This is a genomic window from Rhizobium sp. 62_C5_N11_2 (assembly GCF_051811185.1).
Taxonomy (GTDB): domain Bacteria; phylum Pseudomonadota; class Alphaproteobacteria; order Rhizobiales; family Rhizobiaceae; genus Rhizobium; species Rhizobium leguminosarum.
Window position 1 is genome coordinate 109991 of the sequence record NZ_JBPWPW010000001.1, and the last position, 223945, is coordinate 333935.

At 60.7% G+C, this 223945-nt stretch carries 218 protein-coding genes, 4 tRNA genes, 3 pseudogenes and 1 riboswitch (2 of these 226 cut by a window edge); of the genes and pseudogenes, 110 read left to right on the forward strand and 115 right to left on the reverse strand.

All coding sequences use genetic code 11. The annotated features are described in order from the left end of the window. Nucleotides 1–223, reverse strand: the start of a protein-coding gene (locus AB8B31_RS00590; protein WP_065275870.1) for a TetR/AcrR family transcriptional regulator. The gene continues 461 nt to the left of window position 1, outside the view; only the first 223 of its 684 coding nucleotides appear in the window; its start codon is at nucleotides 221–223; its stop codon lies off the left edge, out of view. 81 nt (nucleotides 224–304) lie between these two features. On the opposite strand from AB8B31_RS00590, the gene AB8B31_RS00595 reads away from it, so the two are divergent. Further along, entirely contained in the window at nucleotides 305–1045 is a 741-nt protein-coding gene (locus tag AB8B31_RS00595; RefSeq protein WP_047617156.1) for an SDR family NAD(P)-dependent oxidoreductase, read from the forward strand. 74 nt (nucleotides 1046–1119) lie between these two features. Here AB8B31_RS00595 and AB8B31_RS00600 read toward each other — a convergent pair whose 3' ends face one another. The 7 genes from AB8B31_RS00600 to AB8B31_RS00630 all read right to left on the reverse strand — a co-directional run bounded on the left by AB8B31_RS00600 (nucleotide 1120) and on the right by AB8B31_RS00630 (nucleotide 7164). Next, entirely contained in the window at nucleotides 1120–1500 is a 381-nt protein-coding gene (locus AB8B31_RS00600) for a TfoX/Sxy family protein (RefSeq protein WP_065275869.1), read from the reverse strand. Then, nucleotides 1493–1855: a nuclear transport factor 2 family protein gene (locus tag AB8B31_RS00605; RefSeq protein WP_065275868.1), complete on the reverse strand. Its 363-nt coding sequence runs from the start codon at nucleotides 1853–1855 to the stop codon at nucleotides 1493–1495. The genes AB8B31_RS00600 and AB8B31_RS00605 overlap by 8 nt, the downstream gene beginning before the upstream one ends. Further along, nucleotides 1852–2433: a TetR/AcrR family transcriptional regulator gene (locus AB8B31_RS00610; protein WP_065275867.1), complete on the reverse strand. Its 582-nt coding sequence runs from the start codon at nucleotides 2431–2433 to the stop codon at nucleotides 1852–1854. The genes AB8B31_RS00605 and AB8B31_RS00610 overlap by 4 nt, the downstream gene beginning before the upstream one ends. A gap of 242 nt (nucleotides 2434–2675) precedes the next feature. After that, a complete protein-coding gene (locus AB8B31_RS00615; protein ID WP_065275866.1) occupies nucleotides 2676–4223 on the reverse strand; it encodes a putative bifunctional diguanylate cyclase/phosphodiesterase in 1548 nt (515 codons plus the stop codon). A gap of 338 nt (nucleotides 4224–4561) precedes the next feature. After that, nucleotides 4562–5236 carry a hypothetical protein gene (locus AB8B31_RS00620; protein WP_065275865.1) on the reverse strand — a complete coding sequence of 225 codons (675 nt, stop codon included), beginning with the start codon at nucleotides 5234–5236 and terminating at the stop codon, nucleotides 4562–4564. 220 nt (nucleotides 5237–5456) lie between these two features. Next, complete coding sequence (locus AB8B31_RS00625; RefSeq protein WP_018485575.1) at nucleotides 5457–5933, reverse strand: RbsD/FucU family protein; 477 nt, start codon at nucleotides 5931–5933, stop codon at nucleotides 5457–5459. Continuing rightward, complete coding sequence (locus tag AB8B31_RS00630; protein ID WP_018447702.1) at nucleotides 5917–7164, reverse strand: ROK family transcriptional regulator; 1248 nt, start codon at nucleotides 7162–7164, stop codon at nucleotides 5917–5919. The genes AB8B31_RS00625 and AB8B31_RS00630 overlap by 17 nt, the downstream gene beginning before the upstream one ends. A 227-nt stretch (nucleotides 7165–7391) precedes the next feature. On the opposite strand from AB8B31_RS00630, the gene AB8B31_RS00635 reads away from it, so the two are divergent. From AB8B31_RS00635 to AB8B31_RS00670, 8 genes and pseudogenes are all read left to right on the forward strand, one after another. Continuing rightward, complete coding sequence (locus AB8B31_RS00635) at nucleotides 7392–8411, forward strand: sugar ABC transporter substrate-binding protein (RefSeq protein ID WP_003556143.1); 1020 nt, start codon at nucleotides 7392–7394, stop codon at nucleotides 8409–8411. A 155-nt stretch (nucleotides 8412–8566) separates the two neighbouring features. Then, on the forward strand, nucleotides 8567–9631 hold the full coding sequence (locus AB8B31_RS00640; RefSeq protein ID WP_065275864.1) for an ABC transporter permease: 1065 nt from the start codon (nucleotides 8567–8569) through the stop codon (nucleotides 9629–9631). A gap of 2 nt (nucleotides 9632–9633) precedes the next feature. Next, a complete protein-coding gene (locus tag AB8B31_RS00645; protein WP_018244589.1) occupies nucleotides 9634–10416 on the forward strand; it encodes an ATP-binding cassette domain-containing protein in 783 nt (260 codons plus the stop codon). Continuing rightward, a complete protein-coding gene (locus AB8B31_RS00650) occupies nucleotides 10413–11045 on the forward strand; it encodes a nucleoside triphosphate hydrolase (RefSeq protein ID WP_018447701.1) in 633 nt (210 codons plus the stop codon). The genes AB8B31_RS00645 and AB8B31_RS00650 overlap by 4 nt, the downstream gene beginning before the upstream one ends. Before the next feature lie 112 nt (nucleotides 11046–11157). Then, entirely contained in the window at nucleotides 11158–12204 is a 1047-nt protein-coding gene (pyrC, locus tag AB8B31_RS00655; protein WP_115157054.1) for a dihydroorotase, read from the forward strand. A 177-nt stretch (nucleotides 12205–12381) separates the two neighbouring features. Further along, nucleotides 12382–13560 carry a GGDEF domain-containing protein gene (locus AB8B31_RS00660; protein ID WP_065275862.1) on the forward strand — a complete coding sequence of 393 codons (1179 nt, stop codon included), beginning with the start codon at nucleotides 12382–12384 and terminating at the stop codon, nucleotides 13558–13560. Between the two features lie 202 nt (nucleotides 13561–13762). Continuing rightward, on the forward strand, nucleotides 13763–14299 hold the full coding sequence (locus AB8B31_RS00665; RefSeq protein WP_065275861.1) for a glyoxalase superfamily protein: 537 nt from the start codon (nucleotides 13763–13765) through the stop codon (nucleotides 14297–14299). 28 nt (nucleotides 14300–14327) lie between these two features. Beyond that, a pseudogene (locus tag AB8B31_RS00670) lies at nucleotides 14328–14516 on the forward strand (diguanylate cyclase domain-containing protein); the annotation flags it as partial. A 7-nt stretch (nucleotides 14517–14523) separates the two neighbouring features. On the opposite strand, the gene AB8B31_RS00675 reads toward AB8B31_RS00670, so the two are convergent. The 3 genes from AB8B31_RS00675 to AB8B31_RS00685 all read right to left on the reverse strand — a co-directional run bounded on the left by AB8B31_RS00675 (nucleotide 14524) and on the right by AB8B31_RS00685 (nucleotide 17130). Next, a complete protein-coding gene (locus AB8B31_RS00675) occupies nucleotides 14524–15084 on the reverse strand; it encodes a hypothetical protein (protein WP_065275860.1) in 561 nt (186 codons plus the stop codon). 736 nt (nucleotides 15085–15820) lie between these two features. Beyond that, nucleotides 15821–16318: an anthrone oxygenase family protein gene (locus AB8B31_RS00680; protein ID WP_197730415.1), complete on the reverse strand. Its 498-nt coding sequence runs from the start codon at nucleotides 16316–16318 to the stop codon at nucleotides 15821–15823. Next, nucleotides 16306–17130, reverse strand: coding sequence for an NmrA family NAD(P)-binding protein (locus AB8B31_RS00685; RefSeq protein ID WP_065275859.1), 825 nt, complete (start codon nucleotides 17128–17130; stop codon nucleotides 16306–16308). Before AB8B31_RS00685 ends, AB8B31_RS00680 begins: the two co-directional genes overlap by 13 nt. Nucleotides 17131–17231: 101 nt before the next feature. Between AB8B31_RS00685 and AB8B31_RS00690 the strand changes: the two genes are divergently transcribed. From AB8B31_RS00690 to AB8B31_RS00700, 3 genes are all read left to right on the forward strand, one after another. Beyond that, a complete protein-coding gene (locus AB8B31_RS00690) occupies nucleotides 17232–17888 on the forward strand; it encodes a TetR/AcrR family transcriptional regulator (protein WP_065275858.1) in 657 nt (218 codons plus the stop codon). A 72-nt stretch (nucleotides 17889–17960) separates the two neighbouring features. Next, the gene (locus AB8B31_RS00695; RefSeq protein WP_028731601.1) at nucleotides 17961–18650 is read left to right on the forward strand and encodes an orotate phosphoribosyltransferase; all 690 of its coding nucleotides are present in this window, start codon (nucleotides 17961–17963) and stop codon (nucleotides 18648–18650) included. A gap of 62 nt (nucleotides 18651–18712) precedes the next feature. Continuing rightward, nucleotides 18713–19639 carry a carbohydrate kinase family protein gene (locus tag AB8B31_RS00700; RefSeq protein ID WP_065275856.1) on the forward strand — a complete coding sequence of 309 codons (927 nt, stop codon included), beginning with the start codon at nucleotides 18713–18715 and terminating at the stop codon, nucleotides 19637–19639. Nucleotides 19640–19753: 114 nt separating this feature from the next. On the opposite strand, the gene AB8B31_RS00705 is transcribed toward AB8B31_RS00700, so the two are convergent. Further along, entirely contained in the window at nucleotides 19754–20119 is a 366-nt protein-coding gene (locus tag AB8B31_RS00705) for a metalloregulator ArsR/SmtB family transcription factor (protein WP_027681917.1), read from the reverse strand. Nucleotides 20120–20287: 168 nt separating this feature from the next. Here AB8B31_RS00705 and AB8B31_RS00710 point away from each other — a divergent pair, with 168 nt between their 5' ends. Next, nucleotides 20288–21247, forward strand: a complete 960-nt coding sequence (locus AB8B31_RS00710) for an acyl-CoA desaturase (protein WP_065275855.1) — start codon at nucleotides 20288–20290, stop codon at nucleotides 21245–21247. 161 nt (nucleotides 21248–21408) lie between these two features. Here the strand turns inward: AB8B31_RS00710 and pgi are convergent, their stop codons facing one another. Continuing rightward, entirely contained in the window at nucleotides 21409–23034 is a 1626-nt protein-coding gene (gene pgi / locus AB8B31_RS00715) for a glucose-6-phosphate isomerase (RefSeq protein ID WP_047617131.1), read from the reverse strand. Between the two features lie 185 nt (nucleotides 23035–23219). Further along, nucleotides 23220–24920, reverse strand: a complete 1701-nt coding sequence (locus AB8B31_RS00720; protein ID WP_065275854.1) for a long-chain fatty acid--CoA ligase — start codon at nucleotides 24918–24920, stop codon at nucleotides 23220–23222. Nucleotides 24921–25167: 247 nt separating this feature from the next. Here AB8B31_RS00720 and AB8B31_RS00725 point away from each other — a divergent pair, with 247 nt between their 5' ends. Next, a complete protein-coding gene (locus AB8B31_RS00725) occupies nucleotides 25168–25560 on the forward strand; it encodes a PRC-barrel domain-containing protein (protein WP_018244602.1) in 393 nt (130 codons plus the stop codon). Nucleotides 25561–25609: 49 nt separating this feature from the next. Here AB8B31_RS00725 and AB8B31_RS00730 read toward each other — a convergent pair whose 3' ends face one another. From AB8B31_RS00730 to AB8B31_RS00760, 7 genes are all read right to left on the reverse strand, one after another. After that, nucleotides 25610–28063: a glycoside hydrolase family 2 protein gene (locus AB8B31_RS00730; protein ID WP_065275852.1), complete on the reverse strand. Its 2454-nt coding sequence runs from the start codon at nucleotides 28061–28063 to the stop codon at nucleotides 25610–25612. Nucleotides 28064–28151: 88 nt separating this feature from the next. Next, a complete protein-coding gene (locus AB8B31_RS00735; RefSeq protein WP_018447687.1) occupies nucleotides 28152–28547 on the reverse strand; it encodes a VOC family protein in 396 nt (131 codons plus the stop codon). Nucleotides 28548–28693: 146 nt separating this feature from the next. Continuing rightward, complete coding sequence (locus tag AB8B31_RS00740) at nucleotides 28694–29443, reverse strand: ABC transporter permease (protein WP_018447686.1); 750 nt, start codon at nucleotides 29441–29443, stop codon at nucleotides 28694–28696. Continuing rightward, the gene (locus AB8B31_RS00745; RefSeq protein ID WP_065275851.1) at nucleotides 29440–30384 is read right to left on the reverse strand and encodes an ABC transporter ATP-binding protein; all 945 of its coding nucleotides are present in this window, start codon (nucleotides 30382–30384) and stop codon (nucleotides 29440–29442) included. The genes AB8B31_RS00740 and AB8B31_RS00745 overlap by 4 nt, the downstream gene beginning before the upstream one ends. Then, entirely contained in the window at nucleotides 30381–31547 is a 1167-nt protein-coding gene (locus tag AB8B31_RS00750; RefSeq protein WP_018447685.1) for an ABC transporter permease, read from the reverse strand. Before AB8B31_RS00750 ends, AB8B31_RS00745 begins: the two co-directional genes overlap by 4 nt. 83 nt (nucleotides 31548–31630) lie before the next feature. Beyond that, nucleotides 31631–32539, reverse strand: a complete 909-nt coding sequence (osmF, locus tag AB8B31_RS00755) for a glycine betaine ABC transporter substrate-binding protein OsmF (RefSeq protein ID WP_003545119.1) — start codon at nucleotides 32537–32539, stop codon at nucleotides 31631–31633. Beyond that, a complete protein-coding gene (locus tag AB8B31_RS00760; protein WP_131702165.1) occupies nucleotides 32533–32910 on the reverse strand; it encodes a hypothetical protein in 378 nt (125 codons plus the stop codon). The genes osmF and AB8B31_RS00760 overlap by 7 nt, the downstream gene beginning before the upstream one ends. A 49-nt stretch (nucleotides 32911–32959) precedes the next feature. Between AB8B31_RS00760 and AB8B31_RS00765 the strand changes: the two genes are divergently transcribed. Together AB8B31_RS00765 and AB8B31_RS00770 are read left to right on the forward strand one after the other, a co-directional pair. Further along, nucleotides 32960–34207 carry a LysR family transcriptional regulator gene (locus AB8B31_RS00765; RefSeq protein ID WP_065275850.1) on the forward strand — a complete coding sequence of 416 codons (1248 nt, stop codon included), beginning with the start codon at nucleotides 32960–32962 and terminating at the stop codon, nucleotides 34205–34207. Beyond that, complete coding sequence (locus AB8B31_RS00770) at nucleotides 34204–34938, forward strand: copper homeostasis protein CutC (RefSeq protein ID WP_065275849.1); 735 nt, start codon at nucleotides 34204–34206, stop codon at nucleotides 34936–34938. The genes AB8B31_RS00765 and AB8B31_RS00770 overlap by 4 nt, the downstream gene beginning before the upstream one ends. A gap of 229 nt (nucleotides 34939–35167) precedes the next feature. Here AB8B31_RS00770 and AB8B31_RS00775 read toward each other — a convergent pair whose 3' ends face one another. The 8 genes from AB8B31_RS00775 to AB8B31_RS00810 form a co-directional block, all read right to left on the reverse strand. Further along, nucleotides 35168–35545 carry a hypothetical protein gene (locus AB8B31_RS00775; protein ID WP_065275848.1) on the reverse strand — a complete coding sequence of 126 codons (378 nt, stop codon included), beginning with the start codon at nucleotides 35543–35545 and terminating at the stop codon, nucleotides 35168–35170. A gap of 267 nt (nucleotides 35546–35812) precedes the next feature. After that, the gene (locus AB8B31_RS00780) at nucleotides 35813–36832 is read right to left on the reverse strand and encodes a zinc-binding alcohol dehydrogenase family protein (protein WP_113542685.1); all 1020 of its coding nucleotides are present in this window, start codon (nucleotides 36830–36832) and stop codon (nucleotides 35813–35815) included. A 63-nt stretch (nucleotides 36833–36895) separates the two neighbouring features. Next, nucleotides 36896–37870 carry an ABC transporter permease gene (locus tag AB8B31_RS00785; protein ID WP_018244613.1) on the reverse strand — a complete coding sequence of 325 codons (975 nt, stop codon included), beginning with the start codon at nucleotides 37868–37870 and terminating at the stop codon, nucleotides 36896–36898. A gap of 27 nt (nucleotides 37871–37897) precedes the next feature. Beyond that, nucleotides 37898–39451 carry a sugar ABC transporter ATP-binding protein gene (locus AB8B31_RS00790; RefSeq protein ID WP_018244614.1) on the reverse strand — a complete coding sequence of 518 codons (1554 nt, stop codon included), beginning with the start codon at nucleotides 39449–39451 and terminating at the stop codon, nucleotides 37898–37900. A gap of 107 nt (nucleotides 39452–39558) precedes the next feature. Then, complete coding sequence (locus AB8B31_RS00795; protein ID WP_065275846.1) at nucleotides 39559–40548, reverse strand: ABC transporter substrate-binding protein; 990 nt, start codon at nucleotides 40546–40548, stop codon at nucleotides 39559–39561. Between the two features lie 208 nt (nucleotides 40549–40756). Then, nucleotides 40757–41203: an RbsD/FucU family protein gene (locus AB8B31_RS00800; RefSeq protein WP_018244616.1), complete on the reverse strand. Its 447-nt coding sequence runs from the start codon at nucleotides 41201–41203 to the stop codon at nucleotides 40757–40759. Between the two features lie 9 nt (nucleotides 41204–41212). Further along, complete coding sequence (locus AB8B31_RS00805; protein ID WP_065275884.1) at nucleotides 41213–42232, reverse strand: aldo/keto reductase; 1020 nt, start codon at nucleotides 42230–42232, stop codon at nucleotides 41213–41215. Nucleotides 42233–42379: 147 nt separating this feature from the next. Beyond that, on the reverse strand, nucleotides 42380–43882 hold the full coding sequence (locus AB8B31_RS00810) for a UxaA family hydrolase (protein WP_018447674.1): 1503 nt from the start codon (nucleotides 43880–43882) through the stop codon (nucleotides 42380–42382). A gap of 227 nt (nucleotides 43883–44109) precedes the next feature. On the opposite strand from AB8B31_RS00810, the gene AB8B31_RS00815 reads away from it, so the two are divergent. The 3 genes from AB8B31_RS00815 to AB8B31_RS00825 all read left to right on the forward strand — a co-directional run bounded on the left by AB8B31_RS00815 (nucleotide 44110) and on the right by AB8B31_RS00825 (nucleotide 48479). Continuing rightward, nucleotides 44110–45009 carry a GntR family transcriptional regulator gene (locus AB8B31_RS00815; protein ID WP_047617108.1) on the forward strand — a complete coding sequence of 300 codons (900 nt, stop codon included), beginning with the start codon at nucleotides 44110–44112 and terminating at the stop codon, nucleotides 45007–45009. A 229-nt stretch (nucleotides 45010–45238) separates the two neighbouring features. After that, nucleotides 45239–46363: an MFS transporter gene (locus tag AB8B31_RS00820; RefSeq protein WP_065275843.1), complete on the forward strand. Its 1125-nt coding sequence runs from the start codon at nucleotides 45239–45241 to the stop codon at nucleotides 46361–46363. A 118-nt stretch (nucleotides 46364–46481) separates the two neighbouring features. Next, a complete protein-coding gene (locus tag AB8B31_RS00825) occupies nucleotides 46482–48479 on the forward strand; it encodes an ABC transporter ATP-binding protein/permease (protein WP_065275842.1) in 1998 nt (665 codons plus the stop codon). 26 nt (nucleotides 48480–48505) lie between these two features. Here the strand turns inward: AB8B31_RS00825 and AB8B31_RS00830 are convergent, their stop codons facing one another. Further along, nucleotides 48506–48964 carry a MarR family winged helix-turn-helix transcriptional regulator gene (locus AB8B31_RS00830; protein WP_065275841.1) on the reverse strand — a complete coding sequence of 153 codons (459 nt, stop codon included), beginning with the start codon at nucleotides 48962–48964 and terminating at the stop codon, nucleotides 48506–48508. 126 nt (nucleotides 48965–49090) lie between these two features. On the opposite strand from AB8B31_RS00830, the gene AB8B31_RS00835 reads away from it, so the two are divergent. Next, nucleotides 49091–49468: a nuclear transport factor 2 family protein gene (locus AB8B31_RS00835; protein WP_113542684.1), complete on the forward strand. Its 378-nt coding sequence runs from the start codon at nucleotides 49091–49093 to the stop codon at nucleotides 49466–49468. Nucleotides 49469–49609: 141 nt separating this feature from the next. Here AB8B31_RS00835 and AB8B31_RS00840 read toward each other — a convergent pair whose 3' ends face one another. Further along, nucleotides 49610–49861 carry a hypothetical protein gene (locus tag AB8B31_RS00840; protein WP_018244624.1) on the reverse strand — a complete coding sequence of 84 codons (252 nt, stop codon included), beginning with the start codon at nucleotides 49859–49861 and terminating at the stop codon, nucleotides 49610–49612. A 277-nt stretch (nucleotides 49862–50138) separates the two neighbouring features. Here AB8B31_RS00840 and AB8B31_RS00845 point away from each other — a divergent pair, with 277 nt between their 5' ends. Continuing rightward, nucleotides 50139–50984 (forward strand): class I SAM-dependent methyltransferase, encoded by an 846-nt coding sequence (locus tag AB8B31_RS00845; protein ID WP_065275838.1) that lies wholly within the window; start codon nucleotides 50139–50141, stop codon nucleotides 50982–50984. Between the two features lie 98 nt (nucleotides 50985–51082). On the opposite strand, the gene AB8B31_RS00850 is transcribed toward AB8B31_RS00845, so the two are convergent. From AB8B31_RS00850 to ccoN, 13 genes and pseudogenes are all read right to left on the reverse strand, one after another. Then, nucleotides 51083–51658 (reverse strand): AAA family ATPase, encoded by a 576-nt coding sequence (locus tag AB8B31_RS00850; protein ID WP_065275837.1) that lies wholly within the window; start codon nucleotides 51656–51658, stop codon nucleotides 51083–51085. Nucleotides 51659–51721: 63 nt separating this feature from the next. Beyond that, on the reverse strand, nucleotides 51722–52162 hold the full coding sequence (locus AB8B31_RS00855) for a hypothetical protein (protein WP_028731581.1): 441 nt from the start codon (nucleotides 52160–52162) through the stop codon (nucleotides 51722–51724). Between the two features lie 40 nt (nucleotides 52163–52202). After that, the gene (locus AB8B31_RS00860) at nucleotides 52203–53693 is read right to left on the reverse strand and encodes an MFS transporter (protein WP_439007339.1); all 1491 of its coding nucleotides are present in this window, start codon (nucleotides 53691–53693) and stop codon (nucleotides 52203–52205) included. A 258-nt stretch (nucleotides 53694–53951) separates the two neighbouring features. Next, nucleotides 53952–54304: pseudogene (locus AB8B31_RS00865) on the reverse strand (hypothetical protein). A gap of 21 nt (nucleotides 54305–54325) precedes the next feature. Further along, entirely contained in the window at nucleotides 54326–54637 is a 312-nt protein-coding gene (locus tag AB8B31_RS00870) for a hypothetical protein (protein ID WP_065275835.1), read from the reverse strand. 34 nt (nucleotides 54638–54671) lie between these two features. After that, the gene (gene ccoS / locus AB8B31_RS00875; RefSeq protein ID WP_018447663.1) at nucleotides 54672–54830 is read right to left on the reverse strand and encodes a cbb3-type cytochrome oxidase assembly protein CcoS; all 159 of its coding nucleotides are present in this window, start codon (nucleotides 54828–54830) and stop codon (nucleotides 54672–54674) included. Beyond that, a complete protein-coding gene (locus tag AB8B31_RS00880; RefSeq protein WP_065275834.1) occupies nucleotides 54831–57098 on the reverse strand; it encodes a heavy metal translocating P-type ATPase in 2268 nt (755 codons plus the stop codon). Between the two features lie 13 nt (nucleotides 57099–57111). Then, the gene (locus AB8B31_RS00885) at nucleotides 57112–57936 is read right to left on the reverse strand and encodes a DUF2189 domain-containing protein (RefSeq protein ID WP_050565082.1); all 825 of its coding nucleotides are present in this window, start codon (nucleotides 57934–57936) and stop codon (nucleotides 57112–57114) included. Next, nucleotides 57937–58131: a hypothetical protein gene (locus tag AB8B31_RS00890; protein ID WP_028731576.1), complete on the reverse strand. Its 195-nt coding sequence runs from the start codon at nucleotides 58129–58131 to the stop codon at nucleotides 57937–57939. After that, the gene (gene ccoP, locus AB8B31_RS00895; RefSeq protein ID WP_018244635.1) at nucleotides 58128–59006 is read right to left on the reverse strand and encodes a cytochrome-c oxidase, cbb3-type subunit III; all 879 of its coding nucleotides are present in this window, start codon (nucleotides 59004–59006) and stop codon (nucleotides 58128–58130) included. Before ccoP ends, AB8B31_RS00890 begins: the two co-directional genes overlap by 4 nt. Continuing rightward, on the reverse strand, nucleotides 58997–59167 hold the full coding sequence (locus tag AB8B31_RS00900) for a CcoQ/FixQ family Cbb3-type cytochrome c oxidase assembly chaperone (protein ID WP_003546168.1): 171 nt from the start codon (nucleotides 59165–59167) through the stop codon (nucleotides 58997–58999). Before AB8B31_RS00900 ends, ccoP begins: the two co-directional genes overlap by 10 nt. 18 nt (nucleotides 59168–59185) lie before the next feature. Then, a complete protein-coding gene (gene ccoO, locus AB8B31_RS00905) occupies nucleotides 59186–59938 on the reverse strand; it encodes a cytochrome-c oxidase, cbb3-type subunit II (protein WP_065275832.1) in 753 nt (250 codons plus the stop codon). Between the two features lie 3 nt (nucleotides 59939–59941). Continuing rightward, complete coding sequence (gene ccoN / locus AB8B31_RS00910; protein ID WP_113542683.1) at nucleotides 59942–61585, reverse strand: cytochrome-c oxidase, cbb3-type subunit I; 1644 nt, start codon at nucleotides 61583–61585, stop codon at nucleotides 59942–59944. Between the two features lie 334 nt (nucleotides 61586–61919). On the opposite strand from ccoN, the gene AB8B31_RS00915 reads away from it, so the two are divergent. Beyond that, complete coding sequence (locus AB8B31_RS00915) at nucleotides 61920–62252, forward strand: hypothetical protein (RefSeq protein ID WP_130768798.1); 333 nt, start codon at nucleotides 61920–61922, stop codon at nucleotides 62250–62252. 56 nt (nucleotides 62253–62308) lie between these two features. Here AB8B31_RS00915 and AB8B31_RS00920 read toward each other — a convergent pair whose 3' ends face one another. From AB8B31_RS00920 to AB8B31_RS00930, 3 genes are all read right to left on the reverse strand, one after another. After that, nucleotides 62309–63007, reverse strand: a complete 699-nt coding sequence (locus tag AB8B31_RS00920) for a hypothetical protein (protein WP_065275830.1) — start codon at nucleotides 63005–63007, stop codon at nucleotides 62309–62311. A gap of 222 nt (nucleotides 63008–63229) precedes the next feature. Next, nucleotides 63230–63305: transfer RNA gene (locus AB8B31_RS00925), tRNA-Thr, on the reverse strand. Between the two features lie 110 nt (nucleotides 63306–63415). Beyond that, nucleotides 63416–64375, reverse strand: coding sequence for an NAD(P)H-dependent flavin oxidoreductase (locus AB8B31_RS00930; protein WP_065275829.1), 960 nt, complete (start codon nucleotides 64373–64375; stop codon nucleotides 63416–63418). 288 nt (nucleotides 64376–64663) lie between these two features. On the opposite strand from AB8B31_RS00930, the gene AB8B31_RS00935 reads away from it, so the two are divergent. Next, a complete protein-coding gene (locus AB8B31_RS00935) occupies nucleotides 64664–65851 on the forward strand; it encodes a regulator (protein WP_065275828.1) in 1188 nt (395 codons plus the stop codon). A 111-nt stretch (nucleotides 65852–65962) separates the two neighbouring features. On the opposite strand, the gene ppk2 is transcribed toward AB8B31_RS00935, so the two are convergent. Beyond that, nucleotides 65963–66844 carry a polyphosphate kinase 2 gene (gene ppk2, locus AB8B31_RS00940; RefSeq protein WP_065275883.1) on the reverse strand — a complete coding sequence of 294 codons (882 nt, stop codon included), beginning with the start codon at nucleotides 66842–66844 and terminating at the stop codon, nucleotides 65963–65965. Nucleotides 66845–67086: 242 nt separating this feature from the next. Between ppk2 and phoR the strand changes: the two genes are divergently transcribed. The 8 genes from phoR (at nucleotide 67087) to phoB (ending at nucleotide 75719) form a co-directional block, all read left to right on the forward strand. Then, entirely contained in the window at nucleotides 67087–68310 is a 1224-nt protein-coding gene (phoR, locus tag AB8B31_RS00945; RefSeq protein WP_065275827.1) for a phosphate regulon sensor histidine kinase PhoR, read from the forward strand. Between the two features lie 73 nt (nucleotides 68311–68383). After that, entirely contained in the window at nucleotides 68384–68785 is a 402-nt protein-coding gene (locus tag AB8B31_RS00950) for an endonuclease domain-containing protein (RefSeq protein WP_047617090.1), read from the forward strand. A gap of 508 nt (nucleotides 68786–69293) precedes the next feature. Beyond that, a complete protein-coding gene (locus AB8B31_RS00955; protein ID WP_065275826.1) occupies nucleotides 69294–70328 on the forward strand; it encodes a substrate-binding domain-containing protein in 1035 nt (344 codons plus the stop codon). A gap of 171 nt (nucleotides 70329–70499) precedes the next feature. Further along, nucleotides 70500–71981, forward strand: coding sequence for a phosphate ABC transporter permease subunit PstC (gene pstC / locus AB8B31_RS00960; RefSeq protein WP_026230872.1), 1482 nt, complete (start codon nucleotides 70500–70502; stop codon nucleotides 71979–71981). Then, nucleotides 71978–73300 carry a phosphate ABC transporter permease PstA gene (gene pstA, locus AB8B31_RS00965; protein WP_065275825.1) on the forward strand — a complete coding sequence of 441 codons (1323 nt, stop codon included), beginning with the start codon at nucleotides 71978–71980 and terminating at the stop codon, nucleotides 73298–73300. Before pstC ends, pstA begins: the two co-directional genes overlap by 4 nt. A 15-nt stretch (nucleotides 73301–73315) precedes the next feature. Further along, entirely contained in the window at nucleotides 73316–74131 is an 816-nt protein-coding gene (gene pstB / locus AB8B31_RS00970; protein WP_003556197.1) for a phosphate ABC transporter ATP-binding protein PstB, read from the forward strand. A 44-nt stretch (nucleotides 74132–74175) separates the two neighbouring features. Continuing rightward, nucleotides 74176–74889 (forward strand): phosphate signaling complex protein PhoU, encoded by a 714-nt coding sequence (gene phoU, locus AB8B31_RS00975; RefSeq protein WP_018244645.1) that lies wholly within the window; start codon nucleotides 74176–74178, stop codon nucleotides 74887–74889. A gap of 146 nt (nucleotides 74890–75035) precedes the next feature. Beyond that, the gene (gene phoB / locus AB8B31_RS00980) at nucleotides 75036–75719 is read left to right on the forward strand and encodes a phosphate regulon transcriptional regulator PhoB (protein WP_003545181.1); all 684 of its coding nucleotides are present in this window, start codon (nucleotides 75036–75038) and stop codon (nucleotides 75717–75719) included. Nucleotides 75720–75983: 264 nt separating this feature from the next. Here phoB and AB8B31_RS00985 read toward each other — a convergent pair whose 3' ends face one another. Continuing rightward, nucleotides 75984–76517, reverse strand: coding sequence for a GcrA family cell cycle regulator (locus AB8B31_RS00985; protein WP_065275823.1), 534 nt, complete (start codon nucleotides 76515–76517; stop codon nucleotides 75984–75986). Nucleotides 76518–76936: 419 nt separating this feature from the next. Here AB8B31_RS00985 and AB8B31_RS00990 point away from each other — a divergent pair, with 419 nt between their 5' ends. The 3 genes from AB8B31_RS00990 (at nucleotide 76937) to AB8B31_RS01000 (ending at nucleotide 80174) form a co-directional block, all read left to right on the forward strand. After that, on the forward strand, nucleotides 76937–78136 hold the full coding sequence (locus AB8B31_RS00990; protein WP_047617086.1) for an aspartate aminotransferase family protein: 1200 nt from the start codon (nucleotides 76937–76939) through the stop codon (nucleotides 78134–78136). A 42-nt stretch (nucleotides 78137–78178) separates the two neighbouring features. Further along, on the forward strand, nucleotides 78179–79093 hold the full coding sequence (gene argF / locus AB8B31_RS00995; protein WP_018244648.1) for an ornithine carbamoyltransferase: 915 nt from the start codon (nucleotides 78179–78181) through the stop codon (nucleotides 79091–79093). An 88-nt stretch (nucleotides 79094–79181) separates the two neighbouring features. Next, nucleotides 79182–80174 carry an Hsp33 family molecular chaperone gene (locus AB8B31_RS01000; protein ID WP_018244649.1) on the forward strand — a complete coding sequence of 331 codons (993 nt, stop codon included), beginning with the start codon at nucleotides 79182–79184 and terminating at the stop codon, nucleotides 80172–80174. A 28-nt stretch (nucleotides 80175–80202) separates the two neighbouring features. On the opposite strand, the gene apaG is transcribed toward AB8B31_RS01000, so the two are convergent. Together apaG and AB8B31_RS01010 are read right to left on the reverse strand one after the other, a co-directional pair. Then, nucleotides 80203–80595: a Co2+/Mg2+ efflux protein ApaG gene (gene apaG / locus AB8B31_RS01005; RefSeq protein ID WP_003556205.1), complete on the reverse strand. Its 393-nt coding sequence runs from the start codon at nucleotides 80593–80595 to the stop codon at nucleotides 80203–80205. 242 nt (nucleotides 80596–80837) lie between these two features. Then, nucleotides 80838–82022, reverse strand: coding sequence for an O-succinylhomoserine sulfhydrylase (locus tag AB8B31_RS01010; RefSeq protein ID WP_018244651.1), 1185 nt, complete (start codon nucleotides 82020–82022; stop codon nucleotides 80838–80840). 42 nt (nucleotides 82023–82064) lie between these two features. After that, nucleotides 82065–82143, reverse strand: a riboswitch (SAM riboswitch). Between the two features lie 73 nt (nucleotides 82144–82216). Here AB8B31_RS01010 and AB8B31_RS01015 point away from each other — a divergent pair. Beyond that, nucleotides 82217–83311: a 2'-deoxycytidine 5'-triphosphate deaminase gene (locus AB8B31_RS01015; protein ID WP_065275820.1), complete on the forward strand. Its 1095-nt coding sequence runs from the start codon at nucleotides 82217–82219 to the stop codon at nucleotides 83309–83311. A 59-nt stretch (nucleotides 83312–83370) separates the two neighbouring features. Further along, nucleotides 83371–83444: transfer RNA gene (locus AB8B31_RS01020), tRNA-Gly, on the forward strand. 26 nt (nucleotides 83445–83470) lie between these two features. On the opposite strand, the gene AB8B31_RS01025 is transcribed toward AB8B31_RS01020, so the two are convergent. Beyond that, the gene (locus tag AB8B31_RS01025) at nucleotides 83471–83749 is read right to left on the reverse strand and encodes a hypothetical protein (protein WP_028731565.1); all 279 of its coding nucleotides are present in this window, start codon (nucleotides 83747–83749) and stop codon (nucleotides 83471–83473) included. A 417-nt stretch (nucleotides 83750–84166) separates the two neighbouring features. Here AB8B31_RS01025 and AB8B31_RS01030 point away from each other — a divergent pair, with 417 nt between their 5' ends. Next, nucleotides 84167–84547 (forward strand): VOC family protein, encoded by a 381-nt coding sequence (locus tag AB8B31_RS01030; protein WP_047617079.1) that lies wholly within the window; start codon nucleotides 84167–84169, stop codon nucleotides 84545–84547. A gap of 57 nt (nucleotides 84548–84604) precedes the next feature. On the opposite strand, the gene AB8B31_RS01035 is transcribed toward AB8B31_RS01030, so the two are convergent. Further along, entirely contained in the window at nucleotides 84605–86608 is a 2004-nt protein-coding gene (locus AB8B31_RS01035) for a methyl-accepting chemotaxis protein (RefSeq protein WP_065275819.1), read from the reverse strand. Nucleotides 86609–87038: 430 nt separating this feature from the next. On the opposite strand from AB8B31_RS01035, the gene AB8B31_RS01040 reads away from it, so the two are divergent. Next, nucleotides 87039–87914 (forward strand): transporter substrate-binding domain-containing protein, encoded by an 876-nt coding sequence (locus tag AB8B31_RS01040; RefSeq protein ID WP_065275818.1) that lies wholly within the window; start codon nucleotides 87039–87041, stop codon nucleotides 87912–87914. A gap of 33 nt (nucleotides 87915–87947) precedes the next feature. Here the strand turns inward: AB8B31_RS01040 and AB8B31_RS01045 are convergent, their stop codons facing one another. The 5 genes from AB8B31_RS01045 to AB8B31_RS01065 form a co-directional block, all read right to left on the reverse strand. Beyond that, nucleotides 87948–88361, reverse strand: coding sequence for a tellurite resistance TerB family protein (locus AB8B31_RS01045; protein WP_018072434.1), 414 nt, complete (start codon nucleotides 88359–88361; stop codon nucleotides 87948–87950). Between the two features lie 102 nt (nucleotides 88362–88463). Further along, a complete protein-coding gene (locus AB8B31_RS01050; protein WP_065275817.1) occupies nucleotides 88464–89174 on the reverse strand; it encodes a thermonuclease family protein in 711 nt (236 codons plus the stop codon). A gap of 11 nt (nucleotides 89175–89185) precedes the next feature. After that, nucleotides 89186–89848, reverse strand: a complete 663-nt coding sequence (locus AB8B31_RS01055; RefSeq protein WP_018244658.1) for a S24 family peptidase — start codon at nucleotides 89846–89848, stop codon at nucleotides 89186–89188. Between the two features lie 116 nt (nucleotides 89849–89964). After that, nucleotides 89965–90612 carry a response regulator gene (locus tag AB8B31_RS01060; protein ID WP_003545225.1) on the reverse strand — a complete coding sequence of 216 codons (648 nt, stop codon included), beginning with the start codon at nucleotides 90610–90612 and terminating at the stop codon, nucleotides 89965–89967. Nucleotides 90613–90703: 91 nt separating this feature from the next. Further along, nucleotides 90704–91102, reverse strand: coding sequence for a hypothetical protein (locus tag AB8B31_RS01065; protein ID WP_047617687.1), 399 nt, complete (start codon nucleotides 91100–91102; stop codon nucleotides 90704–90706). Nucleotides 91103–91220: 118 nt separating this feature from the next. Here AB8B31_RS01065 and AB8B31_RS01070 point away from each other — a divergent pair, with 118 nt between their 5' ends. Together AB8B31_RS01070 and AB8B31_RS01075 are read left to right on the forward strand one after the other, a co-directional pair. Next, nucleotides 91221–91574, forward strand: a complete 354-nt coding sequence (locus tag AB8B31_RS01070) for a DUF952 domain-containing protein (RefSeq protein ID WP_047617685.1) — start codon at nucleotides 91221–91223, stop codon at nucleotides 91572–91574. Beyond that, nucleotides 91571–92659, forward strand: coding sequence for a quinone-dependent dihydroorotate dehydrogenase (locus tag AB8B31_RS01075; protein ID WP_065275816.1), 1089 nt, complete (start codon nucleotides 91571–91573; stop codon nucleotides 92657–92659). The genes AB8B31_RS01070 and AB8B31_RS01075 overlap by 4 nt, the downstream gene beginning before the upstream one ends. Here AB8B31_RS01075 and AB8B31_RS01080 read toward each other — a convergent pair. From AB8B31_RS01080 to AB8B31_RS01090, 3 genes are all read right to left on the reverse strand, one after another. Continuing rightward, complete coding sequence (locus AB8B31_RS01080) at nucleotides 92635–93981, reverse strand: MATE family efflux transporter (protein WP_028731557.1); 1347 nt, start codon at nucleotides 93979–93981, stop codon at nucleotides 92635–92637. The two genes, AB8B31_RS01075 and AB8B31_RS01080, sit on opposite strands and share 25 nt — an antisense overlap. Before the next feature lie 83 nt (nucleotides 93982–94064). After that, entirely contained in the window at nucleotides 94065–94562 is a 498-nt protein-coding gene (locus AB8B31_RS01085; RefSeq protein WP_018244663.1) for a CAP domain-containing protein, read from the reverse strand. A 1-nt stretch (nucleotide 94563) separates the two neighbouring features. Continuing rightward, nucleotides 94564–94830: a DUF6460 domain-containing protein gene (locus AB8B31_RS01090; RefSeq protein ID WP_028731556.1), complete on the reverse strand. Its 267-nt coding sequence runs from the start codon at nucleotides 94828–94830 to the stop codon at nucleotides 94564–94566. 144 nt (nucleotides 94831–94974) lie between these two features. Here AB8B31_RS01090 and AB8B31_RS01095 point away from each other — a divergent pair, with 144 nt between their 5' ends. Together AB8B31_RS01095 and AB8B31_RS01100 are read left to right on the forward strand one after the other, a co-directional pair. After that, nucleotides 94975–95907, forward strand: coding sequence for a class I SAM-dependent DNA methyltransferase (locus tag AB8B31_RS01095; protein WP_028731555.1), 933 nt, complete (start codon nucleotides 94975–94977; stop codon nucleotides 95905–95907). 212 nt (nucleotides 95908–96119) lie between these two features. After that, nucleotides 96120–96755, forward strand: coding sequence for a YitT family protein (locus AB8B31_RS01100; RefSeq protein WP_020493417.1), 636 nt, complete (start codon nucleotides 96120–96122; stop codon nucleotides 96753–96755). A gap of 388 nt (nucleotides 96756–97143) precedes the next feature. On the opposite strand, the gene AB8B31_RS01105 is transcribed toward AB8B31_RS01100, so the two are convergent. Beyond that, entirely contained in the window at nucleotides 97144–97605 is a 462-nt protein-coding gene (locus tag AB8B31_RS01105) for a carboxymuconolactone decarboxylase family protein (RefSeq protein ID WP_028731553.1), read from the reverse strand. Nucleotides 97606–97629: 24 nt separating this feature from the next. Next, the gene (locus AB8B31_RS01110; RefSeq protein ID WP_018244670.1) at nucleotides 97630–98130 is read right to left on the reverse strand and encodes an RrF2 family transcriptional regulator; all 501 of its coding nucleotides are present in this window, start codon (nucleotides 98128–98130) and stop codon (nucleotides 97630–97632) included. Nucleotides 98131–98263: 133 nt separating this feature from the next. On the opposite strand from AB8B31_RS01110, the gene AB8B31_RS01115 reads away from it, so the two are divergent. The 3 genes from AB8B31_RS01115 to pdeM all read left to right on the forward strand — a co-directional run bounded on the left by AB8B31_RS01115 (nucleotide 98264) and on the right by pdeM (nucleotide 102356). Further along, nucleotides 98264–98896 carry a YitT family protein gene (locus tag AB8B31_RS01115; RefSeq protein ID WP_028731552.1) on the forward strand — a complete coding sequence of 211 codons (633 nt, stop codon included), beginning with the start codon at nucleotides 98264–98266 and terminating at the stop codon, nucleotides 98894–98896. A 152-nt stretch (nucleotides 98897–99048) separates the two neighbouring features. Further along, on the forward strand, nucleotides 99049–101559 hold the full coding sequence (locus AB8B31_RS01120; RefSeq protein WP_028731551.1) for a ligase-associated DNA damage response DEXH box helicase: 2511 nt from the start codon (nucleotides 99049–99051) through the stop codon (nucleotides 101557–101559). A gap of 71 nt (nucleotides 101560–101630) precedes the next feature. Continuing rightward, nucleotides 101631–102356 carry a ligase-associated DNA damage response endonuclease PdeM gene (gene pdeM, locus AB8B31_RS01125; protein WP_032998281.1) on the forward strand — a complete coding sequence of 242 codons (726 nt, stop codon included), beginning with the start codon at nucleotides 101631–101633 and terminating at the stop codon, nucleotides 102354–102356. A gap of 51 nt (nucleotides 102357–102407) precedes the next feature. Here the strand turns inward: pdeM and AB8B31_RS01130 are convergent, their stop codons facing one another. From AB8B31_RS01130 to AB8B31_RS01165, 8 genes and pseudogenes are all read right to left on the reverse strand, one after another. Then, a complete protein-coding gene (locus AB8B31_RS01130) occupies nucleotides 102408–102989 on the reverse strand; it encodes a transglycosylase SLT domain-containing protein (protein ID WP_018447621.1) in 582 nt (193 codons plus the stop codon). A gap of 150 nt (nucleotides 102990–103139) precedes the next feature. Beyond that, nucleotides 103140–103697 carry a dihydrofolate reductase family protein gene (locus tag AB8B31_RS01135; protein WP_028731549.1) on the reverse strand — a complete coding sequence of 186 codons (558 nt, stop codon included), beginning with the start codon at nucleotides 103695–103697 and terminating at the stop codon, nucleotides 103140–103142. Nucleotides 103698–103923: 226 nt separating this feature from the next. Then, complete coding sequence (locus AB8B31_RS01140; RefSeq protein ID WP_028731548.1) at nucleotides 103924–104724, reverse strand: TIGR02186 family protein; 801 nt, start codon at nucleotides 104722–104724, stop codon at nucleotides 103924–103926. After that, nucleotides 104724–105647, reverse strand: a complete 924-nt coding sequence (locus AB8B31_RS01145) for a sulfite exporter TauE/SafE family protein (RefSeq protein WP_017966911.1) — start codon at nucleotides 105645–105647, stop codon at nucleotides 104724–104726. Before AB8B31_RS01145 ends, AB8B31_RS01140 begins: the two co-directional genes overlap by 1 nt. Nucleotides 105648–106013: 366 nt before the next feature. After that, nucleotides 106014–109793 (reverse strand): peptidoglycan-binding protein, encoded by a 3780-nt coding sequence (locus AB8B31_RS01150; RefSeq protein WP_028731547.1) that lies wholly within the window; start codon nucleotides 109791–109793, stop codon nucleotides 106014–106016. Nucleotides 109794–110123: 330 nt separating this feature from the next. Then, nucleotides 110124–110489, reverse strand: a pseudogene (locus AB8B31_RS01155) (VOC family protein). 86 nt (nucleotides 110490–110575) lie between these two features. After that, nucleotides 110576–111277 carry an SDR family NAD(P)-dependent oxidoreductase gene (locus tag AB8B31_RS01160; protein WP_028731545.1) on the reverse strand — a complete coding sequence of 234 codons (702 nt, stop codon included), beginning with the start codon at nucleotides 111275–111277 and terminating at the stop codon, nucleotides 110576–110578. Between the two features lie 73 nt (nucleotides 111278–111350). Then, entirely contained in the window at nucleotides 111351–112040 is a 690-nt protein-coding gene (locus AB8B31_RS01165) for a DNA-3-methyladenine glycosylase I (protein WP_028731544.1), read from the reverse strand. Nucleotides 112041–112296: 256 nt separating this feature from the next. Between AB8B31_RS01165 and AB8B31_RS01170 the strand changes: the two genes are divergently transcribed. From AB8B31_RS01170 to AB8B31_RS01195, 6 genes are all read left to right on the forward strand, one after another. Continuing rightward, nucleotides 112297–114093, forward strand: a complete 1797-nt coding sequence (locus AB8B31_RS01170) for an acyl-CoA dehydrogenase C-terminal domain-containing protein (protein ID WP_131702167.1) — start codon at nucleotides 112297–112299, stop codon at nucleotides 114091–114093. A gap of 139 nt (nucleotides 114094–114232) precedes the next feature. Then, entirely contained in the window at nucleotides 114233–115441 is a 1209-nt protein-coding gene (locus AB8B31_RS01175; RefSeq protein ID WP_018447614.1) for an acetyl-CoA C-acetyltransferase, read from the forward strand. Nucleotides 115442–115443: 2 nt separating this feature from the next. Next, a complete protein-coding gene (locus AB8B31_RS01180; protein WP_028731542.1) occupies nucleotides 115444–115827 on the forward strand; it encodes a cupin domain-containing protein in 384 nt (127 codons plus the stop codon). A 16-nt stretch (nucleotides 115828–115843) separates the two neighbouring features. Continuing rightward, nucleotides 115844–118057 carry a 3-hydroxyacyl-CoA dehydrogenase NAD-binding domain-containing protein gene (locus AB8B31_RS01185; protein WP_439007340.1) on the forward strand — a complete coding sequence of 738 codons (2214 nt, stop codon included), beginning with the start codon at nucleotides 115844–115846 and terminating at the stop codon, nucleotides 118055–118057. 119 nt (nucleotides 118058–118176) lie between these two features. Beyond that, nucleotides 118177–118740 (forward strand): YdeI/OmpD-associated family protein, encoded by a 564-nt coding sequence (locus AB8B31_RS01190; protein ID WP_028731540.1) that lies wholly within the window; start codon nucleotides 118177–118179, stop codon nucleotides 118738–118740. A gap of 280 nt (nucleotides 118741–119020) precedes the next feature. Beyond that, a complete protein-coding gene (locus AB8B31_RS01195; RefSeq protein WP_003545273.1) occupies nucleotides 119021–119230 on the forward strand; it encodes a cold-shock protein in 210 nt (69 codons plus the stop codon). Between the two features lie 166 nt (nucleotides 119231–119396). On the opposite strand, the gene AB8B31_RS01200 is transcribed toward AB8B31_RS01195, so the two are convergent. After that, complete coding sequence (locus AB8B31_RS01200; protein ID WP_028731539.1) at nucleotides 119397–119897, reverse strand: MarR family winged helix-turn-helix transcriptional regulator; 501 nt, start codon at nucleotides 119895–119897, stop codon at nucleotides 119397–119399. 58 nt (nucleotides 119898–119955) lie between these two features. Between AB8B31_RS01200 and AB8B31_RS01205 the strand changes: the two genes are divergently transcribed. Both AB8B31_RS01205 and AB8B31_RS01210 read left to right on the forward strand, forming a co-directional pair. Then, on the forward strand, nucleotides 119956–120360 hold the full coding sequence (locus tag AB8B31_RS01205; RefSeq protein ID WP_028731538.1) for a GFA family protein: 405 nt from the start codon (nucleotides 119956–119958) through the stop codon (nucleotides 120358–120360). A gap of 118 nt (nucleotides 120361–120478) precedes the next feature. Beyond that, entirely contained in the window at nucleotides 120479–120922 is a 444-nt protein-coding gene (locus tag AB8B31_RS01210; RefSeq protein ID WP_028731537.1) for a YybH family protein, read from the forward strand. A gap of 9 nt (nucleotides 120923–120931) precedes the next feature. On the opposite strand, the gene AB8B31_RS01215 is transcribed toward AB8B31_RS01210, so the two are convergent. After that, nucleotides 120932–122134 carry an MFS transporter gene (locus AB8B31_RS01215; protein WP_028731536.1) on the reverse strand — a complete coding sequence of 401 codons (1203 nt, stop codon included), beginning with the start codon at nucleotides 122132–122134 and terminating at the stop codon, nucleotides 120932–120934. 137 nt (nucleotides 122135–122271) lie between these two features. On the opposite strand from AB8B31_RS01215, the gene AB8B31_RS01220 reads away from it, so the two are divergent. Then, nucleotides 122272–122829: a TetR/AcrR family transcriptional regulator gene (locus tag AB8B31_RS01220; protein WP_130813281.1), complete on the forward strand. Its 558-nt coding sequence runs from the start codon at nucleotides 122272–122274 to the stop codon at nucleotides 122827–122829. A 9-nt stretch (nucleotides 122830–122838) separates the two neighbouring features. Here AB8B31_RS01220 and AB8B31_RS01225 read toward each other — a convergent pair whose 3' ends face one another. Then, a complete protein-coding gene (locus AB8B31_RS01225; RefSeq protein ID WP_131702169.1) occupies nucleotides 122839–126363 on the reverse strand; it encodes a hybrid sensor histidine kinase/response regulator in 3525 nt (1174 codons plus the stop codon). Nucleotides 126364–126569: 206 nt separating this feature from the next. Here AB8B31_RS01225 and mscL point away from each other — a divergent pair, with 206 nt between their 5' ends. From mscL to AB8B31_RS01250, 5 genes are all read left to right on the forward strand, one after another. Further along, nucleotides 126570–127007 carry a large conductance mechanosensitive channel protein MscL gene (gene mscL, locus AB8B31_RS01230; RefSeq protein ID WP_012755977.1) on the forward strand — a complete coding sequence of 146 codons (438 nt, stop codon included), beginning with the start codon at nucleotides 126570–126572 and terminating at the stop codon, nucleotides 127005–127007. A 122-nt stretch (nucleotides 127008–127129) separates the two neighbouring features. Further along, on the forward strand, nucleotides 127130–128296 hold the full coding sequence (locus tag AB8B31_RS01235) for a pyridoxal phosphate-dependent aminotransferase (RefSeq protein ID WP_028731533.1): 1167 nt from the start codon (nucleotides 127130–127132) through the stop codon (nucleotides 128294–128296). A gap of 221 nt (nucleotides 128297–128517) precedes the next feature. Further along, nucleotides 128518–129552 carry a UDP-glucose 4-epimerase GalE gene (gene galE / locus AB8B31_RS01240; protein WP_028731532.1) on the forward strand — a complete coding sequence of 345 codons (1035 nt, stop codon included), beginning with the start codon at nucleotides 128518–128520 and terminating at the stop codon, nucleotides 129550–129552. 108 nt (nucleotides 129553–129660) lie between these two features. Beyond that, entirely contained in the window at nucleotides 129661–131622 is a 1962-nt protein-coding gene (locus tag AB8B31_RS01245; RefSeq protein ID WP_115157052.1) for a putative bifunctional diguanylate cyclase/phosphodiesterase, read from the forward strand. Between the two features lie 81 nt (nucleotides 131623–131703). After that, a complete protein-coding gene (locus tag AB8B31_RS01250; protein ID WP_028731531.1) occupies nucleotides 131704–132756 on the forward strand; it encodes an enoyl-CoA hydratase/isomerase family protein in 1053 nt (350 codons plus the stop codon). An 11-nt stretch (nucleotides 132757–132767) separates the two neighbouring features. Here the strand turns inward: AB8B31_RS01250 and AB8B31_RS01255 are convergent, their stop codons facing one another. Both AB8B31_RS01255 and AB8B31_RS01260 read right to left on the reverse strand, forming a co-directional pair. Beyond that, nucleotides 132768–134828: an ATP-dependent helicase gene (locus AB8B31_RS01255; protein WP_028731530.1), complete on the reverse strand. Its 2061-nt coding sequence runs from the start codon at nucleotides 134826–134828 to the stop codon at nucleotides 132768–132770. Nucleotides 134829–134935: 107 nt separating this feature from the next. Continuing rightward, a complete protein-coding gene (locus tag AB8B31_RS01260) occupies nucleotides 134936–135202 on the reverse strand; it encodes a membrane protein (RefSeq protein ID WP_028731529.1) in 267 nt (88 codons plus the stop codon). Nucleotides 135203–135381: 179 nt separating this feature from the next. Between AB8B31_RS01260 and AB8B31_RS01265 the strand changes: the two genes are divergently transcribed. Continuing rightward, the gene (locus tag AB8B31_RS01265; protein ID WP_028731528.1) at nucleotides 135382–135642 is read left to right on the forward strand and encodes a BON domain-containing protein; all 261 of its coding nucleotides are present in this window, start codon (nucleotides 135382–135384) and stop codon (nucleotides 135640–135642) included. A 116-nt stretch (nucleotides 135643–135758) separates the two neighbouring features. After that, entirely contained in the window at nucleotides 135759–136019 is a 261-nt protein-coding gene (locus tag AB8B31_RS01270) for a hypothetical protein (RefSeq protein WP_018244701.1), read from the forward strand. A 291-nt stretch (nucleotides 136020–136310) separates the two neighbouring features. Here the strand turns inward: AB8B31_RS01270 and AB8B31_RS01275 are convergent, their stop codons facing one another. Beyond that, entirely contained in the window at nucleotides 136311–136553 is a 243-nt protein-coding gene (locus AB8B31_RS01275; protein WP_018244702.1) for a DUF982 domain-containing protein, read from the reverse strand. A gap of 257 nt (nucleotides 136554–136810) precedes the next feature. After that, nucleotides 136811–136885, reverse strand: a tRNA-Thr gene (locus AB8B31_RS01280). Nucleotides 136886–137037: 152 nt separating this feature from the next. Here AB8B31_RS01280 and AB8B31_RS01285 point away from each other — a divergent pair. From AB8B31_RS01285 to AB8B31_RS01330, 10 genes are all read left to right on the forward strand, one after another. Further along, nucleotides 137038–137232, forward strand: a complete 195-nt coding sequence (locus AB8B31_RS01285; RefSeq protein ID WP_028731527.1) for a hypothetical protein — start codon at nucleotides 137038–137040, stop codon at nucleotides 137230–137232. Nucleotides 137233–137339: 107 nt separating this feature from the next. Further along, on the forward strand, nucleotides 137340–138632 hold the full coding sequence (murA, locus tag AB8B31_RS01290) for a UDP-N-acetylglucosamine 1-carboxyvinyltransferase (protein ID WP_028731526.1): 1293 nt from the start codon (nucleotides 137340–137342) through the stop codon (nucleotides 138630–138632). Between the two features lie 157 nt (nucleotides 138633–138789). Next, nucleotides 138790–139221, forward strand: coding sequence for a DUF2948 family protein (locus AB8B31_RS01295; RefSeq protein WP_018447596.1), 432 nt, complete (start codon nucleotides 138790–138792; stop codon nucleotides 139219–139221). Between the two features lie 56 nt (nucleotides 139222–139277). Further along, the gene (gene hisD, locus AB8B31_RS01300) at nucleotides 139278–140576 is read left to right on the forward strand and encodes a histidinol dehydrogenase (protein ID WP_028731525.1); all 1299 of its coding nucleotides are present in this window, start codon (nucleotides 139278–139280) and stop codon (nucleotides 140574–140576) included. 6 nt (nucleotides 140577–140582) lie between these two features. Then, entirely contained in the window at nucleotides 140583–141056 is a 474-nt protein-coding gene (locus AB8B31_RS01305) for a UPF0262 family protein (protein ID WP_018244707.1), read from the forward strand. Then, nucleotides 141053–141538 (forward strand): low molecular weight phosphatase family protein, encoded by a 486-nt coding sequence (locus AB8B31_RS01310; RefSeq protein ID WP_439007341.1) that lies wholly within the window; start codon nucleotides 141053–141055, stop codon nucleotides 141536–141538. The genes AB8B31_RS01305 and AB8B31_RS01310 overlap by 4 nt, the downstream gene beginning before the upstream one ends. Before the next feature lie 123 nt (nucleotides 141539–141661). After that, nucleotides 141662–141880 carry a translation initiation factor IF-1 gene (gene infA / locus AB8B31_RS01315; protein WP_003545338.1) on the forward strand — a complete coding sequence of 73 codons (219 nt, stop codon included), beginning with the start codon at nucleotides 141662–141664 and terminating at the stop codon, nucleotides 141878–141880. 57 nt (nucleotides 141881–141937) lie between these two features. Next, nucleotides 141938–142558, forward strand: coding sequence for a Maf-like protein (locus AB8B31_RS01320; protein ID WP_012755992.1), 621 nt, complete (start codon nucleotides 141938–141940; stop codon nucleotides 142556–142558). Nucleotides 142559–142689: 131 nt separating this feature from the next. Continuing rightward, nucleotides 142690–142902, forward strand: a complete 213-nt coding sequence (gene yacG, locus AB8B31_RS01325) for a DNA gyrase inhibitor YacG (RefSeq protein ID WP_018244709.1) — start codon at nucleotides 142690–142692, stop codon at nucleotides 142900–142902. 282 nt (nucleotides 142903–143184) lie between these two features. Continuing rightward, nucleotides 143185–143260: transfer RNA gene (locus tag AB8B31_RS01330), tRNA-Phe, on the forward strand. 991 nt (nucleotides 143261–144251) lie between these two features. On the opposite strand, the gene AB8B31_RS01335 is transcribed toward AB8B31_RS01330, so the two are convergent. From AB8B31_RS01335 to AB8B31_RS01350, 4 genes are all read right to left on the reverse strand, one after another. Next, nucleotides 144252–144530 (reverse strand): IS3 family transposase, encoded by a 279-nt coding sequence (locus tag AB8B31_RS01335; RefSeq protein WP_018244711.1) that lies wholly within the window; start codon nucleotides 144528–144530, stop codon nucleotides 144252–144254. A gap of 7 nt (nucleotides 144531–144537) precedes the next feature. Further along, complete coding sequence (locus AB8B31_RS01340) at nucleotides 144538–145962, reverse strand: HlyD family type I secretion periplasmic adaptor subunit (protein WP_018447593.1); 1425 nt, start codon at nucleotides 145960–145962, stop codon at nucleotides 144538–144540. A gap of 14 nt (nucleotides 145963–145976) precedes the next feature. Further along, nucleotides 145977–147692 carry a type I secretion system permease/ATPase gene (locus AB8B31_RS01345; RefSeq protein WP_028731523.1) on the reverse strand — a complete coding sequence of 572 codons (1716 nt, stop codon included), beginning with the start codon at nucleotides 147690–147692 and terminating at the stop codon, nucleotides 145977–145979. Nucleotides 147693–147795: 103 nt separating this feature from the next. After that, entirely contained in the window at nucleotides 147796–148371 is a 576-nt protein-coding gene (locus AB8B31_RS01350; protein WP_018244714.1) for a hypothetical protein, read from the reverse strand. A gap of 602 nt (nucleotides 148372–148973) precedes the next feature. Here AB8B31_RS01350 and AB8B31_RS01355 point away from each other — a divergent pair. From AB8B31_RS01355 to AB8B31_RS01370, 4 genes are all read left to right on the forward strand, one after another. Further along, nucleotides 148974–150062 (forward strand): hypothetical protein, encoded by a 1089-nt coding sequence (locus tag AB8B31_RS01355; protein ID WP_028731522.1) that lies wholly within the window; start codon nucleotides 148974–148976, stop codon nucleotides 150060–150062. Between the two features lie 716 nt (nucleotides 150063–150778). Then, a complete protein-coding gene (locus AB8B31_RS01360) occupies nucleotides 150779–151543 on the forward strand; it encodes a LuxR family transcriptional regulator (RefSeq protein WP_018244716.1) in 765 nt (254 codons plus the stop codon). Nucleotides 151544–151971: 428 nt separating this feature from the next. Continuing rightward, the gene (locus AB8B31_RS01365; RefSeq protein WP_026230862.1) at nucleotides 151972–152745 is read left to right on the forward strand and encodes a fumarylacetoacetate hydrolase family protein; all 774 of its coding nucleotides are present in this window, start codon (nucleotides 151972–151974) and stop codon (nucleotides 152743–152745) included. 174 nt (nucleotides 152746–152919) lie between these two features. Further along, a complete protein-coding gene (locus AB8B31_RS01370) occupies nucleotides 152920–153453 on the forward strand; it encodes a carboxymuconolactone decarboxylase family protein (protein WP_018244718.1) in 534 nt (177 codons plus the stop codon). A 206-nt stretch (nucleotides 153454–153659) separates the two neighbouring features. On the opposite strand, the gene AB8B31_RS01375 is transcribed toward AB8B31_RS01370, so the two are convergent. Next, a complete protein-coding gene (locus tag AB8B31_RS01375) occupies nucleotides 153660–154661 on the reverse strand; it encodes a LacI family DNA-binding transcriptional regulator (protein WP_018244719.1) in 1002 nt (333 codons plus the stop codon). A 373-nt stretch (nucleotides 154662–155034) separates the two neighbouring features. Here AB8B31_RS01375 and AB8B31_RS01380 point away from each other — a divergent pair, with 373 nt between their 5' ends. From AB8B31_RS01380 to AB8B31_RS01420, 9 genes are all read left to right on the forward strand, one after another. Beyond that, on the forward strand, nucleotides 155035–155886 hold the full coding sequence (locus AB8B31_RS01380; protein ID WP_018244721.1) for a branched-chain amino acid ABC transporter permease: 852 nt from the start codon (nucleotides 155035–155037) through the stop codon (nucleotides 155884–155886). Between the two features lie 2 nt (nucleotides 155887–155888). Next, the gene (locus tag AB8B31_RS01385) at nucleotides 155889–157631 is read left to right on the forward strand and encodes a branched-chain amino acid ABC transporter ATP-binding protein/permease (protein WP_028731520.1); all 1743 of its coding nucleotides are present in this window, start codon (nucleotides 155889–155891) and stop codon (nucleotides 157629–157631) included. Next, nucleotides 157621–158328, forward strand: coding sequence for an ABC transporter ATP-binding protein (locus tag AB8B31_RS01390; protein ID WP_018244723.1), 708 nt, complete (start codon nucleotides 157621–157623; stop codon nucleotides 158326–158328). The genes AB8B31_RS01385 and AB8B31_RS01390 overlap by 11 nt, the downstream gene beginning before the upstream one ends. 139 nt (nucleotides 158329–158467) lie before the next feature. Continuing rightward, nucleotides 158468–158911, forward strand: a complete 444-nt coding sequence (locus AB8B31_RS01395; RefSeq protein WP_018244724.1) for a cupin domain-containing protein — start codon at nucleotides 158468–158470, stop codon at nucleotides 158909–158911. Nucleotides 158912–158956: 45 nt separating this feature from the next. Continuing rightward, nucleotides 158957–160273, forward strand: coding sequence for a phosphopyruvate hydratase (gene eno, locus AB8B31_RS01400; RefSeq protein WP_026188619.1), 1317 nt, complete (start codon nucleotides 158957–158959; stop codon nucleotides 160271–160273). 98 nt (nucleotides 160274–160371) lie between these two features. Continuing rightward, entirely contained in the window at nucleotides 160372–161373 is a 1002-nt protein-coding gene (locus AB8B31_RS01405) for a VOC family protein (protein WP_065275882.1), read from the forward strand. A gap of 134 nt (nucleotides 161374–161507) precedes the next feature. Next, entirely contained in the window at nucleotides 161508–162647 is a 1140-nt protein-coding gene (locus AB8B31_RS01410; protein ID WP_439007342.1) for an amino acid ABC transporter substrate-binding protein, read from the forward strand. 109 nt (nucleotides 162648–162756) lie between these two features. Continuing rightward, nucleotides 162757–163875, forward strand: coding sequence for an alcohol dehydrogenase catalytic domain-containing protein (locus tag AB8B31_RS01415; protein ID WP_176707425.1), 1119 nt, complete (start codon nucleotides 162757–162759; stop codon nucleotides 163873–163875). A 53-nt stretch (nucleotides 163876–163928) separates the two neighbouring features. Beyond that, complete coding sequence (locus AB8B31_RS01420) at nucleotides 163929–164480, forward strand: NADPH-dependent FMN reductase (RefSeq protein WP_018447581.1); 552 nt, start codon at nucleotides 163929–163931, stop codon at nucleotides 164478–164480. A 333-nt stretch (nucleotides 164481–164813) separates the two neighbouring features. On the opposite strand, the gene AB8B31_RS01425 is transcribed toward AB8B31_RS01420, so the two are convergent. From AB8B31_RS01425 to AB8B31_RS01440, 4 genes are all read right to left on the reverse strand, one after another. Next, entirely contained in the window at nucleotides 164814–165794 is a 981-nt protein-coding gene (locus AB8B31_RS01425) for a phosphotransferase family protein (protein WP_197730416.1), read from the reverse strand. Nucleotides 165795–165830: 36 nt separating this feature from the next. Continuing rightward, nucleotides 165831–166793 (reverse strand): C-terminal binding protein, encoded by a 963-nt coding sequence (locus tag AB8B31_RS01430; protein WP_065275799.1) that lies wholly within the window; start codon nucleotides 166791–166793, stop codon nucleotides 165831–165833. 89 nt (nucleotides 166794–166882) lie between these two features. Beyond that, nucleotides 166883–169639, reverse strand: a complete 2757-nt coding sequence (gene ppc / locus AB8B31_RS01435; RefSeq protein WP_115157051.1) for a phosphoenolpyruvate carboxylase — start codon at nucleotides 169637–169639, stop codon at nucleotides 166883–166885. Nucleotides 169640–169833: 194 nt separating this feature from the next. Next, on the reverse strand, nucleotides 169834–170748 hold the full coding sequence (locus tag AB8B31_RS01440) for a LysR family transcriptional regulator (RefSeq protein WP_065275797.1): 915 nt from the start codon (nucleotides 170746–170748) through the stop codon (nucleotides 169834–169836). A gap of 117 nt (nucleotides 170749–170865) precedes the next feature. Here AB8B31_RS01440 and AB8B31_RS01445 point away from each other — a divergent pair, with 117 nt between their 5' ends. The 5 genes from AB8B31_RS01445 (at nucleotide 170866) to AB8B31_RS01465 (ending at nucleotide 176318) form a co-directional block, all read left to right on the forward strand. Beyond that, on the forward strand, nucleotides 170866–172041 hold the full coding sequence (locus AB8B31_RS01445; RefSeq protein WP_131702170.1) for an acyl-CoA dehydrogenase: 1176 nt from the start codon (nucleotides 170866–170868) through the stop codon (nucleotides 172039–172041). A 61-nt stretch (nucleotides 172042–172102) separates the two neighbouring features. Next, nucleotides 172103–172990 carry a 3-hydroxybutyryl-CoA dehydrogenase gene (locus AB8B31_RS01450; RefSeq protein WP_028731517.1) on the forward strand — a complete coding sequence of 296 codons (888 nt, stop codon included), beginning with the start codon at nucleotides 172103–172105 and terminating at the stop codon, nucleotides 172988–172990. Nucleotides 172991–173032: 42 nt separating this feature from the next. Further along, entirely contained in the window at nucleotides 173033–174697 is a 1665-nt protein-coding gene (locus AB8B31_RS01455) for an electron transfer flavoprotein-ubiquinone oxidoreductase (RefSeq protein WP_130768804.1), read from the forward strand. A gap of 43 nt (nucleotides 174698–174740) precedes the next feature. Beyond that, nucleotides 174741–175886, forward strand: coding sequence for a CaiB/BaiF CoA transferase family protein (locus AB8B31_RS01460; RefSeq protein WP_018447081.1), 1146 nt, complete (start codon nucleotides 174741–174743; stop codon nucleotides 175884–175886). A gap of 180 nt (nucleotides 175887–176066) precedes the next feature. Further along, a complete protein-coding gene (locus tag AB8B31_RS01465) occupies nucleotides 176067–176318 on the forward strand; it encodes a hypothetical protein (protein ID WP_018447080.1) in 252 nt (83 codons plus the stop codon). 9 nt (nucleotides 176319–176327) lie between these two features. On the opposite strand, the gene AB8B31_RS01470 is transcribed toward AB8B31_RS01465, so the two are convergent. The 6 genes from AB8B31_RS01470 to AB8B31_RS01495 form a co-directional block, all read right to left on the reverse strand. Then, on the reverse strand, nucleotides 176328–177053 hold the full coding sequence (locus tag AB8B31_RS01470) for an SDR family oxidoreductase (RefSeq protein WP_018447079.1): 726 nt from the start codon (nucleotides 177051–177053) through the stop codon (nucleotides 176328–176330). Nucleotides 177054–177064: 11 nt separating this feature from the next. Continuing rightward, nucleotides 177065–178126 (reverse strand): ABC transporter ATP-binding protein, encoded by a 1062-nt coding sequence (locus tag AB8B31_RS01475; protein ID WP_018244740.1) that lies wholly within the window; start codon nucleotides 178124–178126, stop codon nucleotides 177065–177067. Nucleotides 178127–178181: 55 nt separating this feature from the next. After that, entirely contained in the window at nucleotides 178182–178388 is a 207-nt protein-coding gene (locus AB8B31_RS01480) for a DUF2160 family membrane protein (protein ID WP_018447078.1), read from the reverse strand. Nucleotides 178389–178392: 4 nt separating this feature from the next. After that, nucleotides 178393–179229: a carbohydrate ABC transporter permease gene (locus tag AB8B31_RS01485; protein WP_018447077.1), complete on the reverse strand. Its 837-nt coding sequence runs from the start codon at nucleotides 179227–179229 to the stop codon at nucleotides 178393–178395. A gap of 4 nt (nucleotides 179230–179233) precedes the next feature. Continuing rightward, the gene (locus tag AB8B31_RS01490; protein ID WP_017966968.1) at nucleotides 179234–180109 is read right to left on the reverse strand and encodes a carbohydrate ABC transporter permease; all 876 of its coding nucleotides are present in this window, start codon (nucleotides 180107–180109) and stop codon (nucleotides 179234–179236) included. 96 nt (nucleotides 180110–180205) lie between these two features. Then, nucleotides 180206–181639, reverse strand: a complete 1434-nt coding sequence (locus AB8B31_RS01495; RefSeq protein ID WP_032998758.1) for an extracellular solute-binding protein — start codon at nucleotides 181637–181639, stop codon at nucleotides 180206–180208. Nucleotides 181640–181936: 297 nt separating this feature from the next. On the opposite strand from AB8B31_RS01495, the gene AB8B31_RS01500 reads away from it, so the two are divergent. From AB8B31_RS01500 to AB8B31_RS01525, 6 genes are all read left to right on the forward strand, one after another. Then, nucleotides 181937–182821, forward strand: a complete 885-nt coding sequence (locus tag AB8B31_RS01500; protein WP_131703072.1) for a sugar phosphate isomerase/epimerase family protein — start codon at nucleotides 181937–181939, stop codon at nucleotides 182819–182821. A 62-nt stretch (nucleotides 182822–182883) separates the two neighbouring features. Continuing rightward, the gene (locus AB8B31_RS01505) at nucleotides 182884–184098 is read left to right on the forward strand and encodes an ROK family transcriptional regulator (RefSeq protein WP_018244745.1); all 1215 of its coding nucleotides are present in this window, start codon (nucleotides 182884–182886) and stop codon (nucleotides 184096–184098) included. Between the two features lie 30 nt (nucleotides 184099–184128). Next, nucleotides 184129–185106, forward strand: a complete 978-nt coding sequence (locus AB8B31_RS01510) for a tagatose kinase (protein WP_028734763.1) — start codon at nucleotides 184129–184131, stop codon at nucleotides 185104–185106. Continuing rightward, nucleotides 185106–186383, forward strand: coding sequence for a D-tagatose-bisphosphate aldolase, class II, non-catalytic subunit (locus tag AB8B31_RS01515; protein ID WP_028734762.1), 1278 nt, complete (start codon nucleotides 185106–185108; stop codon nucleotides 186381–186383). Before AB8B31_RS01510 ends, AB8B31_RS01515 begins: the two co-directional genes overlap by 1 nt. 29 nt (nucleotides 186384–186412) lie before the next feature. Continuing rightward, the gene (locus AB8B31_RS01520) at nucleotides 186413–187138 is read left to right on the forward strand and encodes an SDR family oxidoreductase (RefSeq protein ID WP_028734761.1); all 726 of its coding nucleotides are present in this window, start codon (nucleotides 186413–186415) and stop codon (nucleotides 187136–187138) included. An 11-nt stretch (nucleotides 187139–187149) separates the two neighbouring features. Next, the gene (locus AB8B31_RS01525) at nucleotides 187150–187923 is read left to right on the forward strand and encodes an SDR family NAD(P)-dependent oxidoreductase (RefSeq protein WP_028734760.1); all 774 of its coding nucleotides are present in this window, start codon (nucleotides 187150–187152) and stop codon (nucleotides 187921–187923) included. 122 nt (nucleotides 187924–188045) lie between these two features. On the opposite strand, the gene AB8B31_RS01530 is transcribed toward AB8B31_RS01525, so the two are convergent. The 6 genes from AB8B31_RS01530 to AB8B31_RS01555 all read right to left on the reverse strand — a co-directional run bounded on the left by AB8B31_RS01530 (nucleotide 188046) and on the right by AB8B31_RS01555 (nucleotide 193936). Further along, nucleotides 188046–188981 carry an AraC family transcriptional regulator gene (locus AB8B31_RS01530; RefSeq protein WP_028734759.1) on the reverse strand — a complete coding sequence of 312 codons (936 nt, stop codon included), beginning with the start codon at nucleotides 188979–188981 and terminating at the stop codon, nucleotides 188046–188048. Between the two features lie 43 nt (nucleotides 188982–189024). Continuing rightward, nucleotides 189025–189798, reverse strand: coding sequence for an L-iditol 2-dehydrogenase (locus tag AB8B31_RS01535; RefSeq protein WP_028734758.1), 774 nt, complete (start codon nucleotides 189796–189798; stop codon nucleotides 189025–189027). After that, nucleotides 189798–190796, reverse strand: coding sequence for an ABC transporter ATP-binding protein (locus AB8B31_RS01540; RefSeq protein ID WP_028734757.1), 999 nt, complete (start codon nucleotides 190794–190796; stop codon nucleotides 189798–189800). The genes AB8B31_RS01535 and AB8B31_RS01540 overlap by 1 nt, the downstream gene beginning before the upstream one ends. Nucleotides 190797–190814: 18 nt before the next feature. After that, nucleotides 190815–191645, reverse strand: a complete 831-nt coding sequence (locus tag AB8B31_RS01545) for a carbohydrate ABC transporter permease (protein ID WP_018072683.1) — start codon at nucleotides 191643–191645, stop codon at nucleotides 190815–190817. 1 nt (nucleotide 191646) lies between these two features. After that, complete coding sequence (locus AB8B31_RS01550) at nucleotides 191647–192519, reverse strand: carbohydrate ABC transporter permease (protein ID WP_018243661.1); 873 nt, start codon at nucleotides 192517–192519, stop codon at nucleotides 191647–191649. Between the two features lie 103 nt (nucleotides 192520–192622). Next, complete coding sequence (locus AB8B31_RS01555) at nucleotides 192623–193936, reverse strand: ABC transporter substrate-binding protein (protein ID WP_115157049.1); 1314 nt, start codon at nucleotides 193934–193936, stop codon at nucleotides 192623–192625. Between the two features lie 344 nt (nucleotides 193937–194280). Between AB8B31_RS01555 and AB8B31_RS01560 the strand changes: the two genes are divergently transcribed. From AB8B31_RS01560 to AB8B31_RS01585, 6 genes are all read left to right on the forward strand, one after another. Further along, nucleotides 194281–195105 carry a class I fructose-bisphosphate aldolase gene (locus AB8B31_RS01560; protein ID WP_028734069.1) on the forward strand — a complete coding sequence of 275 codons (825 nt, stop codon included), beginning with the start codon at nucleotides 194281–194283 and terminating at the stop codon, nucleotides 195103–195105. Nucleotides 195106–195128: 23 nt separating this feature from the next. Then, nucleotides 195129–196283, forward strand: a complete 1155-nt coding sequence (locus AB8B31_RS01565; protein ID WP_028734068.1) for a Gfo/Idh/MocA family protein — start codon at nucleotides 195129–195131, stop codon at nucleotides 196281–196283. Next, nucleotides 196283–196954 (forward strand): D-lyxose/D-mannose family sugar isomerase, encoded by a 672-nt coding sequence (locus AB8B31_RS01570; protein ID WP_028734067.1) that lies wholly within the window; start codon nucleotides 196283–196285, stop codon nucleotides 196952–196954. The genes AB8B31_RS01565 and AB8B31_RS01570 overlap by 1 nt, the downstream gene beginning before the upstream one ends. Beyond that, on the forward strand, nucleotides 196954–198012 hold the full coding sequence (locus AB8B31_RS01575) for a carbohydrate kinase family protein (protein WP_028734066.1): 1059 nt from the start codon (nucleotides 196954–196956) through the stop codon (nucleotides 198010–198012). The genes AB8B31_RS01570 and AB8B31_RS01575 overlap by 1 nt, the downstream gene beginning before the upstream one ends. Nucleotides 198013–198148: 136 nt before the next feature. Next, nucleotides 198149–198937 (forward strand): L-iditol 2-dehydrogenase, encoded by a 789-nt coding sequence (locus AB8B31_RS01580; RefSeq protein ID WP_131703071.1) that lies wholly within the window; start codon nucleotides 198149–198151, stop codon nucleotides 198935–198937. Between the two features lie 88 nt (nucleotides 198938–199025). Beyond that, nucleotides 199026–200036: a zinc-dependent alcohol dehydrogenase family protein gene (locus AB8B31_RS01585; protein ID WP_130728858.1), complete on the forward strand. Its 1011-nt coding sequence runs from the start codon at nucleotides 199026–199028 to the stop codon at nucleotides 200034–200036. Nucleotides 200037–200069: 33 nt separating this feature from the next. On the opposite strand, the gene AB8B31_RS01590 is transcribed toward AB8B31_RS01585, so the two are convergent. Beyond that, complete coding sequence (locus tag AB8B31_RS01590; RefSeq protein WP_028734063.1) at nucleotides 200070–201086, reverse strand: LacI family DNA-binding transcriptional regulator; 1017 nt, start codon at nucleotides 201084–201086, stop codon at nucleotides 200070–200072. A 316-nt stretch (nucleotides 201087–201402) separates the two neighbouring features. Here AB8B31_RS01590 and AB8B31_RS01595 point away from each other — a divergent pair, with 316 nt between their 5' ends. The 4 genes from AB8B31_RS01595 (at nucleotide 201403) to AB8B31_RS01610 (ending at nucleotide 205190) form a co-directional block, all read left to right on the forward strand. Next, nucleotides 201403–202821 (forward strand): rhamnulokinase, encoded by a 1419-nt coding sequence (locus AB8B31_RS01595; protein WP_130759241.1) that lies wholly within the window; start codon nucleotides 201403–201405, stop codon nucleotides 202819–202821. A 20-nt stretch (nucleotides 202822–202841) separates the two neighbouring features. Continuing rightward, on the forward strand, nucleotides 202842–203597 hold the full coding sequence (locus tag AB8B31_RS01600) for a DeoR/GlpR family DNA-binding transcription regulator (protein ID WP_130759242.1): 756 nt from the start codon (nucleotides 202842–202844) through the stop codon (nucleotides 203595–203597). A gap of 90 nt (nucleotides 203598–203687) precedes the next feature. After that, a complete protein-coding gene (locus AB8B31_RS01605; RefSeq protein WP_130759243.1) occupies nucleotides 203688–204389 on the forward strand; it encodes a class II aldolase/adducin family protein in 702 nt (233 codons plus the stop codon). 27 nt (nucleotides 204390–204416) lie between these two features. After that, the gene (locus tag AB8B31_RS01610; protein ID WP_130759244.1) at nucleotides 204417–205190 is read left to right on the forward strand and encodes an SDR family NAD(P)-dependent oxidoreductase; all 774 of its coding nucleotides are present in this window, start codon (nucleotides 204417–204419) and stop codon (nucleotides 205188–205190) included. A 162-nt stretch (nucleotides 205191–205352) separates the two neighbouring features. Here the strand turns inward: AB8B31_RS01610 and AB8B31_RS01615 are convergent, their stop codons facing one another. The 9 genes from AB8B31_RS01615 to AB8B31_RS01655 form a co-directional block, all read right to left on the reverse strand. Next, nucleotides 205353–206213: a Pnap_2097 family protein gene (locus AB8B31_RS01615; RefSeq protein ID WP_130759245.1), complete on the reverse strand. Its 861-nt coding sequence runs from the start codon at nucleotides 206211–206213 to the stop codon at nucleotides 205353–205355. Between the two features lie 2 nt (nucleotides 206214–206215). Next, complete coding sequence (locus AB8B31_RS01620) at nucleotides 206216–207490, reverse strand: MSMEG_0569 family flavin-dependent oxidoreductase (protein WP_130759246.1); 1275 nt, start codon at nucleotides 207488–207490, stop codon at nucleotides 206216–206218. Nucleotides 207491–207501: 11 nt separating this feature from the next. Continuing rightward, on the reverse strand, nucleotides 207502–207789 hold the full coding sequence (locus tag AB8B31_RS01625) for an MSMEG_0570 family nitrogen starvation response protein (protein ID WP_018445851.1): 288 nt from the start codon (nucleotides 207787–207789) through the stop codon (nucleotides 207502–207504). Then, entirely contained in the window at nucleotides 207782–208951 is a 1170-nt protein-coding gene (locus AB8B31_RS01630; protein ID WP_130759247.1) for an MSMEG_0565 family glycosyltransferase, read from the reverse strand. Before AB8B31_RS01630 ends, AB8B31_RS01625 begins: the two co-directional genes overlap by 8 nt. Further along, entirely contained in the window at nucleotides 208948–209922 is a 975-nt protein-coding gene (locus AB8B31_RS01635) for a sll0787 family AIR synthase-like protein (RefSeq protein ID WP_130759248.1), read from the reverse strand. Before AB8B31_RS01635 ends, AB8B31_RS01630 begins: the two co-directional genes overlap by 4 nt. Nucleotides 209923–209924: 2 nt before the next feature. Then, a complete protein-coding gene (locus tag AB8B31_RS01640; protein ID WP_130759249.1) occupies nucleotides 209925–210467 on the reverse strand; it encodes an MSMEG_0567/Sll0786 family nitrogen starvation N-acetyltransferase in 543 nt (180 codons plus the stop codon). Further along, nucleotides 210464–211582: an MSMEG_0568 family radical SAM protein gene (locus AB8B31_RS01645; protein WP_130759250.1), complete on the reverse strand. Its 1119-nt coding sequence runs from the start codon at nucleotides 211580–211582 to the stop codon at nucleotides 210464–210466. The genes AB8B31_RS01640 and AB8B31_RS01645 overlap by 4 nt, the downstream gene beginning before the upstream one ends. After that, entirely contained in the window at nucleotides 211509–212555 is a 1047-nt protein-coding gene (locus AB8B31_RS01650; RefSeq protein ID WP_130759251.1) for a Nit6803 family nitrilase, read from the reverse strand. The genes AB8B31_RS01645 and AB8B31_RS01650 overlap by 74 nt, the downstream gene beginning before the upstream one ends. Before the next feature lie 75 nt (nucleotides 212556–212630). Further along, the gene (locus AB8B31_RS01655) at nucleotides 212631–213113 is read right to left on the reverse strand and encodes an MSMEG_0572/Sll0783 family nitrogen starvation response protein (RefSeq protein ID WP_018244765.1); all 483 of its coding nucleotides are present in this window, start codon (nucleotides 213111–213113) and stop codon (nucleotides 212631–212633) included. A 550-nt stretch (nucleotides 213114–213663) separates the two neighbouring features. On the opposite strand from AB8B31_RS01655, the gene AB8B31_RS01660 reads away from it, so the two are divergent. After that, nucleotides 213664–214359, forward strand: coding sequence for an alpha/beta hydrolase (locus tag AB8B31_RS01660; RefSeq protein WP_130759252.1), 696 nt, complete (start codon nucleotides 213664–213666; stop codon nucleotides 214357–214359). Between the two features lie 162 nt (nucleotides 214360–214521). Here AB8B31_RS01660 and AB8B31_RS01665 read toward each other — a convergent pair whose 3' ends face one another. Next, a complete protein-coding gene (locus tag AB8B31_RS01665) occupies nucleotides 214522–216363 on the reverse strand; it encodes an acyltransferase family protein (protein WP_130759253.1) in 1842 nt (613 codons plus the stop codon). A 594-nt stretch (nucleotides 216364–216957) separates the two neighbouring features. Between AB8B31_RS01665 and AB8B31_RS01670 the strand changes: the two genes are divergently transcribed. Next, the gene (locus tag AB8B31_RS01670) at nucleotides 216958–218103 is read left to right on the forward strand and encodes a right-handed parallel beta-helix repeat-containing protein (RefSeq protein ID WP_130728870.1); all 1146 of its coding nucleotides are present in this window, start codon (nucleotides 216958–216960) and stop codon (nucleotides 218101–218103) included. A gap of 45 nt (nucleotides 218104–218148) precedes the next feature. Here AB8B31_RS01670 and AB8B31_RS01675 read toward each other — a convergent pair whose 3' ends face one another. Beyond that, complete coding sequence (locus tag AB8B31_RS01675) at nucleotides 218149–219483, reverse strand: O-antigen ligase family protein (protein WP_130759254.1); 1335 nt, start codon at nucleotides 219481–219483, stop codon at nucleotides 218149–218151. 394 nt (nucleotides 219484–219877) lie between these two features. Then, nucleotides 219878–220024, reverse strand: coding sequence for a hypothetical protein (locus tag AB8B31_RS01680; RefSeq protein ID WP_155295872.1), 147 nt, complete (start codon nucleotides 220022–220024; stop codon nucleotides 219878–219880). A gap of 30 nt (nucleotides 220025–220054) precedes the next feature. On the opposite strand from AB8B31_RS01680, the gene AB8B31_RS01685 reads away from it, so the two are divergent. Then, nucleotides 220055–220861: a non-homologous end joining protein Ku gene (locus AB8B31_RS01685; protein ID WP_130715618.1), complete on the forward strand. Its 807-nt coding sequence runs from the start codon at nucleotides 220055–220057 to the stop codon at nucleotides 220859–220861. A 176-nt stretch (nucleotides 220862–221037) separates the two neighbouring features. On the opposite strand, the gene AB8B31_RS01690 is transcribed toward AB8B31_RS01685, so the two are convergent. From AB8B31_RS01690 to AB8B31_RS01700, 3 genes are read right to left on the reverse strand one after another with little or no spacing between them, the layout of a single operon-like run. After that, complete coding sequence (locus AB8B31_RS01690; protein ID WP_130759255.1) at nucleotides 221038–221892, reverse strand: non-homologous end joining protein Ku; 855 nt, start codon at nucleotides 221890–221892, stop codon at nucleotides 221038–221040. Nucleotides 221893–221910: 18 nt separating this feature from the next. Beyond that, nucleotides 221911–222144, reverse strand: a complete 234-nt coding sequence (locus AB8B31_RS01695; protein ID WP_018244775.1) for a DUF2188 domain-containing protein — start codon at nucleotides 222142–222144, stop codon at nucleotides 221911–221913. A 46-nt stretch (nucleotides 222145–222190) separates the two neighbouring features. Further along, nucleotides 222191–222451, reverse strand: coding sequence for a hypothetical protein (locus AB8B31_RS01700; protein WP_018244776.1), 261 nt, complete (start codon nucleotides 222449–222451; stop codon nucleotides 222191–222193). 144 nt (nucleotides 222452–222595) lie between these two features. Between AB8B31_RS01700 and AB8B31_RS01705 the strand changes: the two genes are divergently transcribed. Then, complete coding sequence (locus tag AB8B31_RS01705; RefSeq protein ID WP_018244777.1) at nucleotides 222596–223024, forward strand: OsmC family protein; 429 nt, start codon at nucleotides 222596–222598, stop codon at nucleotides 223022–223024. Between the two features lie 54 nt (nucleotides 223025–223078). Continuing rightward, nucleotides 223079–223945, forward strand: partial view of an FAD/NAD(P)-binding protein gene (locus tag AB8B31_RS01710; RefSeq protein ID WP_197728757.1) — the 5' portion only. It continues 618 nt past the right edge of the window; 867 of the gene's 1485 nt are visible here — the first part of the coding sequence; its start codon is at nucleotides 223079–223081; its stop codon lies off the right edge, out of view.

Consider the following 223945-nt stretch of genomic DNA (forward strand, 5'->3'; position numbering starts at 1 on the left):
CCTCGGCATAGAGCGCCTCCTTCGAGCCGAATGCCGCGTAAAGACTCGGCGATCCGATCCCCATCGCCTCGGTGAGGTCGGCGATCGAGGTCGCCTCGAAGCCCTTGATCCAGAACAGGCGGGTTGCCCGCGCCAAGGCTGTTTCCCGATCGAACGCCCGCGGCCGCCCGCGACTGCGGGCAGGGGTTTTATCGACTTCCGAGATCTCATCCGATTTTTGCATCGATCATTATATAAACCCATTGACACCCCATCGCAACGTGCCTAGCTATTTATATGTCGATCACTACAGAAAGAGAAGATCATGACAGAACTGGCTGGAAAGCGTGCCCTGGTAACAGGCGGCTCGCGTGGCATCGGTGCCGCCATCGCATTGGCGCTTGCCGACAAAGGCGCTGATGTCGCCATCACTTATGAGCGTTCGGCCGATCGCGCCGCCGAAATCGTCCGGGCGATCGAGCGCAAGGGCCGCAAAGCGCTTGCCATCCAGGCCGACAGCGCCGATCCGGCAGCCGTGAAGCGCTCGGTCGAGGAGGCGGCCCAGGCACTTGGCGGTCTCGATATTCTCGTCAACAATGCCGCAATCGCGCTTTACGGTGCGATCGCCGACGTCAGCGTCGAGCAGATCGATGCGCTGCTGGACGTCAATGTGCGGTCGCCCTTGCTCGCTTCGCAGGCCGCGATTCCCTATCTGCAGGCGGGAGGCCGCGTCATCACGATCGGCTCAGTCGGCGCCGAACGCATCGTCGGTGACACCGGTACGGTCTATTTCATGACAAAATCCGCGCTCCACTCGTTTACCCGCGGCCTCGCGCGGGAACTCGGATCTCGCGATATCACCGTAAACCTCGTCCAGCCGGGTTCGACCGACACCGATATGAATCCCGCCGACGGCGACTTCGCCGACTTCCAGCGTGCCCTCATCCCACTTGGCCGTTATGGCGAGCCGGAAGATGTGGCGGCCGCTGTGGCTTTCCTCGCAAGCCCTGCTGCAAGGCACATCACCGGAACCATTCTCACAGTGGATGGCGGCCTGAACACCTGAATCGGAGGTGTGGCTTCCGGCCCTGAAAAGACAGGCGGACCGACAGATGTCGGCCCTTCTTTCTCACTTATGCGCTAGCCGGACGGGGTGACGGCCAGGATCGTGTCGGAGAGCCTGTGGCCGGGCGTGGGGGTCGCGTGCAATGCGCGCTCCGCGTAGCTGTGCAGCAGCGCAGGGTCGTCGATCACATGTGCCGGGACGGCGTAGTAGCGGCGAACCGTCACCTCCCTCCCGGCAGCGCGGTAGCTGAACGGTTCGGAGCCATCTGCCTCGAACTCCACGCGCATCGCTTCGTCGACGCGGAGATACAGCGTGCCCTTCATGACGAACCCGAACTGCGCGCCGTTTCGGACCAGGGCGGATCCGCCGAAGAAGCGCCTGATATCGATGCAGCCGGCTGGGGCGATCTGGCTGGCAAAGTCGAGCGCCAGCCCGCGTGTCGCCTCGCTAGTCATGGTGCTGCTCCGCCAGAAGATCGAAGAAGCCGGTGATCGCGCCGAACCGGCCATCGGAAATCACCCCGAAACTCGTGCCGGTCTGCAAGACCCTCTCGTCTTCGTGGCGCAGTGCCCAGCGCGCCAGAGAACGGTCATTATGGTGGAGAACGCTCAATATCTTGAACCGGCCTCCCGGCATGCTCTCCTTGAAGCCGGCCATATAAGCCGAGAGACCGGCGCGCCCCGCGATCGCTCCATTCGGGTCGCAATAGGTCACCTCGTCAGCGAGGCAAGCCAGCATTTCCGGCTCGCGAGCGTCAGCGTTCAGCGACCAGATGGCTGCATATCGATTCCACAGGGCCTCAGGTGTCATGACATCGTCTCCAGTTGATTGAATTCATCTTCTATCGCCTGCCGCAGGCCGGCCTTGTCATCGCCGCCGCGAATGAGCACGAGAAGGCCCTGATAGAAGGCCAGAAGGCGGGTGGCTGTCCTGTTCGCCTTGGCTCCGTCACCGTCTCGAACGATGGTCGGCACTTCGGTCAGCCTCGAGCGGAATGTGGTACGAAGGAGGCCGAGCGCCGCTTCGACACGGGGATGCGGATTGACGCCGCCGCCGAATTCCACCGCCATATTGGTGATCAGGCAGCCAAGGGAGCCATCGTCGGGCTCATGCAGGAGCGTGAGGAACAATTCGCGCAACCCTTGAAGCCCGCTTCCTGGCGGCGCAAACCGCTCGATGCGTCCCTCCAGCACCGTTCGGTGGTAATGTTCGAACGCTGCGTCGAAGAGGCCGGCCTTGTCGCCGAAGGCGTGATAGATGCTTCCACCCTTGAGCCCCGTCGCCTCCTCGAGGTCTCGGATTGATGCAGCTTGATAGCCCTGCTTGCGAAAGATGTGCATCGCCCCCGTCAGCACCGCCTGCTCATCGAATTCCCGCGTTCGGCCCATTGTCGCTCCGATTCTTTATCAATTGTTCTAGAATGACTGATAAAGAATCCAAACGCAACTGCCTCAGTGACTTTCGGCGAAATTCTCGCGGGCCGACCTAGGTCATCCCAAGCGCGTGGGTATCCATCGCTTAAGGTTTAGGATGATGTTTCGGTGGAATGGCCGGTCGGCCAGGTGGACGGCGCTTGTTCGACGACAGACTCCAGCATCTCCAGGCTGAACCCGACATACCGCGGCCCCCATCAACCGCGCTGCAAAACTCTGGCGCTGACCTGGCCTGTGGCAAGATTCTCGGCCGGCGCTGGCCTGCCAAGCAGATACCCTTGGCCGATGTCGCAACCCAGGTCCTGAAGCCGCTGAAGCTGGCTCTCCTCTTCGATACCCTCGGCCGTTATCGTCACGCCAAGTCCCACACCGAGAGCGATGATCGCCTTGATGACCTTGTCTTGCTTGTCATTGGTCTCGAATGAAGAGACGAAACTCCTGTCTATCTTGATCTTGTCGAACCGGTAGTTGGATAGTTGTGAGAGGCTGGAATATCCTGTTCCAAAGTCGTCGAGAGCAATCCTGACCCCCGCATTCACCAGATCGTCGAGGACGATTCGTGCGGTGACTGCGTCCTGGATGATGGCGCTCTCCGTCACCTCCAGCTCGACCCTGTGCGCGGGCAGACCGACATCGCCCAATATCTTGAGAATTCGCAGGCCCAGCAGTCGGTCGCTCAGTTGGATCGGAGACAGGTTGAATGACAGGACGAGCTCATTTGGCCAGGAAAGCGCATCGGTGCAGGCGTGGCGAAGCAGTTGGTCTGTCAATTCGACGATCAGACCGGCTTCCTCTGCCACAGGAATGAATTCGTTCGGTGGGATGAATTCGCCGGAGGCCGTCTTCCAGCGCGCCAGCGCCTCGAAGCCGATAATCCTATTCGTCTTCAGGTCTACGAGAGGTTGATAGTAGGGAACGATCTCAGCCTTCTTGATGGCTGCTCTCAGATCCGCTTCCACTCGAATCCGTTTCGCCAACTCGTCCTGCATCGAAGCCACGAAGGGCTTCACCAGATTGCGCCCCTGCTTTTTCGCCACATACATCGCACAGTCGGAATGTCGAATGACTTGACTGAGGTCATCGCCGTTCTCCGGAAAAAGCGCGAAGCCGACACTGGCGCCGAGGTCGACGGCGACACCATTGAATGTGAACGGCTTGCCGATCACGGTCACTATGCGGTTCCCCAACGCGACAAGATCGGGATTTCCAGTGTGCCGCGCCAGAACAACGAACTCGTCTCCGCCAAGGCGGAAAACGTGCTCGCGGGGAAAGAGGGAAGAGAGCCGCTGGGCAACAGTCTTCAGCACCGCATCCCCGTGATCGTGCCCGAGGAGATCATTGATCTTCTTGAAGCCGTCGAGATCGATGCTGAACACGGCGTAGGTTTCTTGTGCCCTTTGATCGGTCATCGCCTGTGCGCATACGGAATCCAGAAACCTGCGGTTAGGCAGTTCGGTCAGCGTGTCGTGACAGGCGATCCAGTCAACGTTCTTTTCGGCCTGCAGCCTGCGATTGACCTCCCTCGAAAGATCCCGGATCCTCAGCGCGGAATAAATCAGCCCGAGAAACCCGGAGATATTGAGGGCGAGGAGCGCGTGGTCCAGCGGATAGTCATGATGCTTTTCGATGAATCCATCCAGCCCTTCATGCCATTGGAAGAGCCAAGACAGGCAGAAGAGAAGCAGGAAGATCGCGAGCCAGGCAACGATCTCCATCTGCGGTCTGGTTGGTTGGATGCGAGGCATATGAACAGGCTCCTGTTGTGTGAAGAGCCGTCATGGCCAGTTTGCTACGCTCGTATCAGCGAATGCCGACGACGGATGGCGCAACTTCACGGCATCGGCGATCCTACGCCGTGATCGAAGACCGCCTCAATTCATTCGGGCGGAATTAAGAGGGCCGGTATCGCAATGGCTGATGAAGCCGCGCAGCACCGACAAATCCCAAAGATCGTGCGCTTGGTAGGTTAATGGTGGGTTGCCTTTACGAAGGCACGGGAGTTTCGCTGCGCACAATGGATATCTTTGCCGTAAATCGGATGAGGATTCGGTTCCTGTCCATCGGTCGCGCATCCCGGAGCCGATCAACCTGCCAGCATCGTATCCGCCAGGCTGTAGCAGTGGCTCGCCTGATAGGCGTTCCGGCCCCGGTTCATGTGCGTCACATTGAAAGTCCGAATGGCGCGCAAGATGCGGCGCTCCGCGAGGAATTTGCGGATCGAGGCCGAGCCCCGCACATTGATGCCGAAAATGTCCTCGCCGCGCGGAAAAAAGTAACCGACGTCTTCGGGCGTCGTGACGCAGTGCTCGAGAAAAGCCTCGTCCACGTCGCCCTGCGCGGGTGAATGGTCGGTGGTGAAATGCGAAAGATGCACCAGGAATCGTGCACGCAGCCCTTCGCCGTCGGCGTAGAGCGTGAAAAGCTCCATCCAGCTCGCATTAACGCGGACGAGCGGCTTGTCGGAAGTCGAGGGCAGACAGGAAACTGACCAGTAGTGACGCTCGGTCTTGCGCGGGATGGGGATGCAGGTCTGCCCGTATACCCCGAGAATTTCCAGAACGTCTTGCGCCTGCGGGCGACGAAGCAGCTTCTGGAACCGCGCGACGTACTTGAACCGCTGTTCCAGGGACTCCAGACGCTCTTCGGCGTCGATCAAGTCCGCCTCGCCTTCTATCCAATCCCGCTGCTGCTCAGGATCCAGAAACTTGCGCAGGCCGGTGGTGCTGCGACGAGGGGTCGTGCTTATGTCAGGTGCCATGCGAGATCCGTCTTCTCATCGCTTCACCGGCCTGATCCCGCGACGTCGACTCTTGGTGGTGAGGCGCCGTTCGCAGCCGAGCGGTTTGCCGGCGCGGTGGACCAACGCACCGGCCGCACAATAACATCCATCGAACGAATGGCGAAGACTGCCCTTCAGCCGGCCCGAAAGCCAAAGCCTGCCAACGACCAAACCGCTGCGCACTTTTGCCGGAATTGTTCTAGTAAACGAACGGATCGACCCCGGCCGCCGCATGGGTGCCCGGCTCTTTCGGATAGATCACGCCCTTGCGCAGGATGATGTTGGCATAGAGCCTGGGCTCGCCGGTCTGGATCACCGCATGGGCGGTCTTCACCCGGCCGTAGAAATCCTGGCCAATCAGCGGCACCACCTGCCGATGCGGCTCGTGGCGGGCGCAGCAGTCGATCATCTCCTCATGCACGGGATCGAGCTTGTCGCGCTCGGCCTTGACGGTCGAGCGGAAGATCGCCTCCGCCACGAAATCGTCGATCGGCAGCACGCTGAGCACGGCATTGAGGACCGGGATGAGGTGGTGGCCGTCGAGCCGGATCAGCCGGCGGGCATGTTCGACGCCCGGATAATTGCCGTCGACGATGGCGATCTCGTCGCCGTGGCCCATGGCGCGAAGCGTAAAAAGCAGCTCCGGGCTCAACAGCGGATCAAGTCCTTTCAGCATGGTCTACCTCCTTGAAGAGTACGTTCTGGTCGGTGAGGTAACGCGCGAATATCGGCAGGCTGGCGCCGCCGATGGCGCGCGCCTGGGCGCCGACCGCGCCCTCGATGATTTCGGGCATGACGACGCCCTGCAGGTCGAGCTTGGCAGCTTCGTCGATCGTGGCCTGCACCACGCGGCTGCGCACCCAATCGGGAAAGCCGCCGTCGATGACAGCCGCGCTGAAATCGACGATCGAGGCCGCTGCAACGATCGCCTGCGCCAGCGCCTTGGCGCTATCCTGGATCCAGGCTTCCATCGGTTCGCCGAAATCCACCCAGCCGTCGGCCGAATACCACAGCGGCTCGGGATCGATGCCCCGCTCGCGCAGCATGTTTTCGAGCACGAAAATCGAGGCGATTTCAAGTAGCTGCATCGTCTCGCCGTTCTTGCCGCGCACAGGCAGCGGCCCGATCGCGCCTGCCGTGCCGGTGCGGCCGGAAAAGATCGCCGAATTCAGGACGATGCCGCCGCCGATGAAGGAGCCGATGAAGAAATAGACGAAATCCGGATAGGACGGTCCGACGCCGAAGACGAGTTCGGCGCCGCAGGCGCTGGTCGCATCGTTCTGCATGAAGACCGGATGGGAGACGCGCGCGGCGATGTCGGCCTGCAGGTCGACGTCGCGCCAGACCTCCATGGCGCCCGGCGGCGCACCCACCTCTTCGGCCCAGTTCCAGAGCTCGAAGGGGGCGGCGATGCCGAGGCCGGCGATGCGGCCGCGCTGCTTGTCGTCGAGCCGGTCTTCCAGCTCCCGGATGCCTGAGGTGACGAAGGCGAGGATTTCATCCGGCAGCGGATAGGCATAGGTCCGGTGCAGCTGCATGCGGATGCGGCCGACGAAATCCATCAACACCAGATCGGCGCTGCGCCGGCCCATCTTCAAACCGAAGGAATAGACGGCATCGGGATTGATATGCATCGGGATCGACGGCTGGCCGACACGGCCGCGCACCGGTTCCCCGCGCGACAGCAGCCCTTCCTTCTCCAGCACCCGCATGATGACGGAGACGGTCTGCGCCGACAGCCCGCTGCGGCGCGCGATATCGGCCTTCGACAGCGCGCCGTAGAGACGCACCAGCGACAGCACGAGCCGTTCGTTATAGGCTCGCACCCTGACCTGGTTCGCACCTCCGGCCGGATTCAGAATTGGTGGCGGGACCGGTGTGTGTTCCGGTCCTTCCAAGGACGACATGGCCGCTCCTCCCGATTGTTGGCCTATGCCCTAATTCGATTGAGCATGCCACATCGAATTAATAATTCAATTGGATTTATTTATTGACAAGCCGATTTCTTTTCGCTCTTAATTGCCGTCGTCAAGGGCACGGGACCGCTGGGAGGCATTAGCGATCCACGGCGAAGTGCTATATCTTAAATTCCGGCCCCGCAGGGGCGGCGCCGGCAAACTCTGGGAGGAGTTCCATGAAGAAATCTGTTCTCGCTTTCGGCGCGCTCGCGCTTGGTGTCACCTTTTCCGCTCCTGTCATGGCGGCTGATGTTGCTGCCTGCCTCATCACCAAGACCGACACCAACCCCTTCTTCGTCAAGATGAAGGAAGGTGCGACCGCCAAGGCCAAGGAACTCGGCGTCTCGCTGAAGTCCTATGCCGGCAAGGTCGACGGTGACAGCGAAAGCCAGGTGGCCGCGATCGAAAGCTGCATTGCCGACGGCGCAAAGGGCATCCTGATTGCTGCTTCCGACACCAAGGGCATCGTGTCTTCGGTCAAGAAGGCCCGTGATGCCGGCCTGCTGGTCATCGCTCTCGACACACCGCTCGAGCCGGCCGATGCCGCCGACGCCACCTTCGCCACCGACAACCTGCTCGCCGGCAAGCTGATCGGCCAGTGGGCCAAGGAAACGATGGGCGACAAGGCCAAGGATGCCAAGGTCGGCTTCCTCGACCTGACCCCGTCGCAGCCGACGGTCGACGTTCTGCGCGACCAGGGCTTCATGATGGGCTTCGGCATCGATCCGAAGGATCCGAACAAGATCGGCGACGAGGACGATGCTCGTATCGTCGGTCATGACGTGACCAACGGCAATGAAGAAGGCGGCCGCAAGGCCATGGAAAACCTTCTGCAGAAGGATCCGAGCATCAACGTCATCCACACGATCAATGAGCCGGCCGCTGTCGGCGCCTATCAGGCGCTGAAGGCCGTCGGCATGGAAAAGAACGTGCTGATCGTCTCGGTCGACGGCGGTTGCCCGGGCGTGAAGTCGGTCAAGGAAGGCGTCATCGGCGCCACCTCGCAGCAATATCCGCTGATGATGGCAGCCCTTGGCGTCGAAGCGATCAAGAAGTTCGCCGACAGCGGTGAAAAGCCGAAGCCGACCGAAGGCAAGTCCTTCTACGACACCGGCGTCTCGCTCGTCACCGACAAGCCGGTCTCCGGCGTCAAGTCGATCGACACCAAGGAAGGCACGGACAAGTGCTGGGGCTGAGCCCCGATTGCTGAAAGCAGAGCGGCCGGGGCTTGATCCCCGGCCGTTTTCGACGGACGATGTGCCGTCGCCTCACGAACCGGCTAATCAAAGACCGGATGGATATCGGTGACGGCCCCCGCGCGAGTTCGGCGCGCGGATGCGGAGGAGGAACCATGACCGGAACACAGGAATTCGAACGTGTCCTCGACGGCAGCGACAAGAGCGTTGCCTCCTTCGAGCACGAGAAAGTCTCGCTGATCAAGCGCGCGCAGCATTTTCTGCACTCGACGCCGGCCGCCGTGCCGCTGATCGTGCTGGTGCTGGCAATCATCATCTTCGGGATCACCATCGGCGGACGGTTCTTCTCGTCCTATACGCTGACGCTGATCCTGCAGCAGATCGCCATCGTCGGTATTCTCGGCGCCGCCCAGACGCTGGTCATCCTGACCGCCGGCATCGATCTTTCGATCGGCGTCATCATGGTGATCTCGGCGGTCATCATGGGCAATGTCGCGATCACCTACGGCATACCGACGCCGATCGCGGTCGCAGCCGGCATGCTTGTCGGCGGCCTTTGCGGATTGCTGAACGGCTTCCTCGTCGCCTACATGAAACTGCCGCCCTTCATCGTCACGCTCGGCACCTGGAATATCGTCATGGCGACGAATTTCATCTATTCCGCCAATGAGACGATCCGCGATACCGACGTCGACGAAAAGGCGCCGCTGCTGCATCTTTTCGCCGTGAGCTTCAAGCTCGGCAGCGCCGTGCTCACCCTCGGCGTCATCGCCATGGTGCTGCTCGTCTTGGTGCTCTGGTATGTCCTCAATCACACCGCCTGGGGCCGGCATGTCTATGCCGTCGGCGACGATCCGGAGGCAGCCAAGCTCTCGGGCATTCAGACCAAGAAGGTGCTGCTGACCGTTTATGCCATATCAGGCGTCATTGCCGGCTTGGCCGCCTGGGTCTCGATCGGACGCAACGGCTCGATCTCTCCGTCTTCGGCCGTCACCGATTTTAACCTCCAAGCGATCACCGCGACTGTGATCGGCGGCATCTCGCTGTTCGGCGGCCGCGGCTCCATTCTCGGCACGCTCTTCGGTGCCATGATCGTCGGCGTCGTCTCTATGGGCCTCAACATGCTCGGCGCCGACCCGCAATGGAAAGTCCTTTTGACAGGCGTGCTGATCATCGCCGCCGTCGCCATCGATCAGTGGATCAGAAAGGTTTCGGTGTAATCATGGCTCGCGAACCCCTTCTCACCGCCCGCGGTCTCGTCAAGCGTTATGGCCGCGTGACCGCGCTCGACAATGCCGATTTCGACCTCTATCCGGGTGAAATTCTCGCCGTCATCGGCGATAACGGCGCCGGCAAGTCCTCGCTGATTAAGGCGATATCGGGAGCTGTCACCCCGGACGAGGGGGTGATTACCCTCGAAGGCCGACAGGTGCAGTTCCGCTCGCCGATGGAAGCGCGCGAGGCCGGCATCGAGACCGTCTATCAGAATCTCGCTTTGTCGCCGGCGCTTTCGATCGCCGACAACATGTTCCTCGGCCGCGAGATCCGCAAACCGGGCGTGCTCGGCTCCATGTTCCGCATGCTCGACCGGCCGGCCATGGAAAAGCTGGCGCGCAACAAGCTGTCCGAACTCGGCCTGATGACCATCCAGAACATCAACCAGGCGGTGGAAACGCTCTCCGGCGGTCAGCGCCAGGGTGTCGCGGTTGCCCGCGCCGCCGCCTTCGGCTCGAAGGTCATCATCATGGACGAACCGACGGCAGCCCTTGGCGTCAAGGAAAGCCGCCGCGTGCTGGAACTGATCCTCGATGTCAGGGCCCGCGGCCTGCCGATCGTGCTGATCTCCCACAACATGCCGCATGTCTTCGAAGTGGCCGACCGGATCCATATCCACCGTCTCGGCCGGCGGCTGACGGTGATCGATCCGAAGGAATACACCATGTCCGACGCCGTCGCCTTCATGACCGGCGCCAAGGCGGTGCCGACGGAGCCCGTCGCGGCATGACGGCACGCATCGACGAAATCGCCGGCGCAGTTCTTGACCGCGCCGGCCATTCCAAACGTTTCCTGGTCGCCATCGCCGGACCGCCGGGTGCCGGCAAATCCACCATGGCCGACAATCTGGCGGAAGCGTTGAAAGCCAGGGGCGAAAGTGCCGAAGTCCTGCCGATGGATGGCTTCCACATGGACAACGCCATCCTGATCGAACGCGGCCTGCTGGCGCGCAAGGGGATCCCCGAGACCTTCGATGTCCGCGGTTTCCTCGATATCATCCGCGCCGTCAGGCTGGCCGATCAGGAGGTTCTGGTGCCGGTCTTCGACCGCTCGCGTGAACTCGCCATTGCCTCGGCCCGCCCTGTTTCCCCCGATCACCGTTTCATCATCGTCGAGGGCAATTATCTGCTGTTTTCGCTGGGCAAATGGGCCGAACTCGAAGGTGTCTTCGACTTTTCGATCATGCTGGCGCCGCCGATCGAGGTGCTCGAGGAGAGGCTGTGGGCGCGCTGGCGCGGTTATAAGCTCACCGAAGAGGCCGCCAGCGCCAAGGTCTACGGCAATGACCTGCCGAACGGCCGGCTGATCCTCGAAAACCGCCGCCCGGCCGATGTGACGCTGGAGATCGCGCTGGCGTGATGCCGCGCGACATTCACGAAAAAAAGAGCTAAAGCGCGTCGCATGATTCAATTTCAATGCGACGCGCTTTAGTGTTATCGAGGCCGCAGACGCATCGCTTCGGAGGCCTGCCATGCAATCGATCACCATTCGCCGTCCTGATGACTGGCACCTGCATCTGCGCGATGGCGCCATGCTGGAGGGCGTGATCGCCGATACGAGCCGCACCTTCGCCCGCGCCATCATCATGCCCAATCTCGTGCCGCCCGTCGTCACCACCACCGACGCCAAGGCCTATCGCGAGCGTATCCTCGAGGCCTTGCCGGACGGCCATCGCTTCCAGCCGCTGATGACGCTTTATCTCACCGAACATACCAGCCCCGATGACGTGGAGGAGGGGAAGAACAGCGGTCTCATCACCGCCGTGAAGCTTTATCCCGCCGGCGCCACGACCAATTCGCATGGCGGCGTGCGCGACATGGAAAAGGCGATGCCGGTGCTGGAGCGCATGGCAAAGATCGGCCTGCCGCTCTGCGTCCATGGCGAGGTGACGACGCCTGATGTCGATATTTTCGATCGCGAGGCCGTCTTCATCGACACCGTGCTTGATCCGCTGCGGCAGCGCCTGCCGGAGCTGAAGGTGACGATGGAGCATGTGACGACATCAGATGGCGTCGACTACATCAAGGCGGCCAAGGGCAATCTCGCCGGCTCGATCACCACCCACCATCTGATCATCAACCGCAACGCCATCCTCGTCGGCGGCATCCGCCCGCATTATTACTGCCTGCCGGTCGCCAAGCGCGAAAACCACCGGCTGGCTCTGCGTGCGGCCGCCGTCAGCGGTGACGCCCGCTTCTTCCTCGGCACGGATTCCGCCCCGCATGTCGATCCGCTGAAGGAATGCGCCTGCGGCTGCGCCGGCATCTATACCTCGGTCAATACGATGAGCTGCCTCGCCCATGTCTTCGAACAGGAGGGCGCCCTGGAGCGGCTCGAAGCCTTCGTGTCGCTGAACGGGCCGGCCTGGTACGGGCTCCAGCCGAACGAGGAGCGCATCACCCTGTCAAGGCAGGCCGAGCCGGTCGTCTTTCCCGCGAGGATTGAAACCGGCGCCGGTCCGGTGACGGTGTTCGATCCGATGTTTCCCCTGCATTGGCAGGTGGTGCAGCAGGCGTAAGCTTTCAGAATTCAATTTTAAATAGAATATTCATCTTAAACTTCGGTGCGACGTTAAACGCGTAACATTTGCATTGTGCAGTGCATCATTTGTTAACGGATGCATAAGACATTCCTCGTCGCGGAGCCCATAAGCTGCCAACATCTGGCGCGGCAACAGCTGCGGAGACTGAAAAGCATGACGCTTGACTATAACTCTCTCTTGCTGGCGCTTGGCGTCTCCGCGGCATGCCTTGCCGTCACGCTGATGGGCAGTTGGATTGTCCGCCGGGCGGAAACGGTGCTGCTCACCGCCACCATCGGCCTGGTCCTCGTCGTCAGCGGCATTTTCGTCTACAGCGCCTACGTCAATAGTCCGGAGACATGGCTGGGCGTTGCCAATTTCGTGCTGTTTCATGCCGGCTTTGCCACCATATGGGGGGCAGGCAGACAGTTCCTCACCGGCCGCCTGTCTATCCCGGCCATCGCGATCCGCGCGCTTGCCGCGATGGTCTTTTCCATCGTGCCGATGCTATCAGGGTATGACGGCCTGGCCTTCATCGCCGACAATCTCGCTATCGCCCTTTTGCTCTTTGCCACCGCCCGGCAATATTGGCTCGCTCGTGCCGAAGCACCCGCGCCGCTCCTCGGCATTACCGCGCTCTATACGCTGACGGCGATCTCCTTCGTTCTCTGCGCCGCCGTGCTGATCTCCGACGGCAAGCTGGTGCTCGGCAGGGCCCCCAGCAACTGGGCGGAAGATCTCAGCCTCGCTGTCTGCATTGCCGGCATGACCGGGATCGGCGCGCTGTCGTTGGCGCTGCATCAATGGCGGCTCGCTGCCCGCCACCGTCTCGATGCGATCACCGATCCGCTGACCGGCCTGCTCAACCGCCGCGCCCTGTTCGACGAGTACGGCACGCGCCCGATGGGCACGACCACCGCCGTCATCGTCTTCGACATCGACCATTTCAAATCCGTCAACGACCGCTTCGGCCATGCTGCCGGCGATCGCGTGCTCAAGGTCTTCGCCGGCGAACTCGCGGCCAGCTGCCGCACCGGCGACACCGCCGCCCGGCTCGGCGGCGAGGAATTTGCGCTGGTGCTGAAGGAGATCATGCCCGGCCGGGCGGAACTGACGGCCGAGCGCATCCGCCGGGCTTTCGAGGCGCGCGAGATCCATATCGATGACGAAGTGCTGACATGCACGGTCAGCGTCGGCGTCGCGCCCGGCCGCTCGAAGCCGCAGGATTTCGACGCCATGCTGAGCGCCGCCGACAAGGCGCTCTACGTCGCCAAGCGCGCCGGCCGCAACCGGGTCGAACTTGCCGGCCATCTGCAGGCCGTTCCCGTCGAGGCAGCGCGCACCGCGTCTTGATCGCCGATCGATCCTCTCATACTATCGCCTTCGGCCGGATGCGGCCAGCCGCCCCGCGACGCTCGAGTTTGACGCTCTGGCGTTATGGTGAATGCATCCAGACAACATCCTTCACATCCTTGCCGTTTGGCGATCGATGGCGAACGGGTCAGCAGACGCGGGCACTGATCTTCCTGTTTGCCGTCAACGGAAGGATGACTTCATGCGCGATTTTCGCGATGCCAAGCTCATGGCAAAAACATTGCGGCAGGCCCTCGCCGACCGCGACATTTCGCTCACCCACAGCGAAACGCTCGAAATCGTTGCCCGGCAGTTCGGGCTCGATCAATGGAATATTCTCTCGGCCAAGATAGAGGAGGCGGGCGCCTCCCGCTCGGTCATCGGCATCGAGCCGCCAATGCCGATCTTCCGCATCTTCTCGGTCGAAAAAGCCATGGAATTCTATTGCGGCTTCCTGGGCTTCCGTCTCGATTGGGAGCACCGTTTCGGCGAAAATTTTCCGCTCTATTGCCAGGTTTCGCGTGACGGCATGGCGCTGCACCTGAGCGAACATTCCGGCGACGCCAGCCCCGGCGCCAAGGCCTTCGTCCGCGTCGCCAATGTCCGGGCCTATCACGCCGAACTCTCAGGCAAGGACTACCGCTACATGAAGCCCGGTATCGAGCAAGAGCCGTGGGGGCTGGAGATGACCGTCATCGACCCCTTCAGCAACCGCATCGTCTTCTGCGAGCAGACGTAGTCGTCAGCGCAGCTTGGCTTTAGGTGACAAATCGGTCAACGACCGCTATGGCCGGCCGCCGGCGACCGCGTGCTTCAGGTCTTCGCCGATGAACTGACGGCCCGGCGATACCGCGGCCCGGCTCGGCGGCGAAGAGTTTGCGCTGGTGCTGACGGAGATCATGCCCCGCCGGGCCGAGCTCGCCGCCGAGCTCATCCGGAAAGCCTTCGAGGCGCGGCGCTTCTTCAATCTACCCGGCGCAGACTTTCCACAAAGACACCCCGACTGGTGCCTCGGCCCGAAACGGCGATCCGCTGTCCCGGTCCAAGTTCTCGCCTGATGTTCTCAGGGACACGGCAAATTTCGTCGAATAGCATCGGAACCCCTTCGACCTGAACCGGTGACCGGCATTTTTTGCTACCCCATTCATGCGCGTCGACGACGGTGAAAGAAAGCTCCACCCGATGGCCAGCGATAAAGGCGAATAGCATCGGCACTGCGATGATGACGAGATGCTTTCCGAAGAAATAACCAGCGATCGGAGCGATTATCAGGCCGAAACCTTTCCTCACGCCGACGATCTCGCGACTGCTCTTCAAAATGAGCCAAAACGACAATGCCGCCGAGACCACGCTGACAGCGAGAGTAGGAAGGGCCGCCTTGGAGATCCACTCGTTTGACGGCAGAAAATTACAGCCGGGTATCTGGGCGAAAATGGCAAGTACACCCGGCAAAAGCAACATGGTCAGAAGAATCCCGCCCGGTTTACCGAGCGGCCATTTGACACTCTCTTCCTTCCACCCCATGGACAACGCACCGCTCTTTACATCGCAACCTGTCAATCACTCTGTGACACATTTCGGCTGGCGGCTTCAAGGGGGCACGATCAGGGCAGCAGAAACGATTTTGGCTGCGTCTAAGAGGTCGCGGAACCCCTTTATACACCAACGACAAACTCCAAGGATGGCGCTCCCTTGGATGTCGGCGCTTGCATCTCCGTCCTTGGAATCTACAGTCACACCATCGACGTTGTTTCAATGGAAATGACTCCTGGTCGGCAGGGTGGGAACCAGATGAAATGTGTTTCGGTCCTGATTTTAGCGCTTCTGTCGATTTTTTTCGGATGGTTATTTTATGAAAGGTACTGGAGGTTCCGAGATTGCATATCGCAGGCCCTGTCCAGTTGCCTCACTCCCGACGGTGACAATCTAACGCAAGGCGGCTCTCTGTGGGCTGGTTTGGCAGGGCTGTTCTTGTTGGTCGCTGTGATCTCAGCCCGGCGCGATTTCCGAAGCCGGGATGCTGGCAAATAGCTGGGTAGGCTGCTCCTCCGCTCGCGGATGAAGGCAAACCGGAGCCGGAAGCAAAGCCGCGGCACTCTCCAGCGTTCCTCATCGTGAGGCGCGTAGCCCGCAGGGCGAAGCCTCGAAGGACACGCTGCAACGCTGCTTCTTGCATGCATCTGATGTCAGCGCACCCACCTCGTCCTTCGAGGCTCCTGGGACCTCAGGATGAGGCTCTCTTGAAGGCCCCGCTCGCTTCTCAGACGATCATCAGCGCCCGCACGAAGGCGACCGATGCGAGCAGCGAGGCGATGGTCCGCACATGGTTCCACCACGTCCAGTCCCTGACATAGCTAGTCCAAAGCTGAACCGCTTCCGGCCCGTTGCCGCCGACCTTCGCCAGCGCATCGTTCATCGGCACGTTGAAGACGATGGTCGAGACGAAAGAGGCAAAGACATAGAGGGCTGCTCCGGCCAGCATCAGAAAAGATGCCCCGCCGCGCCAGTCGATCAGGGCGAGCACGGCGATGACGAGGCAGAGGATCGCCGTCGGCACGAAGAGGCCCATGAAGGGCGAGCGGACGATCGTCACGTTGATCGAGTTCATCGCCGCGATGCCTTGCTCTGCCGGAATCCGCGAGAAGGCGGTCATGATGAAGGTCGAGAAGGCGAAGAAGATGCCGGCGACGAGGCCGCTGCCGATCGCCGCGGCGCCGAGGGAGAGGATGAGAATAATCTGCATGGTCAGGCGCTCCATATTCCGGTTGCCGCGGTCCGGCGGACATATTCGCTGAAATCGGTGGCGGGGCGGCCAAGAATTTCGGCGACACCGCCCATCACATTGGAGTTGCGCCCATCGAGCACCTGGCCGAAGAGCTCCTCCAGAAGATCGATCAGGCCCGGCGGCAGGCCGGCCGCCGCAAGCCCGCCGGTGAAATCCGCCATCGATACCTGCTGATATTCGATCGGCCGCCCAGTGGCTGCGGCGATTTCGCCGACCGCCTGCCGGAAGGTCAGCGCCCGAGGGCCGGTCAACTCGTAGGTCTTGTTGCGGTGGCGCGGGTCGGTCAAGACGGCGACGGCGGCATCGGCGATGTCGTCGGCATCGATGAAGGGCTCACCGATCTCGCCCGCCGGCAATTGCAGCCGGCCGCCAATGATCTGGTCGACAAAGGCGCCCTCGCTGAAGTTCTGGCAGAACCAGGAGGCGCGCAGGATGGTGGTATCGATGCCGGAAGCGGTCAGCGCCGCTTCGCTGCGCTGCGCGCTCTCTTCGCCGCGGCCGGAGAGCAGCACGATATGCTCAAGGCCGCATTCCACGGCGACCTTGGCGAGCGATTTGATCGCCTCTGCCGCCCAGGCGACGGCAAGGTCCGGCTGGAAGGCGACATAGGCGCTCGATGCGCCCTCAAGTGCGCCGCGCCAGGTCGACCTATCCTCCCAGTCGAAGGGACGGGCGCTGGAGCGCGATGCCGCGCGAACGGCCAGGCCGCGCGCTTCCAGACGCCTGATGATGCGGCCGCCGGTCTTTCCCGATCCACCGACGAGGACGATTTCGGAAGTCTGCATGTCAAAACTCCTTCCAAATGTTGCAAACAAGAGAAACTCTCTCATTTGCAAAATGAGATAATCTCTCTTATTTTGTTTGTCAACGTGGAAAAGGAGAGATCATGTCGGAACAGCCGGTCGCAACGCGCAGGCGCCAGCAGGAGTCTACCGGCCAGCCGCGCCGCATCCCCAGCCAGCAGCGCGGCCGCGAGCGCTTCGAAAAGATCCTCGCGGTTGCCTCGCAGCTGATCGAAAGCCACGGCAGCGATGGCTTGAAGATGAGCGAGATCGTCGAAAAGGCCGGTCTTTCCTTCGGCGCCCTCTACCAATATTTCCCCGACAAGACCTCGATCATCCGCACATTGGCCGAGCGCTTCAACGAGCAGGGCAGGCGGTGCGTCGAAGAGGAACTGGCGAAGGTGACCGACGCTGCAGCCCTGCAGCGCGCGCTCGCCAATATCGCTGATGAATATTATGCCTTCTTCCGCCGTGAGCCCGTCATGCGCGACATCTGGCATGCGACCCATACCGACAAGCTGCTGCAGCAGGTCGATGCCGAGGACATGGAATTTCATGCCCAGGCATTTCTCGCCGTGCTGATCCGTCTATGGCCGGATCGCGACCGCAAGGAGCTGTTGGCGATCGCCCGGCTGACGATGCAGCTGCTTGCCGCCGGCGTACGTTATGCCGTTTCGCTGGATGCGGAGGAGGGCGCTCAGGCGATTGCCCTGTTCAAGAAGATGCAGATCGCCGATCTCGGCCGTCTGCTGCTATCATGAGCGCGCCTTTCGTCTGGAAACGTCGGGCTCTTGCTGCTATTCCCGCAAGGATCCAAGCCGAAGGAGAGCCGCATGATCCAGACCACATTTCCCGACCGCGCCGTGATGGCCGAATTGTTGGCCAAGATGCTCTGGGAGATCAAGGCGGTGCATTTCAATGCCGCGCAGCCCTATAAACTCTCCTCCGGCATGGCGAGCCCGGTCTATATCGATTGCCGCAAGCTGCTCTCCTTTCCGCGCATCCGCTCGACGGTGATGGATTTCGCCGCCAGCACCCTGCTGCGCGATGCCGGTTTCGAGCAGTTCGATTGCATCGCCGGCGGCGAGACCGCCGGCATCCCCTTCGCCGCCCTGCTGGCAGATCGTCTCGGCCTGCCGATGATCTATGTCCGCAAGCAGCCGAAGGGCCATGGCCGCAATGCCCAGATCGAAGGCAACATGCCGGAAGGCTCGCGCGTGCTCGTCATCGAAGACCTGACGACAGCAGGCGGCAGCATGTTCAAATTCATCGATGCGGTCCGTGCCGCCGGCGGCGTCGTCGATCATGGCATCGCGCTGTTCTTCTACGGCATCTTCGGTGAACAGCGCTTTGCCGACGGCAAGGTCAGGCTGCATCACATCGCCACCTGGCGGAATGTTCTGGCCGTCGCCAAGGAGCAGAAGCTCTTCGACGACAAGACACTGTCGGAAGTCGAGGCCTTCCTCGATGCGCCGCTGGCCTGGTCGGGAAGGAATGGTGGGGTTAGTGAGCTTTCGCTCTAGCCAGTTGACAAAAGCTCGCTTAATCGGTTGATGAACGTATAAATGCTGTTGGGAGGAATACGATGATTTTGTGCTGCGGCGAAGCCTTGATCGACATGCTGCCGAGGGACACCACGCTCGGTGAAAAGGGCTTTGCGCCCTATGCCGGCGGCGCCATCTTCAACACCGCAATCGCGCTCGGCCGCCTCGGCATCCCCACGGCCTTCTTCACCGGTATCGCCGATGACATGATGGGCGAAATCCTGCTGGAGACGCTGAAGGCGAGCAATGTCGATTACAGCCCGTGCGCCATTACGCCGCGTCCCTCGACCATCGCCTTCGTCAAGCTGGTCAACGGCCAGGCGACCTATGCCTTCTACGACGAGGGCACGGCCGGCCGGATGATCACCACGGCCGACCTGCCGGATCTCGGCGACGATTGCGAAGCCTTACATTTCGGCGCGATCAGCCTGATCCCCAGCCCCTGCGGCGAAACCTATGAAGCCCTGCTCGACCGCGAAGCTGCAAGCCGCGTCATCTCGCTCGACCCGAATATCCGTCCCGGTTTCATCAAGGACAAGCCGTCGCATATGGCCCGCATCAAGCGCATGGCCGGCAAGTCCGACATCGTCAAATTCTCCGACGAGGACCTCGAATGGTTCGGCCTGCAGGGAGACCATGATGCGCTCGCCGCCCACTGGCTGAACCACGGCGCCAAACTCGTCGTCATCACCAAGGGCGCAGAAGGCGCCTCCGGTTATACCAAGGAGCGCAAGGTGACGGTGCCGAGCGAACGGGTCACAGTCGTCGACACGGTCGGCGCCGGCGATACCTTCGATGCCGGCATCCTGGCGTCGCTGAAGATGGATAATCTGCTGACCAAACAGCAGGTCGCTTCGCTGGATGAGCAGGCGCTGCGCAACGCCCTGACCCTCGGCGCCAAAGCCGCCGCCGTCACCGTCTCCCGCGCCGGCGCCAACCCGCCCTGGGCACGTGAGATTGGGCTTTAAGGCTTAAGCCGCAACCTCTCGATTCCCTCTTCTCCCCAACGGGGAGAAGGGATATGCCGCATCGTCTTGACACCATGTTTCTCGCACCACGCCAGGACAGGATCTGCCCCATGCTCAAGGCAATTCTTTCGTACGCGCGCGCGCCTTGCTTTCCTTCTTGATCGGCCGACCGACCGGGCAGACCTCCTGCACGAAGCCGTTGAGCGTATTGACGAGATTGTTCTCGATCAGGGAGTAGTGGACGAACTGGCCCTGTTTCTCTCGTCTGATCAGCCCCGCAGCTTCGAGGATAGAAAGATGCTGCGAAACGGCTGGCTTGGACATGCTGAAGCGGTCAGCGATCTCGCCAGCGGTCAGGCCCGACGCTGAGAGATAGGCGAGGATCTTCCGGCGTGGCGCACTGGACAGCGCGTGGAATACCCGCTGGGCGGCGCTGACGGAGCTGCCTTCTACAGCGTCATCGAAAGTCTCTTCGTCCAAGTCCGGTCTCCGTGCCTGCGGCATCATCGCATCGATGCGTTAATCAATTAAGCAATTAATGTATTGCTTAATTGATTCCATTCGTGCAAAGTAATTAAGTAATTGCTTAATTAATGAATTGATGGGCGATGTTCAAGTGGAAATGCGCCCGATGGGAGGGAGTTTGCCATGAGCAGTATTTCCACTGGACGCATGATCGATAACGGGAGCGATCCGGTGAAGGGCAGAGTGGTCTGGATGCCCGCAAAGTCGATCTGGATCACCGCCATGACCTTGGTTGCCATCGTGGGTGGGACACTGACCTTAACCTGGAGCGCCTTTGCCGTCTTTATCCTCCTGACCGCCATCACGATCTGCCTTGGTCATTCGGTCGGCATGCACCGGCTGTTGATCCACCGCTCATTCAGCACCCATATCTGGATCGAGCACGTTCTCGTCTATCTCGGTACGCTGGTCGGCATGGCCGGCCCCTTCGGCATGATCTACGCGCACGACATTCGCGACTGGGCGCAACGTCAGCGAGACTGCCATGACCTCTATGCCCATCGGCGGCCTTTCTTCATCGATGCCTTCTGGCAGATGCATTGCATCGTGGCGCTGGATCATCCGCCACGTTTCGCCCTCGAGGAGCGCGAGCGGCGCGACCGCTTCTATCGCTTTCTGGAGGCGACATGGATGGCGCAGCAGATCCCCTTGGGACTCGTGCTCTTTGCGCTCGGCGGGCTGCCGTGGGTGGTCTGGGGTATTGCCGTGCGGATATCGGTGTCGCTGACCGGACACTGGCTGGTCGGCCATTTCGCGCATCGAGACGGCCATCAGGGCTGGAGCGTCGATGATGTCGCGGTGCAGGGCTATAACCTGCCGCGTTTCGGGCTGGTGACCTTTGGCGAGAGCTTCCACGGCAACTATCACGCTTTCCCGGAATCGGCGCGGCTCGGCATCGAGCCGGGGCAACTGGATCTCGGTTGGTATTTCATCCGGCTGCTGGCAAGGCTCGGCCTGGCTTCGGCAATCAAGCTCCCGCACATGGTCGTGCCAAGGCGAGGGTTGAGGCGCGTCGACGCATCTGAAAGTGCTGGTGACTGTGCCGATCCGCCCTGGGCACGCGAGATCGGTCTTTACGACTAAGCCAGCATCCGCCCCTCATCCGGCTGCCGCCACCTTCAGCCCGTAAACGGGGCGAAGGGACAATGCCGCGACCTCTCCGTTCCTCGCCAGCGTCTCGCGGGACACGTCCCCTCTCCCCGCGTGCGGGGAGAGGGTTAGGGTGAGGGGCAAATCTTGAACGGTTACTTCGCAAGCTTCGCCAGCGCCGCAACTAGGCCCTGCGTCGACGAGTCATGCGATGCCGCACTTTCCTTGCCTTCGACGACCGGCAGCAGGCCCGTCGCCAGTTCCTTGCCGAGCTCGACGCCCCACTGGTCGAAGGAGTTGATGCGGAAGAGCACGCCTTCGACGAAGACGCGATGTTCATAGAGCGCGATCAGGCGGCCGAGCGCGTAAGGCGTCAGCTTGTCGTAGACGAAGGTGATCGACGGCCGGTTGCCGGTGAAGACGCGGTGCGGCGCGATGAAATCGGCCTTTTTGTCGTCCATGCCCTTGTCGGTCAGCTGCTTCTTGGCTTCTTCGAAAGTGCGTCCCTTCATCAGCGCTTCCGACTGGGCGAGAACGTTCGAGATCAGCAGCTGGTGCTGGTGGCGCAGCTCCGGCTCGAAGGCGTTGGCGGCGATCATGAATTCGGCCGGGATGATGCTCGTGCCCTGATGGATGAGCTGATAGAAGGCGTGCTGGCCGTTGGTGCCGGGCTCGCCCCAGACGACCGGGCCGGAATTGCCCTCGACCGGCGTGCCGTCGATAGTGACGCCCTTGCCGTTCGATTCCATGTCGAGCTGCTGCAGATAGGCCGGGAAGCGCGACAGGCGCTGGTCGTAGGGCAGGATGGCGCGGGTGGGGTAGCCCAGCACATTGCGATGGTAGAAGCCGATCAGGCCGAGCAGCATCGGCAGGTTTTCGGTAATCGGCGCCTTACGGAAATGATTGTCGACGGCATGGGCGCCGTCGAGGAACTTGCCGAAATTCTCCGGCCCGACAGCGATCATCAGCGGCAGGCCGATCGCCGACCAGATCGAGTAACGGCCGCCGACCCAGTCCCAGAAGCCGAAGACGCGGGCGCTGTCGATGCCGAAGGCGGCGACCTTGTCGAGCGCTGTCGAGACGGCAGCGAAGTGGTGCTGCACGGCGGCTTCGCCGAGCGCCTTGGCGATGAAATTGCGCGCCGTCTGCGCATTGGTCATCGTCTCGACGGTGGTGAAGGTCTTCGAGGCGACGATGAACAGCGTCGTTTCCGGCTGCACCAGCTTCAGGATGTCGGCGATATGGGCGCCGTCGATATTGGAGACGAAATGCGCGCGCGGACCGTCATGGAAGGGGGCAAGCGCCAGCGTCGCCATGACAGGGCCGAGATCCGAGCCGCCGATGCCGATATTGACGACATCGGTGATCGCCTTGCCGGTGGCGCCCTTCAGCGTGCCGGAGCGGACGTCGTCGGCAAACTTGCCCATGGCGGCAAGCACCGCATTGACGTCGGGCATGACGTCCTTGCCGTCGACCAAAACCGGTGTGTTGGAGCGGTTGCGCAGCGCGGTGTGCAGAACGGCGCGGTCCTCGGTGAAATTGATCGCCTTGCCGGAGAACATTTCCTCACGCTTCTTCTCGACGCCGCCGTCTTCGGCGAGCTTCACCAAGAGCTTGAGGATGTCGTCATTCACCGCCGTCTTGGAAAAATCCATCAACAGGTCGTCAAGCGAGACGGAAAAGCGCGAAAAGCGCTGCGAATCGGCGGCGAAGGCGGCACGGATATCGGTCGCCTTGGTGGCATCAGCGGTGCTTTTCAGCTGTTCGACGATGGCGTTCATGGGAGGCTCCTTTGGAGGCGGAAAGGTTGCGGAAACTATTCGCTTTATCACTCGCAAATCAAGTTCAGCCACCTGCCGAAATGGAAAAAAGCCACCCGCGGCAGGCGGATGGCTTTAATTTCATTACAGCGCCGCGCGTCCGAAAGACGCGCAAAGGACGCTGTAACACTTTTAATTCGTCAAATTCAGCCGCGCAGGTCCTTGCGCAGGATCTTACCAACAGGCGACTTCGGCAGCTCGGTGCGGAACTCGATGAAGCGCGGCCGCTTGTAGTTGGTGAGGTTGGCGATGCAGTGGGCTTTGACCTCCGCTTCCGTCAGGTTCGGATCCTTCCTGACCACGAAGAGTTTTACCGCCTCGCCCGAATGTCCGTCCGGCACGCCAATGGCTGCGGCCTCGAGGATGCCGGCATGCATGGCGGCGACTTCCTCGATCTCGTTGGGATAGACGTTGAAGCCGGAGACGAGGATCATGTCCTTCTTGCGGTCGACGATCTTGGTATAGCCGCGGTCGTCCATGAAGCCCATGTCGCCCGAGCGGAAGTAGCCGTCATCGGTCATCACCCGCGCCGTTTCCTCAGGCTTCTGCCAGTAGCCGGCCATCACCTGCGGTCCGCGAATGCAGATCTCGCCGACGTCGCCGAGCGGCAGCGAATTGCCCGCCTCGTCGCGGATGTCGAGGTCGGTGGAGGGAAGCGGCAGGCCGATCGTGCCGGTGAACTCAGCCGAATCGAAGCGGTTGGCGGTGGCAACGGGCGATGTCTCGGAAAGGCCGTAGCCCTCTGTGACTGCCGTGCCTGTCATCTTCAGCCAGCGGTCGGCGACCGGGCGCTGCACAGCCATGCCGCCGCCGAGCGACATGATCAGCGAGGAGAAGTCGAGCTTGGCGAAATCGGCATTGTTCATCAGCGCATTGAACAGCGTGTTGAGGCCGGGGAAGATATGGACCTTCGACTTTTCGAATTCCTTGACGAGACCGGGAATGTCGCGCGGATTGGCGATCAGGATATTGTGGGCGCCGAGCGACATGCCCATCAGCGAATTCACCGTCAGCGCGAAGATGTGGTAGAGCGGCAGGGCGCAGAGGAAATTCAGCACCTCCGGCTCTTTCTTGCGCTCGAAGGCGGATCGAAGCCAGAGCGACAGCTGCACCTTGTTGGCGAGCAGGTTCTGATGCGTCAGCACCGCGCCCTTGGCAACGCCCGTCGTGCCGCCGGTATATTGCAGGAAGGCGATGTCGCTGCCTGTCAGCGTGACCGGCTGGAGCTTTTTTCCCGCACCTTCGCGGAGCACCTGGCCGAAGCTCTTGTGCTGAGGGATCGACCAGGAGGGAACGAGCTTCTTGACTTTGCGCACGACGAAATTGACGATCAGCCCCTTCGGCCCGAGCATTTCCCCGAGCGAGGTGACGACGACATGGCGAAGGTCGGTCTTGTTGAGAACCTGCTCCACCGTGCGGGCGAAATTCTCCAGCACGAAGATCGCTTTGGCGCCGGAATCCTTCAACTGGTGTTCGAGTTCGCGCGGCGTATAGAGCGGGTTGACGTTCACGACGACGAGGCCGGCGCGCAGGATGGCATAGGTGGCGATCGGGTTCTGCAGCACGTTCGGCATCATCACGGCGACGCGGTCGCCCTTCTGAAGGCCGGTGCTCTGCAGCCAGGCGGCGACCTTGCGCGTCTGGCTCTCCAGTTCGCGGTAGCGCATCTCCTTGCCCATGCTGGAAAAGGCGGTCCGGTCGGCGTAACGGGCGCAGGATTTTTCCAGCAGTTCGGCAAGCGAGGCATATTCCAGCGGCGGAATCTCTGCCGGAACAATATCGGGATAGGCGGCAAGCCAGGGCTTGTCCGGCCTGGCGCCGTTTGGATGGACGGAAATGCTGTTCATCTGTCTCTCTCCCCTGCGGCCGCCGCGCCGACATCATTCGGCAGATAACCGGAAAGATCCTCCATCTTCCAGTCCGGCAGCTTATGCGATTGCCTGAATGGTTCAAGCCGAATGAAGCTATACTAACCTTGACGTAAACGTCAACATTCGGCCCGCGCACGATCATGGAAAGGATGGGGAACTTTGAGTCCGCCATGACGTTGATCTTGCATACTCACCATGAGGAAACACCAAAAGGAGGTGCACAATGTTGAACCAGGATACTGACGCCACCCGCCGTGACCCGAATGTCAAGGTCACGCACTCGCTGATCGCCAGCGACCGCGTCGAAGGCACCCGTGTCTATGGGCCTGATGGCAGGCATATCGGCTCGATCGAACGGCTGATCATCGGAAAGCTCGACGGCCGTGTCGCCTATGCCGTGCTGAGCTTCGGCGGCTTCCTGGGCATCGGTCACGACCATTATCCGCTTCCCTGGGAAAAGCTGAACTACGACACCCAGCTGGATGGCTATCGCATCGACCTGACCAAGGAGCAGATCGAAGGCGCCCCAAGCTATTCGGACGATGACGATACCTGGTACAACGACAATGGCCGCCGGGTCTATGATTACTACGGCGTGCCGCCTTACTGGATGTAACGTCGTCCGATAGGCCGAGCTGGAAGGGCCCCGCGGATGCGGGGCCTTTTTAGTGTTTGGCGACGAGATCGTTGGCCGATCGCAGCACGGTGCCGATGGTAATGTCATCGGCCCTGATCGTCTTTGCCGTCTTAACCGCAAAGACATGGCTCTCGCCCGGCAGCAGCGTCACCAGCATCGAATCGACAACGGCATCCGGATGCAGTCGATCCGCCATCAGGCAGAGATCCTTGAGGAAGTTTTGCGCCGTCACCTTGACCTCATACCCACCGTCGATCCCGACGACATCGACCGTCAGCTGCGGTGCCGGCAAGGCAAGCTCGATATCCTCGACGAAATAATGTAAGGCGCGCCGGTCGAGCATCTGCACGACGATGAGCTCGTTCTTCGGTAAGCCGGGGGTGACGATATCCTCGGGCAGCGGAAATTCCTTTGCCTCGAAACGATCGCAGAGCAGGCGCCAGAATTCGAATTCGGCCAGCACGGTGCCGTCGAGCGTCACGCGTTTGCCGCTGATCTTCGCCCGCCAGAACAGCGTCCGTTCATTGACGGCCACCGCCGCAAGTCCGCCGTCGCGCGGCTGGATCGTCAGCAGGCGCGGATCATAGGCTGCCTTCAGCGCATACCAGAGCGGCTTGCGGCGTCCGGCCGAATCGAGCGCGGCCCATGAGGTCACCGGCCAGCAATCGTTGAACTGCCAGACCACCGCACCCTTGCAGATATTCCGATGCGAGCGCATGTGTTCGACGCCGAAGCGGATGGCGCGCGCCTGGTTGAGCTGGGTGGCGAAGTGCCAGTCATCCATTGTCCGCGGCTCCGGCAAATGGCTGGACAGGCCGCGGATTAGCTTGTCATTGCCTTGTGTGGCCTTCTGATGGTGGAAGACGCCGTTCGATTGCGGCGTCAGCGGGGCGTCGTGCACGCTTTCTTCGATCGTTGCCCAGGCCGGCGGCGCTTGCCAGCCGAATTCGGAGCAGAAGCGCGGGATATAGTTGCGGTAGACCTCGTAGCCGACATCGTTCCACACGTCCCAGATATGTTTGCAGCCATGGCCGTCGGCATTGGGTTCGATCTCCATCGAGCCGGAATAGGGACTGCCGGGATAATAGGGCCGGTCCGGATCGAGTTCGACGCAGAGTTTCGGCAGCAGGTCGAGATAATAACCGAGGCCCCAGCTTTCGCCCGCCTTGATGATCGGCCGCCAGCCCCATTCGTCGAAGCCCCAGATGTTCTCGTTATTGCCGTTCCAGAGGACCAGCGAGGCATGCGGCATCAGCCGCACGACATTGTCACGCACCTCCGCCTCGACCTCGCTTCTGAGCGGCTCCTCCTCCGGATAGGCGGCGCAGGCAAAGAGGAAATCCTGCCAGACCAGCATGCCGGCGCGGTCGCAGGCCTCATAGAATTCGTCGACCTCGAAAATGCCGCCGCCCCAGACGCGCAGCATGTGGATATTGGCGGCCTTTGCCTCCTCGATCCGCGCGGCATAACGCTCAGCCGTCACCCGCGGGGGAAAACAATCGTCCGGAATCCAGTTCGCCCCGCAGATGAAAAGCGGTACGTCGTTGATGACGAAGGTGAAGGCCGAGCCATGGTCGTCGGCCGAGGTGTCGAGTCGCAGTGAGCGGAATCCGAGTTCGCGCTCGTGAGCGTCGAGCAGATCGTCGCTCCCATCGCCGATCAGCCGGAGAGTCAGGGGATAAAGCGGCTGCGCGCCGAGATGGTGCGGCCACCAGAGCTGCGGCGAGGGGAGGGTAAGCTCGAAGGCGCTCTCGTCTTCGTCGGCGGCGATCGCCAGCGTCTTGGTCACGCCGCCGATTTCGGCGATGAGCCTCAACGGCGTCGTGCCGCCTTGCCGCGCCAGCCTGGCATGCACCTTCACCAGCCCGTCACCGCCTGCAAGTGTTGCCGACACCCGTGTTTCGGCAAGCCGCGCCCGGTCCCAGCTTTCCAGCCGGACGGGCTTCCAGACGCCCGCCGTCACCAGCGTCGGCCCCCAGTCCCAGCCGAAATTGCAGGCCATCTTGCGCATTAGATTGCCCGGTCCCGGATAGTTGTTGGGACGGTAGCCGTAATGCTTTTCCATCTCCGCACCATAGGCGTAAGCCGAACGGAAGGTGACGGTGAGTTCGTTCTGGCCAGCCTTCAGCAACTGGGAAACATCGAAACGATAGGTGCGGTGCATGTTGAAGGTGCGGCCGATCTCTTCGCCGTTGAGGGATATCACCGCGATCGTATCGAGCCCGTCGAAGACGAGCTCCTGCACCCTACCATCGTCAGGCATCGCCTCGAACGTGCAGCGATAGGTCCAGTCGGTCTTGCCGATCCAGTCACTGCTGATCTCGTTGACGTCGATATAGGGATCGGGGATCAGCCGGTTGGCGATCAGGTCGAGATGCACGCAGCCCGGCACCGTTGCGGGGATTGCGGCGGGCAGGCCGGATCTTCCTGTATCGTTACAGGAGAGCGTCCAGCCGGAATTGAGCTCGGTCTTCTCGATCATGGGCGGGCTCCTAGGTCATGCCGCTCGAAGCTGTGGGATTATCGGGAGATTGGAACAGTGCGGCCGCAATCCGGCTCGCCACGATGCGTCAGAGAAACCGGCCGTGGCGCTGCAGCACCTCGATCTTGTAGCCATCGGGATCGCTGATGAAGAAGAACAGGCCGAAGAGCTTGCCGTCGCGGTTGAGCTCCACCAGTTCACCCGGATTGAGCCCGAGCTTCGACAGCCGCTCCCGCTCGACCGCCACCTCCTCGACCGAGACGGCGAGATGGCCATAGGCATTGCCGAGGTCATAGGGCGCAGTCCGGCCCTTGTTGACGGTCAGTTCCAGCTCGAAGCCGGTCTCGGCATTGCTCAGATAGATCAGCGTGAAGGTTTCGAAATCGACGCGGTCGGCGACCGAAAGGCCGAAGGCCCTCTCGTAGAATTCGACGGAGCGCGCCTCATCGAGAACGCGGATCATGGAGTGGATCATCTTCGCCAATTCTGCCTCCCATTGCACTACAGCGCCGCGCGTCTTTTTAGACGCGCAAAGGACGCTGTAGCACTTTGAATTGCTGCATAATTCCTTAAATCGGAATCGATTTAAGGAATTATGCAGTAGTCACGGCAGTCTTGGTACTCGTCCTCCTACGCCGCGCGCAAGCCGATTCTTCGCGTGATCGCCGCTTCGACGAGGCCCATGGCGTCATAGATCAGCACCGCCATCAGGCCGACGATCAGGCCGCCCTGCAGGATGAAGGCGGTATTGTCGGAAATCAACCCGGCGATGATGACCTCGCCGAGGCCCTTTGCCGCAACCGTCGAGCCGATCGTCGCCGTGCCGATATTGATCACGGTCGCCACCTTCAGCCCTTCGAGGATCAGCGGCAGGGCAAGCGGCAGCTCGACCCGCAGCAGCCGCTGCGTGCCGTTCATGCCCATGCCGTCGGCGGCATCGAGAACCTGCGGCGAAACCTGCTTCAAGCCGGCGACGGTGTTTTCGAAGATCGGCAGCAGGCCGTAGAGAAAGAGCGCAATCAGCGTCGGCATGGCGCCGAAACCGGTGGCGGGAACGGCGAGCGCCAGCACCGCGACCGGCGGAAAGGTCTGCCCGGCATTGGCGATGGCGCGCGACAGCGGCAGGAAGTCAGCCCCGCTTTCCCGCGTCACGAAGATGCCGCCGACAACGGCAAGCACGGCGCTGCAGACAATCGAGCCGATCACCAGCTGCAGATGCCCGGCGGCCAGCGAGGCAAGGCTGTTCTGCGTATAGACGGCAGGCGCATTGTTGCTGGTCAGCGGCACCAGCAGGAAGGAAAGCCACTCCGTCCTGAACAGCAGGATGAGCAGCAAAGCCAGCGCCGCCAGGCGGAAGAGATTGGCGACGACGAGCTTCATGCCTTGCGGCCCAGTTCGAGAAGCCGCGTCATCGAGATCGAGCCAACCGGGGCCTTTTCGCCGTCCTGCACGGCCGCCTCGTCGACCCCCTGCCAGATCATTTCGGCCAGCGCATCACGCAGGCTGAGCGACTGCGGCAGGGCGTAGGCGAGGCCATTCTTGGCCGGCTCCATGCTCTCCTTCAGCGGCAGCAGCGACATCAGCTTCAAGGCCCGGTCGGACGTGCCGGTCAATTGCTGGACGAAGGGATCGGCGGGTTCGGTGAGGATCTTTTCCGGCGTCGAGCATTGCAGCAATCTGCCCTGGCTCATCACCGCGATCTGATTGCCGAGATGGAAGGCCTCGTCCATGTCGTGGGTGACGAGAATAACCGTCGTGCCGAACTGTTTCTGGATCGCCAGCAGGTCGTCCTGCGCCTTGCCGCGGATGACGGGATCGAGCGCACCGAAGGGTTCGTCCATCAACAGCAGCTCCGGCTCGGCTGCCAGCGCCCGGGCCACACCGACGCGCTGCTGCTGGCCGCCGGAGAGCTGGTGCGGATATTTGTCGGCAAAGGTTGCCGGATCGAGGTTGAAAAGCCCGAGCAGTTCTTCGACGCGTTTGGCGATGCGGGCGGAATCCCAATCGAGAAGCTGCGGCACGGTGGCGATATTCTGCGCCACCGTCCGGTGCGGAAACAGGCCGTGTCCCTGGATGGCATAGCCGATCTTGCGGCGAAGCTCCGTCACTGGAACGTCCATGACATTCTGTCCGCCGACTGATATTTCGCCTTCGGTGATCGGCACCAGTCGGTTGATCATCCGCATCAGCGTCGATTTACCCGAGCCCGACGTGCCGACGATGACGGTGATCTCACCCTTCTCGACGCTCATCGAGACGTTGTCGACGACGGTGGCCGTGCCGTAGCGCTTGGTGACGTTCCTGATCTCGATCATGGTCATGCGGCGGATCCCCGGATGCTGTCGATGACCGCATCGAGGATGACGGCCGATGAGAAGGCGAAGAAGACGGTCGGCACGGCGCCGAGCAGGACGAGATCCATGGCCGTCTGGCCGAGCCCCTGGAAGATGAAGATGCCGAAGCCGCCGCCGCCGATCAGCGCCGCGATCGTCACCATGCCGATCGCCTGCACCAGCACGATGCGGATGCCGGTGAGGATGACGGGAAAGGCGAGCGGCATGTCGATGCCGGTCAGAATCTGCAAGCGCGTCAGCCCCATGCCGGCCGCAGCATCGCGCACCGAGGGGTCGACGCCCTGAAGGCCGACGACGGTGTTGGCGACGATCGGCAGCAGCGAATAGAGCACCAGCGCAATCAAGGCAGGCGCCGTGCCGATGCCGCGGATGCCGATCGCGGCGGCGAGCGGCACATGGGTGGCGAGGTAGCCGAGCGGCAGCATCAATAGGCCGAAGAGTGCCAGGCTCGGGATCGTCTGGATGAGGCTCAGCCCCTGCAGCACGATGGCCCGCAGCTTCGGCACCCAGAAGCACAGGATGCCGAGCGGCAGGCCGAGAACAATGGCTATGGCAAGCGAGCCGAACGCCAGCAGCAGATGCGAGATCGCTTCGGTCTCGAATTGCGGGGCCCGCGTCGAGAATTCCTTCATGATCGAAAGGCTGTCGAGCAGGCCGGAGGAGAGCGAGATGAAGAGCAGCGCCGTATAGGCTGCAAGGGCTGCGACCCGCATCCATGGCGCCAGCCGGATTTTGACAAGCGCATCGGATATGACGAGCCCGATCACCGCAAACAGCGCCCAGAAGCCGCCGCCGGGCGTCATGCGCGCTACCGTGCTGCCGGGGGGCGTTGCCGCCGTCGAGACGAGGCCGATCGCAACGATCAGCGCCGCAAGGCAGAGTGTGGCGATGACAAGCCGCGCGATCGCATTGGTGAGGAACAGCGTGGCGAAGGCGGTGAGAAGTAGAAGCACGGTCAGGATGACGACGGAAGGCTGGGGAAGAAGCTGCATCAGCAGCATCGGCTTGCCGGCGGCGATGCGGTTCGCCTTCACGTAGATGAAGGGCATCAGTGCAGTCGCCGCGATGCCGCCTGCCACCAGAACCACGCCGAGCCGGTCCAGCTTGCGGACCGCTAAGGTTTCTTCCATCAAATCAACCCTGTCTGGCCAACATCAGCCCAACCCTATCAGCAAAGGGGGCTCCGCCCGCGATCGGGCGGAGCGAGCGATGACTACTTCAGGAAGCCTTTTTCCTTGAGATAGGCTTCGGCGACGGATTTTGCCGGCTCGCCGTCGACCTGGATCTTGGCGTTGAGCTTGCGCAACTCGTCGGCGGTCAGGCTCTTGAAGATCGGCGAGAGCACTTCCTCGATCTTCGGATTGGCCTTCAACACCTCTTCGCGGATGATCGGCGTCGGGGCATAGACCTGCTGCACGTTCTTGTCGTCTTCGAGAACGGTGAGTTCAGCCGCTTCAATGGCGCCGTCGGTGCCGTAGACCATGGCGGTGTTGACGCCGTTCGTCTGGTCAGCGGCCGCCTTGATCGTTGCCGCCGTGTCGCCGCCGGAAAGAACGACCATCTGGTCGGGCTTCAGCTGGAAACCGTAGGTCGTCTGGAAGGCGGGGAGCGCGCCGGCCGAATTGACGAATTCGGCGGAGGCGGCAAGCTTGGCGGCACCGCCGCCGGCAACCCACTTGCCGAAGTCTGTGAGGCTCTTCAGCTTGTTCGGACCGGCGACATCGCTGCGCACGGCGAGCGCCCAGGTGTTGTTGGCGGGCGACGGCGTCAGCCAGACGATCTTGTTGGCGTCGTAATCGAGCTTCTTCGCCAGCTCATAACCCTGGTCGATGTTCTTCCAGGCAGCGTCATCGGCCTTGTTGAAGAAGAAGCCGGCATTGCCGGTATATTCGGGATAGATGTCGATTTCGCCGGCGGTGATCGCCTTGCGCACGACGGGTGTTGCGCCAAGCGCGATGCGGTCCTGCGTCTTGATGCCGTTTGCTTCGAGAGCGAGCGCAATGACGTTGCCGAGCAGCGTGCCTTCGGTGTCGATCTTCGACGAAACGACGACGTCGGCGGCATGGGCCGCACCCACCGCGAAGGCGGAGAGTGAGACGGCAAGTGCGAGTTTCTTCAGCATGGAAAGTCCCCTTTTTCAAAACCATTGAATGTGGCGCAAGCCTCGGGCGGGAGGCCTGCGCATAGGAAATCCGCCGGCGAAGGCGACCAAGCCGCCATCATGCCGGAATTGCGTGCGTCATGGAAATAGCGTTCATGCCCGAAAAATCGATGCAAGCCCACTCCAGTATTTGCGGTCGCGGCACGATTATGGCGGCGAATGCACCTCCGCGCGCGGAAACGCATTCCCTTTTCCAAGGCCGGCGCGATTTGTTTTTGTTCCCTTGCGTGTTTCCACGATATTCCCCGGCTCTTTCGCGGTTTCCCGCCGCCCGGTTTTTTATGACGGCAACGATAGCCCGCCCGCCTGGAGGCAGGGATATCTTTTTTCATGAACACATCATATCGTCCGGTTTTTCCAGCGCTTTCCGGAGGTGGCCGTTTGCATCTTGGTGCCCTGTTCATCGCAAGCCATGTTCTGACCTCCGGTTCGGTGCGCGAGACCGCGCGGCGCTTCCAGCTGTCGCCCTCCACCGTCTCGACGGCAATCCATAATCTCGAGACCGAACTGGCGATGAAGCTGACGGAACGCGCTTCCGGCGAGCTCGCGACGCTGATTGCGAGCGGCAGGGTGCTGGAAAGCCTGGAGCCGATCACGGCTGCGATCGCTGAACTCGGCCAATGGGCCGGTCACGACGGCGCCGCCGCCGGGATCGACGAGGCCTGGGCATCCCGCATTCCCGTCAAGATCGTCACGATGGAACGCTTTCTCGAAGTTGCCGACCAGGGCAGCATCAACCGGGCCGCCCGCCGCCTTCGCCTCGGTCAGCCGCAGCTTTCGCTTCAGCTTGCCAATCTTGAGAAATTTTTAGGCCATCGCCTGTTCGAGCGGCAGGCGCAGGGCTCGGTGCTGACAGAAGAGGGCAGGCGCGCCTACCAGATCTTCATGGCGATCAGCCAGGCATGGAACGATCTCAAATCGTCGGCCGACGAGCGTTATCGGCGCACCGCCCGGTCGCTGCGCATCGGCTCGATCATCCCGACCGGCTCGGAAAGCTGGGTGGCGCGCTGCCTGGGCACGCTGGTTTCGGAATGGAATGCACGCCGCAACAACAATGCGATCTCGCTGGTCTCGATGACCGCCGACGATCTGCGCGAGGCGCTGAAGAGCGGTCGCATCGATGTCGCGATCCTGGATTCGGTCTTCGGGCTGGAGAACTTCCGCCATCGCGAATTGCTGCAGACCGACATGGTGGTGATCGCGCCACCGGATAGCACCGAGACCAGCGTCGCCGATCTCGTCGCCGGCCACCCGATCTGCATGCCGAGCCCGCGCACCGGCCTCGGTCATGCGGCCATGGCCTTCAGCTACGAGCGCGCGCCCAACTGGCGCCTGCGCGGCCAGGATATCACCGCGGCGGATTCGCTGCCGGTCATCGTCGACCTCGTCGCCAATCACGGTTACGTCTCTTTCCTCGGCCGCGTCAGCGCCATGCCGATCGCCTACAAGGTGCGCATCGTCGATCTCGACGAGCATCTGCCGATGTCCTATCACGTTGCCTTCAATCATCGAAAAGCCGCCGCCGATGCCTGCACAGTCATCATCGAGGTGGCGGCGAGAATTACATCGGAATCCGTGGCGCGCACCAAAAGGCCGGCGGACGCCGGAGCCAGGGAGACTGCAACGTGACAATCTTGCTCGAAGTGTGCGTGGACAGCGCCGAAGGCCTTGCCGCCGCGATCGAAGGCGGCGCTGGCCGCATCGAGCTCTGCGCGGCGCTGGAGCTCGGCGGCCTGACGCCGCTGCCGAGCCTGATGCGGATCGCCGCTCGGGCTTCCATTCCGGTCTACGCGATGATTCGCCCTCATGCCGGGCCTTTCATCTTCGACGGGGCAGACGAGGAAGCGATGATGATCGATATCGATGCCGTGCGCGCCGCTGGCCTTGCCGGTGTCGTCATCGGCGCCAACCGGCCGGATGGTACGCTCGACATGCCGTTGATCCATCGTTTGAAGGCGCATGCGGCCGGCCTCGGCTCGACGCTGCATCGCGCTTTCGATCTGGTGCCGGATGCCGATGAGGCGCTGGAGCAGGCGGTCGAGCTCGGCTGCGAACGCATCCTGACCTCCGGCTGCGCCCTGAAGGCGGCCGACGGCCTCGACACGCTGAAGCGCATTTCGGCAAAGGCGGCCGGCCGGATCGCGATCATGCCCGGCAGCGGCATCCGCCCGGCAAATGTCGGCGAGATCCTGCAGGCGACCGGCGCCCGCGAGGTCCACGGTTCCTGCAGTTCGCCGGTCGAAAGCGCCGATCCACGCGCGGTCGCCTTCGGCTTCGAGGCGAAAAGCACGAACAAGACCGATGTCGCTATTGTCAGGCAGATGCGCAGGGCGATTGAGGCGGTGGGTCCGAATTTGTAGCCCGCGCCAAAGCGACGGCTATCGGGTCACCTCGACCCAGGAGATCGCCGAGACCAGCCCCTCATCCGGCTGGCGCCACCTTCTCCCCGCCTGCGGGGAGAAGGGACATGCCGCGGACCTCTCCGTCCCCCACTACATCTCGCAGGGCACGTCCCCTCTCCCCGTCAGAACGGGGAGAGGGTTAGGGTGAGGGGCAGCCATCGGCGTGAGGGACAGCAAAGACGGCTCATCACTCGCGATCATGGACTACGCCCATGATCTCACCTCTACGGGAGACGCTCACGAGGAGATCGTCCCCGTCTCGCCATGCTCTGATCAGATATCGTTCACCCACGTCCCTCACATCTCTGACGCGATAACCACGCCGCTCGAGGAGGCGAACCGCATCGTCTGGCCCGAAATTGTCCCGACCCGGGCGCCATCCGCTTCGCTGGTCGTGGTGGCGATTCCATCGCTGCAGAAAATCCGTTTCCGTCTGGTTGTCGTCAGGATCAGCATAGAATTCCGATCCCTGGCCTTCCTGGATGACCACCTGCGCACGGGCAGGCACCACAAGCGGCATTGTCAGCGCAATAGCCATTGCCAAGGAAGCAATTCGCATTTTCATCGCCCGACCCTTTCCATCACTCAATTGATGAACATCTGCCGAGTATCCGGCGGGCCTCACTTATGGACACTTCCGTTTTCTTCTGTGTGCTTTTTGATTGAGAAATGTTGCGCGAAATCGCGGGCGCCGGTCTGAGTCGGAACCGCGTTGTTTCCGGGCGCATCCATCAGAACGTCTTGTGGAAAGACCAAGGGCCAACGGCTCCCGGCGGGATTTGCCGGAAGCGTTCAAGACGATCGCTATGCGACTTCGTACCTTGGGATTGCCCTAGGCACCGATGCGGATCACCGCCTTGATCAGCCCATTCTTCTCATGCGCCCATCGCGCGAGATCGCGCGGCGCATCGGCAAGCGTCGTGCGGTGGGTGATGAGTTTGTCCACCGGCACCAGCCCTTTGGCGATGGAATCCGCCACATGCTCGAAATCGACGCGGGTGGCGTTGCGGCTGCCGATCACCATCATCTCGCGCTTGTGGAATTCGGGGTCAGAGAAGCGGATATCGTCCTTGACGACGCTGACCAGCACCAGCGCGCCGCCATGGGCGACGAAGGAGAAGGCCTTCTCCATCGAAGGGCCGTACCCCGTCGCGTCGAAGACCACGTCGAAACCGTCTCCGTTGGTCTTTTCCCGTACGGCCTCCGCTGTCGCCTCGTTGGCAACGATGCCGGAGGTGAAGCCGAAGCGCTCGGCTGCCATCTGCAGCCGCTCGGTGCTGGTATCGAGCAGCGTCACCTCATGGCCTGCGATGCGCGAGAAGATCGCCGCTCCGAGGCCGATCGGCCCGGCGCCGATGACGAGCGCCCGCGCTCCGGCACCGGTCATCGAACGGCGCACCGCATGCGCGCCGATCGCCAGAAACTCGGTCGTCGCCGCCGCCTCGAGGCTTACACCTTTGGCGGCATAGAGGTTCTCGGCGGGAACCGAAATCTCCTCGCAGAAGGCGCCATCGGTATGGACACCGAGCACCTTGATATTGGTGCAGCAATTCGGCTTGCCCTGACGGCAGGCGATACATTGCCCGCAGGAGAGATAGGGATTGACGATGACGGGCGTGCCGACGGCGATAGTGACGCCGTCGCCCGCTTCCAGTACCGTCGCCGAGATCTCGTGCCCCATTACCCGGGGATATTCGAGGAAGGGATGTTTGCCCTCGAAGATGTGGTAATCGGTGCCGCAGATGCCGACATGGCTGACGGCAAGCCGCACCCAGCCGGCGGCGGGAGCCGCTGGCGAAGGGCGCTCGACGATATCGAGCACGCCGGGCTCCCGGCAAAGAACTGCTTTCATGACGGGTCTCGCATTCCTGAAATGGAAGAAGCCGGCTTGTTCAGGCCGGCTGTCTCTTGTCGCTCAATTGCTCTTGCGGCGGCGCAGCTGGTCGAAGAACACGATCACGATGATCAAGAGACCGGTGATGATACGCTGCCAGAAGGAGTTGACGTTCAGAAGGTTCGCGCCGTTGTTGATGGTGGCGAGAATGAAGGCGCCGATCAGCGGGCCGTGCACAGAGCCGACCGCGCCGAAAAGGCTGGTGCCGCCGATAACGGAGGAGGCGATCGCCTGCAGTTCCCAGCCGTCGGCCTGTGTCGCATTGCCGATCGCGATGCGCGAGGCCAGCAGCACGCCGACGAAGGCGGCGAAGGAGGCCGAGAGAATATAGGCAAGGTAGATCATGCCCTTGACGTTGACGCCGGAAAGGCGCGCCGCCTCGGCATTCGAACCGACCGCGAAGAGATAGCGGCCCCAGCGGCTCAGATGCAGGAAGATGAAGGAGGGGACCGCCACCAGGATGACCATCCAGAACAGGCTCGGAATACTGAGCAGATCGGCGCGGGCGAAATTGCTGAAGCCCTCATTGGTGATGTTGATCGTCGAACCGTTGGTGATCAGCAGGCCGATGCCGCGCAGCGATGTCAGGGTTGCCAGCGTGATGATGAACGGCGGCAGGCCCATATGCACGATGCCGAAGCCATGGAAGGCGCCGATCGCCACACCCATGAGCAGCGTCAGCGCGATCGCACCCCATACCGGTACGCCCGCCTGCAGCAGCCAGGCGATGATCACGGTGCAGAAGCCGACAATGGCGCCGACCGAAAGGTCGATGCCGGCGGTGATGATGACGAAGGTTTGGCCGAGTGCGAGGATCGCCGTCATCGCGCCCTGACGCAGCAGGTTCGAGATGTTGAGCGGCGTCCAGAAGCTCGGGGTGACAACGGCGAGCACGATCCAGAGGAAGATCAGCAGGCCGATCAGCGTCAGGCCGAACAGGATGTTCATTTTCCGGCGCGGCGGCGGTGCGACGATTTCTGTGGGGGTGGCAGTCATGAATTTTCTCCCTCTTATTCTTTTGGCTCAGACGCCGATCGCTTCGCTGAGCACTTGTTCATGCGTCGCCGCGTGGAAATCATGGCTCGCGACGATTTTGCCGGCGCGGAAGACGTGCAGCCGGTCGGCCAGTTCGTAGACCTCGGGCAGGTAGGAGGAGATCAGGATGATGCCCGCGCCGTCCTTCAGAAGCTTGGCGAACAGCCGGTAGATTTCCGCCTTGGTACCGACGTCGACGCCGACGGTCGGCTCGTCAAAGATGAAGAGCCGGGCGCCGTGGCTCAGCCACTTGCCGATGACGATCTTCTGCTGGTTGCCGCCCGACATGCTGGAGGCCGGAACGCGCCGGCTCGGCGTCTTGATGCTGAGATCGCGGATCTGCTTGTCGGCATTGGCCGATTCGCGTGCGTGATTGATGACAGGACCGTGGCTGAGGCGCCCGAACACCGGCAGGTTGATGTTGAGGCCGATCGGCAGGTTGAGGCAAAGCCCCTGGTCGCGCCGGCTTTCGGGCGCGAGCGCAATGCCGAGTTCCATGGCGGTGCGTTCGTTGCGGATATCGACACGTTTGCCCCTCCAGTGGATTTCGCCGGCGCTGATCGGCTGGCGTCCGTAGAGGCCGAGCGCGAATTCGCTGCGGCCGGCGCCGATCAGCCCGTAGAGGCCGACGATCTGTCCTGCCTTGACGCTGAGCGACACGTCTTCGAAGCCCGGGCCGGAGAGGCCCTTGACCTCGACGATCGTCTCGCCGATCGCAATCTCTTCCTTGTGGTAGATCTGCTCGATCGAGCGGTTGATCATCAAAGCGATCAGTTCGGCATCGTTGGTCTCGCCGATCAGCCGCGTGCCGACATGCGTGCCGTCGCGCAGCACCGAGACACGGTCGGCCAGCTCGAACACTTCCTCCATACGGTGGCTGATATAGACGATCGTGACGCCTTCGCCCTGCAGGCGGCGGATCAGCTTGAAGAGCTGCGCCGATTCCTGGCGCGTCAGATAGGCCGTGGGTTCGTCGAAGATCAGGAACTGCGTGCCGCGCATCGCCGCGCGCGCCGTCGCCACCAGCTGCTGCTGGCCGATCGTCAGCGAGCTCAACAGCGCACCGGCCGGCAGGCCGAAGCCGAGATCGTCAAGCACGGCCTGCGCCATCTTCTCCATCTGCTTCTTGCGCATCAGGCCGTAGCGGTTGACCTCGTCGCCGAGGAAAAGATTGGCGGCAACCGTCAGGTGCCGGCAGAGCACGACTTCCTGGTGGACGGCGTTGATGCCGCGGGCGATCGCCTCGTTCGGCGTCGACAGCCCCACCGGCTGGCCGCACCACAGCACTTCGCCCGCCGTGCGGGTAATGACGCCGGTCAGCAATTTGATAAGGGTGGATTTGCCGGCGCCGTTTTCCCCGACGATGGCGTGGATTTCACCGGCAAGGAAGGTCAGCGTCGCTGGCTTCAGCGCCTGCACATGACCATAATTCTTCTGCAGGCCCTTGAGTTCGAGGATAGGCGATCCGGCGGGAATTCGATTGGCTTCTTTCAGCGTCGCGCTGTCATCATGGCGATGACTGACCTCTTCCAGTCCGATCATGGACCTCTCCTCCTTGTGTCGCCTCTGCTCTCCATCCCGCACAAAACATACCACGGATGGAAAAGGCCGCGCCGGTTTTTGAAGCCGGCGCGGCCTGTCTGTTTTTGTTACTTGATCTTCGGGTTCAGTAGCGCGTCGATCTTCGGATCGGCCATGTTCGCCTTGGTGACGAGATTGGCACCGGTATCGACATTTTCCGGAACCTTCTCGCCCTTGGAGACGGCAAGCGCGGTCTTCACGCCGTCATAGCCCATGCGATAGGGGTCCTGAACGACGAGGCCGGCGATCGCGCCATCCTTGAGGAAGCCCACCGTCTTGTCGTCGCTGTCGAAGCCGATGACCTTAATCTTGTCGCCGAGCTTGTTTTCGGCGATCGCCTGGCCGACGCCCTGCGCCAGGATGAGGTTCGAGGCGAAGACGCCGACGAGTTTCGGGTTGGCCGTGATCAGGTCAGTCATCATGTTGAGGCCGGTCGTCGCCTGGCCGTCGCCATACTTGTCGGCGATGACCTTCAGGCCGGGATGCTTGGTCTTGATCTGATCCAGGAAGCCTTCGCGGCGCTGCTCCAGCGAGCCGACGCCGGGAAGATTGGTGAGGATGACGATATCGCCTTCTTCCTTGCCGGTCATCTCCTTGATAGCGGCGGCCAGACCGTCAGCGGCGATGCGGCCGCCCTGAACGTTGTCGGTCGTCAGGAACGACTTGAACGCCTTGGAGTCGGCGCCTGAGTCGATGCCGATGATCGGAACCGACTTGGCGGCTTCATCGATCGGCTTGCCGAGCGCCTTGAATTCGGTCGGCGAAATGACGACGGCGGCCGGCTTGCCGGCAACGGCGTTCTCCAGAATGCTGATCTGGCCGTTGACGTCGGATTCGGCCTGTGCGCCGAGTTCCGGCACGTTGACGCCGAGATCCTTGCCGGCCTTGCGGGCGCCGGCCAGAACGATCTGCCAGTAGAAGGACGTCGTGTCCTTGACGATGATCGGGATCGTCACGTCGGCGGCAAACGACGTTGCCGGCATCGCCGTGGCGATGACTGCGGCACCTGCAAGCGCGGTAAAGGCGCGGCGGGACAGAACGGATTTCACGATACTCATAAGGGTTCTCCTCTCAGGGTGCGTTCTCCTCCAAATAAATCGGCCGCTGAACGCAGGCGGACGATTTTTATCGATAAAAAACATTTGCCGGGTGAAGCTAGCCGAGGCGCAATCAAATTGCAAGAGCGCCAAACCGGCTTTTTTTCTTTGGCAAACTCCCGCCAAGCAACTGATTTTATTCCAATACCACGATACCCTAAAATAGGGATCAGGCCATGTCGACCTCATCAGGATGGACTACGCCTTTTTTCAAAATCAGGTTGCCGTACAGCCGGAATTCCGTCGTCGCGACGATGTAGGTGGCCTTGCGAGCCATCGCGTAGAAAGCAAAACGCTCTACCGGCACGATGCGGAAATCGCCGGCGTGCTTGGAAACGATCTGCTGGAATTCGGTGCAGACCTCCGGCATCGCATCGGGATCGCCGACCACCTCCATCCGCCACGCCGCTTCCGGCACGAACGTGTCGAGCGGCATATGCGTCAGGATGGCCTCGGCCATCGCAGTGGCGCTGACGCCGTCGGCGCGGATGACCGGCGGACCCATCGAGCCCGAGGGAAAATTGGCGTCTGATATGACGATGTCGTCGCCATGCCCCATGGTCTTCAGCGCATGAAGCAGGTCGGGTCCAAGCAGCGGATGAATACCCTTGAGCATAGTCTCTCCTCAGACTCGGACGGCTTCGGCGCCGAGCGGCGGCGCGACCAGCGTATAGGGTTCGAATTCGGCATAGATCTCGTCGGCAAGCCGCGGCTCGACGATCTCCATATTGCGCGTCAGGCTGGACGGCTTGGCCGTGCCGATCAGCACCGAGGCGACGATCGCCTCGCGTAGCGGAAACTGCAGGGCGGGCGCTGCCAGCGGCACGCCGTGGTTTTTGGCGATCGCTTCCATGGCGCCGACCTTGGCAAGCACATCGTCATCAGCCGGCATATAGTCGAAATGCGAACCCGGCACCGGGCCGGTGGCGAGGATGCCGGAGTTGAATACGCCGCCGACGACGAGCGACGTGCCCTTCTGCCGGCAGAGCGGCAGCAGTTCGGCGACGGCCGAGCGGTCGAGCAGCGTGTAGCGGCCGGCAAGCAGGATGCAGTCGAGATCGGAATGGCGCATGACGTCGAGGCAGACAGGCACCTCGTTGACGCCGAGGCCGAAGGCGGAGATCGCGCCGGACGACTTGAGTTCCTCCAGCGCCTTCACGCCGGAATCAAGAAACTGCTTCTGGTGGACCGCGTTTTTCGCCGCGCCATGTGTGTAGACGCCGAGATCGTGCACGTAGAGAATATCGATGCGGTTGAGGCCGAGACGCGCATAGCTGAACTCGACCGAGCGCATGATGCCGTCATAGGAATAATCGTAATCGGCGTCGAAGGAGAGCGGGTCGACATAGCTATAATCAGGCACGGTGCCGGTCGGCACCGGCCGAAGCAGCCGGCCGACCTTGGTGGAAAGCACGTAACTGCCATCCGGCTGGTCGCGCAGGAAATCACCGACCCGCCGCTCGGCAAGGCCGAGCCCATACCAGGGCGCCACGTCGAAATAGCGGATGCCGCTGTCCCAGGCCGCCTGCAGCGTGTCGATCGCCTGCTCGCGCGGGCAGGCGCGGTAGAGACCGCCGAGAGCGGCGGCACCGAAACTGATTTCGGTCACCTCCAGCTTGGTCTTGCCGATCCGTCTCGTCTTCATCATGCCTCCTCGCGAAGAACTTGAGCTTGGTCTATGGAGCAATCCCAGGAAAAGTGTGAAGCGGTTTTCCGTCCGGGATTGCGTACTTCAAATCAATCCCAGGAAAAGTGTGAAGCGGTTTTCCCAGGGATTGCGTCAAAGCAAAGATTAGAGCGTCGCACCCAGATGCCAGGGCACGAATTCATTGTCGCCGTAGCCGAAGAGCTCGCTCTTGGTCTTCTTGCCTGATGCCGTATCGACGATCAGGTCGAAGATCTCGCGGCCCTTGCCGCTGATCGTCGCATCGCCGGTGGCGATCGTGCCGCAATCGATGTCCATGTCCTCTTCCATCGAGGCATAGAGCGCCGAATTGCTGGAAAGCTTCAGCGACGGCGCCGGCCGGCAACCGAAGCAGCTGCCGCGGCCTGTCGTAAAGGCGATCATGTTTGCCCCACCGGCCACCTGGCCGGTCGCCGAGACCGGGTCGTAGCCGGGCGTGTCCATGAAGACGAGGCCGGGGGCCGTGACCCGCTCGGCATAACCATAGACCGCCGTCAGCGGCGAACGCCCGCCCTTGGCGACCGCGCCGAGCGATTTTTCAAGAATGGTCGTCAGCCCGCCGCGCTTGTTGCCGGGCGACGGATTGTTGTCGAGCGAGGCGCCGTGCAGCGCGACGTAATCTTCCCACCAGGCGATCTTGTCGTCGAGCTTCTTTGCCACCTCGTCGCTGACGGCTCGGCTGCGCAAAAGGTGCTCCGCACCGTAGATTTCCGAAGTCTCCGACAGGATCGCCGTGCCGCCGGCGGCCGCCAGCAGGTCGGCTGCGACACCGAGCGCCGGATTGGCGGTGATGCCGGAAAAGCCGTCCGAGCCGCCGCATTGCAGGCCGATGATGATCTCACCGATCGACATCGGCACGCGCTTTTCCTTGCCGACATCGGCAGCGATCTCGCGCAGCATGCCCATGGCGCGCTCGACTGCGCGGCGCGAACCGCCGGCATCCTGGATGTTGAAATGCCGCTTCGAGGCGCCGGCGCCGCTCTGGCCGTACAGCGTCAGCTGGTTGACCTCGCAGCCGAGGCCGATCATCAGCACGCCGCCGAAATTCACATGTCTGGTGTAGCCGGCGAGCGTCCTATGCAGCACGTTCATGCCGTCGCCGGTCGAGCTCATGCCGCAGCCCTGGTCGTGGACGATCGGCACGAAACCGTCGATGCCCTCGTAATGCGGCAGGATCGTCCGGTTCGCCTCGTCGGCGATCGCCCGGCAGACCGTGGTGGAACAGTTCACGCTGGCGATGATGCCGATATAGTTGCGCGTCGCCGCCCGCCCGTCGGCGCGGCGATAGCCCATGAAGGTGCGCGCCTTGTCATCGGTGGTCGCCGTTTCCGGCGCCGAATTGGCGGTCGCCGCCAGCCGGTCGTTTTCGAAATGCAGGTTGTGGCTGTGCACATGGTCGCCGGCCTTGACCTCGGCCGTCGTGCGGCCGATCGCCTGTCCGTATTTGACCACGGGTGATCCGAGCGGAATATCCGCAATCGCCACCTTGTGGCCGGGGTCGATCTTCTCACGGGTCTGAATGCCGGCAACTGTCGAACCCGGCGCAATTGCCGCCGTTGCGACCGCGACATTGTCGCCGGCCGAAAGGATGATCCAAGGCAGTTTGTCCAAGTCTCTATCTCCCTGGGAAAGGCTCGCTACATCGGCGAAAGCGCATTGATTTTGTTTTTTATCTACAATAAACATTTTCAAGTCAACGGGAATATTGATCCTGTGGACGAGGGAGGCAATGAGCCGCAGGCGACCGGAATTAAGCTAAAGGTCGTTTGAACAAGCCCCGGTCCGCTCCGTCCTGCTTTGAAGCGGGCGACGGTCACGAGGGCGGAAAGCGGGGTCTGGTGGCAAGGCAGAATACGGTCTTCAAGGAAGCGTACAACAGGTATGCCGCAGCCCTGCGTACGGATACGGCGCTGCCCTCGGAACCGGAGATCGCCGCCCAGCTCGGCGTCAGCCGTTCGACGGCGCGCGCCATCCTGACGCGGCTGAGCGAAGAAGGCATCATCCGCTGGAACAAACGCCAGAAGATCGTGCTGCGCCAACCCACAGACCGTGACCTCTTTCCCTCCGAAGAAACCGATTCCCTGCACGATATTATCGAGCGCAGCTTCATGCAGCGCATCCTTGCCGATGATGCAGCACCCGGCATGCAGATCAACGAATTGGAGCTTGCCCGCGAGATCGGCACCGGCACGACCAGCGTACGCGAATTCCTGATCCGTTTCTCCCGCTTCGGCCTCATCGAGAAACGCCCGAACAGCCACTGGACGCTCAAAGGGTTCACCCGCGAATTCGCGCTTGAGCTTGCCGATGTGCGCGAGATGTTCGAGCTGCATTCCGCCGCCGAATTCGGCCGGCTTTCCAGGGATAATCAGAGCTGGGCCGATCTTGCCGCCATCCGCGAGGAACATCACGCCATGCTTGCTGACATCAACCAGCGCTTCAAGGATTTCTCCGTCCTCGACGAGCGCTTCCATTTGCTGATCCACCGCGCCTCGAAGAACCGCTTCATCGCCGATTTCTACGACGCGATCGCCATCGTCTTCCACTATCACTACCAGTGGAACAAGACCGCCGCCCGCCAGCGCAACGAGCGCGCCATCCACGAACATCTGGATTATATCGCAGCCCTCGAATCCCGCGACCAGGCGGCAATCGAAACTGCCTGCCGCGCGCATCTGCACTCCGCCCGCCAGACCCTCCTGCAATCCCTGCCGCAGATCGCCACCGAATCCGCTTGAGGTGGCGGGGGCAACGCCAGGAAAGCGTTGTCTTACGGAGCGGATGCCAGCCCTGGCACGTTTCGGCGCGACGGGGACATTTATAAATCCGTCACGATATGTCGGCAAAACTTCTGGGCTGGTCCGGATGCCGCGTCAAAGCTATTGAAATAACCTCCTCGATGCGCATGGTCGACGCATCCACCGTTTGCGATGCGCGATGATCATGAATGGAGAGCAAGTTTCACCGATGGAAAACACCTCTGCGCCCTCCAGCAACATCGAATGGACGCTGGCTGATTTCCTGAGCACCTATCGCTATTGGGCTCTGTTTTTTTCCTCGCTTCTTTTGGCAATCGGCGGACAAGGTTTCAGCACGGTCCTTCCCTTGATCTCGCAAATGACGGGCAGCAGCGCTCAGATGATCGGGATCTTCTACTTCGGCTCCACTCTTGGCTGGGTTGCCGGCGCCTTCCTGGCGTTTATCGTCGCGAGCCGCCATGGCCGGTCGGCTTTGATTTCGCCCATTCTCGTCTGTGCCATTGTCGCCATCAGTTTTCTGCCGGCGCCTGCATTGTGGGGATCGCCGGCGTTTCTGTTTCTGTTTGGTGTGGTGTTCGGCACGGTTCGGGCCGTTTTCCCTCTCGCGATTGCGATATTCCTGGTGGGCGGGCGACCGGGCAAAATCGACTTCGGCTGCGCCCTCACTCTCTTGTCGACGACGATCCTGATCTCAGCCTTTGCTCCGATCGGCGCGTCGTGGTTATACGGCCTCGATCTAGGCGCCGTGCCTGTCGTTTCGGCTTTCCTGGCCTGCCTGCTTCTTGCTGTCATATTGCTGGTGCCGGCCGGAAACCTGGCCTTCGATGAAGCTCCGCGTCCGCGACACAAGCCGCTTGCGCCGCGCCGGCGATCCCCTCTCCTGATCGCTGTCATCCTGTTCACGCCGCCGATCCTGATTGTTCTGATGGCGTTCGGCGTCCATCTGTTTCAAGCGAATGATGCCGACGTCACCTCTTCCCCCGTCACGCTGCTTTTAGCACTTCTGGTCTTCGGCATTGCTGTGGCCGCCTTTACCTATCTGGCCTATTGGGTTTATCGCATCCATGGGGAACTGGCGGGCGCCGCACGGTCGCAGCGCCTGCTGACGCCGCTTGCCGGCATGCTGATCGCCATCCTCGTGCCGCTCGGATTGCCGGTTCTTGTCATGACCCTTGGTGATCTCCTCAATGATCGCGCACGCGACAGAGGCCATGGAAGTTTGATTTCGATTGCCTGGCTCGGGATCTGGAGCTTCATCTTGCCGCCGGTCGCGATCGGAATGATCCAGAACGCGGCAAACGAAAGCTATGGCATGGGCTCAGACGCGGCGTAATAGCGACAGCACGGTCGCGGTCTTCCGGTGATTGCCTGATTTTCTCGACAAGCCCTCTGATGCGATGTTCGCCACCGGCATCATGAAACATTTCGATGTGTAAGCCGTTATCGCGCTTATGGCCGACGCTAAACTCAAACCGAAATCGGTCGACGGCACCGAACCGCACGGTGCCGGGAACTCGCCCCAGGAGACGGCATCGACTGTCGAGGTCATGCCGCCGCCAGATGCCATCGAACCCGATCCGGAGCTGACGCCTGAAGAGGCCGAGCAGGCGCGCAAGCGGTATTTGCTGAAGCGTTTCTGGATCAGCGCGCGCCGCTACTGGGGTCGTGGCGGTGATAAGCTCGCCTGGCCGTGCACCATCGGGTTATTGACCCTGATCGGCATGAATGTCGGCTTCCAGTACGGAATCAATCTCTGGAACCGCGCGATTTTTGACGCCCTGGAGCAACATAATGCCCGCACCGTGTATTTCCTGAGCGTCGTATTCCTGCCACTGGCGCTCGGAACTGCAGCCCTTGTCACCACACAAGTCGCCCTTCGCATGATGATCCAGCGCCGCTGGCGATCCTGGCTGACGACCGCAGTCATCGCGCGCTGGCTCGCAAGCGGTCGTTACTATCAGTTGAACCTCATCGGCGGCGACCACAAGAACCCCGAAGCGCGCATCGCGGAGGATTTACGGATTGCCACCGAAGCGCCTGTCGATTTCATCTCTGGCGTCATTGCCGCCTTTCTGTCGGCCTCGACCTTCATCCTGGTGCTCTGGACGATTGGCGGGGCTCTGACTCTGACGATCGCCGGTTGGACCGTCACCATTCCCGGCTTTCTCGTCGTCACTGCGGTCCTCTACGCCGCGATCACCTCCAGTTCGATGACGGTCATCGGCCGCCATTTCGTCCGCGTCTCCGAGGCGAAAAACCAAGCGGAAGCCGAATTTCGCTACACGCTGACGCATGTGCGGGAAAACGGCGAGAGCATCGCCTTGCTCGGCGGCGAGGAGGAGGAGCGGAACGACCTCGGCAAGACCTTTGCCAACGTGCTCAGGCAATGGGCGCTCCTTGCACGCCAGCACATGCGCACAGCCCTTGTGTCGCAGGGGTCGAGCCTGTTTGCGCCGGTCGTCCCGGTTCTGCTGTGCGCTCCAAAATTTCTCGAAGGCAGCATGACGCTTGGGCAGGTCATGCAGGCTGCCTCTGCCTTCGCCATCGTTCAGAGCGCGTTCGGATGGCTGGTCGACAACTATCCCCGTCTCGCAGATTGGAACGCCTGTGCCCGGCGTATCGCTTCGCTGATGATGTCGCTCGACGGGCTCGAGCGCGCCGAACAGAGCAACGCGCTCGGACGCATCAAGCGGGGTGAAACGGAAGGCGATGCGATGCTCAGCCTGAACGATCTCTCCGTGTCGCTTGACGATGGCACCGCGGTGGTCAAGGAAACCCAGGTCGTGATCGAACCAGGCGAGCGGGTGCTCGTCGCCGGCGAATCCGGTTCGGGCAAGAGCACGCTGGTGCGCGCCATCGCAGGTCTTTGGCCGTGGGGTGAGGGCAGCGTCAATTTCCACGCCGACAGACGATTGTTCATGCTGCCGCAACGGCCCTATATCCCGTCCGGGACGCTTCGCCGTGCCGTCGCCTATCCCGGTGCCGCCGATAGCTGGACGCCGGATGAGATCAAGGCGGCGCTCGACAAGGTGGGGCTCGATTATCTGAACGACAAGATCGAGGAAGACGCGCCCTGGGACCAGACATTGTCCGGCGGTGAAAAGCAGCGGCTCGCTTTTGCGCGTCTGCTGCTCCACCATCCCGATATCATCGTACTGGATGAAGCAACCTCAGCACTCGATGAGAAGAGCCAGGATAAGATGATGCAAATGGTGATCGATGAATTGCCTGAAGTCACTATCGTCAGCGTCGCGCATCGGGCTGAGCTCGAAGCCTTCCATAGCCGCAAGATCACGCTGGAGCGGCGCGAGGGCGGCGCAAAACTTGTCAGCGATATCGATCTTGTCCCACGCAAGAGAAAACGGAACTTGCTGTCACGCGTTTTGAAGAACCCCTCCCTGCCGAAAAACAGCACGACCTCGAATAAAGACAGCGCAGTCCCAGAATAGAAATTGTCCGTTTGGCCATAGAACCATCAATCGCCTGACGAAGCCTCTGCGTTCGCAATCTGATCCAGATTTTCGATCAGCCGCTTGAGCAGATCGACCAGTTGTCCCGCTTCCGCACCCGTGAACCCGGTCAATGCCTCACGATTCCCTTGGAATAGGGTCGTAATTGCCTCCGGCATGCGTTCCTGTGCGGTTCTTGTCAGCACGATGCGGCTGCTGCGACCATCAGCCGGGTCGCGTGTCCGCTCAATCAAGCCATCCCTCTCCATGCGTGCGAGCATTTGCGCCATCGGCGGTTGCTCGACCCTGGCAAAGCGGGCGAGGTCGCGCTGTGTGCTTGCCTTGCCATTTTGCAGCGCGACGAGGACAGGCAACTGGCCGACACCGAAGCCGAGCGGTTTAAGCCGTGACTCGCTGAGGCGGGCAAACCCCCGCGCCGCAAGACTGATGAGATGGCCAGGCGTAGAAAGCACGTCTTCATTCATTCGCTCACCTCTTGCCTGCGCTTGATCGCGAGATATATATGTACGTATGTATCGTGGCGCGCGGCAGGAGGCAATGCCGTTTCGATGCCGCCCAGCGAAAGTTTCAATCTCCACTGAGGAAACGAAATGTCCGACAATGACATCGAAATGATCAAGCGCATCTATGCCAGCTTCAACGCCAGAGACATCGACGCTGTCCTTGCCATCCTTTCCGATGATGTCGCCTGGGCCAATGGCATGGACGGCGGCCACATCTATGGTCGTGACGCTGTGCGCGACTATTGGAGACGTCAGTGGGCTATGATCAGTCCACACGTCGAGCCGGTCGCATTTGAGGAAACGCAAGATGGCGCCGTCGCTGTCGAGGTGATCCAGTCGGTCTTTGACCTCGATGGCCGGCCGCTGGCTGGGCAGGCCCATGGCCTGAAGGACAAGACGGTGACGCATATTTTCCGCGTGGAAGGCGATAAGATCGTTCGCTTCGATATCCAGGATGCCCTGTAAGCCCAGCATGCTCTGTAAGCTGGTACTCCCTATGCGGGGGGATGACCGCTCCTGTTGCGAAGCGCCATTGTCAGACCCGCCTTTCGCCCGTCGGGCCGCTTGGCTTGTGCGTTCAGTTAGCGCTTAGCCGGCGGTATCGGTTCAGAGCCTGCGAGCTTCCAGACGCCGCTTGTCGCGCTCGACATAGTCGGAGCCCAGCTCTGTCAGACGAAATTGCCGTTTCTGGAATTCCCCGCGGATCAAGATGAAACCTTGCTCTTCGGCTTCGCTCAATGTCTTCAGGCTGGTGCCTTTAGGGGGAGACTGCCAAGCCATGCCATCGGCGCTGTGCAGTAAGACCATGATCTTTATAATTTTGTTTCTCCATGGCTGATGCATGCAGCCGGGCTGCATCGCATCAGCAATCCGCTGGTTCCGTATTCTTGATTTGGCACCATCCAGGATAAGCCCATTGATTTAAAAGGATTATTTTTGGCTAGTCCGGAGTTTCGCAAAAGCTATTGTATAAAAGCTCCAATAGTCTTGGTCAATTCAATCACTCCGTCCCAACGGGTTTGGTCGCGCCTGGCGATTGGCCCGATGGCGCTTATTTCCATTGAATCCCGACATCAGCGGCGCATAGTGCCGACGTTCCCGGCTTTGCCGGTTGAACGGATGGGGGAGCCGGTGCATGTCAGCAAATCTCGACGATATCCGTAACCAGCAACGTGAGACGTGGGACAAATTTTCCGCCGGCTGGAAGAAATGGGACAGCTTGGTTCTCGGTTGGCTCGCCCCGTTTGGCGACGCCATGCTTCGGCGCGCCAATCTCTCCAACGGCTTGAGCGTGCTTGACATAGCCGCCGGCACTGGCGAACCCGGCCTGACGGCGGCGGCGGCAATCCCCGACGGTCAGGTTGTCGTCACCGATCTCTCGGAAAATATGCTGACTGCTGCCGCCGAAAATGCGGCCAGACGTGGCCTCAAAAACTTCGAAACTCGCCTATGCGATGCGGGAGCGTTGCCTTTTGCCGATGCCAGTTTCGACGCCGTCCTATGCCGGTTCGGGTTTATGTTCTTCCCGGATATCGCTGCCGCCGCCAGGGAGATGGCGCGCGTCGCAAAGCCCGGGGCGCGGGTCTGTGCCGCAGTCTGGAGCGCGCCTGCCAAAAATCCATGGGCGACCACGATCATGGGCACGATCGCCCGCCACGTGGACATGCCCCCGCCGCCACCCGGTTCTCCGGGCCTGTTCCGCTGCGCGGGGGAAGGCATGATGGTCGAGACCTTCAGAGAGGCGGGCCTTCTCGACATCGCCGTGGAAGAAGTGTCGGCGATGATGGTGCACGATGCCCCGGCGAGCTACTGGGACTTCATGACCGAGATCGCCGCGCCTGTTGTCGCCGGACTATCCAGGGCCGACGCGGCAACACGGGAGAAGATCCGTCGCGAGGTCCTGGAGCTCGCGCTACAATCCGTCAGCGACGGCAAGGTTCACCTTCTCTCAACAGCAACTGTGATCACAGGCACGCGATAGCCTCAAAATCTCGTCGACAACGACGGCGAGCGGGAGCGTGGCGTCGATGACGACACCACACTTCGGAATATCCTCTTTCGTTGCATGCAATCGCACAATCAGCTCCCGTTCGGCAGGCAGGTCACAACATGATCCCGTATTGCCGCAGCACTTTCCAAAGGCGACGTGAACGTCACATCTAGGGTCAGCGCGTGCTGGTGCGGGATATCAAGAACCACGGCCTGTTGGCTTCGGTTTCTTGAAGTCTCGACGTCGGTCGTTTTCAAATAGTCGCGCCGTGCGGGGGACGAAACGCGACGCGCCAATTCTTCTTCGGCACAAAGCAATCTCACCGGAACGAAGACGGCGGCGCGCTGTCTGGCGGCGTCAACGAACTGTTGGTACGTCCGCGTGCTCCGCTCATCGCCTTCGACACCGGCATGGGTGAAGATGAAATTCGCCGACGGGCCGCTATAGGTGGCGATTGCATCCAGGACGGCCTGCCGGACCCTGCCGGTGTACTCCCAGACACCCTTAGGCAACGAAGCGGTCGGATCCTCGTCGAGGAGACGCAAGATCGGGTTGTTGAACCAGTGATTATCAATGATCTTTGCTGATAGAAGCGAGCCGAGTTCTTTGGCGATTGTCAGCTTCCCGACGCCCGGAAACCCCAAGAGCAAAACGAAAACACCCATCGTCCGACAACTCTCCCAATACAATCCACCGGCAACAACGCAGTGCAGAACATTGTCTGGAATCTACCAGAATTTCCACCATGGACGCTTTGGATCGGGAGGCATCGAAGGCTCGGGCGCGAGTATGGCTTTCATCACGATCATCTCGCCATCATGGTCATAATATTCTCCCTCTTCCCCCTGGACTTTGGCTTCGAGAGATTGGGCGATAAGCCACATTTTCCGACGGATTTCTTGATCAGGATTTTTGACAACGATGTTGTCTCCGCTCCACCAAAGCCATGCGGCGTTTTCTCGATTTTCGCCGCGGGAGTATCCTTTCCACACGCATATGCCCGCCTGTTCCACCCGTAAAACACCCCCGTCGGCGGCGGGAGTTTCGGCAAAACCGTCATGCTGAATTTCGGGATCACTGGCAACGTACTCGAGCCATTCGTCGAGAGCGATCGATGGAGAGGCATCGAACCAATTTGCCTTACGGGTAATGTGAAGATCGTAACCCATCAGAGCCTATTACCTAAGTCGCGCCGAACGGCTGAGCCGCCTAATGCGAAGCCGCCTCGCTTGCGACGGCCGGCCCCTCACGCTTCTGACCACGCCCTACCGGGATCAGCCAGGTGGTGAAGAAGGTCAGCACCGCGACGACGACCACGCCCCAGAAGCTCCAGTGCAACGCCGCATTGAAGACGCCGCGGATTGCCGGATCGGCGGCGAGCGTCGAGAGCCCGGTCGGCTGGTTCAGCGCCTCATGCAGCCCGGCCGCCGCTTCGCCGCTCGCATAGTGGTTGATACCGGCATTGAGGATGGCGCCGAGCACGGTGGCGCCGAGCGTATTGCCGAGGCTGCGGGCAAAGATGATCGAGGCGGTGGCGCTGCCGCGCATCGACCATTCGACGCTGTCCTGCACCAGCACGATGCTGGTGAGGCTGATGAGACCCATGCCGAAGCCCATGAAGAAGGAGCCGGCGCCGGCAACGACCGGCGAACTGTCAGGGGTCAGGAACAACAGGAAACAGGCGCCGAAGGGAAACATCAGGCTGCCGACGCGCAGCGTGCGGCGGATGCCGAAGGCCTTGTAGAAGCGGCTGGAGAGCATCACCGCCAAAGGCCAGCCGACGACGAGCATAGTGAGCGTGAAGCCGGCAACAACAGGCGAACGGCCGAGAACGCCCTGCACATAGATCGGCAGGATTGTCGAAAGCCCGATCAGCGCCATGCCGGCAAGCAGCGTCGCCGCATTGCTGGTTGCGATCAGCCTTCGGCTCCAGAGCGGAATCGAAATGATCGGCTCCGGCGCCCGCTTCTCCTGGGCGAGGAAGAGGATGCCCGCGACCACGAAGACGGCAAAAAGCGAAAGCAGGATCCAGGCGCTGGCATCGGTTTCCGTCAACATGACGAGCAGTGCCACGATCGAGATCGAAAACAGCACCGAGCCGAGGTAATCAATCTTTGCCTGCTTGGGCGCCACGTCCTCCTTCAGGAAGATCATGAAGGCGATGATCGAGATGACGCCGATCGGCAGGTTGATCCAGAAGATCCAGGCCCAGGAAATGTTGTCGACGATGATGCCGCCGGCAAGCGGCCCGACAACGGCCGAGGTCGCCCAGACGGTCGCCATCGCGCCCTGCACGCGGCCGCGTTCCTCGAGCTTGAAGAGATCACCGATAACAGTCATCGTCACCGGCTGGATGGCGCCGGCACCCAGCCCCTGCAGAAGCCGGAACAGCACCAGCGACATCATCGACCAGGCAAGCCCGCAGAGCAAAGAGCCGACGAGGAAGATCAGGATGCCGCCGATCAGCACCGGCTTGCGCCCAAAGATGTCGGAAAGCTTGCCGTAGATAACAGTGGTCGTCGACTGCGCCAGCAGGAAGGCCGAAAACACCCAGCTGTAATAGGAAAAGCCGCCGAGCTGCCCGACGATGCGCGGCATCGCGGTCGCCACGATCGTCGCCTCGATCGCCACCATGAAGGTCGCGAGCATGATGGTGGCGACGATAAGCACGCGGTTCGAGCGTTGCGCTGCATTCGACATGACGATCCTCTTCGGGTGCTCCGCAGATGCCGGAAATATCGGCAGGCTGGCTTTGGTGTGGGGCGATGCGCCGCTTGCGGAGTGATACCGCTCTTTTACGTCCTCAAGCCCGGCCGGTAAAGCAGGCCGCGCCCGGTTTCTCATGATGGCATTTGTTTTCGCGTCACGTGAGGGAAGGTGGGTCGAAAACGAAGGCCCGGCGCCATTCCGCCCGGGCCTTCGTTCTATCAGGAGGGAAGGCGAACAATCGCCTCACCCCTATTGTGGGCATACCTGACTGAGCGAGCCGCTGTCCGCGCTTCCCCCGGTGCAACCCGGCGTCTGCTGCAGGTTGGGATTGACGCCGCCGGGGTGATGGTGCTGCGGCCGCTGTTGAGATCGACGCCGCCATTGACGGTCGTGCTGCCGGTGGTGCCGGGATCGGTTCCGACAGAACCGGTTCCCGCCGAGCCTGTGCCGACAGACCCGGTGCCCGCTGCACCGCCGCCGACAGACCCGGTGCCCGCTGCACCGCCGCCGACAGACCCAGCGCCCGAACTCTCCGGCCCGCCAATGATCGGCGCCACCGAAAGCCGCCCATTGGCATCCGCGCCCCCGGCCGTCTGCGCCAGCGCCGGGCCGGCCTGGCCTCTTCAGCCCTGACGATCACTGCGGACGGGTACCATTATTCCCCTGGTTACCGCGAAAATCGCTCCAAACATTCCGCCAACGACGATCCCTGCAGAGCCGCCCGCCAACGCTGCAATGAGGCAGTAGACGATCCAGGAGCCAACACTGGATGCATCGGCCTGGAACAAGGTGGAAACGACGCCGATTGCTCCGCCAAGGATGCCCAAGACAATGGCAACCCCCGTCACAGCCTCCGATGGATCAATGGTAGGGATGCGTGACACTTGGGCGGTATCATGTTCAACCGGCGGAGACTGGCTATCCGTGTCTTCCATTCGACCCTCCTTCAAAGCATTTACAATCGATCCTTCAGCCGCTGAGAGGCTTGTCGTCCTTTTCGGACAATATCCTTTCTGCTGCGCCATCCAGATCTTCGTACTGACCGGTGCGCAGGGACCAAAGGAAGGCGCCAAGCCCCGCGATGCCCATGAACAGAGCTATGGGTATCAGAAACGACAATGCGCTCATTTATCCCACTCCCGCCAACTTTTTTATCCGCCGCATTTCCCGCTCTGGCGGCGTTCCGTCAATCTCAAGCCTCATCGCATTCGCGACGACCAATATCGACGACGTCGACATCGCTATCGCGGCGATGAGCGGATTGGCATAACCCAACAGCGCGAGAGGAATGCTGCACGCATTGTAGACGATAGCCAAAGCGAAATTTTGGCGGATCAGCACGGCCGCACGACCCGCCGTCGTCAGCGCGACCTTTATCCCGTCCATGTCTCCATTGAGCAGGATGAAATCGGCGGCGCTGCGACCGATGTCGCTTCCTGACGCCGGAACCATGGAAACATGCGCGGTCTTCAGCGCGACCGCGTCGTTTATTCCGTCACCAATCATCATCACCTTGCGTCCGAGACCACGCAACGCATCGATCGCCTCGGCCTTGTCCTTGGGGAGGGCGGCTGCTTTTACGGAGTCGATTCCGACTTCCCGTGCCACTGCAAGAGCCGCTTCGGGGACATCGCCCGTCAGCATTCCGACAGCGATGCCGCGGCTCTTCAAGAACTGCACCGCCATCGCCGACCCGGCTCGAACCTTCTCTCCAAAAACGAAAGAGGCGAGGATTTCTCCCTGTCGCGTCAGGACGATAGTAGAAGCTGCGGCAGTCCGGTCGTCTGCATCGCCGCTCGCCGCCCATGCCGCTCGCCCAAGTCGATAAACTTCCCCTCGGAAAGACGCCTCGAGACCGTTGCCTTGTATCTCCCTGACGTCATCGAGCGCGAGAGCCTCCCACTCACGCCGTGAGGCGTAATCCGCGATCGCTCTCGACATCGGATGGCTCGAAAACCGCGACAGTGACACAGCCAGTGAAAATTCCAGTGGTCCGGTCCAGTTCCCGGTCAACAGCGTCGGCTCGTATTGCGTCAGCGTACCGGTCTTGTCGAAAACGACGGTGTCGATTTCCGCCAAACGTTCCAATGCCGATCCGTCCCGCGCCACGATGCCCTGGGTGAACAATCTGCGTGCTGCAACGACCTGAACCATCGGAACCGCCAACCCCAGCGCACAAGGGCAGGCAATGATCAAGACCGAGATCGAAATCGTCAGGGAGAGGTGGATGTCCTTTGTCACCGCAAACCACGAAAGGAATGTCAGCACCGCCAGTCCGTGGATAACCGGTGCATAGAGACGCGCGGCCCTGTCGGCGAGTATCTGGTATTGAGACCGGCCGTCCTCGACGGCTTCCAGCATCCTATGCAGCTCGGCGAGTGTCGAATCTCCTGGTGCGGCGGTGGCTTCGACAGTCAGGGGATGGCCGACGTTCAAATCTCCCGCGCGAACCTGTCCGCCTGGCCCAACCGCCTCCCAACGGCTCTCTCCCGTCAGCAATGAACGGTCAAGTTCCGACTGGCCGGCGAGAATCGTCCCGTCAGCTGGAATTCTATCGCCGGCTGCAATCAGAGTGCGGGTGCCGGAAACGATGTCGCTCAGTGGAACATATTCGATCCGTCCATCTGCGCGGATCACATTAGCGCCTTTCGGCATCATGTCGGCCAGAGACGCCGCCGCCGATCGCGCCCGCCGTCGCATCAGATGGTCCAGCGTGCGTCCGACGAGCAAAATGAAGATCAATGAGGTACTGGCCTCGAAGTAAGCTTGCCGTCCTTCGGCTAACGTGTCGTATACGCTGAGACCGAACGAGAGCAGGACGCCGATGCTGACCGGCACATCCATGTTTGCCCGACCGTGCACGAGCGCCCGCCACGCCGACCGGTAGAATGTCGCCCCGGAGTAGATCACCGCCGGTAGTGCGAGCGCGGCCGACATCAGGTGGAGCGTCTGACGTGTTGCCGGGTCTGCGCCCGCCCAGACCGATACGGACAGCACCATGATGTTCATTGAGCAAAAGCCGGCCACTGCCAGCGCGCGCAACAGCCCTGATATCTCACCGTCCGATTGATCGCGGCCTTCCATCGGCAAGACGGCCGTGTAACCGATCGTTCCGATCAGGGCGGCAAAATCGGGCGGCGAACCATTTTCCGCGTGCCAATGGATGGTCACACGCTTCGCCGTCAGATTGGCGCGCGCCATGTGAACTTCGGGGTGCTTGCCAAGCGTCGATTCCAAAAGCGCCATGCATGCGCCACATCGCATGTCCGGGACGGACAGGGTGATCTGCCTGAGACCACTGCCCAAATCCTTGCTTGCCAACGCAACCTCGTCCACGCCCGGCCTTCTTGGTCCAGGCTCGGGGAGCGACGACGCAATTGACGCGCAGCAGGTCATTGTCCGTTCCTCGCTACCTCATTGCCTTGTAGGCATGCCATGTGGCGTGGCCGAGCAAAGGAAAAACGACGATTAGTCCGACAAGTCCCGTCAGCAGGCTGGCGAGGAAGAGGGCGAGCACGATCGCACCCCAGACCATTGACGGTCCCATGTTGTTCCAGACCATGACAACGCTGACGCCCATCGCTGTGAAGGCGTCTATGCGCTCATCCAGAAGCATCGGAATTGAGAACACCCCGATTGCAAAAGCGAATCCAGCGAACAATGCGCCGACACACAAGCCGACGATCAGCATGCCCCAGCCCGAGGGGGTGGTGACCAATAGCCTTGCTACGCCACCAAGGCCGGGGAACGGATTAACGCCGAAAAAGAGCGCGTAGATAATGACCGCTGCCCTCATCCAGAGCAGCATCACCATGCACAGCAGCATCCCCGTGAAGAACACCTGCCCTCCAGCTCTCGGCCGGACGAATAACATCTGACGAAGCGAGATGCGCTCGCCGTTCGCCAAACTCCTGCTCTTGACATAGAGCCCTGCGGCAAAGAGCGGGGCGACGATCAATATGCCCGCCAATGCAGGAAAGAGAAGATAGTCGCGCTCGAGCCGAAACAGCATCACGGTGGCCGCCAACGCAAGTAAGAACACCACGAACCCGTAGGCCAGACTTGGCCAGGGTTGCCGGATCAAGTCCTGCCAGCCTTGGCCAAGCCAACCGAGAGGAGCGCCGAGGGGCAGATGCCGCTGCCACTTGGGATTCATCGTCTCCTGTATCCCTGATACCTCGCTCCGATATCGGCCGGAAGTGTCGTCCTGCGGCATCTGATCCTCCTCGCGCATTCAGCAAGCTGAAGCGGCGGCCCTGAATTGGTTGGGTTGCTGGCCTTTTTCCTTGATATGCTCGATGCAGGCGGGCTGAGTGGTGATCGCCATGTAAACAAAATGGGCGTTAGCGCCGACAAAGATCGCGCCGGTCAGTCCGATCAGCAGCCACTTGAAAACGCGTGGTAGGGGGCTCTTCGCTTCGGGCGTCACGGCTGACCCCCACCCAGCTTGTTCACATAAAGCGCGAGTATCTTTATCTCAGCTGGACTTAGGCGTTCGTCCCAGGTAGGCATATGTCCCTGCCGTCCGCCATGGATCGACTGGACGATCCGTTCGATACCCCCGCCGTAAATCCAGCGGCCGTCGGTCAGGTTCGGCGCACCGACATCCTGTTTGCCTTTGGCATCTTCGCCGTGGCATGCCACACAGCTAGCCATGAACACTTGGCGGCCAGCAGCGATCTGGCTGGCGTCTACGGATTCGGTGGACGTATTGCTCAACGAATAGACATAGGCGGCGACGTCGCTCACCTGTTTTCGGTTGAGCATTTCGTCTGTTCCGAACGCAGGCATCTGCGACACGCGGCTTTGCGAGTGCGTCGTATTGACGCCCACCGTCATGGTCTGGACGATTTTTTCTGGTCCTCCACCCCAAAGCCAGTCGTCATCGGTAAGATCGGGGAAGTCTCGTCCGCCCTTGCCGTCCCTTCCATGACAGGCGGCGCAGTTGTCTCCGAACAACTGGTGGCCGCTGGAGGCCACCTTCTCCATCAGCTTTTCGTCTGCACGGATTTCATCAAAGGAACTGGTCTCGATCTTCTCGATCCAGGGCGCGCGCGAAGCATCGGCTTCTATGATCTTTCGCTCTACCGCCTGTTTTTGACTCGTGCCGATCAGGCCCCTCGTATATGTGCTTCCAAGCGGCCAGGTCGGATACAGTATCCACCAGAGAGCGGCGAACAGGTGGGTGATGATCAGGAAGAGCAGAACCCCGCGCGGTACAGGAGTATCGAGCTCCTTGATGCCGTTCCAGATGTGTCCCGTCGTCTTCCGGCCTGTTACGGGATCGACTTCCTCTATCGCCATGGGGTGTCGTCCTTATCGAATATGTCCGTTTCCGCCCGATCGAAACGCGCCTTGTTGGAAGGCCAGAAGGTGTAGATGATCACCCCGATCGAAAACAAAATGAGATAGAACAGGCCCCAAACCTTGGACAGTTCCAACATGGTTTCGTGGGTAAGATCCATTTCAAATCCCCTGAGGAATCAATTGTTGGGGTTCGGCACCTGCTCCGGTGCCGCAGTGTTCTGGTAGGCAGCCTTTGTGAGCCGGCCAAGCACCTGCAGATAGGCGACCATGGCGTCCATTTCCGTCACGCTGGTTTTTACGCCGTCAAACGCAGAGACCTGCGTGTCTTGCCCATAGCGTTCCGTCACGCCTGAGGACTGTTCGCTATCTGGATTGGCTTGGCCGAAGGCATCGGCAGACGCGTTTGCGACCATGTCATCCGTATAAGGCACTCCCACGCTTCTCAGGGCCGCCAGTTGGTCACGCAGATCGCCCAGATCGAGCGGGGTTGTTGCCAGCCATTGATAGGACGGCATATTGGATTCCGGGACGACCTCGCGAGGGTTGATCAAATGGGCCACGTGCCAGAGATCGGAATACTTCCCGCCGATGCGCGCCAGATCGGGACCCGTGCGCTTTGATCCCCACAACATGGGATGGTCGTACTTGGATTCGACCGCAAGGGAATAAGGACCGTACCGCTCGACCTCGTCCCGCAGCGTTCTGATCATCTGGCTGTGGCAGGCGTAACAGCCTTCGCGAACATAGATGTTCCGGCCCGCCGCCTCGAGGGGTGTGTACACTCTCATGTCGGGGGCGTCCTCGACCGTCTCGTGGATCGTGAACAGCGGGGCGATCTCGACAAGCCCGCCGACGCTTCCCGCTACAACGATAGCCAGCATAAACCCGACGGCCGTCCGTTCCAGTCTTCCGTGCAGACGTTCGCCCATCTCTCACTCCGCCGGTGCGTTTTCGAGAATGCCCGAAGTCAGGGGCGCATCGTGAACTGCTCCCGCGGCGGGAGCCGTTCGGACGGTCATCCAGATATTGAAGCTCGCCACGATCGCCCCAAGGAGGAAAAGCAGCCCTCCGAAAGCGCGTGCGATGTAGTAAGGATACATCGCCAGCAGACTGTCGACGAATGAATAGACCAGGGTGTTGTCGGCGGAATAAGTGCGCCACATCAAGCCTTGGATAATGCCGGAATTCCACATGGCGAAAACGTAGATGAGCGTGCCTGCGAGCGCCAACCAGAAGTGGACTTCGACCAGGGCTGCAGAATACATCCTTTCGCGTTTCCAGATCGATGGAACGAGTGTGTAGAACGCGCCGAACGTTATCATGGCAACCCAGCCCAGCGCACCGGCATGAACGTGGCCGACCGTCCAATCGGTATAATGAGACAGTGAGTTGACGGGTCTGATTGCCATGAAAGACCCTTCGAATGTCGACAGCCCATAGAAGAAGGCCGCCATCATGATGAAGCGAAGAGTGGCGTCGTCACGCACGCGATGCCAAGCCCCGTTCAACGTGAGCAACGCGTTCCCGGCCGACGCCCACGACGGAACGAGCAGCATGACCGAGAACGTCATTCCAAGGTTTTGCACCCAGATAGGCAGCGCGGTGTAATGGAGATGGTGGGACCCCGCCCACATGTAGAAGAAGGTGATCCCCCAGAAGCTGAGAATGGACAATCGATAGGAAAAAATCGGCCGCTCAGCGCGGATCGGCAGATAATAGTAGAGCATCCCTAGGAAGCCCGACGTCAGAAAAAACGCCACGGCGTTGTGCCCGTACCACCACTGGACCATCGCATCCTGTACACCGGACCAGACCGTGTAGCTTTTGGCGTGTCCGAACGATACCGGCACTGCCAGGTTGTTGACGATGTGGAGGATCGCCACCACGATGATGAAGGCGAGATAATACCAGTTGGCCACGTAGATGTGGGGTTCCTTGCGCCGTGCCAAGGTGCGTACGAAGAGCGCGAAATAGGCGATCCAAACGATCACGAGCCAGAGGTCGGCATACCATTCCGCTTCCGCGTATTCCTTGGACTGGGTAACGCCCATGAAATACCCGCTGACCGCGATCAGACAGAAAAGGTTGAAGCCGAAGATCACGAACCACGGCGAGAGTTGATCGGCCAACCTTGCGCGCGATGTTCGCTGAACGACATGGAATGATGTCGCGATCAACGCGTTTCCGCCGAAGCCGAAGATCACCCCTGTCGTATGGGCGGGCCGTATACGGCCGAAACTCGACCACGCCGTATCGAAATTCAGGCTCGGCCAGGCAAGCTGTGCAGCTGCCCAGACGCCGATGAACATGCCAAAGATCGCCCACGCCAATGTGAAGGCCACGCCGACCTTGATCGGATCGTCATAGTAGCTGGAAAAGCGCGACGCATCCGGTTCTTCGTCGAAAACCGAAGTCAGGATGTAGCAGAACAACGCGCCGCAATACACAAGGACGATAGCGCCGTGAATGCCGATGGGATCGAAGCGGCCAGCGGCCGCCATCGCGACACCGACAACCATCAAAGCGATAAGTATAGCTGCCGCGAACCCCCGTTCGCCGGTCGTGAGTTGTCCCATTGTTCCCCATCCCCCCGGCTATGTCGATGATGGTGCGCCACAAAGCGTTGAAAGGCAATCAGTTCTGCGAGCGTGCACACGCGAAGATAGACATGGATCGTCCATCACAATCGCCGTTGGACCGATTTGTGCCTGAAGCAGAAGACCGTGTTATTCGCTCATGGAGCGAACGTTCCCGTTACCATTTGACGCGGGATGGGCTTTGCCACTGTCCAAGGCTGATGACCGGGTAGGGATTGCGTTTGGATTGGGAGTGACAGGGAGGGATTCCTTGCGGCATTTCTAACGGGGCGGATCTGGCACCATCCCTTCGGCGGCATTGGAGGATGCCGATTTGCCGCTGGAAAACGTAGATGCCTTACTAGCTGATCTGCCGTCTATTTCCGAGTCAAACCTTCTAGTCCCATATCCCCGCCCGGACGATTTTATAGCGATCGCACAAAAAGGCCTCTTCGTTTATGACTGGCCTGACGTTCATAGGCTTGAACGTGATTGTACAAGGAAATACGAGAAAGTGGCGGCGCCAAGTAACCCTGCCTCACTGCAAAAGCTACCAACCTTACTTCAAGTGTCAGCGGGACGTATGAAATTTGTGCTCTCGTTTTCAGAAGAGAGTTTCATCGATATCGACGATAATTTTGAGCCACATGAAATTAGCGTCGGATAAGTTCGCGCGGTGATTGGTTTCTTTTCGGCGATTGTTATCGTTGCCTTCCAATACTGTTATCGCGTGGTAGATGTCCTTAGTCGACCGGCCAGGGCGTAATAGATCGGCGAGGGAAACAGCCGGAAAAAGCGCATCTTGACAAGGAGGAATTCAGAGCCGCCCCGTGCCACTCTCGAAGCGGAAATGTGGTGCAGCCCATCCTTTTCTTGAGGTGGAACGATCTTTTCGCCACCGATCCAGGGCCGGAAGCGGCCGTCTGTTTTGCTGAAGATCAAATCGAGCAAAAGTGGTTCGAACGCATCAAGGCCGTATGTCGCGACAGCGTAGGAATGGCCGATCTTCGCCAGAAACTGAGCGAACACATAGGGATTAACCGCACCGATCCTTAGAGCAACGCCTTGATCCGGGTTTACCCTTCTGAAGTCGTCTATGTTGGTTGCCGAATAAAACTCCCAAGGCAACGGCTGCCAGTTTGGATGGCCCGATATCATGCCAGGTTGGTCCATCAAAAGGCCGATGAAATGCAGCGGATATTGGTCAGATGGAAGCGCTGTCTCGGTAGACTTATGAGGCTCCGCCGCGCCGGGCTGGAAATAGCTTTTGAAGACAGGTAGCTCACGGGTCCGAGCCTTCGGATTTCTAGTTGGAAGTCCAAGTGTGTTGCGGATCGCGCCGAAGCTTTGTTTTAGGATGGTCTGCTCAGTTTTTCCTGTGACAGCCGAGCAATCATCGCAACTCGCCTTCGGCAAGATCAAGGAGTGTCCCGCTAAGCCATAGGGAAGGATATGCTCTTTGCCGAGTGGTTTAGTTTCTGACCCGCAATAGATACAGCGCCCTACAGGCGGGTAGGTGAAAGGTGGCGTGGTTATCTTTAGCGCCTCGATTCCTCTCACAAAAAGCCATCCCCTGCATGGTCCTTGAACCGGTCGGGCGGATAATCCGCAATTTCATATAAGAGCTAAATTGTTGAGAAAAAATGGTGCCGCTTGCAGGACTCGAACCTGCGACCCCATCATTACGAATGATGTGCTCTACCACCTGAGCTAAAGCGGCCCCTCGCGGCCGAAGCATGCGGCCCGCGATTTGCATGGCGCTGATACAGCCATTGTCGGAAGATTTCAAGCGCCCTGTCATGGCTTTGGCAAAAAAGAGGGGAGGGCGCCTCAGAGCGCCAGCCGGGCGCGTGCCGCCCTGTATTCGTCCTCCAGCCGGTCGACGAGTTTGGCCACCGGCTCGACAGTCTTGACGGCGCTGATGCCCTGGCCGCTGCCCCATATGTCCTTCCAGGCCTTGGCGCCGCCGACGGCCTGCTCGAAATCCATCTTCGAGACATCGGCAAGCGGCAGGTTGTCCGGGTCCATGCCGGCAGCCACGATCGAGGGCTTGAGGTAGTTGCCGTGCACGCCGGTGAAATAGTTGGAATAGACGATGTCGCCAGCAGCGCCTGCGACGATCGCCTGCTTGTAGGCGTCCGCGGCGCGGGCTTCCTCGGTGGCGATGAAGGGCGAGCCGATATAGGCCATGTCGGCGCCCATCGCCTCTGCGGCAAGGATGGCGCCGCCGGTGGCGATCGCGCCGGCCAGCAGCAGCGGCCCGTCGAACCATTCGCGGATTTCCTGGACGAGCGCGAACGGCGAAAGCGTGCCGGCATGGCCGCCGGCGCCGGCGGCGACCGCAATCAGCCCGTCAGCCCCCTTGCGGATGGCCGAATGGGCGTGGCGGTTGTTGATAATGTCGTGCAGCACGATGCCGCCATAGGAATGCACGGCGGCGTTCACTTCGGGCACGGCGCCGAGCGAGGAGATGACGATCGGCACCTTGTATTTGACGCAGAGTGAGAGGTCGTGCTCCAGCCGCTTGTTCGACATATGCACGATCTGATTGACGGCAAAGGGAGCGGCCGGCCGCTCGGGATGGGCGGCGTCGTGGCGGGCAAGCTCCTCGGTAATCTCCGCCAGCCATTCGTCGAGTTGGCTTTCCGGCCGGGCGTTCAGCGCCGGAAACGCCCCGACGATGCCGGCCTTGCATTGCGCCAGCGTCAGCGTCGGATGCGAGATGATGAACAGCGGCGAGCCGATGACCGGCAGTCTCAATCTGTCCTTGAGGATCGGGGGCAGGGCCATGGTTCGTCGCTTCTATTGACGTTTACGAAAACGTCAATCTCATAACAGAGATGAAAAGGCGATAAAAGAGTGGCTGCCATGCCTTCGTCGATTTCAGCCCGAATATATACGTCCGAGAAAGCTAATAGAATAAGGCCCGCAAGCGGTGAAACCTGCCGATTATCCCCGCCGATCAACGGCGGCCCGCCCTCGCAAGGCTTGCGGTTTGCCGCACTTGACGCTACCGAATTTTGATGGAGAACGGCGGGGATTGCAGTCCGATGCCGAATTCAAGGTGAAGGACTGAATGTGAGCGGATTAGAAACGGCCATCAGAACTGCGCTCGAGAATTCCGATCGCGATAATCCGGAGGTTCGAGCGAGGATCTATCAGTCCGCCCGCCAGGCGCTGGAAGCCGGCCTGCGCAAGCAGGATATCACCGACACCGAGGTCGTCGCCCATCACCGCCATCGCCTGGAAAGCACCATCCACGCCATCGAAGGCGAAGAGCGCGACCGCCTTCACCCACGCCAGAGGCCGCCTGAAGTGCCCGTGCCGCCCGTGGTGGAAATGCCGGCGCCGCCGGTTCACCAAGCCGAAATCGATCAGTTTGACGGTCCCATGGTCTCAGGCGAGACCCGTGCGCCCGACGTGGCCCCAAGCCGCGGCGACGAGTCCAGCCTCGACGACGTGCATGCCGGGAGTGCCGATCATCTGGCAGCCGCCCCCGTCGGCGAGGAACGCCTTACCCGCGGTCAGCGCGCCACCAATATGGATTTCCGTCCGGAGCGGGCGGCAGGCCGCCGCAAGCCGCGAAAATTCTTTTCGAGACTGCTCGTCTGGTGCGTGCTGCTGGCCTTCATCGGCATCGGCGCCTGGTGGGCGCATACATCTGGCCTGCTGATGACGGCGGCCGAGCGCGACACCAGCGTTGCCAACCCGCCGGCAAGCACCCAGCCGGAGGATTTCACCGGCGATGACGACAGCGCCGGCAATGCCGCCTCCCACACCGATCAGCCGGTAACCATCGATCCGCAGAACAGTTTCTCGGCCGATTGGATCCCGCTGTTCAAGCCTGAGGACGCCGACAAGATCCAGAGCGGCCCGCGGGCGCGCACCGAAAAGATCGCCGAGAATGACGGTCCGGCCATCCGGCTGATTTCCGAGAGCGGTACGGCCGATGGCAATATCTCGATCAGCGTTCCGCCCTCGGTGCTGCAGCAACTGGCCGGCAAATCCTCGACGATCGCGCTGACGCTGCAGTCCACCACCGACGAGCCGACCCAGATCACCGTCGAATGCAATTTCCAGACGCTCGGCAATTGCGCCCGCCATCGCTTCACCGTCACCCGGGAAAAATCGGATGCGCTGCTGCAGGTGAAGTTCGACCGCTCGCTGGCGCCGAATTCGCCGGGCACGCTGACGATCAACAGCGATCTCGACGGCAAGGCGCGCGGCATCAATCTCTTCGCCATCCGCATCCTGCCGGGGCAATGATCTCAGCCCCGGCGGAGCCGGTGGCTCAGTCCCGGCGGAGCCGGTGACCCCCGTCCCAGCGGAGCTGGTGACCCCGTCCCGATGCAATCGGTGGCCTTATTTCAGAAAGTGCTATTTCAGGAAGCCTGGCCCTGAGCCGATGATCTCTGCGTCGACCGTGCCCAGCGCCTTTTTGTCCTTGCCGTCATAATCCATCTTGTTCAGCATGTGGCGGATGAGTTCGAGGCGCGCCCGCCGCTTGTCATTGGCGCGGATCACCGTCCACGGCGCAAAATCCGTATGGGTTTCCTTCAGCATCCGGTTGCGCTTGTCGCTGTAATCGCTCCATTTCGTCAGCGCCGCGATGTCCATCGACGACAGTTTCCAGACTTTCAGCGGATCGTGCCGGCGGTCGTGGAAGCGCTTCAGCTGCATCTCGCGGCCGATATCGAGATAGAATTTGAAGAAGAAGATGCCCTCATGGGCGATGATCTTTTCGAGCTGCGGCGTCTGCTTGAGGAAATCCTCATATTGCTGCGGCGTGCAGAAACCCATGACCGGCTCGACGCCGGCGCGGTTGTACCAGGAGCGGTCGAACAGAACGAATTCGCCGGCCGTCGGAAACTGCGCGACATAACGCTGGAAATACCATTGCCCCTGCTCGCGCTCGGTCGGCTTGGTCAGCGCCACGACGCGCGCAAGGCGAGGGTTCATATGCGCGGAGGAGGCGGAGATCGCGCCGCCCTTGCCGGCAGCGTCCCGCCCTTCAAACAGCGCCATCACCCGCTTGCCGGTCGCCTGCAGCCAGAACTGCACCTTGACGAGTTCGATCTGCAGCTTTTCCAGCTCCCCCAGATAGTCCTCTTCCTTGAGCTTCTTCTTGTAGGGAAAATCGCCGGATTCCAGCGCGTGCTCGTCCACCCAGTCCGGCAGAATGGGATCGTCGACATCAAAGGTGCGTTTCTTTCCGCGGATCTCCAGCTCCACGGCCCTGTTTTCGACGTCCTCGTCCATATGCTCCTCCTCGGCCTGATCGTTTCTCTCGTGCAGGCGAACATAGTTACCGTTGAAAATCAAATCTTTCGCGGCCGGCCGGTCATTTTTCTTAAGCTTCGGCTGCGGCCTTTCCCATCTCAGACGGCCAGCCGAAAACTTCTGTCATGAATTGCCGCTATCAGGCAGAGTTCAATATAAAGAAAAACGAATCGACGCCGCGAGGGCACTTGCCAGACGACACTCCATGGAGAAAAAGCCTGTTGGCGCGCATAAGGCGCGAGCGGCCGGTGTTGCTTGCGGCGATCCTCAGCGCGCTCGCCGCGCTTGCCGCCGGCATGAACAAGTGGGTGGTGCTTGTCCTGCTGCTTGTGATGATCCTCGCCGCGCTTTTCAACGAGGCGCCCGTCATCGAGGCCGAACCCGCCCCGCCGGTGGAGATCAAGCCGGAGGCGCCGCCAAGCCGCCTGCCGGAGGTTTCCGCCACGCTCTCCGGCCTCGATTTTCCTGTCATGCTGCTGTCGGACGATGCCTCGGTGCTCTTCCAGAACCGCGCTGCCGAAAAGGCCTTCGGCGAGGTGGCGCTCGGCGCCCATATATCGGCCCGCCTGCGCTCGCCGGGCGTGCTCGACATGGTGCGCGAAACCATCGCCACCAACGCGCCGAACCAGATCGAGCATTCCGAGCGGCTGCCCTCCGAGCGCGTCTATATCGTGCGCAGCGCGCCCATTGAATTCGCGGCCGATGACGGCCCGCATGAGCGCTATTTCATCCTCTCCTTCCGCGATATTTCAGAGGTCCGCCGCATCGACCGCATGCGCTCGGATTTCGTCGCCAATGCCAGCCATGAGCTGCGCACGCCGCTTGCCTCGCTGCGCGGCTTCATCGAGACCATCCAGGGGCCGGCGAAGAACGATCTGAAGGCGCAGGCGCGTTTCCTCAACATCATGCTCGATCAGGCGACGCGCATGAGCAGGCTGGTCGACGACCTTTTGTCGCTCTCCCGCCTGGAGCTGAAATCGCACATCGCGCCGGATGAGAAGATCGACCTGGTGCCGTTGCTCGGCCATGTCAGGGATTCGCTGGTGCCGCTGGCAAAGGATGTCGGCGTCGACATCAACCTGCATCTGCCCGACGGCAAGGTCGAGGTGCTGGGAGACCGCGACGAGCTTGTCCAGGTGTTCGAAAACCTGATGGAAAATGCCTGCAAATACGGCCAGGAGGGCGAGGTCGTCGATGTCTGGCTGAAGAACGGCACCGGCCAGCCGGTCGAGGTCAGCATCGTCGACAGGGGCCCGGGCATTCCGGCCGAGCATGTGCCGCGCCTGACCGAGCGCTTCTATCGCGTCAGCATCGAGGATAGCCGCTCGAAGAAAGGCACCGGCCTCGGCCTTGCCATCGTCAAGCACATCCTCACCCGCCACCGGGCGCGGCTGATCGTCAAGTCGGAAGTCGGCAAGGGTACGGACTTTACGGTCCGCTTTTGACGTATGCGTCCCCTCTCCCCGTTCTTACGGGGAGAGGGTTAGGGTGAGGGGCAAATCACACGGAACGACTTTCATGAGAGGTCCCAAACCGAAAACCACCGCCCGAGCGCGATCCTTGCGTCAGTCGGAGAATGATGCAGAAGACAGACTGTGGAATGAACTGCGCGATCGGCGGCTCAACGGAAACAAGTTTGTCCGGCAATTGCCGATTGGTCCCTATTTTGCAGATTTCGCCTGCCGTGAACTGCGGCTCGTTATCGAAATCGACGGCAGCCAACATGCGGAAAGTCGACGAGACGGCATTCGGGATGTCTTCATGACCGGCAATGGCTGGTCGGTTGTTCGTTTCTGGAATGTGGATGTTCTGAGAGCACTGCCATCGGTGCTGGATACTATTCTGGCAATCTGCGACGGGCGATTGACCGAGCGTGTCGAGGTGACGGATTTGCGATTCTTTCCGGCCGCGAGTGATTAATGATGCTTTGCCGTGTGGCTTGCCCCTCACCCTAACCCTCTCCCCGTAAAAGACGGGGAGAGGGGACGTGCCCTACGAGAGTGAGTGGGAACGGAGAGGGCCCTGCATGTCCCTTCGCCCCGCGAGCGGTGGTCCGAAGAACGGGTCGAGACCCATGGCTCGACCCCGATCGGTGGCGACAGCCGGATCAGGGGCAAATCACGCGGAACAACGTTAATGAAAGGACGGAAGCGGAAAGCCGCCGCCTCACTGCCGTCTCCGATATGCAGCCTATTTCTACAACGCAAGGTGGATTGCCGGCCAGAATTTGCCGTGCGCCGACATGATCGATCGGCCTATTTAAAATATATCATTATAAATCAATTGCTTAACATGTCACAAATGTTTCATCGCTTTGACATAAAAGGACGGTGCTTACAGCGCTAAGAGAGTCTCGCCGATGAAAAAAGGCACTGCGAGGGCCTCTCTAAAGGCCGCACTCACACAAGCCCAATGCCGGGAGATTTACATGAACACCTTCAAGCTCACCGTTGCCGCGCTCGCTGCAACCGCCGCTTTCGCTGGCGCTGCCGCCGCCCGCGACCAGATTCAGGTTGCTGGTTCGTCCACCGTCCTGCCTTACGCAAAGATCGTTGCCGAGTCCTTCGGCGAAACCTTCACCAACTTCAAGACGCCGGTCGTTGAATCCGGCGGCACGGGCGCTGGTCTGAAGGAATTCTGCAAGGGCGTTGGCGAAGACACCATCGACATTGCGAACGCTTCGCGTCCGATCAATAAGAACGAAGCCGAAGCCTGCAAGGCTGCCGGCGTAACCGACATCCAGGAAGTCAAGATCGGCTACGACGGCATCGTCTTCGCAACCGACGCTTCCAACCCTGACGTCGCCTACGTTCCTGCCGACATCTACAAGGCCCTCGCAGCCCAGGTCGTCGTCGACGGCAAGCTCGTCGCCAACCCTTACAAGAAGTGGTCGGACGTCAACCCGAAGCTTCCGGCTGTTGATATCGCTGCCTACATCCCGGGCGAAAAGCACGGCACCCGCGAAGTCTTCGAACAGAACGTTCTCGCCGCCGGCTGCAAGGCCTCTGGCGCAACCGACGTCATCGCCAAGGAAATCGCCGACAAGGCTGCCCAGGGCAAGGCCTGCGTCGCAGTCCGCAAGGACGGCGTTGCCGTTGACATCGACGGCGACTATCCGGAAACCCTCGCACGCATCGCCGCCAACAAGACCGGCGTCGGCGTATTCGGCCTTTCCTTCTACGAAAACAACGCCGACAAGCTCAAGGTTGCGAGTATGAGCGGTATCGTTCCGTCCACCGAAACGATCGCTAACGGCACCTACCCGGTTTCCCGCCCGCTGTTCTTCTACGTCAAGAAGGCACATCTCGGCGCCGTTCCGGGCCTGAAGGAATACGTCAACTTCTTCGTATCCGACCAGATGATCGGCCCCGACAGCCCGCTCGTCGAATACGGCCTCGTTGCCGCTCCGGATGCCGAACGCGACGCGATCCGCAAGGACGTCGAAGCAGGCAAGTCCATGTAATGACTTTGCCGGCGCGGTGCCTTTCAGCCCGCGCCGGCATTGCCTTATGTCCCTGCGCGCCGGCGGTTCTGGAGCTGCAGGGTTGGAATTCCTTCTCCATGATTGGAAGCTGAAGGCAGGCTGATGAAGCTGCCGGGCTTTTTGGGGGCTATGGGCCAGGGGACGTAACGAATGAGCACATCCATCATACTTTTGTGCCTTGTGGTGATCGGAGCCGCCGCCTATCTGGTCGCGCGCAGCCGCGCCACGGCGCTTGCCGGAGGCCGATCCTCCGCATTGCATTCACGGCCGGCCTATTACGGCGCCTATGCCGCGATCTGGGCGGTTCTTCCTGCCCTCATCGTCCTCTGCCTCTGGCTTTCCATCAGCCCCGGCATCATCCAGTCCTCGGTTCGCGGCGCTGTCCCCGACGACATCAAGGCGCAAGCCTCGGTCGAGCAGGATCTTGGTTATTCGATGGTGGCGACGGTCGCCCGCGGCCTGACAATGCTGACCGCGGATGAAGCTGCGGCGGTCTCCAGCGATCCCGCAGCCCTGCAGGCCAAGCTCCTCGAAAAGGGTGTGCCGCTTGCCGGCCAGCCGCTGCCTTACATGCTCGACGCCGCCAAAAAGCTCAACACCATGAGCATGACGAGCCGCATCGCCATGACGGCTGTTGTCTTCGCTCTCGCGGTTGCCGGCGCCTTCTATGCGCTGCGCTCCATCGCTCCGCGCTTCCGCGCCCGCAACCGGGTCGAGCGCGTCATGCTCTGGGGCCTACTGCTCGCCTCCTCGATCGCCATTCTGACGACGATCGGCATCGTGCTCTCCATGCTGTCGGAAGCTGCGCGCTTCTTTGCGGCCGTTCCCGCCATGGACTTCTTCTTCGGCACCGTCTGGGATCCGCGCTTTGCCGGCGCCGGCAGCTCGTCCTTCGGCCAGTTCGGCCTCATCCCGTTGCTGCTCGGCACGATTTATATCGGCCTGGTGGCGATGCTGGTCGCCGTGCCGGTCGGCCTCTTCGCCGCCATCTACATGGCCGAATACGCTTCGCCGAAAGTGCGCGGGGTCGCCAAGCCGCTCCTCGAAGTGCTCGCCGGGATTCCGACAATCGTCTACGGCTTCTTCGCGCTCGTCACCGTCGGCCCGTTCCTGCGCGATTTCTCCGCCCAAATCAGCGGTCTTCTCAGCGGCAACTATAGCAACTTCATCCAGGCGCAGAGCGTTCTGACGGCCGGCATCGTCATGGGCATCATGCTGATCCCCTACGTGTCCTCGCTGTCGGACGACATCATCACCGCCGTGCCGCGTGCCCTGCGTGACGGTTCGCTCGGTCTTGGGGCCACACGCTCCGAAACCATCAAGAAAGTGGTTCTCCCCGCCGCTCTTCCCGGCATCGTCGGCGCATTGCTGATGACGGCTTCGCGCGCCATCGGCGAAACCATGATCGTCGTGCTGGCCGCCGGTGTCGCCGCCCGCATCCAGATCAACCCCTTCGAGCCAATGACGACGGTGACCGTCAAGATCGTCAACCAGCTGACTGGTGACCTTGAGTTCACCTCGCCGCAGACGCTGGTTGCCTTTGCCCTTGGCATCACGCTGTTCTGCATCACGCTTTGCCTCAATATCTACGCGCTCTACATCGTGCGCAAATACCGGGAGCAGTACGAATGACGGATATTGTTTCTCCCACTTCAGGCGTCACGGTTTCCAAGGCGCCAGTGCGCCGCGATATCGGCATCAAGCGCCGCTACGCCGCCGAGCGCCGGTTCCAGGTCTATGGCATCGCCGCCATCACCTTCGGCCTCGTCTTCCTCTTCATCCTGTTGTGGACGGTGATCGGCAAAGGCTACACCGCCTTCCAGCAGACGGCGATTACCCTGCCGATCGAATTCTCCGAGAAGACGATCGACCCGAACAATAAGCGTGCGACCGACCCTTCGGTGCTGATCGCCGCCAACTACCCGGTTCTCCTGCGCGACGCGATCGTCAAGCAGCTGAACGTCAATGCCGCAAGCCGTCCCGATGTGCGCGATGCATCCGCGATGCTCTCCAAGGGTGCGCCGGTCCAGCTGCGCGACATGGTCGTCGCCGATCCGTCGATCATCGGCAAGACGGTCAACGTCACGGTGCTCGCCGACGCCAATGTCGACAGCGCCAACAAGGGCCAGATCGATCTGTCGGTCGATGAGAAGAACCGCAAGGTCAACGACAAGCAGGTTGCCTGGATGAACGAGCTGAAGGCGAGCGGCGCTCTCCACAAGCAGTTCAACACCGGCCTCTTCGTCAATGGCAATTCCAGCCGTCCGGAGGCCGCAGGCCTTGGCGTCGCCCTGATCGGCTCGCTCTACCTGATGCTGATCGTCCTCGTGCTCGCTCTGCCGATCGGCGTCGCCGCCTCGATCTATCTCGAGGAGTTCGCACCGAAGAACAAGCTGACGGATCTGATCGAGGTCAACATCAACAACCTCGCCGCGGTCCCTTCGATCGTCTACGGCCTGCTCGGTCTTTCCGTCTTCATCAACTTCATCGGCCTGCCGCGCTCGGCTTCGCTGGTCGGTGGCCTGGTGCTGACGCTGATGACCCTGCCGACGATCATCATCGCGACGCGTGCGGCGCTGCGCGCCGTGCCGCCGTCGATCCGCGCCGCAGCCCTTGGCCTTGGCGCTTCGAAGATGCAGATGGTGTTCCACCATGTTCTGCCGCTCGCCATGCCCGGCATCCTCACCGGCACGATCATCGGCCTGGCGCATGCGCTCGGCGAAACCGCGCCGCTGCTCTTGATCGGCATGGTCGCCTTCGTCGCCAATGCGCCGACGACACCGCTCGATCCCTCGACGGCTCTGCCCGTGCAGGTCTATATGTGGGCCAACGAGGCCGAACGTGCCTTCGTCGAGCGTACTTCGGGTGCCATCATCGTCCTGCTCCTGTTCCTGATCGTCATGAACATGGGCGCCATCCTCTTGCGTCGTCGCTTCGAGCGCCGCTGGTAAACGGAGTTAAACATCATGAACATGTTGACGGAAGCTGCAGTTGAAAAGGCGCTGGATCACAAGATGAGCAACGTCCCGTATAAGATGATCGGAAAGGATGTCTCGGTTTACTACGGCGAAAAGCGCGCGCTTTTCGATGTGAACCTGAACATCCGCGAAAACACCGTAACCGCCCTGATCGGCCCGTCCGGCTGCGGCAAGTCGACCTTCCTGCGCAGCCTCAACCGCATGAACGACACGATCGACGGCTGCCGCGTCACCGGCAAGATCACCCTCGACACCGACGATATCTATGATCCCGATATCGACGTCGTCGAACTTCGCGCCCGCGTCGGCATGGTCTTTCAGAAGCCGAACCCGTTCCCGAAGACGATCTATGAAAACGTCTCCTACGGCCCGCGCATCCATGGCCTTGCCAAGTCGAAGGCCGATCTCGACCAGATCGTCGAGACCAGCCTGCAGCGCGCCGGTCTCTGGAACGAAGTCAAGGACCGCGTGCACGAATCCGGCACCGGCCTGTCGGGCGGTCAGCAGCAGCGCCTCTGCATTGCCCGTGCCGTTGCCGTCAGCCCTGAAGTCATCCTGATGGACGAGCCCTGCTCGGCGCTCGACCCGATCGCCACCGCCAAGGTCGAGGAGCTGATCCACGAGCTGCGCGAGAACTACACGATCGTCATCGTCACCCACTCCATGCAGCAGGCCGCGCGCGTCTCGCAGCGCACCGCCATGTTCCACCTCGGCAATCTCGTCGAGGAGAACGACACCGACAAGATGTTCACCAATCCCGACGATCCGCGCACCCAGGACTACATCATGGGTCGCTTCGGCTGATTTTGGCGACACCAAGCCTTCCCGTTATTCGAGGATAAAGCCCCATGGCATCGACACATATTTTTTCTGCCTATGATGATGATTTGAAGTTCCTGTCCAGGCGGATTTCCGAAATGGGCGGCCTGGCCGAGCAGATGGTCAGCGAAGCCGTGCGCGCCCTCGTCAATGGCGATACCGCGCTGGCGCAGAAGGTCATCTCCGACGACGTGATCCTCGATCACGCCGAACGCGAAATCGGCGACAAGGCGATCGTCACCATCGCCCGCCGTCAGCCGATGGCTTCGGACCTGCGCGAAATCATGGGTTCGATCCGCATCGCCGCCGATCTCGAACGTGTCGGCGACCTCGGCAAGAACACCGCCAAGCGCGTCATCGCCGTGCAAAGCACCGGTGTTCCCCGCAAGCTCGCCCGCGGCCTCGAGCATCTGTCCGAGCTGGCGCTCGTCCAGCTCAAGGAAGTGCTCGATGTCTATACCAATCGTTCCGCCGACAAGGCGAATGCGATCCGCGAACGCGACAATGAGATCGACGCGATGTACACCTCGCTGTTCCGCGAGCTCCTGACCTACATGATGGAAGATCCGCGCAACATCACCAGCTGCACGCATCTTCTCTTCTGCGCCAAGAACATCGAGCGCATCGGCGACCACGCCACCAACATCGCCGAGACGATCTATTACATGACGACAGGCGCGCAGCCGGAAGGCGACCGTCCGAAGGACGACAGCGCCAACACCGTGGGCGCGGTCACCGAATAACCGCCGGGCCAGTCGCCCGGACCAGTCAATTGCGTGCGCGCCCGTCCGGGCGCGCAAAGAGGTCGCAGCCAATTTCTGAATTTGCGCAGGATGCATTGCTTAAATCACCCCCGATTTAAGGATCATGCGCGAGGAGACCGACACGCATGATCCCGAGAGTAGCAGTTGTTGAAGACGAGGAAGCCCTCAGCGTGCTTCTTCGCTACAATCTCGAAGCGGAAGGCTTCGAGGTCGATACCATCCTTCGTGGCGACGAAGCCGAAATGCGGCTTCAGGAGCGCACGCCCGATCTTCTCATCCTTGATTGGATGCTGCCCGGCGTCTCCGGCATCGAGCTCTGCCGGCGCCTGCGCATGCGGCCGGAAACCGAGCGCCTGCCGATCATCATGCTGACGGCGCGCGGCGAGGAGAGCGAGCGTGTTCGCGGATTGTCGACGGGCGCCGACGATTATGTCGTCAAGCCCTTCTCGACCCCCGAGCTCGTTGCCCGCGTCAAGGCGATGCTGCGCCGCGCCCGCCCCGAGGTGTTGTCGACGGTACTGAAATGCGGTGACATCGAGCTCGACCGCGAGACCCATCGCGTCCATCGCAAGACCCGCGAAGTCCGCCTCGGCCCCACCGAATTCCGCCTGTTGGAATTCCTGATGTCGTCACCGGGTCGGGTCTTCTCCCGCTCGCAGCTTCTCGACGGCGTCTGGGGCCACGATATTTATGTCGACGAGCGCACCGTCGACGTCCATGTCGGCCGCCTGCGCAAGGCGCTGAATTTTTCCAACATGCAGGACGTCATCCGCACCGTCCGCGGCGCCGGCTATTCGATGGAAGCCTGAGGGCTTCCGTTCTGGTTGCTGACAAAGTCGCTCGTGCTGACGTCTGCCCCTCACCCTAACCCTCTCCCCGTAAACGGGGCGAGGGGACGTGCCCCGCGAAAGGTTGGCGGGGAACGGAGAGGTCACGGCATATCCCCTTCTCCCCGCGCGCGGGGAGAAGGTGGCGGCAGCCGGATGAGGGGCAGCCATAGGCACAAACCAAAATTGCATTAAAAAACGGGCCACTCGGCCCGTTTTTCTGCATTCTAACGATGGTCAGACCGCTCAGCTGGCCCGCGCGGCCGCCCGGCGGCGTTCGTTGACCGGCTGGTAGGCAAGCTTCTGGTGGTAGCCGCAATAGGGCGAATTGTCGGGGGATTCGCAGCCGCAGAAATGGAAGTCGTCCTTCAGCGGATCGCCGACCGGCCACTTGCAGGTGCGTTCGGTCAGTTCCGTCAAGCCGAGGCGTCGGGAAATCGGCACGACCACGTTGCCTCTCGGCACGTATTCCATTTCCTCGATCGTTTCGATCTCGATCTCTTCCTTCAGCATGGTCGCGCCCTGCTGGCGGGTAACGGTGCGCGTGGCGACCCGTGAGGCGTAGTTCGGCGCGCGCGGCGCCGACGTATTGCGCTTCGGCGTTCGTGCGGCGGTGTTGGTGCCGCCGGCCTTGGCACGGCCCGGAAGGCTTAGCCGGTGCACTTTGCCGATGACCGCGTTTCTGCTGACTCCGCCAAGCTGCGCAGCGATCTGGCTGGCGCTCAGTCCTTCGGCCCAAAGTTTCTTGAGTTTCTCGACCCGCTCGTCTGTCCAGTTCATGCCCTGTCTCCACCGTTTGCGTTGGTGATGGCAGAATCCCTCACCGTTGTCCCGGGAGCTCCGAAACAAGAAACGCTTGATCAATTTTGGTGACTAGTTCCGCCGCATGCAGTCTAGTAATTGATCTTTAACCTAGTGTGAGGCTGACTCCGTGACAAGAGTCGCATGAATCCGGATGAATCGAATTCGTAGTTTTCCCCAACTTGCTGCCTCTGCGTGGCATTTCTGCAATAATGCCTGTTGAAGACTGAAAATGCCGCTGTACACCCTTGCTGCATACGCTAAGGGCGCAGTTTTGTTGACATTGCAGCGCGAAAAGGAAATAGTGCCACTCGCCGCCGCAAGGCGGCATTTTTGATTTTTCGGGCCTGGTTTCCTTAGCCGGAGTCATTGCCCGGCAACTTGATGGAGATCGCGCCATGGCTGAAGCCGCGCCGCTTTATGACACCTATTCTCGTGCCCCGCTGCGGTTCGAGCGAGGCGAGGGCGTGTGGCTGATCACCGAAAGCGGCGAGCGATATCTTGATTTCGGCGCAGGCGTTGCCGTCACCTCAGTCGGCCACAGCAATCCGCATGTTGTGGGCGCACTGAAGGAGCAGGCCGACAAGGTCTGGCACCTGTCGAACATCTATGAGATCCCCGGCCAGGAACGTCTGGCGAAACGGCTGACGGACGCCACCTTCGCCGACAAGGTGTTCTTCACCAATTCGGGCGCCGAGGCGCTCGAATGCGCGATCAAGACGGCGCGCCGCTACCAGTTTTCCAAGGGCCATCCCGAGCGCTTCCATATCATCACCTTCGAAGGCGCCTTCCACGGACGGACGCTGGCGACGATCGCCGCCGGCGGCCAGGAGAAATATCTCGAAGGCTTCGGCCCCAAGGCGCCGGGTTTCGATCAGGTGGCTTTCGGCGACATCGAAGCGGTCCGCGCCGCGATTACCGATGCCACGGCTGGGATTCTCATCGAGCCAGTGCAGGGCGAGGGCGGCGTCCGTCCTGCCACCACCGAATTCATGAAGGCGCTCCGCCAGCTCTGCGACGACAACGGCCTGCTGTTGATCCTCGACGAGGTCCAGACCGGCGTCGGCCGCACCGGCAAGCTCTTCGCCCATGAATGGGCGGGCGTCACCCCCGACATCATGGCTGTCGCCAAGGGCATCGGCGGCGGTTTTCCGCTCGGCGCCTGCCTTGCCACTTCAGAGGCCGCCTCCGGCATGAAGGCCGGCACGCATGGCTCGACCTATGGCGGCAATCCGCTCGCCATGGCCGTCGGCAGTGCCGTGCTCGACATCATCCTTGCCGATGGCTTCCTCCAGCATGTGCGCGACGTCGCACTGGTCTTCCGCCAGGGCCTCGCCTCACTGAAGGATCGTTATCCCGATGTGATCGAAGATATCAGAGGCGAGGGGCTGTTGCTCGGCATCAAGGCTGCCGTTCCCTCCGCCGAACTGCTGCAGGCGATCCGCGCCGCCCATCTGCTCGGCGTACCCGCCGGCGACAACGTCATCCGCCTTCTTCCGCCCCTCGTGGTTACCGCCGAGGAAGCCCGCGAGGGCCTTGCCCGCATCGAGCGCGCCGCCGAAAGCATTCGCGCCTCCAAGGTCAAGAAGACGGCTTGAAGAGATTGCCGCCTTCGGGCGCAGCACAGGTAAGAAGACGATATGAGCCCTAAACATTTCCTCGATCTTTCGGCGGTCACATCAGCCGATCTCAGAACCATCATGAACGATGCGCTCGCCCGCAAGCAGGCCTTCAAGGCCGGCAAGGGCGACAAGCCGCTCGCCGGCAAGATGCTGGCGATGATCTTCGAGAAGCCGTCGACGCGCACCCGCGTCTCCTTCGACGTCGGCATGCGCCAGCTCGGCGGCGAAACGCTGTTCCTGTCCGGCACCGAGATGCAGCTCGGCCGCGCCGAGACGATCGGCGACACCGCCAAGGTGCTGTCGCGCTATGTCGATGCGATCATGATCCGCACCACCGAACATTCGCGGCTGGTCGAGCTTGCCGAGCATGCGACCGTGCCTGTGATCAATGCGCTGACGGATGACACCCATCCTTGCCAGATCATGGCCGACATCATGACCTTCGAAGAGCACCGCGGCCCGATCAAGGGCAAGACCATCGCCTGGACCGGCGACGGCAACAATGTGCTGCATTCGCTGGTCGAGGGTGCCGCGCGTTTCGGCTACCGCATGAACATGGCCGTACCCCTTGGCTCCGAGCCCAAGGATCACTATCTGAACTGGGCCCGCAATGAGGGCGCCGAAATCATGCTCTGCCATGATGCCGACCGTGCGGTCGCCGGCGTCGATTGCGTGGTGACCGATACCTGGGTCTCCATGAATCAGGAACATCGGGCCCGGGGTCACAATGTCTTCCAGCCTTATCAGGTCAACGCGGCCTTGATGGCGAAAGCCGGCAATGATGCATTGTTCATGCATTGCCTGCCCGCCCATCGCGGTGAGGAAGTGACGGACGAAGTGATCGACGGTCCGCAATCCGTGGTCTTCGATGAGGCGGAAAACCGTCTTCATGCGCAGAAGTCGATTCTTGCTTGGTGCCTGGGCGCGATCTGAACCATAATCGGATGTCGCGAGTCACAGACTCGCGACCGCGTGAGCGAAGGGCACGCTGGCCCATCGCTCTAAACTAGGAGTGAAAGCCATGGCAGAAGCTGCAGCCGCCCTCGGCCAGTTTGATTTCGCCGGCGATGACCATGTCGTCCCCTTCCAGGTGGAGGGGCTGGATGTGCGCGGCCGCGCCGTCCAGCTCGGCCCGATGCTCGATGCGATCCTCGAGCGCCATCATTATCCCGCACCCGTTGCCCGGCTGCTTGCCGAAGTCGTCGTGCTGACGGTGTTGCTCGGCACCTCGCTGAAGTTCGACGGCAAGTTCACGGTGCAGACCAAGGGCGATGGCCCGGTCGATCTCCTCGTCGCCGATTTCTCGACGCCGGAAAATGTCCGCGCCTATGCCCGTTTCGATCAGGCGCTGCTCAACAAGGCGATCGAGTCTGGTGAAACCGAGCCGGAGCAATTGCTCGGCAAGGGCGTGCTCGCCTTCACCATCGACCAGGGAAAGTTCAGCCAGCCTTACCAGGGCATCGTCGCGCTCGACGGCACTACGCTGGAAGAAATTGCCGGCGTCTATTTCCGCCAGTCGGAGCAGATCCCGACGCGCGTCCGCCTTGCCGCCGCCGAACTCTTCGATCGTGACGATGCCGGCAAGCCGCGCCATCGCTGGCGGGCAGGCGGCCTCGTCGCCCAGTTCCTGCCGGAAGCGCCGGAGCGCATGCGCCAGCCGGATCTCCACGGCGGCGACGGCGACACCGGCAACCGCCCGCATGGCGAGGACGATGCCTGGGTCGAAGCCCGTTCGCTAGTCGAGACCATCGACGCCGATGAACTCACCGACCCGCTTGTCGGTACCGAACGGCTGCTGTTTCGCCTGTTCCACGAGCGCGGCGTGCGCGTCTATGAACCGCGCGCCGTCTTTGATCGCTGCAGCTGCTCGCGCGACAAGATCAAGGGTGTGCTGAAGGGCTTTTCGGCCGAAGAGATCGAAGCCAGCCAGGAAAACGGCGAAATCGCCGTCACCTGCGAATTCTGCTCGACCACCTACCGCTTCGAGCCGGCCGAGCTTCAGCCGGCCGAATAGTTCTGAAAAGAGGCGGTGCGCTATCGCCTCAGTTAAGCACCCGCAGCAGCCCGGGGGAATCCAGCGAGAAGGCGGGGATGTCGACATCGAACATCTCGCCTTCGTCCGTTTCCATCTGGTAATGGCCGAACATCAGCCCTGAGGGCGTGTCGAGCGGGCAGCCGGAGGAATATTCGTAGGTGTCGCCGGGGCTGAGGCGCGGCTGCTCGCCGACGACGCCGGGACCGGTGACCTCGTCCACCTGTCCGTTCTGGTCGGTGATGTTCCAGTAACGGTTGACCAGCCGAACGGCGATGCCGGAATTGTTGCTGATAACAATCCGGTAACCCCAGACATAACGATCGTCGTCCGGATCGGATTGCTCCTCCAGATAGAACGGTTCGACTACAACTTCGATGTCTCTTGTGAGGGCGCGATACATGCCTTGCACCTTAGTCAAGATATGTTACCCGTATCTTATAAGAGGCCCTGTCCGTCAAGAAACGGAACAATTATCATCGCTGAAACGGCTATGGTTCGAAGGGTTTTCGATCGTTAAGCCTAATTGTCAGTGTTAATTCCGGTTCGGAACGCCGCGGCGGGCAAACTTGTTCCCCCGGCCTCACCTTGTGAGATCCGGCACGGCCGAACCCCAAATGAGGTCCGGCCGCCTTTATCCCTAGGTCAGGCCGAAACCTTGGCAAGCGCCCGCGCGAAATCCTCGATCAGGTCGTCGGTATCCTCGATGCCGGCCGAAAGGCGGACCGTACCAGGCGAGATGCCGAGTTCGGCGCGCGCCTCTTCCGTCAGGTTCTTGTGCGTCGTCGTCGCCGGATGGGTGATCAGGCTCTTGCTGTCGCCGAGATTGTTGGAGATTTTGACAATCTCGAGCGCGTTCTGCAGCGCGAAGGCCGCATCCTTGCCGCCCTTCAGCTCGAAGGCGACCAGCGTCGAGCCGCCGGTCATCTGCTTGGCGATGATATCGGCCTGCGGATGGTCCTTGCGGCCGGGATAGATCACCTTGGCGATCTTGCCTTGCTCGGCCAGGAAATCGGCGATCTTCGCCGCATTCTCGGTCTGCTGGCGCACGCGCAGCGGCAGCGTCTCGATGCCCTTCAACAGCGTCCAGGCGTTGAACGGCGACATGGCCGGGCCGGTATGGCGGAAATAGTCGTGCAGGTTCTCGTCGATCCATTCCTTGTCGGAAAGGACAACGCCGCCGAGGCAGCGGCCCTGGCCGTCAATATGCTTGGTGGCGGAATAGACGACGATATGGGCGCCGAGCTCTAAGGGCTTCTGGAAGAGCGGTGTCGCAAAGACGTTGTCGACGACGACCTTGGCGCCGATCTGGTTGGCGAGCTTGGCGACGCCTGCGATATCGATCACTTCGAGCGTCGGGTTGGTCGGGCTTTCCAGGAAGAACACCTTGGTCTTCGCCGTGATCGCCTTTTCCCAGTTCGCAAGATCCCGGCCGTCGATCAGCGTGCAATCGATGCCGTATTTCGGCGCCAGCGTCTCGACGACCCAGCGGCAGGAGCCGAAGAGGGCACGTGCAGCGACGATATGATCGCCGGCCTTCAGCTGGCAAAGGATCGCCGCGGTGACGGCGGCCATGCCGGAAGCGGTGGCGCGGGCGTCTTCGGCGCCTTCGAGCATGCACATGCGCTTTTCGAACATGTCATTGGTCGGGCTGCCGTAGCGGGCGTAGATGAAGCCCTCGGTCTCGCCCTTGAAGCGGGCTTCGGCCGCCTCCGACGTCTCGTAGACGAAGCCTTGCGTGAGATAGATTGCCTCGGACGTCTCGCCATATTGCGAACGCAGCGTGCCACCGTGGACGAGTTGGGTTGCCGGGCGCCAGGTCTTGCTCATGCCATCACCTTCACATAACAAAAAAACCGGTCGCAAAAGCAGACCGGTTTCAACCCGGTCTTTTTAGCCACTTGTTTAACGTGGCTGCAAGCCGACCGGCCAAATCACCACGGGATAATTCTGCAATACTGCTGTTAGCTGCTTGCGTCAATTCCCCGAGTTTGGTTTTGTCGGCGGCAAATGATGGATGAGGCATGATGGCTCGCGAAACGGGAATTCTGGCGGATCGCGCGATCTCCGCGCTGTTCGAAACGGAGCGTCTGATCTCCGAACGGGAGCTAGACCGCGACCAGATCCAGCCGGCAAGCCTCGACCTGCGCTTGGGCGCCAAGGCGTTCCGCGTGCGCGCCAGCTTCATGCCCGGCCCCTCGCATCTGGTGTCCGACAAGCTCGACCGGCTGAGCCTGCATGTGATCGACCTCTCCGAGGGGGCGGTGCTCGAAACCGGCTGCGTCTACATCGTGCCGCTGATGGAGAGCTTAGCGCTGCCGGCCGATATGTCGGCCTCGGCCAATCCGAAGAGCTCGACCGGGCGCCTCGATATCTTCACCCGCGTCATCACCGATTACGCTCAGGAGTTCGACAAGATTCCTGCCGGCTATTCCGGCCCGCTCTATCTCGAAATCAGCCCGCGCACCTTCCCGATCGTCGTGCGCCGTGGCTCGCGCCTGTCGCAGATCCGTTTTCGCGTCGGCCAGGCCCTGCTCGGCGAGCCGGAACTGTTGAAGCTGCATGAAAGCGAGACGCTGGTCGCCAGCAAGCTGCCCAACGTTTCCGGCGGCGGCATCGCGCTGTCGATCGACCTCGCCGGAGACAAGGAAGGCCTGATCGGCTATCGCGGCAAGCATCACACCGCCGTCGTCGATGTCGACAAGAAGGCCCAGCACGACATCTATGATTTCTGGGAACCGCTCTATAGCCGCGGCCGCAACGAGCTGATCCTCGATCCGGACGAGTTCTATATCCTCGTCTCGCGCGAGGCCGTGCATGTGCCGCCGGATTATGCAGCCGAGATGACCCCCTTCGATCCGCTGGTCGGCGAATTCCGCGTCCATTATGCCGGCTTCTTCGATCCGGGCTTCGGCCATGCGCCTGCCGGCGGCCGCGGCAGCCGCGCCGTGCTCGAAGTGCGCAGCCACGAGGTGCCCTTCATCCTCGAAGACGGCCAGATCGTCGGCCGCCTCGTTTACGAGCACATGCAGGAAAAGCCCGCCAGCCTCTACGGCTCCGGCGTCGGCTCCAACTACCAGGCCCAGGGCCTCAAGCTCTCGAAGCACTTTCGCATTTGAGCCTTCCCGGCGGCCGCGACTTGACAGCGGCCCCCATCTGTTGGAAATCTCGCATCAACGCGGGTGTAGCTCAATGGTAGAGCAGCAGCTTCCCAAGCTGAATACGAGGGTTCGATTCCCTTCACCCGCTCCAGCTCCCGCAAACTATACCTGATGCGCCTAATCCCCGAAAAACCGGATCGGCTTGTACCGACGATGCGCGATGATCAGGCTTCTGTCGGGCTGGATGATGTAGGTTTCCTCCACCTGCTGGCCGTACTGGTCGATGAAATCATGCGGAAAGGCGGAACCAACTGGTGATTTGGTGAGCTTGGTGCGCGGTTGGCCACTATAGGTGATGCTTCCCGGTATGGGTTCGAGGCCTGGGCCGCCATAGGTGACGGTGCTGCATCCGGCGAGAACGAGCGTGCCGATGAGGCCGATGATTGCAGGTTTCATGTCCATCCCTCCCAATGCCGTGAATAGTATCACTCTACGCCTTGCCGGAGAGAGTTCACGACACGAATGCCCATGCCGCTCTTCAACCCTTCGGGAAGCGTCGCCGGGGACGCCGTGATCGAGTGGTCGACGGCCACCTATGGATATTAGGGTGACAATCCCGTTCCACCAGTGGTGCACCGACGCATCCATTGCCGAAACCGGTGCCGTCTGCTAGATCGGCACCGTCGAAAAAGGCAGGATCGGTTGAGGTAAGCCCGGTCCCTTCCGCTGGAGCGTTAAGCGCTCCGGCGAAGCTCTGCTCCGTGCCATGGCACGAGAACCCGCGACGTGATCCGCATGAAGATGCGGGATCCCGGCGGCGTGCGGAGACGGCAAAAAGGCAGTCCCGGGATTTTTTTTCGAACGGAGACTGTCATGCGCCTGAACCATCTCGATTTCCACGTTCCCGATATTGCTGCCACGGCGGATTTCTTGATCCGTCATTTCGGCCTGAGACTTAAGGATATGCGCGGTCAGAACGGCCTCGCGATCCTGGAAGACGATGCCGGCCTCGAAATTGTCCTCAGCCACGCCATCGCCAAGTTCGGCACAGCCGATCAGGTGGAGATCGGGCGCCAGACCTATCACATCGGCTTCATCCTGCCTGAAAGGGCGGATGTCGATGCGGTCCATGCCGGGCTTGCGGCTGCCGGTGCTGATCTGTCCGGCCCGCCGGTCGCCATGCGCGGCGGCTGGCTATTTTATTGCACGGCGCCCGGAAACATCCTGGTCGAGATCGGCTGGCGACAGGGTTAGGTCCCCAAATAGCAAGGGCGGCCGCAGCCGCCCTTGCCAATGCCTGTTTTGACCGGCTCAGAATTCCGTCCAGTCGGGATCCTGGCTCGGCGACGTGCTGCCGCCGGCGCCGAAGGCGTTGGCGATTTTCTGGCCGAGCGCGCGGGCCGGCGAGGCGGCAGGGCGGGCGGTGCCTTCCCTAGCGACGCGGATCGGGGCTGCCCTGGCTGCCGGGCGGGCGGCAGCGCGCGGTGCGGCGGTGTGGGCCGGCGCGATCGGCGCGCTGGCGGTGAAGCCGCCGGTGCCGGTCAGCCTGAATTGGCCGAGCAGATTGTTGAGCGCTGCCGCTTCCGTTGCCAGGTTGTGGCTGGCGGCGGTGGATTCCTCGACCATCGCCGCATTCTGCTGCGTGCCCTGGTCCATGGAATTGACCGCGGTGTTGATCTCCTGCAGGCCGATCGACTGTTCGCGGGAGGCCTCGGCGATCGCGTGGACGTGCTGGTTGATCTCCTGCACCTCGGCGACGATCGCGTCGAGCGCCTTGCCGGTTTCGCCGACCAGTGAGACGCCGGTCTGCACATGCGTGCCGGAGGTGCTGATCAGCGCCTTGATCTCCTTGGCCGCCTTGGCCGAGCGCTGGGCGAGCTCGCGCACTTCCTGGGCGACGACCGCAAAACCCTTGCCGGCTTCGCCGGCACGCGCCGCTTCGACGCCCGCATTCAAAGCCAAAAGATTGGTCTGGAAGGCGATGTCGTCGATGACGCCGATGATGTTGGAGATTTCGCCCGAGGACTTCTCGATCTGCTGCATGGCGGAGACCGCCTTGCGGACGATCTCGCCCGATTTTTCAGCGCCGAGGCGGGTACGGGCGACGAGCTGGCTCGCTTCCTCGGTCCGCTTGGCGGCGTCGCGCACCGTCGTTGTGATCTCCTCCAGCGCCGCTGCCGTTTCTTCGACGGAGGCAGATTGCTGTTCCGTCCGCTGAGAAAGCTGGTCTGCGGAAGAGCGGATTTCATTGGCGCCGGCGCCGATCGCCCGGGCATTGGCGCCGACCGTATGCAGGGTTTCGTTGAGCTTCTCGACCGAGTTGTTGAAATCCGCACGCAGCGCATCGAGATGCGCGACGAAGGGTTCGTCGATATGCGAGGCGAGGTCGCCGGCGGCAAGGCGGCGCAGGCCGTCGCCGAGTGCTGCGACGGCGCGTTCCAGTTCGGATGCTTCGCGGACTTTCTGCGCTTCGCGTTCGCGGCGCTCGCTGTCGCTGACGTTGCGGTCGGCTTCGGCGCGCGCCTCGATTTGGGCCCGCTCGATCGCATTGTCACGGAAGACCAAAACGGCCTTTGCCATCTGGCCGACTTCGTCGCCGCGGTCGAGACCGCTGACATTGCTTGTTGTGTCACCCTCGGCAAGCCGGGTCATACGCTGGCGCAGCTGTGCCATCGGGCCGGCGATGCCCATCTGGGCGACGAAAACGCTGAAGCCGACGGCGGCGAGAACCGCGATGCCGATCAGCACGAAACAGAAGACGATCCGCCCGTTGACGGAAGCCGAGAGCGCGTCGCCGCCATCGTTGAGCATCGTCATCATCGCATCATTGTTGGCGATCATCTTCGGCGTCAGCGCATTGAGCTTGGCATTGATCAGGGCAACATTCGAAAGCGCGCCGGCGCTGTCCTTGGCTTTGCTCTGTTCGGTGATCTTGTTCGCCAGGGTTTCGATCTCATCGATTCCGGCCTGGATTTCATCGATCGCCGGTTTGCGGCTCGGCACCAGCGCCAGTGCCTGCTTCATGCGGTCACGCGCCTGCGGCAGCTTGCTCGGTGTGGCGAGCGCCGTCTGGAATGCCGGCGTATCGGGCTTCATGTCGGCAAGCAAGGTGACCTGCAGCACCGAGGCCACCGCCGATGCGCTGGCGCGCGCGCTCAGCATCGAGGCCTGCGCCTCATGATCGATGAAGGCGCTGTAGGCCGCATCCGCGCGGCGGAACTCGGAGATGACATAGATCAGCCCGGCCATGGTGATCAGCCCGAGCAGCGCCACGACCGATATGATTTTTGTGCGGATTTTCAGATGTTTCAGCATGGAAATGTCACCCGATTGACGGGGCGTGTTGCGCGCCCGGTGCTTTTGAAATCAATTGTTGCAGAAAAACGCTGCTTCAATATTGCGGTTTAGGGATTACGTTTGGGCTGACGCTTGCATCATGCGATCGGCTGGCGGGATCCGATGTCGTCGCGACAAATAAAGGCGATATTCTTTAATTCCGCGCTAACACCGGGCGGCGGATGACTGTGATTTTTAAGGGCTGAATTGTCGTCTCGGGTGCGTTGCCACAGCTGTCGGTCCACGCCGATGGCTGCCCACACCCTAACCCTCTCCGCGTAAAAACGGGGCGGGACGTGCCCTAGGCACGATCCGGCTCACCTCCACGCATATTCCCCACCACGCATGACTCTGATACATCTCGCCGACGCCGCAATGCTTCGCGCTTAACCCAGAGACCAAGATCACGATGATGCAATCCAAGCTGGCATCCCTGACTCTGAAGGGTTTTCTCGCGTTCGGCCTGTTTCTCGGCGTGCTTCTTTCGAATTTGGCCGCATCCGCCCAGCAGGCGTCCCCCTCGCTGCCGCTGCTCTTCGATGCACGCGAACGTCTTGCCAGGCCCGATCTCTCCTCGCTGGTGCGCTTGCGCTTCCTGACGTCGGTCGATTTCCCGCCCTTCAATTTCACCGATCAGAACGGCAAGCTCTCCGGCTTCAATGTCGACCTCGCCCGCGAAATCTGCAGCGAGCTGGAGATTTCAGACAAGTGCCAGATCCAGGCACTCCCCTTCGCCGACCTCAGGGATGCGCTCGCCGCCTCGCAGGGCGATGCCGTCATCGCCGGTTTTGCCGTGACCCCGGAGTTGCGCCGGCAATTCGTCTTTTCCAGACCTTACCTGATGCTGCCGGCGCGCTTCGTGCGCAATCTCGCCGTGCCGCTCGACGGAAAGACCGCTGCCGCCCTGTCGAAACATCCGGTCGGTGTGGTCAGAGGGACGGTGCACGAGGCAATGCTGGCAGCCTTCTTCCCGGCGATCAAGGCCGAGCCATTTGACACAAAGGACGCCCTGCTGGCGGCGCTCAAGGATCGCAAGGTCGATGCCGCCTTTGCCGATGCGCTGCAGCTTTCCTTCTGGGTCTCTTCGCCGGCCTCGGCAAAATGCTGCGCGCTGTTCGACGGTCCCTATCTCTCCGAGCAATTTCTCGGCGAGGGCATGACAATCATGCTGCGGCAGAAGGACAGTGTGCTGACATCCGCCATCGACCACGCGCTCGCCACGCTGTCGCGCAACGGCCGCCTCCAGGAAATCTATCTGCGCTACTTTCCCTACGGGCTCTATTGAAGCCGCTAAAAGACGCGAGACGCGCTTTAGCCTTTAGCCTTTGCGGAACCGGGCAATCGCACTGCGCTCGATTGCCGCGCAGGTGAGCTTGTCGAGGCCGAGCCGGTCGCGCAGCAGGCTGAGCAGCCGCAACTCCTCCGCCTTGACCGAGAGATCGGCGGATGCCACCTCGACGGCCAGCGCATAGGCCGTGTCGTAAAGTTTTGCGGGCAGGGTGTCGCGCACGGTTTCCAGCACGACGTCGAGGCCCTCCGGCCCGGCGAGCAGCGAGGCGCAGTCGCGCGCCACCGCAATCAGCTTGTCGTCATCGAAATCCCGGAAAACAGGCAGGAATCCGATCAGTTGGCCGATCCTCTCCAGTTCCCTGTCGTTCATCGTGCTGTCGACGGCGGATGCCATCACCATCACGTAGATCAGCGCATCATGGGCGGAAAGCGGCTTATTCATCTCTGATTCCTTTTTCGATCAGCCCAGATTAGGAATTGGCGACAGCCATTACAAGGGATCGGCCCGATCCGGGCTGTCCGATCGCTTGCCAAGGCTGCCGGTTCATTTGCGGCGCGGATCGTCGCCGTAAATGCCTTTTCTGGCCTGCCTGGCCGTCTCGGCGATCTCCCTAAGCGGCGAACCCGCCGCTGCTTCCGCCCAGCCGTTTTCGGCAAGCCATGAGCCGAGATCCTGTGTGCCGAGCCGGCAGGCAGTCGTCGCCGTTTCCTTCCATTCCGCACTCTCGAGGTCGCAGGTGACGCTGCGGTTGCGCAACAGCAGGCGCAGCGCCGTCTTCGCCATCATGCCGCAGGGCCATTGCCGATCCGCCGGCCCGCAAATCCTGTCGACCGGCGTCGGCACGGTGCCGGCAAGCTGAAGCCTGCGCTCGCCAAAGGAAAGGATGCCGGCATTGTCGACGGCCGGCCGTGCCAGCTCCATCGCCTTTTTCGTCGCCGGACCTCCCGTTTTCCCGGCTGCCGTCTCCGCTTGTTGCGGCAGAGCGGCCGGTTTGGATGTCACCCCGTCGCCTGGGTCTGGAGCGAGTGGGGCCGTCGGTTCGACTGAGCGAGCAATCATTTCGGCACGGTCGTCCGACATCGTCGCGGGTTCGCTGGCCTCGGGGGCCGCATCCGCTAGTGCTGTCGCCGTCTCCCCTGCGGACGCCGTCTCTTCGCCGGCCGTGCCGCCGCCAAGTCTTGCTTCGCCCGCCATCAGCAGGCCGACCACCACTACCATCCCCGTGATACCTGTAATGAAGGCGGCAGGGCGCATGGAATATCTTCCTATTGGCTGGCCCAGATGATGCGGGCGATCCAGGCGACGTCGGAAAGCTCGAGGATGCGGTTGGGATGTTCGGGATTGAGCGACATCAGCTCGATCGATCGCGGGCTCTGGCGCAGCAGCACCTTGGCCATCACCTCGCCCTCGTTTGTGCGCACGACGACGCGGTCGTTGCGGCGCACCTGCGCCCCCGGCTCGACGATCAACACATCGCCGTCGCGGTAGAGCGGCATCATGCTCTCGCCCTGCACCTCTAGTGCATAGACGCCTGATTTCTGTGCCGGGGCGGCTGGAAATTCCACCACGTCCCAGCCCTGGCCGGCCGGAAAACCGCCATCGTCGAAGAAGCCGCCGGCGCCCGCCTGCGCGAAGCCGAGCAGCGGAATGGAGCCGCCTCGCTGAGGAAATGCGCCTTCCTGCTGTCCCGAGCCGGCATCCGGCCGCATGAAGGCCATAAACTGCTCCATGCTCGCCCCTGTGGCGTCGAGCACCTTGGCGATCGATTCCGTCGAGGGCCAGCGCAGCCGCCCATCGGCGGAAAGCCGTTTCGATTTGTTGAAGGAGGTCGGGTCGAGGCCGGCGCGGCGCGCAAGTCCGGATGGCGTCAGCTCGTGCCGTTCGGCAAGCCTGTCGAGCGCTTCCCAGATCTGGTCGTGTGACAGCATGCGCGATTCCGTCGCGGCTCATTCAACGCCGCGCTCCAACCCGGCGGAATATTAACCGACCGCGCCGCCCGAGTAAAGATAGAAGAGGAATAAAATCCTGTTATCGCATGCTGCGCTCAGGCGACCATCGCCATGTTGATCTTGCCGAGCTGGATGACCGCCTGCGTCCGGCTGTCGACATCGAGTTTCAACAGGATCGCCGAGACATGCGCCTTGATCGTCGCCTCGGACACGCCGAGTTCGTAGGCAATCTGCTTGTTCAGCAGCCCCTCGCCAAGCATGGTCAGCACCCGGCTCTGCTGCGGCGTCAGCGTATGCAGGCGGTGGATCAGGTCGGCGACATCGGGATCCTGCTCCTGGCCGTCGCGATAGCTTTCCGGCGTGGCGATGTCGCCGGCAAGCACCGTCTGGATGCTGCGGCGAATATCCTCGATACCGGAGGATTTCGAAATGAAGCCGGAAGCGCCGAGTTCCAGCGCCCGGCGGATCGTCGTCGCGTCATCGGTTGCCGACACAATGACGATTGGCAGGCTGGCAAATTCTGAGCGCAGCGCCATCAAGCCGGAAAAGCCGCTGACCCCGGGCATGGCGAGGTCGAGCAGCATCAAGTCGGCGTCCGCATGGGCGCCGGCGGCCCGGCGTGCGGCAGCGAAATCGCCGGCCTCGACGATCGACTGCCGGCCTTCCATACCGATCACTGCCTGGCGCAGCGCGTCGCGGAAAAGCGGATGATCGTCCGCAATGATGATGGTCTGTTCCTGCATCGAAAACTCCCTCCCAAGAGCCCGATCATGCCTTGCATGCGACGCCATCCCTCCGCGTTGCATGCCGGCTTGCTGACATGACTATATCAGATCAGGTCTTCTGCGGAAGGGGATTGGTGTTTTCCTCAGCCTGGAACTCCTTCACCATCCCCATGAAACTCTTCATCATCCGCTCCATGATGCTGATCGAACGGTCGACCTCGGCGTCGCTCGGCAGCGCGCGCTGGGCGACATTGCCCTGTTCGAGCGCCGTCACCCGCTTTGCCAGCCGGTCGAGTTCATCCTCATAGGCCGCCCGCTCGTCGGCTGCCATCCGGCAGACGAGGGCGCCGTCCTTGTCCTGGCAGATCGACATGGCCCCGGTCTGCCGGTCGAGCCGGACGAAATGATCGCCGCTCTTCTCCAGCTGGAAGCGGCCGGCATCGGGTTCGGCCGCCGCGGCCGCCAACGGCATGAGAAAAACGCCAAGCGTCAGAATCAAAACCTTCATCGTCTCATCCTCCGGATTTTGCTTGTGGCGGTCCCGTTTTTCGCGCCGGGGCGTGGACATCGCCGCCTCTTTCCGGCAAAGCCCTCGTGACCAAGGAACAGCCCATCGTGAGGCCATGATGACCCTGACACCGACCCTTTACAAGATCGTGACGGAAACGCTCTGGCAGCAAGCCAGACAAACCGGCATTTTTCATGGCGCCGGCATCGATCTCCAAGATGGCTTCATCCATTTCTCGACGGCGGACCAGGTGAAGCAGACCGCTGCCCTGCACTTTGCCGGCCAGTCCGGCCTGCTACTGATTGCCGTCGATGGCCGCGGCTTTGGCGACAAGCTGGTCTTTGAGCCCTCGCGCGGCGGCGATCTCTTCCCACATCTCTACGCCGACCTGCCGCTTGCAACCGTGCTATGGGAGGCGCCTCTGCCGCTCGACGAAGCCGGCGCCCATATTTTCCCGGAGCTGCAGCCATGATCGATCCCTTCAAGCGTCTCGCCCGCAAGGGTCTCTTCCTGTTCGATCCGGAAACGGCGCACGGCATGTCGATCGCCGCCTTGAAATCCGGCCTCGTGCCCGCCTGCCAGCTCACGCCCGATCCGCGCCTGCGCCAGACCGTTGCCGGCCTTACCTTCGAAAATCCGCTCGGCATGGCCGCAGGCTACGACAAGAATGCCGAGGTGCCGGAGGCGCTGCTGAAGCTCGGCTTCGGCTTCACCGAGATCGGCACGGTGACGCCGAAGCCGCAATCCGGCAATCCGCGCCCGCGCATCTTCCGCCTGGTGGAGGATGAAGGCGTCATCAACCGTCTCGGCTTCAACAATGAAGGCCATGATGCCGCCTTCGGGCGCCTCGCCGCGCTAAGCGGCGGTGGCATGATCGGCGTCAATATCGGCGCCAACAAGGACAGCGAGGACCGCATCGCCGATTATGTCGCCGGCATCCGCCGCTTTTATTCCGTCGCACGCTATTTCACCGCCAACATCTCCTCGCCGAACACCCCCGGCCTGCGCGACCTGCAGGGGCGCGAAAGCCTTGCGGTACTGCTGTCATCAGTGCTTGCGGCGCGCGATGAGATGACGGCGACATCCGGCCGGAAGATCCCGGTCTTTCTGAAGATCGCGCCTGATCTGACCGAGGAAGGCATGGACGATATCGCCGCGGAAGTGCTCTCGCATGCGCTCGACGGCCTGATCGTCTCCAACACCACGCTGTCGCGCGATGGCCTCAAGGATCAGCGCCAGGCGAAGGAGGCGGGCGGCCTTTCCGGCGTGCCGCTATTCGAAAAGTCGACGGCCGTGCTCGCCAGGATGCGCAAGCGCGTCGGCCCTGATCTGCCGATCATCGGCGTCGGTGGCGTCTCCTCGGCCGAGACGGCGCTGGAGAAGATCAGGGCGGGTGCCGATCTGGTCCAGCTCTATTCCTGTATGGTCTATGAAGGCCCCGGCTTGGCCGGCGATATCGTCCGCGGCCTCTCGAAACTGCTGGACCGCGAAAAAGCCGCCTCGATCCGCGACCTGCGCGATACCCGGCTGGATTATTGGGCGGCGCGGAAGGTCTGATCGGCCCGCGACCGCACCAGCATCGCCAGGAAGAAACCGCGGAAGAGCAGGAAGGCGTTCATACCAAGCCACAGGCCGTGATTGCCGAAGAGCGGAACGAAGACCGCGAGCATCAAGAGATAGCCGGCAAAAGATATCAGCATCCGGTTGCGCATGTCGGCCGACCACGTGGCGCCGATGAAGACCCCGTCCATCACGAAGGCGAGCGCGCCGGTCAGTCCCGTCACCGCCGCCCAGGGCAGATAGGTTTCTGCCGCCTGCCGTACCTCGGGTGAGGTCGTCAGCACCGAGATCAGCCAGGGTCCGGCGAGGAAGAAGAAGGCGGAGCCGAGCGCCGCCAGTCCGAAGGACCACAAGGTCGTCAGCTTCAGCCCGCGGTCGAAGGCCGGCCGGTAGCGCGCGCCGATTGCCCGGCCAATGATCTGTTCGGCGGCATTGGCAAGCCCGTCGAGATAATAGCCTGATAGCAGGAAGAAATTCATCACCACGGCATTGGCGGCAAGCGTCACCGCGCCGAAGCTGGTTCCGATCCGCGTCATGATGGTGAAGGCGCCGATCAGCACGAAGGTGCGGATCAGGATGTCGCGGTTGAGCGCGAAAAGCTCGGCCAGCCGGTGCCGGGAAAAGACCTCGGACCATGCCGGCCGCGCTGCCTTGCCGAAGCCGCGCAGTACGATGGCAAGCCCTGCGAGCGTGCCGACGGTTTCGCCGGCCATCGTTCCCCAGGCGACCCCCGCCACGCCCCAATCGAGCGTCAGGCCGAGATAGATCGAAAGCAGGATGTTGATGCCGTTGATGATGGCCTGCAGCAGCAGTCCGATATTGCCCTGTCCGCGCCCGAGCACGAAGCCGAGGATGGCGTAATTCGCCAGCGCCGCCGGTGCTGCCAGCATGCGGATCGAGAAATAGGTGCCGGTTGCCTCGGCGATCGCTCCTTCCGCCCCCATCAACCTCAACCCCGCCGCCATCAGCAGCGGCGAAAGACAGAGCAGCGCCAGTCCGCAGCCGAGCGCCGAAATCATCGCCCTGGAGAAGACCGCCTGCTGCTCGTGCTGATCCCGCCGGCCATAGGCCTGCGCCGTCAGGCCTGTGGTCGAAGCGCGCAGGAAGTTGAAGCTGCCGAGGATCAGATCGAAGAGCATGGCGCCGATCGCCAGCCCGGCCAGCGCTTCCGCATTGCCCATACGGCCGACCACGGCGGTGTTCGTCAGCCCGAGCAGCGGCGTCGTCATGAAGCCGAGCGTCATCGGAATGGCGATCGCTAGCACCAGCCGGTGCGTCACGTCAAAAGCAAGCGCGTTGTGATTGCTGCGTGTATCCATGCCGGCCTCGTCGCGGCAGCGCCAAGCGTCGTTAGACGCGCAAAAGACGCTGCATCACTTGAACTGCTGCAGGCGGAATCACCTCAGCTGGAAAGCACCATGGCCCAATAGGGCAGGTTCCTGGAAGATGTATTATGGGCGACGGCGACGCCAAGGCCGTCATAACGTCCGAGCATGTTTTCCAGGTGATGCGGCGAGTTGATCCAGGCCGTCACCACGGCATCGACGCTCTGCTGGCCGGAGGCGATGTTTTCGGCCGCCGGTAGCCGCACGCCGCTCGCCTTGACGCGCGCGCCGAAACTGTCGGTCATCCCCATCAGATGTGCCATCTTGCCGGCGCTCGCCATGCGTTTCGCCTGGAACAGGGCGGCAGTGCTCGCCGCCGGATCGGCGGCAAGCGGCGGCAGGCCGTGCTTCGCCCGCAACTGGTTGACGAGCGGCAGCACGCTCGCCGTCTCGTCCTCGCCGTCGGAAGGCGTGCCGGCCATCCGCGGGGTCGTGGTGCAACCGGCGATGCCGGCGGCGAGTGCAAGTCCGGAAAGGCGCAGCAGACCACGCCTGGAAAGATCGATGGATGTCATGTTACCGGCGGTAGCTGAAAAGACGAAGGATGACGAAGAGCGGGATGACGATCGTCGCGCCGAGGATGAGATAGTCGCCGACGCGCCCGAGGGCCGAGAAGCCCCGATGCCAGATTTCCAGGACGAAGTCGCGGACGCCATCGATGATGCTCCACGGCGTCAGGCCGAAGACGGTCATGACGAAACCGACGATCAGCGACACCACGACAAGCTTTATCAATGTACGGCCGATTGAATCGCCGAGGAACCTGTTCGCCTGATCGGACATAAGCCATCTCCTGTTTGCCCTTGGAATAAGGTCGCGGCGTGCCGCCCGCAAGCCCTTTCCGGAATTGGCCGCTTCGCCACTGAAATAGGACTTGAGTTTTTTTGTGGCCGCCGCCAAATGCGGGCCAACCAATTAGGTCCATTGATGCAGCCCCACCAGCTTTCCTCAGGCGACGTTATCGCCGACCGCCGCGCCGATTATGCCAGGATGCTTGAAGAAGGCGGCGAGCCGGAAGCGGCCGCTGAGCTGATGGAACAGGCCCTCGAACTCGTGCCCGCCTGGGCCGCCGGCTGGTATCGCCTCGCCACCTATCGCGAAAAGGCGGGCAGGGGCGAAGCCGCGATCGAGGCCTATCGCAAGACGCTTGCCCTCGATCCCGACGACATGTTCGGTGCCGCCCTCAAGCTCGCCCTTCTCGGCGACGGTTCGGTGCCCGACCGGCCGCCGAGCCGCTATGTCGAGCGCCTCTTCGACGACTATGCCGACCGTTTCGAATCAGCACTGGTCGACAAGCTCGACTACAACGTCCCGCAGAAGCTCGCAGCGCTCGTCGCCTCCACCGGCAGGCGCTACGAACACGCCGTCGATCTTGGCTGCGGTACCGGTCTGCTTGGCCCGGAGATCCGCGCCAATGTCGACCGCCTTGAAGGCTTCGACCTCTCGCAGAACATGCTCGCGAAGGCCGCCGAGAAACGGGTCTATGACAGTCTTGCCCAGGCCGATCTCTCGCTCGCGCCCGAGCTCTCCGGCGTCTTTGCGGATGCCCCGCGCCATCGCGCCGATCTGGTGACGGCAGCCGATGTGCTGATGTATCTCGGCAATCTCGAGAGCGTCTTTGCCATCGTCGGAGAACTCGCTGCATCAGGCGCCGATATCGCCTTTTCCGTCGAGGATGCAGGGGACGGCGAGGGCTTTCATCTCGCCCCGTCGCTGCGTTACGCCCATTCGGAAAGCTATGTCAGGATGCTTCTTGCCCGTCACGGCTTGCAAATCCTTGCGACCGTCAAGTCGGTCATTCGCAAAGATGGCGGAAAACCGGTTTCCGGCATTCTGTTCCTTACGCGCAAACCAGAGTGAGCGAACATTTCTTGCGATTTTTTAATAGGTCAGCATTGCTTACCTATTTCGCTTGATCGGAAGACCGAAAAACCCGATACTGTGCCGCATCTGCAGAGATGCCCGGCAATTATCGCCGAGGCGCTCCGGCTTCTTTCATTATGCAAAATTCCGTTGCGCCCGGGCCTCTCCCAGCGCGTTTTTTAAAATCGTCTGCCGTGGAGACTGGCGACATGACACAGCTCATCAATGCCCTTGGCTTCTGGAATACGACTGCGACGCGCCACACCCCGATCGAAGATGTGCAGGGCATATTCTCCGGCAGCCTGGTTGCCGCTCTCGGCCTCTATGTGCTCGCCAGCGCCGGCCTTCTCACCGGCAGCACCGCCGGCGTGGCCTTCCTCCTGCATTATGCCTTCGGCGTCAATTTCGGCCTTGCCTTCTTCCTGCTCAACCTGCCGTTCTTCTATCTCTCGTGGAAGCGCCTCGGCATGGCCTTCACCGTCAAGACCTTCATCGCCATCGGCCTGACCTCGGTGATTGCCGATGTGCAGTCGCGCTTCCTGTCCATTTCGAGCATCCATCCGGCCTGGGCGGCCCTTCTCGGCGGCTTGCTGCTCGGCTTCGGCCTGCTGGCGCTCTATCGCCACCGCGCCAGCCTCGGCGGTGTCGGCATTCTCGGCATCTATCTGCAGGAACGTTTCGGCATCCGAGCCGGCCTCGTCCAGCTCGCCATCGACATGTGCGTGCTCGCCGCCGCCTTCTTCGTCACCACGCCGCCTGTCGTCTTCTATTCCGTGCTCGGCGCCGTCGTCCTCAACCTCTTCGTTGCCATCAATCACCGGGCTGATCGCTACATCGCGCTTTAGCTTTACGCATGTCGTTATCGCAAAACCGCCGCACACTTTTGCGCGACATGCTCTAACATTACCAATCGGTAAGCCATTCTAAATAAAACGTAACTTGCCTGTGATCGGTCTCGGCGCGAAACTCATCTCGCGCCGGATTTGATGAGGTGAACTATGTCAGATTTGGAAAAACTTGTCAGACGCCGTATGCAGGAAGAATACGCCAAGGGCGCTTCCGCAGAAGAAATTGCGAAAGTCGTCCGAGACATATTCAACAGCATCGACCTCCCGGGCAATCGGTTTGACGCCGTTGCCGTACGGGCCACTCGGGATCACGAATGATCCGATATTCGACCGACCCGAGATTTTCGGGTCGGTTGCAAGGATGATTTCCCTCTCAGCAGATATCTCAGGCTGCCTTCGTTGCAGCATCGAGCGGATGCTGCGAGCGGAAGCCGACGGCAAGCCGGTTCCAGACGTTGATGGCGCCGATCGCCACCGTAATCTTCGTCATTTCTTCCTCGGAAAAATGCCCCTTCAGCGTCTCGTAGTCGGCATCAGGCGCGCCTGTCTTGGCGATATTGGTCACCGAATCCACCCAGCCGAGCAGCGCCCGTTCGCGGGCGTCATAGACCGGCGATTCCCGCCAGACGCACATCAGGTTGATCCATTGTTCGCTGAGCCCATCATGGCGGGCTTCCTTCACATGCATGTCGACGCAATAGGCACAGCCATTGATCTGCGAAGCGCGCAGCTTGATCAGGTGGATGAAGCGACGCTCCAGCCCGGAGGACTGGACATATTGCTCGAGCGCGGCGACAGCCTTGTAGGCATCGGGGGCGGCTTTGGCGAAATTGAAACGTGGTTGCATTGATCTTTCTCCTTTGTTGGTGGCTCAACGAGCCGTCTTGCGTTCATGGATTTCAAGGAAGGCGCAGCCTCTAGCTGCGATCGATCCGTCGTCGACGGCGGTGAGTTCAATGCCGATATCGGCGAGGCTCGTCTTGGCGAGTTCGGCTCGATAGACCCGTTCGGCTTTCAGCATCGCCGCGTTGATGGTGCAGGGCTGGGCGAACAAGCGATCGGAGACCGGGTTCGGCCCGCGTTGGCGGATTTCGGCGCAGCGGAAAGCCGGGGCAGACCCCTCGACCGCGAGCACGATGTCGAGCAACGAAATCTCCTTCGGCGCCTTCGCCAGCCGATATCCGCCCTTCGGCCCCGGAACCGTATCGAGGATGCCGGCGCCAGACAGCGCCTGCAGATGCTTCAGCAGATAGCTTGTCGAAACGCCGTGGAATTCCGCCAGCGCGGCGGCCGAAAGCACACCGCCTTCGGAAAGGCCGGAAAGCATCGCAACGCTGTGAATGGCCTGCTCGACCCCATCGCCCATCTTCATGCATCTGGCCTCCTCAATTCGTGGATAAAAAATATCCACGATTATGCCGGCTGTCAAGAGGTGTCCTCGTTGCTTGCCACTTGCCTTTATCCTGACCCCGGATAGAAGACGGCAAAGCCGACAGGGGAACAACATGGCATCCAACGCTTTCGCAGGCCTTCTGAATTCCAGCGCCGATCGTCACTCGCTGCTGGACGACGCCCAGGGCATTGTCGCCGGCAGCATGCTCGCCGTGCTCGGCGTATCGCTTCTCTCCGGCGCGGGGCTGCTTGCCGGCGGCACGGCAGGCCTTGCCTTCCTCGCCCATTATGCGACCGGCCTGAGCTTCGGCCTCTGCTTCTTCGTCGTGAACCTGCCCTTCTATTATCTCGCCTTCCGCCGCTTGGGCGCTGCCTTCACCATCAAGACCTTCGCCGCCATCGCGCTCACGTCGGTTCTGTCGGAATTCGTCCCGGGCTTCATCAGCATGGCGCATGTCGATCCTATCGCTGGTGCGCTCTTCGGCGGCCTCGTCATCGGCGCCGGTATGCTGGCGCTCTTCCGCCACCGCGCCAGCCTCGGCGGCATCGGCATTCTCGCCCTCTATATCCAGGATCGCTTCGGCTGGCGCGCCGGCTTCGTCCAGCTCGGCTTCGACGGCGTCATCCTGGCGCTCTCCTTCTTCGTCGCAAGCCCCTTCATCATCGCCTGCTCCGTGCTCGGTGCGATCGTTCTCAACCTCACGATCGCCATCAACCACCGCAAGGATCGCTATATCGCCATGTGAATTGCTAAAGCGCGTCGCGATCTTTCAGATTCGCTCATCGCACTTTAGGTCTTTGTTTTTACGCATGTCGTTATCGCAAAACCGCGGCACACTTTTGCGCGACATGCGTTGGCCGCTCTTCTCTTTCCCCGGCGTTTCACTAGTTTCAGGGCGTGGACCAGATCGATTCCGAAGCCCGTGCCCTGCTTCCTGCCGCCTTTACCCGCTGGTTTGCGGAAAAGGGCTGGCGCCCGCGCGCCCATCAGCTGGAACTGCTCGCCCGCGCCGAGGCCGGCGAAAGCACGCTGCTGATCGCGCCGACCGGCGCCGGCAAGACGCTCGCCGGTTTCCTGCCCTCGCTCACCGATCTCACCCGTCGCGGCCGGATCCCGCCCGGCTCCGCCTTCACCGGCATCCATACGCTCTATGTCTCGCCACTGAAGGCGCTTGCCATCGATATCGAGCGCAACCTGATGAAGCCGGTCGAGGAGATGGGCCTGCCGGTCACCGTCGAAAACCGCACCGGCGACACGCCGAACGCCAAGCGTCAGCGCCAGAAGCTCAACCCGCCGGATATTCTGCTGACGACGCCCGAGCAGGTCGCCCTGCTTCTGGCGAACCGGGAGGCCGAGCGCTTCTTCAAGGATCTGAAATATATCGTCCTCGACGAGTTGCATTCGCTGGTCACCTCCAAGCGCGGCCATATGCTTTCGCTCGGCCTTGCCCGCCTGCGCCGCCTTGCCCCCGGCCTCAAGACCATCGGTCTGTCGGCCACTGTCGCCGAACCCATGGATCTGCAGAAATGGCTGGTCGGACAGGAAGAGGGCAGCGAGCATCATGCAGGCCTCGTCGTCGTCGAAGGCGGCGCCAAGCCCGATATCTCGATCCTGTCGACCGAAGAGCGCATTCCCTGGTCCGGCCATTCCGCCCGATACGCCATTCCCGATGTTTACCGGCAACTGGTTGAACACCGCACGACGCTGCTTTTCGTCAACACCCGCAGCCAGGCCGAAATGCTGTTTCAGGCGCTCTGGACGATCAATGACGACAACCTGCCGATCGCGCTCCACCACGGCTCCCTCGATGTCGCCCAGCGCCGCAAGGTCGAGGCGGCGATGGCCGAAAACCGACTGCGCGCCGTCGTTGCCACCTCCACCCTCGATCTCGGCATCGACTGGGGCGATGTCGATCTCGTCATTCATGTCGGTGCGCCGAAGGGTGCCTCACGTCTTGCCCAGCGCATCGGTCGTGCCAACCACCGCATGGACGAGCCCTCGAAGGCGATCCTTGTGCCGGCCAACCGCTTCGAGGTCATGGAGTGCCAGGCCGCCCTCGACGCCAATTATATCGGCGCCCAGGATACCCCGCCGGTCGGCCGCGGCGCGCTCGACGTGCTCGCCCAGCATGTGCTCGGCATGGCCTGCGCCGAACCTTTCGACATGCTGGAACTTTACGATGAAGTCACCAGCGCCTCGCCCTATGCCGATTTGAGCTGGGAGACCTTCGAGCGCATCGTCGATTTCGTCGCGACCGGCGGTTATGCGCTGCGGACCTACGAGCGTTACGCCCGCATCCGCAAGACCAAGGAGGGCCGCTGGCGTGTCTCCAATCCTGCGGTCGCCCAACAATACCGCCTCAACCTCGGCACCATCGTCGAAAGCCCGATGCTGAATATCCGCTTGGTCAAGCGCGGCGAGGGCGGCAGGATCGGCCGTGGCGGCGCTACGTTGGGGAAGGTCGAGGAATATTTCCTCGAGCAGATGTCGCCGGGCGATACCTTCGTCTTCTCCGGCAAGGTGCTGCGCTTCGAGGGCATCCGCGAAAACGAATGCCTGGCGTCGCAGGCCTTTTCGCTCGATCCGAAGATCCCCTCCTATAATGGCGGCAAGTTTCCGCTGTCGACCTATCTCGCCGAGCAGGTGCGGGCGATGATCGCCGATCCCGATCGCTGGCGCCACTTGCCGGATCAGGTGCGCGACTGGCTGTCGCTGCAGAACGACAAGTCGATGCTGCCGAAGCGCGACGAGTTCCTGATCGAAACCTTCCCGCGCGGCAGCCGCGGCTATATGGTCGCCTATCCCTTCGAAGGCCGTCTCGCCCACCAGACGCTCGGCATGCTGCTGACCCGCCGGCTGGAGCGGATAGGCGGCAAGCCGCTCGGTTTCGTCGCCACCGATTATTCGCTTGCCATCTGGGGCCTCGAGGATATGGGGCTGATGATCCGCAATGGCCGGCTCAGCCTCTCCGACCTCTTCGACGAAGACATGCTCGGCGACGATCTCGAAGCCTGGCTGGACGAATCCTTCCTGTTGAAGCGCACCTTCCGCAATTGCGCTGTGATTGCCGGCTTGATCGAGCGCCGTCATCCGGGCAAGGAAAAGAGCGGCCGCCAGATCACCGTCTCCGCCGATCTGATCTACGACGTGCTGCGCAGCCACGAGCCGGATCACATCCTCTTGCAGGCGACGCGGCAGGATGCGGCGACGGGACTTTTGGATATTGGCCGTCTTGGCGATATGCTGAGACGAATCAGGGGCCACATCACCCACCGCGCTCTCGACCATATTTCCCCGCTCGCCGTGCCGGTGATGCTGGAAATCGGACGCGAGGCGGTGCCGGGCGAGGCCCATGACGCGCTGCTCGCCGAAGCGGCGGACGATCTGATTGCCGAAGCGCTCGCTTGACGAGAATTGGACCTGATGAGAATTAGGGTCCGACGATTTAGGCCGACGACGATTTAGGAATGACGACCGTGATGAACCGCCTGGCGCTGGCGCGCGACATATCAGGACTGGCCGCCATGCCGGGCATCGAGACATCGGTCCACGGCATTGCCGCGGTCTGTGATCCGCTCGGCGCCCTATATCTGCCCGATGCCGGCCTGCTCGTCGTTTCCGACCTGCACCTGGAAAAGGGCGCAGCTTTCGCCCGCCGCGGCATGATGCTGCCGCCTTACGATACGCTGGCGACGCTGACCGTCCTTGCCGCCGTCATCTCGCGTTATGATCCGAAGCTCGTCATCTCGCTCGGCGATAATTTCCACGACCGCATCGGTTCGAAGCATTTGCCGGAGAATTTCCGCACGCTGATCGTCAATATGGCCCGCGGCCGCGAATGGATCTGGATCAATGGCAACCATGATCCGGATGGCATCGTCGATCTGCCGGGCACATCCGCTGACGAGATGCATTATGCCGGCCTGACCTTCCGGCACGAGCCGAAGAACGGCTTGCAGAGTGGAGAAATCGCCGGCCACCTGCATCCGTCGGCGACCGTCCGCCGTCGCGAGAAATCCGTCCGCCGCCCCTGCTTTGCCACCGACGGCGCCCGCCTACTGATGCCGGCCTTCGGCGTCATGAGCGGCGGTCTCGACCTTCGCCACAAGGCGATGCACGGTCTTTTCGACCGGGGGTCGCTGATCGCGCATCTGCTTGGCAAGGACCGGATCTATTCTGTCAGATACGGCAATTTGTGGGGATAGCGCCTGTTATTTGAGGGCAGAGGGGCGGACATGGCACGCCCTCAACTATCCTCAATCGCACTCCTGCAACTGCCGCTGATACGTCCCGGCCATCCGCGCAAACTTCTGCGCCGTCTGCTGCAGCTGCCCGTTCGAGCGCCAGTCGCCGCGTTTGTATCCCGTCGGCCCGGAATAATAGGCGAGATAGAGATTATAGGCATCGTTCAGAGGAATGCCGGTCTCCACGCTGTTCTGGTAGTGATACCAGCCGATGAAATCGATCGCGTCGGCGAAGTTCGCCCGTCGCGCAGTCCAGTTCCCCGTCTGCGACTGATAGTGATCCCAGGTTCCGTCGAGTGCCTGCGAATAACCGTAGGCCGTCGAAGGCCGGGTCCAGGGAATGAAGCCGAACAGTTTGGTGCGCGGCGGCCGCGCATAGGGCTGGAAGCCGGATTCGGTATACATCGTCGCCATCAGGATCGGTACGGGCACGCCATATTTCTTCTCCGTCCGCTCGGCGGCACTCTGCCAGCTGGAGAAAAGCCCGTCGCGCTCGTCGAAGACGGCACAGATGTTCCTCGTCTGCTTCGGCGCCGTCGCGCAGCCGGCAAGCAGCGCGAGACCCATGGCCGTCAGAACGATACGAGTACGCATGACAAAACCTCTCGTTTCCGAGAGATTACTAACTCGTAAATGTTAAAAACCGGTTTTTAGTCGAATGCGAACTTCCCAGGCTGCTCTCTTGTGCGACCAGGGATGGATACCCTGGCCTGACCATCGGGACGGAATCGCACATCAAAATCCCTAAGCCTTGACGGGTTCGTAGCGCAGGATTACCGCGCCGCCTTCCGTCGTCGAGGATTCGATGAGCTTCAGCGGCACCGGGCCCTCTGCCTGTTTGAAAAGCGGATTGCCGCCGCCGAGAATGACAGGCACCAGGCAAACCCTGATTTCATCGATAAGCCCCGCTTTCAGCAGGCTGTCGGCAAGCTCGGCGCTGCCGAAGATGAAGATCGTCTTGCCGTCCTCCTGCTTCAGCCTCGTCAGTTCGGGGATCGGATCGCTGACGACACGGGCATTGTTCCAACCGGTCTCGGTCATCGTCCGCGACACGGCGATCTTGGCGATGCCGTTCATATAGGCTTTGATCTCACCTTCGCCCTCGGCGGTCGGCCAGTAGGTGGCCATGCCCTCATAGGTCTTGCGGCCGAATACCAGCAGATCGCCTTCCCTCCCGAACTGTTCGGCATAGCGCTGCAATTCAGGTCCCCAGGCGAGATTGTGGAAGTCGATATCCCACGGCTTCGTGCCTTCGAAATAACCATCGAGCGTCATCAGGTTCCAGACAACAAGCTTTCTCATTTCCATCCTCCTTCTGAATTGCCGACCGAGATAAAACCGATTGCGAATAGCAACTGGTTGAAAACTAGATCAACTGATGGCGAAATGCAAGCGGTTTTTTGGAGGCATGGATGAACTGCCGCCAAAACATCCGGGCAAGCAGCTGCCGCCGGGCAGGCTCCTCGTGCCCGGGTGTCTTGCCGAGCCTATTTTCAGGAAGAAATCCGCTTGAGCGCCTTGCGGCGGATCAGTCCTTACGGAAGATTAGGCTGGCACCCCAGCCGGTGATCACGGCGAGCAGCACCGCCGCACAGCCGTAGAGGATCGGCTGATCATGCGCCGCATCGGTGATCGTCTGCTCGATGCCGGTCTTGATGACCCGCAGCGGAAGCGATTTCTCGGTCACGAAAATGCCGCTCTTGAACAGATAGGCGCGCACGCTGTGCACCCCGTTCGGAATGTTTGCCGGCAGACGCAGGCTCGCTTTGAAGAGGTTGGAGGAAACGAACCGCACGCCGCTCGGATTGCGGTCATAGAGCCCGCCGCCCTGCTGCAGTCGCCGGAAGGCCTCGCGGAACTCGCCGAGATTGCTGCCGTCGCCGACGAAGCCAACCGGCGTCAGCGGAATGTGGTCGATGCCGATCCCCTGATCGATCAGGTCAAGCGGCGTCACGATGTCGTCGATCATGCGTGAACTCGACATCGAATAGGAATGCGGCACCGCTTCGAAGGTCATCGAGCGGGTGTTCACCCAGATGCCGAAGACGCGTTCCTTCTTGCGCACCGTCGCATCCTCGCGCGGGCCTTCCAGCACCACGACCACGTCATATTGGCCGACGGCCAGCAGCAACTGGTCGGTATTCGAGAGCGCCCCGAAGATGGTCAGATCCGCGCCGTGGAAATCCGAGGTGATGGCGATTTCGCTGGTCGACGTGCCGATTTCCAACCCTTCACGGACCGCCTCCGATGCCTGCCCCGGCAGCCACTGGGCTCCGGCAGAGGCCGGCAGCAGGCAAAGCAACGCGATGACGAAAACAGCCAGGCGCATCAGTTGCCCGCTCCCATCACCACCGAATAGACGTCGGCCGGCGCCACCACCAGCGCGATTGCAAGACGCAGGCCGACGGCAAGCACCAGCAGGCCGAGCAGGGCGCGCAGCTGCTCGCCGCGCAGCTTCTGGCCGACCCGCACGCCGTATTGCGCGCCGATGACACCGGCCACCATCAGGATGAAGGCAAGCACGATGTCGACGGAAAAGTTCGTCGCCGCCTGCACGATCGTCGTATAGGCGGTCACGAAGATGATCTGGAACAGCGAGGTGCCGACGACGACATTGGTCGGGATGCGCAGCAGGTAGATCATCGCCGGCACCATGATGAAGCCGCCGCCGACACCCATGATCGAGGTGAGGATGCCGATCGCAAAGCCGAGTGCGACAATTGGAATGACGCTGAGATAGATCTTCGATTTCTTGAAGCGCACCTTCAGCGGCAGCTTGTGCACCCAGTGCTGGTGGCCGGGCTTGCGCGGTGCGGGCGGTTCGTTGCGCGCTGCTCGCCGCATGGCATTGATGCTTTCGAGCAGCATCAGTCCGCCGACCGTGCCGAGGAAGACGACATACATCAGCGAAATGATCAGATCGAGCTGGCCGATGGCGCGCAGCAGCGAGAAGATCCAGATGCCGACCGTCGCACCCGTAAGACCGCCGACCAGCAGCACCGTGCCGAGCTTGACGTCGAGCGAGCCACGCCGGAAATGCGTGATCGCGCCCGATATCGACGACGCCACCACCTGGTTGGCGCCGGTCGCGACCGCGACGACGGGCGGGATGTTGTAGAAGATCAACAGCGGGGTGATGAGAAAGCCGCCGCCGACGCCGAACATTCCAGACAGGAATCCGACGGCCGCCCCCATGCCGAGAATGATGAAAATGTTCACCGACAATTCTGCGATGGGCAGATAGATTGTCACAGCCGACCCCGAATGATGACCGCTCCTGCCGGGCGGTTTCTTGTCACGTCCCCGTTCGAATGCGCACCATACTGTGAAATCGTTGCCAGAGGCTTTCGATCGGCCCCGTGATTAGCCATAGAGATTGGCGGAGAGATCGGTGGCAGAGGATTCGCCGGATGCGCGGATCGATATGTCCGGGCATAATCCGGCTTTTTTCAGGTTTTGTGACAGGCGACGGCAAAATTGGAAAAAGCCTTGCGGCCTACCGCATAATTTATCCTTAAATCGATTCCGATTGAAGGATAAATTAAGCAGTAATTCAGCGGGTTACAGCGTCAATCGCGTCTGAAAAGACGCGCGGCGCTGTAATGCCGCCAGGCCCTTTTAGATCGCCTTGCTGCCCTGCTTGTTGTGTTCGAGCAGCGCCTTCACGGTCGCATCGGTCACCTTGCCGTCCGGCTCCTGCCCGACGGACTTCTGGAAGTTTTTGATCGCGGTCACGGTCTTCGCGCCCATTTCGCCGTCCGGCACTCCGGCGTCGAAGCCGTTATTGTTGAGGATCGCCTGGATGTTGCGGACTGCCTTCTTCATGTCGACGGTCGCCGTCTTCGCCCCGGTGCCTGCCCATTCGTCGGGGATGTCGATGGCGTTCGTGCGGTGGTCGACCGGCTCCGGCTTCCAGAGATCAGCCTTGCCGCGCGCCCGTTCGAGCTGGTCGGGCTTCATGGCTTTGGCCACTTCGTCGCGCTTCTGCGCCGCATCCTTGTCGCCGGCCTTGGCGGCGATCGCAAACCATTTGTAGGACTCTTCGAGATCCGCCGGAACCCCGTTGCCCCTAGCACAGAGGATCGCCAGGTTGAACTGGCTGTCGGTGATGCCGAGGTTCGCAGCCTTGGTGAACCACGAAGCGGCCGTTGCATAATCCTGCTGGCCCAGCGCGCCGGAGGCGTAGAGGACGGCGAGATTGTGCATGGCGCTGGCATTGCCCTGGTTGGCCGCCTGCTCGTAGAAGCCCTTTGCCTTGGCGATGTCGCGTTCGACGCCGTTGCCCTTCTCGTACATGCTGCCGAGCCGGTATTGCGCAGGCGCAAAGCCCTTGTCGGCCGCAAGCTGGTACCAGTTCGCCGCCTGCTTCTGATCGACCGTCATGCCGTTGCGGCCGTCGGAATAACGCGCGCCGATTTCGAACAGCGCCAGCGCATCGCCGCCGCTCGCCGCATCGGCAAGCGATTTCGGCTGGACGGTGTCGGGAACGGTGATGGCGGCCTGCGGTGCGGGTGCGGGAACGAAGCCCGATGTTTCCTGCGCTGCGCCGGACGGACCGGGAGGGGCAAGGGTCGCTGCCCCTTCGCCGTCAAGCGGCGTCATGTCGGTCAGATGGTCACTACCGGCCGGTGGGGTTGCTTCCGGCTGCGCCTGTTCGGCGGCGGGCGGAACAGCTTCCGTTGCCGGAGTGGTCGTTCCGAGAGCGGCGGCATCCGGCTGGGCAGGTGTCGCTTCAGGCAAGGCCGCCGCCGGGTTTTCCGCAGCACCGGTCAGTGCCGAGACTTCCGCCGGCGGCTGCGGCGCGCGCTCGCCGCTCGTCAGCGTTCGGGCAAGTGGAAAGGCCATGATGGCGAGCAGCACGGCGCCGACCGCCAGCAGGATCGGCCGCCGGTAGCGCGAAAAGGCGCTGGTTTTACCTGTCTTGTCAGAAGCCTTGCCGCCCTTGTCGGCGGTCGCGCCTTTCTTCTCGGCCTTGACGGCTGGCTGCTTCGGATTGGCATCCACCTCCATCGCGGCCGCCTGCGCCGCACGGCGCGCAGCAGCGATGTAATCGGCGCGATCGGTTTCGCCGGCAGGTTTGCCGCGTGCCGCACTCTGGCTGGCGCGAACCCGCTCAAGGATCTTCTTCACGTCAGGTGCGCCCGAGCCCGGCTCGAGCAATTCGTTCGCAGCATCCGTCGGCACCACGTCGGTGGGATCGATCGACGGCGCGGGGTCGATCATCGGACGTTCGCTCGCCCGGCTCTCGGCTTTCTTGCCGGGCAGCAGCCGCTTGCCGAGGCTGGCGAGCAGGCTGGCCTTCGCCGGGACCTGTGCCCGGGCCGCTGTCGCAGCTTCCGTCGTCCTGGTCGCGGCTTCGATGGCGATCGCGCTCGTTCCGCTCATGGCGGTGGCTTGCGCCGGGGCCGCAGGTTCGGCTGCGACCTCGGCCGTGCGGATAACAGGAGAAGCCTTCGCTGTCGGGGCAGCGGCCGGCGTCCGGGCCATCTCCGCTTCGGCCACCATCAGCGCATAGGGATCGACTTCGAAATCGACGTCGGCGACCGGCATCTGGGCGACCGGCCGGCCGCGATCTTCCATGCCGTCGAGGCGATCGGCAATATGCACCAGCGTCTCGTGCAGCGCCGTGAAAGTCTTGTGGGTGCGTTCCTCGCTGTCGCGGCTGATATCCTCGAGGTGGCGAAGATCCTCGGCCAGCGCCGTCAGCGCCGACATGTCGGCGGCGGGCATGACACCCTGCGGACCGCCATGGCGCGAATAGGCTTCGACCACGGCCTCTGCCGCCTGGCGTGCCGCCTCGATGATATATTCATCGCTCGTCGCCATATAGTCTTCGATCGCGCCCATGCGCTGGTCGAGTTCGGGGGGTATTACGGCGCTCTCGCGCGGCGCGCTCATCAGTGCCGAAAGATTGGCGATCTGGTCTTCGAGGTTCTTCAGTGCGCGCGGATCGGTCGGCGCTGCCGATGTGCTTTCCTCCAGCCGGGCGGCGATGTCGCTCAGCCGTCCTTCGAGGCGCCGGAAAGCGCCGTCGTCGGCCACAGCGGCAGGCGCCGGCGCCTGCTGCTGATGGGCCATCTCGTCGATGCGCCGGGCGAGATGGTCGAGCCGCTGAGCCAGCACATCGTTGACGGCGCCGTTCTCAAGCGCGTCGATCTTGCGGGAAATATCGGAAAGCGGGCCGGTAAGGTCGGGCTGCGGCGCCGTCTCCTGCGTGCGCTCCAACAGATAGGAGAGATGTTCCAGCCGTTCGTCGAGCCGCGACGTCGCTTCCGCCTTGGTCAGCTCCTCGACGCGTCCCGTCAGCGCCTCCAGCCGCATCGCCAGCTCGTCGGCCGGGTTCACGCGGTTGGCTGCGTCATGGCTCATCAGGTCGATCTGATCGGCCAGCGCCGAAAGCCGGCTTTCCAACCGCTGCATCAGGCCCGGATCATTGGTGGCGGCCGTGCGCCCGCTTGCCGCGATCGCCCGGCTGATCTCGTCGAGCCGCATATCCATGGCGGCGAACTGTTCGGACATCACCCGGTCGTGCGGCTGGATCATATTGCCGAAATGCTCCATCGCCGTGGCGATCGAGATCAGCTTGTCTTCCAGCGCCCGAACGGCCGGGCTTTCGCCCATGCCGCCGATATGGCGTTTGATGTCGTCGAGCCGATAGGCGAGCGAAACGAGCTCTTCCTGCAGCCCTTCGGTATCGAGCGCCGCAAGCCGGTTTTCGAAACCGTCCCAACGGTTTTCCATGTGGCGCAGCGAATCCTCGCGCGCCAGCCCGTCCATCAGCGAGCGCAGCTCTTCGAAATCCTCGCGAAGGCCCGTGGCCTCCGGCGCGGCGGAGCGGCCGGTCAGCTGGGTGATGCTCTGGGCAAGGCGGCCCATATCGGCGCGCATGTCGTCGGCGAAATGGCCGTCTCCGGCATTTGTCTTGATTTCGCGCAGCTCGGCGCGCAGCGCGTTCATCTCGCGGGTGACGCCCTCGGAAATGTCGCGCTTCAGGTCCTGGCGCAGGTTGACGAGCGCCTGGGCGATCTCCGTCATCGTGTCGTCGCCGGCGCGGAAGACGGGCGCCGGCACTGGGGCGGCGGCGCGGGGCGTGGGTTCACGAAGCTGCGGGGCCTGTTCGCGTGCGTAGGGCCGTTCGCGGCCGGCTTCGAGCGTGCGCTGGCGTTGACGGATTTCGGCGAGCGGATCCGGCCGCGGCTCTGGCGGGGCCTTTGCGGGCCGGGGAGCATGGGAGCCGGCATATGGGTCGCGCTCGGCCGTTGCCGTGCGCGGCCGCTGCTCGCGCCCGCTGCCCATCAGCCCCTCGATGCGCGCCTCCAGCCCTTCGATCGTGCGGTTCAGCGCATCGAGCGAGGTCCTGTCGGACTGTCGGGAAGGATTTGATCGCGATCCGTTCATCTTCTTGCTCGCTTCGACTGCTCGACCTCTCGTCAGAGCTCGATCTTTGGCTTTTCCGTCTGCTGCCCGCGTCTTTACGCGGACCGGAGCGCATCATTCATAAGACGATAGTCAATTAGACTTTCCTCAAGCTGAACGATGTAGCGGCATCTCTTAGGAACGCGAGACTGGGGAAAGGAATGCGGATCGCTACTGCTCAATCCGCACCTTTCACGAAACGTGGTAAACAAGCCGTTAATGCCGATGGGAATTTTTTAACGTTTGTGTTCCAAACGCCGTTTTTGGCGGCAATTGCCCCCGAACGCGTCACATCGAATGGCGACGGCGCGTTCAGGCGGGCCTGGGACATTGCAGCTCGATCTTCACGCCTTCGGGCCCGTAGACGAAGACCTGGCCGAGATCGGTGTCGGGAATATCGTAATATTCGTAGCGATAGCCGCCCGCCTTGATGCGTTCCAGCGCCGGCCCGAATTCGTAAAGGCTGAAGGCGACATGGTTGAAGATGCCGGGTGGAAAATCGGTGCTGCGCGATGTCAGGCTGAGATGGATGACCGGGCGGTCGTCCAAATAGAGTCAATGGCCGGGCGAGGGAAAGGGCGGCCGATAGCCTTCCCTGACGCCGAGCACGGCTTCCAGGAAGCCGATCATCCCAGGCGCATCGCGGGTCTCGATGGTGACATGGTCGAGGCGCGGCATTGGTATCCTCCCAGCCAGCGTTGACGGCAAAGTCTAGCCTGTTTGAACCCGCCGCGAAAGTTGCCTTGTCCGCCGTTAGCAGGGGCTTAGAAGCTCTCCGTCCAGGGCCGGACTTCCACCTCCAGCGACCACGCACTGCGGTGCTGGCGAAGCACGTCGACATAGGTCTGGGCGATCGCCTCCGGCAGCAGCGTGCCATCCGGGCTATCTGCCCGGTCCGGCCGGATCTGCGAGCGCACGGCGCCGTCGATGACGAAATGCGCGACATGGATACCCATCGGCCCGAGTTCGCGGGCTGCACTCTGGGCAAGGCCGCGCAATGCGAACTTGCCCATGGCGAAGGGGGCCGATTGCGCAAAGCCCTTCACGCTTGCCGAGGCGCCGGTGATGAGGATGGCGCCGCGGCCGCGCGGAATCATCCGCCGCGCCGCCTGCTGCACCACCAGGAAACCGCCGAAAGCGGTGGTCGCGATAGACTTCTCGACCTCGGCGGGATCGAGTTCGGCGAGCGGGCCGCGCAGGCGGGCGCTGGCATTGAAGATCACCACGTCAGGTCCGCCGATTGCGGCAGCGGCCTCGTCGAACAGCGCTGCGACGCTCGCCGGCTGTGAAACGTCTGCTGTAAAGGCGCTGGCGCCGGTCTCCGCGATGAGCCCTTGCAGTTTCTCGATATTGCGGGCGGCGAGCCCGACCTTGACGCCCTGCGCCGACAATTGCCGGGCAAGCGATGCGCTGATGCCGGAGCCGGCGCCGACGATGAGTGCGCTCTCATAGGGAAAGTCGGTCATGATATCTTCCTCGATGGATCGTCCTGATGACGTAGGAAGCCCGGACGGTTTGCACCACCACTCGACTGGAATTTCAGTGCGATTGCGCCGAATCGATCGAACAGGCGCTGATGCGCGAGAGATGGATGAAGGAAAGGCCGGTTTCCCCCGCCCAGTCGTTGAAGGCCTGTTGGATCGACTGCTGGTCCTTCTTCGTCGTGCCCGACGAGGAGAGCGACACGCCGGCGGATCTGAGGCAGGCGAGCACGTCGATCGTGGCAATGAAACTGTCGCGGCCGATGCCCCGCAGGAAATATTGCCCGGTCATGCCGCCGAGCCGGTTGCCGCGTTTGCTCAACAGGTCGAGAAGCCCGATCTGGTCGTCCCGTGGCCAGTCGGCGAAGAAGACGCCGGCGCTGCCATATTCCTTCGCCAGTTCCCGGATGAAGGCGGCATTGGCCCGAACCGACATGATCTTGGCGCCATTGCGGATGATCCGCTCATCCGACGTCAGGGCGTGCCAATAGTCGTCGGGCGCGATATTCAGCGTCGCCGGATCGAAACCGGAAAACGCCGCTTCGAAACCCGGCCATTTAGCATCGATCACCTTCTGGACGAAGCCGCTGTAGAAGATGCGTCGCGTCATATCCGCCAGGATACGATCGTCGGGCATGGCGCGCAGCCGCTCATGATCCGGCCGGTAATTTTCCAGCAATGCCTGAAGTGCAGCCGCGCCGCCTTTTCGCTCCTCGGCACGCTGTCTTATCGCCTCGAAACTGATCATGCCGGCGGCCCTCGTGAAACATTGCCGCGATTGCGGCTTGAAAGACGCCTCAGCTTATACGCCGTTCTGCGGTGGACAAGGAAGATGAGATGGCGTCTCCTCCCAGCGCCGCATGCCCGCGGATTCGCGCTCTCGAATTTTTTCATGAAAAGACTTCACAACTGCAGAATTTGACGTTTACGCAAACGTCAATATTTTGTAAGACAGTGCCCAAGGCCGGCGCGAGCCGGTCAGCCGAATGGGAGGAATTCGAGAGATGCCAGTCTACAAGGCCCCGGTGAACGATACGCTCTTCGTCCTGAACGACGTGCTGGGCCTCGAACGCTACAACAATCTGCCCGGTTTTGCCGACGCGACCCCCGATATGATCGAAGCGATCCTCGGCGAGGCCGGACGGGTTGCCGAGGAAGTTCTCTTTCCGCTGAACTATTCCGGCGATCAGGAAGGCTGCACGCGCCACGATGATGCCAGCGTCTCGACGCCGAAGGGCTTCAAGGAGGCTTACAAGGCCTATCGCGACGGCGGCTGGATCGGTCTTGCGGTGCCGGAGGAATTCGGCGGGCAGGGGCTTCCCTACACGCTGCATACCGCCGTCGGCGAATATACCTCGGCCGCCAACATGTCGCTGATGATGTATCCGGGCCTGACCCAGGGCGCGATCGCCGCGCTGCTCGTCCACGGCTCCGACGAGCAGAAGGCCACCTATCTGCCGAAGATGGTGGAAGGCGCGTGGTCCGGCACCATGAACCTGACCGAGCCGCATTGCGGCACCGATCTCGGCATGCTGCGCACCAAGGCAGTGCCGCAGGCTGACGGCAGCTACAAAATATCAGGCCAGAAGATCTTCATCTCCGCCGGCGAGCATGACCTGACCGACAATGTCATCCATCTGGTGCTCGCCCGCATCGAGGGTGCGCCTGAGGGCACCAAGGGCATCTCGCTCTTCATCGTTCCGAAATTCCTGGTCGGCGACGACGGTGCGCCGGGCGCCCGCAATGCTGTCTCCTGCGGCGCGATCGAGCACAAGATGGGCATCCACGCCAATGCCACCTGCGTCATGAATTACGACGAGGCGAAGGGTTTCCTGATCGGCGCCGAAAACCGCGGCCTCAACGCTATGTTCGTGATGATGAACGAGGCTCGCCTGATGGTTGGCCTGCAGGGCATCGCCATTTCCGAGATCGCCTATCAGAACGCCGCCAGCTACGCCCGTGATCGCATCCAGGGCCGCTCGCTGTCCGGCCCCAAGGCGCCGGACAAGAAGGCCGATCCGATCATCGTCCATCCGGATATTCGCCGCACGCTGATGACCATCCGCGCCTTCAACGAGGCCGGCCGCGCCTTCCTGCTCTGGACCGCGCTCAAATCTGATATCGCCCACCGCGCCACCGACGAGAAGGAGCACCAGACGGCCGACGATATTCTCGGCCTCGTCACCCCGATCCTCAAGGGCGTGATGACCGACAAGGGCTTCGATCATGCCGTCATGGCCCAGCAGGTCTTCGGCGGCCACGGCTATATCGAAGAACACGGCATGAGCCAGTATGTGCGCGATGCCCGCATCGCCATGATCTATGAAGGCGCCAACGGCATTCAGGCGCTCGATCTCGTCGGCCGCAAGCTGGCCCTGAACGGCGGCCGCGCCGCCATGGCCCTGTTCAAGGAAATCGGCGATTTCTGCGAGGAGAACCGCAGCAACGAAAAGCTCTCCTTCTTCACCAAGCATCTGAAGAAGGGCTTGAACGACGTCCAGGGCGCGACCATGTGGTTCATGCAGAACGCCATGGCCAAGCCCGACAATGCCGGCGCCGGCTCGACCGACTACATGCACCTCTTCGGCCTCGTCATTCTCGGCTATATGTGGGCGAAGATGGCGAAAGCCGCCGAGGATGGCCTTGCATCAGGCGATGCCGCCCGCGAGGATTACTTGAAGAACAAGCTGATCACCGCCCGCTTCTTCATGGAACGCCTGATGCCGGAAACCGCGCTTCGCAAGGCTCGCATCGAGGCCGGCGCCGACACGATGATGGAACTGGCCGCCGAAGCGTTTTGATTGTGCCCCTCTTCTCCCCAGCGGGGGTCCGAAGGACGGGTCGAGACCGGTGGCTCGACCCAGGCAGAGGTGGCCTGTTGGGCGAAAGAAGGAAGAACGAAATTCACCGGCGCCGCCGCGCCGTCAGGGAGATGAGACAATGACCGAGGTTTTCATTTACGACCACGTCCGCACGCCGCGCGGCCGTGGCAAGAAGGACGGCGCCCTGCATGAAGTGCCCTCCGTCCGCCTCGCGGCAAAGACGCTGGAGGCAATCCGCGACCGCAACGGGCTGAATACGGACACGGTCGACGACATCATCATGGGCTGCGTCGATCCGGTCATGGATGCCGGCGCCGTCATCCCCAAGGCCGCCGCCTTCGAAGCCGGTTACTCCACCAAGGCGCCCGGCATGCAGATCTCCCGCTTCTGCGCCTCCGGCCTCGATGCCGTCAATTTCGGTGCGGGCAAGATCGCGCAAGGGGCCGACGACATCGTCATCGCGGGCGGCGTGGAAAGCATGTCCCGCGTCGGCCTCGGCATGTCCGGCGGCGCCTGGTTCATGGATCCTTCCGTGAATTTCCCGGCCTATTTCATGCCGCAGGGCGTCTCGGCCGATCTGATCGCCACCAAATACGGCTTCAGCAGAACCGATGTCGACGCTTACGCGGTCGAGAGCCAGAAGCGCGCTGCCCATGCCTGGGAAGAGGGCTGGTTCGACAAGTCGGTCATCCCGGTCAAGGACCAGAACGGCCTGACGATCCTGGCAAAGGACGAACACATGCGCCCCGGCACGGATATGCAGGCGCTCGCCTCCCTCAATCCGTCCTTCCAGATGCCCGGCGAGATGGGCGGCTTCGAGGCCGTCGGCATCCAGGCCCATCCGGAGATCGAGCGCATCAACTATGTCCACCATGCCGGCAATTCCTCCGGCATCGTCGATGGCGCCAGCGTCGTCCTGCTCGGCTCCAAAGCCGGCGGTGAGAGCATGGGCAAAAAGCCGCGCGCCCGCATCAAGGCTTTCGCCAATATCGGCTCCGATCCGGCCCTGATGCTGACCGGGCCAGTCGACGTCACCGAGAAGCTGTTGAAACGATCAGGCATGAGCCTTTCCGACATCGACCTCTTCGAACTCAACGAGGCCTTCGCTGCCGTGGTGCTGCGCTACATGCAGGCCTTCGACATCGACCATGACAGGATCAACGTCAATGGCGGCGCCATCGCCATGGGCCATCCGCTCGGCGCCACCGGCGCGATGATCCTCGGCACGGTGCTGGACGAACTTGAACGCCGCGACCTCAACACTGCGCTGGTGACGCTCTGCATCGGCGCCGGCATGGGTACCGCAACGGTTATCGAAAGGGTCTGACGATGGGCTTCAACACCGGCACGATCGAAACCGAATATGCTGAGGTCACCGAGCACTGGTCGCCCCGCGTCATCGCAGATCTCAACGGCCAGAGCGTCAAGCTCGCCAAGGTTAAGGGCCAGCTCGCCTGGCATTCCCACCGTGACGAGGACGAGCTTTTCCTCATCTGGAAGGGCTCGCTTACCATCGAATATCGCGATCGCCCGCATGTGCATCTCAAGGCCGGTGATTTTCATGTCGTGCCGAGGGGTGTCGAGCATAATCCGGTTGCGCCGGAGGAATGCTGGATCGTGCTTTTCGAGCCGTCGCAGACCAAGCACACCGGCGATGTCGTCACCGAAAAGACGAAGACCTTAGACGCGCAGCGCAGCCATTTGCCGGCCTGATCGGGGAGGAAACCCAATGACCTACACCAATTTCACGCTCGAAACCGACGCCGATGGCATCGCTCTCGTCACCTGGGACATGCCCGGCAAATCGATGAACGTCTTCACCGCCGAGGTGATGGCCGAACTCGACGCCATCATCGACGCCACGACCGCTGATGCTTCCGTCAAAGGTGTCGTCTTCACCTCCGGCAAATCCTCCTTCTCCGGCGGCGCCGATCTGTCGATGATCAAATCGATGTTCAGCTCCTATCAGGAGGAGAAGGCAAAGAGCCCAGAGACAGCGGTGCAGAACCTCTTCGGCCTGGTCGGCCGCATGAGCGGCCTGTTCCGCAAACTCGAAACATCGGGCAAGCCCTGGGTGTCCGCCATCAACGGCACCTGCATGGGCGGCGCCTTCGAACTGTCGCTTGCCTGCCATGGCCGTGTCGCCTCCAATGCCAAGAGCGTCAAGATTGCACTGCCCGAGGTGAAGGTCGGCATCTTCCCCGGCGCCGGCGGCACGCAGCGTGTGCCGCGGTTGGCGAACGCCCAGGATGCGCTGCAGATGATGACGACGGGCCAGTCGCTGACCGGCTCCCGCGCCAAGGCGATGAACCTCGTGCATCAGGTGGTCGAGCCGGATCAGCTCATCCCGGCCGCCAAGCAGATGATCAAGGATGGCCTGAAGCCGGTCGCCCCCTGGGACGAGAAGGGCTTCAAGGCGCCTGGCGGCGGCATCTGGACGCCGGCCTCCGCCCAGCTCTGGCCGGCGGCGCCTGCGATCCTGCGCAGGGAAACATCGGGCAATTATCCGGCAGCGCTTGCCATCCTGAAATGCGTCTACGAAGGCCTGCAGGTGCCGTTCGACACCGGTCTGAAGATCGAGCAGCGTTATTTCACCGAGGTGCTCCAGACCCGTGAAGCCTTCTCGATGATCCGTTCGCTGTTCATCTCCATGCAGGAGCTCGGCAAGGGCGCCCGCCGCCCGGCAGGTCACGCGAAGACCGAGCTGAAACATATCGGCGTCGTCGGCGCCGGCTTCATGGGCGCCTCGATCGCCTATGTCACCGCCGCCGCCGGCATTCCCGTGACGTTGATCGACCGCGACATCGAAGCGGCGACCAAGGGCAAGGCCGTCTCGGAAGGCCTGGTCAAGGATTCGGTCGGTAAGGGGCGTCTTACGCAGGATGAAGCGGCCGCACTGCTCTCCCGCATCACGCCCTCGGCCGACTATGCCGACCTCGCCAATGCCGATCTCGTCATCGAGGCGGTGTTCGAGGATCGCGAGGTGAAGAAAGCGGTCATCGAGGCGGTCGAAGCCGTGCTGCCCGACGGCGCGATCTTCGCCTCCAATACCTCGACCCTGCCGATATCGGGTCTCGCCAAGAATTCGAAACGCCCGGCCGATTTCATCGGCATCCACTTCTTCTCGCCTGTCGAGAAGATGATGCTGACTGAGGTCATCCTCGGAAGCGACACCGGCGACAAGGCGCTGGCCGTCGCTCTTGATTATGTCGCAGCCATCAAGAAGACGCCGATCGTCGTCAACGACACCCGCGGCTTCTTCGTCAATCGCTGCGTGCTGCGCTACATGTCGGAAAGCTACGACATGCTGATCGAGGGTGTGCCGCCTGTGATGATCGAGAATGCCGCCAAGATGGCCGGCATGCCGGTTGGCCCCCTGGCGCTCAACGACGAGGTCGCCATCGACCTCTCGCTGAAAATCCTCAAGGCGACGGTCGCCGATCTCGGCGAAAAAGCCATCGACCCCAAGCATATGGAACTCATCTCCCGCATGGTGGAAAAGGAAGGTCGCTTCGGCCGCAAGACTTCCAAGGGCTTCTACGACTATCCACCGAAACCGGCGAAGAAGTCCCTCTGGCCCGACCTCAAGACCTTCTACCCGCAGAAGCAGGCGGATGAGGTTGACGTCAACGTCCTGAAGCAACGCTTCCTCGTGACCATTGCGCTGGAAGCCGCCCGCACCGTGGAGGAAGGCATCGTCACCGATCCGCGCGAAGCGGATGTCGGTTCGATCCTGGGCTTTGGCTTCGCGCCCTACACCGGCGGAGCGCTGAGCTATATCGACGGGATGGGTGCGAAGGCTTTCGTGGAACTGGCTGAGAAGTTAGCAAGTACTTACGGAAATCACTTCAAGCCGACGCCACTGCTGAAGGACATGGCCGCCAAGGGCGAGACCTTTTACGGTCGGTTCGACCCCTATGCGAAGGTGGGGAAGGCGGCTTAGGCCGCCTTTTGAGCTGTGCCGCTCTTGCCGGGTTTCAAATGTTGAATGGGGCAGGGGGTGACGGCAATCCGTAATCGCCAAGCAACACACGCCTCGCTGTCACCCGGATCGGACCGCCCATGCAACCATCCACCGACATCCTCGCCTTCGCCGATCCATTGGAGTGGGAATCCTGGCTTTGCGTGCATCACGCAGCATCGACCGGCGCCTGGCTGAAGATCGGTAAGAAAAATCCGAAACGAACTCTCATCACCATCGATGAGGCGCTGGATGTGGCGCTCTGTTACGGCTGGATTGACAGCCAACGCAAGGGGTTTGACTCGAACTCCTACCTGCAGCGTTATTCGCCCCGGCGCGCCAAAAGTCCGTGGTCCAAGCTCAATGTCGATCGGGTCACAGCACTCGCGGAAACCGGGCGCATGCGGCCCGCGGGGCTTGCCGAAGTCGCTGCCGCCAAAGCCGACGGACGCTGGGCTGTCGCCTACGCTCCACAACGCGATGCCGGCCTACCGGACGATCTGGCGGCGGCGCTCGCTGAGAACGCTGCCGCTGGCGCTGCCTTTGCTCGGCTCGACAAGACCGGCCAATATGCAATCGTCCTGCCACTCCTGAAGGCAACGAGCCCGGAAGTGCGGGTCGCCCGCCTCGGCAAGGCGATCACCAGGTTGGCGCAGGCCGAATAGACGGTATTTCAGTTTCTGAAAAAAACCTCGCCCCCGGTTTTCCGCGCCACGCGGCAGGGCAAGACCTGTCCGCAGTGTCTGAAACGTCACCGATTTCCCTTGGTGCGGCCTTGTCACGGACACAATTTCCGATTACATATCCGCGCATCGATCTTGCTAGATGAACTTTGAAACGGCCTCGCGTCGTTCCTGGCGAACTTCCTCCAAAATCGGTTTTCATCGCCGCTCGGCATTTGTCCGAGCTGCATTCTTCTATGAACGATTCGAAAAGGATATCGTCATGAGCACAGGTACCGTAAAGTGGTTCAACGCAACCAAGGGCTTCGGCTTCATTCAGCCGGATGACGGCGCGGCCGACGTTTTCGTCCACATCTCCGCCGTTGAACGCGCTGGCATGCGCGATCTCAAGGATGGCCAGAAGCTGTCTTACGAGCTCGTCCGCGACAACAAGTCCGGCAAGATGTCGGCAGACCGCCTCCAGGCGGCCTGAGCCTTCAAGGCTTTGAATATCATCTCCGGATCGTGACCACGGATGTACTGGCACGGTTCGTTGAGATAGCAGGGAAGGTCGGGTTAACCCGGCCTTTTTTTGTGTCTGGCAGGCGGATGCCGTGCCTTATCCGCTCGGTTTCCCAAGACATGCCGTGGTGAGTTATTCAGCCGCGGGACGCCTCATCCGCCTCCAGCATCTCCATGACCCGCGCCATCACCGCCCGCGCCGCATCGAGTTCGGCTGACGTGAAGGCGCCGCCCAGCCCGTCGGCCCATCCGGCTTGCGCGATCTCGATGACGCCGAGCCGCGCCGCCCCTTCTTCCGTCAGCCGCACCAGCTTGGCGCGCTGGTGCTGCGGATTGTCGGCATAGGCGATCAGCCCTTCACCCTCCAGTACATCGGCGAGCCGCTGCACGCCCTGGCGGGCGACGCCGAGCGCACGGGCGATCTGCGCCACCGACATGTTGCCGCGCCGCGCCGCGGCCAGCACCTGCCAGCGCGCGCTCGTCTGTCCTGCCGGCTTTGCCAAATGGTCGCCCGCCGCCGTCAGATGGCCGGCGAGGCGAAGGGCGGTGATCGCGAAAGCGGAAAAGGCGTCTCCCCCCATCGTCCGCTCCGGTCGATTTTGTTTGACAACATGTTGTCGATTTTGTATCTCATCCATAATGACAACATATTGTCATATCTGAAGACTGAAGGCAACGCCGAAGGAGGAGAGCGCCGTGAAGAAAACTTACAGAGGAAGCTGCCATTGCGGCAAAGTGCACTATGAGGTGGACATGGACCTCGACGAGGGCACCGGCCGCTGCAATTGTTCGATCTGCGCCAAACGGCGCTATTGGGGCGCCAACGTCAAGCCGGAGGATTTCCGGCTGATGTGCGACCAGGCGGAAACGGCCGACTATCAGTTCAACACCAGGAGCGGCCATCACCGCTTCTGCCGCACCTGCGGTGTATCAGCCTATGGCGACGGTTATGTCGAAGCGATCGGTGGCGCCTATGTCTCGATCAACATCGCCTGCCTTGACGATATCAGCCCGGAGGAACTGGCAGCACTGCCTGTCCGTTACTCCGACGGCAGGCACGATGCCTGGTGGAACGAACCGGCGGTGACGAGTTATCTTTGAAGCAATTCCAGCAAAGCTGCGCAGCAGTCTTGCTGGAATTGCGCAAACGGAAATGCATCCCTGTCGGATCGTCCTCCTCCCCTTCGTCCTCTGTCCATAACGGAGAAGGAGAACGACCGTGAAAGATGAAGCGAATGCCAGGATCGAGGAAGAGGCGATCATCGCCATGCTGATGATGCGGGCCAAGGCGCTGGGTGAGAAGAACGCCAGCGACGCGCTTTCCTATGAGGCCGAGGATTCCGTCGAATTTTCGCTGGCGCCGCCGCTCGTCCATTACGGCCAGGACGAGGCGGGTCTGCAAGCCTGGTTCGATACGTGGGAAGGCCCGATCGGCGGCGAGGTGCGCGATGCCAGACTGACGGCCGGAGAGGATGTCGCTTTCTGGAGCGGCCTCATGCGCATGACCGGGACCAAGACCGATGGCACCGAGGTCGATCTCTGGTTCCGCCAGACCCTCGGTCTCGTCAAGCAGGACGGCCGCTGGTTGGTTGCCCACCAGCACGCCTCGGTGCCCTTCGCCATGGATGGCAGCGGCCGGGCGCTGCTTGATCTGAAGCCGTGAACTGCGTCCTCAGGCAGCGCTCTCCGCCACCCTGCGCCGGTCGGCGCGAATGCTCATCATCCCGACGCCCATCAACAGCAGGATCGCCGTCGCATAGATATCGGTCGTCAGCGCGTAGCCGGCCGATTTTGCCAGGAACCCGGCCAGGATCGCCGGCAGGCTGAAGGCGAGGTAGCTCTGGACGTAGAAGGCCGACAGCAGCCCGGCCCGCTCATCCGGTTTGGCGAGCGGCATGATCGTGCCGATCGAACCGAGGAAATTGGTGCCGAAACCGGCGCCGGTAAAAATCGTGCCGATCAGCAGCAACGGCACATTGGCGAGATGTACGCCGGCAACGACCGTCAGGATGCCGAGCGTCTTGGCCGATACGCCGAAAGCCAGATTGGCCGAGGCCGTCTTGCTGCGCCTCAGATAGACGGCGATTGCTCCGCTCACCATCAGCGCGGTGACCACGGACCCGCCGGTCAGCGGCGCCCGGCTGCCGGTCGTGGTGGCGACCAAGGACGGGACCAGCGAGAGATAGAAGCCGGCAAGCGTCCAGTTGGCGATGTTGATCGGCGTCACCAGCGACAGCGGTCGCTTCACCTGCGGCGGAACGGTGACCCGCGGTATCAGCGAGCCGAGCGCGCCCGGTCGCGTGCCGCCGGTCTCGCCGATCAGCCAGATGGCGGCCGCCTGCAGCGTGAAGGCGACGAGCAGCAAGGCATAGACCAGATGCATCGGGAAGGGGCCGTATTGGATCAAGGCGCTGGTGCCGACCGCACCCACCGCCATGCCGGAAAGCGGCGCGATCGAGTTGACGATCTGTCCCTTTGCCCGGTCGACATCGACGAGCGCTGCTCCGAGCGAGGCGCCGGCGATTCCCGTTGCCAGTCCCTGCACGATCCGTGCTGCGATCAGCCAGCCGGGACCGCTGGCGACAACGAAGAGTGCCATGGCGACGATTTCGAGCACGAGGGCGAAAAAGATCACCGGCTTGCGGCCGAGATGATCCGAGATCGAACCGGCGGTCAGCAGCGCCGCCAGCAGCGCGAAGGCGTAGACCGCAAAGATCACCGTGATCAGCACCGGCGAGACGGAAAAGTTTTCCTGATAAATCCGGTAGAGCGGCGTCGGCGCCGCGGAGGCGCCGAAGAAGGTCGCGAGCGTCAGCGCATGAAAGCCGATCGAGGGGCGTGGCGAATTCTCGGTGGATTTGGCTGCGGCGAACATATATAAGCCCCTTAAAGCTAAGCCGTTGCGTTAGCTTATGTAGAGCTGGCGCCTCATAAAAGCAAATTATTTGCGTTAATAGTTCTATCAAAGATTTTGAACCAACGGTGTCAAGGGGCGAAAGTCGGGTTGCAGGCATGACAGTCAAAGAGAACCTCCGTCCGGGCGGCAGAAGCGCCCGGGTTCAGGCATCGGTGCACAAAGCAGTCCGTGAGCTGCTGGCGGAGATGAGCCGCGCCGAGGTGACGATCCCGCTGATCGCCGGCAAGGCGGGGGTGACGCCGTCGACCATCTATCGCCGCTGGGGCGACCTGCAACAGCTTCTCGCCGATGTCGCCGTCGATCGGCTGCGGCCGGATATGCAGCCGATCGATGCCGGCAGCGGCAAGGCCGATCTGGAAGCTTGGGCCGAGCAATATGCCGAGGAAATGTCCTCCGGCCCGGGCCGCGAGATGATCCGCGACGTATTGGCGGCGCAAGCGAGCGCAAATGCCTGTAGATGCGCTGAATTTACCCGCCAGCAGGTCGGTCTCATCGCCGAGAGGGCGAAGGCCCGCGGCGAGGCCTTTCCGGATGTCGAGCGCCTCATGGATCAGGTCGTGGCGCCGATCATGTACCGCATCCTGTTCGGCGATGTGCCGGATGCAGCGCGCGTGCGCAATCTCGTCTCGCGCGTCATGGGCGCGGCGCTTTAAGCGTGTCTTTTACTCTGCGGCTGCACGCTTGAGGCCGGAAATCTGGGTGATATAGGCGCGCAGCGCCGCCGGCCGCACCGGCTTGTGCTGAACGGCGATGCCGTACCGCTCGGCCTCGCTGCGCACCTCCGGCGTGCGGTCGGCCGTGATCAGCAAAGCGGGGATATCGGCGCCGAACTGCCGGCGCAGGTGCAGGATGGCGGCAATGCCGGTGCCGTCGCCGAGATGATAATCGGCGATGACGATATCAGGCGCTCCCTCCTGGCCATCGACGGCGGTGACGTCGGCGAGGCAATCCAGCGCCTCCACCTCGCAGCCCCAGCCGCTGATCAACAGCCGCATGCCTTCGAGGATCTTCGGCTCATTGTCGATGCAGAGGATCTTCAACCCGCTCAGCGGCTGCCCCGCACGGTCGGTAGGCGTAACCGTTGCTGCAGCCGCGGCCGGGCGCGAGACGTCGAGCGGCATGGCGATGCGGAATTGCGTGCCCTTGCCATGCGTCGACTGCAGCTCGACCGGATGGTTGAGCACGCGGGCGATGCGGTCGACGATCGAAAGGCCGAGCCCGAGGCCGGCGGCGGTTTTCGCGCCTTCGTCCAGCCGCGCGAATTCCTTGAACACCGTGCGGAATTTCGACGGCGGAATGCCGATGCCAGAATCGATCACCTGGATGATCACCTGGTTGCCGTGCCGCCGCGCCCCGACCAGCACCTTGCCTGAGATCGTGTATTTGATGGCGTTGGAAACCAGGTTCTGCACCAGCCGGCGCAGAAGATTGGGGTCGGAGCGGACCCTGAGCGACGTCGGCATCACCACCAGCTTCAGCTGCTTTTCGCGGGCGATCGGGGCGAAATCGGTCTGGATACGCTCCAGCAGGTCGGAGAGCGCGACGGAGGCGAGCCGCGGCCGCATGGCGCCGGTATCGAGCCTGGAGATATCGAGCACCGCCCCGAGAATGGTCTCGACCGATTCCAGCGCGGAATCGATGTTGCGGACGATCGGACTGTTCTCGGATTGCGCCATGCGTTCGACCAGTGCCGAGGAATAGAGCCTGGCGGCATTGAGCGGCTGCAGGATATCGTGGCCGGCGGCGGCGAAAAAGCGTGTCTTGCCGATATTCGCCTCGTCAGCGGCGGCGCGCGCCTCGCCGAGTTCGCGGTTGACCCGGGTTAGCTCGGCCGTGCGTTCGGCGACGCGCTGTTCCAGCGTTTCATTCGCCTGTTTCAGTGCCTGGTCGGCGCTGACGCGCTGGGTGATATCGGTGAAGGTGGCGACGATGCCCTTGTCCGGCATCGCGTTGGAGCGCACCTCAATGATCCGCTCGCCGCCGCCGAGCACCAGTGAAAAGGGTTTGTCGAGCGTCAGGAAATGCCGCACCGTCTGGCTGAGATCGCCGGGCGCGATGTCGCCGCGCTGGCTGAGCGTGGTGACGATATCGGACAAGGGGAAACCGACCTGGCCCGCACTTTCCGGCAGATCCAGCAATTGCCGGAAGCGCCGGTTCCAGATCGTCAGCCGGTTGGAACTGTCGAAGACGGCAATGCCCTGGTCCATCTGCGATAGTGCCGTCTGCAGCATGTCCTGGTTATATTGCAGCGCCTCGCTTGCCTGATCGAGCAGCCAGGCCGTGTCGGAAGAGGCATCCTCGATCTTCTGCAGGATCAACGACAGCACCAGCCGGGCCGAGGACGAGCCGATGGCGCTGCCGAGCAGCTGTTCGCTGAAATGGATGAGCGCCATGTCGGCCGGCTGCTCGTCCTCCAGCTTGCGGCCGGAGCCTTGTTCGTAAGTCGTGAACGAGCGCTGCATGCGTTCTTCGCCGAGATAGCGTGAGATCGCCGCCTTGAGATCGCCGACGCTGATGCGGGTCTTCCAGCCGCGTGTGGCAAATTGCGAGCGCGAATGCCGCTTGACGAAGATGCCGGCCTGAATGCGTTCCAGCGGCTTGGCGTTGCGGGTGAGCGAGCCGACGACGAAGAAGGCGGTGTTGACGAGCAGGCTCATCGCCGTCGCATTGACCAGCGGATCGGCGTCGGCTGCGGTGAATAGCGAGGTCCCGGGAAAGATGAAGCCGAGCACGGCGCTCGCCACATACGAATAATCAGGCCCGCCGAGCGAGGGCAGGAACAGCAGGTAGACCCAGATGACGAAGCCGGAGGTCAGTCCGAGGATCGCGCCGCGCGCGTTTGCCCGTCGCCAGATCAGCCCGCCGAACAGCGCTGGGGCGATTTGCGCGATGGCGGCAAAGGAAAGAAGGCCGATCGAGGCAAGGCCTGCGGTGCTGTCGGTCGAACGGTAATAGGCGTAGCCGAAAAGCAGCACGGCGAAAATGGCGCTGCGGCGGATATTGAGCAGCGTCTTGGCAAAATCGTCGCGCTGGCTGGCGCGGCCGGCGAGTTTGCGCCTGAGGAAGATCGGCATGATGATGTCGTTCGACACCATGATCGACAGCGCGACGGAATCGACGATGACCATTGCCGTTGCGGCGGAGAAACCGCCGATGAAGATGATCAGCGAAATGACGGGCATCTGGCCGGCAAGCGGCAGCGACAGCATGTAGAAATCGGCATTGCCGGTGCCGCCGAAGGTCAAGAGCCCGCCGATCGCTACCGGCAGCACGAAGAGATTGATTGATATGAGATAGGTGGGAAACAGGAAGCCTGCGAGTTTCAGCTGTTTCGGGGTTCGGTTTTCGACAACCGTCACGTGGAATTGCCGCGGCAGCAGGATGATCGCGAAAGCCGACAAGATGATCAGGGTGATCCAGCGGCTGATCGGCGTATGGTAGCTGAGCGCCGACATGACCAGCTCATTGTCGACGGTCTTGCGCCAGAGATCAGTCGGGCCATCGAAGAGAAACCAGATGACGCAGACGCCCGCCGTCAGGAAGGCGACGAGCTTGACGACGGATTCCATCGAGACGGCGAGGATCAGCCCATCTTGATGCTCCGTTGCATCCGTATGCCGCGTGCCGAACATGATGGCGAAGCAGGCAAGCACCAGCGTTGCGACGAGCGGCAGGTCGAGGAAATAGAGATTGCCGCTGCCGATGCCGTAATCGGACGGATTGACCATGGCGCTGACCGTGCTCGAGATCGCCTTGAGCTGCAGCGCGATATAAGGAATGGCGCCGATCAGCGAGATCAGGGCGACGATCGTGGCAACCGTCGGGTTCTTGCCGTAGCGGGCGGCGACGAAATCGGCAACCGAGGTGAGCTTCTCCGCCTTGGCGAGCTCGATGATGCGGCGAAGCAGCGGCATGCCGAGCGTGAAGACCAGGATGGGGCCGATATAGATGCCGGCAAATTCCAGGCCGCGCTGCGCCGCAAGCCCGACGCTGCCGAAATAGGTCCAGGAGGTGCAGTAGATCGCAAGGCTCAGCGCATAGACCACCGGCCATCCGCCTTCCAGCGTGCCGGGGCCGCGGTCGAGCGTGCTCGGGCTGCGGTTCTTGCGGTCGCCATAGCTCGCCACGGCGAAAAGCAGGAGCAGATAGCCGAAGGCAGACGCGAATATGACCCAGCCTGGAAGCATTGACCCTCCGCCGGCGGAAAACCCGCCGGGACCTCCCGCAACGTGGGTCAGCTTAAGTTATTTCAAGCACTTTGAGAATTCCCGCCGGTCTAGGCCTTAAGTCAAAGACCGCACGGGGTATCCCCAAATAATTGCGATTGCCGATTGATTAATTGCAATGAAGATGTAGCTAGTAAAAACAATTGTATCAAAGGGAGACGGATCCGATGCTCAATGAGTTTAAGGCCTTTATCGCCCGCGGCAATGTCATGGATCTTGCAGTCGGCGTCATCATCGGCGGCGCCTTCGGTGGCATCGTCAAATCTTTGGTGGATGACCTCATTATGCCGATCGTCGGCGCCATTTTCGGCGGTTTCGATTTTTCGAATTACTTTCTCCCACTGTCGTCGGCCGTCAACGCACAGTCGCTCGCCGCCGCCCGCGAGCAGGGAGCGGTGTTTGCCTATGGCAGTTTCCTCACCGTGCTCATCAACTTCCTCATTCTCGCCTGGATCATCTTCCTGATGGTCAAGGGCGTAAACACCCTGCGTGCCCAGGTCGAGCGCCAGGAAAAGGTGGCACCGGAAGAGCTGCCAGCGCCGCCGGCAGACGTTCAGCTGCTGACGGAAATCCGCGATCTTCTCGCCACGCGCCCGACGGCTTGATCCGGGCTGGAGCCCGTTCGTTCCGGCCGGGCTCAATCATCACGAAAATAGATATGCCATCACTGGATGTCATGGGATTTGCCGGCGCAAATCCGCTATGAAGGCGGAAACCGGAGATATGCATGTCGATCGTGAGCAGCCTCAGCCCGCGCGCCGTAGCGGCGCCCGAAAGCGGGATCGTCGAAGTCGTCAATTATGCCCGTGGCCGCGAAGGTCTGCTGCCGCTCTGGGTGGGTGAAGGCGATCTGCCGACGCCCGATTTCATCAGCAGGGCGGCGATGGACGCGCTGGCCGCCGGCGAGACCTTCTACACCTGGCAGCGCGGCATTCCGGAGCTTCGCCAGGCGCTTTCGGATTATTACACCAGACATTTCGGAATCCGGCTTCCGATCGAGCATTTCTACGTCACCGGTTCCGGCATGCAGGCGATCCAGATCGCCGTGCAGGCGCTGACCTCGCCGGGTGACGAACTGGTTTACCTCTCGCCTTCCTGGCCGAATATCGCCGCCGCTCTCGAAATATCCGGTGCGCGCTCCGTCGGTGTTGAGCTGCAGTTCGAAGGCGGTAAATGGGTGGTCGACCTTGACCGCATCGAAACCGCGATCACGCCGAAGACCAAGGGCATCTTCATCAACACGCCGTCGAACCCGACGGGTTGGACGGCCACGAAACAGGACCTTGTCGACATCCTGGCGCTTGCCCGCAGGCACGACCTCTGGATCATGGCGGATGAAATCTATGCCCGCTACTATTTTGCCGGTGGCCGCGCGCCCTCTTTCCTCGATGTGATGGAGCCTGATGACAAGATCATCTTCGTCAATTCCTTCTCGAAGAACTGGTCGATGACCGGCTGGCGCGTCGGCTGGATTGTCGCACCCCCTGAGATGGGACAGGTGCTCGAAAACCTCATCCAATATTCGACATCGGGCGTGGCGCAGTTCATGCAAAAGGGCGCCGTTGCAGCCCTTGATCAAGGCGACGATTTCGTCGCTGCCAATATCGCCAAGGCGGCCCGCTCCCGCGATATTCTCTGCGATGCGCTGATCGCCACCAACCGGGTCGAGACGTTGAAGCCGGACGGCGCGATCTACGCCTTCCTGAAGATCGACGGCGTCGCCGACAGCCGCAAAGCAGCGCTCGACATCGTCGACAAGACAGGCGTTGGCCTTGCCCCCGGAACGGCCTTCGGCAGAGGCGGCGAACTCTTCCTGCGCGCCTGTTTCCTGCGTGACCCCACGCAGGTAGCGACCGCAGCCGAGCGTCTCTGCGACTATATCCTCAAGCTCTGAGAAGCACTGGCCGCAACAGGTATCGTGGCGGGTGGCCGGATCGAATTTGTGCCGGAATCGCCGGATCGATAAAACTCTAGCAAAGCCCGAAATCGGCCTCTAACCACAACTCCAAACATACCCGTTCAAAGCCCCTTGAAAGGCCATTCGATAAGAAAATTGGAAAGAAAAACCGGCGCCTGATGCCCCTGCTTATAAAAACGAAAGCAGGGATGCGGGACATGGCGGTTTTGGTGACGGGCGGCGCCGGATATATCGGCAGTCACATGGTGTGGGCGCTGCTCGATGCGGGCGAGGATGTGGTCGTGCTCGATCGACTCTCCACGGGCTTTCGCTGGGCCGTGGCGCCGGCGGCGCGTTTTTATCTCGGCGATATTGCCGATCCCGATGTCCTGAAAAAGGTCTTTATTGAAAACGACATCGAGGCGATCATCCATTTCGCCGGCTCCGCCGTCGTCCCGGTCTCGGTCGCCGATCCGCTCTCTTATTACGACAACAATTCCGGCAAGACCCGGGCGCTTCTGAGTGCTTCGGTCAAGGCCGGCATCCGCAACTTCGTCTTCTCCTCGACGGCGGCCGTCTATGGTCAGCAAAAGACCGACCTGCCGGTGAAGGAGACGGCCCCCCTCAATCCGGAAAATCCTTACGGTCAGTCGAAGCTGATGACCGAGTTCATGCTGCGCGATGCCGCCGCCGCCTATGATTTCAACTATGTCGCGCTTCGCTACTTCAATGTCGCCGGCGCCGACCCCCACCACCGTGCTGGCCAGTCGACGTCAGGCGCCACGCACCTCATCAAGGTCGCCTGCGAGGCAGCACTCGGCAGGCGCGACAGCGTCAATGTCTACGGCATCGATTATCCCACCCATGACGGCACCGGCGTGCGCGACTACATCCATGTCAGCGATCTCACGGATGCACATCTGAAAGCGCTGCAGCACCTGCGCAGAGGCAAGGGCTCGCTCGTTGCCAATTGCGGTTATGGCAGCGGCTATTCCGTGCTCGACGTGTTGAACATGGTCACCCGTCTGCACGGGCATTCCTTCAAGATCCATATGGCGCCGCGGCGCGTCGGCGATTCGGCAAGCGTCGTCGCAGACGCTTCGCTCGCTCGGCAAGTGCTCGACTGGAAGCCCAGATACGATTCGCTGGAAACCATCGTCCAGAGCTCGCTCGATTGGGAACTGTTCCTGTCGAACAAGAGCGTCGACGACCTGCAAAGCATCCACCGGGCACTCGCCGCCGCTTCGTTCTGATGCTGGAGCCTGTTTACGGTCCCCGCGTCTGCGGGGGCCCAATGCCGTTACGTGAATAAGGAAAAATCAAGCTTTCTCTGGCTGGCTCTGGCCAACGGAAAAGAGAAGATGAAGAACTTTCTGGCCTCATTGCAGCTGCAAAAAGACAATCCGACGCTTCTGCTGGCGCAGTTCCAGGCCCTGTCGTCGCAGATCCCCATTCTCTATGTCCTGCTGATCATCAACGCCCTTGCGGTGGCGATCACCCACCTCAAATCCGCGCCCCTGTGGCTCTCGCTCTACATTCCCGTCACCTTGAGCGTCGTCTGCGTCTTCCGTCTCTGCTGGTGGGAGATCAGGGGCAAGGAAGACGTGACCGCCGAGCGGGCCTACAGGCTGATGAAGATCACTATATCAGGCGCCGCCATCCTTGCCGTCGCTTTCGGCAGCTGGGCGATCGCGCTTTACCAATATGGCGACGCTTCCCAGCAGGGTCAGATCGCCTATTTCCTTGTCGTGACAGGCATTTCCTGCATCTTTTGCCTGATGCATCTGCCGATAGCGGCCGCGCTGACCACTGTGATCACCTTCTCGGCCATGGTTGCGACCTTCATGTTCTCCGGCAATCCCGTTTTCGTCGCGACTGCGGTCAGCGGCCTCTTCCTGATCCTGCCCTTTCTCCGGGTGATCAACAGCTATTTCCAGAATTTCGTCGGTCTCGTGCAATTGACCGAGGAGCTGAAGCAGAAGCAGGCGGAAGCCGAGGAGCTGAACCTCGTCAACAGCCGCAACGCCCTGCATGACCAACTGACCGGCCTTGCCAATCGTCGCAGCTTCTTTCTCTCGCTGGAAAAACGGCTGCAGAAGGATCCGTCGACGCCGCCCGTCCTCGGCATTCTCGATCTCGATGGCTTCAAGCCTGTCAACGACGTCTTCGGCCATGCCGCCGGCGATCTCGTGCTCAAGGAGACGGCCCGCCGCTTCGTCACGCTGGTCGGCGAAGAGGGCATCGTCTCTCGTCTCGGCGGTGATGAGTTCGGTATCATCTTCCCCTGCTCGATGACACGCCAGGCGATCGCCGATCTTGGTCAGGCGCTCTGTGCTGCCGTCCGCGATCCCTACGAAATCCCCGACGGCTCGGTCCGTGTCTTCGGTTCCTGCGGCATCGTCTATCCCGATATCGGCGAGTACACGGCCGAGGATCTCTACGAGAAAGCAGACTTCGCCCTCTATCAGGTCAAGAGCAAGCGCAGCAGCGGTGTCGAATTCTTCTCGGCCGAGCACGAGAAGATCCTGACCCAGCGCCACCTGATCGAACTCGAGCTGCAGGCGAACGACTTCGCGAAGGAATTGAAACTTGACTATCAGCCGATCGTCGAATTGAGGAGCGGCCGCGTCGTCGCTTACGAGGCGCTCGCCCGCTGGGACAGCGCCCGCTTCGGCCGGATCAGTCCCGAAGCCTTTATTCCCGCTGCCGAGCGCACGGCCGTCATCGGCCGCATGACTCGCATCCTCTTCGCCAAGGCGCTCGAAGCGCTGGCGATCATTCCACGGCATCTCAGGCTGTCTTTCAATCTCTCGGCGCGCGATATCTGCGACCACGAGACCTCGATGGCGCTGCTTGCCATGATCACCCGCTCCGGCATCGATCCCAGGCGCATCGAATTCGAGATCACCGAGACGGCACTGCTCTCCGATTTCGACACCGCCGACCAGGTAATCACAATGCTGCGCGCCGCCGGCATCTCGATTGCCCTTGACGATTTCGGCACCGGCTATTCGAGCCTCAGCCACATTCATCGTCTCGGCTTCGACAAGCTGAAGATCGACAAGTCCTTCGTGATGAATTTCGATCGTGACGCCCGTTGCATGAACATTACCCGCTCGGTCGCCAATCTCTGCCAGAATCTCGGCATTGCCTCCGTCGCCGAAGGCGTCGAAAGCGAAGAGATCGCCGAGGGATTGAAGGCAATGGGCGTTCGTCTGGCGCAGGGCTATCATTTCTCGCGGCCGCTGCCGCTGGAACTTGCCATCGATTACGCCGCCCGGTGCGAGGCCGCAGCCTCCGCCCGCAATTCGCTGTCTGCCTGAGCCAATCTTCGACCGGTCTTAAATCGACTGGAGCGAAGCTACATCGTCGTCTATTCATGGTTCAACAGGATGAGGTGAACCATGCAAGACGGCGAAGTCATCATTGAACGGCGGGAGACCGCGGGGGTGATCCGGCTCAACCGGCCGCGGGCGTTGAACAGCCTGACGCTGCCGATGATCCGGGCGATCACTGGGGCGCTTCACGCTTTTGCCGGGGATCCCGAGGTGGCGAGCGTCGTGGCGAGGGGAGAGGGCGAACGCGGCTTCTGTGCCGGCGGCGATATCCGCGTCCTGCATGAGAGTGCTCGCGCCGGCGATGGCCTGGCGGCAAGCTTCTGGCGCGAGGAATTCCGCCTCAACCATATGATTGCCTCCTACCCCAAACCCTATGTCGCGCTGATGGACGGCATCACCATGGGCGGCGGCGTCGGCCTGTCGTCGCACGGCCGCCACCGCATCGTCACCGAGCGCACGCGCCTTGCCATGCCCGAAACCGGCATCGGCTATGTCCCGGATGTCGGCGCCACCTGGCTGCTGCCGCGCGCGCCGGGCGAAGCCGGAACATGGCTCGGCCTGACAGGGCTCGATATCGGCGCTGCCGACGCGATCCACGCTGGGCTTGCCGACCTCCAGATCGCGTCGCCTCGATTGGGTGAGGTGATCGATGCTCTCTCGGGCCTGCCGCGCGGCAGTTCATCCAGCGACGTGGATGCCGTGCTGCAGGCGCTTTCGGAGCTTCAGGGAGAAAGCCGGCTGCGGCAGAACGCAGCAATGATCGATCGCGCATTCCGTTTCGACAACGTCGAGGAAATCCTGGCAGCGCTTGCCGGGGAGGAAGGCGAATTTGCCGCCGAGACACGCCGGGTGATGCTGACGCGTTCACCGACCAGCCTGAAGCTCGCTTTACGGCTGCTCAGGGCCGGCCGCCGCAGCGCCTCGCTTGCCGAATGTCTCGGCCGCGAACTCGGCGCCTGTCTGCAGATGCTTGATAATCCCGATTTTTTCGAGGGCATCCGCGCCGCCGTCATCGACAAGGACCGCAATCCGCAATGGTCGCCGGCGTCAGTCGAGGCCGTGGAGGCATCAACGGTCGAGAATTTCCTGAAACCGGCCGAACCGCCGCTTTCACTCTGAACGCTATCCAGTTATCGCCACATGCCGCGCATGCGGGCGCCGACATCGATGCGCACCTGCCGCGCCTGCTGCTGGGCGACGGTCTGCGATTTCATCTGTGGCCAGCTGCAGGCCTCGAAGAACTGCAGCAGCGTCGCAGGAATGAAGCGGCTGCGTGAGGCATAGACGTGCCGGTCGCCCTGCGAGTTCTGACCATAGGTGAAGAAGCGTTGCGGCACGACAAGGTCGAGACCATCCCGGGCGCGCGTCATGGCGACATAGAGCAGCCGGCGTTCCTCTTCGATTTCGGCGGTGGTGCCGACGGCGAGATCGCTCGGTATGCATCCGTCGACGACGTTCAGCATGAAGACCCTCGTCCATTCCTGGCCCTTGGCGGAATGGATGGTCGACAGGATGAGATAGTCTTCGTCGAGAAGCGGCACGCCCGCCTGGTCGCTGGTCGCATCGGGCGGGTCGAGGGTGAGCTCGGTGAGGAAACGCTCGCGCGAGGCATAACCGCCGGCGATCTGCTCGAGCTGTAACAGGTCGGCCTGCCGCGTCGCTGCGTCCTCGTGCAGCCGTTCCAGATGCGGCGCGTACCATTGCCGCGCCAGGCCGATTTCCGCCGGCCAGCCGGCCTTGCCGGTCTTCAGCTCCTGCAGCATCGAGACGAACATTGTCCAGTCTTCGCCGGAACGCGGCGGCGCCGGCATGGCAGCGAGAGCAGAAATCGGGCTGGCATCCTCGGCCATCTGGTCGAGCGTCTTCTGCGCCGTCGACGGCCCGACGCCCGGCAGGATCTGCATCAGCCGGAAGCCGGCCACCCGGTCGCGCGGGTTCTGCGCGAAGCGAAGGGCGGCCAGCATGTCCTTCACATGCGCGCTGTCGAGAAACTTCAGCCCGCCGAATTTGACGAAGGGAATGTTGCGCCGGGTCAACTCGACCTCCAGCGGCCCGCTGTGATGCGAGGCGCGGAAGAGCACGGCCTGCTGCTTGAGCGTGAGGCCTTCCTCGCGGTTGTCGAGCACCATGTCGGCGACGTAGCGCGCCTGCTCGGCCTCGTCGCGCACCGTGACGAGGCGCGGCCTCTCGGATGATTGCCGCTCGGTCCAGAGGTTCTTGGTGAAGCGCTCCGAGGCGAGATCGATGACGGCGTTGGCGGCGGCGAGGATCGGCTGCGTCGAGCGGTAGTTGCGGTCGAGGGTGACGATATTGGCGGCCGGGCTGAAGGCGGCGGGAAAATCGAGGATATTGCGCACCGTCGCGGCGCGGAAGGAATAGATCGACTGCGCATCGTCACCGACGACGGTCAGCCCCTGGCCGCCGGGCTTCAGCGCCAGCAGGATCGAGGCCTGCAGCCGGTTGGTGTCCTGATATTCATCAACGAGCACATGGTCGAAGCGGCTGCCGATATCCTCGGCAATGACAGTCTCGCCGACCATCTGCGCCCAGTAGAGCAGCAGATCGTCGTAATCGAGCACGTTCTGGCTCTGCTTGGCCTCGACATAGCTGGCGAAAAGTTCGCGCAGCTGTTTTTCCCACGCCGCGCACCAGGGAAAGACGTCGCGTAGCACGAGGTCGAGCGCGGTTTCCGAATTCACCGCTCTGGAATAGATGGCAAGACAGGTGCCCTTTGTGGGAAAGCGGCTTTCCGTCTTCGAGAAACCAAGGTCGTGCCGGATCAGGTTCATCAGATCGGCGCTGTCTTCGCGGTCATGGATGGTGAAATCGGCATCGAGGCCGATCTGCTGGGCATAATCGCGCAACAGCCGCGCGCCGATGCCATGGAAGGTGCCGGACCAGGAAAGCGCATCCGCCATGACGCCGGCATTCGCACCAAGCACATCGCGGCAGATGCGCTCGACGCGCCGCGCCATCTCGGCGGCTGCCCGGCGCGAAAAGGTCATCAGCAGGATGCGGCGGGGATCGGCGCCTTTGACGATCAGATGGGCGACCCGATGCGCCAAGGTATTCGTCTTGCCGGAGCCGGCGCCGGCAATGACCAGCAGCGGCCCGGCAATATGGCTGCCGTCGATGAGCGTGCCGTGCTCGACGGCCATGCGCTGCTGCGGATTGAGCTTTTCGAGATACATCCAGCCGTCCGGTCGGGCTCCCGCAGAATCACTGGGGAAAGATTAGATGTTCCTTGAATGTTCGCGATTGCCGCCTCTGTCAAGCGATCTGGCGCGCGAGCAACATCTCAGTCGGGGAAATCCGGACCGACTACGCGCCGCACCAGCTTCAGGCTGCGGTCGGGCTGAAGGATATAGGTTTCCTCCACGCGCTGTCCCGTCCCGTTGTAGAACTGGTTGTAGACGGCGCTGCCGACCGGCGACTTGGTGAGCTTCGTTCGCGGCTGGCCGCCATAGGTAATGCTGCCGGGAATGGGTTCCAGCGCCGGCGTATCGGCCGAGGAGCAGCCGGCAAGCAATGCCCCGGCAAACAAGACAGGCAGAAGCGCTTTCATCGTCATCATCCCTCTTTCGACTGCAGCCAGATATGGAAGTCGCCGCACCTTTCGCCAAGGGTAGCCCATGCCGCCCGCGCAGGTATCGCTGTCGAGCAGGCTCTTCTTTTCCGGGGGACGCAACGAAATGCGTACCTGCGACGTTAACAGACATCAACCAACATCAGGAAACGTTCACGGTGCTCGGCTTTCCAGCATTCACGGGGCATGACGAGCCCGGCCCGCAGGGCCACAGCGATGCCGCGACGCGCGCCTCGGTGGAGAGCGCCCTTCATGCGGCCGCCGATTTCGAAGCCGGCGAAATCACCGTCGGCATATCCGGCTACTATGTCATCCTGGAAGGTTTCGTGCGCCGGCGGGGTGATGTCGAGCGCGCGGTCGAGATCGCTGAGGGCGTCGTCGGACGAGGCTATGTGCGTGGTCGCCTGCTGCGACGCTGAAGTCTTGAGAATGGGATGCCGCGCCGGTTCGCGCGCTCATGTCTTTGCGATGCATGAAGGGAACCAAAACACCCTCCCACGTGTTGAAAGGCCGGACCTAAACGCTGGAGACCCCCATGCAGTCGCTTCTTCGCATCTCTGCAATGACCTTGATAACAGGCGGTGTCTTTGCCGGCTCCGCCCACGCCTCGCTGGAAACCGGCACGAATTATTCCGCTTTGCCGAAGGACCAGATCGCCCTCAACGAATATACCGGGACCGTCGCCTGCACGCCGGCAGATCCTCAGTATTTGCCGTCCTTCATCCGCGCGGCGGATGGCACGATCATCGGTGTCGGTTATGTCGAAGTGGAGAATGAGGGCGGCGCGGACTGCTGAAACATCCGCTTTGCTCGGACGAGGCTCGCCTGCGTTTCCGCAGAGGTGACGAGCCTCTAACCATCATCATGATGGCTGGCCATCTTCTATGAATACACCTGTACCAGGCGCAACGCCTGCTGCACCAAAACCCGGCGCGAGTTCGATGCAGGGTTAAGTAAAATTAAAGCATTGTCCCGTTCCGGCACGTTCCGTTTACGAACGACCTGAAGCGGCCTGGAAATCCTGACCGAAGTGCAGCGCATAACCCCGAAAATTGGAATCGATTTTCGGAAAGGATTATGCGCCAGTTCAATGAAGCTTCAGCTTCGCCTCTTCGGCTGCCGCCAGAAACTCGGCTCTCGCCTCTTCCACGCTCTTGCGCCCGTCGAGCGCTGCCCGGCAGGTGCTGCGGGCCTTGATATAACGAAGCCCGCGCACACTCGGCCAGAGATCCGCCAGGCACTTCAGCGCATCGAACGGACCATTGACCGTTCGCGCATCGGCATTTTCGAAACCAACCTTGACCGGGCTGTTCCATCTTTCAGTTGCCATCGACGCTCCTCCACGATTTTCGACAGAAATGAGCGCAACATCTCCCAGTTCCTCCGGGGAGACTCTGCGATAGCTAATACTCTAGCGCGATTTTCACCGTCGGCAAATGGGCGGATCGTCACTGATGCCGCCACGAATGGTTTCGCCTCGACCCATGACAGGAAAGCCTATGGACGCCAACTGATGAGAAACGCCAACTTATAAGGTGTTTTCGCCGGGAAGGGTGGAGTCGAGATTGACTGTCTTTTCAAGAAAACTGGTGCTGCCGAGTGGGATTGAACCACCGACCTCACCCTTACCAAGGGTGTGCTCTACCACTGAGCTACGGCAGCAAGACCAGACCGCGCGAGCCGGGTGGCTCAATCGCGAGAACGGGGGGCTATTGCCACAGCTTGGCGGCCAGCGCAAGCTGCAAATTCCAACTTCGCGTCGATTGCGGCGAAGGGCCTTTTGGATCGGCGCGAATTCAGCTAATCCTGTTCCCATGAACGAAAAGACCGAATCCGGCCAGCAGAGCCGCAAAGAGGCGATCGAGGCACAGGCGAAACTGCGCCGCGAGCGCGCCGCCGACAAGCTCAGGGAAAATCTGGGGCGACGCAAACAGCAGGTCCGCGCCCGCCGTTCGGGCCAGGCCGACGAAACAAATGGGCTGCCCGCCGCAAAAATGGACGAATCGTAATGTTCCGTCCGTCGCGAATTGAAGCGTGTCGAGAAATCCCCTAAACACCTCACTCCTTATTCCAAGGCAGAACTTTCAGGAAAGGCGGGCGCTGCCCGTAAGCGCACATGGATCGTATCAGAATCGTCGGCGGTAATGAGCTGAATGGCATCATTCCGATTTCCGGCGCCAAGAATGCCGCACTGCCGCTGATGATCGCCTCGCTTCTGACCAGCGATACGCTGACGCTCGAAAACGTGCCGCATCTTGCCGATGTCGAATTGCTGATGCGCATCCTCGGCAATCACGGCGTCGATGTCGCCGTCAACGGCCGCCGCGAGCGCCAGGAAGATTCCTATTCACGCACGATCCATTTCACCTGCCGCACCATCGTCGATACCACAGCATCTTATGAACTGGTTTCGAAGATGCGCGCCTCCTTCTGGGTCATCGGCCCCTTGCTTGCGCGCGAAGGCCATTGCCGCGTGTCGCTGCCGGGCGGCTGTGCCATCGGCACGCGCCCCGTTGATCTCTTCATCGAGGGCCTGACGGCGCTCGGCGCGAGCATGGAGATCGATGCCGGTTATATCAACGCCAAGGCCCCGGCTGGCGGCCTGATCGGCGCGCGCTACACCTTCCCGAAGGTCTCCGTCGGCGCCACCCATGTGATGATGATGGCGGCGACGCTTGCCCGCGGCACGACGGTGATCGGCAATGCCGCCCGCGAGCCTGAGGTCGTCGATCTCGCCAACTGCCTGAACGCCATGGGTGCCAAGATCACAGGCGCCGGCACGGCGACGATCACCATTGAAGGCGTCACCTCGCTCTCCGGCGCCCGCCACCGCGTCCTGCCGGATCGCATCGAGACCGGCACCTATGCCATGGCCGTCGCCATGGCCGGCGGTGACGTCGTGCTCGAGAATACCGATGTGGCGCTGCTCGAAACCGCAGTGGAAACGCTGCGCCGTGCCGGCGCGGAAATCTCGTCGACCAACAACGGCATGCGCATCAAGCGCAACGGCGCCGGCATCAGACCGGTCGATATCGTCACCGATCCTTTCCCGGGCTTCCCGACCGATCTGCAGGCGCAGTTCATGGCGCTGATGACCCGTTCTTCCGGCGTCTCGCATGTCACCGAGACCATCTTCGAAAACCGTTTCATGCATGTGCAGGAGCTTGCCCGACTCGGCGCCAGGATCTCGCTGTCCGGCCAGACGGCGAAGATCGAGGGTGTCCAACGCCTGCGCGGCGCGCCCGTCATGGCGACCGATCTGCGCGCTTCCGTCTCGCTGGTCATCGCTGGCCTTGCCGCCGAGGGCGAAACCACGGTCTCCCGCGTCTATCACCTCGACCGCGGTTTCGAGCGGCTCGAGGAGAAGCTGACCCGCTGCGGCGCCATCGTCGAGCGCATCAGCGAGTGAGGAACGGGCGCTGGAGCATAATTCCTTAAATCGGAATCCGGATCTATGGCGATCCTTATCCCGGTTGCGTAATTGGCCGCAGCGCCTTATTTCCCTTGTCTGACGCATCGCCATTCCGGCGGTGCCCGGCCTCGGCCGGCAATGGGATTGAGACTGAATGACCGACCTGAAACTTGTTGCGCTCGATGACGAGGATCTTGCGATCATTTCCGCGCATATGCAGGACAGCGTCTTCAAGGTCGGCGACATCGACTGGTCGCCGCGCGACGCGCAGTTCGCGCTTGCCGCCAATCGTTTCGTCTGGGAAGGTGCCGAGCGCAAGCGCAGGGGTTTTGAGCGCCGCCGCGCTGCCCTGGTCTTCAAGCGCGCGCTTGCCGTCCGCTCGCTCGGCATCGACCGTCAAAAGCGGGACGAGGTGCTGTCGCTGCTGGCGTTGCGCTTCGAGAAGAAGGGCGAGGGGCCGGAGGGCACGATCGAGCTGTCGCTGTCGGGCACGGCTTCGATTGCGCTCGATGTCGAATGCATCGAGGTCCAGCTGGCCGATATCGGAGGCGCCTGGGAGGCGTCTTCCAAGCCTCGCCACCTCTAGTGCTTGACGCCTTGAGTTTGAACATCGCAGTTTCGAGTTGAGAAGGAATATCGGCCTTGGCTATCTGGCTGGATCAGGCATCGGAAGGTTTCGAGCAGCATTTTGCCGCCTTTCTGACGACGAAGCGTGAAGTCTCCGAGGATGTGAACATCGTCGTTCGCGCCATCATTGATGACGTGCGCGCCCGTGGCGATGTCGCGCTTGCCGAATATTCGCTGAAATTCGACGGCATCGATTTCGCCACCGTCCCGATGCGCGTCACATCAGAGGAAATCGACGCTGCTGTCGAGGCGGTGCCTTCGGAAGTGCTGGGCGCGCTGAAGCTCGCGGCGCTCCGCATCGAATCCCATCATCGCCGGCAGCTGCCGAAGGACGATATCTACGAGGACGACCTCGGTGTCGGTCTCGGCTCGCGCTGGACGGCGATCGAAGCGGTTGGGCTCTATGTTCCGGGCGGCACCGCGAGCTATCCGAGCTCGGTGCTGATGAATGCCGTGCCGGCCAAGGTCGCCGGCGTCGATCGCATCGTCATCGCCGTTCCTGCCACTGGCGGCGCCGTCAATCCAGCGGTGCTTGCCGCCGCCAAGCTTGTCGGTGTCACCGAGATTTACCGTGTCGGCGGCGCCCAGGCGATCGCGGCTCTTGCCTATGGCACCGAGACGATCGCCCCGGTCGCCAAGATCACCGGCCCCGGCAATGCCTATGTCGCTGCTGCCAAGCGCCATGTCTTCGGCACCGTCGGCATCGATATGATCGCCGGCCCCTCTGAAGTGCTTGTCATTGCAGACAAGGACAACAATCCGGATTGGATCGCCGCCGACCTCCTGGCGCAGGCCGAGCACGACGTCAGTTCCCAGGCGATCCTGATCACCGACGATGCAGCATTCGGCAAGGCGGTGGAGCAGGCGGTCGAACGCCAGCTGAAGACGTTGAACCGGGCTGAGACGGCGGCAGCAAGCTGGCGCGATTTCGGCGCTGTCATCCTCGTTTCCGATCTGAAACAGGCCATACCGCTGGCAAACCGCATCGCTGCCGAGCATTTGGAGCTCGCCGTCGTCGATCCGGACCGGCTGCTCGACGGCATCCGCAATGCCGGCGCGATCTTCATCGGCGCCCATACGCCTGAAGTGATCGGCGATTATGTTGGCGGTTCGAACCATGTGCTGCCGACGGCGCGTTCGGCGCGCTTCTCGTCCGGTCTTTCGGTGCTCGATTTCGTCAAGCGCACCTCGATCCTGCGCCTCGGCCCGCAGCAGCTGCGCACCCTCGGCCCGGCGGCGATCGCCCTTGCCGTTTCCGAAGGCCTCGATGCCCATGCGCGATCGGTCGCGATCCGCCTCAACCTCGAAAGGTGAGGGCGCATGGCGAAGGGCGAATTCCGGCTTTGCGACGTCGTCCTTGACGATACGATCGGCCGTTCGACGCCCGATGTCGAGCATGAACGCGCCGTCGCCATCTTCGATCTGATCGAGGAGAATAGTTTCGAGCCGCTCGGCCATGTCGGCGGACCTTACCGGCTGAACATCTCGCTGGTCGATTCGAAGCTGGTTTTTGCCATCACCACCGACGAGGGTGGCGGTGTCGCCACCCATATCCTGTCGCTCACGCCCTTCCGGCGGATCGTCAAGGATTACTTCATGATCTGCGAGAGCTATTACGAAGCGATCCGTTCGTCGACGCCAAGCCGCATCGAGGCGATCGACATGGGCCGGCGCGGCATCCACAATGAAGGCTCGCAGACGCTGAAGGATAGGCTGGCCGGTAAGATAGAGGTCGATTTCGACACCGCCCGGCGCCTCTTCACGCTGGTCTGCGTGCTCTACTGGCGCGGATGATGGCAATGGAGCGGCCCGTCGACGTCGAGGAGGGAAAGAGGCCGGGCGCCATCCTCTTCATGTGCGGGATGAATGCCATCCGCTCGCCGATAGCCGAAGCGATCGCCCGTAGCATTCTGCCGGCCAATACCTATATCAGGTCCGCCGGCGTTCGCGCCGGCGAGCGCGATCCCTTCGTGGATGTCGTGCTCGACGAGATCGGCCTTTCCCTCGGGCGCCGCCAGCCGCAGACGCTGGAAGAGCTCGAGGATGATTACTTCGATCTGATCATCACGCTGTCGCCGCAGGCCCATCATGCGGCACTTGAGCTGACCCGGTCGAATGCGGTCGATGTCGTCTACTGGCCGACGATGGATCCGACGGTTGCAATCGGAACGCGTGAGCAGATTCTGGAGAGCTACCGCGAGGTCCGCGATCATCTGGCCGGCCTCATCGAAAGCCGGCTACTCAAACGAAATGGCATTGCTGCGCAATCGGCATGAAAACAAATAAAGGAAAGGCCGTTCAACAAGGTTCACAAACCTGCGTTGATTGTGTAGTTTCCGCCCAAATTTTAAAGGCGCGCGCTGCGCTGCCTATTCAACCCACAGGAAGAAAACACTTATATGCCTAAAGAAGAAGTCCTCGAATTCCCGGGAATCGTCACCGAACTTCTGCCGAATGCGACGTTCCGCGTGAAGCTCGAAAACGAACACGAGATCATCGCCCACACCGCCGGCCGCATGCGCAAGAACCGCATCCGCGTTCTCGCCGGCGACAAGGTGCTTGTGGAAATGACGCCCTACGATTTGACCAAGGGCCGGATTACCTACCGTTTCAAGTAAGTTCGCCCGAAGGTCCTGCAAGGGTTTTTGCTCCCGTCTGCCGATGGTCGAGGTTCCATGGCGCTGAAATACAAGCTCATTCTGGCCTCAGGCTCGCCCCGGCGCGTCGACCTGCTCAACCAGGCCGGTATCGAGCCCTCGCGCCTGATGCCGATGGATATCGACGAGGCGCCGAAGAAGTCGGAGCATCCGCGTTCGCTCGCCCGCAGGCTTTCGGCTGAGAAGGCGGAAGCTGCCCTTGCCGCCATCAAGGGCGATATCACCTGGAAGGGCAGCTATATCCTGTCTGCCGATACGGTGGTCGCCGTTGGCCGGCGCATTCTCGGCAAGGCTGAGTTCGCCGACGAGGCGTTGAGTTCGCTGCATCTCCTCTCGGGACGCAACCATATGGTCTACACCGGCGTTTGCCTGGTGACGCCGGATCGCAAGATCCGTCAGAAGATCGTCGAGACCAAGGTACGCTTCAAGCGTCTCTCCGGCTTCGAGATCGAGAACTACCTGGCCTCCGGCCAGTGGCGCGGCAAGGCAGGCGCCTACGGCATCCAGGGCCTCGCCGGCACCTTCGTGCAGAAGATGGTGGGCTCCTACACCAATGTCGTCGGCCTACCGCTTTATGAAACCATTCTGCTTTTGACCGGCGAAGGCTTCGATGTGCATAGCCGGTGGCCCGAGGGCTGAGCCCGACGGCCGATGCTTAAAGCGCGTCACGATCCTTCAGATCCCTCGCGCTTTAAGGCTTTGTTTTTACGCATGTCGTTGTCGCAAAACCGCTGCACACTTTTACGCGACATGCTTTAGGACGGACAGATATGCCTGAAGAGAAGAAAGCGGCCGCCAAGGTCGAACCGCTGCGCAAGACGCGCCCTTGCCCCGAATGCGGCAAACCTTCCCACCGCGAACATTACCCCTTCTGCTGCAACCGCTGCCGCGAGGCCGATCTCTCCCGCTGGCTGACCGGCGCCTACGCCATTCCGGTTGCCGACGACGAGACCAAGGCCGATTATCCCGATGAGGAAAGCTAGGTCATGGCGCACCAACGGTGCGCGGCGATTTGGGATAAAGACATGCATCGATCAAAGATCTAAAGCGGGTCATATGAGTCCGCTTTGACGCGACGCTCTTCAGAGAATTCCGCCCGCGAAGCTCTTATTTTTCCTCATGAATCGGCAAAGCCGGCAAGACTGTCAAAAAAGAGTCATTTGACGCTTGCCATGGGCGAACAAGATGCTATAACCCCGCTCGCTTCCGGGGTGAACCAAGGCCCCGCGGTTCTTTTCTTGAAAAGAACCATCGGAAGCAGGTTAGCCCAGGTAGCTCAGTTGGTAGAGCAGCGGATTGAAAATCCGCGTGTCACTGGTTCGATTCCGGTCCTGGGCACCACTCATAAATCACTGCTTTTGCGCATGTTTTAGTTCCTTATGTTAATGCGGTCCGGCCGCGTCTAGACACTATTTTTTGTCTTCTAGACGCTTTTCGTTTTCGTCTGTTCACCTCGGCATCGAGATCGCTGACCGTCTCGCCATCTTCTTGGATGTGTCAGCCAGACGCGAATAGTGCTTGGCCATGGCCTCGGTCTTCTGCCCGAGCATCTCAGCGATCGTTGCGTAGTCCTTGCCCATCTCGCGCAGAATGGTTGCGACGGGTGTGTCTGAGGCCTCAGCCAGAACCAGGTTGACGGTGCGCCCTCGTCATCGCCAAGCCGTGGCCGGATGCCACGAAGCGATAGATAGCCATTGATACCACGCGCTGCCGGGTTCACCCCTCGCAGCTTTCCGTCCTTGCTGCGGCCGGTACGCTGGCGGAGGGGCTGTGGAGATTGAGTGTGCCCTCCCGGCCCAATGTTGCATCCTTCTTTTAAACTCCGCCCAGGTCGTCGCCGGCCGGGTAGGGTCATCGAATGGAACCAATCCCGGTCATTGCCGTTGTAAGCAAGGGAGTCTCACCATGAGCAACGCCCGTCAGGCGCGAACGAGATGGTGGTGGTCCCCGAGGAGAACGCACATGGATCTCACAACCCTTCTCATAATCGTTGTGATACTTCTTTTGCTAGGCGGCGGCGGCTGGTACGGCCGAGGACGCTGGTATTAAACGACGGCCTACGTGGCACGCATCACTGGGTTGACGAGCGCTTCGGCTAACTGAGCGCGGCGGGATGGCGATGTCGTTCCAGTCAGTTTTTGCGTTCCATCGATTCCATTATCGATCCGCTATGCGCAGTCCAAGCCGGTAGGTTTGCTTCGGTGCGCCGACGATTTATGCTGTCGATGCAAACTTCTAGCATCACCTGACCGTAGACGACGGCAACAGGTAGACCCCAGTCGCGTTGGTACAGGGCCTGAAGGCGGCCAACACAAACCCCTCTGTTTAGCGGTTAGTGTCGCCCTTTCGATGTCTTCGCCAGCATCTCGCTCAGTGTTGCCGCCGAGAGCATGGATTCGGCCAAAAGCTTCTTGAGCTTCTGGTTCTCTTCCTCCAGTGCTCTCAATCTTTTGGCATGGAGACCGACATTTCCGGACTGCAAGGATTGCCACCGATAAAAGGTCGGCTCGCTGATGCCGTACCTGTGGCAAACATCTGCCACCGTCACCCCGGCTTGGTGCTCCTTCAGAATACCGGTAATCTGGTTGTCGTCGAATTTTCTCTTGCCCATCACCGCCTCAGTCCTCGCGAAATGCTCTGTTGAAACTGTCGAGGAGTGGTCTGATGGCATAGAGCGCCACGCTGCTTTCGCCCGTTTCGATTAGTGTCTGTGCGGGCATGCCCGCGACCAGTTCGACATCTCTCATTTTCGCCAGCCGCTCGTCCGTTACACGGATCGTCGCGGCAAAGTAGGGCTGGCCGTTCTGCGTATCGATGAGACGGTCCGCTGAAACATACTCGACCCGGCCTTTCAGGAGTGGAACGCGCCGCTGATTGTATGGAAGGAGGTGAACCTGTGCCTCGAGCCCCGCATGGACGAGATTGATGTCTTCCGGCCTGACGTGGGCAGACACGACAAGGCGATCGGCGCCTGGCAGAAGATCGACCAGCGGTTCACCCGCGCCGATCACCCCACCAGCGGTGTGGACGCGCAGGTTCATGATGGTTCCATCTTCGGGAGCGCGGATATAGGTCCTTGAAAGCTGGTCGTCGATCGCCCGCAAGCGCTCGCGCAGTTGCATGATCCGGCTTTCCGTCTCGCGCATGCCTTGTGCGACTTCGCTCAACCGGTCGCTCTCAAGCTTTGCGAGATCGGCCTGTGACCCGCTGATCACCTGGTAGGCGCGGGAGATCTGCGCCTCCACTTCACCCTGCTGGCCATCAAGGTCTGCCCTTTCCCGCTGGAGGTTGAGAAGCCTGCTTTTTGTTTCCAGCCCTTTGGCGTTAAGGGTCGTAACCTGATCCAGTTCCTGCCGAGAGATCGCGGCTCTGTCGGCCAGCGCCGCCTTCTGCGCGCCAAGTCCGACAATTTCCTGCCGCACCTGCGCGATTTTTTCATTGGCGATCTGAATTTCCGCCTGCATGACCCGGCGACGGGCTTCGAAAATTTTCTGTTGCCCAATCAGAATCGCGCCGACCAAGGGATATTTGGCCATTGCTGCCCTGAGATTCCCAGGATAGGCGACATGGTCGCCGCCCGTCTGCTCCGCAAGCAGGCGAGCGCGGCTTCCTTCCGCCTCCCAAAGTTGCCCTTGAATGCTGTCGCGCTCCGAGCGAGACTTCGTATCGTCGATCTCGATGACGATTTGCCCGGCCATGACAGCATCGCCGTTTTTGACGAGGATCCGTCGCACGATCCCGCCTTCCAGATGCTGAATGGTCTTGCGGCTGGATTCCGGTTCGATGACGCCCGATGCGACCGCAGCGCTTTTCAGCGGCGCCAGAACCGACCAGATCCCCAATCCGACGATGAAGACCAGGATCAACAGGTTGCCCGTCCAGACAACGCCTCTGAGCCCCGGCATGGGCGAGGAGGGCGCGGGTCCGCGTTGTTTCGCCTCGATCACCGGCAAATAGGCCGTCTGTTGCTTGGCCAACCGCCGACCCGTCCTTGGCGAATTTGAAAATTTCGCCGGCGTTGCGTCCAGTTGAACAAGGGTCATGGCGGCGTTTCTCCCTACGTTCCTGTTCGAGACGGTGGTTGAAGATAAGTTTCATAAATTCGCTCACTGTCGCCGACGGCGGCCACAGTCCCGTTACGCATGATGGCAATCTTGTTGGTGACTGGCAGGATCCCCATCCGGTGAGTTATGATCACGACGGTCATCCCCCTGGATTTCATGCGCTCGATTGCCGCAAACAGCATCCGTTCGCCGTCATAATCCAGGCTCGAATTCGGATCGTCGAGAACGATCAGAGACGGATTTCCATAGGCCGCCCGTGCCAGTCCCAGCTGTTGGCGCTGCGCTCGAAGGAGCAGGTTTCCACCTTCACCGATATCGGTCTCGTAGCCCTGGGGCAGCCGCATGATCGCGTCGTGCAACCCAACCAGCTTCGCGGCATCGATCGCTTTGCCGGGATCTCCTCCGTCCAGCCGGCCGATCACATCCTTGATCGCTCCTCCGAAAAGTTCGATGTCTTGCGGCAGATATCCGACGTGGCGAGTCCCCCCGCAAAGGCGCAGAGCCGAGATATCTACCCCGCCGAGAAGAGCACATCCGCTCGTAGCTTGCACAACGCCTGCTATGACGCGACCCAGTGTCGATTTCCCTGATCCCGACGGACCGATGAGCGCTATGCAATCGCCGGGCGCGAGGCGCAATGTGATGCCTGTCAATATCGGCCGATCGGCGAATGGCTTGATATAGCTGACGTTATCGAGAACGAGGCCGTTGGGTTCCGGTATCGGCACCATTCGGCCGTCGCGTTCCGATGCAACTGCTATCAGCATTCTGTTCAAGCGACGGAAGGCATTGCGCGCAAACGTAAAGGAGCGCCATGCACCTATTGCCCCCTCGATTGGTGCAAGCCCGCGCCCGAGCAGCAGGCTCGCAACGAAGATGATCCCGGGACTGCCGCTGTTTATGAGCACCAGCCATGTCGCCGATCCCATCATGAGGATCTGCGCGAGCGTGCGGATCGATTTGGAGAAACCAATAATGATCTCCGTGCGATGCATCGCGATGTCCTGCGCCCTTCTGGCCATTTCTGCATCGCGATAGACGATCTGCGCTGCGCCATCCTGCATGCCCATTGCCCTGATGACCTCGATGTTTTTGAGGGCGGTCGCAAATCTGAGATAGCTCATCGAAAGGGCAAGATTGGCGTGGGCAAGCGGCTCTCGCGTCGCCAGTTCCGTCAGGAACGCAAACAGCAGAAGTGCAACGGCGCTCAGAAGACCGATGGTCCCAAGCAGCGGATGAACGAGAAAGAGCAGGAGCAGGAAGACCGGCGCCCAGGGAACGTCAAAAAAAAGCGAGCTGGCCGGTGAATCGAGAAACTGGCGTAATGCGGCCAGGTCCCTGTAGCACTCCGTGGCGGCTCCCGTATCGGCGCGAGTGGCATATTCGAATGATGCGGTCAGCACCAGGGGCCGCAGCCTGTGGTCCAGCCAGCTGCCGATGCGCGAAAGAGCTGCCCTGCGCACGATATCCAGCGTGGACCCGACCAGCACGGCGATGGCGATGATCATCGTCAGCATCAGGAGCGTGTCGGCGCTTCTGCTCGACAGGACCCTGTCATAGATCTGCAGAAGATAGATGGACGGCGCCAGAAGAAAGAGATTGTAGCCGCAGCTATAGAGGAAGACCAACCCGAAGGCTCCGGCACAGGCTCGGAGCGCGACAACGAGCTGTGTCTGCGGGCGCAATGGCTTTATGGAAATCGTTGTCATTATCAGCTCTCGCTGGATTTGATACTGACGAGAAAAGACTGCGTGCTGGTTCAGCAATTCAGGAGGGTCGCCAGCCGAAACCGGCGACCCTCAGAGTTTGAGTTCATGAGCCGAGATGGTCGACGTCGATATGGCCGAAGGCGTTTATGAAGTGATCGAGAGAATTGTTCACCGTCGTCGTTTCAGGATCCGAGTGAACCAATGCTGACGAGATGTCGCCGCCGAGAGCGTTGTTCCCATTACCGCCGTTGCCGCCGACGCCGGCGAGGATGGTGGCATGCTGATCGGCCACGAGCTGCGTATATTGTGTCGCGGTCGTAGCCGCATTCACGGAGGCCGTGTCGCCGCCGCTCGAGTTTCCTTGGCTGCCGTTGGAGTGGGAATCTCCCCCCGCGCCGCCGTCGCCGCTGTTCGTGATCTTCGCCAGGAAGCCGTTCTTGGCCTGAGCAAAGCCACCGTCTCCGCCACTGCCGGCGTCCCAATCTGCCTTCTGCCAAACGTGATCGCCATTGTGCAGATGGGTATCTGCCCCGTAGACCGTTTGCACGGGGTCTACATATGCAACCGGGTTGTAGTTGATGTTCCCATCGTTGTGGCCATCACCGCCGTTGCCGGCTTTCGCGTCACCGGCATCCGGGTTGTGGAGTTGAATCGTGTCAGATATCTGTGGAATAGGCATTGATGTCACTCCTTCTACTTCGTTTCGTCAACGTTACTTTTACGGCGTGGGTATCCAGCATGTCACCGCCAGCCAATACAACCGCAATCGAATAATGCCTGCGATTTAATCTGTGAACTATCTAGATATTCGGTGATGTCCATTCGGATATATACTTGCAGGCGACGGAACGTTATTTAGGATTAGTACGAAGTGATTTGCGGCCGGATGGCATGGTCATGATCATGTCTGTGACCTCGTCGAAGCGACGCCGTTTTTCGGAGCAACGGCCACCCAAGCGAACCGGCTGCATTCCGGGGTTCTGATCAGGCTGCGCTTGGCGCAGGAGACCCCGCTTGGAGGTGAAACGCTTTCATGACCCGCCGCGAGAACGAGTGTGCAAGATGTAGGGCCTCTAACCCAAACGGGGATTGAGTGCTTGCAAACTCGCGCAACGGGCGCCGCGGCCATGACAGCCAAATGGCTACAGTACTAGCCGATGAGATGTAGACGAATTGCAGGCTCTGCTTTTCCGGCGTTCAGATGCACAATGCCTGAACAATTCAGGCTGCATAGCGCCGCACGCTCGGTGGCCGTGCGGTTGACCGCGAATGGAGACGGTAATGGCGGAAACTCGTTCCTCATTGGAAGACTTGCCCAAGGCGGGCACCGATCAACACCTCGCCTCCAACTTGGCCGCGGGGCATCTGGCGCTGATGCCGACCTGGCTTCCATTGGATGTCGCTTCCGGTCCAAGCTATAATTCCGCCGGCAGCGGTGGCGATGGAATAAGCGAAGGCGTGATCAGCAGCAATTCATTGGCCGTCTTCATGCCGTCCAATGCCGCTATTGCAGGACCTCATTCGGGTGCCGACGCTTTCCAAGGCAACGATGCGCTCATCAATCAGCATCCCACCGAAATGGCTGGGATAGGCGGGAATGGTGGAAGCGGCAATGTTGCCATCGGCAGCGGCGATGGCGTCAATCATGCCGGCACTGGCGGCAACGGGCTCTTCTACGGTGGACTGGTCAGCACCGAAGTCGCGCTGTTTGCCCCCGTCAATACTGCCGTGGCTGCAGGCCCTGGCGCGGAGGCTCACGCCGACCAATCGAACAACGCCCTGTTCCTGCAGGGCGCAACCCAGATCGGCGGCATGGGCGGCTCGGGCGGAGACCATAACGTCGCGGGCCATGGCCCGTCGATAAGCCCGGGAACTGCGCTCACATTGACTGGCGACTTTTATGCGGGTCATGGCGGCGATGGATATTTCGTCGGCAGCATGGTCGACGTGAGTATTGCCATCTTCTCACCGATCAACATCGCCGTGGGCGCCGCAGGCGGCTCGGCGGAGGCTCATCAGACAAACAATGTCATTTTCGATCAGGGCACCGTGCAGATCGCAGGCATCGGCGGCAATGGCGGTGGCTTTAACCTGTCGTCAGATACGATTTTTACCGGCAATCACGCGGGTGGCGGCGGTGGGGACGGATCGTCAACCGGCAGCATGGTCGATGTCAATTTCGGCTATTTCCATCCCATCAACATTGCCGTTCCCGCCGGCGGGACGGCGGACGCCCAGCAGATCGATCATGTTCTCTATGACCAACACGCGCTCCAGTTGGCCGGTATCGCGGGCCACGGCGGAGAGGGGAACCTCACAGACGCCCATTCGGCTCTCGTAAACGACATTCTGGACTTCATGCACAGCTAGCAGATGGACTCCACCTGTAGCAGAGGCTCAACTCCACGAAACCGTTCTTCGTGCGATCTTTCAAGCCATATTGTTTCCGCCGCCCGGCATTCGCATCCTTGGCCGCCATGGTACTGAACGGCGGGCTCACTGAGATGCTGAACCTTCCACCATGACCTCATCAGCATTGCCGCCGATTTCGGCCGCCAGGTGCCCTGACCCTGTCCGGCATCTGGCGGTGCCGGCGCGGTGCTGCCTGAGCGAAACAACTGGTATTAACGCGTCATTAGAGCGCCGTTTTACTAATCATAACGGGTAATCAGCGATCTCAGGCTTTTGTTTCTTTTCGCGGTTGTCATTTTGCTGCCGGGTCTGCGACTGTTTTGAATTGAGATATGGAAACAAAGCCCGGCCGATCGGCAGTTCGTTCTATCCAATGGCTCTTTCCTAAATGGGTCTGTCGCAGATCGGTTGCATTTACAGTACCTTTGAAAGCTTTGTTGACCCCCTTGCCGTACGTGAATTCGGCGAAGGCTGGAAAGTCTGCAGCAACAAGTCGAACCAGCAAGCCTACACGAAAAAGCTCTTAAATGTTCTCTGCAAGCCCAGTTATCTATCGATGAAATCTTATAGACTATAAGAATTATCATGAGAGATCAGACTATTGATATCTGAAATACACTCACTTTTTATCATGACATGTAGTGAGAACAGGAATAATATAATCAGCTGTTGCGTTGCAAATACTCTTGGGGAGCACGCAAGTGTCCGACATTGATAGAACTAGGCGCCGTACGGGGCGCAATGCACCAACTGTGATCATCGTTGAGCATTCTACATTGGCGCGCACCACCGTGGTGAAGCTTCTTGAGCGTGAGCTCACCGGGTGGAACGTTATAGATCTGATCTCGACCGAGAGTCTCGATCGAGCTCTTGGAGCTGAGGTGCGTTTGATTGTATTAGGTCTGGCCGGCAGAGGTGTTGAGAGCACCAGCCTGCGGGATGATCTCGCGGCGATTGCGGCACGTTTTCCTGAGGCGCCTGTCACGTTGCTCTCAGGTACGGATGACGCCATCATAGCCCGTCAGGCGCTCAAGATGGGCATCCGCGGCCTTTTCTCGACTTCACTTCCCATTGACATTGCCCTTGCCGGTCTTCGCCTCGTCCTGGCTGGAGGAACATTTTTCCCGCAGCTATTGGGAGCTGGTACAAACGACTCGAGCGAGCATAGTCCGGCCCGAAATGATGCCGAAAAGAGCTTGGATGATAGGACGCAGTACTTGGCGTTTGCTGATTTCACTCCCCGGGAAGCGGATGTCCTCGCAGAGTTGCAATGCGGCTGTTCAAATAAGGTAATTGCAGGAAAACTCAATTTATCGGGGCATACGGTGAAGATGCATTTGCAACACATTATGCGCAAGTTGCAGGCGCAGAACCGCACTGAAGTGGTTGCCCGCTTGATTCAAAGAGCCGCCGGTGGGCCCGACGTCTCGCCGAGTTAGGCAGTGTCCAATTGCTGATTGCCATGTTGGCGTTCTGAGCAACGATCTTCGGCAGGGGCTGCATCAAAGCCTGTCAGCGGATATCCCATAATCTCGCATCAGGGTTTGTCGCCCGCCCTATAGAACCTCAACGAGCCGCATCTCTTGACCCCACACGGTCCATCGTCGGTTGCCAGTTATCAAACCGGTACCGCGTCCGTCTCGGTCGCCCACCGCTGCAGAGAGGACGGGGAGACGCAGAGCAGGCGTATGCCCATTTGCGGTGGAAGATCGATACCAGGAGCGGGCGGCCCCATTCTCGAGGTCGGCGATCGCGGGCGCAGCTGCCCGAACCGCCTTGTTACGGAAGGGCCTGGCTGAAGACGGAAGGCAAGTATGTTGACGAAATCCCCGTGCTTGCGCTAACGTTAGCAAAAATGGAGGTCCCAATGAAGATTGTACGCTACCAGTCAGCCGATGGAATTCACTACGGGGTCGAAAGCGAGGGCGGGATCGAGCGGATTATTGGCGATCCCTTCCAGGCAATCGAGCGAACCGGGCAGATGGATTATCTTTACGACGTCCGCCTACTATGCCCGGTAGAGCGGCCTCGCATATTTGGGGTCGCGTACAATTACCGGCAGCACACCGACGAGTCCGGAAAAGAGCAGCCGACGCTCCCGGTGCTGTTCATGAAGCCAAGCACGGCAGCGAGCGGCAACGGAGATGCCATTGAATATCCAAGTGATGGCGAAATCGTCCACTACGAGGCGGAACTGGTCGCCATCATAGGCAAAGGCGGACGCCACATCCGCAAGGAACATGCCTTGCAGCACGTCCTCGGCTACACATGTGGCAATGATATCAGTGACCGCATTATACAGCGGCAGGAAAGCAAGTTCGGTTGCCTGCTGGCGGGTAAGGGCTATGATACTTTTGCGCCGATGGGTCCGGCTATTACAACAGATCTCGATCCGACGAACCTTGACGTCATCCTTCGTCAGAACGGCACCGTCAAACAGGCGGGGAATACGCGAGACCTCGTCTACTCGGTTGCTGACATCGTTGCTTACTTGAGTCGCTTCATGACGCTGCTGGCCGGCGATGTGATCATGACCGGTACGCCTGCAGGTGTCGGTCCGATCGTTCCCGGCGACGATCTTGAGGTGGAAATCCCCGGTATCGGTGTTTTGAAGAATCCCGTGGTTCCTGCGCCGCATTAAGTAGTCACGAGCGGCGATTCTTCACAAACAGCTTTGCATTTACACGGCTAAAATTTCGGTTGACCTTAAGTTTTCGAGTGTTATTAATGCTAACGTTAGCATTTGGCCGAGGGCCGGTTTTGACCGTAGACCTTCGGGCAGGAAGATTTGCGAAGACAAGCTGAGGGCGGAGAAATGGCACGAGTAAAATATATCCCGAATACCGAACTGGCCGAGACGCAACCCACGCTCAATGAGCGCCTGCTGAAGGAGAGGAAGGTTCCGACCGGAAACATTTTCCTTGCGCTCGCCAATGCTCCAGCGATCCTCGACGACTTCTTGACCTACGCAAACGCGGTCCGGGCTGCTGACCTCAGCCCGAAGCTGCGTGAGATGGCGATCCTTACTGTCGGATACTGCACAAATTCCGAGTACGAGGTGAAGCATCACCATTCTCATGGCCTCAAGGCAGGCCTGACGGAAGAGCAGTTTCAAGCAATTCCGGACTTCGAGACCTCGAGCCTTTTTAACGAGCAGGAAAAGGCTGTGATGGCCTTTGCCAAGGACTCCACGCTGCACGTCGATGTTTCCGATGAAGTGTGGAACGGGATTGCAAAGTTCCTGTCGGAGAAGCAGCTTGTCGAACTCGCAATCAACGTCGCCTGGTACAATTCCGGTGTTCGTCTCATGGGCGCGTTGAAAATCGACCTTGAGGAAGGGTACCGGTGAGCAAGCGGGCGGCGTGGAAGCGGCGTCCGCCTCGGCTTGCCGCATAGTTTTGGCGGCGTCTCATCAAGATCATTCCAGAGCTTTCAGCGTCCGGCCCTGGGATATGGGATGAATCGCAGCCAATCAAAGAGAGGTGCACGTCGCCGGACGGGCGCCTCTCTCTGATTTGGCGGCTTGCTGCGGGAGATCGACATCCTGCCGGCGTTTCACGGAGCGCTCGTGCTGCCGCGAATGATCAACTGGGGCGGAGAGATGAAGCTGTAGGGCTTGCTTAGGTCGCCCTTGTTCTGAAGATGATGCAGGAACCAAAGCCCACAAGCCGTTGCCAACTCCGAAACAGGCAACTGGACTGTCGTAAGTCCCGGCCCCCACCACCGATACCCAAGTTCATCGCCAAACCCGATGACGGAAATGTCGCGGGGAACGCGCAAAGCCTGGTCCTGTATTTCATCAATGACTCCGGAAGTGTTTTGTACCGCACCGATCACAAGCGCCGTCGGTCGATCCTTTAAGGAAAGAAGGCGACGCACGGCCTCCCGTCCGAATTCGGGTGACGAAGGCGCGCCCAGTTCCTCATGAACGGTGATCGTCTGGCCGGAGCTCTTCACCGCATCCCGGAAACCCTGCACGCGGGCTGCGCCAGTGGGAAGCTCTTCCGTGCCGCCGATATAAGCGATCCGTTTGTGACCTTCATTGATGATATGTTCAGTGCTTTCGTAAAGCGCCCGTCTGTCATCAATCCCAAACCATTGTTCGCCGAGCAGCGGCGCCTTTCGCAGCAGTTGGATGTGAGGCGTCATCTTCAGGATTCGCGCAGAATCCGGATGAGGTTTTGCGCTCGGGACCAGAATGATCCCGGCGACGTTGACGCTTGTGAGTTCCTTGATGTGGCGAAGCTCGTGCATTCTGTCGTCATCGGTTTCACACAAGGTCAGTTGGTAATTCGCTGAAAGAAGGCACCGCGAGAGAGCATGGGCAATAGTTGAATAAAAGCTGTTCCGGATATCTGGGACGATCAGCCCAACGAGATTGCTCTGAACCCCACGCATCATGCGTGCGGAACGATTGGCAACGTACCCCGCTTGAGTTGCAGCTTCGTTCACCTTTCGCTTCATCTCGACGCTGATGCGTCGATCGTCGGCAAGAGCGCGACCTACGGTTGAAGGTGAAACTTGCAGTGTGGCGGCGATATCTTTAATTGTTACCATTGTGCTTGGCTCTAATGATCACTTTCGCCAACGATAGCATTGACGCCCCGGTTGTCAAACTCCGAAATCGCAAACGATTATGCCAAATCGACGTGCTCGAATTTTCGCCCCTGATGCATCGGTGCGATGATCAAGATGCGTTTATAAATTTCTATATTTTCAAACTGTTGATCTAAAATTTTAGATATTTTACCTGGTGTCCCGGCGCTCGCAGAAGGACCCGCCAACGAATTAACCTGCGGAATGCTGTTGACACGGAGGCTTCGTTGTGGGACGAATATTTGTGCTAACGTTAGCGCAAATGGGAGGAGGCATAACGTATGGGTGTTCTGGTATTCCTGGAACCGATCATCGTATCCACAGAAGGACGTGGATGCTGATGACCCTTGCTCTTTTCTTGCAATCCGCTGTTGGTGGCGTCTTGCTGGGTGGGATCTATGGCCTGCTGGCGATGGGTCTCAGCCTGAGCTGGGGCTTGTTGAAGCTGGTGAACCTCAGTCACTTCGCGCTGGCGTTCCTTGGCGCTTACCTGACCTATCAGTTTGGCACCGTTTACGGCGTCCCGGCATATTTGAGCGTTCTGGTGATCGCGCCGCTGTTTTTCGCGCTCGGCGTTGCGCTGCACAGTGTGTTCGTACGCTTTCAGGTGAAGGAATTCGCGTCTCTCCTGGTGACGTTCGGCGTCACGATCCTGATCGAGTCGCTGATCCAATGGATCTGGTCGGCTGACTTCCTTCGTTATGAAACACCCTATGCCCAGACCACCATCCGGCTCGGTCCGATCTTTGTGCCCGTGCTGGATCTTTCCGCCTTTGTTTGCGCCGGGGTGCTTGCTGGAGCGGCTTGGTACGCGTTGAACAAGACCATGCTCGGAAAGGCGCTGCGTGCTGCCGCCCATGACGCCCCCGTAGCGTCAGCCTTCGGCATCAATTCTGCTCGCGTGTCATATATTCTGGCTGGCCTTTGCTCTGCGACAGCGGGTATCGCGGGTGTTTTCATCGCCCTGATCGGAACTTTGGCACCATCTCAAATCGAGGCCTGGATAGGGGTCGTATTTGCCGTCGCCATCATTGGAGGATTGGGCAGCCCCATCGGTGCACTGGGCGCCGGAATGCTGATTGGCGTGGCCGAGAGCCTTACCATGTCCGTTGTGAATCCCGCTTGGGCGCCGCTCGTAGCATTCAGCGTGCTCATCGTCATCCTCTTGCGCAAACCGGTGATTTGACTATGAAAAAGCTTCTAATCACGGCGCCTATCGTAACGGTCCTGGCCCTGCTGCCTTACCTGGGAATGGCGGATTACTACCTTTCCTATCTGTACATCATCTTCTTCTGGGTCGTGCTGGCGACGAGCTGGGGCATCCTGAGCGGTTACACGGGTTACTGGAGTTTTGGTCACGCAGCATTTTTCGGGATTGGTGTCTACACAACTGCCACGCTGACGACGCAGTTGTCGTGGCCTTTCGTCGCGACGATACCTGCTGCAGCGCTGCTGGCGGCCGCGATCGCCGCTCTGATTGGCTTGGTTGTCTTTCGTTCCGCAGCTCTGCGCGGTGAGTTCTTCGCGCTGCTGACGCTGTCGGTGACGTTCGTTGTCGCGGCCATTGTGTCAAACACCTCGCTGGACTCGGGCACAGGCGTATTCCTCTCGGGGATCGAAATCCCGATGATCGGTGTGACGGCGTCCGGCTCCCTTTACATGTTTGGGCTTATCGCGGTTCTTGCTTCGCTGGCGACATCCTACTTCATCTTTCACAGTAAATTCGGTCAGGGCTTGCTCGCAATCCACGACGATGAAGACGTTGCAGAGGTGAAAGGCGTTCCGACATTTCGCTATAAGCTGATCTCGTTTGCGATTTCGTCGGCACTTGCAGGCGGAATGGGTGCGATTCACGCCGTATATGTAGGCTACGTCACGGTTGGCGAGACGTTTGCGGTGACTGTTCCTCTCTATGTCGTGCTCATGAGCATCCTCGGCGGCGCTCGCCATTGGGCTGGGCCTGCGATCGGCGCGGTCATCATCACCGTGTTGCAGAGCGCTATCGTCAGCGGCGCTCATGCGGAATTCGGCCGTGCCGGCGTTGCTCTTGCGCTGATAGTTGTAATCCTGGTGCTGCCGTCCGGCATCGTCCCCAGCCTTATTCGCAGGTTTGCCGACAGGCGCGGCGGAACTGGCGCACCGGAGACGGCTGCTCAGGCCGTTACCCAGTTCGCGCCTCTAGCCGCAGCAGGTTCCGGTCCGGTGCTTCTCAAATGCGAGAATGTCACCAAATCCTTCGGTGGTATCCGCGCCTTGACTGGCGTGACGCTGGATGTTTGGCGGGGTGAAATCCTGGCTCTGGTTGGGCCGAATGGCTCCGGCAAGTCCACATTGATCAACATGATCAGCGGCCACTACACCATGACCTCCGGTACGATCACATTGGAAGGCGAGGAGATTTCCGGTCGGTCACCACATCTGATCGCGCAGCAGGGCGTGGCGCGGACATACCAGATCCCGCGCTTGTTCGATAATCTGACTGTCCTCGAAAACGTTCAGCTCTGCGCGAAATTTGGTAGCGCAGATGGCATGGGCGCGGCTGTGGTCGACGCAGTTACTAGGGAGGCGCTCGCCTTTACTGGCCTGGCTGAGAAGGCCGGCGTGCTCCCCGCAGCATTGAACCTGCATGACCGAAAGTTTGTCGAATTCGCGAGAGCGCTGGCCGCAAAACCGCGTCTGCTTCTGCTCGATGAGGTGCTCTGTGGCTTGAATCCGGCCGAGGTCGACCACGCGGTTGAAATGATCAAGCGGATCAAGGCTGGCGGTACGACGATCATCTTCGTTGAACACCTCATGCGGGCGGTTGTCGCTTTGGCGGACCGCGTCGCGGTACTGGATCAAGGCAAGGTCCTGGCGCTTGGGCATCCAAGCGAAACGATGAGAGATCCAGCTGTGGTCAGCGTATACTTGGGGGCCAGTCATGCTGCTTGAGGTCGATAAGATCGAGGTCGGCTACGGAGATGCGATTGCTCTGTGGGACCTGTCTATCAGTGTAAAGCCAGGCGAGATCGTTTCGGTCGTCGGTCCGAACGGGGCAGGGAAGAGCACGCTGGTCAATGCCATCGCCGGAATTCTCCGTCCGCACAAAGGAAAGATCGTTATCGAGGGTAACGACGTTTCCAAGGTGCCGAGCCATCGGGTCTGCGATTACGGCATAGCAGTGGTCCCGGAAGGGCGCCGTCTCTTCACGGCGATGACGGTCCTCGACAATCTGTTGCTCGGTGCCTACCGCTCGGTGGCTCGGGCGGAGCGCGACGCCACGCTCGCTGAGGTGTTTCAGCTTTTCCCTATTCTGAAAGAGCGCCAGGATTCGTTGGCGGGCTCCTTGTCGGGTGGGCAGCAGCAAATGGTTGCGATCGGCCGCGGCCTGATGGCCAAGCCGCGCGTCTTGCTCATGGACGAGCCGTCGCTCGGGCTGTCGCCTTTGATCGTCGGGGAAATGTTCAAAATCATCCAGATGATCAATGAGCGAGGCGTAGCGGTGCTGCTCGTCGAGCAGAACGTGAACAAGGCGCTAGAAATTGCCCATCAGGCCTACGTGATCGAGCAAGGCCGCGTAACGGCCTCCGGAGCGCCGGAGGTTCTCATCAATGATCCAAGCATCAGGGAGGCGTATCTTGGTATCTGAAAATTCGAATGGGAGGGTTCCCTTACATCTCCGGCGCGTCGTGACGGAACACGGCAGTCAGGGTGCTGCCAGGTTCGCCCAGGACGGCGCCGTTCCCCGCACAGACATATTCAGGACGATCCCTGGATTGGTATCGCGGATGATCTGGTCGACTTCGACGTCCACGGCCATTCCATTCAACGGAACCGATCCAACTCCGCTGGTCACAAGCTTCGTTCCGGAGCCCGGCGAAACGCGCTTCCTAGTGCTAACGTTCCCACCAGATGCCGTTTTTATGTCTCCGGATTTTGATGGTCCGGCGGCACTCGCGGAGAACATGGCGGTCAGTCCAGGTTTGGCCGAGCGCTTCGAGCCGGATGGCAAACATCAAACTCCCACCGTCGATTATGGAATTGTTCTGGACGGCGAGATCTGGATGGAACTCGACGGTGGCAATGAGACCCGTTTGCGCCAATTCGACGCCTTCGTACAGAACGGAACGCGTCACGCCTGGCGAAACAAGAGCGACAAACCGGCAACCATCGCCGTGGTGCTGGTTGGCGCACGGACCCCCGATATGACGGATTACGATGACGGCCTGTGAGGCCCGATGATCCAATTTCAATCTGACCTTGTGGACCAACTGAACATGACCAACACCGAAATCCGAAAAGTGCAGGGCCGTCGCGTCTGGGATTCCCGTGGCAGGCCCACCGTTGAGGTAGAGATCGAGCTGGCCTCTGGTGCGACCGGCCGGGCCATTGCACCCGCTGGTGCATCGACCGGCACTGGCGAGGCGCTCGACCTTCGTGACGGCGGCAGCGCCCTTGCCGGCTTGGGGATCAACAAGGCCCTGACTGCCGTCAACGGAGAAATCGCCAAGTTGCTGGTTGGCCGGAATGCCAATGATCAAGCCGATCTGGACCACGCCATCATCGAGCTGGACGGCACCCCGAACCGGAGCAGACTGGGTGGAAATGCATCGGTGGCAACATCGATGGCGTTGCTTCACGCGGCAGCGGCTGCGGCCGGCCAACCGATCTGGCGGTATCTCGCGGGCTCCGACAGGGGGATCACGATGCCACTGCCGGAAATCCAGATTTTTGGAGGTGGAGCGCATGCAGCACGCCGGGTAGACGTCCAGGATTTCATGGTCATGTGCCCTGCTGCCTCGACTTTCGCGGAGGCTTTGGAGTGGACCGCTGAAGTCTACCGCGCGGCAGGCGACATTATGAAACGTGCCGGAAAGCTCCAGGGCGTGGCGGACGAAGGAGGCTATTGGCCTGCCTTCACCAGCAATGAAGAAGCTCTCGACGCCTTGGTGCGTTCGATCGAGGCCGCCGGTCTGAAGCCGGGCGGCGAAGTCGCCATATCGCTCGACATTGCGGCCTCCGAATTCGGTCGTGAGGGCAAGTATTCGCTGGCATTGGAAGATCGGCAGCTCGATACGGCCGAGATGATCGACATGCTTGGCGGCTGGTTGAAGGCCTATCCAATCGTCTCTATCGAGGATCCGCTCGCTGAGGACGATCCGGCTGGATTCAAGGAGTTTACCGCTCGCTACGGCTCCAAATGCCAAATCATCGGCGACGACTTCTTCGTGACAAACGCGGCGCGGGTAACCGAAGCGATCAAGGATAAAAGCGCCAATGCGGTGCTGATCAAGCCGAACCAAGCGGGCACGATAACAGAGACGTTCGAAGCGCTCTCCGTTGCCAAGAAAGCGGGTTTTCGAACAATTGTTTCGGCCAGGTCCGGTGAGACGGAAGATGTGACGATCGCCCATCTGTCGGTCGGCTGGGATGCCAAGCAGCTCAAGGTCGGATCGTTCTCACGCTCCGAGCGGATGGCCAAGTGGAACGAGGTTCTCCGTATCGAGGAGGCCCTTGGAAAAGAGGCTTCGTTCGCTGGCTGGTCGGCGCTAGACTTGGCTGAAAAGCCAGCCGCGGTTGCTGCTGCAGGTTAGATTCTGGATGGGCCGGTTGCCGGTCGCGCTCAATGACAGGCGTTGACAAAAGAGCCGGCCCTTTTATGCTAACGTTAGCAAAAATAGATGAGGATGACATGCTTCCGGCTGTTAATTTGAAACCTCCCTTCAACATCACGCGCTTCAGCCACGTCGTGCTTGAAGTTAATGATGTGGAGCGTAGCCGAGATTTTTACCTCAATGTCGGCGGACTGATTGAAACAGAATTCGCGGACGGTGTTTCATACCTTCGCGGATTGTCCGAGGCCTGCCATCACAGTCTCGTGCTCGCACCTGCCGTCGGGAAGCCGACGTGCAGGCGGATCGGTTATCGGGTGTTTCTGGAGGAGGACCTCGACAAGGCCAAGTTCTTTTTTGATGAGAAGGGGCTTCCGGCGGAATGGGTTGACGTTCGAAATCAAGGGCGGACCTTGCTCGTCAGCGACCCGTCGGGCGCTCGCATCGAGCTTTGCTCCAGCATGAGTGTCCATCCCCGTAAGTTCCTCGAGGTGCATGAACATCGTGGCGCCCGAGCCCAGGGGCTCGATCATTGCCAGATCATGGTCGCCGATCCGTTGGGTCTAAGCGCGTTCTACGGCGAACTCGGTTTCCGGACTTCGGAATATATCGCGGCCGGCGACAATCTCATTGCGAACTTCATGTATCGCAAAGGTGTCTGCCTCGATCTGGCGTTGGTGCCGGGCATCGGCCCGCAGCTGCATCATTTTGCTTATACCGTTCCCGAAAGCAGCGACATCTTCGCCGTGTGCGATTTTGCCAGTCGTTACGGATATGGGGACAGCGTTGAGCGCGGACCTGGACGCCATGGCCCTTCCGGAGTCCTATTCGTCTACCTGCGCGATCCCGATGGACACCGGGTGGAGTTCTTCAACAATCACTACACCACGATAGACGCGGAATTGGAGCCCATTCGTTGGGACGCGGCAGCCCTTAGCACCAATGTCCATTGGGGAATGCCGGCCGTCTCGAGGTGGTTCTTCGAGGCCAGCGAGTTTACGGGAGTACCGCTGGCGCACCCCGAGAAAATGCCGAACCCTATGACGCTGGAACGCTACGCAGAGGGGCTGGCGAAGAGCTGAGACCTGCCGCCGGCGGCAGAGACTGATGATGACATGCCGGAAGCATCTGGGAGGATGAGATGAGTGCGAATTCCATGATACTGAATAGACGAGCATTCCTCGGGTCTGCAGCCGCAGTAGCAGCTTTCAGCTCGATGCCGAGAGTTTTTGCCCAAGAAGGGCCGGTCCGCGTCGGCGGAACGCTGCCGTTAACGGGTCCGCTTGCGGGCGTAGGCACAATCCACAAGCTCGCCGGAGAAGTGTTCGTCGAGCAGATCAACGCCAAAGGCGGTATTCTCGGACGAAAGGTGGAGTTCGTCCTTCTCGACGACCAATCGCTGCCCGCCAATGCTCGAACACTCTATGAGCGGCTGGTGACCGCCGATAAGGTCGATCTCCTGATGGGGCCCTATGGCACGTCTTCGATCATCGCAGCAATGGGCGTTGCCGCCCGGTTCAAGAAGATGCTGGTTCAGAGCAGCCTGGGGGACCCCAGTCTCGCCCCATATCCTCTGCAGTTCCCGTCTCTTCCGATCGGGGCCGAGCCGCAATCGACGGATACCGAGGTTGTTCTCGATGCCTATGCGAGCCTGCCGACCCCTCCCAAGACGATCGCGTTCGTCACGAGCAAATTCCCGTCGGCCCTGACGATCGCCAAGGGCGGCCAGCAAGTTGCTGAGAAGCGTGGCATCAAGAACGTGCTGGGCCTTGAATACGAGTTCGGCACGAAGGACTTCGGCGCAATCGCGAACCGCATCAAAGCGGCTGATCCGGACCTGCTGTGGTCCGGTGCGATCGGCATGGAGGCTGTGCAGCTTCTCGATGCAATGAGCCGGATCGACTACCAGCCCAGGAACCAATTCTATCTGTTCCCGGCACCCGGCCCGACCGCAGCTCACCCCAAGGCGAACGGCTTGACCTCTCTGACCTGGTTTGAAGAGCACGAGCCGTTCCTCACGTATCACGGCGCCCAGGAATTCGTAAGCGCTTATGACACCAAGGCGAAGGCGGCGGGTTTCCCCTATCCGCGTACGGAGTATCAGGCTGCGGTCGAATATGCTGCGTGGCAAATCCTTGCAGCGGCAGCAGAAGGGGCGGGGAAATTGGACGACGCCGCGATGGCTGCGTGGTTGCGCTCGAATACCGTCGAGACGGTCGTCGGACCAAGGACTTTCGACGGCAAGTTCAATGCCGGGAAGCCATCGACGAAGCTCAAGCAAGTTCAAGGAAAGGATTGGGTGACTGTCTGGCCTGCGGATTTCCGACCGGCTGGGAAGGAGTTCCTGGTCCCCTGACGAATGCCGCTCGGCACTGTGCCGCGCACCTGTCTGAAACTGCAAAAAAATGCATTCGGTCGGGCACGGTCCGACCGATGTCCCTATGGAGGAGTTAATGGTTAAAACTATGATCGCCGCTCGGCTGCATGCTCTGCATCAGCCGATGTCGCTGGATGAGATTCCGATTCCCACGCCCCGGCCCAACGACGTGCTGGTGCAGGTCAGGGCCTGCGGTATCGTGCCCAACATGGCCAACGTCATCAATAATTGGCCAACCTGGTTCCCCCACCAGCCACTGCCGAAGTTTCCGGCGGTGTTTGGTTTGGACCCAGCCGGGGTCGTCGCCGAAGTCGGCGAGGCGGTCACCAATGTCAAGATTGGCGATCGTGTCTATGTAAGCCCTCTCAGATCCTGCGGTTCTTGCAAGGCGTGCCGGTCAGGCAACCGCAGCCAATGCCGCTATTACACCTTGAATGGGTACTTCAGCACCAGCCGCGATGGTCAAAGGATCTTTGATCTTTATCCGTACGGCGGCTTCAGCCAATTCATGACCGCCCCGGAATACTCGCTCGTGTGCCTGCCGGATAACCTCAGCTTCGAGCAGGCCGGCCGCTTCGGTTACCTCGGTACATCCTATGGCGCCCTGAAGAATGCACAGGCTGGACCTGGTCAGGTTTGCCTCATCGACGGGATCACCGGTACGCTTGGTGTCGCGGCAACCAAGCTCGGTCTTGCGATGGGGATCTCCAAAATACTGGGCACCGGCAGAAGCATGGAATTGCTGGACCGCGTAAAAGCCATTGCCCCTGACCGCATCGACACCATCGTGCTCGGCGAAGGCTCGACCGGAGAATGGGCGAAGGCCCAAACCGGTGGCGAGGGAGTGGACTTCGTTATCAGTGCGCTGGGCGCGAGAGCCCCCGCCGCGACCGTGGTCGACTCCATGCGCGGAGTTCGTCGGGGCGGCCGCGTGGTTGTCGTTGGTGGCGTCGCAGAAGATGTTCCAGTCGACGTGAAGTGGCTGATGGACGAGCAAGTTCAACTCATCGGTTCGAACTGGTTCAGCGCTGCGCAGGGGCAGGAAATGGCAGACATGGTCCGCACCGGTGCGCTCGACCTGTCGTATCTCGAGCACAAGATCTATCCGCTTGAGCGGGTGAACGAAGCCATATCAGGCATTGGCGAACGCGATGGCGGCTTCAGCAACTATGTGATCATTCCTCCGGTCCCTGCCTCTTATCAGTAACAATCACCGGCGCCGGCTATCGCCGGCGCATCCCCCGCGCGAGAAGAGAGAACATGTCTAAGAAAGATATCGCGGTCCTGGTCGGAAGCCTTCGTCAGGCTTCGATCAACCTGAAGTTCGCCCGTGCAATGCAGAAAGTGGCGCCCGGCGGACTGAACCTGGAAATCGTGCCGATCGGCGAGCTTCCGCTCTATAACCAAGACTTGGAGACGGAGACGCCGCCGACGGAATGGACATCCTTCCGTGAGCGCATCAAGGCTTGCGATGGCGCGATCTTCGTGACGCCTGAATACAATAGATCCGTACCCGCGGCATTGAAGAATGCGATCGAAGTCGGTTCTCGCCCCTTCGGAAAAAGCGTGTGGGATCACAAGCCCGGGGCGGTGACTGGCGCTTCTCCCGGTCTCATCGGCGGCGCAGCCGCGGCACTTCAGCTCAGGGTTATCCTGACCAACATCAACGTGCCGACCATGCCCCAGCCTGAAGTTTACCTGAGCACGGCCGACAAATTAGTGGGCGATCACGGGGTCTTCCTCAATGAAGGAACCCAGAAGTTCATCGAGAGCTTCCTGGTTGCTTTCGAAAGCTGGGTCGCTCGGTTCTGAGCCGAAGCAGATGCAAAGTCTCTATCTGCCATCGCGGGACCAGCGCGATGGCTTATTATACTCTCTTTTAATGAATGCGCCGCTTTCCCGATGGGCTTGGTATTTTCACGGGCGAAGCCTCAGCTGGCAGGCGAAACCTCAGCGGCCTATGTTACTCGACCGCCCGATGTGACGCGCGCGCGCCGCTTCGAGAGTGTCATGTCGGTTTTGTCGTGGTGATGGGAATTCTTGCCCGAAAGTCGTTGTTTCGCTCTTCTGACCATTTCACAAGGGCCGCGCGGTTATCGGCGCAGCGGCAAAGAAAAATGCCGCTGCCTGAGGAGTGGGGTTCCGTTATGGAAACCAGGCCTGCGCTACGTCAGCCAGCTTTTGTCGAGGCGATGCGATCAGCGGGATGGCGGCTTTGCGGACTGTTTCGCGCTGGCATTCGTCGGTTATGTATTCGACGGGCGATTTGCCGTCGACCCGGGCGAGGAAGAGAGCGGGCAACAAGCTTGCAGCCCGAGCCTCGAGGGCGTCCCGATCTTCCCAGTCGACCTGATCCAGGTAGGCTGCCGTCAACGCCGCGAATGACGATGCGAGCTCAGATGCCGCCTGTCCGGCGACGACCTTCTTCAACAATAGATGGTTGAGGCAGAAGGCGAGGTCGAAAGCCGGGTCGCCAAACCAGGCGCATTCGGCGTCCAGGAACACGGGGCCGTTCTTGCCCAGCAGGATGTTCTTCGGGCTGACGTCGCCGTGGACGAGCGCCAGCTTTGTTTCGGCCGTGCGCTGAACCAGCTCTGCCAGGCGATCGCTGACGAAGGGATGTTTGGCGGCGGTCGCCACCAGATAGGGCTCGAGCCGAAGAGCATAGAAATTCGGTCCAGAATCAAACTTTTCCGACAGCCCCGATGTGCGGGCGCTAACGGAATGGATCTGTCCAATTCGCCGGCCCGTTTGCTCTGCCGCTTTTCGGTCAACGCTTCCGTGGAGCAGGTCGGTCTTCCACAGCGGATATTGATCGCCGGGAAGAAACGCCATGGCGAAGATGCCAGACGACGCGTCGTGTGCGAGAGGCGTCGGAACGGCAGAAGGGAAGTGGTGCGCTACGAAGGATATCCAGTTCCATTCGTACACATTTCTCGACACCGGCGCCTGCCAATCGGCGGACACCTTAAGCTTGGGAAGTGCGCGTTTCACGCAGATGAGCCGGCCAGGAAGCTCCACACGGTAGATATCTGAAGAAACACCACCCGTCAGAGGCTTGTAGACCGCCTCCTCGGAAGCGCTCCTCAAACCGCTCTTCAGCAAGAACTCATCGAAAATCGTCATCTCATCTACAGACATGAACCCAGTGTCCTTGCGGCATTAGCGGCGGGGGCTGTTGCGGGGGTGTTCAGGCTTCTCTCCGCTGAGAACCCTGACGACTTCCTCCGCCGCCCGGCGACGCAGCTCGATCAGCGAAGCATCCGAGGAGAAGGCGACGTGCGGAGTGATCATCGCGCCGGGATGAGCGATCAGCTCCTGTGGAACGCGTGGTTCATCCTCGAGGACATCAAGGCCGACTCCGCTCAGAATGCCGGATTCCAAACCCTCGATCACCGCGGCAGTATCGACAACGCCGCCGCGGCTGACGTTGATCAGCAGGCTTCCGCGACGCATCTTCGAGATGGCGTCCCTGTTGATCAGATGACGCGTCGCCGGCGAGAGTGGCGCATGGACGATGACGATATCGCTCGAGGCCAGAAGTCTATCGAAGTCGGCAAGCTCCACATCCACAGGAACATTCGAGGCATGGGGATCATGTGCTGTAACCCGGCATCCGAGCGCCTGCATTTTTGCTGCCGTCGCACGGCCGATACGACCAAACCCAACGATGCCGCAGGTCAGCTCCGAAAGCCTGCGGAGATTTGCCGAAGCCGGGTCCCAGCGCCCGCAGCGAACCTCGCGGTCGAAGTGGATCAGCCCGCGGGCCCAGGCAATCGCAAAACCCACGGCGTGGTCAGACACTTCTGCAACGCAATAATCGGGAACATTCGTCACCCATATCCCCCGCTCCGTCGCTGCATCGACTGCAATATTGTCCAGGCCAACTCCGAGACGAGCGACGATCTTGAGGTTAGGAGACGCAGCGATTGCCGTCTCGCTAACTTGAGCCCAGCAGGTCAGAATCGCGTCCGGCTGATGCTTTGCAGCCAAAGCGTCGATCTCAGCAGGCGGAGACGGCTCGGCCGGACCGCTGACGAGGGTAAGCCCGGCCCGCTCGATTACCTCCCGCTCCACTTTGTCATCCGGCCAGGCGTAGTCCGTCAACAGCACGGTTCGTGTCATGAATTTCCTCCCAATTTTATGCGAACGTTAGCGCAACGGCTTTGTCAAGGTCAAGAAAAATAGGCTTACGCCATCCACATTGCCGCACTTTACCCGCTGTTTCGTAGCCCTGCTGCAATTCCGTTGATGGTCAGATGCAGCGCCTCTTCAGTGTCCTGATCGCCTTCTCCGGCACGGTGGCGACGAAGAAGGTCGATCTGCATGTGGTTAAGCGGGTCGAGGCAGGGAAAGCGATGATGGATCGACTGCTTGAGTGCCGGATTATTCGCGAGCAGCGAGGCCTGATCCGTTATGCCGAATAGCGCAGTTGTCGTCGCTTCCCATTCGTCTTTTATGCGTGCAAAAATCTTCTCATGGGTGGATGCATCAGGGGTGAGGCCCACATACCGCGCCGCGATCGCCATGTTGGTCTTGGCCAACACCATCTCCATGTTCGCAATCAGTGTCTGGAAGAAAGGCCAGTCCCGGTGCATTCCCTGAAGAATTCGCAATCCGTCGGGGTGTCCGGCCAGCCATTGTCGCACGGCCGAACCGAATCCAAACCAACCCGGCAACATCATGCGGCTCTGCGACCAGCCGAACACCCAGGGTATCGCTCGCAGGTCTTCGATGCGACATGAGGAACTGCGTGAGGCTGGGCGGCTGCCAATGTTCAGTTTTGCGATTTCGCCGATGATCGTTGCTTCCCAGAAGAACCGTTCAAACCCCTCGGTCTCGTAAACCAAACGGCGATAGGCGCCAAAGGCCAGGTCGGACAGTTCCTCCATGGCGCCAAGATATTCGGGATCCGGCTCTTGTGCGTCGGAAGGCAGCAAGGACGCTTCCAGCGTCGCGGCTAAAAGAAGTTCGAGATTCCGACGACCCAGTGCCGGATTGGAATATTTCGCCGCAATAACTTCACCTTGCTCCGTCAGCCGTATCGATCCGGCAACCGCGCCAGGGGGCAGGGCGGTGATGGCTTCATAGCTTGGGCCGCCACCGCGGCCCACGGAGCCGCCGCGACCGTGAAACAGGCTGAGGCGAACGCCTTCACGCTCAAAGAGCTGGATGAAGGCCGTTTCTGCCTTATACAGTTCCCATCCCGAAGTCAGATAACCGCCATCCTTGTTGCTGTCCGAATAGCCGAGCATAATTTCCTGTTTGCCGCCGAGCGCTTCCACATATGTCCGATAGGCTTCGACGGCCAAAACTGTTTGCATCACGTCATGCGACCTTCGAAGATCCGAGATCGTCTCGAAAAGAGGTATGATGTTCATTGACGCTGCTTCGGGCTCATCGGGCCGGAACAGCCCCGCCTCACGGAACAGAACCATGACCTCCAGAAGGTCGGAAGGGCTTCCGGCCTTCGAAATGATGTAATTGGGGACGCTGACGCGGCCATAGTGCTTATGGGCTTCGGCAGCTTCACGCAGAACGGAAAGCTCCGACACCGTCTCGGCCGAATAAGTCCTGAGCGGTGTAATCAGCAGCTGGGAAGACCGCAGTTCCTCGGTGAGCAAGCGGATCTTGTCACTCTCGGCTAACGCCTCGTAACGTGTGCCAGGCCGCACGTTCTCGAAAAGCTCATGAACAACCCGCTGATGAACCTCGGAATTCTGTCTCAAATCCAGACTGGCAAGGTGAAAACCGAAGACGTCCACGGCGCGTTGGAGCCTGCGCAGTTTTCCAGTGGCGATCTTTTCTGCGCCATTGGCTGTCAGGGATTTGCTGATCGTCGCCAAGTCTTTGGCGAATTCGGCAGGGCACAGGTAGGAAGGGGCGGCCGCCACAGGTTCGCGAACCAGTTCCGTGCTGCCGAACTTACGTGCCGTGGCCGCCAGGCAAGCATACATGCCCGAGATCGCCAGGCGATATGGCTCGTGTCGGCGCCGTTCCGATCTGTCGGGGGAGTCGGTCGCGAGGCGCTGAAGCTCCTGCGAGACTTTCACATACCGGTCATCCAAGGAAAGTTCGGCGCCAAGGCTGTGCAGTTCGCCGAGATAGAACGAGAAAACTCTCTCACTCTGCAACCGGAGCGCCTCCCTCAGGGTTTCGCCGTTGACATAGGGATTGCCATCCCGGTCGCCACCGATCCAGGAACCCATGCGCAAGAATGGCGGCAGCGGGTCCTCGCCGAAACTCCAGGGAGAGTCTCGAAGCTGATCTTCGAGAATCTCGTATACCTCCGGGATCACCCGGAAAATGGTGCTGTCGTAATAGGACAAGCCATTGAGGATTTCATCCACGACCTGAAGTCGCCGCCCTCGAAGGCTGTTCGTTTGCCAAAGGGTCGTCGTCGCCCTTTCCAAGTCCTCTTGATACCGACCTATCTCCTGCTCAATCAGGCCGGCTTGGTCGAGCTGCGTCAGGCATCGTGCAAGCTCCTGCTCGATTTCGATAACGCTCTTGCGCCGAACCTCAGTCGGGTGCGCTGTGAAAACGGGCGAGACGACCGCTTCAAGAAGCAGTCTGCGGATATCTTTCGCCTCTACCCCGGCCGCAGCCAGAACGGAAAGCGATCTGGCAATTGTTCCCGGCATGGCAGGTTCACGATCGACGATGCTGAAGCGCTGCATCCTGGTTTGGTGTGCGTCTTCGGCAATGTTCACGAGTTGAGAAAACTGGCTGAACGCGCGGATCACACGCTTGAGGGTTTGGGGAGGCATGGTTGCACAAAACGGGGCGAGCTTGTCGTTTAGGTGCGGGCCGGTCCTTCTGTGACCGGTAACCGAGAGGCTGCGGACCTGTTCCACCACCTCACGGGCTTCTTTGCCGTCGCTTGCTTCAATAGCCTCGCACAACAGGCGGCCGAGCAGCCGAACGTCCTTCACCAGGGCCTTGCTGGTCGTGAGGCGTTTCGCCTGCATGCTTGCTTTCTTCAATTGAAGGTGCAAATGCGCATTCCTTGTGCTAACGTTAGCATAAATTGACAGGATTTAGCCGAGGAGTCAAGCGACGCTCGCAACGAACAGGAGCGAAAGGCCGCACAGATGGCGAAGCCCCTGGCGACATCCCAGATTTATCGAAGGTGTCTTAGGTATGGTTTCATCGGCTCCCGCTATCAGCCGATAATGCCTTCCTGGTAACGCGCGACCTCTTCCAGCAACCATGCGCGGAACGCAACGACAGGCCGGAAGTCCTTCCTGCTCAGCGGCGCGACCGCATAATAGGCGCTGGTGCTTTTGACCTGATGTGGAAAGGCTTGAACGAGCTGGCCATTTGCGAGCTCGGAGTCGATGAGGAAAAGCGGCATCAACGCGAGCCCCAATCCAGCAATGCAGGCTTGGGCCACATTGCTGAACTGTTCGAACCGCATGGCCTGCGACGGGGTGCCGTTGACCTGGAGGCTTTCGAAAAAATGGCTCCAGGCCCCGGGACGGGACGCCATCTGCAGCAGCGGCAGGCGAAGCAGATCTTCAACCTTCACGATGGGATGTGAATTGAGAAAAAGTGGCGACGCGATCGGTGCAACCATCTCTTCCATAAGAAATGTGCTTTCCGCACCGGGCCAATCGGGCTGGCCAATATGAATCGCCATATCCATGTCGTCGCGATCGAAATCGAACACGCCAATGCGTGTGGCGAAGTTCAACGTGATCTCGGGGTGTCTGGCGACAAATCGCGGAATGCGCGGCATCAGCCAGCGGGTGCCGAATGTCGGCAAGATGGCAAGATTGAGTTGATCGCTATGTTGATGGGTCATGGCCTGCAGTGAAGCGGAACGAATTTCCGCAAGAGCGCTGGCAATTGCACGGGCATAGTTTGTGCCCGCCTCTGTGAGGTTGACACCACGGCTGGTGCGCTCGAACAGTAAAACGCCAAGTTGTTCCTCCAGCGACGCGATCTGCCGGCTGATGGCTCCCTGCGTCAGGGAAAGCTCCTCCGCTGCCGCAGAGAAGGTGCCCATCCGCGCGACGGAATCGAACGCCGCGAGAGCCGAGGTGGAGGGAAGGAGCCTTCGCGAGAGGTTTGCCATGAGCTATTACTATAGCTCATGGGCCGATGAGTAAACCTCGCTTTCTCAGTCGCGAAAAAGCGGCTTTAATTCCGTCAAATTCGAACTGCCAAAAACCTCAATGGGAGGACGACCATCTTGGCCTTTACTTGGAACGACCCGTTTCTGCTCGACGACCAGCTGACCGAAGATGAACGGATGATCCGCGAGTCCGCTGCGGCTTTCGCAGAATCCGAACTCTTGCCGCGCGTCCAGGACGCCTATCTCGAAGAAGCGACCGACCCCGAGCTGTTCAGGTTGATGGGGCAAACTGGCCTTCTTGGGGTGACGCTGCCTGAAGAGTACGGGGCCGCGAACGCATCCTATGTTGCCTATGGCCTGGTCGCTCGCGAGGTCGAGCGCATCGACTCCGGATATCGCTCGATGATGAGTGTGCAGTCCTCGCTGGTCATTTATCCGATCTACGCCTACGGCTCTGGCGAGCAGAAGAAGAAGTACCTGCCGGGCCTTGTTTCGGGTGAACTGATCGGCTGTTTCGGCCTGACCGAGCCTGACGCAGGCTCAGATCCCGGCGGTATGAAGACCCGCGCCGAGAAAATTGAGGGCGGCTACCGATTGCGCGGCTCGAAGATGTGGATCTCGAACTCGCCGATTGCCGATGTCTTCGTCGTATGGGCCAAGTCCGAGGCTCACAACAATGAAATACGCGGCTTCGTTCTCGAAAAGGGCATGAAGGGCCTTTCGGCCCCGAAGATTGGTGGCAAGCTTTCGCTGCGTGCCTCGATCACAGGCGAAATCGTAATGGACGGTGTCGAAGTCACCGAGGATGCGCTTCTGCCCGGCGTTTCCGGCCTCAAGGGGCCGTTTGGCTGCCTCAACCGCGCCCGCTACGGCATCTCCTGGGGCGTTATGGGAGCCGCGGAGGACTGCTGGTTCCGCGCTCGTCAATACGGCCTGGACCGCAAACAGTTCGGGAAGCCGCTTGCAGGGATGCAGCTTTATCAAAAGAAGCTCGCCGATATGATGACCGAAATCACGCTCGGACTGCAGGGTTCGCTTCGCGTTGGCCGGCTGATGGATGAGCACAAGATGGCCCCGGAAATGGTCTCGCTCGTCAAGCGTAACAACTGCGGAAAGGCGCTGGATATCGCTCGGCAAGCCCGGGATATGCATGGCGGCAACGGCATTCAGATCGAATATCACGTCATGCGCCACGCGCAGAACTTGGAGACGGTCAACACTTACGAAGGGACCCACGACGTACATGCCATGATCCTTGGGCGTGCCCAGACGGACCTCCAGGCGTTCTCCTAATTCCCCGATAGTCTATTCGGCACAGATCCGTCCTTCAACCTCCGGATTAGCGAGAGGCAGCATGCCTGTAGTGAATAAGATTTCTACCGTCGCCGTCATTGGTGCCGGACAAATGGGTACTGGGATCGTGGAGGTCGTGACGAGACACGGGTATAAGGCGCTGATTTACGATCTCGACAAAAGTCGAATTCGCGCGAGCATCGAAGCGAGCGCCGGATATTTCGGGCGCCAGGCGGAAACCGGCAAAATGCCGGGCGAGGCGGCTGAGCAGGCGATCTCCCGAATAAAGGGAGCGTTCTCCCTTTCGGATCTGGCGACTGCCGATTTGGTCGTCGAAGCGGTCAGCGAGAATGAAGACATCAAGAGGAAAGTCTTTACGGATGTGTGCACCGTGCTGAAGCCTGACGCGATCTTGGCGACGAACACATCGTCGCTCTCCATAACGCGGCTCGCGGCGTCAACCGACAGGCCCAATCGTTTTATAGGGATACACTTCATGAATCCCGTACCGGTTATGAAGCTCGTCGAGCTGGTTCGCGGCATCGGAACTGATCAAGAGACATTTGCCATAGCCAAGGATTTCGCCGAATCCATCGGCAAAACGGTCACCGTCTCCGAAGATTTTCCGGCTTTCATCGTAAATCGTATCCTCATCCCTATGATCAACGAAGCGATCTACACTCTGTATGAGGGTGTTGGAAACGTAGAAGCCATAGACACCGGCATGAAGCTCGGCGCCAATCATCCGATGGGGCCACTCGAACTGGCAGATTTTATCGGTTTGGACACATGCCTCTCCATCATGCAGGTCCTTCACGAAGGGTTGGCTGATAGCAAATACCGTCCATGCCCGCTGCTGGTCAAATATGTCGAAGCTGGCTGGCTCGGTCGCAAGACACAACGCGGGTTCTACGACTACGGATACGTTCCAGCTCGACCAACTCGCTGACCCCCATCTCATCCCAACATCGAGATTTGTCAGGCATTTATCATGACCGAAGAACACGCAGACGAAAGTCGCGAGAGCATGGAATTCGACGTGGTGATCGTCGGCGCCGGTCCTGCCGGTCTTGCGGCGGCGATCCGGTTGAAGCAGGTCAATCCGGAGCTGTCGGTCGTCGTGCTGGAGAAGGGCGCGGAAGTCGGCGCGCATATCCTCTCGGGCGCCGTGGTCGACCCGATCGGCATCGACCGGCTGTTGCCCGGCTGGCGCGACGAGGCCGATCATCCGTTCAAGACCAAGGTCACATCAGATCACTTCCTGCTGCTTGGTCCGGCCGGCTCTGTTCGCCTGCCGAATGTGCTGATGCCGCCCCTGATGAACAATCACGGCAACTACATCGTCTCGCTCGGGCTCGTCTGTCGCTGGCTGGCGACCAAGGCCGAAGAACTCGGCGTCGAGATCTATCCGGGTTTTGCCGCAGTAGAAGTGCTCTACAATGACGAAGGTGCGGTCATCGGGGTCGCCACCGGCGACATGGGCATCGAGAAGAACGGCGAGCCCGGGCCGAACTATACCCGCGGCATGGAACTGCTCGGCAAATATGTGCTGATCGGCGAGGGCGTGCGCGGCTCGCTCGCCAAGCAGCTGATTGCCAAGTTCGATCTGCAGAAAGACCGTGAACCGCAAAAGTTCGGCATCGGCATCAAGGAGCTCTGGCAGGTGAAGTCCGAGAACCATCGGCCGGGCCTGGTGCAGCACTCCTTCGGCTGGCCGCTCGGCATGAAGACCGGCGGCGGCTCCTTCCTCTATCACCTGGAAGACAATCTGGTGGCGGTCGGCTTCGTCGTCCACCTCAATTACAAGAACCCCTATCTCTATCCCTTCGAGGAATTCCAGCGCTTCAAGACCCATCCGGCGATCCGCACCACCTTCGAGGGCGGCAAGCGGCTGTCCTATGGGGCGCGTGCCATCACCGAGGGCGGCTACCAGTCGGTGCCGAAGCTTTCCTTCCCCGGCGGCGCGCTGATCGGCTGTTCGGCCGGTCTCGTCAACGTGCCGCGCATCAAGGGCAGCCACAATGCGGTGCTGTCGGGCATGCTGGCCGCCGAGAAGATCGCCGCGGCGATTGCTTCAGGCCGCAGCCATGACGAAGTGACCGAGATCGAGACTGAATGGCGCAAGGGCGACATCGGCAAGGATTTGAAGCGGGTGCGCAACGTCAAGCCGCTGTGGTCGAAGTTCGGCACCGCGCTTGGCGTAGCGCTCGGCGGCTTCGACATGTGGACCAACACGCTGTTCGGCCTTTCCGTCTTCGGCACGCTGAAACATGGCAAGACCGATGCGCAGTCGCTCGAACCTGCCTCGATGCACAAGCCGATCGCCTATCCGAAACCCGATGGCGTCCTGACCTTCGATCGGCTGTCCTCGGTGTTCCTGTCGAACACCAATCATGAGGAAGACCAGCCGGTGCATCTGCAGGTCAAGGACATGGCGCTGCAGAAGAGTTCGGAACACGACATCTATGCCGGCCCGTCGACGCGCTACTGTCCGGCCGGCGTCTATGAATGGGTGGAGAAGGATGGCAAGGACGTCTTCGTCATCAACGCCCAGAACTGCGTGCACTGTAAGACCTGCGACATCAAGGATCCCAACCAGAACATCAACTGGGTGCCGCCGCAGGGCGGCGAGGGGCCGGTCTATCCGAATATGTAGCCTACATTGATCCGCGGACTTGGGAATGAATAGGGAGTTATCGATGCAATCTCCACTTGAAGGCGTTCGGGTCGTGGAATTGGCGCGTATCCTGGCTGGTCCATGGGCTGGACAGACACTTGCCGACCTTGGAGCGACCGTCATCAAGGTGGAAAGCCCTGAGGGCGATGACACGCGCCGTTGGGGGCCTCCTTTCATTCGGGATGGCGATGACGTCGCTGCGGCCTACTTCCATAGCTGCAACCGCGGAAAACTGAGCATCACGGCGGATTTCAATTCGGCGGAAGACGTCGAAAAGCTTCGTGCACTGATCGCGAACGCGGATGTCGTCGTCGAGAACTTCAAGGTAGGCGCGTTGAAGAAGTTCGGTCTTGATTACGAGAGCCTGAAGGCGATCAATTCAAAGCTGATTTACTGCTCGATTACCGGCTTTGGCCAAACCGGCCCATATGCCGAACGTGCGGGATACGATTTCATCGTCCAAGGCATGGCGGGCATCATGGATTTGACCGGTGAACCAGATCGGGAGCCGCAGAAGATTGGCGTGGCGTTCGGCGATATTTTCACAGGGCTCTATTCGGTCATCGCTATCCAGGCCGCTTTGACCCTCCGGAACAGCACAGGTGAGGGACAGCATATCGATATGGCCCTGCTGGACAGCACAGTGGGCGTGTTGGCCAACCAGGCGATGAATTTTCTGGCCTCGGGAAAGGCACCGACGAGACTCGGCAATGCGCATCCCAACATCGCACCATACCAAGTATTTCCGGTATCCGACGGCAATATCATTATCGCCTGCGGGAACGATAGTCAGTTCGAGAGGCTATGCGAAATCCTCCGGCTCTCCGCTGTGGCGGACGACGTCCGTTTCAAGACCAACGCGGACAGAGTGCGTCATCGAGAAGAACTGACATCCATGATGGAAGCGCGCACGAAGCTCTTCAAGCGGACGGATCTGCTGGCCGACCTCGCGTGTGTGGGCGTTCCCGCCGGGCCGATCAACACCGTGAAGGATGTATTCGCGGACCCGCAAGTCGCGCATCGGAAGATGGCGGTGGAGAATGAAGGGATACCGGGCATCCGGACGCCAATCATCTTTTCAGGGGCGATGTTGATCCAGCATCGTAAGTCGCCAAAGCTTGGCGAGCACAATGGCAAAGTGCAGTCAGACTGGTCTTCGATGGACTGATTCCTTGAGCTGGTGCCATCGAACAGGAATTCGCCAATTTTCGTGAGGGGCCAAAAACAGCGCGGCCCGCGCGATGGGGGCCGTGTATCGGCGGACGCTCGTTTCAGCCAGTCTCATATCGTGATGCCTTGATCGGAACCGCGACTCCGCCTGTCCGTTACCCTTTGACGAACGGAGGACATGGACATGCGCAAGAGAAAAGCCATCGTCGAGGCGGCGCTCGAGTCCGAGTACGAGCGCCAGGCACTGGGGATCATGAATACGGAGCAAGCTCTGAAGCTTGAGGATTCCGACGGGCTTGTTTTCAGTCATCCGGATAAAGAGGCCGGCGTGACCGATCATTTTATCGATCAGGATGAGCTGCGCCGATTGGTGCGGCGGTCAACGTCGCCGCTCCCCGTATTGCAATCGCGGGCTCGTACCACACGGTAGTCCTGAACTTCAAGCAATCATGTAGCCACCGTCCACCGGCATCGATATCCCGTTCACCATCGCAGCCTCGTCGGAGAGCAGGAAAAGAACAACCTCGGCAATGTCTGCCGGCTCGGCGAAGCGACCGACGGGAATTCGTTTCATCATCCCCGCGGCCTTCTCGGGATCGCTCCATGCCTTCACCGCCATCGGGGTCAGCGTCACCGTGGGATGGATTCCGTTCGCGCGGATGCCGTGAGGTGCAAGCTCCTTTGCCATGACCCGCGTCAAGCCATCCAATCCACCCTTCGACGCGCAATAGGCAGCGTGGTCGGCGAGGCCGACGAAGGAGGCGACCGACGAGACATTGACGATGGCGCCTTTGCGGCCCTGCTTGATCAGCGAACGGGCATATTCCTGGGCGACGATCATCGGAGCACGCGTGTTGACCGCGACAAGACGGTCGAATGCTTCGACGGTTGTCTCCAGGAACGGCTGGAGCTCGGTGGTGCCGGCGCAGTTGACGAGGAAATCGGCGGGAAGGGCAGCGATGGCAGCCTCTCTGGTCGCATCGGCGTCCGCAAGATCGACCTGTATAGCCCGGCAGCCGGATTCCCCTCGCAGCGCTTCGACATCGGCAGCACTCCGGGTCAAGGCGACGACTTGCGCTCCCCGTTCGGCGAGCATCCTTACAATTTCTCGTCCGATGCCTTTGCCGGCGCCGGTAACGATGACCGTCTTTCCTTTGAAGTCCATGGGGCGTCCTCCTACAGTCTCTGGCCTGTTTCCCGATCGAAGATGTGTGCACGCCGGGGATCGATATGGAAGTACATTGTCCGTCCAGGGTCTACCTCGATGCGCTCGCGGATCAGCGCGTCGATCGGCACGCCTCCCGTGCGGCCGAAGATCAATGTCTCCGAACCCGTGGGCTCGAACACCGATACCTCCACCGGAACGCCTTCATCGCCGATCGTGATGTGCTCCGGTCGGATGCCGTAGGTAACGGCTCTTCCCTCATCCGCATTTGTGTCTGCCATCGGAAGGGTGATGCCCTGGTCGGTGACGACGACCTTCCTGCCGTCGCGGGTGGCGATGCGGCCCTGAAGGAAGTTCATCGATGGGCTGCCGATGAAGCCGGCAACGAAGAGGTTTACCGGGAAGTCGTAGAGATCGAGAGGCTTGCCGATCTGCTCGACCCTCCCGTCGCGCATGACCACAATCTTATTGGCCATCGTCATGGCCTCGATCTGATCGTGCGTGACGTAGACGGTGGTGGTCTTCAGCCGCTGGTGAAGCTCCTTGATCTCGACACGCATGGTGACGCGAAGCTTGGCGTCCAGGTTCGACAACGGCTCGTCGAACAGGAAGACCTTCGGATCTCGGACGATGGCACGACCCATCGCCACGCGTTGACGCTGTCCGCCCGACAGTTGCTTCGGATAGCGGTCGAGATAACGCGTCAGGTCGAGGATCTCGGCTGCCTTGCCGACCTTCTCGTCGATCTCCGCCTTCGGACGCTTGGCCATCCTCAGCGGAAAGCCCATATTCTCGGCGACCGTCTTGTGGGGATAGAGCGCATAGCTCTGGAAGACCATCGCGATGTCACGCTCCTTTGGCGGAGCGTCGGTGACGACACGGCCGCCGATCCGGATGTCTCCGCTGCTGACCGTCTCAAGACCGGCGATCATGCGGAGCAGGGTGGATTTGCCGCAGCCGGATGGGCCGACCAGCACGACGAATTCGCCGTCCTCGATGTCGACGCTGACGCCGTGCATGACCTGAAGAGAGCCATATTTCTTGGTGACGTCGCTAACCTGTACGTTTGCCAATGTCGTTCCTCCCTAAAGCAGCACGGCTTTGATGTTGTTGATGGAATTCATCGGCTCATCCCTTCCAGACGATGTAGGCGCCAAGGACCGCCGAGATTGCCGCCGCGAACCACACCGAAAGCCCGAACGGCTCGATGAACCGCATCCAGAACAGCGAGAGCGCGACCCAGATAACGATCGAGATGAAGAGCCGGTCGAACCAGTTCGTTTCGATCGGCAGAAACCCCGGCTTGGGTTCGTTGTTTCCTGATTGAGACGTCATCGTTTCATCCTTTCACGGCACCGAAGGTCAGGCCGGCGACGATGTGACGCTGGACCACCGAAAAGACGATGAGCGCCGGAACCAATGTCAGCATTGAGATCGCGGCCATGATGCCCCAGGCCGTTCCGGTCGTCGTCACATATTCCGACAAGCCGGTGGTCAGAGTCCGCGCATGGAAGTTGGTGAGCGTCGCCGCGAGCAGGTATTCGTTCCACGCGAAAACCCAGGTCAGGATCAGCGTCACCGCAAGTCCGGGCCGTGCCAAAGGAAAGATGATATCATAGAGGACGGTCCATGGGCTCGCGCCGTCCATATAGGCCGCCTCGTCCAATTCCTTCGGAATGCCTTCCACGGTCGGGCGCAGCGTCCAGATGGCGAAGGGAAGGTTGAAGGAGCAATAGACCAGGATCATGCCCAGCTTGGAATCGGCGAGCGAGAAGTCGCCGATCCTGTAGACCTGCGTCAGCAGCAGGAAAAGCGGCAGGAGGAAGACCGCCGGCGGCGCCATGCGGTTGGTGATCGTCCAGAAGAAGATGCTTTCCTTGCCGGCGAGGTCGAAGCGCGTCAGGGCGTAGCAGGCAAGGAAGCCGAGCGTGGTGACGAGCAGCGCATTGCCTGACGAAATGATCAGCGAGTTGAGCATGTATCCGCGCAAGGTCGGATTGGTCAGCACGTCCTGGTAGTTCTTCCAGAAGAAGCTCCGCAGAATGACATCGGGCGTCGAGAACAGGTCGAAGGGCTGTTTCACCGATATGACGAAGAGCCAGTAGATCGGGAAAAGGGTCACGAAGCTTATCAAGGTCCACAGGAGGACCGGAAGCCAGGGATTTTTGGTCTTCATCGCTTCAACCTCTCTTCACGCGGGGCGCAATCAAGCCGACGTAGAGCAGCCAGCAGACGACGATGGTGAGGTAGAGGACGATGACGGAGATCGCCGAACCGTAGCCATAATTCGTCTTGGGAAAGACTTCCCTGAAGATATGGACGCCGATGTAGCGCGTCGATGAGCCCGGGCCGCCTCCGGTCAGCATCAGGACTTCGTCGACGGTGCGCAGCGCGTCCATGAGCCTGATGAACACAGTGGCCAGCATGGCCGGACGGATCAACGGGAGCGTGATGTGCCAGAAAATCTGGCTCTTGCCGGCGCCGTCGATCTGCGCCTGCTCGAACGGGTCTGATGGAAGCGAGACGAGTGCGGCGATCAGCGAGAGGGTGACGAGCGGCGTCCAGTGCCAGATGTCCATGATGACAGTGACGGTGAAGGCCGCGACGGCGCTCTGGCCGATATTCAGATCGTACCCGAACCAGCTCCTGAGGAGATAGGGAATGATGCCGATGGATGGGGTGGTCATCAGCTTCCAGACTGAGCCGACGATGATCGGCGCCATGATCAGAGGCAGAGTGTGGATCGTGCGAAACACCGCTTTTCCGGGAAAGTCCTTGAGCAGCGCCTGGGCGAGGATGTAGCCGAGGACCAGTTCCGACACGACCGCGAAGAAGACGAATGCCAGGGTTATGCCGAGCGATGCCAGAAACTGCGGGTCGAAGACGAGCCGCCGATAGTTCTCAGCCCAGTTGAAGATCATGCCCGGATTGGCGGCGAACGGGTTCCATGAATGGAAAGAGACCCAGAGGACGTAGATGAAAGGAAAGATCCCGAACAGTCCGAGGATCACTATGGTCGGTGACAACAACAGCCACCCGAGCTTCTGCGAATGCATCGCCTATCCCCCATTGAACGCTATGTGGACGTCCGCTCCATCCGGGAGCGAAAGATGACGGGTCGTCGGAACGACCCGTCAGTTGGGGAGGATATTTTATTTGCGATAGCCGAGCGAGGTGAGCTCCTCTTCGGCCTTGGCCGCCATCTGGTCGAGCCCTTCATCGGGGCCGATCTTGCCGGTCAGGATGTCGTAGAAGATGGGAGCGGTCGCTTCACGCACCTGCGCGTGGAAGGGGTAGGGAGGAGCGCCGGCGAAGAGCTTGCCCTCGTCCTTCAGCATCGTGTAGAAGCCGCCGAGCTTGACGTCCATCTCCTTCACTTTTGGATCGTCGAACGTCGCCGTGTTGGTGATGCGCGGTGCGGCGATGGCCCAATCGGGCTGCACTTCGTTCTGACCGATGAATTCGAGGAAGAGCAGCGACGCTTCCTTGTTCTTGGACGTAACCGGCACGCCGAAGGCGCCGCCATCATAGTAGCCGATATAGCCCTTTCCGGCTTTCGCGTCGTCCAGCACGCCCGGCTCGAGCGGCGGCAGAGCGAATCCGACCTGACCGACCACCTTCGACTGCGCTGGATCGCTTGCGATCCACGCGGCGTTCTCACCGTAGATCAGTCCCTGGGCGACACGGCCGGCGGCGAACGTCGTTGCGGTTTCCGTCCAGGTTGACTGCGTCGATTCCGGAGGAGCGATGTCGCGCAGGTGCAGCCAATACTTCAACGCCGCCTTCGCCTTGTCGCTGTTCATCGCGCCGCCATGTTCGACTGTCGCCGCATAGTTGTTCTTAGCGTCGATGCCCCAATTGTAGACGCCGAAGGTCGGCACGATGGACTCGAAGAATTCATACCACGACGCCGCATGGCCTGTATGTGCCTGGGCGGTCGTGCCCCAGAGCTCCATGCCATTGTCCTTGCCATACTTCGTGAAGAAGTCGGCGATCTCGGTGTATTCCGCGTGTGTGGTCGCCGGCTTCAAGTCCTTGCCGGTTTCCTTCTTGAAGGCTTCTTTGATCTTCGGATCGTCGAAGAGGTCCTTGCGATAGAGATACGTCTTCAGGAAGGCTTCCATCGGAACGCCGAACAGATCGCCGCTCGCGTCCTTGAAGTAGTTGGCAAAGCTGGTGAAGTTCGCATCGTCGTAGGTCGGCGCCTTCAGATCCGGCTGGTCTTTCAGCGTCTTCGTGATGTCGACGAGGAAATTCCTGGCCAGATAGGAATAGATGATGTCCTGCTCGATGTAGACCATGTCATAGATGCCGGTCTTGGCTTCCATGTCCTTGATGGCCTTGTCGTACATCTGATCCCAGGATGTCGTCTCGATGTCGACCTTGATGCCGGTCTTCTTTTCGAATTCCGGAGCGAGCACGTTCCTGATGTAGTTCGATGGCGGGGTGCTTTCGGTGACGCCGTGCAGTGTCACGCCCTTGAATTTGGCTCCAGCGTCGGACCAGAAGTCAGCCCAGGCCGGCGAAGCGGCAGTGGCGAGGCTGAGCGTCAGCGCAAGCGCGCTAGCCTTCAAAGCATAGTTCATTTTCAATCCTCCCAAAGTGCAGCGAGATCATTTCGCCGGTCTTTTGTGTAGGCCAAAAAAACTGCCAGCGCAACATTTGTTGTCTAAACATGCAAATCACGGATCTATCCCATTGATTTTTGCAGAAACTAATTTCTGGCAGAGAGCGGAATGCAATGGTGAGAAGGATAAAATATTGCATTGCAAGGTGATTTTGCAAAGCAGCAAAAAAATTCCAGACAAAATTATTTGTTGTCTTGCCAAACTAAATGGCATAGCACTGTGCGCAGCCAAAGGCATTTTTTGGAGGAAAAGGCTATGCGTCGATTGGGTATCCATTCATTTGTATGGACAGGCGACCAAACGCAGGAAGGGCTGGAGATGGCCCTCAACAAGACGGCTGAACACGGATATCGCACCATCGAATTTGCCTATCTGCGCCCCGAGAAATTCAACCTCGATCGACTGGCAAAGCTTGCGCAGTCGCTTGACGTCGAGATTGGCGTGACGATGGGCCTGCCGCTCGACAAGGACGTATCGAGCGAGGACATGTCTGCGGTATCCGCTGGCAAGCAGACACTGGCCGACGCCGTTCGTGCGGTCCGTGATATCGGCGGCAACAAGCTCGGCGGGATTCTTTATTCCGCGCACACCAAGTACAATCGCCAGCCGACGAAGAAGGGCTGGGACAACAGCGTCGCTGCGATCGCCGCGACCGGCGAAGTCGCCAGGCAGGCGAACGTCGACCTCGTCCTGGAGGTCGTCAACCGGTTCGAGACGAACCTGCTGAATACGGCGGCGCAGGGGTTGAAGTTCATCGCCGAGACCGGATCGGAGCATGTCCGTCTCCACCTCGACACGTTCCATATGAACATCGAGGAAGCCAATCCGGCCGCCGCGATCCGTCTGGCCGGCGACAAGATCGGCTACTTTCACATCGGCGAGAGCAATCGCGGCTATCTCGGCGACGGCGTCATCAACTTCGATCTGATCTTCGACGCCCTGCTCGACATCGACTACAAGCGCGACATCGTGTTCGAGAGCTTCTCGACGACGGTCGTCGACGAAGGCCTGTCACTCGCCTGCGCGATCTGGCGCGACACCTGGGAGGATAATGATCCGCTTGCCGCGCACGCGAAGCGCTACATCGAGCTGAAATATGACGAGGCCAAGCGTCGCCGCGCCACAAACGCGCGGCCCTAATTATCCTTCTGACAGCCTGTTCCAGTCGTGTAAGGGTTGGGCCGACTGAAGGGAATTGAAATATGAACGACACCGTCTCCATCGGAAGTTCGCCGCGCAGGATCCGACAGAACAATATCGTCGCCGCCTTGCAGACGATCTACGCCCACCGAAGCCTCAGCCGAGCCGACCTGGCCCGGAAGCTCGGGATGAATCGCTCATCTTCGGGAGAGATCGTCGCCGAACTGACGGAAGGCGGGTTCGTTCAGGAGTCGGACGAGAGCGGCAAACAGCGCCTGGAGCATTCCCGCGCCGGTCGTCCGGGCATCATGCTCGAACTGGTCCCCGATGCCGCATTCTTCGTCGGAATCGAGATTGGCGTCGAGCATATATCGGCTGCAGTTGTCGATCTCTCTGCCGACGTCCGGGCATGCCGGAAAATAGCGTTCGACACACCATCTTCGACGGTGGAGGAGGCCGTATCGCAGGGCGTCGAGCTGATTGTCGGCGCGATGGCGAAAGGGATGATCGGACGGTGCAAGGGTCTGGGCATTTCGGCGCCGGCCCATATCCGGCCGGACGGAATTGTCACGCTTGCCCCCATCATCGGCTGGCGAGACGTGTCGTTGAAGGAGATTGGGCGGTCCGCCTTCCCGGCCGCCGTTCCGATCGCGGTCGAAAACGACGCCAACGCCTTCGCGATCGGTGACAGCTATCGTCACGGTGCGGCAGGCGTGACCCTCTTCCTGCTGATGGAAACGGGCGTCGGCGGCGGCATCATGATCGATGGCAAGCTATTCCGGGGCGGCCACGGTCTGGCAGGAGAAATCGGCCACACCCTGGTGCCGGGAAGCGGCGGTCAGAAGTTTGAACAGCTGATCGGTCGCGAGGTGCTCATCCGGCAGTATCGCGAGGCTGTTGGCCGTAAGCACGCGGATCTGCAGGAATTCCTCGGCGGCGTTCGTGACCGTGTCCCGGCTGCGGTCAATATCGCCGAAACCTGGTCGCGCCATCTCGCATATGCGTTGCTGCAGGCCTGTCGTTTGCTCGACCCCGACAGGATCGTGCTGGGTGGCTCCGTGGCGTCTCTCTACCCGATGGTCGCCGCCCGCGTGGCGGTCCACATGTCGGAGGGCCAGAATATACCTTTCCCCACGCCTGAGATCGTCGTGGACGATGATGCGGAGTTCGGTTCCGCCTTCGGAGCGGCATGCATGTTGCACCAGCGCTTTCTGTCATTGGAGAGCGAGGAGTTCGGCAGCGAGGATGGCGCGCCGGTCCAATCGGCGACGAGTTGACGACAAGAACGATCGAAAGCAGGATTGCAAATGACTTCAGTACTGGCTCCGGACCAGCTTGGTCCCACGGTTTGCGTAGGGGAGATCCTCGTCGAGATCGTCGCCACGACGGTGGGAGACGGTTTTCTCGAAGCCCAGCCGCTCGTCGGTCCGTTCGCGAGCGGGGCGCCGGCGATCTTCATCTCGCAGTGCGGCCGCCTGGGCGGCAAGGCGGCCATGGTCGGCGCCGTCGGCGATGACGATTTCGGTCGTGTCAATACCGATCGCCTCAAACGTGACGGCGTCGATGTTTCGACGATCTCGATCGACCCGGACTATCCCACAGGAAGCGCGTTTGTTCGCTACCGCAAGGATGGCTCCCGGGATTTCGTCTACAACATCGCCACATCAGCAGCTGCGCGCTTCGGCTGGTCTCAAACGGTCGCCGATCTCATCAATCGGAGCGGCCATCTTCACGTGATGGGTTCGGCGCTGTCTGTCCCCAGTGCGCGCGCGGTGATCGACAAGGCGGTCGACATCGTCAAGGCCCGCGGGGGAACTCTCTCGGTGGATCCGAACATTCGCAAGGAATTGAAGCTGGACGCGGACACCGAGCGCCGGTTTTCCATGCTCGTCGCCGCCGCCGATCTGCTTCTGCCGTCCGGAGAGGAACTTGAGCGTGCCGCAGGTGTCGAAGGCGAGGCAGAGGCGATCCGCCGCTTGTTCGAGATTGGCGTCAAGGAGGTCGTGCTGAAGCGCGGAGCCGAAGGCGCGACCTATTTCGGCAGGGAGGGAGACCGCATCGACGCGCCGGCATTTGTCGTTCAGCAGGTCGACCCTACGGGCGCCGGCGATTGCTTCGGCGGTGCCTATCTCACCTGCCGGCGGCTCGGAATGTCTCAGAAGGAAGCGCTTACCTATGCCTCGGCCGCTGGCGCCCGCAACGTGACGGTCCTCGGTCCGATGGAAGGTGCCGGCACTCAGCAAGAGCTCGATGCGTTTATCGCTTCAACGGAAAGGCGCCCGTGATGCAGGTGCATCTCAACGAACTGGCCAAGCTGAGGAGCGAAGGCCACCCGAGAGGTGTGACCTCCGTCTGCTCCGCCCATTCGATCGTGCTTCGCGCAGCACTCCGACACGGGCGGCAACACCAGAGCACCGTCCTGATCGAAGCGACCTGCAACCAGGTCAATCACCTCGGCGGCTACACCGGAATGACGCCAAGCGACTTCGCGTCCCTGGTGATGAAGATCGCGGCGGAGGAAGGGTGCCCCGAAAAACTCATCGTTCTCGGCGGTGACCACCTCGGCCCCAATCCTTGGCGCGACCGCCCGGCGGAAGAGGCCATGGCCGAGGCCGAGAAGATGGTTGCCGCCTATGTCGACGCCGGATTCCGCAAGATTCACCTCGATGCCTCGATGGGCTGCAAGGGCGAGCCGGTGGCGCTCGACGACGAAACCACGGCCCATCGTGCCGCCCGGCTGGCGGCGGTCGCCGAGGCGTCGGCGAAGAAGAGCGGCGGCGCAATGCCGGTTTATGTCATCGGCACCGAAGTGCCGCCGCCAGGCGGGGCCGATCATGCCCTCACATCAATCGAACCGACGGCTGCCGCAGCGGCGCTGAAGACGATCGAAGTCCACCGCCGGATCTTTGCGGAGGCAGGACTCGGGCAAGCGTTTGGACGGGCCATTGGGCTGGTCGTTCAGCCGGGCGTCGAGTTCGGCAATCACAATGTCATCCTTTATGATCGCAGCAAGATAGACGCGCTGAAATCGGTGCTGACCGACGAGCCGCAATTCGTCTTCGAGGCTCACTCGACGGATTATCAGGGGACCCGGCCGTTGACCGCGCTGGTGGAGGACGGGTTTCCCATTCTCAAGGTCGGTCCCGAGCTGACCTTCGTCCTGCGCGAGGCGCTCTATGCGCTGGATGCGATCGCGTCGGACCTCTTGCCCGATTATGGCCAGCGTCCGCTCTATGCGGCGATGGAAGCGCTGATGCTCGATCAGCCAGGCAATTGGAGCCGCCACTACCACGGGACGAACGCCGAGATGCGCTGGCTGCGGCACTATTCGCTGTCTGACCGCATCCGCTATTATTGGGCGTCAGCTGAAGCACAAGAGGCCGTCCGGCGCCTATGCGAGGCCCTTCGAGGCCAATCCGTACCGCTGCCATTGCTTTGGCAGCATATGCCGGCCGCGCAGGATTTCGCAGATGCGCCGCTCGATCCGGAACAGGTTTTGATCTGGAGAGTGACGAAGAGTCTCTCGGACTATCACGCCGCCTGCGGCGTCGGGAAGAATTGACAATCAGGATCAAGCAGGAGGAGAAATCGATGACGGAATTGGATGGGAAGATCGCGGCGGTCACCGGCGCAGCATCCGGGATAGGACTCGCTTCGACGGAGGCAATGCTCGCCGCTGGCGCGACGGTCGTGCTGGTGGACCGCGATGAGCAGGCCCTTGAGAGAGTTTGCGACCGGCTTGGCGAGCGCGCTATTCCGCTCAAGATCAACTTGCTGGATCCGGGCGAGTGTGCGGGATTACTCGAGGGCATTCTGTCGAAGACCGGCAAACTCGACATCCTGCATGCCAATGCAGGCACCTATATCGGCGGTGACCTGGTGGAAACCGACCTCGATACCATCGATCGGATGCTCAATCTCAACGTCAACGTCGTCATCAAGAACGTTCGAAACGTCATTCCGCACATGATCGAACGTGGCACGGGCGACATTGTCGTCACCAGCTCGGTCGCTGGACATTCGGCGATTCCATGGGAACCGGTCTATTCGTCATCGAAGTGGGCGATGACGTGCTTCGTCCAGACGATGCGACGCCAGCTTCTGAAAAGCGGCATTCGTGTGGGGTCGGTTTCTCCGGGGCCGGTGATCAGCGCTTTGCTTGCGGATTGGCCGGAGGAAAACCTTCGCAAGGCCAAGGAGGCCGGCGCTCTGATCGAGCCCAAGGAAGTCGCCGACGCGATCATCTTCATGCTGACCCGTCCGCGCAACGTCACCATCCGTGATATCGTGGTGCTTCCAAGCGCCTTTGACATCTGAAGGAGCCGAACATGAGTTACCAGCAGAAATTTCGCCTCGACGGCGAACGGGCGGTGGTCACGGGCGGAGGGCGCGCGATCGGGCTGTGCTGCAGCGAGGCGCTGGCGGAGGCGGGCGCCGCCGTCGTCGTTATCGAACGCAACGAGGCCGACGCTGAGCAAGCGCTTGCGCTGCGCGACAAGGGGTACGACGTCGAAGTCCGGGTCGGCGACGTCACCGACGCAGCCCGAATGGACGCAATCGCAACCGAGCTTGCCGATGGCGGCCGGCCGGCAACGATCCTCGTGAACAATGCCGGAATAGGTCAGAGCGGCGTTCCGGCGCAGGATCTCACCGACGCGGATTGGCTGCGCATGATGGACGTCAATCTCAACGGCGTCTTCTGGTGCTCGCGCGCCTTCGGTCGTCCCATGATTTCGATGAAGCGCGGCGCCATCGTGAACCTCGGCTCGATGTCGGGTCACATCTGCAACCGGCCCCAGCCTCAGACGGCTTATAACGTCTCCAAGGCAGCAGTCCATCACCTCACGCGCTCGTTGGCCGCCGAGTGGGCGCACCACGGCATCAGGGTCAATGCTGTCGCGCCCACCTATATCGAGACGCCGATGGTGGTGGCCGTCGAAGCCAATCGCGAGCGTATTCCGCTCTGGCTCGCCGACACGCCGATGGGCAGGATGGGAACGCCGGAGGAGGTTGCAAGCGCCGTCCTCTTCCTCGCGTCGGGCGCTGCCAGCCTGATGACCGGGGCAATCGTCAACGTCGATGCAGGCTTCACCTGCTGGTAGTCCTTGCGGGAGGCGTGCGCCTCGTCCGCACCGGAAAGAGGCGGTGATCGGCCGCCTCGGAGACGCAAGTCCGCCAATGGGCAACTTGCCGCAGCAGGCAGCAATCTGAAAGTGGATAGTCTTCAGCTGTCGGGCGAGACGCGTTTTCCCCGTGCGGCCTTCCGGTAGACGGATGGAGTCTTGCCGACATGGCGAAGAAACGCGCGATTGAAGTTCGACAAGTTGGTGTAGCCGACTTCATAGCAGATGTCGGTCACGGTCTCATCGGACTCCGACAGCAATTTGCAGGCCCTGCCTATGCGCAAACTCACCACGTAATCCGTAAAGCTGCGTCCGGTGTTCTTGATGAAAAATCGGCTGAAGGTGTTTGTCGACATGTTGACTACGGATGCGACGTCGGGGAGCTGAATTTTCTCGGTAAAGTGGCCGTGGATATGGAGAATTGCCCGCTGCATGGTGTTCAGCGTCGCCGCGTCGACATTCGGCGAGAAGTCGGGCGATGACAAAAGTTCGTATTCGCGGGAATCTGCCAGCAGTTCCAGAACGCGAAGGAAACGGATCAACCTTTCCAACCCACCAACTGCTCCAATGCGTTCGAGCAGAAGAGTCGCACGTCGAGCTGTAGTCCCCGAAAATCGCAATCCACGCTGTGCGGCCGTCAGAAGCGTGTCCAGGCGCTTCATCTCCGGCAGATACCTGCTTGCTTCTCGAATTTTGTCCGGATGAAATTGAACGACAAGATCCCGTTCCGGGATCCTGTCGCCTTTGCCAATATGCGAGACCCAATCATGTGGCAGATTGCTGCCGACGACTGTTAGATCGCCGGGACCGAAATTGCCGATATAATCACCAACATACGCCGTGCCGGACGATTTGCGGATAAGGTGAATCTCGAATTCCGGATGAAAATTCCAGAGCGAATTTGCCCAGGGATAGTCGTCGATCCGCCAGAGGAAGGTATCGTCTTCAGCGGTCAGAACGTGCTCAAATTTCGGCGCCAGCCGCGATGTTCCGTTGCGGGCAACCGACGGCTTGGTCAAGCTGGTCGAGGCGCTCATTCCACTTGTTCCATCAACGGATAAGCCGGGTTGAGGATAGCGGTTAGCTCATCCAGTTACCACCATCGACGTTGTAGGTCTGTGCGACGATGTAATCGGCTTCTTTCGAGGCGAGGAAGATTGCCATTCCGGTCAGGTCTTCCGCCGTCCCCATGCGGCCGAAGGGAACAGCTTCACCGACCAGCCGCTTTTTCTCGCCAAGCGGGCGGTTTTCGTATTGTGCGAATTTCGCATCCACGCCGTCCCAATGTTCGCCGTCGACGACGCCGGGTGCAATGGCGTTGACGTTGATTCCGTGCTTGATCAAGTCGAGCCCGGCTGACTGAGTGAGTGAAATGACGGCAGCCTTCGTTGCGCAATAGACGGCGACCAGAGCCTCTCCGCGTCGTCCCGCCTGGCTCGCCATGTTGATGATCTTGCCGCCCTTGCCGCGCGCGATCATCGATTTCGCCGCGGCCTGCAGGGTGAAGAGCGTGCCGGAGACGTTGATGGCAAAAAGTGTGTCGAAGCTCTCGCGGGTAATGCCGACGATCGGCGCAAGATCGAAAAGCGCGGCATTGTTGACGAGAATGTCGATGCCGCCGGTCTTGGCATCGACAGCGGCAATCGCATGGTCGATGGAGGCCTGATCGGTAACGTCAATCTTCAGTGCATAGGCGGATGCGCCAAGTTCGCTGGCCGTGTGCTCGGCGCGCTCGATATTGATGTCGGCGATTGCGACGGTGGCGCCCTCGCGGATGTAAGCCTCTGCGAACGTTCGGCCGATGCCACGCGCCGAACCGGTAATCAAAGCTGATTTTCCTTCAAGCCGTTTCATTACTTTGCCACTCCCTTTTCGTTGAATCTATGGATCCGCGCTGGATCGGGCGTTAGATAAACCGTCTCCCCGGCGCGGATGCCGGTCTCACCCAGGACCCGCACCGTCAGCAGGCCCGCCACCTCGGTGCGAACATGGATGAAGGTATCAGAGCCGAGATGTTCGGTGACGCTCGCCTCACCCTTCCACAGGCCTTCGGTCGTGGAAATGGTCAGATGTTCGGGCCGGACGCCGATGGTATGTGCATTCAGCGCGGCGGCGTGTTGGCCTGTGATGAAGTTCATCTTGGGCGATCCGATGAAGCCGGCGACGAAGAGGTTGCGGGGGCGGCTATAGAGTTCGAGCGGCGAGCCGACCTGCTCGATATTGCCCCTGTTCAGGACGACGATCTTGTCGGCCATGGTCATCGCCTCGACCTGATCGTGGGTGACGTAGACCATCGTCGTCTTCAGCTGCTGATGCAACTCGCTGATTTCGAGGCGCATGTTGACACGCAGCGCCGCATCGAGGTTCGACAGCGGTTCGTCGAACAGGAAGGCCGACGGCTGGCGCACGATGGCGCGGCCGATCGCCACGCGCTGGCGCTGGCCGCCGGACAGCTGACGCGGCTTGCGTTCGAGATAATCGGTGAGGTTCAGCACCCGGGCCGCATCGCTCACCTTGCGGTCGATCTCCGCCTTGTCGACGCCGGCCATCTTCAGCGGGAAGGCGATGTTGTTGCGCACGCTCATATGCGGATAAAGCGCATAGGACTGGAACACCATGGCCAGGCCGCGCTCAGACGGCGCCTTTTCGGTGGCGTCCCTGCCGTCGATGACGATCTTGCCGCCGGAGACATCCTCGAGCCCGGCGATCAGCCGGAGCAGCGTGGACTTGCCGCAGCCCGACGGGCCGACGAAGACGACGAACTCGCCGTCCTTGATGTCGAGATCGATCGAAGGGATGACCTTGGCTTCGCCGAAGACCTTGGAAACCTTCTGAAGGGTAATGCTGCCCATGTTTCTCTCCCTTTTATGTTATTTCACAGCGCCGAAGGTCAGGCCGCGGACGAGTTGTTTCTGGCTGAACCAGCCAAGGATCAGGATCGGCGCGATCGCCATCGTCGATGCCGCCGACAGCTTGGCGTAAAACAGGCCCTCGGGGCTGGAATAGGAGGCGATGAAGGCCGTCAGCGGCGCCGCCTTCGAGGCGGTGAGGTTGAGCGTCCAGAACGCCTCGTTCCAGGCAAGGATGATGTTCAAAAGCAGCGTCGAGGCAATGCCGGGCACCGCCATCGGCGTCAGCACGTAGACGATCTCCTTCATCAGCGACGCCCCATCCATGCGCGCCGCCTCGAGGATCTCGCCGGGGATTTCCTTGAAGTAGGTATAGAGCATCCAGACGATGATCGGCAGGTTGATCAGCGTCAGCACGATGACGAGGCCAGTGCGCGTGTCGAGCAGGCCCGAATTGCGAAACAGCAGGTAGATCGGGATCAGCGCGCCCACAGGTGGCATCATCTTGGTCGACAGCATCCACATCAGCACGTCCTTGGTCCGCTTGGTCGGCGAAAACGCCATCGCCCAGGCGGCGGGAATAGCGATGATCAGGCCGATCAGCGTCGAGCCGAAGGAGATGATCACCGAGTTCATGAAGTGGCTGAGATAGTTCGACCGGCTCTGAACCTCGGCGTAGTTTTCCGTCGTCCAGTGGAAGAACAGGAATTGCGGCGGCGAGGCGATGGCGTCGGCTTCCGACTTGAAGCTGGTCAGAAACGTCCAGAGAATCGGGAAGAAGATCAGGATGCCGAGCGTCCAGGCGATCGCGGTGACGATCAGCTTGCGCTGTGTTGTGACTTTTCTGGCCATCTCAAGCCTCCAGATTCTTGCCGACGAGGCGCACGAGGAAGATCGCGACAATATTGGCGAGGATAACAGCCACGATACCGCCGGCCGATGCCCCGCCAATATCGAACTGCAGCAGCGCCTGGGCATAGACGAGATAGGTAAGGTTGGTGCTGTCGGTGCCCGGCCCGCCATTGGTGGTGACGAGGATTTCGGCAAAGACCGAAAGCAGGAAGATCGTCTGGATCAGGATCACCACGGTGATGGCACGCGCCATATGCGGCAGGATGATGTAGATGAACTTCGAGATCGGCCCGGCGCCGTCCATTTCGGAGGCTTCCTTCTGCTCCTCGTCGAGCGACTGCAGCGCGGTCAGCATGATGAGGGTAGCAAAGGGCAGCCACTGCCAGGCGACGATCAGAATGACGGAAAACAGCGGCGCGTTCGCCAGCCAGTCGATCGGCTGCAGGCCGAGCGCCTTGGCAAGATGCGCGAACAGGCCGTTGACCGGGTTCATGAACATGTTCTTCCAGACCAGTGCTGCCACCGTCGGCATGACGAAGAACGGCGCGATCACCAGAATGCGCACGATGCCCTGGCCGTACATCGGCTGGTCGAGCAGCAGCGCAAAGGCGATGCCGCCGATGACGGTGATCAGCAACACACCGGCGACGAGCAGCAGCGTATTGATCAGCGCCGCAAAAAAGGCCGGGTCGGACAGGAAGTATTCGTAGTTCAGAAAGCCGACGAAGCTCTCCATGCCGGGGCTGAGCAGATTGTAGTTCAGCAGCGAGAAATAGATCGTCATCACAAGCGGGACGATCATCCACGCAAACAGCAGCAGCACGGAGGGCGCAATCATCAGGCGCGCGGCGGAGCGGGTATGTAACGTTGCCATGGCAATCACCGAATATGTAAAAAGGGCCGCCGATGCTGTTCGGGGCATCGGCGGTCCAGAAGGGCGGTGGGCTGTCAAGGATCCCACCGGCCTTGGGAGGTTGCTATTTGATGTAGCCGGCCTTGGTCATTTCGCGGGTGGTCAGCTGCTGGGCGCTCTGCAGGGCCTGGTCGACCGAAAGCTGGCCGGCAAGGGCTGCCGAGAACTGCTGACCAATCGCCGTGCCGATGCCTTGGAATTCCGGGATCGCCACGAACTGGATGCCGACATAGGGGACCGGCTTGACGGTCGGCTTGGTCGGATCGGCCGAGTTGATCGAGTCGAGCGTCATCTTGGCGAACGAAGCCGCCTTCTGGTAGTCCGCATTCGCATAGAGCGATTTGCGGGTGCCCGGAGGTGCGTTCAGCCAACCTTCCTTCTCGGCGACGAGGTTGCTGTATTCCTTGCTGGTTGCCCAGGCGACGAACTTCTCAGCAGCTTCGGCCTTCTGGGTACCTGCCGGGATGGCGAGGCTCCAGGCCCAGAGCCAGTTGCCGCGCTTGCCGAGGCCCTTGTCCGGGGCGAGCGCGAAGCCGACCTTGTCGGCGACCTGCGACTGCTTCGGATCGGCGACGAAGGAAGCGGCAACCGTTGCGTCGATCCACATGCCGCACTTGCCGGTCTGGAACAGCGCCAGGTTCTCGTTGAAGCCGTTGGAGGAGGCGCCCGGAGGGCCGGCATCCTTCATCAGCTTGACGTAGAAGTCGAGCGTGTCCTTCCATTCCGGCTGATCGAACTGCGGCTTCCACTTCTCGTCAAACCAGCGGGCGCCGAAGGAATTGGACATGGCCGTCAGGAAGGCCATGTTCTCGCCCCAGCCGGCCTTGCCGCGCAGGCAGATGCCGTAGATTTCCTTGTCCTTGTTGGTGATCTTGCGGGCAGCGTCGGCGACGAAGTCCCAGGTCGGCGCGTCGGGCATCTTCAGGCCGGCAGCGTCGAACAGGTCCTTGCGGTACATGACCATCGAGCTTTCACCGTAGAACGGTGCAGCATAGAGCTTGCCGTCTACAGTCAGGCCGCTGCGGATTGCCGGCAGCAGGTCGTCGACGTCGTAGTTGGCGCCGAGATTGTCGAGCGGCAGCAACCAGTCCTGTTTTGCCCAGATCGGAACTTCATAGGTGCCGATCGTCAGAACGTCGTACTGGCCGCCCTTGGTCGCGATGTCGGTCGTGACCTTCTGGCGCAGCACGTTTTCTTCGAGGGTTACCCATTCAAGGTCGATGCCGGGATTCTTCGCCTTGAAATCATCCGTCAGCTTCTGCATCCGGATCATGTCGCCGTTGTTCACGGTCGCGATCGTCAGCGTTTCGGCCAGAACGGTGGAGCTGAGTGCTACGGAAATAAAGGCGCCGAGCGCGCCTGTCAAATAATGTCTCATGGATCCTCCCAAGACAACTCACCCCGAAACGTCAGCCATTCCTCCAAAGGTGAGCGTGGGATGCAATTTAAATGGCCAGTGGGAGCAAACTAGCGCTTGAGGAGCCAAAAACCGATACTCTTATGCAAATCTCCGACCGTAAACGATTCTGATCTCTTGCAATTGTATCAGCGCGGCATCGCCTGACTCAGGGCCGCGACGGCCTGCAATGGCTGATGAGGCGAATTCAGCGCGCCAAATGGACAAATCAAGCGAATATGGAAACGTTACCACATTTTCTTGACTCGCAATTCTCCTGCGTTTATTCGAATGTGGAAACGTTGCCATATTTGGGAGGGAGCCTGATGAAGTCCGCGCGGTTGAACCGACTTTTTGGCGTGTCTGGAAATTGTTTTGACGTTGCTATCGATCACGGCATGTTCAATGAACGGACTTTCCTCGCCGGTATCGAGAACATGAAGACTGCCATCGAGGTGATCGCGCAAGCGGCGCCGGATGCCATTCAGTTGCCGCCGGGGACGGCACCCCTTCTGCAGGCTATTCCCGGCAAGCATCGCCCGGCACTGGTGCTGCGCACCGACATCGCCAACATCTATGGCAATCCCCTGCCGTCCCAGCTGTTTTCCGAGATGATCGACAGGGCGGTGGAACAGGGCGTCGCGTTGGATGCCGCCTGTGTCGTCGTTAATCTCTTGATGCTGCCGGACCAGCCGGACGTCTACCGCGCCTGTGTGCGCAATGTGAACAGCCTGAAACGCGAATGCGAGATCTACGGCATGCCGCTGATGGTCGAGCCGCTCGTCATGCAGGACAATTCCAAGGGCGCCTACATGGTCGATGGCGCGATCGACAAGATCCTGCCGCTTGTGCGCCAGGCGGCCGAACTCGGCGCCGATATCATCAAGGCCGACCCCTGCGACAATGTTGAGGAATATCATCGCGTGGTCGAAATCGCCCAAGGCCTGCCGGTGCTCGTGCGCGGCGGCGGCCGCGTTTCGGATCAGGAAATCTTGATCCGCACCAAGCAGTTGATGGAGCAGGGCGCTCGTGGCATCGTCTATGGCCGCAACGTCATTCAACACAACAATCCCGGCGGCATGACGCGAGCCTTGATGGCGATCGTCCATGACAAGGCTTCCGTCGAGCAAGCCTCGCTGCATATTGGCTGACGCGCGTCTGGGGAGGAGATGTCATGACGAAAATATTCCGCTTCGGCGTCATCGGCTGCGGTCTGATGGGACGCGAATTCGCGAGTGCTGCGGCGCGCTGGCTGCATCTGGCCGATGTGAAGGCGCGACCGGAAATCGTCGCCGTCTGTGATACCAACGCGACGCTGCTCGACTGGTTCAAGGATCATGTGCCGACGGTTCGGCAGTTCACTGCCGACTATAAGGAGCTTCTGGCCAATCCCGAGGTCGATGCGGTCTATTGCGCCGTCCCGCATGTGCTGCACCAGCAGTTCTACATCGACGTGCTGCAGGCGGGAAAGCATCTTCTCGGCGAAAAACCCTTCGGGATGGACGCCGCTCAGAACCGGGAAATCATGGCGGTTCTGGCCGAGCATCCCGAACTCCTGGTCCGCTGCTCGTCGGAAATGCCGTTCTTCCCCGGCGCACAGAAGGTCATCGCGCTCGCAAAAAGCGGCGAGATGGGAGATATAATCGAAGTCGAGGCGGGTTTCCTGCACTCTTCGGATATCGACCGGCAGAAGCCGATCAACTGGAAGCGCATGGCCGAGATCAATGGCGACTATGGCTGCATGGGTGATCTCGGCATGCATGTGCTGCACGTGCCGCTGCGTCTCGGCTGGCGCCCGACGACCCTGCATGCACAACTGGTCAAGAAGGTTACCGAACGTCCCGACGGCAAGGGCGGCATGCTGCCCTGCACCACCTGGGACAATGCCACGATCAGCAGCCGCGTACGCACCGGGGATCAGGATTTCCCGATGGTGCTGAAAACCTGGCGCATCGCGCCGGGCGAATCCAACACCTGGTACATCAGGGTTCTTGGCATGAAGAAAAGCGCATTCTTCAGCACGAAGTCGCCGCGCCAGTGGCAGTGGATGGATTATAATGGCGGAGCGCAGGCCTGGAGCACCGAGGATCTCGGCTATGGCTCGCTGTTTCCGGCCATCACAGGCAAGATCTTTGAATTCGGTTTTGCCGACGCCATACAGCAGATGTGGGCGGCCTTCGTCGATGAGCTTGCCGGCGGGGATGCGAACGGTTTCGGCTGTGCGACGCCGGCGGAGGCGCAGGCGCATCATGCGGTCCTGACGGCAGCCCTCAAATCCGGTCGCGAGGAGGTCGTGGTACCGGTCGCGTATGACGGGGCGTCCGTCTGATGCAGCGCTCCGCGATCAACGCCGCGTTGCTGCGGGCAACCGAGACCCTCGAGCGCTGGCACTGGTCCCTGCCGGCATGGGGGTATTGGACGGCGGCGGATTTTGCCGCACATCCGGAGGCTTCATTCTATTTGCGCGCCCATCAGCTGGGTTGGGATGTCACCGATTTCGGCTCGAACCGGTTCGCCGAATGCGGCCTCGTGTTGTTCTGCCTGCGCAATGGCATCGTTGACGTCGAGGGAGAGCGGACCTATGCCGAAAAGCTGCTCTTCGTCGAAGAAGGCCAGGTCACGCCGACGCACCGCCATGCGACGAAGATGGAAGACATCATCAATCGCGCCGGCGGCGATCTCGTCATCGAATTCGCCGCAACCGATGCTGATGGCAATGTGCTGACGGAGGATGTGACTGTTCCGGTCGACGGGCTGCCGCACCGGCTCGCGGCATGGGAGCCGCTGATTCTTGAGCCTGGCCAAAGCGTGACGATCCGCACCCGGCTTTACCACCGCTTTTACGGCAGGAAAGGGGGCGGACCTGTCCTTGTCGGCGAGGTCAGCCAGGTCAACGACGACAACAGCGACAATGTCTTTCTGGAGCCGATCGGGCGCTTTGCCGTGATCGAGGAAGACGAGCCGCCGCTGAGACCGCTCTGGAACGAAGGAGGCAGTTGATGCGGGGCGGGGAGGAGGTTTGCGATCGCGATAGCCAGAAGCACGGCGGCATCGTCTGCGCGGGAAACTTCATTGTCGATCGCGTCCACACCCTGTCCTATTGGCCAGAACAGGGCAATCTCGCGCATATCCTGCACCAGGATCTGGGCGTGGGCGGCGGGGCGGCCAATGTCGTTACCGATCTGGCCTCGCTCGGATTTCCCGGAAAGCTGGCGGCGGCGGGATGCATCGGCGCTGATCAGGATGGGGAGATCGTCAAGGCCCGCCTTACAATTGCCGGCGTCGATGTCGGTGGGTTGACCGCGCTTGCCGACCGGGTGACGGCGCATACGCATGTCATGAATGTGCCCGGCCAGAACCGGACCTTCTTCTATCATGGCGGCGCCAACGATGCCGTGACGGATGAGCTCGTCTCACCAGCCGCCTTCGCCAAGGCCGGCTATCGGCTGTTCTATCTCGGTTATCTCATGCTGTTGCCGGGTCTCGACCGCATCGGCCCTGACGGTCGTTCGGGAGCGTCGCGCCTGCTGGAAGCCGCACGCCGCGCGGGGCTGACGACCTGCGTGGATTTCGTATCGAGCGAAGACCCGGAATTTGCGGCCAAGGTCGGCGTCGCTCTGCCATTCTGCGATTTCCTGATCATCAATGAGATGGAGGCGGGTCGGGCAACCGGCGTCATCGTTCGCGATGCGAAGGGAGATTTGATCGAGGCGGGACTTTTGGAAGCGGGCGAGCGCCTGCTTGCGGCAGGCGTCACCAAAGGCGCGATTATCCATGCACCGGAAATCTGCTTCTGGTTTGCATCAGGCGCATCCCCGATCATGACGCGTTCACGACCCGTCGATCCCCATGACATCGTCAGTACGGTCGGCGCAGGAGACGCCTTCTGTGCCGCCGTGCTCTACGGCCTGCATGAGAACTGGCCTGTCGAGCATATCTGCGCCGTCGCCCATGCTGCGGCTGCGCATTGCCTCGCGGGTGCGACGGCCACCGACGGCATCCCCGACATGTCTGTGCTCCTTCGGGAGGCGCAGGAGGCGAGCCCGCAATCCGCATAGCCCATTGGCGTCGTCTCAGGAGAGGGCGGCGCCGATCACCATCCAGTCAGAATGGAGGAGCAGACATGAAGCTATTCACGATGGCAGCCGCGCACGGCACCCTTGCCGGCGCAGGTCCGAGCGGGGAGGCAGTGCGATGACCTATACGGAAACGGCGCGGCTCTCGGGCAAGGTGGCATTGGTCACAGGGGGAGCGAGCGGTATCGGCAAAGCAGTATGCGAACGCTTCGCCGCCGAAGGCGCCAGGGTTGTCGTGGCAGATCTCGACGGTGAACGATGCGCACGGGTGGCGGAAGCGATCGGTCCGCATGCCTGGGGTGTGGCGCTTGACGTGACCAGCCAGGACAGCATCGAAGAAGCTGCACGCTTCGCCATCGCCACTGCCGGCAAGATCGATATCCTGGTCAATGCCGCAGGCATTTACGAGGTCGAGTCCATTCTGGAAATATCCCGGGAGCGCACCGCTAGGGTATTTCAGGTCAATATCGAAGGCGTGATTTTCATGACACAGGCCGTTGCCCGGCACATGGTGGAGAGGGGGGAAGGTGGACGCATCATCAACTTCTCGTCCCAGGCGGGGCGTCGGGGCGAAGGACCTGCTGTGGCTTACTGCGCATCCAAGGCGGCGGTCATCAGCATCACGCAAAGCTGCGCTCTGGAGCTGATCCGTTACGGGATCAATGTCAACGCCATCGCTCCCGGCGTCGTCGATACGCCGATGTGGGACGTCGTCGATGCAAAACTCGGCAGCCGGGAAGCTTTGAAACCCGGTGACGTCAAGCGCCGCGTGGCCGCCGCCGTTCCCGCCGGACGATTTGGCGCTCCCCAAGAACAAGCTGCCATGGCCGCCTTCCTGGCCGGGCCTGATGCAGCATACATCGTGGCGCAGTGCTACAATGTCGACGGCGGCAATGTCATGAGCTGAGCGTTTGAGCCGCGTCGCGGGTGCATCATCCTGCAAGGCGGCTTCATCAGCACGATCGGCAATCGAACTTGAGGTCTGGAGGAGTGGAATGAAGGCTGTACGCTTGGAGTCGATCGGGTCTTTGACCATGCGCAACGTTGAGAAACCGGTTGCCGGGCCAGGCGAACTGCTTGTCAGGGTGGCAGCAGCCGGCATCTGCGGTTCCGATCGCCACATGTACAAGGGCGAATATCCGACAGCGATCCCCGTCACGCTGGGCCACGAATTCTGCGGCATCGTGGAAGAGATCGGCGATGGTGTGACACGGTTTAGCGGTGGGGAGCTCGTGACGGTCGACCCCAATATCGCCTGCGGCATCTGTCCGGCTTGCACGCAGGCGCGGCCGAACCTGTGCGAGAGCCTGACTGCCATCGGCGTGACACGGGATGGCGGCTTTGCGGAATATGTGGCGGTGCCGCACGCGCAGGCCTTCAGGCTGCCGGCCGACCTCGATCCCGTTCACGGCGCCTTCAGTGAACCGCTGGCCTGCTGCATCCACGCCATCGATAAGGCAAGGATCCGTCCGGGCGACAGCGTCGCGATCCTCGGCGGGGGCGTGATCGGTCTGCTGATGGTGCAATTGGCCCGCCTGGCGGGGGCGAGCGAGATCATTTTGATCACGCGCCAGCAATCGCGACGCCAAACCGCTCTGCGCCTGGGGGCGACGCACGCCTTCGACCCGGCCTCCTCGGACACGATCGCTTCCGTGCGAGAGGTTACCAAAGGCGGCACAGACGTGGTCATCGAGTGCGCCGGCGTGCCCGACACGCTTCAAAGCGGTCTGAGGATGGCGCGGCGCGGTGGCACATTCGTGCTTTTCGGGGTCACGCCGGCAGGTGTCGAGGTGCCGGTTCTGCCCTTCGATCTGCTGGTGAACGAAGTCGATATCAGGCCGGCCTACCTCAATCCTTTCACCCATTCGCGCGCTGCTGCAATGGTAGCAAACGGGGCATTGGAGCTGGACGCGCTGGTCACCAAAACCATCGGTCTCGAGGAGGTCGCCGACGTGGTGGGCAACGCGCCATTACCGGGCGAGATCAAGGTCATCGTCCGACCCTAGCTCACGTCGCTCATCTCCGATCGACACTGCCGCTCAGTTGCGGACGGGGCCGGTGGAATCACGCTCGATCAGCGTGACCGGCACTTTTACGACCGCGCCTTGAGATTCGTCCCCTGTTTGGTGCTCCTCGATCAGCGCTTCCAGCAGCCGTGCTGCCTGCCGCCCGACATCGCGGATCGGCTGCGCGACCGTTGTCAGCCGCGGAAAGACATAGGCTGCCTCCGGCAGGTCGTCGAAGCCGACGACCGAATAGTCGTTCGGAACGGAAAATCCGCGATCCTGAATGGCGTGGATTGCGGCAATCGCCGAAACGTCGGTTGTGCCGATGATCGCGGTGACCTCAGGTCGAGACGCCAGCAATTCTCGCGCCAGCCGGTAGGTTTCCGCAAAGCTGTGCTCTTCCGCCATCGCCACGATGGCAGGTGCGATGCCATCCTTGGCCATTTCCGCCGTGATGCCCTGAAGGCGAAGCTGGATAGGTTGGCTGTGTGCCGGCGCGCCGACGATGGCGATCGCCCGGTGGCCGAGGTCGATCAGATGGCGCGCCATCAGCCGTCCACCTTCCGCGTGATCGGCCATGACAGCGTCGTCGGCGATGCCGTTCAGCTCGCGGTCAATGGCGATGATCGGAATACGGGCGTCCCTGAGCACCCCGAAATGCTCGATACTGCCGAAGGCGCTCGCCACGATGACGCCATCGACGCGCTGGGCGAGCAGCATGGAGATATAGCGCACCTCGTGGTCCAAGTTTTCCGCCGTGCTGCAGATCAGCGTCTGATAGCCGTGCTGGAACAATTCCTGTTCGATGGCATGGGCCAGGATGCCGAAGAAAGGCACTTCAATCGACGGCAGCATCAGTCCGATCATCCGGCTTGGTGCACCCCGCAGCATACGTGCACCCTTGCTGGGTGTGTAGTTCAGTGATCGGATTGCCGCCTCGACCCGGTCCCTGAGCTCAGGCGAGGCATAACCGCTGTTGTTGAGAACACGCGAGACCGAAGAGACTGACGTTCCTGCAAGCTTAGCAATATGTCTGATGCTGGTCGTCACGTGCTCGCATTTCTTTCTCTACGGCGCCGCGCGTCTTTTCAGACGCGCATAGCACGCTAGCACAGGAGCGGTCGAACATTCATCAGGCGGGCTGCTGAAGTTCACCTCCATTTGTCATTCCACTAGATCACTCGCGGGACGTCGCATCAAGCGCGCCGCTGTTCGAAGACCTTTCTGTCGGTGCAAAACCGCAAGCCTGGCGCTATACAAGTCAAAATAAAATCACATAAAACCACATTTATAAAGATTGGTTTGTGTTTGCGGTCTGATATTGTCGCTTTGGCGGGCGTCCGAGCCATTTTTTGAGAGAAGCAAAATGATCAATTGCCTCGTAGTCGATTTGGGCGCTGGGAGCGGGCGGGCGATGCTGGGCCGCTTCGACGGACAAAAGATCGATCTTTCGGAGGTTCGCCGGTTCTCCGGGATGGAGATGCGCCTCGATGATGGACCCCACTGGGACCTCAATCGTTTGCTTGAGGAAATCAAGAAAGGCTTGCAGCTGGCACTCGAGCGTTGCGCGAAGATCGATTCCATCGGCGTGGATAGTTGGGGGGTAGATTATGCTTTCGTTGACGCCACCGGACAGCTGCAGGCCGCGCCTCACCACTACCGGCATCCCCGTTCCCAACGAGGCTATGACGCCTTTCCCACGACACCCAGCGAAATGTTCGAACGGACCGGTTCGCAGGTTCTCCCAATCAACACGGTCTATCAGCTTTTCAGCGCAGGCAAGGAAGATCCATCGGTGATTGCCACCAGCCAGCGCGTGCTGATGATCGCCGATGCCGTCAATTATCACCTGACAGGGGCAGTCGGCGGCGACCTTACGCTTGCGCGCACCTCCGGCCTTCTCTCGTTGGACGGAAAATGGGATCGTTCCATTTGCAGCAGCGCCGGCATCCCCCTCGGCCTGCTTCCACCGTTAACGCAGCCGGGCACGGTCCTTGGCCGGCTTCGGGAAGAGCTCCAATTGGAACTTCAACTACACAACCGAATTCCCGTGATCTCGGTCGCGGCCCACGACACTGCAAGCGCAGTATGCGGACTTCCACTACGCACGCAGGAAGCCTTCCTGATCTGTGGTTCATGGTCAATCATCGGCCGCGAGGTGCGTCACGCGATTACTTCGGAGGACGCCCGGTTAACCGGTTTCGGGAACGAAGGTGGCATTGAAGGTCGTCAGCTTTTCTTACGAAGTTTGAATGGGTTACATCTGCTGCAAAAGCTTCGTTCGCACTGGTCGGCGCGCGTAGGGCAGGAGATCAGCTTCGCTCAAATGTCAGACCTTGCGACGATTGCCTCCGCACGGGGGATGTCAGCCTCGATCAATCCGTCGGATCCAGCTTTCTTCGATCCGCCCGACATTGTGGCCGCTTTGACGCGCGCCCGCCCCGAACTCGCTGGATGCACCAATGACGACCTCGGCACTCTCGCACTTGCCGTTTACCGCGGGTTGACTGAAGACGTTGCAGAAAGTCTTTTGGCGCTCGAACGGCAGACGCATGAGCCTGTGGCCCGCCTTCGGATCTGTGGTGGCGGGGGCCAGGACGCTCTTTTGTGCCAAATGATAGCAAACCGCACCAGCCGTATTGTCACCGTCGGACCAATCGAAGCAAGCGCTTGGGGAAATATCGCGATGCAGCTGATTGGCCTTGGTTTGATCGAAAACCTTGCAGCGGCTCGCATCGTGATTGAAAAGTCGGCCGATATCCTGAATTACTACCCTCAGAAATAACAATGGGTTTCCCCTAAAAAATGCTCGCAGTCGAACGAAGACAGAAAATTCTTGACCTGGTCTATCGTCACAAGACGGTGCAGGTCACTGATCTCAGCAAGTCTTTTGGCGTCACCGAAGAGACGATCCGCCGCGACCTGCAGACCTTGGATGGAAGCGGGCTTCTGAGCCGTACACACGGCGGGGCGGTAGCAAGGGAAGCCGAAGCGGAAGATCTTCCCTACCGGATGCGTCAGGTCACCAATATCGAGGCGAAGCGAAAGATTGCCGCTCTCGCGGCTGCATTGGTGCACGATGCGTATGCCGTTATGATTGACTCTTCATCGACAGCTTTTGAGGTGCTCAGCGCGCTTAAAGATCATCACGACCTAACATTGATTACCAATTCCGTACGCATTACCGCCAACCCCGGAGCAACGCAGCACACCATCGTGTCTGTCGGCGGCGAGCTGCGTAAGCAGTCGATGACCTTCGTAGGAACATTGGCGACGCAGGCAATCGCCAAATTCAATGCCGATATCGCGCTCATCAGCTGCAAGGCCATCTCGATATCGGGAGGCGTTATGGATGCAAGCCTTCCGGATGCTGAGGTCAAGCGTGCGTTCATTGCCGCCGCCCGAAAGGTGTGTCTCCTCGTCGACGGGGACAAGTTTGATGGTTCGGCGCTCACCAGCGTCTGCCCTGTAGATCAAATCAACGCTGTTATCACCGATCGTCAGCCTTCCCAGGAATGGATCAAACATTTTCAGAAGCTGGACATCCCAATTCTCTATTAAAAACAACATTTTCAGACATTAAAATTTCTGTTTTTGTTGACTATGTCGCTGTCGCGGTTATGGTCCTCTCCGGTATTGAAGGTGAGGATCATGGAAAATAATCTCGAACTGCGTGAATTTATCTGCGAGGTGGGCCGACGCGCCTACGCGCGTGAGATGGGCGCGGCCAACGACGGCAATATTTCCGTTCTACTGGATGACGGTACGCTTCTTTGCACGCCGACCGGTGTCTCCAAGGGCTTCATGAAGCCGGAAATGATCTGCCATATCGAGCGCAGCGGAAAGCCCATCGGTGATGGGCGATATCGTCCGTCCACCGAAATGGGCATGCATTTGTGTGTCTACGATCATCGCGACGATGTGCGTTCCGTCGTGCATGCGCATCCGCTTTACGCCACCGTGCATGCCATTTGTGGCAAGCCGCTGACCCAACAGATCATGCCTGAGTCGACAATGTTTTTGGGCGAAGTCCCGTTAACCCCGTACGGCCTTCCGTCCACGCCGGAACTGTCGGACGCCATCATACCCTACCTGCAAAGACACGATGCGCTTTTGCTCGAAAACCACGGTGCCCTGACTTATGGGCATGATTTGAACAGCGCCTATTTCAAGATGGAAGCACTCGATTATTACGCCAAGGTCGTCTACCTCGCGGCCTCCTACGGCGGCGCCAAGGAGTTCAATGCAGATCAGATCGAGAGGTTGCTCGATGTTCGCCGCAAGCACTTCAACCAGCCAGGCCGCCATCCGTTTTTGAATCTCGCAGAGCAAGTTCGTCAAGATGATCATTGATCTTCTGAAGTCTATGTGGAGGACACAATGTACGCAGAAAAGTTTCGCCTGGATGGCAAGGTCGCCGTCGTTACGGGTGGCGGACGCGGCATAGGGCTAAGCTGTGTCGAGGCGCTTGCCGAACACGGAGCAAAAGTTGTCATTGCCGATATTGATAAGGCAATCGCCGATGAGGGCGCGGCGGCAATGAAGGCAAAGGGATACGATGTCGCCACCTACCAGGTCGATGTTACGAAATCGGCGGACGTCGATGGGCTGGCCGACTGGGTGGTCTCGACCTATGGCAAGGTGGACATCCTGGTTGCGAATGCAGGGATCGCTCGTTCCGGCGTCGCCGCAGAAGACGTGACCGACGAGCATTGGCTCCACGTCAATGACGTCAACTACAATGGCGTCTTTTGGTGCAACCGCGCCTTCGCCCGGCATATGCTCAATGCCAATTCGGGCTCGATCGTCAACATTGGGTCGATGTCGGGTCTGATATCGAACCGCCCACAGAAGCAAACCTACTATAACGCCGCCAAGGCTGCCGTGCACCAGATGACATCGTCGCTTGCGGCCGAATGGGCCGACCGTGGCGTCCGTGTCAACGCCGTTGCGCCCACCTACATCGAGACTGCGATGACCACCTATCGTCACGACAATGAGGGAATGATCGATGTCTGGCTGCGAGATACGCCGATGCACCGTCTCGGCAAACCTGACGAGATCGCTTCCGTCGTCCATTTTCTTGCATCGGATGCGTCAAGCCTCATGACTGGTACGACAGTCGTTGCCGATGCTGGTTTTACCTGCTGGTAAATCCATTCCGAATGTATTTTGGCCGGCGGATCAAACGACCGGTGAGATCATGTCTAGTTTGAGGTTCGCATCCATGAGAGTGATGGCCAAGCTTGGGCTGCCGGCTTTCAGTCGGTTCCGACTTGCAAACCGAACCGAGGTGGCTGAAATCTGCAGGTAGCCTCAGCGAAGACATGTCCACGTACCGAATATTTTGGCGATCACTTTCCCGTTCTCACGTCGCAACTGCCCATGGACAGTTCTTTGCTCGTCGGAAAAATCAACAAGGTCGAAGAAAACGCTTTCATTTCGTTCGATATTTCCCAGGAAGAAGACGGCCTTACGGACGACCGGCCCCTTGCAGGGAAACCAGTTTTCCAAGGCGCGATCGGCGAGAGCCTGATACTCGGCAAAGTAAAACAGGCCTGCGCCGTTGAACTCCTGGGAGGTGCTGGGATCAAACCGAAAGGTTCGGAGCGCTTTGTTGGCGGGGACCGGAAACCCGAAATGCGTTGCTAACCGCCCATTCCGGATGTCTGCAGCATTCTGGGCGAGAAGGCTGGGCTGGAACCGCTGTCCCTGCGGCTCAGGCAACGTCACACGGGCTATCGAGTGATTGTTGTCTTTGATCGTTCTGTGAACGAAGGTTGAGATGAGTTCGACCGCGCCGACGCTTCGTCCGTGGACAGACAATTCGTGTCGGGTCGACGTCCGGGTTCGCGAGACTACGGACAGTCTCGAATGGATGGTCAAAATGTCGTTTGCCTGTACGACGTCGAAACATGCATCCGTCAGTGACGTTGCACAGATCGCGGCATAGGCCTCCTCTCCATCGGCCGTTCTGAAATCCGCATTGTCGAACCCGAGATGACAGGCAAGCATCAGCCAGTGACGATGGCCGAGTTCCTTCATCAGCCAGGTCTCCGATAGCCCGTTTCCATTCAAATGGGGCATGCCGAGCAGCATATGCGGATCAAGGGCACGTTCCATCAGGTCGCGTGCCGAAGGTCCTGCGGGCGGAAAATCGAGAAGGGCCGCGCTCATGATTAGGCGCTGACCGATTGCTTGAGAGACGATGTCTGCGCCGAACGTCGAGCTGCCAGATGCCCGACCACATGTTCGGCATCTCTGCCGACGCTGAGGAACCGGCCCGAGCCCCAGGTCCAGAGCCAGGGAAGTCCGAGCACGTAAACGCCATCGACGACGGTGACGCCGCGGCGATGAACGGGATAGGCATTGCCATCGAAGATCGGCAGTCCGACGAAGGACCAATCCGGACTGAATCCCGTGGCCCAAATGACCGAGGTGATCCCCTCCGCCTTCAGGTCGAGTTCGGCGATCTCCGCCTCAGGCTCCCAGACGGGGATATAGGGGGACCCGGCCGGAGCATCGATGCCCTTTTCGGCGATGTGCCGGTCAATCAGGGCATTGATGCCGTTGTAGACACGGTCGGCGCCGTCGAGATTGGCCTTCAGGTTCGGCTCGAACAGCATCCGGCCGGCGGCGACGCCGGACATGCGGCCATAAAGCGCCATGCCCTCCAGCGCGAACTTGCGCAGATCGATATCGCGTCCGCCGTCGCGTCCTGTCAGGTAATGGTTGGTGTCGTGCTTCTTCTTCGTCATGCCATCATGTTCGACCGTGATGTCGTACTGGCCGATATCGGAAAGCCAGTCGACTACATCGCGACCGCGATAGAACCGGGCGCAGCGTGGCGCGTTGCCGGTGACGAGATGCACCTTGCGGCCGGCCAGATGCAGATCCTCTGCAATCTGGCAGCCGGACTGGCCGGAGCCGACCACGATGACGCCGCCGTCCGGCAGGTGATCGGCGCTGCGGTAGGCGGCGGTGTGGATCTGCATGATGTCCTCGGGCAGGCGCTCGGCAGCACGCGGAATGGCCGGAGCTGCATAGAGGCTGGTGGCGATCACCACGGCGTCGGCGGTCACCGCGCCCGCCGAAGTCGCGAGCCGGAAGAGGTCGCCGTGCTTTTCGAGCGACGTCACGCCGGTTTGCTCGAAGACCGGCGCATCGAGCTTTTTCACGAAGCGATCGACATAGGCGAGAATCTCGTCCTTGACCATAAAACCGTGCGGATCCGTGCCGTCATAGGGATGGTCGGGAAGCTGGCATTGCCAGTTCGGCGTCACCAGGCAGAAGGCGTCCCAGCGTTCGTTCTTCCACTTATGCGCAACGGTCTTCTTCTCGAAGACCACGTGATCGATGCCGTGCCCCTTCAGATAATGAGAGGCCGAGAGCCCGGCCTGGCCACCGCCGATGACGACTGCACTGTAATGGCTCTTGAGGAATGGTGTGGTCATGGTGGGTCCTTTCAAAGGATGAAGCTTTCGCAGCGGACTTCGGCCCCTGCGTCGGTGAGATAGGGAGTGGCGGCCTGTTCGATGCGCGACAGCTGGCCGAGCGCTAGGGAACAGGGATAGCCGTATTTCGCCTTGACCCTGTCGCTGGCGATGGTCAGCGCCGTGCGGCTGCGATCGAGAAAGTCGGACAGCGGATAGCTTCGGCCCTCGGCGAAATAGTCCTTGATCACCAGGGAGGGCGAGTAACAGGTCTCCTTGCGGCCATCCGGCCAGGCAATGACGAACCGCATTTCAGGCATGGTTGGGCTCCAACAGACTGTGATAGCGGGCAAGATGGGCTATTGCGGTTTGGTGCCAGCCATGGCGGGCGGCAACCTCGAGACCACGGGGAATGATCTGCTCGCGGATCGGTGCGACCAGCGCCAGCGCCATGCCCTCGGCAATGGAGACGGGATGGTGCGGATCGCACCAGATCGCATCGCCGGGACCCAGATATTCGGTGAAGGGCGCAATCGAGGACGTCACGACCGGAATGCCACTGGCCATGGCTTCGAGAACGACGAGGCCGAAACCTTCCTTGAACGAGGGAAATACCAGCGCATCCGCCAGCCGGTAGAGGCTGGGCATGTCGGTATCTGCTATCGGACCGGTGATATGCACCGCCGCGGCGTCCCGACCGAGGCAGGCGAGGCAAGAACGGAACTCTTCCTGATAGTCGCCATGGTCCAGGAGCGAGGCGCCCCCGGCAATGACGAGCTGGGCATCCGGCCGGATGGCGCGGACCTGACGAAAGGCTTCGAGAATACCAAGGGTGTTCTTTCGCGCCTCGATGCCGCCGACACTAAGGAAGATCGGCCCGCTTCCCAGCTGCAGCCTGTCGCGCAGAGCGACCTGCTCCCCGCTCCAGGCCGGCGAGAAGCGGTTGGTGTCGACGCCATTGCCGACTACCACCGCATCAATGCCGCGATCCTCTCTCAGCTTGTCCCGCCAGAGGCGGCTGACGGCGAAGACGATATCGGCCGCGTCGATCGCGCGATCTTGCAGAGCCATCAGACGCGGATCGGCGAACTGGTCGATGTGGTGGACCGTGCGGGCAAAATTCGGGATCAGGCCCTCCAGCTTGAGGGTTGCCAGCGCATTGCCGGAAATGCCGTCATGGGCGTGGAACAGGTCGAAGCCATTGGTTGCGGTTCTTCGGAAATAACCGACATAGTCGGCAATCCGCTGCTCGACCATTTCCGTCATGTCCGCGGGTGCCGGCGGCACGGCAATGCAGGCCGTGCCGCAGGAGGGCTGACGAAAGAAGCCCGCCCCCTTGGCATCAGGCGCATGCAGGACCACCTCATGGCCAAGCGAGGTCAGCGCTTCCGAAAGCTGCATGGCATGAACCACGCCGCCACGCGGATTGGTGGAATGGGTCAGCATGGCAATGCGCAAGGTTCGGTGCGACGGGAGGCTCATGCGGCGACATCCTGCCGACCGAGCTGCAGAAGGGGTGTTTCGGCATGATTGCGCACCACTGCACGGCTATCGCCATCGACCAGTGCGACCTCGGCACCAGCCACGACTGCGCCGATGACCGCGGCGCTGATGCCGCGCGCGGTGAAGCGGGTGACGACATCGACCGCATGTTCCGGCGCGACCGAGAGCAGATAGCCGAAGCTCGGAAAGGTGACGAGCCAGCGGCCGAGGCTCACACCGGCGGGCAGGGGAATGGCGGTGACGTCGATATCGATGCCGACATGCGAACATTCTGCGAGCATGATGGCCGTGCCGACGATGCCGCCCTGGCTGATATCCTTCGCAGACAGCGCCAGCCCGGCCTCGGCGATCTCGGGTAGCAGCTCGAGGTCGCCGCGCAGGCGCGCCGGCGCGGCGTCGGTGGCGGCTTCCCAGTTGTTGAAGGGTTCGCGGTAACGGCCGCGATGGTCGATCGCTGCAACCAGCACATCGCCCGGCTGTGCATCGAAGCTCGTCAGCAGCTTCTTGGCACGACCGAGAATGGCGACCGACAATTGGCCGCGTTCGGTGCGGATATTGGTGTGCCCGCCGACGATCGGCACGCCAAAGGCGCTGGATGCCGCCCGCATGCCTTCGAGAACGGGTGTCGCGCCAGCCTCGCCATTGGCCCAGACGGCATCAACCACGGCGATTGGCCGGCCGCCCATGGCAACGACGTCGGAGATATTGACCATGACGCCGCACCAGCCAGCGAACCAGGGGTCGGCGGCGACGAACTCGTTCATGAACCCTTCGATGGCAAAAAGCAGATAACCGTCGCCATCACGCAGCGCGGCGCAATCGTCGCCGACGGCAATCTGCTGCCCCTGCAGGCCGAGCCTTGCCGCAATCGTGCCGATATCCTGCTTGGCGGCGATGCCGCTGCTGGTCGAGAGTTTTGCCGCCAGGGTCTTGATGTCGATCGCGACCATTCTCACGCCGCCTTTCTGGAAAGGGCGGTGAAGCCTGCCTCGGGTGTGACGCAGGGCGGATAATAGGCAAGGTCGGCCTTCATCCTGAGATGCGGCTTGCCGTAGACCTCGAACTCCTCGATCACATCCCAGTGCAGCCTGCGGAACAGCAGACCGTTCTGAACCTGCACATTGGCGAGAAATGTGTGGCATCCGATCGCATTGGCGGAGGATACGGCGAGCTTGATCAGGGTCGCCCCCAGGGCGCCGATCTTGCGAAAATCCGGATGGACCGCCAGTCGCGAGCCCCACCAGAGGCCGGGTTCGGCCTGATGGATGCGCACCGTTCCGACCAACTGGTCGGCGGCAATGCCGAGCATGGAGAGAGCCACGATCGGGATGGCGTCGTCGTCGATCGCGTCGCGGTCATCGCCTTCGAAGATCCGCTGTTCCTGGCAGAAGACGGCGCGGCGTAGCGTATGCGCTTCGCGGCGCTCCCAGGCGGAGGTTGCGAACTTCACCTGGAATTCGCTCGAGCGATAGGGAGCAAAGGCTTCGAGCATCATTTGGTGAGCATCCTTTCATAGGTGGAAAGGGCGGAGCAGGCGCCGCATTTGCCGCAGCCGGCCTTGATGTCGACGGCCTTCAAGCCGCTGACGACCAGCATCCTGGACAAGGGTCCGAGGATCGAGTCCATGAAGTCGGGCCGCGGCGCCGGGTGGCTTTCGAGCGGCGTGCCGGAGATTGGTACGAAGGGCACGACGAAGGGATAGACACCGAGCGCAACCAGCTTTTCGCAGATGTCCAGAATGGCTTCACGGCTGTCGCCGAGACCCGCCAGAATGTAGGTCGAGACCTGGCCGCGCCCGAAGACCTCCACTGCGGCTTTGAACGAGGCCATGTATTTGGCGATCGAGACCTGCGCCTTGCCCGGCATGATGCGGGCACGCACCTCCGGCGTTACGGCTTCCAGATGCATGCCCAGTGCATCGACGCTGGCCTCCTTCATGCGGGTGAACCATATATCGTCTTCCGGCGGCTCGCATTGCGCCTGGATGGGAATATTGACGGCCGCCTTGATGGCGCGGGCGCTGTCGGCGAGGATCGCAGCACCGCGGTCGTCGCCCTTCGGCGTGCCGGTGGTCATCACCATATGTTTGACGCCGTCCAGTTCGACGGCGGCCCTGGCGACTTCCGCGAGCTGCTCTGGCGTCTTGTGGGCGATAGTGCGGCCGGCGGCCAGCGATTGGCCGATGGCGCAGAACTGACAGGTCTTGGTGCGGCTCTGATAGCGGATGCAGGTCTGCAGCACGGTGGTAGCGAGCACGTCCTTGCCGTGCAGAACGGCGATCTGCGAATAGGGAATGCCGTCGGCGGTCGAGCGCTCGTAGAAGCGCGGGCGCAGGGGAAAGGAAACCTCGCCCAGCACCGTGCCGTCCCGGCTGATACGGCTGCGACCCATGTCATCCGGCTTTTCCACCAGATAGGGGCTCTCGAATGCGGGTGCGGTGTGAACCGGCACCATCACCGTCATGCCGTCAATGGTCAGCGCCTTGTGGTCGGAAGGTCCGGCACCACCGCGGCGGCTTTCATGCCCGGCCTTGGGGTCAACGAGCCGGGCTCCGTAGGACTGCAATTCGTTGATCAGAATCTCGGTCGGCAGACGTGTCGTATTCTCCATCGGAAAGGGTCCTTGCTTCGGCTGTGGGGAGGGATGGCTGGGTGGTGGTGACCATCGGCGCCGTGGCGCGGCCATCCATGACAAGATGCAGCAGCTCGGGTCGGGCATAATGGCCGACCGAATCCATCATCCGCTTGCGTTTGACGATCAGGCTCATGTCGAGATCGGCGATCAGGATGCCTTCGCCTTCTGTGAGCGGCGGCACGACATGTTTGCCTTCGGGCGAGATGATTGCGGTCATGCAGCCGCCGCGCAGCGCCTTCTGCAGGCCGGCGTCGGACGTGATGGAGGCGATCTGCTCGTCGGTCAGCCAGCCTGTGGCATTGACCACGAAACAACCGCTTTCCAGCGCGTGGTGGCGGATGGTGACTTCCATCTGGTCGGCAAAAATCGGTCCGACCATCGAGCCCGGAAACTGGGCGATATGGATATCCTCGTGCTGGGCCATCAGAGCGTAGCGGGCCAGTGGATTGTAATGCTCCCAGCAGGCCAGCGCCCCAAGGCGTCCGACGGCGCTGTCGACCACCTTCAGGCCGGAGGCGTCGCCCTGGCCCCAGATCATTCGCTCATGAAAGGTTGGGGTGATCTTGCGACGCTTGAGGATGAGCGTGCCATCGGCATCAAACAGCAGCTGGGCATTATAGAGCGATCCGTGGTCACGCTCGTTGACGCCAAGCGCCACGACGATGCCATGCTGGCGGGCGGCTGCCGAGACGGCATCGGTGGCAGCACTCGGCACCGTGACGGCTTCCTCATAAAGTCGCACATGCTCCTTGCCGGAAAGAACCGGCGGCAACACGAAAGAAAAATAGGGGTACCAGGGGACGAAGGTTTCGGGAAAGACGATCAGCTCGGCGCCTTTGGCGGCGGCCTCACGAATTGCATCCAGCACCCGGGCCAGTGTTTTCTCGCGCGAGGTCAGATCCGGCGCGATCTGCGCGGCGGCAACCCGGACGCTCGGTTTTTTCTCCATGACGAAATCCTCGATTGACGGGTGGGGAGGCGGAGCGCCAAGGCTCCGCCCTTTATTTTTTGGGGCGCCTGATGCTCAGAGCGTCCAGGTATCAAGGATGAAGGCGCCGTCGCGGCGATGGATCAGGATCAGGTCGAGAACGTCGAGCGGACTGATCGGCGTGATGCCGGGGATCAGCGCGCCTTCGCCATGGCCGTAAAGCGCCTGAAGGGCAAAACGGCACGCATAGACTTTGCCGCCTTCTTCCATGAACTTGACGATCTGGTTATTGAAATTCAGATGGCCGGGAAAGGCCTCCGCCCCGAGCGTCGGAAAACCGCGCTGGACGCCGAGCGTGACGCCCGGGCCGTAGAGAAGGACCGAGGTCTCGAACCCCTTCCGCTTCAGGCGCGTCGCCTGCAGCAGGTTGACGAATCCGATCGATCCTTCGAAGGCCACTGTATGGAAGGTGACGAGGGCCTTTTCGCCTTCGCCGGCCTGTACGTCCTCAAAAACCTTGTCCTCGTAATCGACAAGAAAGTCGCCTTTTTGATTGGCTGGCTTGGTCACTGCGGGCATGGATGGCTCCTTGATTGAAATCCGATCCCCATCCGGGGAGCATCCATCCAATTGCAAGCGCCATGCCAGATTGATTATGCACAAATAGCAGTCAAATCTGTCGATAATGCATTCAATTATACTATCAATAACGAAAACAAAAATTTTAGAGCTAATTTTCTGAGCGACGGCGTGCAAAAATCGAATGCACGAAAGCTCAAATCAGATGCATTCAATTGGGCGTCAATCATTGGAGGGAGCCATGACATTTGTGCAGCCCGGGCCAGGATCGAAGCTGTTGTCCGAGTTGAGGCCGCCTTTCCGGCGACGTCGCAATGCAATGGATGCGTCTCGGTCCGAAGAAGGGCTACGCGTCAACAGGCATTATCGCATCAATCGAAAAAACCTAGCTATATTGAATGCAATCAATTAAAGCGGTTGGATGTGTGCGTGAGACCGTTGGTGTACCAACGGAACAAGCCGCCAATTCCGCCGACGGCGAAAGAGGATGCCTTGATTCCGTTCTCGCCGATCACAGTCGTATCGCTCTTTTCAGAAAACAGGAGAAACTATGAGTCATAAACCCACGATCATTCTGGTGCACGGCTTTTGGGGTGGGGCCGCCCATTGGGGAAAGGTGATACTCGAGCTGGCGCATAGGGGCTATCAGTCCGTTCACGCCGTCGAACTGCCGTTGACTTCGCTCGCCGAGGACGCTGAACGGACACGCAAGATGGTGGCCCAGCAGAAAGGGCCGGTCGTGCTTGTCGGTCATTCCTACGGCGGTGCGGTCATCACCGAAGCGGGAGATCAACCGAATGTCGCGGGGCTTGTCTATATCGCCGCATTCGCCCCCGATGCAGGTGAAAGTCCAGCTGCTATCACCCAACGGCATCCGCCCGCGGCAATGGCCAATATCGAGCCGGACAGCGACAGCTACCTCTGGCTCAAGGCCGATAAATTTCACGAAAGCTTCTGCCAGGATCTGCCTCCCGAAGAAGGTGTCGTTCTGGCGGCCACCCAAAAAGCGCCGCTTGCCGGTACCTTTGGCGACGTCGTCACCGCGCCCGCCTGGAGGAAGAAGCCATCCTGGTATCAAATAGCAAGTGACGACAGAATGATTGCTCCTGAAAACCAGAGGGCAATGTCGGCTCGTCTCGGTGCTCGGAAAGTCATGACCTTGGAAGCAAGTCATGCTTTGCCGCAATCAAAGCCTCTGGAGGTCGCGGCTTTTATCGATGAGGCGGCCATGGCAGTCTCAAAGTAAGAACAAGGCGCTTGTGGCGGGGGCGTGAGAATAAGCGCCTCCGCGCGAGCCGCCCGATCATCTGCTTGATCGCTTCCGCCTTCCATGCTCCGGCTTAATCCCTGCTGCGCCGGTATCGAAGGGATCAGTTCAACTAAACGCGCGATGATGGGCACGCTCTTATCACTGAACGACGAGGGCTTGCTTAACTCTTGAAATCAGAACGCGGGAGCCGTCGGCGGTGAAGTGCCCATAGTCGAATTGGACTGGGTCTCCGCTTTTTGTCCACACCACACAATCTGGGTTGCACATCGTCTTATAGGTAGAGATGTATGTTGCCCCGCTTCCGGCCAACGCGTCTTGAATGTCCAGACCGATGTGTTGTCGAGGCACCAGATGATCGGCGGCCTTAAATGGTTGCTTGTCGTAGAGACTGTGTGCGAGCAACCGCGGCAGGGAAGATTTATACTCTGCCACTGGTCCGAAGACGACGATCTTTTTGGCAAATGGTGACAGGTAATCCACCGTCTTTCTGATGAGTTTCACGTCATCTTTTGTCCAGCGTCCAGCCAATACGAGAACATCGACTTTATGGCTCGGCAAGAATTCCTTGAACATGTAGTTCATGAGTTCGATGCAGCGTTCCTCGCCTTCGGCGTCGAGGGTGGGACGACATCCTGATGCGTTCGCTTGAATGACATTGGCCCCCGAAAGCGCCCTTAGCCCGGGATATAGATGAGCGGCGTGACTATCACCGACAAGCGCCATGTTTTGCTGATTGTTTGATAGAGCCAGGCAGGCATCACGATCATATTTTTCGATGCCGTCGTTTGACGTGAGGAAGCATTGTCCACTGCGAAAGGCTTTCGAAGGGTCGTAGTCAGCAAATTCCGCCACCCGTTCAACAGCCGTGTTGTCCTCTTTCATTTGATCGGCAGCGAGTTGCCCGACAAATGCCAGCATTGCTACGGATGCGATTGAAGCAGCTCCGGCGGCTACGGACACGAGAGGTCGGTATCTCATTGTTCGGAACGGCGTTTCGACAAATCGCCACGAAACATATGCGACGACGAAACTCAAAGCGATCGGCACCAATTGCCAGCCATGCTCCCAAGCTCCGTACTGGTTCGAAAACACCCAAATCGGCCAATGCCACAGATAGAGGGAGTACGAGATCAAGCCTATAGCAGTGGCGACCCTCAATGAGAGAAGCTTGCTGACAAGGGTGCTTGGGCCCGTCCAGATGATCAGCGCCGTGCCTGCGGTCGCGGGCAACGCCGTCAATCCGGGAAACTCGGACGTCTTCGACAGCAGCAACGCGCTGAGGCAGATGAGCAAAGCACCGATTGCCGAAAGCACATCGTTGATCCGCGCATCAGAGAATTTCGTCAGTGCCGGTCCTGCGATGAGAGCGCCTACGAGCAGTTCCCACGCGCGATACTGTACAAGATAAAAGGCTGCGGAGCGGTTGATTGGAACAGTGATAATGGAAGCAATGATGCTGACCGCAAAAAGCCCCGCTATGGCCATCCCGGTTGCCCTGCGCCCATATCGGCTTGCCAACATGACGATCAGTGGAAAAAAGACGTAGAACTGCTCTTCGACCGACAACGACCATGTGTGCAGGACTGGATTGAATTCCGAGGAATCATCGAAATATCCAGTTGTAAAATAGAAATAAGCATTTGAGGCAAAAAGCGCGGAGGAAGTGACAGACTTAAAGACCCGCAAGCTTTCGTCAGGCAGCATCGTAAAATAAGAAGCCGCCATCACAACGGCATACATGACCACGACAGCGGGAAGAATTCGTTTTGCGCGGCGACTATAAAAGTTGCCAATCGAGAATCGGCCATCCCCGACGTCAGCAAGAATGATTTTCGTAATCAGGTATCCCGAGATCACGAAAAAAATGTCCACCCCGATAAATCCACCGGGGAGAATGCGGTCAAATCCACAGTGATAAAGAATCACAAAAATTACGGCTACGGCACGCAGGCCGTCGATATCTTGACGATGCGTAATCATTTGGGCCTCGATATTTGGCCTCCCAGGATTTCGTACCGTGAGACCGGTCAATATGCAATCAGCATCAGGGTGAAATGAAAACTACTCGCCTTAGACGGGCTTCTGTCCACAGCGAGAACGACCTCGAGAGTCGGCGGAGGGGCCGCAAGGGTCATCGGGTGTTTTCGGAGTATTGCTTATTTTACCATTCGTCCGATGAAGCTGGCGAGAAGCAGAGCGATGTCCATCCGCTTCTCATTTCGACGGTGATTCGACTAAAGGGCACATTTTACAGCTGCCTTTCAACGGTTCCACAACTCAGGCCATAAGGCTGACGGGTGATTTAACATTGACTGCCGAAACGCAGCGCGGCATTGCCAGGACGGCTTGCAGGCCAAATTGGGCGAACGTGTGACCAACAGAGTGCCGGAAGGCGATCCCAGGGCAGCACGCAGCTGGACGGACACAGTTTCAATCGATGTGGCCGGGACGTCATGGGTCTATTTACATGGATTTCTCAGGGGTCGTTCAGGTTAGGATAATTTCCAGATATTCAAACATCCGCCACACGACCCCTCATTATTAGAAGCTGTAACCGTATCGAATGGAGATCCGATGCCCGCCATCTTGCGAAAGAAAATTCACGGTGCATCCACGCGGGGACAGGTCATCGACGGCGCTCCGGACATCGGCGTCGCCTATCAGGTGTTTTCCGATACGGTGGTCGAAGACGTGATCGTCAAGAATTCTCCCCGCGGCTTCAAATTTCACAATGGCAGGAATCTCGTCATACGGCGCTGTGAGACCGAGAATGTGAACGGCGACGGCATTTACCTAACCATGACGTCGGACGTGTTGCTGGAGAACAACCGCGTCGGCCCGGCGCCCGGCCAGGGGGCGGATTGTTGCCAATTCGCCTACGAAAACGACGATCGCAATGTGAGCTCCAATGTGGTGGTTCGGGGCAACCTTTTTCTTCAGTCGCCGACCAGCACATCCAACAAGGGGGCGCTGGTTTGCGGTAGAACGCGACAATACCTTGTTGAATACAATTTCATCGGGGGGAAAAATTTCTCCTTTTCATCGATCGGCGACGATGCCGTCGTGCGCAGTAACGTCATGCGCGACGGGAAGATGAATGATTATTCCTTCGGGTATGGGGTTGGCGATCAAGTCGACCATGCTGGCCACCATGTTTATGACAACAGGATCGAGAACAGCAATCGTGGCGTGAGTTTGAGCGGTTACTCGGACCAGAGCCTGGCATTTCGCAAAGACATGGATATCCACGATAACGTGATCAGCGAATGTGAGATTGGGTTTTTTGCCAATCGGCCGTGGTCTGGAAGCTTTCGACGCAACATATTCTTGCGGTGCAAGCAGGACATCTTTCTGAAAGGAAACGGCAAAGCGACTGCGGGGGAAATCGAAGGCAACTATCTCAACGACGGCAGCTTTCTGAACGTCACGCCGCCGCCGCTTCGCGTCAAGCCGGACGGAAAGGCTTCCGTTTCCTCCGGCGAATGGACATCCGAGCCCGACGAAATCCGCATCCAGTGGCGGAACAAAGGGATCGATATATCAGGCGCCAACCGGCCCTCCATTGCGATCGAGCCTAGCATGGAATTGTCATGCGTCTTGCTGGCCCGCAAGGGGCAGAATTGGATGTTGGCGATTGCCGAGACGGCCTATGACGATTTCACGCCGCGTGCATGGCAAGAAAACATGCTGCCTTGGCAGAAGCGCTATCTCTCTATTTAATCGCCACACTGAGGCCAGGCGGAGCCTCAGTGAAGCCTCCGCGTCTCAAGCCTCACGCGGTCTCCGGTTTGCCAACAACCTCGGACGCAGCTCGGAGAGTGCAATCACCGTGTGTGGCCAGAGAATAAAGGGTGCGAGCATCATCCCCGCCTCTGTCATGGATCCAAGCATGATCAGGATGATAATCACGATCTCCTTCCGTCTGGCGCCCGATTGCTCTTGATCGGATTCGACGATTGTCATCTTCCGGAAAAGGCGAGTCACCAAGAACACGACCCATGCACCGATACCGGGAATGCCGATATTGAGGGCAAGTTCGAGATAGGTGTTGTGCGTCGACCGCGCGTCGAACGTCACCTTGACATATTCCTCCATGACATCAGGCTGGCGGAACATCGCAAAGCCGTAACCGGTTATGGGCCTATCCCATATCAGCGGAAACAGCTGTTCCCAGATGTTGGTGCGCCCCGAGAAAGTAAGGTCTTTGCCGAAAGCTTCAGCAACGGCAGAGGCCACACCTAAATAAATGAAACTGGCGGCAAAACCCACAAGAAGAAACAGCAGAGCGACGACAAATGAGCGAAAAAGGCGATTTGGGTAGACGTGGATAATCCGGATAGCATACAGCATGACACTGCCGAACATCGTCAATACAACCGCTGTCGAGGACTTTGTCGCTACAATCAAAGCGAGGAGGCAAAGCATCGCAGCCCATCGAACAAGCGTGCTGTAACGAAGTCGACCTAGCTTCTGCGTCGACAACAGGCAAACAAAGCTGACTGAGCAAAATTGTCCCAATGTATTCTTGTGGTAAAACGCTCCCTTTACCATACCGGCATAGCTGCCGCGCATGATTGCAAATTGCGGGAAAGCGGCAGTATAGAGAACATTGATAAATGCCGCCGCGATCGCAAAACGCCCCAGGATGCGAAATGCTTCCACGTTGCCATAGCGCGCGCGATAAAGAAGCGGCGGGACCGCAAGAACGATGACGGCGGCCAATCCCTTTAAAGATGCACCTTTGTCAATCGAGAAGACGATTGATGTCAGACAGGAAATGGCAACGACCCCGATGAGCGGTGAAATCCTTGAAAAGGTTCTTATGAATTGCCGTTGTTCCAACAGAAAATACAGACCGGACAATGGGATAAGGCTGTAAAGCATTAACTTCATCGGAAGCGGGTCTACCGACGCGCCATCATCGAAATTTGCAGGCAGGCCGTACCACATGCCGGTCGCCCGCCAAAGCGCCGCATAAAATGCGACAGTAAGAACCAGCTTCGCCAGCACGTCTCGCCTGACGCGCCATCTGGACGCCGTGCGCCGACGGTGGCTGCCTTGATAATAGTCTCGTGCTATAGACGCGTCTTGTATCGCCATTAAGAGCTCTTCTATCTCATGTTCGGGGATGTTCCTATTCGAAATAGGACTGAGCCAAAATCACAATTTACCTCTGTTCGACTCTGTGTGCGACATTGAAATCATTGACACTGGTTTCTGTCTACAATCCATCACAAATCGATACGGTTCGATTGGTTCGCCACTCCCAATCCAAAACAGCCGGCACGTAGCTCGTTTGCAAGTGTGTGTGGTTGGCGTGCAATTCATGAACCAGATCAATAAGTTATTGCTTCAATTTCTGCTTAAGCCGCCATGTGGGCGCCACTCTAAGCCATATTATTCGTCGAATCCAGTTTGCTAAACCTTCCAATATGTCGCGCCAACTGGTCCTAGCCATCCGCTGTCACACGCTCGCAACTGCGTAACGCCACTATCATTCAATGTGGGTATGATCTTGTCCAACTTCCCCGGCGGGTACGATCGCACCCCTGACGCGCACGCCGGGAGGTTTGCTGTTGTCGCCAATCGAAACCTCGTTCAGCTCGCGGAACCAAAGACCGAACCCGCCGTTGATAGCCATGCCCAACCGTGTCCGGGAGGCAGGACAGACATGGCACGTCAGACATTCTGGAAAGGCTATCTCAAGCTCTCGCTCGTCACCGCCGCCGTCTCGCTGACGCCGGCGACGACCGAAAGCAACAAGGTCCGTTTCCACGTCCTCAATCGCCAGACGAAGAACCGCGTCGAAAGCCGCTATGTCGACAGCGTCACCCACAAACCGGTGGCCGAGAGGGACCAGGTGAAGGGCTATCCGCGCGGCGAGGACGACTATGTTCTCCTCGAAGACGAGGAGATCGAGGAAATCGGGCTCGAAAGCACCCGCACCATCGAGATCGACAGTTTCGTGCCGCGCGGCTCGATCGATTGGATCTGGTACGATAAACCGCATTTTCTGGCGCCCGAGGACAAGGTCGGGGTCGAAGCCTTCTGCGTCATCCGCGAGGCGATGAAGGCGAATGAGGTCGTCGGCATCGCCCGCCTTGTCCTTTATCGTCGTGAGCGTGCCGTGCTGCTGGAGCCGCAAGGCAAAGGCATCGTTCTCTGGACCCTGCGCTACGGCGACGAGGTGCGTGATCCCATAGCCGAACTCGACGATAAGGCCGAGATCGACAGCAAGCTGCTGACGCTGATGACGCAACTGGTGAAGGAAGAGACGAAGGATTGGAGCCCGACCATGGTGCAGGACCCGATCCAGAAACGCCTGAAGTCGATGATCCGCGGCAAGCAGAAGAGCCTGAAGAAGGCAGCGCCCGTGGCAAAACCCGCACCGGTGAAATCGACCGGCAACGTCATCAATATCATGGATGCGCTGAAGAAGAGCCTGGCAGCGGAAGGCGGCCAGAAGCCGCGCCAATGAAAAAGTGGCCAGCGATTTTGGGAAACGATATACATAAATCAAAGACTTAAAGCATCGCGGGAATCACTTTGACGCGCTTCAGGTCCCGCGGCTTCGCCGGCGCGACAAACCGTTGTATTCGCGCGAGGTCGGGTGCGCTTGAGATTGCCCATCGCCCGCCAGGGGGCGAGGCCATCTCAGCTTGCCTTCTTGCTGCGGCTGTCGCTGCGCGCCGGCGCCTTCTTCTTCGCCAGGGCCTTCTTTGCTGGCGCCTTGCCGCTCATCTTGGCACTCTGGCGCAGTGCCTCCATCAGGTCGACGACCTTGCGTTCCGGGGCCTGTTTCTTCTTCGGTGGCGCCCGGCCTTCGATCTTAGCCTTCACCAGTTCGACGAGGGCAGCCTCGTAGCGATCCTCGTACGTGCTCGGTTCGAAGCTGCCTTGTTTGGTGCCGATGATATGGCCCGCAAGCTCGATCATTTCCTTGTCGAACTTGATGTCGGGGATATCCTTGAAGACCGTATCGGCAGAACGCACCTCGTGGTCGAAATTCAGCATCGTCGCGACGATGTAGTCGTCATGCGGACGGATCAGCAGCGTCCGGATTCGCCGGAAAAGCACGGCTTCGGCCAAAGCCGCGACCTTGCCGTCACGCATGCCCCTGGCGATCAGCGACAGCGCCTCCTCGTCATGTTCGTCGACGGGCGCGAGATAGTAAGGGCGGTCGAAATAGAGCTTGTCGATATCGTCGAAGGCGATGAAAGCCTTGATATTGAGGATCTTGTCGCTTTCCGGCATGATTTCGGCGATCTCGTCGCCCTCGATGACGATGTAGTCGCCATTCTCCATCTGGTAGCCCTTGACCTGGTCGCCCCGCTCGACCGGTTTACCGGTCTCGCTGTCGACGAATTGCCGTTCCACCCGGTGGCCGGTCCTGCGGTTGATAATGTTGAAGGAGACGCGGTCAGAGGAGGAAACAGCGGTGTAGAGCCCGACGGCGCAGGCAAGGTCGCCTACCTTCAGATGACCCTTCCAGCTTGCCCGAGCGGCCATTCCATCCTCCGTCGCAAATCAGAGCCGGCTGCCGCTCTTGTCGGTTTCGAGTTCCTGAAATGCCCAGCCGCGGCCGTCGGGTGCGGGATAGGCGAGCAGCGCATCGCCATTGCCGATCTTCTGGCGCGATGCGGCGTCCTTGGCATGGACAATCGCTTCGTCAGCTGTCGCATAGGTTTCCGAAAGTGTGTCGCCGAGCTTATAGGCCCAGCCATTGTCATGCGGCACGACCTGATAGGTGATATCGGCCATTTCGGATCTCCTCTTCTCAACTAAATAGGGTGCATGATGTCGTCGGCTAGTTCCGCTTTGATTTGCGCCGTTCATCGAGCGCAATGATCTTCTCCAACGATGCGATGTCCTCGCTGGTGACGACGGGAACCGGATCGGCAGCGATGGCTTCCAGCACCGCCTGTGAGACGGCGCCATTTCGGATCGCCCATTCCAGCGTTTCGCGGGTTTCCCGCTCGGCCTTCAGCTGCGCATAGAGCGCAACGATCAGCCGATCGCGAGCATCCATCCGCCGGCCTTGGTTATCCATGCTGCGGACGTCAGGCATCGCAATCCACCTTTGTCACTGATTTCGTTCAGGTGTATTCAACTGATGACGGATGGAAAGGTTCCGAAACCCAGGGGCGGCGTTTGCCATTGCCGCCTCGGGCGGAAATCACCATCTGCAAGATATTCGCAAGAGGATTTCAACATGGCCGATCTCAAGGCTCGTCCCCGCCCGACCGGCGCCACCGCCGTTCTCGGCCGTACCGGTTTCCCGCACGTCACCTCCGCCACCAAGGGCGAGATCGATATCGTCACCGCGCCGTCGCAGCCGGGTTTCAATCCGCTCGATCTGCTCTATTCCTCGCTCTCGGCCTGCCTGGTGCTCAGCGCCCGCATCGCCGCCAGCCAGATGGGCATTCTCGACAAGATCAGCGAGATCACTGCCGAGGTCACCGGCGAGAAGGCGGCGGAAGGCCTTTCGCGCGTCGCCAAGTTCAACATCGCCTTTTCGATCAAGGGCGATATCGACGAGGAAACCCGACAGAAAATCGCCCATGCCGCCGAAGACGAGATCTGCACGGTGAGCAACACCATCCGAGGCAATCCCGAGTTCTCGACGACGATATCGGGATAAGGTTAAATCTGCATAATAATTATAGACAATAGAGAGCGGAGGATTGCGTGACCAATGCCCGGCTTCTATGCTCGGGCATCGAAAGCAATGATCCCGGCCACCATGCAGCCCAAGCCTCTCCCGACGTCTGAACAGCCCGTCGTCGCCATCATTGGCGGCGGTGTCTCCGGCGCCGGCGTCGCCTATCATCTCGCGAGAGCCGACTGCGGCGAGCGCCCTGCCATCATGGTCTTCGAGCCGCGCGCCGAACTCGGCCGCGGCCTTGCCTACGACACGGCCGATCCGGCCCACCGCATCAATGTTCCCGCCGCCAAGATGAGCCTGCAGCCCGATGACCTGGGCGAATTCCTGGCCTGGATCGAAGCCCGCGACGCCGTCGCCGGCGACCCTGAGGCCAGGCAGCCCGATGGCTCGCTCTTCCCCCAGCGCCGGCTCTTCGGCGAATATGTCGCCTCGCTGCTGAAGCCGCTGCTGGAATACGGTAGCGTGCGTCATTGCCGCGCTGCGGTGACGGCTGTCGAAGCCCGTGCCGGCCGTTGGTCGATCCGCGACGACAGAGGCGGCGTGACGGAGGCCGATATCGTCGCGATCGCCACCAGCCATCCGCCGCCGGCAGCCCCCGGCCGGCTTGCGACCCGGCTTGCCGCCCATCCCCGTTTCGTCGCCGATACCACCAAGCCGGGCGCGCTCGACGTGGTCCGCCCGCATGACCGGGTGCTGGTCATCGGCAATGGCCTGACGGCTGCCGATGTCATTGCCTCGCTGGCGCAGCGCGGGCATGACGGCCCGGTGACCGCGATCTCGCGCCGCGGTCTGCGGTCTCGCGGCCATGCGCCGGTACCGCAGGAGCTCTTCGGCGATTTCGTCTCCAATGCCGCCCATTCGGCCATATCGTTGTTGGCAGCGATCCGCACTGCCATA

Bases quoted from the DNA above. Each gene is read 5' to 3' on its own strand.
- AB8B31_RS01260 (WP_028731529.1), bottom strand. From the start codon at position 135,202: ATGAAAGCGCTTCTGCCTGTCTTGTTTGCCGGGGCATTGCTTGCCGGC.
- AB8B31_RS01100 (WP_020493417.1), top strand. From the start codon at position 96,120: ATGACACAGCTCATCAATGCCCTTGGCTTCTGGAATACGACTGCGACG.
- pgi (WP_047617131.1), bottom strand. From the start codon at position 23,034: ATGAACGCCATCGTCGAACAGCTGAAAAGCACCGCTGATGCCACCAAG.
- AB8B31_RS01080 (WP_028731557.1), bottom strand. From the start codon at position 93,981: ATGGATACACGCAGCAATCACAACGCGCTTGCTTTTGACGTGACGCAC.
- AB8B31_RS01115 (WP_028731552.1), top strand. From the start codon at position 98,264: ATGGCATCCAACGCTTTCGCAGGCCTTCTGAATTCCAGCGCCGATCGT.
- AB8B31_RS01680 (WP_155295872.1), bottom strand. From the start codon at position 220,024: ATGGCTATCAACGGCGGGTTCGGTCTTTGGTTCCGCGAGCTGAACGAG.
- AB8B31_RS00880 (WP_065275834.1), bottom strand. From the start codon at position 57,098: ATGACCTGCTGCGCGTCAATTGCGTCGTCGCTCCCCGAGCCTGGACCA.
- AB8B31_RS00790 (WP_018244614.1), bottom strand. From the start codon at position 39,451: ATGATCGGACTGGAAGAGGTCAGTCATCGCCATGATGACAGCGCGACG.
- AB8B31_RS01270 (WP_018244701.1), top strand. From the start codon at position 135,759: ATGCAGTCGCTTCTTCGCATCTCTGCAATGACCTTGATAACAGGCGGT.
- AB8B31_RS01365 (WP_026230862.1), top strand. From the start codon at position 151,972: ATGAAGATTGTACGCTACCAGTCAGCCGATGGAATTCACTACGGGGTC.
- AB8B31_RS01560 (WP_028734069.1), top strand. From the start codon at position 194,281: ATGAAGTCCGCGCGGTTGAACCGACTTTTTGGCGTGTCTGGAAATTGT.
- AB8B31_RS00650 (WP_018447701.1), top strand. From the start codon at position 10,413: ATGACGGCACGCATCGACGAAATCGCCGGCGCAGTTCTTGACCGCGCC.
- pyrC (WP_115157054.1), top strand. From the start codon at position 11,158: ATGCAATCGATCACCATTCGCCGTCCTGATGACTGGCACCTGCATCTG.
- AB8B31_RS01600 (WP_130759242.1), top strand. From the start codon at position 202,842: ATGCTCGCAGTCGAACGAAGACAGAAAATTCTTGACCTGGTCTATCGT.
- AB8B31_RS01430 (WP_065275799.1), bottom strand. From the start codon at position 166,793: ATGACACGAACCGTGCTGTTGACGGACTACGCCTGGCCGGATGACAAA.
- AB8B31_RS00695 (WP_028731601.1), top strand. From the start codon at position 17,961: ATGATCCAGACCACATTTCCCGACCGCGCCGTGATGGCCGAATTGTTG.
- AB8B31_RS00820 (WP_065275843.1), top strand. From the start codon at position 45,239: ATGGAAAACACCTCTGCGCCCTCCAGCAACATCGAATGGACGCTGGCT.
- AB8B31_RS01355 (WP_028731522.1), top strand. From the start codon at position 148,974: ATGGCGGAAACTCGTTCCTCATTGGAAGACTTGCCCAAGGCGGGCACC.
- AB8B31_RS01170 (WP_131702167.1), top strand. From the start codon at position 112,297: ATGCCAGTCTACAAGGCCCCGGTGAACGATACGCTCTTCGTCCTGAAC.
- apaG (WP_003556205.1), bottom strand. From the start codon at position 80,595: ATGTATCGCGCCCTCACAAGAGACATCGAAGTTGTAGTCGAACCGTTC.
- AB8B31_RS01380 (WP_018244721.1), top strand. From the start codon at position 155,035: ATGCTGATGACCCTTGCTCTTTTCTTGCAATCCGCTGTTGGTGGCGTC.
- AB8B31_RS00990 (WP_047617086.1), top strand. From the start codon at position 76,937: ATGGCTGAAGCCGCGCCGCTTTATGACACCTATTCTCGTGCCCCGCTG.
- osmF (WP_003545119.1), bottom strand. From the start codon at position 32,539: ATGCTGAAGAAACTCGCACTTGCCGTCTCACTCTCCGCCTTCGCGGTG.
- AB8B31_RS01025 (WP_028731565.1), bottom strand. From the start codon at position 83,749: ATGAAACCTGCAATCATCGGCCTCATCGGCACGCTCGTTCTCGCCGGA.
- AB8B31_RS01305 (WP_018244707.1), top strand. From the start codon at position 140,583: ATGGCGAAGGGCGAATTCCGGCTTTGCGACGTCGTCCTTGACGATACG.
- AB8B31_RS01050 (WP_065275817.1), bottom strand. From the start codon at position 89,174: ATGCGCCCTGCCGCCTTCATTACAGGTATCACGGGGATGGTAGTGGTG.
- AB8B31_RS01470 (WP_018447079.1), bottom strand. From the start codon at position 177,053: ATGGACTTCAAAGGAAAGACGGTCATCGTTACCGGCGCCGGCAAAGGC.
- AB8B31_RS01030 (WP_047617079.1), top strand. From the start codon at position 84,167: ATGCGCCTGAACCATCTCGATTTCCACGTTCCCGATATTGCTGCCACG.
- pstC (WP_026230872.1), top strand. From the start codon at position 70,500: ATGAGCACATCCATCATACTTTTGTGCCTTGTGGTGATCGGAGCCGCC.
- AB8B31_RS01150 (WP_028731547.1), bottom strand. From the start codon at position 109,793: ATGAACGGATCGCGATCAAATCCTTCCCGACAGTCCGACAGGACCTCG.
- yacG (WP_018244709.1), top strand. From the start codon at position 142,690: ATGCCTGAAGAGAAGAAAGCGGCCGCCAAGGTCGAACCGCTGCGCAAG.
- AB8B31_RS01245 (WP_115157052.1), top strand. From the start codon at position 129,661: ATGAAGAACTTTCTGGCCTCATTGCAGCTGCAAAAAGACAATCCGACG.
- AB8B31_RS01410 (WP_439007342.1), top strand. From the start codon at position 161,508: ATGCCGAGAGTTTTTGCCCAAGAAGGGCCGGTCCGCGTCGGCGGAACG.
- AB8B31_RS01375 (WP_018244719.1), bottom strand. From the start codon at position 154,661: ATGGTAACAATTAAAGATATCGCCGCCACACTGCAAGTTTCACCTTCA.
- ppk2 (WP_065275883.1), bottom strand. From the start codon at position 66,844: ATGGACGAGGACGTCGAAAACAGGGCCGTGGAGCTGGAGATCCGCGGA.
- AB8B31_RS01550 (WP_018243661.1), bottom strand. From the start codon at position 192,519: ATGGCAACGTTACATACCCGCTCCGCCGCGCGCCTGATGATTGCGCCC.
- AB8B31_RS01465 (WP_018447080.1), top strand. From the start codon at position 176,067: ATGGACATGCGCAAGAGAAAAGCCATCGTCGAGGCGGCGCTCGAGTCC.
- murA (WP_028731526.1), top strand. From the start codon at position 137,340: ATGGATCGTATCAGAATCGTCGGCGGTAATGAGCTGAATGGCATCATT.
- AB8B31_RS01225 (WP_131702169.1), bottom strand. From the start codon at position 126,363: ATGCTTCCAGGCTGGGTCATATTCGCGTCTGCCTTCGGCTATCTGCTC.
- AB8B31_RS00840 (WP_018244624.1), bottom strand. From the start codon at position 49,861: ATGCAGCCCGGCTGCATGCATCAGCCATGGAGAAACAAAATTATAAAG.
- AB8B31_RS00685 (WP_065275859.1), bottom strand. From the start codon at position 17,130: ATGCAGACTTCCGAAATCGTCCTCGTCGGTGGATCGGGAAAGACCGGC.
- AB8B31_RS00665 (WP_065275861.1), top strand. From the start codon at position 13,763: ATGCGCGATTTTCGCGATGCCAAGCTCATGGCAAAAACATTGCGGCAG.
- eno (WP_026188619.1), top strand. From the start codon at position 158,957: ATGACCAACACCGAAATCCGAAAAGTGCAGGGCCGTCGCGTCTGGGAT.
- AB8B31_RS00625 (WP_018485575.1), bottom strand. From the start codon at position 5,933: ATGCTGAAAGGACTTGATCCGCTGTTGAGCCCGGAGCTGCTTTTTACG.
- AB8B31_RS01035 (WP_065275819.1), bottom strand. From the start codon at position 86,608: ATGCTGAAACATCTGAAAATCCGCACAAAAATCATATCGGTCGTGGCG.
- AB8B31_RS00615 (WP_065275866.1), bottom strand. From the start codon at position 4,223: ATGCCTCGCATCCAACCAACCAGACCGCAGATGGAGATCGTTGCCTGG.
- AB8B31_RS00955 (WP_065275826.1), top strand. From the start codon at position 69,294: ATGAACACCTTCAAGCTCACCGTTGCCGCGCTCGCTGCAACCGCCGCT.
- AB8B31_RS01310 (WP_439007341.1), top strand. From the start codon at position 141,053: ATGATGGCAATGGAGCGGCCCGTCGACGTCGAGGAGGGAAAGAGGCCG.
- AB8B31_RS01655 (WP_018244765.1), bottom strand. From the start codon at position 213,113: ATGCCCGCAGTGACCAAGCCAGCCAATCAAAAAGGCGACTTTCTTGTC.
- ccoO (WP_065275832.1), bottom strand. From the start codon at position 59,938: ATGGGCGAACGTCTGCACGGAAGACTGGAACGGACGGCCGTCGGGTTT.
- AB8B31_RS00780 (WP_113542685.1), bottom strand. From the start codon at position 36,832: ATGAAAGCAGTTCTTTGCCGGGAGCCCGGCGTGCTCGATATCGTCGAG.
- AB8B31_RS00710 (WP_065275855.1), top strand. From the start codon at position 20,288: ATGAGCAGTATTTCCACTGGACGCATGATCGATAACGGGAGCGATCCG.
- AB8B31_RS01110 (WP_018244670.1), bottom strand. From the start codon at position 98,130: ATGAAGATGGGCGATGGGGTCGAGCAGGCCATTCACAGCGTTGCGATG.
- AB8B31_RS01250 (WP_028731531.1), top strand. From the start codon at position 131,704: ATGCAAGACGGCGAAGTCATCATTGAACGGCGGGAGACCGCGGGGGTG.
- phoB (WP_003545181.1), top strand. From the start codon at position 75,036: ATGATCCCGAGAGTAGCAGTTGTTGAAGACGAGGAAGCCCTCAGCGTG.
- AB8B31_RS01345 (WP_028731523.1), bottom strand. From the start codon at position 147,692: ATGACAACGATTTCCATAAAGCCATTGCGCCCGCAGACACAGCTCGTT.
- pdeM (WP_032998281.1), top strand. From the start codon at position 101,631: ATGAACCGCCTGGCGCTGGCGCGCGACATATCAGGACTGGCCGCCATG.
- AB8B31_RS01545 (WP_018072683.1), bottom strand. From the start codon at position 191,645: ATGGCCAGAAAAGTCACAACACAGCGCAAGCTGATCGTCACCGCGATC.
- AB8B31_RS01195 (WP_003545273.1), top strand. From the start codon at position 119,021: ATGAGCACAGGTACCGTAAAGTGGTTCAACGCAACCAAGGGCTTCGGC.
- AB8B31_RS01625 (WP_018445851.1), bottom strand. From the start codon at position 207,789: ATGCCTGAAATGCGGTTCGTCATTGCCTGGCCGGATGGCCGCAAGGAG.
- AB8B31_RS01515 (WP_028734762.1), top strand. From the start codon at position 185,106: ATGCAGGTGCATCTCAACGAACTGGCCAAGCTGAGGAGCGAAGGCCAC.
- AB8B31_RS01200 (WP_028731539.1), bottom strand. From the start codon at position 119,897: ATGGATGAGATACAAAATCGACAACATGTTGTCAAACAAAATCGACCG.
- AB8B31_RS01500 (WP_131703072.1), top strand. From the start codon at position 181,937: ATGCGTCGATTGGGTATCCATTCATTTGTATGGACAGGCGACCAAACG.
- AB8B31_RS01640 (WP_130759249.1), bottom strand. From the start codon at position 210,467: ATGATGCTCGAAGCCTTTGCTCCCTATCGCTCGAGCGAATTCCAGGTG.
- AB8B31_RS01420 (WP_018447581.1), top strand. From the start codon at position 163,929: ATGTCTAAGAAAGATATCGCGGTCCTGGTCGGAAGCCTTCGTCAGGCT.
- AB8B31_RS01215 (WP_028731536.1), bottom strand. From the start codon at position 122,134: ATGTTCGCCGCAGCCAAATCCACCGAGAATTCGCCACGCCCCTCGATC.
- AB8B31_RS01275 (WP_018244702.1), bottom strand. From the start codon at position 136,553: ATGGCAACTGAAAGATGGAACAGCCCGGTCAAGGTTGGTTTCGAAAAT.
- AB8B31_RS00775 (WP_065275848.1), bottom strand. From the start codon at position 35,545: ATGAAAATGCGAATTGCTTCCTTGGCAATGGCTATTGCGCTGACAATG.
- AB8B31_RS01450 (WP_028731517.1), top strand. From the start codon at position 172,103: ATGCCTGTAGTGAATAAGATTTCTACCGTCGCCGTCATTGGTGCCGGA.
- AB8B31_RS01040 (WP_065275818.1), top strand. From the start codon at position 87,039: ATGATGCAATCCAAGCTGGCATCCCTGACTCTGAAGGGTTTTCTCGCG.
- AB8B31_RS01520 (WP_028734761.1), top strand. From the start codon at position 186,413: ATGACGGAATTGGATGGGAAGATCGCGGCGGTCACCGGCGCAGCATCC.
- AB8B31_RS01675 (WP_130759254.1), bottom strand. From the start codon at position 219,483: ATGGCGATACAAGACGCGTCTATAGCACGAGACTATTATCAAGGCAGC.
- AB8B31_RS01135 (WP_028731549.1), bottom strand. From the start codon at position 103,697: ATGAGAAAGCTTGTTGTCTGGAACCTGATGACGCTCGATGGTTATTTC.
- AB8B31_RS01405 (WP_065275882.1), top strand. From the start codon at position 160,372: ATGCTTCCGGCTGTTAATTTGAAACCTCCCTTCAACATCACGCGCTTC.
- AB8B31_RS01415 (WP_176707425.1), top strand. From the start codon at position 162,757: ATGATCGCCGCTCGGCTGCATGCTCTGCATCAGCCGATGTCGCTGGAT.
- AB8B31_RS01335 (WP_018244711.1), bottom strand. From the start codon at position 144,530: ATGGGCAAGAGAAAATTCGACGACAACCAGATTACCGGTATTCTGAAG.
- AB8B31_RS01635 (WP_130759248.1), bottom strand. From the start codon at position 209,922: ATGGTCGCGATCGACATCAAGACCCTGGCGGCAAAACTCTCGACCAGC.
- AB8B31_RS01495 (WP_032998758.1), bottom strand. From the start codon at position 181,639: ATGAACTATGCTTTGAAGGCTAGCGCGCTTGCGCTGACGCTCAGCCTC.
- AB8B31_RS01645 (WP_130759250.1), bottom strand. From the start codon at position 211,582: ATGGAGAATACGACACGTCTGCCGACCGAGATTCTGATCAACGAATTG.
- AB8B31_RS01480 (WP_018447078.1), bottom strand. From the start codon at position 178,388: ATGACGTCTCAATCAGGAAACAACGAACCCAAGCCGGGGTTTCTGCCG.
- AB8B31_RS00830 (WP_065275841.1), bottom strand. From the start codon at position 48,964: ATGAATGAAGACGTGCTTTCTACGCCTGGCCATCTCATCAGTCTTGCG.
- AB8B31_RS01455 (WP_130768804.1), top strand. From the start codon at position 173,033: ATGACCGAAGAACACGCAGACGAAAGTCGCGAGAGCATGGAATTCGAC.
- AB8B31_RS01555 (WP_115157049.1), bottom strand. From the start codon at position 193,936: ATGAGACATTATTTGACAGGCGCGCTCGGCGCCTTTATTTCCGTAGCA.
- AB8B31_RS01220 (WP_130813281.1), top strand. From the start codon at position 122,272: ATGACAGTCAAAGAGAACCTCCGTCCGGGCGGCAGAAGCGCCCGGGTT.
- AB8B31_RS01685 (WP_130715618.1), top strand. From the start codon at position 220,055: ATGGCACGTCAGACATTCTGGAAAGGCTATCTCAAGCTCTCGCTCGTC.
- AB8B31_RS00870 (WP_065275835.1), bottom strand. From the start codon at position 54,637: ATGGAAGACACGGATAGCCAGTCTCCGCCGGTTGAACATGATACCGCC.
- AB8B31_RS00635 (WP_003556143.1), top strand. From the start codon at position 7,392: ATGAAGAAATCTGTTCTCGCTTTCGGCGCGCTCGCGCTTGGTGTCACC.
- AB8B31_RS00645 (WP_018244589.1), top strand. From the start codon at position 9,634: ATGGCTCGCGAACCCCTTCTCACCGCCCGCGGTCTCGTCAAGCGTTAT.
- AB8B31_RS01350 (WP_018244714.1), bottom strand. From the start codon at position 148,371: ATGCCTATTCCACAGATATCTGACACGATTCAACTCCACAACCCGGAT.
- AB8B31_RS00605 (WP_065275868.1), bottom strand. From the start codon at position 1,855: ATGACACCTGAGGCCCTGTGGAATCGATATGCAGCCATCTGGTCGCTG.
- pstA (WP_065275825.1), top strand. From the start codon at position 71,978: ATGACGGATATTGTTTCTCCCACTTCAGGCGTCACGGTTTCCAAGGCG.
- AB8B31_RS00640 (WP_065275864.1), top strand. From the start codon at position 8,567: ATGACCGGAACACAGGAATTCGAACGTGTCCTCGACGGCAGCGACAAG.
- AB8B31_RS00680 (WP_197730415.1), bottom strand. From the start codon at position 16,318: ATGGAGCGCCTGACCATGCAGATTATTCTCATCCTCTCCCTCGGCGCC.
- AB8B31_RS01485 (WP_018447077.1), bottom strand. From the start codon at position 179,229: ATGAAGACCAAAAATCCCTGGCTTCCGGTCCTCCTGTGGACCTTGATA.
- AB8B31_RS00745 (WP_065275851.1), bottom strand. From the start codon at position 30,384: ATGACCATGATCGAGATCAGGAACGTCACCAAGCGCTACGGCACGGCC.
- AB8B31_RS00750 (WP_018447685.1), bottom strand. From the start codon at position 31,547: ATGGAAGAAACCTTAGCGGTCCGCAAGCTGGACCGGCTCGGCGTGGTT.
- AB8B31_RS01235 (WP_028731533.1), top strand. From the start codon at position 127,130: ATGTCGATCGTGAGCAGCCTCAGCCCGCGCGCCGTAGCGGCGCCCGAA.
- AB8B31_RS01175 (WP_018447614.1), top strand. From the start codon at position 114,233: ATGACCGAGGTTTTCATTTACGACCACGTCCGCACGCCGCGCGGCCGT.
- AB8B31_RS01440 (WP_065275797.1), bottom strand. From the start codon at position 170,748: ATGGCAAACCTCTCGCGAAGGCTCCTTCCCTCCACCTCGGCTCTCGCG.
- AB8B31_RS01525 (WP_028734760.1), top strand. From the start codon at position 187,150: ATGAGTTACCAGCAGAAATTTCGCCTCGACGGCGAACGGGCGGTGGTC.
- AB8B31_RS01090 (WP_028731556.1), bottom strand. From the start codon at position 94,830: ATGTCCGATCAGGCGAACAGGTTCCTCGGCGATTCAATCGGCCGTACA.
- AB8B31_RS01045 (WP_018072434.1), bottom strand. From the start codon at position 88,361: ATGAATAAGCCGCTTTCCGCCCATGATGCGCTGATCTACGTGATGGTG.
- AB8B31_RS01670 (WP_130728870.1), top strand. From the start codon at position 216,958: ATGCCCGCCATCTTGCGAAAGAAAATTCACGGTGCATCCACGCGGGGA.
- AB8B31_RS01700 (WP_018244776.1), bottom strand. From the start codon at position 222,451: ATGCCTGACGTCCGCAGCATGGATAACCAAGGCCGGCGGATGGATGCT.
- AB8B31_RS01190 (WP_028731540.1), top strand. From the start codon at position 118,177: ATGCAACCATCCACCGACATCCTCGCCTTCGCCGATCCATTGGAGTGG.
- AB8B31_RS00860 (WP_439007339.1), bottom strand. From the start codon at position 53,693: ATGTCGAATGCAGCGCAACGCTCGAACCGCGTGCTTATCGTCGCCACC.
- AB8B31_RS00795 (WP_065275846.1), bottom strand. From the start codon at position 40,548: ATGAGTATCGTGAAATCCGTTCTGTCCCGCCGCGCCTTTACCGCGCTT.
- AB8B31_RS00785 (WP_018244613.1), bottom strand. From the start codon at position 37,870: ATGACTGCCACCCCCACAGAAATCGTCGCACCGCCGCCGCGCCGGAAA.
- AB8B31_RS01505 (WP_018244745.1), top strand. From the start codon at position 182,884: ATGAACGACACCGTCTCCATCGGAAGTTCGCCGCGCAGGATCCGACAG.
- AB8B31_RS00835 (WP_113542684.1), top strand. From the start codon at position 49,091: ATGTCCGACAATGACATCGAAATGATCAAGCGCATCTATGCCAGCTTC.
- AB8B31_RS01615 (WP_130759245.1), bottom strand. From the start codon at position 206,213: ATGAGCGCGGCCCTTCTCGATTTTCCGCCCGCAGGACCTTCGGCACGC.
- AB8B31_RS01070 (WP_047617685.1), top strand. From the start codon at position 91,221: ATGACCCTGACACCGACCCTTTACAAGATCGTGACGGAAACGCTCTGG.
- AB8B31_RS01055 (WP_018244658.1), bottom strand. From the start codon at position 89,848: ATGCTGTCACACGACCAGATCTGGGAAGCGCTCGACAGGCTTGCCGAA.
- AB8B31_RS01665 (WP_130759253.1), bottom strand. From the start codon at position 216,363: ATGATTACGCATCGTCAAGATATCGACGGCCTGCGTGCCGTAGCCGTA.
- AB8B31_RS01690 (WP_130759255.1), bottom strand. From the start codon at position 221,892: ATGGCCGCTCGGGCAAGCTGGAAGGGTCATCTGAAGGTAGGCGACCTT.
- AB8B31_RS01425 (WP_197730416.1), bottom strand. From the start codon at position 165,794: ATGACGATTTTCGATGAGTTCTTGCTGAAGAGCGGTTTGAGGAGCGCT.
- AB8B31_RS01095 (WP_028731555.1), top strand. From the start codon at position 94,975: ATGCAGCCCCACCAGCTTTCCTCAGGCGACGTTATCGCCGACCGCCGC.
- AB8B31_RS01565 (WP_028734068.1), top strand. From the start codon at position 195,129: ATGACGAAAATATTCCGCTTCGGCGTCATCGGCTGCGGTCTGATGGGA.
- phoU (WP_018244645.1), top strand. From the start codon at position 74,176: ATGGCATCGACACATATTTTTTCTGCCTATGATGATGATTTGAAGTTC.
- AB8B31_RS01165 (WP_028731544.1), bottom strand. From the start codon at position 112,040: ATGATCAGTTTCGAGGCGATAAGACAGCGTGCCGAGGAGCGAAAAGGC.
- AB8B31_RS01620 (WP_130759246.1), bottom strand. From the start codon at position 207,490: ATGACCACACCATTCCTCAAGAGCCATTACAGTGCAGTCGTCATCGGC.
- AB8B31_RS00600 (WP_065275869.1), bottom strand. From the start codon at position 1,500: ATGACTAGCGAGGCGACACGCGGGCTGGCGCTCGACTTTGCCAGCCAG.
- AB8B31_RS01460 (WP_018447081.1), top strand. From the start codon at position 174,741: ATGCAATCTCCACTTGAAGGCGTTCGGGTCGTGGAATTGGCGCGTATC.
- AB8B31_RS01065 (WP_047617687.1), bottom strand. From the start codon at position 91,102: ATGAAGGTTTTGATTCTGACGCTTGGCGTTTTTCTCATGCCGTTGGCG.
- AB8B31_RS01595 (WP_130759241.1), top strand. From the start codon at position 201,403: ATGATCAATTGCCTCGTAGTCGATTTGGGCGCTGGGAGCGGGCGGGCG.
- AB8B31_RS01650 (WP_130759251.1), bottom strand. From the start codon at position 212,555: ATGGAGAAAAAACCGAGCGTCCGGGTTGCCGCCGCGCAGATCGCGCCG.
- AB8B31_RS01535 (WP_028734758.1), bottom strand. From the start codon at position 189,798: ATGAAACGGCTTGAAGGAAAATCAGCTTTGATTACCGGTTCGGCGCGT.
- AB8B31_RS01580 (WP_131703071.1), top strand. From the start codon at position 198,149: ATGACCTATACGGAAACGGCGCGGCTCTCGGGCAAGGTGGCATTGGTC.
- AB8B31_RS01320 (WP_012755992.1), top strand. From the start codon at position 141,938: ATGGCGCTGAAATACAAGCTCATTCTGGCCTCAGGCTCGCCCCGGCGC.
- AB8B31_RS00660 (WP_065275862.1), top strand. From the start codon at position 12,382: ATGACGCTTGACTATAACTCTCTCTTGCTGGCGCTTGGCGTCTCCGCG.
- AB8B31_RS01295 (WP_018447596.1), top strand. From the start codon at position 138,790: ATGACCGACCTGAAACTTGTTGCGCTCGATGACGAGGATCTTGCGATC.
- ccoS (WP_018447663.1), bottom strand. From the start codon at position 54,830: ATGAGCGCATTGTCGTTTCTGATACCCATAGCTCTGTTCATGGGCATC.
- infA (WP_003545338.1), top strand. From the start codon at position 141,662: ATGCCTAAAGAAGAAGTCCTCGAATTCCCGGGAATCGTCACCGAACTT.
- AB8B31_RS00595 (WP_047617156.1), top strand. From the start codon at position 305: ATGACAGAACTGGCTGGAAAGCGTGCCCTGGTAACAGGCGGCTCGCGT.
- AB8B31_RS00825 (WP_065275842.1), top strand. From the start codon at position 46,482: ATGGCCGACGCTAAACTCAAACCGAAATCGGTCGACGGCACCGAACCG.
- AB8B31_RS01575 (WP_028734066.1), top strand. From the start codon at position 196,954: ATGCGGGGCGGGGAGGAGGTTTGCGATCGCGATAGCCAGAAGCACGGC.
- AB8B31_RS00855 (WP_028731581.1), bottom strand. From the start codon at position 52,162: ATGGGTTACGATCTTCACATTACCCGTAAGGCAAATTGGTTCGATGCC.
- AB8B31_RS01610 (WP_130759244.1), top strand. From the start codon at position 204,417: ATGTACGCAGAAAAGTTTCGCCTGGATGGCAAGGTCGCCGTCGTTACG.
- pstB (WP_003556197.1), top strand. From the start codon at position 73,316: ATGAACATGTTGACGGAAGCTGCAGTTGAAAAGGCGCTGGATCACAAG.
- AB8B31_RS01085 (WP_018244663.1), bottom strand. From the start codon at position 94,562: ATGACATCCATCGATCTTTCCAGGCGTGGTCTGCTGCGCCTTTCCGGA.
- AB8B31_RS01395 (WP_018244724.1), top strand. From the start codon at position 158,468: ATGATCTGGTCGACTTCGACGTCCACGGCCATTCCATTCAACGGAACC.
- AB8B31_RS01490 (WP_017966968.1), bottom strand. From the start codon at position 180,109: ATGCATTCGCAGAAGCTCGGGTGGCTGTTGTTGTCACCGACCATAGTG.
- AB8B31_RS00690 (WP_065275858.1), top strand. From the start codon at position 17,232: ATGTCGGAACAGCCGGTCGCAACGCGCAGGCGCCAGCAGGAGTCTACC.
- AB8B31_RS00805 (WP_065275884.1), bottom strand. From the start codon at position 42,232: ATGAAGACGAGACGGATCGGCAAGACCAAGCTGGAGGTGACCGAAATC.
- AB8B31_RS01540 (WP_028734757.1), bottom strand. From the start codon at position 190,796: ATGGGCAGCATTACCCTTCAGAAGGTTTCCAAGGTCTTCGGCGAAGCC.
- AB8B31_RS00985 (WP_065275823.1), bottom strand. From the start codon at position 76,517: ATGAACTGGACAGACGAGCGGGTCGAGAAACTCAAGAAACTTTGGGCC.
- AB8B31_RS00610 (WP_065275867.1), bottom strand. From the start codon at position 2,433: ATGGGCCGAACGCGGGAATTCGATGAGCAGGCGGTGCTGACGGGGGCG.
- ccoP (WP_018244635.1), bottom strand. From the start codon at position 59,006: ATGGCGATAGAGGAAGTCGATCCCGTAACAGGCCGGAAGACGACGGGA.
- AB8B31_RS01185 (WP_439007340.1), top strand. From the start codon at position 115,844: ATGACCTACACCAATTTCACGCTCGAAACCGACGCCGATGGCATCGCT.
- AB8B31_RS00885 (WP_050565082.1), bottom strand. From the start codon at position 57,936: ATGCGCGAGGAGGATCAGATGCCGCAGGACGACACTTCCGGCCGATAT.
- AB8B31_RS01000 (WP_018244649.1), top strand. From the start codon at position 79,182: ATGGCAGAAGCTGCAGCCGCCCTCGGCCAGTTTGATTTCGCCGGCGAT.
- AB8B31_RS01705 (WP_018244777.1), top strand. From the start codon at position 222,596: ATGGCCGATCTCAAGGCTCGTCCCCGCCCGACCGGCGCCACCGCCGTT.
- AB8B31_RS01015 (WP_065275820.1), top strand. From the start codon at position 82,217: ATGATGGCTCGCGAAACGGGAATTCTGGCGGATCGCGCGATCTCCGCG.
- AB8B31_RS01060 (WP_003545225.1), bottom strand. From the start codon at position 90,612: ATGCAGGAACAGACCATCATCATTGCGGACGATCATCCGCTTTTCCGC.
- AB8B31_RS00760 (WP_131702165.1), bottom strand. From the start codon at position 32,910: ATGAAAAAAGATATCCCTGCCTCCAGGCGGGCGGGCTATCGTTGCCGT.
- AB8B31_RS00675 (WP_065275860.1), bottom strand. From the start codon at position 15,084: ATGGGGTGGAAGGAAGAGAGTGTCAAATGGCCGCTCGGTAAACCGGGC.
- AB8B31_RS01390 (WP_018244723.1), top strand. From the start codon at position 157,621: ATGCTGCTTGAGGTCGATAAGATCGAGGTCGGCTACGGAGATGCGATT.
- AB8B31_RS01130 (WP_018447621.1), bottom strand. From the start codon at position 102,989: ATGCGTACTCGTATCGTTCTGACGGCCATGGGTCTCGCGCTGCTTGCC.
- AB8B31_RS00845 (WP_065275838.1), top strand. From the start codon at position 50,139: ATGTCAGCAAATCTCGACGATATCCGTAACCAGCAACGTGAGACGTGG.
- AB8B31_RS01530 (WP_028734759.1), bottom strand. From the start codon at position 188,981: ATGAGCGCCTCGACCAGCTTGACCAAGCCGTCGGTTGCCCGCAACGGA.
- AB8B31_RS01510 (WP_028734763.1), top strand. From the start codon at position 184,129: ATGACTTCAGTACTGGCTCCGGACCAGCTTGGTCCCACGGTTTGCGTA.
- AB8B31_RS01010 (WP_018244651.1), bottom strand. From the start codon at position 82,022: ATGAGCAAGACCTGGCGCCCGGCAACCCAACTCGTCCACGGTGGCACG.
- AB8B31_RS01075 (WP_065275816.1), top strand. From the start codon at position 91,571: ATGATCGATCCCTTCAAGCGTCTCGCCCGCAAGGGTCTCTTCCTGTTC.
- AB8B31_RS01605 (WP_130759243.1), top strand. From the start codon at position 203,688: ATGGAAAATAATCTCGAACTGCGTGAATTTATCTGCGAGGTGGGCCGA.
- ppc (WP_115157051.1), bottom strand. From the start codon at position 169,639: ATGCAGGCGAAACGCCTCACGACCAGCAAGGCCCTGGTGAAGGACGTT.
- AB8B31_RS00930 (WP_065275829.1), bottom strand. From the start codon at position 64,375: ATGGCCCTGCCCCCGATCCTCAAGGACAGATTGAGACTGCCGGTCATC.
- AB8B31_RS01570 (WP_028734067.1), top strand. From the start codon at position 196,283: ATGCAGCGCTCCGCGATCAACGCCGCGTTGCTGCGGGCAACCGAGACC.
- AB8B31_RS00900 (WP_003546168.1), bottom strand. From the start codon at position 59,167: ATGGATCTTACCCACGAAACCATGTTGGAACTGTCCAAGGTTTGGGGC.
- AB8B31_RS01630 (WP_130759247.1), bottom strand. From the start codon at position 208,951: ATGAGCCTCCCGTCGCACCGAACCTTGCGCATTGCCATGCTGACCCAT.
- AB8B31_RS01105 (WP_028731553.1), bottom strand. From the start codon at position 97,605: ATGCAACCACGTTTCAATTTCGCCAAAGCCGCCCCCGATGCCTACAAG.
- AB8B31_RS00620 (WP_065275865.1), bottom strand. From the start codon at position 5,236: ATGGCACCTGACATAAGCACGACCCCTCGTCGCAGCACCACCGGCCTG.
- AB8B31_RS01285 (WP_028731527.1), top strand. From the start codon at position 137,038: ATGAACGAAAAGACCGAATCCGGCCAGCAGAGCCGCAAAGAGGCGATC.
- AB8B31_RS00740 (WP_018447686.1), bottom strand. From the start codon at position 29,443: ATGAAGCTCGTCGTCGCCAATCTCTTCCGCCTGGCGGCGCTGGCTTTG.
- AB8B31_RS01340 (WP_018447593.1), bottom strand. From the start codon at position 145,962: ATGACCCTTGTTCAACTGGACGCAACGCCGGCGAAATTTTCAAATTCG.
- AB8B31_RS00850 (WP_065275837.1), bottom strand. From the start codon at position 51,658: ATGGGTGTTTTCGTTTTGCTCTTGGGGTTTCCGGGCGTCGGGAAGCTG.
- AB8B31_RS01695 (WP_018244775.1), bottom strand. From the start codon at position 222,144: ATGGCCGATATCACCTATCAGGTCGTGCCGCATGACAATGGCTGGGCC.
- AB8B31_RS01180 (WP_028731542.1), top strand. From the start codon at position 115,444: ATGGGCTTCAACACCGGCACGATCGAAACCGAATATGCTGAGGTCACC.
- AB8B31_RS00950 (WP_047617090.1), top strand. From the start codon at position 68,384: ATGAGAGGTCCCAAACCGAAAACCACCGCCCGAGCGCGATCCTTGCGT.
- AB8B31_RS00725 (WP_018244602.1), top strand. From the start codon at position 25,168: ATGTTGAACCAGGATACTGACGCCACCCGCCGTGACCCGAATGTCAAG.
- AB8B31_RS01585 (WP_130728858.1), top strand. From the start codon at position 199,026: ATGAAGGCTGTACGCTTGGAGTCGATCGGGTCTTTGACCATGCGCAAC.
- AB8B31_RS01660 (WP_130759252.1), top strand. From the start codon at position 213,664: ATGAGTCATAAACCCACGATCATTCTGGTGCACGGCTTTTGGGGTGGG.
- AB8B31_RS01140 (WP_028731548.1), bottom strand. From the start codon at position 104,724: ATGCGCCTGGCTGTTTTCGTCATCGCGTTGCTTTGCCTGCTGCCGGCC.
- argF (WP_018244648.1), top strand. From the start codon at position 78,179: ATGAGCCCTAAACATTTCCTCGATCTTTCGGCGGTCACATCAGCCGAT.
- mscL (WP_012755977.1), top strand. From the start codon at position 126,570: ATGCTCAATGAGTTTAAGGCCTTTATCGCCCGCGGCAATGTCATGGAT.
- AB8B31_RS00700 (WP_065275856.1), top strand. From the start codon at position 18,713: ATGATTTTGTGCTGCGGCGAAGCCTTGATCGACATGCTGCCGAGGGAC.
- AB8B31_RS01385 (WP_028731520.1), top strand. From the start codon at position 155,889: ATGAAAAAGCTTCTAATCACGGCGCCTATCGTAACGGTCCTGGCCCTG.
- AB8B31_RS00720 (WP_065275854.1), bottom strand. From the start codon at position 24,920: ATGAACAGCATTTCCGTCCATCCAAACGGCGCCAGGCCGGACAAGCCC.
- galE (WP_028731532.1), top strand. From the start codon at position 128,518: ATGGCGGTTTTGGTGACGGGCGGCGCCGGATATATCGGCAGTCACATG.
- AB8B31_RS01370 (WP_018244718.1), top strand. From the start codon at position 152,920: ATGGCACGAGTAAAATATATCCCGAATACCGAACTGGCCGAGACGCAA.
- ccoN (WP_113542683.1), bottom strand. From the start codon at position 61,585: ATGGGACAACTCACGACCGGCGAACGGGGGTTCGCGGCAGCTATACTT.
- AB8B31_RS00730 (WP_065275852.1), bottom strand. From the start codon at position 28,063: ATGATCGAGAAGACCGAGCTCAATTCCGGCTGGACGCTCTCCTGTAAC.
- AB8B31_RS00800 (WP_018244616.1), bottom strand. From the start codon at position 41,203: ATGCTCAAGGGTATTCATCCGCTGCTTGGACCCGACCTGCTTCATGCG.
- AB8B31_RS00630 (WP_018447702.1), bottom strand. From the start codon at position 7,164: ATGTCGTCCTTGGAAGGACCGGAACACACACCGGTCCCGCCACCAATT.
- AB8B31_RS01160 (WP_028731545.1), bottom strand. From the start codon at position 111,277: ATGACCGACTTTCCCTATGAGAGCGCACTCATCGTCGGCGCCGGCTCC.
- AB8B31_RS01255 (WP_028731530.1), bottom strand. From the start codon at position 134,828: ATGTATCTCGAAAAGCTCAATCCGCAGCAGCGCATGGCCGTCGAGCAC.